The organism is Kitasatospora sp. NBC_01250 (genome assembly GCF_036226465.1).
Lineage (GTDB): Bacteria > Actinomycetota > Actinomycetes > Streptomycetales > Streptomycetaceae > Kitasatospora.
Genome location: NZ_CP108476.1, coordinates 5,706,740 through 5,937,425, shown reverse-complemented (window position 1 = coordinate 5,937,425; position 230,686 = coordinate 5,706,740). Strand labels below are relative to the sequence as shown.

Here is a 230,686-nt window from a genome sequence, read left to right as displayed (position 1 = left end):
CCCCCAAGTGTCGCGCCAGGAGCGGAGCTTGACGCTCCGTCCTGAACACCTCCATTGTCGCGCGGGGCACTGACAGTCCGCGGGCCGCAGCCGGCGGCATCCGGGCAGCTCAGCCCTTGTCGAGATAGGCGGCGCGGTCCTCGTCGAGCAGGCCGGCCAGCGCCGCCCGCAGGTCCTGGTGGGCGTCGAGCTGCGGGTCGGCGGCCACCAGCGCGGTGGCCTCGGTGCGGGCCTCGGCGATGACGTCCTCGTCCTCGAGCACGGAGAGCACCTTGAGCGAGGACTTCACCCCGGACTGGGCCTGGCCGAGCACATCGCCCTCGCGGCGCTGCTCCAGGTCGATCCGGGAGAGCTCGAAGCCGTCCAGGGTGCCGGCCACCGCGTCCAGCCGGGCCCGGGCCGCGCTGCCCGCCGGCATCTCGCTGACCAGCAGGCACAGCCCCGGCGCACTGCCGCGCCCGACCCGGCCGCGCAGCTGGTGCAGCTGGGAGACCCCGAACCGGTCCGCGTCCATGATCACCATCGCGGTCGCGTTGGGCACGTTGACGCCGACCTCGATCACCGTGGTGGCGACCAGCACGTCGAGCTGTCCGGCCGTGAAGCGCCGCATCACGTCGTCCTTGGCCTCGGGCGCCAGCCGGCCGTGCAGGATCTCCACCCGCAGCCCGGCCAACGGGCCCTTGGCCAGCATCTCGGCCGTCTCCACCACGCTCAGCGGCGGCCGGCGCTCGTCAGTGGCCGCGCCCAGGTCCTCGGGGTCCTCGGCGGCGGCCTTGCGCTTCTTCTTCTCCGCCGGCTCCTCGGGCTCGTCGCCGATCCGCGGGCAGACCACGTAGGCCTGGTGCCCCTTGGCGACCTCCTCGCGGATCCGCTCCCAGGCGCGGGCCAGGAAGTTGGGCTTCTCCAGCGCGGGCACCACGTGGCTCACGATCGGCGAGCGACCGGCCGGAAGCTGGTCCAGGACCGAGGTCTCCAGGTCGCCGAAGACCGTCATCGCCACCGTGCGCGGGATCGGGGTGGCGGTCATCACCAGCAGGTGCGGCGGCGCTCCGCCCTTGGCGCGCAGCGCGTCGCGCTGCTCGACGCCGAAGCGGTGCTGCTCGTCCACCACCACCAGGCCGAGGTCCTGGAACTGCACCTTGTCCTCGATCAGCGCGTGGGTGCCGATCGCGATCCCGGCGTCGCCGCAGGCCATGTCGAGCAGCACCTGACGCCGGGCGGGCACGCCCATCGAACCGGTGAGCAGCGCCACCTTGGTGCCGTTCTCGGCGCCGCCGAGCATCCCGCCCTCGGCCAGCTCCCCCATCATCGCCACGATCGAGCGGTGGTGCTGCTGGGCCAGCACCTCGGTGGGCGCGAGCAGCACGGCCTGTCCGCCGGCGTCCACCACCGCGAGCATCGCGCGCAGCGCCACCAGCGTCTTACCGGAGCCGACCTCGCCCTGCAGCAGCCGGTGCATCGGGTGCTCGCCGGCCAGGTCCGCGAAGATCTCGGCGCCGACGTGTCGCTGGCCGGCCGTCAGCGTGAAGGGCAGCTTGGCGTCGAAGGCGTCCAGCAGGCCGCCGCCGCGCACCGGTCGGGGCACCGCCGGCAGCGCGTGGGCGGCGGCCCGGCGCTGGGCGAGGGCGACCTGGAGCACGAACGCCTCGTCCCAGCGCAGCCGGTCGCGGGCCCGCTCCAGCTCGGCCTGGTCGTGCGGCCGGTGGATCAGCTCCAGCGCCTCGGGCAGCGGCAGCAGCCCGCGCTCGGCGCGCAGCGCCTCGGGCAGCGGCTCGCCCACCGCGGCGAGGTGGGTGGTCAGTGCCATCTCGATCGCCAGCGAGAGCTTCCAGCTGGGCATCTGGGCACTGGCCGGATAGACCGGGATCATCCGCCCGGCGAACTGCTGCGCGGCCTGCGAGTCGGCGTCGTCGTCGAGCAACTGGTAGTCGGGCGAGGCCAGTTGGCGGCTCCGGTTGAAGACGCCCACCTTGCCGGCGAACAGCCCCTGCAGCCCCGGGCGCAGCTCCTTCTGCCGCCAGCCCTGGTTGAAGAAGACCAGCGAGAGCCGCCCGCGCCCGTCGGTGACCACCACTTCGAGGCGGTCGCCCTTGCGGCCCCGGAACGGGATCAGGGTGACCTTCTCGATCCGGGCGAGCACGGTGACGTGCTCGTCGACCTCCAGGTCGTCCAGGCTGGTCAGCTGGCCCCGCTCGGCATACCGGCGCGGGTAGTGGTGCAGCAGGTCGCCGACCGTGCGCAGCTTGAGGCTGTCGGCGAGCACCTTCGCGGTGCGGTCGCCGACCAGCTTGGTCAGGGGTTCGTCCAGTGCGGCCATCGGAACCTATTGGACACCACGGAGCCGACAGCCCGTGCTACTCCACCCCGATGAGCAGCGGCGCGCTCTCCCGGCCGCCCGCGAATACCACCGTGTCGACCTCCGGCCGCTGGCGCCGGGCGTGCGCCACCAGGTGCTCGGCGAGGCCGGGGTCGACGCCCTCGCCGAGCACCAGGGTGACCAGTTCGCCGCCGGCCGCGAGCATCCGGGAGAGCACCTCGGCGCCGGTCTGCGCGATGCCGGAGCCGATCACCGCCACGTCCCCGTCGATCAGGCCGAGCACGTCGCCGGCCTGGCAGACCCCGGCCATGGTCCAGGACTCGCCCTCGGCCACGGCCAGTTCGGCGTAGCGGGTGGCACCGGCGGCCGAGGTCATGGCGACCACGTCCTCGTCGAACCGGCGCCCCGCCTCGTGCACGGCCAGGGCGGCCAGCCCCTGCACCGGGGAGCGGGTGGGCAGCACCGCGATCCGCAGGCCCTCCTCGCGCAGCTGGTCGGCGGCCGCGCCCGCGCCGGCCCGCAGCTCGGGGTCGTTGAGCAGCACGATCACCTCCCGGGCGGCGCAGCGGCGCACCGCCTCGGCGAGTTCGGCGCTCGCGGGCGGCGCGTCCGGGGCCGCGGTCAGCACGGCCGCGCCGGCCGCACGGCACAGCTCGGCCAGCCCCGCCCCGGTGACGACGCTGAGCACGACCCGCTCCGCCGGCCCGTCGGGGAGGTCACCGGCCCCGGCGCCGCCCGCGGTGCCCCGCGCGCCGGCCCGGGCGGCGGCCTCGGCGAAGTGGGTGATCCGGATCTGGTGCGGGCGCCCGGCCCGCACGCCCGCCTCCACCGCCGCACCCGCGTCGTCCACGTGGACGTGGACGTTCCACAGCCCGTCGCCGCCGCCGACCACCAGCGAGTCGCCGAGCCCGGCCAGCGTGGCCCGCAGCTCGGGCAGGGCCCGGTCCGGGGCGTCCAGCAGGTAGATCACCTCGAAGGCGGGGTGGCCGGGCAGGCGCTCGGGCTCGACGCAGTGGTGCCCGCCGGCGGGCAGGTCCTCGCCGAGCGCGACCGGCCCCATCGGCTGCCGGCCCGCCACCGCGTCGGCCAGCGCGCCCAGCACGGCCACCAGGCCGCGTCCGCCGGCGTCCACCACCCCGGCCCGGGCCAGCACCGCGAGCTGCTCGGGGGTGCGCAGCAGTGCGCCGCGGGCCCCCTGGTGGGCGGCGGCGGCCACCTCGGCGAGCCCGCCGGCCGCCTGGTCGGCAGCTCCGGCGGCTGCCGCGGCGACCGTCAGCAGGGTGCCCTCCACCGGATCGAGCACCGCCTGGTAGGCCGCCTCGGCGCCGCGGGCGAGCGCCCGGCGCAGGTGCACGGGGCCTCCGCCCTGTGCGGCCAGGATCTCGGCGACCCCGCGCAGCAGCTGGGCCAGGATCACCCCGGAGTTGCCGCGCGCACCCAGCAGCGCGCCCTTGGCCATCGCCTTGACCGCGGTCGGCAGGCCGGGGGCGGCACCGGACTCGAAGCAGTGCTCCACGGCGGCGGTGGCGGACTCCACGGTGAGGAAGAGGTTGGTGCCGGTGTCCCCGTCCGGGACCGGGTAGACGTTGAGCGCGTCGATCTCCTCGCGGGCCTGGCCGAGGGCGGACAGCGCGAGGTGGCACCAGGTGCGGACGGCGGGGGCGTCGAGCGTCTCCAGCACCGGGTCTCCTCCAGGTGAACACGACGGGAACGGGCGGTGGGGCTGCTGGCAGGTTATCGGGGCGGCCGGCCGCGGACCGGGCGGCCTCGGGGGTGGCCGGGCGGGCGGATCCGGCGCCGAAAGGCCAGGCCGGACCGGGCCCGGCGGGGGCTTCGGGGCTGGTCACGAGGCCCGGCGATCAAGCCCCCGCGCATGGTAGTTTCGTGGAGCGGGAGTAGTCGATGTATGCTGCTCCGGTTGCCTGGAACAGTCCGGGCTTCCCCCCTTGACCCGACCCGGTCCACGTGAGTGGGCAGGATGGATCAGCCGGGGTTTCGAACGTAAATGATCTGAAGTCTTGGAGTGACTCCTGTGGCTGCCAACTGCGACGTCTGCGGCAAGGGGCCGGGCTTCGGCAACAACATCTCCCACTCGCACCGCCGTACCCGCCGTCGTTGGAACCCCAACATTCAGACGGTGCGCGCTGTGATCGGGCGGACGCCGAAGCGGCTCAACGTGTGCACCTCGTGCATCAAGGCCGGTAAGGTCTCGCGCTGACGCGCAGACCGGTGCGCCGGTCCTCCGGGCAGGCCGATCCATCCTCGGATGGATCGGCCTGTCTGCTTTTCTGCATCACCCCGTAGGGGCCCGGCCGCGGCCGGGCCCCTACGCGTTCAGCCGCGCCACCGCCAGCCGTGGTCCACCGGTCCGATGCCGGCGCCGAGCGCGAAGCCCGCCCGGATCGCGCCGGTGATGTACTCCTTGGCCGCCCCGACCGCCTCCGGCAGCTCGCGGCCCTTGGCCAGCTCGGCGGCGATCGCGCTGGCCAGCGTGCAGCCGGTGCCGTGGGTGTGCCGGTTGTCGTGGCGCGGGGCCCGGAACCAGTACTCCTCGCCGTCCCGGCCGGCCAGCAGGTCGGCCGCCGCACCGCTCAGGTGTCCGCCCTTGACCAGCACCCAGCGCGGGCCGAGCTCCAGCAGCGCATCGGCGGCCGGACGCATCTCGCCCTCCTCCAGCACCGTGATGCCGGTGAGCTGGGCCACCTCGTGCAGGTTGGGGGTGGCCAGCGTGGCCAGCGGCAGCAGCCGCTCGCGCAGCGTGGCCACCGCCTCGGCGGCGAGCAGCGCGTCGCCGTGCTTGGAGACCCCCACCGGGTCGATCACGATCGGCGCGTCGAGGCCGGTGAGCAGCTCGGCGACGGTCTCGACCAGCTCGATCGAGGCCAGCATGCCGGTCTTCACGGCCTGCACCCCGATGTCGTCCACCACGCTGCGGAACTGCGCCCGCACGGCCTCGGCGGGCAGCTCCCAGTAGCCCTGGACGCCGAGCGAGTTCTGTGCGGTGACGGCGGTGAGCACGCTCATCCCGTGCACGCCCAGCGCCAGCATGGTCTTCAGGTCGGCCTGGATGCCGGCACCGCCGCCGGAGTCGGAGCCGGCGATGGTCAGGACGCGCGGGGGTGCCGCGACGGGTGCTTCTTCGGACATGGGCCCAACCTACCCGGCCGGGCCGGGGGCGCTCAGAGCACCGCTTCCGATTCCGCCCAGCGGTCCGCGGGCACCGTCTTCAGCCGGGTGACCGCCTCGCCCACCGGGACCAGCCGGATGTCGTTGCCGCGCAGCGCGGTGAAGTGGCCGAAGGCGCCCTGGTGGACGGCCTCCACCGCGTGCCAGCCGAACCGGGTGGCGAGCACCCGGTCGCGGGCGGTGGGGGTGCCGCCGCGCTGGGTGTGCCCCAGGATCACCGGGCGGGCCTCCTTGCCGAGCAGGTCCTCCAGCTCGTGGGCGAGCCGGGTGCCGATGCCGCCGAAGGTCTGGTGGCCGAACTGGTCGACCGTGCCGTGGTCGAAGGGGAAGGTCCCGGGCATCGGCTTGGCGCCCTCGGCCACCGCGATGATGGCGAACTTCTTGCCGCGCGCGAAGCGCTCCTCGATCATCCGGGCCAGCGCCTCGATGTCGAAGGGCTTCTCCGGGATCAGGATGCCGTGCGCGCCGCCGGCCATGCCCGCGGTCAACGTGATCCAGCCGGTGTGGCGGCCCATCAGCTCGACCACCATGACCCGCTGGTGCGACTCGGCGGTGGTCTTCAACCGGTCGATCGCCTCGGTGGCCACGTGCACGGCGGTGTCGAAGCCGAAGGTGACGTCGGTGGCGTCGATGTCGTTGTCGATGGTCTTGGGCACCCCGACCACCGGGAGTCCGGCGTCGCTGAACATCTTGGCGGCGGTCAGCGTGCCCTCGCCGCCGATCGCGATCAGGGCGTCGATGCCGAGGTTGGCGGCGAGCGTGCGCGCGTTCTCGACGGCCCAGGCGATCCGCTCGCGCCGCACCCGGGCCGAGCCGAGCACGGTGCCGCCCAGGGTGAGCAGGCCGGTGACGTCGTCGTGGCCGACCACCCGGGCCCGGCCCTCGATCAGACCGAGGAACCCGTCCTCGATGCCGAGGATCTCGTCGCCGTGCACATCGAGACCGCGGTGCACCACCGAGCGGATCACCGCGTTGAGCCCGGGACAGTCGCCACCGCTGGTCAGCACACCGATACGCATGGTGGGCAGCCTACGCGGTGGCCGGTGCCCGATCGGGCGGCCGACACTCATTCGGCCGAGAAGTGGTCCCAGCCCGCCGTGCGCTCCCAGGGCGCGCCGTCCACGGTGACCCGGCCGCGCCCCTGGCCCCGGGCGGGGCCGGTGACGGTGCCGACCACCCGCCAGCGGGCGGGCAGCTGGACGCCGGGCGGGAAGGTCGCCACGATCGCGTGGTCCTCGCCCCCGGAGAGCACCCAGACCAGCGGGTCCACGCCGACCGCCTGCCCGATGTCGGCCATCTGCGCCGGCACGTCGAAGTCGGCGGCGCGCAGGTCGATGTCCACCCCACTGGCCGTGGCGACATGGCCGAGGTCGGCGACCAGGCCGTCGCTCACGTCGATCATCGAGGTGGCGCCCAGCTCGGCGGCGGCCGGGCCCGCGTGGTACGGCGGCTCGGGACGGCGGTGCGCCTCGACGAAGGCGCGCGGCGAGCGGAAGCCGCGGGAGAGCACGGTCAGGCCGGCCGCCGACCAGCCGAGCCAGCCGGTCACGGCCACCACGTCACCCGGTTGGGCGCCCGAACGGCGCACCGGATCCCGGCCCTGCAGGTCGCCGAGGGCGGTGATGGCCAGCGTGATGGTCTCGCCGCGCACCACGTCGCCGCCGACCACCCCGGCGCCGGCCACCTGGCACTCGTCGCGCAGACCGTCCATCAGTTCGGTGGCCCAGGTGGTCGGGAGGTCGGCGGGTACCACCAGGCCCAGCAGTATCGCGGTGGGCACCGCACCCATCGCGGCGACGTCGGCGAGGTTCTGGGCGGCCGACTTGCGGCCCACGTCGTAGGCGGTGGACCAGTCGCGGCGGAAGTGGCGGCCCTCGATCAGCACGTCGGTGGTGGCGACCACCCGCTTGTCCGGTGCCTGGACCACGGCCGCGTCATCCCCGGGGCCCAGCTCCACCGCAGAGGTGAGCGGCAGCCGGGCGGTGAGCTCCCGGATGAGGCCGAACTCGCCGAGCTCGCCCACGGTCCCCTGCATGTGCCGTCCTCTCCCGAAGCCCGAATCCCGGACCAGCCGGGAGGGCGCGGTGCGCGCCCCGCGCGAAGCGTACGCCCACGGCCCGGTCCCGGGTCTCCCCTCCCGGGCCCGGTGCGCGGTAGCGTGGTGATCCAGTCTTTTGCGGCGCGCCCGCCCCACCACCCGATCTCCGCGCGGGTCGCGCCCCCTTACCCGTGGCCGCCAGTGTCGTCGCGCCACCACCCCGAGCCGCCGGGAGGTCCTCCGTGGTACAGGCATACATCCTGATCCAGACCGAAGTAGGCAAGGCCACCGCCGTGGCCGAGGCCATCTCCAAGATCGAGGGAGTCATCCAGGCCGAGGACGTCACCGGCCCCTATGACGTGATCGTGCGGGCCGAGGCCACCACGGTGGACGACCTGGGCAGGCTGGTGGTCGCGCAGATCCAGCAGGTCGACGGCATCACCCGAACGCTGACCTGTCCGGTGGTGCATCTGTAGTCCGGCCCGCCGGACCGCAAAGCCGGTGCCGCCCCCACCCAGGTGGGGGCGGCACCGGCTTCTTCGGCTCAGCGCAGCCCGGTGGAGCGGCGCAGCGCGCCCTGCAGCAGGCGGTCGATCAGCTCGGGGTAGGACACCCCGGTGGCCTCCCACATCTTGGGGAAGGCCGAGATGGGGGTGAAGCCGGGCATGGTGTTGATCTCGTTGACCACCCAGCGGCCGTCGTCGAGCAGGAAGAAGTCCACCCGGGCGAGACCCTCGCAGCTGAGCGCGTCGAAGGCGGTGACGGCCTGCGCGCGGATCGCGGCGGTCTCCTGCTCGGTCAGCTGGGCCGGGATCCGCACCTCGGAGGAGTCGATGTACTTGGCCTCGAAGTCGTAGAACTCGAAGCCCTCGCCGACCAGCACCTCGGCCGGCAGGCTGGCCCGCGGACCGTCCTCGAACTCCAGCACCGCGCACTCGAGCTCGCGGCCGTTGAGCATCGCCTCGACGATCACCTTCGGGTCGTGCCGGCGGGCCTCCTCGATCGCCGCGTCCAGCTCGGCCGCGTCCTTGACCTTGGTGATCCCGATGCTGGAACCGGCCCGGCAGGGCTTGACGAAGACCGGCAGGCCCAGCGCCGCGATCCGCTCACGGGCGGCGGCACGGCCCGCCTCGCTCTCCCAGTCGCGCGGGCGCACCACGGTGTAGGGGCCCACGCCGAGGCCGAAGGACTCGAGCACCCGCTTGGTGTACTCCTTGTCCATGCCGACCGAGCTGGCCAGCACGCCGGAGCCGACGTAGGGCACGCCGGAGAGCTCCAGCAGCCCCTGCAGCGTGCCGTCCTCGCCCCACGGGCCGTGCAGCAGCGGCAGCACCACGTCGACCTCGCCGAGCGCCTTGGGCGCGCTGCCCGGCTCGCTCCACACCACCTCGCGCGAGACGGGGCTGGCCGGCAGCGCGAGCTGGCCCTCGGTGGACTCGGCGATCTGCTCGACGTCGGGCATCCGCCCGTCGCTGATAGCCATCCGGGCCGGCTCGTCGGCGACCAGCGCCCAGCGGCCCTCCTGGGTGATGCCGATCGGCAGCACCTCGTACCGGCTCCGGTCGATCGCCCGGAGCACGCTGGCGGCCGTGACCACCGAGACGCCGTGCTCGGATGAGCGGCCGCCGAAGACGATCGCGACGCGCGGCTTCGCCGCCTGGTTCGGGGAGGTCGATTCGATGCTCATATCGAGGGTGAGACTACCTTGCGAGTTCCGTGGTTCCCGGTCAGCGGCGCTCGGGGCCCGCGGAGCGTCCCATCAGGTCCTTGAGCACCTGCTGGGTGGGGCGCCCGTTGTGCACCACCTCGACCACGGCCGCGACGATCGGCATGTCGACGCCGTTGCGCCGGGCCAGGTCGAGCACCGACTCGCAGGACTTGACGCCCTCGGCGGTCTGCTTGGTGGCGGCGATCACCTGTTCCAGGGTCATCCCCTTGCCGAGGTTGAACCCGAAGGTGTGGTTGCGGGAGAGCGGCGAGGAGCAGGTGGCCACCAGGTCGCCCATGCCGGCCAGGCCCGCGAAGGTGTGCGGGTCGGCGCCCAGCCGCTCGCCGAGCCGGGTGATCTCGGCCAGACCGCGGGTCATCAGGGTGGCCTTGGTGTTGTCGCCCAGGCCCATCCCGTCGGCCATCCCGACCGCCAGGCCGATCACGTTCTTCACCGCGCCGCCCAGCTCGCAGCCGATCACGTCGGTGTTGGTGTACGGGCGGAAGTACGGTGTGTGGCAGGCCTGCTGGAGCCGCTTGGCGACCGCCTCGTCGGCGCAGGCGACCACGCTGGCGGCCGGCTGGCGCTTGGCGATCTCCGGTGCCAGGTTGGGCCCGGAGACCACGGCGACCCGCTCCGGACCGACCCCGGCGACCTCGCGGATCACCTCGGTCATCCGCTTGGCGGTGCCCAGTTCGATGCCCTTCATCAGGCTCACCAGGACGGTGTCCGGGCCGATCAGCGGCTTCCAGGCGGCCAGGTTCTCGCGCAGCGTCTGGGACGGCACGGCGAGCACCGCGAAGTCGGCCCCGGCCAGCGCGGCGGCGGCGTCGGTGGTCGGCACGACCGCCTCGGGCAGCACGATGCCGGGCAGGTACTCGGGGTTGGTGCGGGTGGCCGCGATGGTGTCGACCAGCTCCTTGCGGCGGCCCCAGAGCGCGACCTCACAGCCGGCGTCGGCCAGGATCATCGCGAAGGGGGTGCCCCAGGAACCGGTGCCGAAGACGGCGCAGCGGGTCATCGCTCGCTCCCGTTCTGCTCGTCGGTGCGGGTTTCGTTGTCGGTGGCGGCCCCGGCGCTCTGCTGCCCGGCCGCGCTCCGCCCGGCCGCCGAGTGCTGGGCGCGGGCCTCGCCGGCCCGGGCCGCGCGGCGGTCGCGGGCGTCCTTGCGCAGGTCGAAGCGCTCGGCGGGCGGCCGCTCGCCGCGGATCTGGGCGAGCACCTCGGTGATCGCGTCCATGATGTCCTCGGTGGCCTCGCGCAGCACCTGACTGGTCAGCTCCTTGCCCTGGTAGCGGCTCAGGTCGACCGGCGGACCGGCCGCCACCACCACCTTCTTGCGCGGGAACAGGCTCACCTTGGCCGACCGCCCGCCCAGGCCCTTGCCGTACGGCGGGACGATCTCGTGCGCGCCCCAGTGCGCCACCGGGATCACCGGCGCGCCGGTCATCAGCGCCACCCGGGCCGCCCCGCTCTTGCCGGTCATCGGCCACAGCTCCGGATCGCGGGTGATGGTGCCCTCCGGATAGAACTGCACCACCTGGCCGCTGTTGACCGCGTCGATCGCGGCACGGAAGGCCATCGCGGCGTCCGTGGAGTCGCGGTAGACCGGGATCTGACCGGTCTTGCGGAGCATGAAACCGATGAACGGCACCTTGAAGAGGGAGGACTTGCCCAGGATCCGCGGCGGCCGGCCGCTGTTGTACTGCCAGTGCGCGTAGACCACCGGGTCGATCACCGAGTTGTGGTTCACCACCGCCAGGTAGCCGCCCTCCTTGGGCAGGTTCTCCCAGCCACGCCAGTCGGGCTTCACCAGAGCGGTCGTCACCGGCTTCACCAGGACCGCGGCGAAGCGGTACCAGATTCCGTAGTCGGCGTTGCCGAAACTGGCGTACGAGCGGCGGGCCACCCCAGGTCCTCCATCGTGTCGCGCGGCACAAGGGGTGCCGCGACCGTCGTCCATCGCATGATCACATCCGGGCGCCCCGGCCCAGCGGACCGGCAAACCCTGGTCATCCTCGCCCTGCTGACCGGCCGTGTCGAGCAGGGCCGGGCGCGGGTCGGCACCGAGTGACCAATCGCACGCCGGCGCCGGGAGGCGCTCTGGCGGAGCCTGACGGACCGAAGCGAGAATGACATCGATGACCGAGCACACCGTACGCCCCATCCGGCCCGCGCAGCTCCGGACCGCACAGGTCCCGCCCGCGCCGCTCGCACCGGCGCAGCCGGCCCGCGCGCGAGCGGGACGATCGGCCGCGTGGAGCCTGGTGCTGCCGCTGAAGCCGCTGGCGCTGGCCAAGAGCCGGCTCGACCCGTACGCCGGAGCGCACCGGGCCGACCTCGCGCTGGCGTTCGCCCTGGACACCGTGACGGCCGCGCTGAACTGCCCGGCGGTGGCGCAGGTTCTGGTGGTCTCGCGGGACCCGGTGGCCGGTCCGCGGCTGGCGGGCCTCGGCGCGGTCCTGGTCACCGACGAGCCCACCGGGCACCCGGGCGAGGGCCTCAATCCCGCACTGGCGCACGGCGCGGCACACGCGCGGCGGCTACGGCCCGACGCGCCCCTGGCGGCGCTCTCCGCGGACCTGCCCGCGCTGCGGCCGGCCGAACTGGCCCGCGTGCTGGGCGCGGTACCGGCCGGGGCGCGCGCCTTCCTGGCGGACGCCCCCGGGCAGGGCACCACGCTACTGGCCTGTGCGGCCGGCCGGCAGTTGGAGCCGGCCTTCGGTGGCGCCTCCCGGCAGCGGCACGCGCTCGGGGGCGCGCTCGAACTCGCGCTGCCCGACGTGCCGTCGGTGCGCCGGGACGTGGACACCGGGGCCGACCTGGCCGAGGCGCTGCTGCTCGGGGTCGGACCGCACACCCGGCGGGTGGCGGCGGCGCTGGTCTAGGGCTGGGGCGGGCCGCGCTCCCCCGCTCTATGCTGCTGGTATGCAGGCCACCGCGTACACCTTCGACCCCGCCACCCGGGCCGGCTCCGTGCTGCTCGACGACGGCACCCCGATCCCGTTCGACGCGGCAGCGTTCGAGGCGGGCGGGCTGCTGCTGCTGCGCCCCGGGCAGCGGGTGCGGATCCGGCTGGCCGGCAGCGGCGACCAGCGCAGGGCGGTCTTCGTGACCCTGCAGACCTTCCCCGACCCCGAGGCACCCGAGCAGAGCTGACGGCTGTTCAGCCGACAGTGCTCGGCGCCCCCGGCCGGTCACGGAAACCGGACGCAGAAAGCCGCGGCGGCCCGCCCTCATGGCAGAGGGCGGGCCGCCGCGGCCTTGCTCGGTCCTGACGGACCACCAGAAGTCCCAGTTTCCTGGACCCGACCGGACGCGATTACTTCGCGGCGGTCTTGCGGGCCGTGGTCTTGCGGGTGGCGGTCTTCTTCGCCGGGGCGGTCTTCTTCGCCGCGGCCGTCTTGGCAGCGGTCGTCGCCTTCTTCGCGGTGGTGGTCTTCTTCGCCGCGGCCGTCTTGGCGACGGTCGTCTTGGCGACAGTCGTCGCCTTCTTCGCCGGGGTGGTCTTCTTCGCCGCGGCCGTCTTGGCGGCAGTCGTCGCCTTCTTCGCGGTGGTGGTCTTCTTCGCCGCGGTCTTCTTGACGGGGGCGGCCTCGGCAGCGGCAGCGGCGCGCTTGGTGGCAGCGCGCTTGACCGCGGCAGTGGTGCCGCTCTTGCCCGGGGTCAGCGAGCCCTTGGGGGCCTTCTTGACCGAGGGACCGTCCTTCGGCAGCTTCTTGCTGCCGCTGACCAGGTCCTTGAAGCCCTGGCCCGGGCGGAAGCGCGGGACCGAGGTCTTCTTGACCTTGACCCGCTCGCCGGTCTGCGGGTTACGGGCGAAACGCGCGGAGCGCTCCACCTTTTCGAAGGTGCCGAAACCGGTGACCGACACACGGTCACCGGCCACAACGGCACGCACCATGGTGTCGAGCACTGCGTCGACGGCCTCTGCGGCAGCCTTGCGACCACCCAGCTGCTCGGCCACCGCTTCGACAAGCTGAGCCTTGTTCACGTCTTCCCCTTCAGAAACGGGCGCCGGATGATTCCATCCGTTCAATTCGCACGTTAGGCATCTATTTGCGGACTTTCAATTACCAAACGCGCGAATCACCCTAGTGTCGCAATGGATTTGCGCGTCTGCGACCTCAGCCGAGGGGTGGCTGCCCCTCGTCGAGGTCCTGCACAAAGCGACTCAACCGCCGTGCCGCCTCCGGGAGATCGCGCTTGGCGGTCTCGGTGACGATCAACAGTTGCCGGGTGAGAGCGGTCTTTGCTTCCTCCGACGCATGCAGCGCGTGCACACGTGTGTGAGCCTGCTTCAACCGCTCTGCCACTAGCGCGTAGAGCGCCGCGACTTCCGGGTCGTCCGGTCCCTCATCGGCTGAGGTCTCGACGTCCGGCCGATCGTCAATTCGACTCTCGGCTTCCCGGTCCCCGAACTCCGACGACGCGGGTTCGCCGCCCGCGTACGGAGGTTCGTGGTGCCGGTGCATGCCTTGATTGTGCCATCCGTTCGGAGTTGCGACGCGTCGGCCCCGTCTTCATCCAAATCCGGGGCCGGTATCTTGCCACATCTCACGCGGTGTCAGGACCTAACTCCCCCCCGCAACGGACCGATGGCCCGTCCCCCGGGAAGGGGGCGGGCCATCGGCGGTGCTGCGGGTTTGTCGACCTTTGCCGCTCCTCAGGAGACCGGCAGGGTGCGCGGCTTGAAGTTCGGCCGGCGCTGCTCGAAGGCGGTGATGTCATCAGCGTTCCCCAGGGTGATGCTGATGTCGTCCAGCCCGTTGAGCAGCCGCCAGCGGGCGTTCTCATCCAGTTCGAACGGGGCGGTGACGCCTTCGGCGCGCACCTCGCGGGCCTCGAGGTCAACGGTGATCTCGGCCTTCGGATCGGCCTCGGTCAGCGCCCAGAGCCGCTCCACCGTCTCCTGCGGCAACACCACCGTGAGCAGCCCGTTCTTCAGCGAGTTCCCGCGGAAGATATCGGCGAAACGGGAGGAGATCACGGCCTGGAAGCCGTAGTTCTGCAAGGCCCAGACGGCGTGCTCGCGCGATGATCCGGTACCGAACTCGGGACCGGCCACCAGGACGGTCGCACCGCTGCGCTCGGGCTGGTTGAGGATGAAAGAGTCGTCCTTGCGCCAGGCCTCGAAGAGTCCGTCCTCGAAACCCGAGCGGGTGACCTTCTTGAGCCAATGGGCGGGGATGATCTGGTCGGTGTCGACGTTGCTGCGACGCAGCGGAACGGCCCGGCCGGTGTGGGTGGTGAACTTCTCCATCGCGCTTCAGACCTCCAGGGCGACGGTGCCCGCAGCACGGGTTCCGGCGGAACGGTTGGCAGTGAGATCGGACGGTGCGGCCAGTCGGCCCAGCACCGCGGTGGCGGCGGCCACCTGAGGCGACACCAGGTGGGTGCGGCCGCCCTTGCCCTGGCGGCCCTCGAAGTTGCGGTTCGAGGTCGAGGCGCAGCGCTCGCCCGGCGCCAGCTGGTCGGGGTTCATGCCCAGGCACATCGAGCAGCCCGCGTGCCGCCATTCGGCCCCCGCGGCGGTGAAGACCTTGTCCAGGCCCTCCTCGACGGCCTGCAGCGCGACCCGGACCGAACCGGGCACCACCAGCATCCGCACGCCCTCGGCGACCCGGCGGCCCTCCAGGACGGCGGCGGCGGCCCGCAGGTCCTCGATCCGGCCGTTGGTGCAGGAGCCGACGAAGACCGCGTCGACCGCGACCTCGCGCAGCGGGGTGCCGGCGGTCAGGCCCATGTAGGCCAGCGCGTTCTCGGCGGCGGCCCGCTCCTGCGGGTCCTCGAAGGAGGCCGGGTCCGGCACCGAGGCGCCCAGCGGCGCGCCCTGGCCGGGGTTGGTGCCCCAGGTGACGAACGGGGTCAGCTCGCTCGCGTCGATGAACACCTCGGCGTCGAAGACCGCGTCCTCATCGGTGGCCAGCGTGCGCCAGTAGGCGACCGCGGCCTCCCAGTCGGCGCCCTCGGGGGCGTGCGGACGGCCCTGCAGGTAGTCGAACGTGGTGTCGTCCGGGGCGATCATGCCGGCCCGGGCGCCCGCCTCGATGGACATGTTGCAGATGGTCATCCGGGCTTCCATGGACAGCCCGCGGATCGCCGAACCGCGGTACTCCAGGACGTAGCCCTGGCCGCCGCCGGTACCGATCCTGGTGATGATCGCCAGGATCAGGTCCTTGGCGGTCACACCCTCGGGCAGCTCGCCCTCGACGGTGATCGCCATGGTCCGGAACGGCGCCAGCGGCAGGGTCTGGGTGGCCAGCACGTGCTCGACCTGGCTGGTGCCGATACCGAACGCCAGCGCACCGAAGGCGCCGTGGGTGGAGGTGTGAGAGTCGCCACAGACCACGGTCATGCCGGGCTGGGTCAGCCCCAGCTGCGGTCCCACCACGTGGACGACGCCCTGCTCCACGTCGCCCAGCGAGTGGATCCGGACGCCGAACTCGGCCGCGTTGCGGCGCAGCGTCTCCAACTGCACCTTGGAAACCGGGTCCGCGATGGGCTTGTCGATGTCCACCGTGGGGGTGTTGTGGTCCTCGGTGGCGATCGTCAGATCGGTGCGGCGCACCGGGCGGCCGGCCAGCCGCAGGCCGTCGAAGGCCTGCGGGCTGGTCACCTCGTGGAGCAGGTGGAGATCGATGTAGAGCAGGTCGGGCTCGCCCTCCGCGCGCCGCACCACGTGGTCGTTCCAGACCTTCTCAGCGAGTGTCCGTCCCATCGGTTTCCCTCCAGCCGGCCGCTCTGCCGGCCTGATCGTGTCGTTGGGGTGCCCGTTCCCGGGGATGTCACCCGGGCTGCTCCTCCAGGGTGGCGCGTTTCTCCGAAGATTGAACTTGCGTCTCGCGGAATGAGACTGCAGTATCGGCGTATGGACAACACTAGCGGCGTCGGCGTTCTCGACAAGGCCGCTCTGGTGCTCAGTGCACTGGAGTCGGGCCCCGCCACGTTGGCGGGGCTGGTCGCCGCCACCGGCCTGGCGCGGCCCACCGCCCACCGACTCGCCGTCGCACTCGAACACCACCGCCTGGTCACCAGGGACATGCAGGGCCGGTTCATCCTCGGCCCCCGACTTGCCGAACTCTCCGCCGCGGCGGGCGAGGACCGGCTGCTCGCCACCGCGGGCCCGGTCCTGACCCACCTGCGCGACGTCACCGGCGAGAGCGCACAGCTCTACCGCCGGCAGGGCGAGATGCGGATCTGCGTCGCCGCCGCCGAGCGGCTCTCCGGCCTGCGGGACACCGTCCCGGTCGGCAGCACCCTGCCGATGAAGGCCGGCTCGGCCGCCCAGGTCCTGCTCGCCTGGGAGGAGCCCGAGCGGCTGCACCGCGGCCTGCAGGGCGCGCGCTTCACCGCGACCGCCCTCAGCGGCGTGCGGCGCCGCGGCTGGGCCCAGTCGATCGGCGAGCGGGAGCCCGGGGTGGCCTCCGTCTCCGCGCCGGTCCGCGGGCCCTCCAACCGCGTGGTGGCCGCCGTCTCGGTCTCCGGCCCCATCGAGCGCCTGACCCGGCACCCGGGGCGGCTGCACGCGCAGGCCATCATCGAGGCCGCCAACCGGCTCACCGACGCCCTGCGCCGGGGCTGAGCGGCCCCCGCGCCACGGGACGGCACCGGAAGGGGCCGCGCACCAGGATCTGGTGCGCGGCCCCTTCTGCCGTCCGGACCCGGGGTGTTCCGTCCGGGGCGTGAGTTCCGTCCCGGAGCAGCCTGCCCCGAAAACGCAAAAAACCCCCGGATTCACCGGGGGAATTCAGTGGCTGGGATACCAGGACTCGAACCTAGACTAAATGAACCAGAATCACTCGTGCTGCCAATTACACCATATCCCAACAGCAATCAAGCCGATGGTTTTAGACCATCGGCCGAACTGCTGAGTACCCCCGACCGGATTCGAACCGGCGCTACTGCCGTGAGAGGGCAGCGTGCTAGGCCGCTACACAACGGGGGCAAACTGGCGATCCAGCTTCGCCGCCTCCGGGGTCCGACTCGATCGAATCGGCCTCATCCGGATGGTGACTGATGAAGGATCTGGTACCCCCGACCGGATTCGAACCGGCGCTACTGCCGTGAGAGGGCAGCGTGCTAGGCCGCTACACAACGGGGGCTCCTGCTATGCATATGTTCTGCATTGCGTACCCCCGACCGGATTCGAACCGGCGCTACTGCCGTGAGAGGGCAGCGTGCTAGGCCGCTACACAACGGGGGCTTGCTGGACTGACGATACTGCGGGTACTGCGCTGGGGTACCAGGACTCGAACCTAGACTAAATGAACCAGAATCACTCGTGCTGCCAATTACACCATACCCCACCAGAACTCAACCCCCCTACAGGGGTCTTGCTCGATGCTTGCGCCGGTACCGATCGGTGTGGATCCCGGTGAGGCTTCTGGTCCCTCGCCGTTGCCCTCCCGGGCGGCGCAGAAAGAACATTACCCGACGCGTGGCCCCGCTCCAAAATCGATAACCGCAGGCCGGGCGTCGGGCCTGGTCACGGCGGCTCGCCCGACCAGGCCCGACAGCACGTCAGGCCTCCGGCAGGGCGTCCAGCGCCGCCGCGAGGCGGCGCAGCGTCTCCGGGCGGCCCAGCAGCTCCATCGACTCGAAGAGCGGCGGGGAGATCCGCCGGCCCGTGACGGCCACCCGCAGCGGCGTGAAGGCGAACTTGGGCTTGATGCCCAGCCCCTCCACCAGCGCCTCGCGCAGCGCGGCCTGGATCGGCTCGGGGCTGAAGTCCGCCAGCTCCTCGATCGCCTTGATGCTGGCGGCCAGCACCGGGCGGGCTTCGGCGGTCAGCGCCTTGGCCGCGTCGTCGGCGTTGACCGCGAAGGCCTCGGGGGCGACGAAGAGGAAGCCGAGCATGTCGACCACCTCGGAGAGCACGACCATCCGCTCCTGGGTCAGCGGCGCGGCCTTGGCCAGCAGCTCCAGCTGGGCCGCGGTCGGCTCGGCCGGCAGCAGGCCGGGGCCCTGCAGGTACGGGACCAGCCGGGCCGCGAAGTCCTCGGGGCTGAGCATCCGCAGGTGGTCGGCGTTGATCGACTCGCACTTCTTCAGGTCGAAGCGGGCCGGGTTGGCGTTCACCTTGCTGATGTCGAAGGCCTCGACCAGCTCCGCCATGGAGAACCGGTCCCGGTCCTCGGCCAGCGACCAGCCCAGCAGCGCCAGGTAGTTGAGCAGGCCCTCGGGCAGGAACCCGCGCTCGCGGTAGAGGTTGAGGCTGGCCTGCGGGTCGCGCTTGGAGAGCTTCTTGTTGCCCTCGCCCATCACGTACGGCAGGTGGCCGAAGTGCGGGGTGCCGCCGTTGCCCACGCCGATCTCCGCCAGCGCCGCGTAGAGGGCGATCTGACGGGGCGTGGAGGAGAGCAGGTCCTCGCCGCGCAGCACGTGGGTGATGCCCATCAGGGCGTCGTCCACCGGGTTCACCAGAGTGTAGAGCGGGGCGCCGTTGGCCCGCACGATGCCGTAGTCCGGCACGTCCTTGGGCTCGAAGCTGAGGCTGCCGCGGACCAGGTCCTCGAAGACGACGGTCTCGTCGGGCATCTTGAAGCGCAGGATCGGCTGCCGGCCCTCGGCCCGGTAGATCGCCTTCTGCTCCTCGGTCAGCGTGCGGCACAGGCCGTCGTAACCCGAGGGCAGGCCGGCCGCGCGGGCCGCCTCGCGGCGCGCGTCCAGCTCCTCGGTGCTGCAGAAGCACTCGTAGGCGTGCCCGGCCTCGTGCAGCCGGCGGGCGACATCGGCGTAGATGTCCATCCGCTGGGACTGCCGGTAGGGCGCGTGCGGGCCGCCGATCTCGGGGCCCTCGTCCCAGTCGAAACCGAGCCAGCGCATCGCGTCGAGCAGCTGGTTGTAGGAGTCCTCGGAGTCCCGGGCCGCGTCGGTGTCCTCGATCCGGAAGACCAGCGTGCCGCCGTGGTGGCGGGCGAAGGCCCAGTTGAAGAGGGCGGTGCGGACCAGGCCGACGTGCGGGTTGCCGGTCGGGGAGGGACAGAAGCGGACCCGGACGGTGGGGTCGAGGTCCGGGGTGGAGTTAGCCACGCGTACGGCCTTTCAAGCGCGGGAGATGACCTTGTTGGCGAGAGTTCCGATGCCCTCGATGGTGACGGCGACCTCGTCGCCGACCTGCAGCGGGCCGACGCCCGCGGGAGTACCGGTGAGGATGACGTCGCCCGGAAGCAGCGTCATCGCCTCGGAGATGTGCGCGATCAGTTCGGCGACGCCGCGGATCATCTGCGAGGTGCGACCGCTCTGGCGCGGTTCGCCGTTGACCGTGCAGCTGACGGCCAGATCGGCCGGGTCGAGCTCGGTCTCGATCCACGGACCGAGCGGACAGCTGGTGTCGAAGCCCTTGGCCCTGGCCCACTGCCCTTCGCGCTGCTGGACGTCACGCGCGGTCACGTCGTTGGCGCAGGTGTAGCCGAAGATCACCTCGGACGCCCGGTCCAGCGGCACCTCGCGGCACATCCGGCCGATCACCACGGCCAGTTCGGCCTCGTGCTGGACGTCCTCGGAGAACGGCGGGTAGGCGATCGACTCGGTGGGGCCGATCACCGCCGTGGAGGGCTTGAAGAAGGTGAGCGGGACCTCGGGGACCTGGTGGCCCAGCTCCGCGGCGTGCGCGGCGTAGTTCCGGCCGACCGCGACGATCTTGCTGGGCAGCATCGGGGTGAGCAGCCTGACCTGGCCGATCCGATAGCTCTCACCGGTCAGTTGCGGAGTGCCGAAGGGGTGACCGGCCACGGCGTGCACCGTCAGCGACTCCGGCTGGGAGGCGTCCCCCTCGACCACACCGAAGGACACACTGCCGGCGGCAGCGCCTCCTTCTCGGACAGAGAACCTGGCAATTCGCACGGCTGGGCAACCTCTCAGCGCTGGATCGACGAGTGCTCCAGGCTATCGCCCGGTCAATCGCCGAGGGCGCCGCCACCAGCGGTGACGGCGCCCTCGGGACGGAATGCGCGCAGCTCAGCCCTGCTGCTGCTCGGGCACCTTCATCAGGATGGTGCGGCGCGGGTTGGCGGTGCTGGTCGGCAGGTCGGCCGAGTACTCGAGCGGCTCGCGGCTGGTGCGGGCGCCGGGCAGCTGGCTGAAGTCCTCCAGCGAGGCCAGGGTGGTCCGGCGCGGGTTGGCGGTCGCGCGGGAGCCGATGGTCGACTTGCTGACCGCCTTGCTGAGCGGCTTGCTGACCGACACGGCCGGCGTCTGGGACATCGCTTCTGCACCTTCGATTCGGGGGAAGTACCGGTGGTCCGCTGCAACCGGTCGCCTGGGGCACCGGTGGGACTCAGCAGCCAGCGTAGGGATCTCATTCCACAGACGCCGTGACCAAAGCTACACATTGACCTGTGAGTTTGCTCACAATTTCCCGGCCAACGCGCGCATATTGGATATTTCACCCAAGAAGTAAATTCCGACAATCCAGAAGTACCCGGCATACCGGGAAGCCGTCCGAGCGGCGAGTTTCGGACGATGAGCCGTCAACTGTCCGAAAACTGCCGTATTCGCGACCTGCACCGCACCGTCTGTGAGACCGCGCACGCACTCGGTAGCGCCCCTGCAGTCGCCACCCCGCCCCTTGTTGGAGTTCCCGCGCTGTGCTGGAATGCCACGAACCGCCGGAGGTAAACCTCCTTGGCACCGCGAGCGCCGCGAAGCGCGATCCAACCGACCGTCACCGGCCGAACGCAGTGCAGAGGAGCTACCCACGGCGGCTCGTGTGCATGCCCGGATCAGCCGGGTCTGCCGAAATCGAAACTCGCCACCGCCCTGTCCTCGGTAACGCGGAGGGGCGCCCGGTCCAGAGGTTGCGACGCCAGTGCAGGGACGTTTCAAAAGGGGTAGCGGCGCCGCAGGCCAGGCGGAGTCGGCGGAGCCCCTGGCTGCCCCCCACCAGTCGGAGCCGGACGCCGTGCCGGGCGACCGGCTCACCAGCGGCGCCCCGGAGGCTGCCGACGACCACCTCGACGAGGGCGGCGAGGGCCGTGAGAGCGGGCGCGCCAGACTGCGCGGCTCGCTGAACCGTCGCCGGTCCACCGGCTTCAGCCGGCTCCGGCTGCGCAACTGGCGAATCCGCACCCGACTGATCGCGCTGCTGCTGCTCCCCGTGGTGGTCGCGCTGGTCCTCGGCGGCCTGCGCATCTCGAGCTCGACGGCCAGCTCCAAGCAGCTCGCCCAGATGACCAACCTCAGCGACCTGGCGGTCAAGGCCACCGCGCTGGCCGACGCGCTGCAGCAGGAGCGCGACGTCAGCGCCGGTCCGCTGACCACGAACCCGAACCAGCAGTACGACGTGGTCAACAACGCGCGGGCGGCCACCGACGTGGCGACCAAGGCGTACAACGCGCGTGCCGACAGCTTCGACGGCATGGACCTGTCGGGTGGTGACTCGCTGCTCCTGCAGGTCCGCAAGGACATGCAGCTGCTGCCCACCACCCGCACCTCGGCCTACAGCCAGAAGGACAACATCGAGGCGACGGTCACCAGTTACGACACGATCATCAAGGACCTCGTGTCGATCAGCCAGGACATCGCGCTCGCCTCCTCCAACCCCGACCTGGTCAAGGCCACCCGTGCGCTGGAGCAGTTCTCCACCGAGAAGGAGACCAGCTCCGAGCAGCGCGCGCTGATCGCCGCCGCGCTGGCCCGCCCGGGCGGCGCCGACATGTCCACCTCGGACCAGAGCTTCGGCTTCCGTCTGAACACCGCGTTCGACAACGCCGTCTCCAACTTCAACGCGATCTACGGCAACGTCGCCGCGCTGAAGCTGCGCGCCCGCCAGACCAACAACACCAACATCCAGCTGGCCGACCGGTACGCCACCCAGGTGCTCGCCACCAACGGCATCAAGCAGGCCGACCCGCGCACCTACCAGGACTGGTACGACCAGGCCAGCGTCCGGATCGACGCCGACACCGCGATCGAGCAGCGACTGCTCGAGGAGCTCAAGTCCAAGGCGCAGTCGCTGCAGGCGCAGGCCGACAACGACGTGATCCTCAACAGCGTCGTGGTCGCGCTGGTGCTGCTGATCTCCGTGATCGGTGCCGCGCTGGTGGCCCGCTCGATGGTGCGCTCGCTGACCAGGCTGCAGACCGCCGCCGAGGACGTCGCCGAGCGGCGACTGCCCGAGCTGGTCAAGACGCTCTCCGAGACCGACCCGCACGACGTGGACGTGACCGTGGAACCGGTCGGCGTCGACTCCTCCGACGAGATCGGCCACGTGGCCCACGCGTTCGACATGGTGCACAGCGAGGCGGTCCGCCTGGCCGCCGAGCAGGCGCTGCTCCGAGGCAACATCAACTCGATGTTCACCAACCTCTCGCGCCGCAGCCAGGGCCTGATCCAGCGCCAGCTGTCGCTGATCTCCGAGCTGGAGAGCCGCGAGGCCGACCCCGACCAGCTGGCCAGCCTCTTCAAGCTCGACCACCTGGCCACCCGCATGCGCCGCAACGGCGAAAACCTGCTGGTCCTCGCCGGTGAGGACCCGGGCCGCCGGTGGACCCGACCGGTGCCGCTGGTCGACGTGCTGCGCGCCGCCGCCTCCGAGGTGGAGCAGTACGAGCGCATCGAACTCGCCACCGTGCCGTCCGCCGAGGTGGCGGGCCGTGTGGTCAACGACCTCGTCCACCTGCTCGCCGAGCTGCTGGAGAACGCCACCTCGTTCTCCAGCCCGCAGACCAGGGTCCGGGTCACCGGCCACGCGCTGCCGGACGGCCGGGTGCTGATCGAGATCCACGACACCGGCATCGGCCTGTCCCCCGACGACCTGGCCGAGATCAACGAGCGACTGGCCAACCCGCCGACGGTGGACGTCTCGGTCTCCCGCCGCATGGGCCTGTTCGTGGTCGGTCGCCTCTCGCTGCGTCACGGCATCCGGATCCAGCTGCGTCCCAGCGACTCCGGTGGCACCACCGCGCTGGTCATGCTCCCGACCGACGTCACCAACTCGGCCGACCGGCGCGGCGCGCGCCCCGGCCCCGCGCAGCCGAGCAAGGCCCCGCGCACGGCCGCACCGACGCCGCGCCAGCACCGCACGCTGCCCGGCAACCCGACCCCCGCGCTCGGCCAGGGTGCCGGCCCGGGCGCTGCGCCCGGCGGCCGTCCGCAGCTCGGCCAGGGTCCGCAGGGCCCGCAGACTCCGCAGCAGGGCCAGCAGCCCGCGCCGACCGCCCAGGGCGCACCGGCCGCACCGGCGGCCCAGAGCAGCCCGAGCAGCGGCCTGCCGACCCGGGCGCGTGGCGAGTCGCTGCGCCAGAACCGGCCCGGCAGCCCGCCGCAGCAGGGTGGCCGCCGGGCCGGCGGTGCTCCGGCCGGCGCAGCGCCCGCCGGAGCACCGGCCGCCGGAGCACCCGCCGGTGGTCCCGGCCTGCCGCGCCGCGGTGCCCCCGCGGCGCCGCAGGGCGCCCGGACCGGTGAGCAGCCGCAGCACGGCCGCGCCGCCGGCCCGAACACCCGCACGGATGTCGGCCCCGCCGGACGCCCCGGCGGCCTGCCGCAGCGTCAGCCCGGTCAGACGACCCAGGGCCTGCCGCCGGCCGGCGGCCAGGCACAGCGCCCTGCGCGCACCGGCCAGCAGCCGCCCGCGGGTCGCCCGCAGGGCCCGCAGGTCGGCCGTCCCGCGGGCCGGCCGGCCGAGCGCCCGCAGGCGCCGGGCGGCGACCCGCAGGGTCCGCCCACCGTGCAGCAGCCGGCGCTCGGCCGTCCCGGCCCGCAGCCCGCTCCCCAGCACGCCCCGCAGGGCACCGGCCCGGGCGGCAACACGCCCCCGCCGGCCCCGGTGGAGAGCACCGTGCCGTTCTCCCGGCCGCGTTTCGAGGCCAGCGAGATCGACCCGCGCGACCCGCTGGGCCTGGGTCTGGTCGAGCCGGTGCTGCCGAGTGTGGCCAACCCGCGGCCGGCCGGCGAGCAGCGCCCGCAGCAGCCCGGCGGCTACCAGGGCATGCCCCCGCAGGCTCCGCAGCAGCAGGCCCAGCCGCCCGCGCCGTACCAGGGCGCGCCGCAGCAGCCGCAGCAGCCGATGGCCCTGCCGCCGCGCCGCTCGCCCGAGCACGGCACCGCCGTCGGTGACGGCCAGGGTGCTCCCGGGCAGGCCGGGGACGGCTCCGGCTTCCGCAACGGCGGCGCCAGCCGGATGGCCTCGGTGCAGGTCAACCAGCAGCAGGCCGAGGAGGCGGCGCAGCAGCAGGGCCGCTCTCGCGGCTACCAGCCGCAGCGCCCCGGCACCAGCGCCCCCGGCTTCGACCAGCAGCAGGGCCTGGGCCAGCAGGGCCTGGGCGAGCAGGCCCACCGGCCGATGCCGGAGCAGGGTCAGGGTCAGGGCGGCCAGCAGCCGTTCGGCGGTCCGGGCGAGGCGCCGTGGCGTCCGTCGGCCAACGACGAGCGCTGGCGCCGCGCCGAGCAGGTCCGCGAGCCGTCCTCGGACGGGGTCACGCTCTCCGGTCTGCCCCGGCGCACGCCGCAGGCGAACCTGGTGGCGGGGACCGCCGAGGCCGCTCCGCTGACCGGTCCTCAGGTGTCCCGGGCCCCCGAGGAGGTGCGCGGCCGGTTGACCAACCTGCGCCGCGGCATCCAGCAGGGCCGCCGGGCGGGCGCGGAGTCCACCCAGGCCGTGCCGGTCCAGGGCCAGGGTCAGCCGGGCCAGGGCCCCGCCGGCCAGGGAATTGCCCAGCCCGGGCAGCAGTTCGACGGTTTGGGGCGCCCCGCCGGTGCCGACGATTGGCAGAACGGCTACCGTTCTGCCGCGCCGGACGCCTTCGGCGGCGGCGGTCGCGGCAGCAACGGCTTCGGCACGGATAACCAGGAGCGTTGAGTTGAGTCAGATGAGTCAGGCTGCCAGCAACCTGAACTGGCTGATCACCAGTTTCGTGGACAACACCCCCGGGGTGTCGCACACGGTGGTGGTCTCCGCCGACGGGCTCCTGCTCGCCATGTCCGAGGGCTTCCCGCGTGACCGCGCCGACCAGCTCGCCGCCGTCGCCTCCGGCCTCACCTCGCTGACCTCCGGCGCCAGCCGGATCTTCGAGGGCGGCGACGTCAACCAGACCGTCGTGGAGATGGAGCGCGGCTTCCTCTTCCTGATGGCCATCAGCGACGGCTCCTCGCTCGCCGTCCTCGCCTCCCCCGACTCCGACATCGGCCTCGTCGGCTACGAGATGGCCCTGCTCGTCGACCGGGCCGGCGCCGTCCTCACCCCCGCCCTGCGAGCCGAACTCCAGGGCAGCCTCCTGCACTGACAGGGACTCACGTCACCCTCCGTCGGGCCCGGCACACCGCCGGGCCCGGCGACCTACCCACAGCTGACGCAGAATCAGCCGCAGCGCAAGGAGGATCCGCATGACCCCGCCCCCGACACCGGCCGGCTCGTACGGCAACGGGTACGGCTCCGGCTACGGCGACCAGAACAACGGCGGCTACGAGCAGCAGCCGCTGGTGCGCCCGTACGCCATGACCGGTGGCCGTACCCGGCCGCGTTACCAGCTGGCCATCGAGGCCCTGATCTCCACCACCGGCAACGCGGCCCGCACCACCGGCCTGCTGCCCGAGCACCAGCGGATCGTCCAGCTGTGCCAGGAGGTCAAGTCGGTGGCCGAGATCTCGGCCCTGGCCCAGGTGCCGCTCGGGGTGGCCCGGATCCTCGTGGCCGACCTCGCCGAAGCCGGCCTGGTCGCCATCCACCAGCCCGCCGCCGCCGGCGAGTCGGGCGGCACGCCGGACGTCACGCTGCTCGAAAGGGTCCTCAGTGGACTTCGCAAGCTCTAGCCCCGCGGCCGCCACCCGCGCCACCACCTCCGCGAAGATCGTCGTGGCGGGCGGCTTCGGTGTCGGCAAGACCACCCTCGTCGGCGCCGTCTCCGAGATCAACCCGCTGCGCACCGAAGCCGTCATGACCAGCGCCTCCGCCGGCATCGACGACATCAGCAAGGTCTCCGGAAAGACCACCACCACGGTGGCCATGGACTTCGGCCGCATCACCCTCGACGAAGACCTCATCCTCTACCTCTTCGGCACCCCCGGCCAGGACCGCTTCTGGTTCATGTGGGACGACCTCGTCCGCGGCGCCATCGGCGCCGTCGTCCTCGTCGACACCCGCCGCCTCGCCGACTGCTTCCCCGCCCTCGACTACTTCGAGAACAGCGGACTGCCCTTCGTCGTCGCCCTCAACGGCTTCGACGGACACCAGGCCCACACCCCCGACGAAGTCCGCGAAGCACTCCAGCTCGGCCCCGACACCCCGATCATCGCCCTCGACGCCCGCCGCCGCGACAGCGCCAAGAGCGCCCTGATCACCCTCGTCGAACACGCCCTGCTCGCCAGACTCCGCTGACCGAAGGATCGGGGACCTCGCGGGGTCCCCGATCCGTCCTGCGCGTTACGGGTTCTGTGCATCGCATAACGGTTCGGTAGGCATTTCGGACGTTTCGGTGACAACCCGTAGTCGTTCGGGTGCGCTCGGCTTACGGCACCCGAGGGTTTGGGGGAGCCTGTGGCCGAATGTCCTATATGTGCTCCGAGGCGCGACTCAGCTGAGCTGTTTGTCCCGTTCTCCCGCACGTGCTGAAATTCCAGCTACCCCCGAAGTGACCCAGATAGCAGTTCCACCCAGCAGCGGGCTGCGGCCAGGGGTAGCCGCTGGATTGATCCATGGCCGCCGAGCGGCCGAGAGGTTGTTGTCGAGTGAGGCGTAAGCAGCCAGTCACGCCGCAGAAGGGCTCCGAGCCCCGCGAGACGGACCGCAGCGGCCAGAGTTCTGCCGGGTTCTCCCCCTTCGCGGCGAAGCCCGAGCGTCCCCTGCCCGGCTCCGGTACCCCGGGCCGATTGGTCAGTTCGCCCCTGGAGCCCGGTAGCGGCACCGACGAACGTCCAACGCGGACCAGCCGGTACGAGTTCCTGGCCTTCCGCAACTGGCGGGTGCCGGTCCGACTCGTCTCGATCATGCTGATACCGGTCATCATCGCGCTGGTCTTCGGCGGTCTGCGCGTCAACACCTCGTTCGACAGCTACGTCAAGGCCAGCCAGGCCGAGAAGATCGCCGAGCTGGCCCGCGCCGCCACCAACCTGGCCGACGCGCTGGAGAACGAGCGCGACCTCAGCCTGACCCCGCTGCTCACCGGGCAGGACCCGGAGGGCACCGTCGCCAAGCTGCGTGCCACCACGGACCAGCGGATGACCACGTACCGCGCCGCCGTCGCCAAGATCAGCAACAGCGCCGAAATCACCCAGGACGACTACGCGTTCGAGTCGGACGCCGCCTCGCTGGCGCACCTGCGCAGCGTCGCCTACACGCCCGAGCTGTACGCGAGCGCCACCATCGACGCCTACTCGGTGATGATCAACCCGCTGCTGTCGATCGACGGTACGGTCGGCGCCGGCAGCGCCGCAGGGGTGAACCGCGGTCGCGCCATCTACAACATCTCGCAGACCAAGGCCTACTCCTCGACCCAGCGCGCCCAGATGCTGATGCTGCTGGTCGGGATCGGCGCCCAGAAGACCACCCGGTGGGAGAACATCCAGCTGATCCAGGATCTGCTGGTCTCCTCCAACATCCAGCAGAACGCGCTGGCGAGCTTCCAGACCGGCTCCTCCCCGCAGGACAACCACGTCTACGCGGACGCACTGGTCGCCGAGGCCACCGCCGATGCCAAGCTGCCGCTGCGGATGCCGGACAACCAGACGCTGCCCAGCGTGACGGGCCTGATGAGCATCGGCCTGGCCTACCAGCAGGCCGCCTCGGACGGCATGTCCACCCCGGACTCCGCCGCCGCCGCGGCGCAGGCCGCCGCCAGCGCACAGTCCGCCGGCCTGACCCCGGCGAACTGGCTGCAGGCCACCCAGAGCGAGATCAACCCGCTGCGGTCCACCGAGACCTCGCTGCTGAACAGCGTCGTCAACGACGCGGTCACCGCCAAGGACAGCGCCCAGACCGACGCCATCCTGAACGCCTCGATCGTGGTGGCCTCGCTGGTGCTGGCCGGTCTGCTCACCGGCTTCATCGCCCGCTCGATGATCCTCGGGATGCGCGTGCTGAACACCGCCGCGCTGGAGATCGCCAACCACCGACTGCCCGACCTGGTCGAGAAGCTCTCCAAGACCGACCCGGACCGGGTGGACACCAACGTCGAGAAGATTCCGCTCTGGGGCCGGGACGAGATCGGCGAGGTCGCCCGCGCCTTCGACCAGGTGCACAGCCAGGCGGTCTCGCTGGCCGCCGAGCAGGCGCTGCTCCGAGGCAACCTGAACGCGATCTTCTCCAACCTCTCGCGCCGCAGCCAGGGCCTCATCCAGCGCCAGCTGGCGCTGATCACCGACCTGGAGAACAACGAGGCCGACCCGGACCAGCTGGAGAACCTCTTCAAGCTGGACCACCTCGCCACCCGTATGCGCCGCAACGGTGAGAACCTGCTGGTTCTGGCCGGTGAGGAGCCGGGCCGTCGCTGGAACACCCCCGTCCCGCTGGTCGACGTGCTGCGCGCCGCCGCCTCCGAGGTGGAGCAGTACGAGCGCATCGAGCTGTCCGGCATCCCGGAGGCCGAGGTCATCGGCGCGGCCGTGACCGACCTCGTCCACCTGCTCGCCGAGCTGCTGGAGAACGCCACCTCGTTCTCCAGCCCGCAGACCCGGGTCACCGTCACCGCGACCCGGCTGCCGGACGGCCGGGTGCTGGTCGAGATCCACGACAAGGGCATCGGCCTGACCGCCGAGGACTTCGCCGAGATCAACGAGAAGCTCGCCGAGCCGCCCACGGTCGACGCCTCGATCTCCCGCCGCATGGGCCTGTTCGTGGTCGGCCGGCTCTCCGACCGCCACGACGTGCGCGTCCAGCTGCGTCCCTCGGGCGAGTCGGCCGGCACCACCTCGCTGGTCATGCTCCCGGCCGCGCTGACCCAGATGCGCGCCATGCCGGAGCCGGAGGAGGAGTTCACGGTCTCGCGGATCTTCGCGGACCAGGAGCCCTCGACCGCCGGCTGGGACCAGGACGGCTACGCCGCGCCGCGCAGCGCGGCCGAGCTGGGCTTCGACGACAACCTCGCCCTCGGTGGGCGCGGCGCCGGCGGCTTCAGCCCGGCGCTGGACTCGATGCAGCGCTCGCAGCGGCTGGACCAGCGCCGCCGGGCCGCACTGGAGTCCGGCTCCGGCGAGGCCGGCGAGTTCGACGGCGGCGAGCAGGAGTTCGCCGGCGAGGGCTTCCAGCCGGACGGGTTCCAGCAGCAGGGCTTCGGCCGTGACGAGCTGCAGCAGGGCGAGTTCCGCCAGGACGACTTCCAGCAGGGCGACTACGCGACCGCCGAGTTCAGCCGGGCCGAGCTCGGCCACGCGGAGGCCGCCGAGGCGGACTACGTCGAGGCGGAGTTCGTCGAGCCCGAGCCGGAGCAGCAGGACTACGGGCAGCAGGCCCACGAGCAGTCCTACGGCTACGGCCAGCAGCAGGGCTACCAGGACGGCGGCTACTACGCCGACCAGCAGCCCTACGCCGGCCAGGGCTACCAGCAGCAGGCCCCCGAGCAGTCCTACGGCGGCTACGGCCAGCAGCAGGGCTACTACGCCGACCAGGGCGCCGGGGCCTACGGCTACCAGGACGGCGGCTACCAGCCCGAGGGCTACCAGCGGCACGGCTACCAGCAGCCGGCGGACGACGGCTACCAGGACACCGCCGCCCTGCCGCAGGTCTCCGAGCGCGGCTTCGACGGCTTCGCGCCGCGGGGCACCTCGGGCCCCGGCCGCGGCGAGACCCCGGCCGGCCACCCGTACGGTGCCGAGTCCCCGGCGCTGCCGGCGGCCCAGCCGCCCACGCTCGACTCGGGTCTGCCGCAGCGCCGCCCCGGCCAGCAGCTGGTGGGCGGTGGGCTCGGCTCCCGCGCGATCGGCGAGCTGAACTCGGACGAGCAGCCGAACTGGTTCACCGGTGCCAAGGACACCTCGGCCGACGAGGCCGAGGCGGCGCGCGGCCACCAGGTGTCGGGCCTCGGCGCCTCGGGCCCGACCGGCCCGACCGCCTGGCAGTCGGCGAACGACGGGGCCTGGCAGCGCGCCGAGCAGGTGCGCGAGCCGGCTGCCGGCGGGGTGACCGGATCCGGTCTGCCGCGCCGGGTCCCCAAGCAGAACCTCGTCCCCGGCAACGCCAAGTCGGGCAGCAGCGAGGGACCGCAGGTCTCGCGCAGCCCCGAGGAGGTGCGCGGTCGCCTGACCAACCTGCGCCGCGGTGTGGCCCAGGGCCGCAACGCGGGCAGCGAGTCCGGCCAGACCGGCAGCTTCCGGATCGACCCCCAGGACATGTCCCAGCCCGGTCACCCCGGGGCAGGACACCAGAACGACAGCACCGATCTCTTCGGCGGCTCGAACCACCAGGAGCGTTGAGTTGACTCAGATGAGCCAGGCCGCACAGAACCTGAACTGGCTGATCACCAATTTCGTGGACAACACCCCCGGGGTGTCGCACACGGTGGTGGTCTCCGCCGACGGGCTCCTGCTCGCCATGTCCGAGGGCTTCCCGCGCGACCGCGCCGACCAGCTCGCCGCCGTCGCCTCCGGCCTCACCTCGCTGACCTCCGGCGCCAGCCGGATCTTCGAGGGCGGCGACGTCAACCAGACCGTCGTGGAGATGGAGCGCGGCTTCCTCTTCCTGATGGCCATCAGCGACGGCTCCTCGCTCGCCGTCCTCGCCTCCCCCGACTCCGACATCGGCCTCGTCGGCTACGAGATGGCCCTGCTCGTCGACCGGGCCGGCGCCGTCCTCACCCCCGCCCTGCGAGCCGAACTCCAGGGCAGCCTCCTGCACTGACCGGCCGTCAGGGGCTCGTCCCGGCGCACTGCGCCGAACCGACGCCCCTGACGGTCCGTCGGTCAGCAGGCACTGCGGCCACGCCCCCTCGGACCAGCTGTTTTCGGTCCGGCGTAGCGCTCCTGACGGTCCATCGGGTATCACTGACGGGCCATCGGACGTACCCCGGTGAGGGCATGCGGTCACCGTCGTAGTACTTGTAGTATCCAGCCGCCCCTTTCCGAGCCCGTGGCGACGGGCACGGTGTCGGGCTTGTACGGCACCTCGCACCACCGGCACCGGCCCCACAGCCGACGCCGCGCCCGCACCTTGCAACAGCCGCATCCTGTGAGGAGAGGAACCGTGACACCGCCCGACGATCGCCAGGGCTCGTACGGAGTCCCGTACCCCGGCACCGGCCACGACGCGTTCGGTACTCCCGGCGCAGGCCAAGGCCAGAGCTACGGCCGACCGCAGTACGGCGAGTACGGCGACCCGTACGGTCGGCCCCTCCCGCAGCACGGCCAGCCGTACCCGCAGCAGCAGATGCGGCCTGCCCCGCAGGCAGAGCCCGCCGCCGCGGACCAGCGGCAGGCCGCTGGGCTCCAGGACGCGGCGGGTGCCGACGAAGCGGACAGCGGTCCGCTGATCAGACCGTTCGCGATGACCGGGGGCCGCACCCGACCGCGGTACGAACTGGCTCTGGAGGCACTGGTTTCGGCCAATGTCGACCAGGCCCGCCTGGCCACGCTGCTGCCCGAGCACCAGCGGATCTGCACGCTGTGCGCCACCGAGGTGAAGTCGGTGGCCGAGGTCTCGGCGCTGCTCTCCCTGCCACTCGGGGTGGCCCGGATCCTCGTGGCCGACCTCGCCGAAGCCGGCCTGGTCGCCATCCACCAGCCCGCCGCCGGGGGCGAATCCGGCAACCAGCCCGACGTCACGCTGCTCGAAAGGGTCCTCAGTGGACTTCGCAAGCTCTAGCCCCGCGGCCGCCACCCGCGCCACCACCTCCGCGAAGATCGTCGTGGCGGGCGGCTTCGGTGTCGGCAAGACCACCCTCGTCGGCGCCGTCTCCGAGATCAACCCGCTGCGCACCGAAGCCGTCATGACCAGCGCCTCCGCCGGCATCGACGACATCAGCAAGGTCTCCGGAAAAACCACCACCACGGTGGCCATGGACTTCGGCCGCATCACCCTCGACGAAGACCTCATCCTCTACCTCTTCGGCACCCCCGGCCAGGACCGCTTCTGGTTCATGTGGGACGACCTCGTCCGCGGCGCCATCGGCGCCGTCGTCCTCGTCGACACCCGCCGCCTCGCCGACTGCTTCCCCGCCCTCGACTACTTCGAGAACAGCGGACTGCCCTTCGTCGTCGCCCTCAACGGCTTCGACGGACACCAGCCCCACACCCCCGACGAAGTCCGCGAAGCACTCCAGCTCGGCCCCGACACCCCGATCATCGCCCTCGACGCCCGCCGCCGCGACAGCGCCAAGAGCGCCCTGATCACCCTCGTCGAACACGCCCTGCTCGCCAGACTCCGCTGACCTGGGCCCCGGTCCGGCGCTCCCGCCGGTGCGCCGGGGCGGTCGGGGACCCCGTGGGCCGGGGTCCCCGCATCCGTGTCAGCCCTGCTCCGTCTCCCGGTGCCCCGGCTCCCGGTGCTCCGGTTCGAGGCCGGACTTGAGCAGGATGTAGGTGTAGGCGTCGTCCAGCGCGTGCCAGGAGGCGTCGATCACGTTGTCCGCGACACCCACGGTGGACCAGGTCGCGCTGCCGTCGGCGGACTCCACCAGCACCCGGGTGCGCGAGCCGGTGCCGTGCCGGCCCTCCAGGATCCGGACCTTGTAGTCCACCAGCTCCAGCTTGGCCAGCTGCGGGTAGATCCGCTCCAGCGCGGTGCGCAGGGCCTTGTCCAGCGCGTCGACCGGCCCGTTGCCCTCGCCGGTGGCCACGATCCGCTCGCCCTTGGCCCAGAGCTTCACCGTGGCCTCGTTGCCCGTGCCGCCCTCCTGCCGCTGCTCGCTGATGGTGCGCCAGGACTCCAGCGTGAAGAAGCGCTCGCGGCTGCCGTGCACCTCGTCGCGGAGCAGCAGCTCGAAGGAGGCGTCGGCGGCCTCGTAGGTGTAGCCGAGGTTCTCCTGCTCCTTGACCTTGGCGACCACCCGGCCCACCAGCTCGCGGTCGGCGGAGAGGTCGTAGCCCAGCTCCCGGCCCTTGAGCTCCACCGAGGCCCGCCCGGCCATGTCGGAGACCAGCATCCGCATGGTGTTGCCGACCCGCTCGGGGTCGATGTGCTGGTACAGGTTCGGGTCGACCTTGATCGCGGAGGCGTGCAGGCCACCCTTGTGCGCGAAGGCGGAGACGCCCACGTACGGCTGGTGGGTGCCGGGCGTCAGGTTGACCACCTCGGCGATGGCGTGCGAGATCCGGGTCATCTCGGCCAGCTTGCCGAGCGGCAGCACCGGGCGCCCGTACTTGATCTCCAGCGCGCCGACCACCGGGAACAGGTTGGCGTTGCCGACCCGCTCGCCGTAGCCGTTGGCCGTGCACTGGACGTGGCTGGCCCCGGCGTCCACCGCGGCCAGCGTGTTGGCCACCGCGCAGCCGGTGTCGTCCTGCGCGTGGATGCCGAGCCGGGCGCCGGTGGCGGCCAGCACCTCGGCGACGGTCTCGCGGATGCCCGCGGGCAGCATCCCGCCGTTGGTGTCGCAGAGCACCACGACGTCGGCGCCCGCCTCCTGCGCGGTGCGCACCACGGCGAGGGCGTAGTCGCGGTTGGCCCGGTAGCCGTCGAAGAAGTGCTCGCAGTCGACGAAGACCCGGCGCCCGCGCGCGCGCAGGTGGGCGACGCTGTCCCGGATCATCGCCAGGTTCTCGTCCAGCGTGGTGCGCAGGGCCAGCTCCACGTGGCGGTCGTGCGCCTTGGCGACCAGGGTGATCACCGGGGCTCCGGAGTCGAGCAGCCCCGCCAGCTGCGGGTCCGTCGCCGCCTCGCCGCCGGCCCGGCGGGTCGCCCCGAAGGCCACCAACTGCGCGTGCTTCAGGTCGAGTTCGGTGGCGGCCCGGGCGAAGAACTCGGTGTCACGGGGGTTGGCGCCCGGCCAGCCGCCCTCGATGAACCCGACTCCGAAGTCGTCCAGGTGCCGTGCAATGGTCAGCTTGTCGGCCACCGTGAGGTTGATGCCCTCGCGCTGCGCGCCGTCGCGCAGGGTGGTGTCGAAGACGTGGAAGCTGTCGTCGGGGTGACGCGTACTGCCGTCGGTCATGGCCCTGGTTTCTCCGTTCGGGGAGATGTCTCTGCTTGTCTGCCGGTCTTCCGTCCCCGGCTCCACTGTCCACCATCCCGCGCGCCACCCGGCTCCCGCTCCCGCCTGGTGGGCTGGAGCCGGTCCGTCGGGTCCTGGCCGGCCGGCGTGGGGTGGGCCGGACCTGGCAAAAACAAAAGACCCCTCGCGGGTGCGAGAGGTCTGCGCGCGGGTCTTGAGACACGGTGGTCGTCCCGCGGGGATCACTGCGGAACGGTCACTGCGGACCGGCGCGCCTGCTGCCAATAATGAGCGCGAGCGAGGACACGCTGGAAGTCTGGCACATGATCCGGAAGGCGGTCGGGACGTCTCGCGATCCGGGACGGGAGTATCAGGACAGGCGATCGGTGTCGAGGGTGAAGGAGAAGGGCTCGGAGCGGAACGCTTCGAGGCTACCCACCCGGGTGTCCCAGCGCCGTGGAACACCCGGGTGAGGTGGTTCAGGCGATCGGGTGCATCCAGTTGTGGGTGTCCTTGACGGTGCCGCCCTGGAGGGCGAGCAGGGTCTCGCGCAGGCGCATGGTGACCGGGCCGGGCTCGCCCTTGCCGACGGTCCAGTCGGCGCGGGCGGACTTGACCGAGCCGACCGGGGTGATCACGGCGGCGGTGCCGCAGGCGAAGACCTCGGTCAGGGTGCCGTCGGCGTTGCCCTGCTTCCACTCGTCGGTGGAGATCTTGCGCTCCTCGGTGGCGTAGCCGAGGTCGGCGGCGATGGTGAGCAGCGAGTCACGGGTGATGCCGGGCAGCAGCGCGCCGGACAGGGCCGGGGTGACGATCTTCGCGTCCTCGCCCTCGCCGAGGACGAAGTAGAGGTTCATGCCTCCCATCTCCTCGATCCACTTGTGCTCGGCGGCGTCCAGCCAGACCACCTGGTCGCAGCCCTGGGCCGCGGCCTGGGCCTGGGCGACCAGCGAAGCGGCGTAGTTGCCCGCGCACTTGGCGGCGCCGGTGCCGCCGGGCGCGGCGCGCACGTACTCCTCGGAGAGCCAGACCGAGACCGGCTTCACGCCGCCGGGGAAGTAGGCGCCGGCCGGGGAGGCGATCACGATGAAGAGGTACTCGTTGGCGGGCCGGACCCCCAGGCCCGCCTCGGCGGCGAACATGAACGGGCGCAGGTAGAGGCTCTGCTCGGCCTCGGTGGGCACCCAGTCGCGGTCCTGCTGGACGAGCAGCTCACAGGCCTTGACGAAGGCGTCGGCGGGCAGCTCGGGCATCGCCAGGCGGCGGGCCGAGGCCTGGAAGCGGGCCGCGTTCGCCTCCGGACGGAAGGAGGCGATCGAGCCGTCGGGCTGGCGGTAGGCCTTGAGGCCCTCGAAGATGGCCTGCCCGTAGTGCAGGGTCATGTTCGCCGGGTCCATCTCCAGCGGCGCGTACGGGGTGAGCTGGGCGTCGTGCCAGCCGCGGCCCTCGGTCCAGCGGATGGTGACCATGTGGTCGGTGAAGATCCGGCCGAAGCCGGGGTTCGCCAGCCTGGCCTCGCGCTCCGCCGCGGGCAGCGGGTGCGCGGAAGGCTTGAGCTCGAACGTGATGGGCGCCTGGGTGGGCGTGGTCATGGCTTCTGTCCTTCACCGTGTGGTTGGTCAGGGCCGTGACCGCCTCCCGGCGGCGGGTCGGGGGAACCCGGGTACGCCGAAGGCACGGCCCACTGTTGATACTCGCATCTAAGGGGCCGTGCCGAACAGCTGTGGATTTGTAGCGCCCCCGGGGCGCCTCGCTCCGCCTCTCAGCCGGCCCGTCAGCCGGATACTCGGCCGGCGAGCGCGTCGCCGACCTCGGTGGTGGTCCGCACGGCGCTGCCGCGCCCGGCCAGGTCGGCGGCGACGGCCGCCTCGACCTTGGCCGCCTCGGCGGTGAAACCGAGGTGGTCGAGGAGCATGGCCACCGACAGCACGGTGGCCGTCGGGTCGGCCTTGCCCTGGCCCGCGATGTCCGGGGCGGAGCCGTGCACCGGCTCGAACATCGAGGGGAAGGCCCCGGAGGGGTTGATGTTGCCGCTCGCGGCCAGGCCGATGCCACCGGTGACGGCGGCGGCCAGGTCGGTCAGGATGTCGCCGAACAGGTTGTCGGTGACGATCACGTCGAACCGCTCGGGCTGGGTGACGAAGAAGATGGTCGCCGCGTCCACGTGCAGGTAGTCGGTGGTGACCTCGGGGAACTCCTGGCCGACCTGCTGGAAGATCCGGGTCCACAGGTGGCCGGCGTGCACCAGCACGTTGTTCTTGTGGACCAGGGTCAGCTTCTTGCGCGGACGGGCGGCGGCCCGGCGGTAGGCGTCGCGGACCACGCGCTCGATGCCGAAGGCGGTGTTGAGGCTGACCTCGGTGGCCACCTCCTGCTCGGTGCCGGTGCGCAGCGAGCCGCCGTTGCCGACGTAGGGGCCCTCGGTGCCCTCGCGGACGACCACGAAGTCGATCGCCGGGGTGCCGGCCAGCGGCGAGGCGACGCCGGGGAAGAGCTTGCCCGGGCGGAGGTTGATGTGGTGGTCGAAGGCGAACCGCAGCTTGAGCAGCAGCCCGCGCTCCAGCACCCCGGAGGGGACGGAGGGGTCGCCGATCGCACCGAGCAGGATCGCGTCGTGCGTCTTCAGCTCCGCCAGCACCGCGTCCGGGAGGGTCTCACCGGAGGCGTGGTAGCGGCGGGCGCCGAGGTCGTACTCGGTGGTCTCCAGCTTGACGTCGCCGGGGAGGGCGGCGGCAAGCACCTTGAGGCCCTCGGCCACGACTTCCTGGCCGATACCGTCACCGGGGATCACTGCGAGACGAAGGCTGCGAGACATGCTGGGAACGGTACTCCCCTGTCTTGGAGAGTGACATCCGGCGTCCAGAATGCGGACGGTCAGCGGCGGGTCAGCTCGATCTCCACCGGGAACGGGTGATCCAGCTTGAGCACCTCCCGGTGCACACCCGTACCGATGTAGGCGCCGGCGGCGGGGTCGATCTCGTAGGTGTAGGCGACCGGGCGGCCCTCGTCGCTCTCGACCCGCCAGAAGTAGCGGATGCCTGCTTCGGCGTACTTGCGCGGCTTGACGTCCCGATCGCGCTCGACGGACTCCTCCGACACCACCTCGATCGCCAGCAGGACGTCCTCGGGCTGGAAGGCGGTCTGCTTGGGGCCTCCGTAGGCCCCTCGCCTGGCCGCCAGGAGGTCCGGCTCCGGACGGTTCCGCTTGCCGAGCACGACCGACATCTCCCGCCAGACCTCCCATTCGGTCGGCACCGACGTCCGAAGCCCGTACTCCAGAAGCCACATGGCCCAGTTGTGGAATGTCGTCTGCGGGCTCGCGAAGATCAGGCTCCCGTCGATCAGCTCCGTGTGCGGAGGCAGCTCGGGGAGCCGGTCCAGATCTTCCGCCGTCCAGCCACCGACGGGCGGGCGCAGCCAGGCCGGGAACGGTTCGGCGCTCATCATTGCTCCCATGCGGAGATTCTGGCGGTCCACTTCAGGCTACCCGGCGGGTCCTGAGGGGGAATCACCCGAAAGTGGCCGCCGCGCCGCGCCGGGTTCCGCCGTGCTCGCGGTGGGGGTGTACGTGGTGGCGCTGGCGGCGCGGCGGGGGTATCCGTTCGGGGCGGGGCCGCGGGCGGGGACGGTGCTGGCCGAGCAGGTGGTCCCGCTGCACGCGCACCTGTGGGACCTGCTGCACGGGCGCGGTGGCGGGGACCTGCTGGTCAACTGGAACAGTGGTTACGGGGTGCCGTTCCTGCCCGACCTGGTGACCGATCTGCTGAACCCGTTCTCGCTGCTGGTCCTGCTCGTCCCGCGCGAACAGGTGGCTCTGGCCGTCTTCCTCGGCACCCTGCTGAGCATCGGCCTGGGCACCGCGCTGATGACCGTCTTCCTGGGGCGGCTGGCCCCGGGCCCGGGGTGGCTGCGGGCGCTGCTCGCCACCGGGTACGGGCTCTGTGCCTGGGTACTGGTGGAGGGGGTCGGGCGGCCCGCCTGGCTCTGGGGACTGGTCTCGCTGCCGCTGGTCGGCCTGGCCTTCGACCGCTGCCTGCGGCGCACCGGGTGGCCGCTGGGCGCGGTGGCGGTCGCGCTGGCCTGGGTCGGCAATTTCTACACCGCAGCGGCGGCCACCCTCGGGGCCGCCCTGGTCCTGGTGCTGCGCCTGCTGGTGGACCGGCGCCCGGCGGGTGAGCGGCTGCGCTCGCTGGGGCGGGCGCTGGCGATGACGGCGACCGGGGTCGCGGCGGCGGCGCCGGTGCTCTGGGTGACCTTCGAGGCCGGGCGGACCGCGGTGCCCGCCGCCGTGCCGCACCCTGGCACGCCGGGGCTCACCGACTACCTGGCCCGGCTGCTGCCCGGCACTCCCGCCGGGAGCGGGCTGCCCGAGGTCTTCACCGGTGTGCCGGTCCTGCTGCTGGTGGCCGCGCTGCCGTTCAACCGCGCGGTGCCGGTGCGCGAGCGTCTGGTTTGGCCGCTGGCGCTGGCGCTGGTCGCGATCGCGTTCGTCTGGCGGCCGAGCCAGTTGCTGTGGCACGTGGCGACCGCGCCGCAGGGCGATCCGTACCGGTCGACCTTCGTGCTGGCCGGGCTGCTGACCATGGCGGCCTGGGTCGGCCTGGCGCACCGGCCCGGCCCGCTCGCGCTCGGCTGCGGGGCGGCGCTGCTCGCCGGGCCGGCCGCACTGGCCGGGGCCCGCGGGTCGACCCCGCTCACCTGGGTGCTGCTGGGGGCCGGGGTCCCGGTGCTGGTGGGGGCGCTGTGGGCGCTGGCCTCCACCGGGGCCGGCCGGCGGCGCGCCGCGGCGACGGTGCTGGGTTGCGCCGTCCTCCTGGGGTCGGGCGCGGCGGCCTACGCGGCGCTGGGGCCGCGTGACCGCGAGCCGGACGATCCGACGGCGGCGACCACCGCCGCACTGCCCGTGCCGGTCCAGGCCGTGCTGCCGGCACCCGAGCCGGCGGCCGAACAGGCCGCGGCGGCACGGCGGTTGCTCCGGTCGGCCGAGGACTGGCCGGCCGCCCGCGCCGACCCCGGGCCGACGGCACTCACCGGCAACGATCCGATGCTGCTGGGCGGCCAGGGCGGCGGCTACCGCAGCGACTACCTGCCGCTGGCCACCGCGCAGGCGCTGCACTCGCTGGGCGCCGGCTGGCTGCTGCAGGGGCGCCAGACGCTCAGCGCCGCCGATCCGGTCGGGCAGGCGCTGCTCGCGGTGGGCAGCTCGCTCCAGCCCGGCCCGACGGTGCGCCGGTCACCCGCGGCGCCGCTGGTCACCGTGCGCCCGCCCGGGGCGCCGACCCCGCCGAGCGGCGCCCCGGTCTGGGCGCGCCAGCAGGCGCTGCTCGGCGCGGCGGTCTACCAGGTCCCGGTGCTGGTGCCGGGCGCCGGGCCGGCCCCGACCGACCACGGCCGCAGCGGCTGGTCGCTGCCCACCACGCCGGCGGGCGAAGCCGGTACCGAACTCACTGCCGGCTGCGCGCCCGGACGCCTGGCCTACCTCTACGCGCCTTATCTGAACGGCCGGTTGAGCTGGCCGGGCGGTGTGCTGACGGTGCGCGGGGAGCAGAACGCGACGGCGCTGCCGATCCTGCCGCTCGGTCCGGTGCCGGCGGACGGCGTGGTCCGGGTGACGGTGCACGTCGAGCTGGCCACCCAGGTACCGGCCAGCCCGTTCGGCTGCCTGGATCCGGCGGCGCTGGCGCAGGCGGTGCAGGGGCTGCGCGCGGGCGGGGCCCGGTCGGTGCGGGCCGGCGGGCACACCGTCAGCGCCGAGCTGCCGCCGGGCAGCACCGGCAGCGCGGTGCTCGCGGTGCCCGCGGTGCCGGGGTGGCGGTGCGGGGTGGACGGCGGACCGTCGGCACCCGCGGGGTCGGTGCAGGGACTGCTCGCCGTCCCGCTGGGCCCGGGCGCGAGCCGGATCGGCTGCACCTTCGAGCAGCCGGGGCTGGCGCCGGGGCTGTGGGTCTCGGCCGCGGCGGTGGGCGGGTGGCTGCTGGTGACGGTGGGGTCCTGGTGGCGCCGCCGCGAGCGGGCGGCGGCGCCACCGGGGCCCGCTGGGCTCAACCCGCCGGCAGGTCGAGCAGCTGGGCCCGATGTCCGTCGGTGTTGAGGTGGTGCACCAGGAGCAGGCGGGCCGGGGCGGGGGTCGAGCGGCGCACCTCCAGCACGGTGCCAGGGGCCTCGGGCGAGGCGATGGCGCTCGATCCGCCCAGGCCGGAGCGGATGTCCAGGGCCGGGTGGAGCGGATCGAACTCCAGTCGCGGGCGGCCGTCGGTGAGCCCGACGGCGGAGAGCGCGTGCGCCGGGTCGGGTGTGCCACCCACCGAACCGGTCCAGATGGCGTAGCGGATCCGGCCGCCCGCGGGCGAGAACCTGGGCAGCGCGGACATCCGGATCGGCAGGACGACGGTGTCGCTGTCCAGCAGATCGGTGTCGGTATCACCCCATCGGGCGTTGAGCGGCTGGACGTCGAGCTGCGCTCCGCTGCGGGCGTCCAGCAGCCGGGCCACCAGGACGTCGCTGCCCGGCAGCCGGTCGGCGACCACGAACGCGTCCGGCACGCCGTCGCCGTCGGTGTCGAGCGCGGCGCGCACCGCCGTGGCGGCCACCGGAGTGACGGCCGGGGCCCAGCTGGTGGCCGCCAGGTAGAGCCTGGCGTCGGCGGCCGGCACGGTGGGCGCGTCGCCGGCCGCGCCCACCGCTCGCAGGTCGGCCGAGCGGTCGGGACCCTGGGCGGCGCACGGGGCGCCGTCCTGGCTGTGCTCGGGGCGCTCCAGGCTGCCGGGCGCCGCCGCCCGGCCACTGGGCGCGGGGGTGGGGGCGGGTTCGGCAGGCGCGCAGTCCGGCCACCGCGCGCCCTCGCCGCCGAGCTCGAAGGCACTGATCAGCGAGGCCGGCCCGGCGCTGGTGAGCGCGGGGGTGCCGGTGACGGCGAGCCTGGTCACCACCGGCCCGGCGGGACCCGCCTGCGCCGCCTGTCCCGGCTGCCCTGGCTGGGGTCCGGGCCGCACCGCCGGCGTGGTGGCGCCGACGGCCGTCGCGGTCAGCTCGGAGGCGGCGCGCGGGGCGGCGAAGAGCGGCACCCGGAGCTCGGGCGCACCGCTCGCGGCCGGGGTGAGCAGCAGGCGCCCGGAGAGCTCGCCGCGGAAGGTGCGGGCCCGCCCGGACTGGGTGCGGGTCAGGGTGGGATCGGGCACCCGGTCGAGCGGGCCGGGAACGCTCAGGGTGACGTGGACCAGGGCGCTCTCCCCCGGCGCGACCGTCAGCTGGTCCGGCGTCAGGTCGAAACGGGCGCCGGGCAGTTCGGTGTCCGCCTGGTACCCGGTGCGATAACTCATCGGCGCGCCGGACAGGTTGCGCACCGCGACGTCGCGGGTGACGGTGAGCGGCCCGGTCACCGGGACCGGGCCGAAGGAGAGGCCGACCTGGCCGGCGTCGTCGGCCGCGTAGGCGACGGCCGGGGTGGCGACGGCCAGGTCGACGCGCACCCGCCCGGCCCCGGCCCGCTCGGGGCCGAGCAGCGGGCCGCTGCGGCCGTTGCCCGCCCGCAGGTCGGTGGCGGTGTTCATCAGCGCGGCCTTGACCTCGGTGACGCTCCAATCGGGGTGGGCGGCGCGGACCAGCGCGGCGGTCCCGGTGATGTGCGGGGCGGCCATCGAGGTGCCGTCCTCACGGGTGCCCCAGCTGCCGGTGCCGGCCTTGGCGGACCAGATGGTCTCGCCGGGCGCCGCCAGGTCGGGCTTGACCACGCCCGGTTCGCCGATGCCGCGGGAGCTGAAGCCGGTGAGCGTGTCGACCCGGTCGGGCCAGTCCTGGCCGACCGCACCGTGCAGCGGGTTGCCCGCGGTGGCGAGCCGCACGGTGAGCCCACCCCGGCCGGCCGGCGGATCCACGGCCTGGCGCAGCCGGTCGCCGTCCTCGGCGCCGAGCAGCGCGGCGGGGATCCGCTCGTCTCCGCCGATCTCGTCCAGCCGGCCGCCCGCGGCCGGGTCGGCGGCGCCCGTCCCGGCCAGCAGCACGCCGACGGCGCCCGCGTCGGCGGCGTGGTCGGCGCGCGGGGTGGAGCCGCAGGCCCGGTCGGCGTCGGTCCGGGCCCAGTCGAGCAGGGCGATCCGGCCGCGCAGCCGGGCCGCGTCCACCGGGCCGAAGGCGGTGCAGCCGTCCGGGTCGGCGGTGGGCCGCACCACCTCGGCGGTCACCTCGGCGGTGCTCCAGCCGGTGTAGCGGGCGCTCCAGTGGGCGGGCAGCACCCCGGCCAGCGCCGCCGGGGCGAGCACCCGCACGCCGTCGGCGTCGCCGTGGCCGTCGACCGAGGCGGCCACCGCGATGGCCCGGGTGGCCACTCCCGGGCTGCCGCCGATGCCGTAGACGTCGCCGTCGTTGCCGGCCGAGGCGACCACCACGGTGCCGGCCTCGGCGAGCTTGTCGGCGGCCAGCGCGTCGGCGTCGCCGGGGTCGCCGAAGCCGCTGCCGAGCGAGAGGTTGACCACGTCCAGATGGTCGGCGAGGTCGCCCTTCTGGTCCGGGTCGGCGGCCAGGTCCAGGGCGCGCGCGAGCTGGTCGGTGGAGCCCTGGCAGCCGAAGACCTTGATCGCGTAGAGAGTGGCGCCCGGTGCGGCGCCGGGGCCGATCCGGAAGGCGGCCGGGTCCAGGCCCGGGCGGTACGGGCCGCGGTAGGTCTGCCCCTGGGCATCGACGCCGTAGCCGGCCGCGGTGCCGGCCACGTGGGTGCCGTGGCCGTTGCGGGCGCAGTCCAGCGGATTGGGGTCGGGGTGCGGCACCGGCTGGTAGCCGGCGGCGCTCGGGTCGGGGTCGTAGTCGTCACCGACCAGGTCCTGCCCGCCGGTCACCTTGGCATTGGGGAAGAGCCCGGCGGGTGCGGGCCTGGCGGGATCGACCGCGCGGTAGGCGGCCTCCGTCCCGGGGCCGCCGAAATCGGCGTGGGTGTAGTCGATCCCGCTGTCGATGATGCCGATCCGCACCCCCTGCCCGGTGTTCCCGGGCACCCCGCCCCAGAGCGCCGGTGCGCCGGTGAGCGGGACGGAGTGCGCGTTGGAGCGCTGTTTGGGCGCGATCGGGTGCGCCGCACGCACGCCGGGCAGCGAGCGCAGCGCCGCGAGCCGGGCCGTGGGGGCGTTGACGGCCAGGCCCGTGAAGAGGGTGTGGGTGCGGTAGAGCACCCGGACGCCCGACCCGAGCCGCTGCTCCAGACGGGTGAGGGCCGCCTCGGCGCGCTGCCGGGCCGCCCGGCCCGCCTCGGCTGCCGCCTGGCCGGCCTGGGCCGCCGAGCGCTGCTCGCGCCGGGCGCCCTCGGCCGCCCGGCGCCAGGCGGGAGCGGCGGACTCGGTGTCCAGTTCGAGCAGCACCGAGCTCCGGGCGCCGCCCGCGGCCCCGCTCTGCTCGACCGCCAGGCCGGTGGGGGGCACGGCGGCGAGCACCAGCGGTCCGGCCAGCAGGGCCAGCGCGAGCAGCACCCCGGGGAGCCGGCGGCGCGCCGCGCGGTGCCGGGGGCCGTGCCGGTGCTGGGGTCCGTGCTGGTGCTGGGGTCCGTGCCGGTGCAGGTGACGGGGAGCGGAGGATCGGGAGCGGGGTGGCCCGGGGCGAAGTGGTCGGATACGCACCACCTCAGGATCTCGGGCCGCCCGCGACCCCGTCCCGGATACTGACGCCACGTCAGGCGAATGGCCCAACGCGCGGTCCCTGCAACGGCCGGGGCCGCGTGGTCAGTGCCCGGTGGCGCCGCCGTTGTCGCGGCGGTCGAGCGCCCGCTGCAGCGCGGCGGCGGCCTGCCCGGCACTCTGGCCGAAGCCGGCCGGGGCGTGCGGGTCGAGACGGCGCCGGCGGCGGCGCGGCTGTCCCGGGGCGCCCAGGACAGCGGCGTTCCGGGCGGCGATGCCGAGGGGGGCGGCGGTGTGACGGTGGCTGACCTGCTCTGCGGTGGAGGGCATACCGGGCTCCTTGGTCCAGAAGACGCCGTGCGGCGCCGGAAGCGGGAGGAGGGGGGTATACGCCTGGCGGGGATCGCCCGCCGCGCTGCGTACGGCGCACCCGGCCCGCGCGCGCCGGGCGGCTTGGTGGGGCCCTGGCGGGGGAACCGGATGGTCATTTCACGGTACGCCGAGCCCAGGCTGCTGTCTGCACGACTAGTTGGATTTCCTACTATCTGAGACGACTCTCACCCGGGCGGGCCCAACCGGGCCTGACCTGGCCGAAAACGCACGCCGACCCCGGACCGCTCGGCGGTCCGGGGTCGGCGAACTGACGGCGCGTCGGCCGGCCGGATCAGCCCAGGTCGACCCCGCGGGCGAACTTGGCGCCCACCTCGCTGGCGATCTCGGCCAGCACCTCCTGCGGGATCTGGGAGTCGACGGTGATCGAGGCCAGCGCGTCCTTGGTCTCGCCGTCCCGGGCCACCTGCATGCCGGCGATGTTGATGCCCGCGTCGCCGAGGATCCGGCCCAGGGTGCCGACCACGCCGGGGCGGTCCTCGTACTTGAAGAAGGCCATGTGGTCGGTGAGCGCCACGTCCACCTCGAAGGCGTCCACGCCGACGATCTTCTGCTGCTGCTTGGGGCCGGACAGCGTGCCGGAGATGGCGATCTCGGCGCCGTCGGCCAGGGTGCCGCGCACAGTGATCACGTTGCGGTGCTCGACGCTCTCGCTGCTCGTGGTCAGGCGTACCTCGACGCCGCGCTCCTGGGCGAACAGCGGGGCGTTGACGTAGGACACCGTCTCGGCCACGACATCCTCGAAGACGCCCTTGAGCGCGGAGAGTTCGAGCACCTTGACGTCGTGCTGGGTGATCTCGCCGCGCACCTCGACGTCGAGCCGCACCGCCACCTCGCCGGCCAGCGCGGTGAAGATCCGGCCGAGCTTCTCGGCCAGCGGCAGGCCGGGGCGCACGTCCTCGGCGATCACGCCGCCCTGGACGTTGACCGCGTCCGGGACCAGCTCGCCGGCCAGCGCCAGGCGCACCGACTTGGCGACGGCGATGCCGGCCTTCTCCTGCGCCTCGTCGGTGGAGGCGCCCAGGTGCGGGGTGGCCACCACGTTGTCGAAGGTGAAGAGCGGGGAGTCGGTGCACGGCTCCTTGGCGTAGACGTCGAGGCCGGCGCCGGCCACCCGGCCCTCCTTGAGGGCGGCGGCGAGCGCGGCCTCGTCGACGATGCCGCCGCGGGCGGCATTGACGATCCGCACGCTCGGCTTGACCTTGTGCAGCGCGTCGTCGCCGATCAGGCCGATCGTCTCGGGGGTCTTGGGCAAGTGGACGGTGATGAAGTCGGAGACCTCCAGCAGCTCGTCCAGCGAGAGCAGCTTGACGCCCATCTGGGCCGCGCGGGCGGCCTGGATGTAGGGGTCGTAGGCGACGATCTTCATGCCGAAGGCGGACATCCGCTGGGCGACCAGCACGCCGATCCGGCCCAGGCCCACCACGCCGAGGGTCTTCTCGGACAGCTCGACGCCGGTGTACTTGTTGCGCTTCCACTCACCGGCCTTGAGCGCGGAGTTGGCGGGCGCGATGTTGCGGGCCACCGAGATCAGCAGCCCGCAGGCGAGTTCGGCGGCGGTGACGATGTTGGAGGTCGGCGCGTTGACGACCATCACGCCGGCCTTGGTGGCGGCGGCGACGTCGACGTTGTCCAGGCCGACACCGGCCCGGGCGACCACCTTCAGCTTCTTCGCCACGGCCAGCGCCTCGGCGTCGATCCGGGTGGCCGAGCGGATCAGGATGGCGTCCACGTCCGCGATGGCGGTCAGCAGTTCGGTGCGGTCGGCTCCGTCGCAGTGGCGGATCTCGAAGTCCGGCCCCAGGGCGTCGACGGTGGCGGGCGACAGCTCTTCGGCGATCAGTACGACGGCGCTCTGAGAGGTCACGGCCTTGGATGTCACAGTGCTCACGACAGTTGGTCCTTACTGTCCGGTACTCCCCCGCTCCACGGTCACGTGGGTGGCGTGGCCGGCGCAGCGCTCCGGCGGGCGTGGGGATGGTGGCATGCCGCGTAGGTAGACGCACGACGCTGTGGGCCTGACGCGCACTCGGAAGTCTATCGGCGGGCAAGGGCTTTGCCTGTGCCCGTGCGGCGAAATCACCCGCACGGGACCGACGCCGTGTACAGCGGCGCAGCGGGCCCACGCCGGGCGCCGGAGCAACGGTGGGGACGGGCCCGTCGGCTTCCGATCGGGCCCGCCCCCACCACTCACCGACCGGCTGGTCAGGCCTCCTTGACCCAGCTCATCAGCTTGCGCAGCTCCTTGCCGGTGGTCTCCAGCAGGTGCTCGGAGTCCGCGGTCTTGTACTCGTTGTACTTCGGCAGACCGGCCTTGTACTCGGCGATCCAGGTGTTGGCGAAGGTGCCGTCCTGGATCTCGGCCAGGACCTTCTTCATCTCGGCCTTGGTGTCGGCGGTGATGATCCGCGGGCCGGTGACGTAGTCGCCCCACTCGGCGGTCTCGGAGACCGACCAGCGCATCTTCTCCAGGCCGCCCTCGTACATCAGGTCGACGATCAGCTTCAGCTCGTGCAGGCACTCGAAGTAGGCGATCTCCGGCTGGTAGCCGGCCTCGACCAGGGTCTCGAAACCGGCCTTGACCAGGGCGGCGGTGCCGCCGCAGAGGACCGCCTGCTCGCCGAACAGGTCGGTCTCGGTCTCCTCGGTGAAGGTGGTCTTGATGACGCCGGCCTTGGTGCCGCCGATGCCCTTGGCGTAGGAGAGCGCCAGCGCGAAGGCGCCGCCGGTGGCGTCCTGCTCGACGGCCACGATGCACGGCACGCCGCGGCCCTCGACGTACTGGCGGCGGACCAGGTGACCCGGGCCCTTGGGGGCCACCATGCAGACGTCGACGTCGGCCGGGGGCTTGATGAAGCCGAAGCGGATGTTCAGGCCGTGGCCGAAGAAGAGGGCGTCGCCCGCCTTCAGGTTCGGCTCGACGGCCTCCTTGTAGACGTCGGCCTGGATCGGGTCCGGCACCAGGATCATGATGACGTCGGCCTCGGCGGCGGCCTCGGACGGGGTGACCACGCGCAGGCCCTCCTCCTCGGCGGCGGCCCGGGACTTGGAGCCCTCCAGCAGGCCCACGCGGACGTCGACACCCGAGTCGCGCAGCGACAGCGCGTGGGCGTGGCCCTGGCTGCCGTAGCCGATGACCGCGACCTTGCGGCCCTGGATGATGGACAGGTCGGCGTCGTCTTCGTAGAACAGCTCGGCCACGGTGGGACTTCTCCTTGGTTGGTCACGTCGGTGCTCTGGCTACCGTACGCGCAGGTGACAGGGGTTCAGGGGGTCGCGCTCAGCTGCTGAGACAGCGGGGAGACGCGGTTCGGTCAGGCGCTGCGGTCGAGCGCGCGCAGCGAGCGGTCGGTGATCGACCGGGCACCGCGCCCGATCGCCACCAGGCCCGACTGCACGAGCTCCTTGATGCCGTACGGTTCCAGCATTCGCAGCATCGCCTCCAGCTTGTCCGAGCTGCCGGTGGCCTCGATGGTGACGGCGTCCGGCGACACGTCCACGGTCTTGGCGCGGAAGAGCTGCACGATCTCGACGACCTGGGACCGGGTCTCGTTGTCGGCCCGGACCTTGACCAGGACCAGTTCCCGCTGGATCGCAGCGGACTGGTCGAGCTCGACGATCTTTATCACGTTGACCAGCTTGTTGAGCTGCTTGGTGACCTGCTCAAGGGGCAGATCCTCGACGTTGACCACGATGGTCATCCGGGAGATGTCCGGGTGCTCGGTCGGGCCGACGGCGAGGGAGTCGATGTTGAAGCCCCGACGGGAGAACAGGGCGGCGACGCGGGCCAGCGCGCCGGGCTTGTTCTCGACCAGGACGGAGAGGGTGTGCTTGGACATGGTCTCTGATTCCTAGTTCGAGGTTCAGTCGAGGTCGTCGCCGAAGTCGGGGCGCACGCCCCGGGCGAAGAGGATCTCGTCGTTGCTGGTGCCGGCGGCCACCATCGGCCAGACCATGGCGTCCTGGTGGACGATGAAGTCGATCACCACCGGGCGGTCGTTGATCTCCATCGCCTGCTTGATCACCGCGTCCAGGTCCTCGGGGCGCTCGCAGCGCAGACCCACGCAGCCCATCGCCTCGGAGAGCAGCACGAAGTCCGGGATCCGGGTGCCCTGCGGCGGCGGGGCGACGCCGTCGTGCTCGGGGCCGGCGTGCAGCACGGTGTTGGAGTAGCGCTGGTTGTAGAAGAGGGTCTGCCACTGGCGGACCATGCCCAGCGAACCGTTGTTGATGACCGCGACCTTGATCGGGATGTTGTTCAGCGCGCAGGTGACCAGTTCCTGATTGGTCATCTGGAAGCAGCCGTCGCCGTCGATCGCCCAGACCGCGGCCTCCGGGCGGCCCGCCTTGGCGCCCATCGCGGCCGGGACCGCGTAGCCCATGGTGCCCGCGCCGCCGGAGTTGAGCCAGCTGGCCGGCTTCTCGTAGTTGATGAACTGCGAGGCCCACATCTGGTGCTGCCCGACGCCGGCCGCGTAGATCGCGTCCGAGCCGACCAGCTGCCCGATCCGCTCGATCACCTGCTGCGGCGACAACTCGCCGGCGGGGGCCGACTCGTAGCCCAGCGGGTAGGTCTTCTTCCACTCGTTGAGCTTGACCCACCAGTCGCTGTAGTCGCCCGTGCGGCCGGCCTCGTGCTCGGCCTGGACGGCGACGATCAGGTCGGCCAGCACCTCGCGCGCGTCGCCCACGATCGGCACGTCGGCCGGGCGGTTCTTGCCGATCTCGGCCGGGTCGATGTCGGCGTGCACCACCTTGGCGTACGGCGCGAAGCTGTCCAGCTTGCCGGTGACCCGGTCGTCGAACCGGGCGCCGAGGGTGAAGAGCAGGTCGGACTTCTGCAGGGCGGTGACCGCCGGGACGCTGCCGTGCATGCCGGGCATGCCCAGGTGCTGCGGGTGGCTGTCGGGGAAGGCGCCCAGCGCCATCAGCGTGGTGACCACCGGGGCGCCGGTCAGCTCGGCCAGGATCCGCAGCTCGGTGGTGGCGTTCGCCTTGAGCACGCCGCCGCCCACGTAGAGCACCGGCTTGCGGGCGGCGACCAGCAGCTTGGCGGCCTCGCGGATCTGCTTGGCGTGCGGCTTGGTGACGGGGCGGTAGCCCGGCAGCGACAGCTCCACCGGCCAGCGGAAGGTGGTGGTGGCCTGCAGCGCGTCCTTGGCGATGTCCACCAGCACCGGGCCCGGACGTCCGGTGGCGGCGATGTGGAAGGCCTCGGCGATCACCCGCGGGATCTCGGCCGGGTCGGTGACCAGGAAGTTGTGCTTGGTGATCGGCATCGTGATGCCGCAGATGTCCGCCTCCTGGAAGGCGTCGGTGCCGATCGCCTTGGAGGCGACCTGGCCGGTGATCGCGACCATCGGCACCGAGTCCATGTAGGCGTCGGCGATCGGGGTGACCAGGTTGGTGGCGCCCGGACCCGAGGTCGCCATGCAGACGCCCACCTTGCCGGTGGCCTGCGCGTATCCGGTGGCCGCGTGGCCCGCGCCCTGCTCGTGGCGGACCAGGATGTGCCGGACCTTGACCGAGTCCATCAGCGGGTCGTACGCCGGCAGGATCGCACCGCCCGGGATGCCGAAGACGGTCTCCGCGCCGACCGCCTCGAGCGAGCGGATGAGCGACTGCGCGCCGGTCATGGTCTCGACCACCGCGGGAGCCTCCTGGGACGGGCCGCCCTGCTGGTCCCCGCGGCGGGGGGATGCCGTGTGCTCAGTCATCTGCCTGTCTCTTCTCGGTTTCGGCCGGCCCGGCGGGCTCCCCCGGGGCGCTGTGCTGCTCCGCCGGCGAGGGTCCGGTAGCCGGGTGCTGGTCCGTTCCGTCCGATATCCGGAGGGACGAACCGGCGGTACATCGGTGTTCAAACAGTGCGAGTGCAACAAAAAACCCCTCGTGCCAAGGGCAAGCGAGGGGTGGCGCGTCGGCCAGGTACGAGTCCGGACGAGGTCCGGGGCTCAGCCGACGCGCCCGCCAAGTACGAGAATTCGGGTGGTCATGGCACCGACCTTGCTCCTCGGCGCGGGCCGATGTCAAGCAGGTGGGATCGACGTCTCGTTATGCGGACCGGCCGTGGACCCCGGCACGGTGCCGCAGGCGGCCTGGCACTCCGCGGACTCGTGCGCCGGGTGCGGCTGCGCGGGGCGGCCCGCGCCGGGCTCCGGACGTCCACCCGAACGGGTGTCGGCGGCGGACAGGTAGGCGAGCCGGGCCGAGACCGCGCCCAGCGGCCGGGGCAGCGGGTAGAGCCGGCGGGCCAGCGCCCGGCGCAGCCGGAACTCGTCCAGCGGCTGGGCGAAGGCCAGGCCCTGCCCGTACCGGCAGCCCAGCTCCTGCAGCACCGTCACCTGGCGCTCCTTGTCCACCCCCTCCGCGCAGGTGGCCAGGCCCAGTTCGCGGCCCAGCCGCAGCGCGTGGCCCGCCAGCGCCCGGCTGCGCGGGTTGTCGGCCAGCTCCTGGACCAGCGCGCGGTCCAGCTTCAGCGCGTCGAACGACAGCCGGGCCAGCGCGCTCAGCGAGCCGCTGCCGGCCCCGAAGCCGGCCAGCGCGGTGCCCACCCCGAGCCGGCGCAGCGCGGCCAGTTTGCGGCCCAGCTCGTCGGCCATGGCGTCCGATCCCATCCGGGCCAGCTCGATCACCAGCCGCCCGGGCGGCAGGCCGCACTCGCGCAGCGCCGCGGCGATGGTCTCGTGCACCCCGGGCGCGCACAGCCGCTCGGCGGTCAGCCGCACGGTGACCGGCACCGCGCCGGCCGGCCCGCGCCCCGCGCCGCCGGGGCCCACCGCCGAGCGCAGCGCGGCCTCGGCGATCGACTGCTGGAGCAGCCAGCGGGTGAACCGGCCGGCCGCGTCACCGGCCTCGGCGGCGCGCAGGAACTCGGCCGGGGTGAGCAGCAGGCCCTGGGCCGAGCGCCAGCGGGCCAGCGCCTCCACCCCGGCCACGGCGCCGGTGCGCAGGTCCACCACGGGCTGGTGGTACAGCGCGAAGCCGCCCTCGCGCACCGCCAGGCGCAGCCGGTCGTCCAGCTCCCGGCGGTGCTCCACGTCGGCCCGCATCGCGGAGCTGTAGAGCACCACCCGGCCCTTGCCCTCGGACTTGGCCCGGTACATCGCGAGGTCGGCGTCGCGCATCAGCTCGTCGGCCAGTACGGCCACCTCGCCCACCGGCTGGCCGTACTCGTCCAGGCCGCGCGGGCCGAAGGCGATCCCGATGCTGGCGGCCACCCCCAGTTCGGTGCCGCCGATCCAGTACGGCTCGGAGAGCGCCAGGCGCAGCCGCTCGGCCAGCTCCTGCACCCGCAGCCGGCCCAGCGGGCCGCAGACCAGCACCGCGAACTCGTCGCCGCCGAATCTGGCCACCGTGTCACCGGTGCGCACGGTGGCCTGCAGCCGGCGGGCCGCCTGCACCAGCAACTGGTCGCCGACCTGGTGCCCGACGGTGTCGTTGACCGCCTTGAAGCCGTCCAGGTCCAGGAAGAGCACCGCCACCGTGCCGGGCTCCTGGTAGGGGTGCTCGCGCGGGGACTCGGCCCCAGGCGGTTGGAGGGAGCGCCCGCCGAGCGAGGCGCGCAGCCGCTCGGCGAACAGCGCCCGGTTGGGCAGGTCGGTGAGCGGGTCGTGGAACGCGTTGTGCTGCAACTGCGCCTGCAGACTGACGCGTTCGGTGACGTCGCGGCTGTTCAGGATCAGCCCGTCGCGGTAGCGGTTGACGGTGGACTCCACGTGCAGCCACTCCCCGCCGCCGGCCCGGATCCGGCACTCCACCCGGGCGCTGGGCTCCATCGCGCGCGGGGTGGGCCGGTGCGCGGTGGGGGTGAGCTGGCGGGCCAGGCGCTGGCTGCGGGCCAGGAACCGGTGCACCTCGCCGACCACCCGGTCCGCGTCCTCGGGATGCACCAGGTCCAGCAGCCGGCCGCCGACCAGCTCCTCCGGATCGCGGCTGTAGACCCCGAGGGCGGCCGGCGAGACGTAGGAGAGCACACCGTTGGCGCCGGTGATCATGATCACATCGCTGGACCCCTGGACCAGCGAGCGGAAGTGCGCCTCCTTCTGGGCCAGCTCCTGGGCCAGCGACAGGTTGTCGAGCAGCATGATGCCCTGACGGACGATCAGGGCCAGGCCGACCGTGCAGGCGACCACGATCACCACCCGGTCCATCGGATGGCCTCCGAGGGCGTTGTCGAGGATGCCGGCCGTGCAGACCGCGGCGGCGGCGTACGGAGTCAGCGCGCTGAAGGTCGAGGCCACCCGGCGGCGCGGCAGGCCGCCGGCCGAGGGGTGCTCACGGCTCGGGCGCCCGCGCCCCCACCGGGTCGACCAGGGCGCCGAGGCGAGCAGCAGGCTGCCCGCGACCCAGCCCGCGTCCAGCAGGTTGCCGGAGTGGTAGGTGTCGTGCAGGGTGCGCGAGGTGAAGAGGCCGTCGCAGACCACGGTGACCGCCAGGGCCAGCATCACGGTGTGCACGGCGGCCCGGTTGCCGTCCCGGCCGCGGAAGCGCAGGCCGACCACGAGCGAGACCATCAGGATGTCCAGCACCGGGTAGGCCAGGCCCAGCGCCAGCCGCAGCGGGTCGCCGACCTCGCCCTCGGCGGTGCGGCCCAGCGCCAGGCTCCAGCTGAGCGTGAAGAGCGAGCCGGCCACCATCCAGCCGTCCAGCAGCAGGCAGAGCCAGCCGGCCGCGCCGCGCGGGCGCTGGGCCAGCACCAGCAGGCCGGTGATGGCCAGCGGGGCGAACGGCAGGAAGGCGTAGTCGGCCAGCGAGTCCGGCGGCAGGTCGGTGCGCAGCACCACCTCGTACCAGCCCCAGGTGCCGTTGCCGAGCGCCACGGAGGCGGAGGAGAGGCCGAAGAGCAGCCAGGCCGGCCGGGTCGGCCCGGGCACCGTGCAGCCGTGCGCCAGGCAGGACAGGGCGGCCACCATGGCCGCGCCCGCCAGGCCGAAGTCACCCATGAACTTCGCCACTGCCGGCGACCCCCAGCCGGTGGCGGCACCGACCGCGTAACCGAGGCCGAGCAGCGCCAGCAGCACCCCGGGCAGCCGGCCGATCGGCAGCAGCGGTCGGCGCCCCGGCGGCGGGCCGAGGGCCGAGGCGCCGGTGGGCACCGCACCGGGGGCGGGCGCCGCGGTGGTTTGCGGCTGCGTTGCCTCCCGGGGGCGGGCGGGCAGCGTCTGGGGCACGACGTCGGCCGGGCTCACCGGGCACCTCCCCCTCCGGTCCGGGGCACCGGCGGCGCACCGGGTCGGCCGAGCCCGGTACCGCCCGGGGTTCCCAGCCGGGACCCTGCACCACTTCGGTCACTCAATGACACGCGCACTCAACTTAGAGTAATGGTCCGAGAGTAGGGATATGCACCCGCTTCCACCAGATCGGCCCGGTTGGCCGTAGCGCACGCCCGGGAGCACGCGCGCCGGGGCGCGTGCGTCCGTGCGCCGGACTACGCGCCGCCGGATACCGGTACCAGGACGGGCTCGGGGAACAGCCGCAGCCGGTGGGCCAGCGCCGCCGCCTCGCCGCGCCCCGAGACCTCCAGCTTGGCCAGGATGTTGGAGACGTGCACGCTGGCCGTCTTCGGCGAGATGAAGAGCTCCTCGGCGATCTGGCGGTTGGTCCGGCCCTCGGCGAGCAGGCGCAGCACGTCCGTCTCCCGGGGCGTCAGGTGCAAGGCCGCGGCCCCCACCGCCGGCTCGCCGCCCGCCGTCGGCCCGCCCGCGGGCCGGCCCTCGTCGGCCGGCCCGGCGGCGCGCAGGACCCGGGCCACGCCGGCGCGCTCGGCCAGTCGGGCGATCTGCCTGGCCAGCTCCAGGTCACCGCGCAGCTCGGCCAACGGGCCCGCCTCGCGCAGCAGTTCGCCCGCCCGCTCACGCTCGCCCAGCGCTGCCGCCGCACCGGCCGCCCCCAGCAGCGCCAGCACCAGCGGATAGGGCAGCCCGGTGGCGCGCAGCGGCTCGACGGCAGCCGCCCAGTGCGCCGGGGTGTCGCTCCCCGTGGCCCTGGCCAGCTCGGCCTCGGCCAGCGCCAGCCAGCCCCGGTGCAGCGGGGCGAGCGGGCGCGCCACGGCCAGTTCGGCGGCGATCCGGCGCAGCACCTCGGGGCGGTCGGGCTCGGCGGCCGGCAGCCCGCGGGTGTCGGCCTCCACCCCGGCGGCCCGGGCCAGCAGCGGCAGCAGCACGGCGGTGCGGACCGGCGGGAGGGCGTCCAGCAGCGTGGTCAGGGCGCTCCTGGCCTTCAGCGGGTGCCCGGCGCGGGCGGCGAGTTCGAGCTCCAGCAGCGCGCTCGGCACCGTGTGCTGCGGCTGGTGCCGGTCACCGACCCGGGCCAGGGCGAGGAACTCCTCGGCCCTGGCCCACTCCCCGCGGTGCAGCGCGAGTTCGCCGCGCAGCCGGAACAGATAGGGGTCGTGGGCCTCGGGGCGCCCGTCGCCCTCCCAGTCGGCCAGCACGGCGGCCGCCTGCGCCGGGTCCCCGGCCATCAGCAGGCACTCCGCCAGGTTGCCGGCCAGGATCGCCCCGGTGTTGCGCAGCAGGCCGAGGTCACCGGCCACCGCCAGCCCCTCCCTGGCCAGCGCGACGGCCTCCTCGGCCCGGCCCAGCTGGCCGAGCATGCTGGCCAGGTTGTTCAGCCCCCGGGTCAGCAGGTCGGGCACGCTGAGCCGGCGGGCCTCGTCGATGGCCTCGCGCAGCGTCGTGATGCCGCGCTCGGGGTCGCCGAGGTCGGTGTGGATCGAGCCGAGGGTCATCCGGGCGAAGAGCTCGACGCTGGTCGCACCGACCTGGCGGGCGATCGCCACCGCCTGCTCGGCGATCGCCCGGTCGGCCTCGGTGACCTCGCGGAGCAGCGACTGGCCGGCCACCATCGCGTAGACGTCGGCCTTGACGGCCGAGGGCGGCGTGCTCTCGACCAGCCGCCGGGCGTGCGCCAGCTCCTGGTCGCCGCCGAGACGGTTGAGGTGGGCCAGCATCCGGGCCCGGTTCATCCGGAACCAGGCCGCGCGCAGCGGGTTCTCGGCCTCGTCCACCAGTTTGAGGGCCCGCTTGGCCAGGCTCAGGCCGCGGTCCCGGTCGCCGGACCGACGGGCCGCGACCACCGCCTCGGCCAGCACGTCGACCAGGCGCAGCCGGTCGCACTCGGTCCGGTGGGCGGCCGGCTCGCAACAGCACGGCGGGTAGCTCTCGGCCCAGTCGTACGGGCGCAGGGTGGTCCGCAGGCTCTCCTCGTCCACCTCGTCCCACACCTCGATGGCCCGCTCCAGCAGGCTGAGCTGCTCGGCGAAGGCGTTGCGGCGCCGGGCGGCCCGGGCGGCCTCCAGCGCGGACGGCAGCGCGCGGGCCGGATCGTGCGCGTGGTACCAGTAGTTGGCCAGCCGGGCCGGCTGCTGGTCGCCGCCGACCAGGCCGGGATCGGCCGCCAGGGCCTCGGCGAAACGGCGGTTGATCCTGGTCCGCTCGCCGGGCAGCAGGTCGTCCGAGACCGCCTCGCGGACCAGCGCGTGCCGGAACCGGTAGCCCTCGCCGTCCTTGTCCGGCTGCAGGATGTTGGCGCCGACCGCGGTGCGCAGCGCGTCCAGCAGGTCGTCCGCATCGGCCTCGCGCCCGCTCGCCAGGACCGCTTCGAGCAGCTGGTGCTCGACCCGCGAGCCGCCCTCGGCGGCGATCCGCAGCACCCGCTGGGTCTGCTCGGGCAGTGCCTCCACCCGCACCAGCAGGATGTCGCGCAGCGAGTCGCTCAGCCCCACCGAGCAGCCCTCCTGGTGCGAGCAGGCCAGCTCCTCGACGAAGAACGGGTTGCCCTCCGAGCGGCGGTGGATCCGCGCGACCAGCCGGCCGTCCGGCGCCTCGACGCCCAGGATGCCCGCCAGCTGGGCGGCCACCTCGTGCTGGCCGAACCGCTCCAGCTCCAGGCGGTGCACGGTGCGCTGGCGTTCCAGCTCGGCCAGGAACGGGCGCAGCGGGTGGCGGCGGTGCAGGTCGTCGGTGCGGTAGGTGGCCAGGATCAGCACCCGGGACCGGTGCAGGGTGCTGATCAGATAGCTGAGCAGCTCACGGGTGGAGCGGTCGGACCAGTGCAGGTCCTCGATCGCCAGCACCAGGGTGCGCTCGGCGCTCAGCCGCTCGAAGAGGCGGCCGACGTGCTCGAACAGCCGGGCCCGGCCGTACTCGTCGTTGGGTTCGGCGTCGGCCTCGCCGAACTCGGGCAGCAGCCGGGCGAGATGGCCCTCCATGCCGGCGGCGGCCTGCTCCAGCTCGGGGCCCAGCCGGCGGTGCAGCCGGCGCAGGGCGGTGACCAGCGGGGCGTACGGCAGCCCGGTGGCACCGACCTCCAGGCAGTTGCCGAGCATGGTGACGGCGGCCGGCCGCTCCTCGCGCTCGGCCCGGCAGAGGAACTCCTCCAGCAGCCGGGTCTTGCCCACCCCCGCCTCGCCGCCGACCAGCAGCGCCTGCGGCTGCCCGGCCGCGGCACGGCGCAGTGCCCTGGTGAGCGAGGCGATCTCGCTGCCACGGCCGACGAACACAGGACTGACCGAGATCTGCTCCACGGCGCAGAGCATGCCACAGCGGTCCGACGGGGGCCGAACGGTTATCCCGGGGAGCGGACCTGGCGATCCGTCGGCAGGCGTGCGCGCGGACGCGACGCGGGGGAGGGCGCCCTCGGCATCCCTCCCCCGCGTCGCATGCCCCTGCGGTCGCAGCGCTCTCGACGGAGCGTCGCAGACCGGTGGTCCGATCAGCATTCGCCGATCCCGGGCGAGCCGGCCGTGCTCACCACCGGGCGGCGGGCGGCCGTCGTCCGGGCGGCGGGCGCCTGGTGGGCCTGGCGCGGGCCGCGGCGCAGGCCCGCGGCGAGGCGGCCGAGGCGGCCCGTGCCGCCCTGGCGCGCCCGGTCGGCCTGACGGGCCTGTGCCACCAGGCGCCGGTGGGCGGCCTCGGCGCGCAGCTCGGCACCGCGCTGGCTGTAGAGCTGGTACTCGATCTCGGTCATGGTGCGTTCCCCTCGGAATCCCTGCGGGACGCTTCCCGGTCCCCTGCGGCCGGTCCGTCGTCCGATACCTAGAGACTCCTCGCCCAGGGGGGTGCGGCACATCGGCAGCATGCCCGATCTTGGGAGGGGTGGGCGCCTTAGAAGGAGAGGCAAAAGCCCGTGGCCACCCCTAAGGAGGGGTGGCCACGGGCTTCGCGAGGTCCTTAGAGCGCTACTCAGGCGGCGCCGAGCCGCTCCAGACGGCGCCCGATGTCCTTACGCGGCAAGCCGCTCCAGGATCAGGTCCTTCACCTTGGCCGCGTCGGCCTGGCCGCGGGTGGCCTTCATGACCGCGCCGACCAGCGCGCCCACCGCCTGCACCTTGCCGCCGCGGATCTTCTCGGCGACGTCCGGGTTGTCGGCGATCACCTGGTCGACGGCGGCGCCGAGCGCGGAGTCGTCCGAGACCACGGCCAGCCCGCGGGCGGCCACCACCTCGTCCGGCCCGCCCTCGCCGGCCAGCACGCCCTCGATCACCTGGCGGGCCAGCTTGTCGTTCAGCTTGCCCTCGGCGACCAGCGCGCAGACCCGGGCCACCTGGACCGGGGTGATCGGCTGCTCGGACAGCTCGGTGCCGGTCTCGTTGGAGCGGCGGGCCAGCTCGCCCAGCCACCACTTGCGGGCCTGGTCGGCCGGCGCACCGGCCGCGATGGTCTGCTCGATGAGCTCCACCGCACCGGCGTTGAGCACCGACTGCATGTCCAGGTCGGACAGGCCCCACTCGGCCTGCAGCCGGGCCCGGCGCACCCGGGGCAGCTCGGGCAGCTCGGCCCGCAGCTGCTCGACCCACTCGCGGGCCGGGGCGATCGGGACCAGGTCCGGCTCGGGGAAGTAGCGGTAGTCCTCGGCGTTGTCCTTGATCCGGCCGGCGGTGGTGGAGCCGTCCTCCTCGTGGAAGTGCCGGGTCTCCTGGACGATGGTGCCGCCGTCGGTCAGCACGGTGGCGTGCCGCTGGATCTCGAACCGGGCCGCCCGCTCCACGCTGCGCAGCGAGTTGACGTTCTTGGTCTCCGAGCGGGTGCCGAAGGTCTTGGTGCCGTTGGGGCGCAGCGACAGGTTGACGTCGCAGCGCATCTGGCCCTTGTCCATCCGCGCCTCGGAGACGCCCAGCGCCTTGATCAGCTCGCGCAGCTCGGCGACGTACGCCTTGGCCACCTCGGGGGCGCGCTCGCCCGCGCCCTCGATCGGCTTGGTGACGATCTCGATCAGCGGGATGCCGGCCCGGTTGTAGTCCAGCAGCGAGTGCGTGGCGCCGTGGATCCGGCCGGTGGCACCGCCGACGTGGCTGGACTTGCCGGTGTCCTCCTCCATGTGCGCGCGCTCGATCTCGACCCGGAAGGTCTCGCCGTCCTCCAGGCGCACGTCGAGGTAGCCGTTGAAGGCGATCGGCTCGTCGTACTGCGAGGTCTGGAAGTTCTTCGGCATGTCCGGGTAGAAGTAGTTCTTCCGCGCGAACCGGCACCACTCGGCGATCTCGCAGTTCAGCGCGAGGCCGATGCGCACCGCGGACTCCACGCCGACCGCGTTCACCACGGGCAGCGAGCCGGGCAGACCCAGGCAGGTCGGGCAGGTCTGCGAGTTCGGCTCGGCACCGAGCTCGGTGGAGCAGCCGCAGAACATCTTCGTCTTGGTGCCCAGCTCGACGTGGACCTCCAGACCCATCACCGGGTCATAGGAGGCGAGCGCGTCGTCGTAGGACACCAGGTTCATGACGCTCACAGCGTCCCCTTCACTAAAAAGACTTGGGAGGTACCGGTCCGGTCCCGCGGGCGGGACCGGACCGACGGGGCGTCAGCCCGCGAGGACGTCGTCGCTGCCCAGCTGCCGCAGCTCACGGACCAGCAGCAGCGTGCCGGTGAGCAGCGCGGCGGCGCCGACCACGGCGTTGGCCAGCAGCAGCGTGTCGTTCTCGCTGCGAGCCTTCCGGAATTCCTTGACGACGCCCAGCGCACCGAAGGTGCTGGTGCCGATGGACAGCCACAGACCGGGCTTGCTGTGCTTCCAGCCCTTGATCTGCGAACTGCTGGCCTTGGCCTTCTCGATCTTGCTCACAGTGCCGGTGCCTCCTCGAGCAGGGGATGCCCCCACTTGTCGTTGAGTGCGGCCTCGACGGCGCCGCCCACGCGGTACAGGCGGTCGTCCGCCATCGCGGGTGCGATGATCTGCAGGCCGACCGGGAGATTGTCCTCCGGGGCCAGGCCGCAGGGCAGCGACATGGCCGCGTTGCCCGCCAGGTTCGAGGGGATGGTGCACAGGTCGGCCAGGTACATCGCCATCGGGTCGTCGGCGCGCTCGCCGATCGGGAAGGCGGTGGTGGGGGTGGTCGGCGAGACCAGCACGTCGACGTCGGCGAAGGCGGCGTCGAAATCGCGCGAGATCAGGGTGCGGACCTTCTGGGCCGAGCCGTAGTACGCGTCGTAGTAGCCCGAGGAGAGCGCGTAGGTGCCCAGGATGATGCGGCGCTTGACCTCGGGGCCGAAGCCGGCCTCGCGGGTGAGCGCGGTGACCTGCTCGGCGGAGGCGGTGCCGTCGTCGCCGACCCGCAGGCCGTAGCGCATCGCGTCGAAGCGGGCCAGGTTGGAGGAGGCCTCGCTGGGCGCGATCAGGTAGTACGCCGGCAGCGCCAGGGTGAAGGACGGGCAGGAGACCTCGACGACCTCGGCGCCCAGCTCGCGCAGCAGCTCCACGCTCTCGTTGAAGCGCTGCATCACGCCGGCCTGGTAGCCCTCGCCGGCGAACTCCTTGACCACGCCGATCTTCATGCCGCGCACGTCGCGCCGCCGGGCGGCCTCGACCACGGCCGGCACCGGGGCGTCGATCGAGGTGGAGTCCAGCGGGTCGTGGCCGGCGATCGCCTCGTGCAGCAGCGCCGCGTCCAGCACGGTGCGGGCGCAGGGGCCGCCCTGGTCGAGCGAGGAGGAGAAGGCGACCAGGCCGTAGCGGGAGACCGAGCCGTAGGTGGGCTTGACGCCGACCGTGCCGGTGACGGCGCCGGGCTGGCGGATCGAGCCGCCGGTGTCGGTGCCGATCGCCAGCGGGGCCTCGTAGGCGGCCAGCGCGGCCGCCGAGCCGCCGCCGGAGCCGCCGGGGATCCGGGACAGGTCCCAGGGGTTGCCGGTGGTGCCGAAGGCGGAGTTCTCGGTGGAGGAGCCCATCGCGAACTCGTCCATGTTGGTCTTGCCCAGGATGACCACGCCCGCGTCCTTCAGACGGGACGTCAGGGTCGCGTCGTAGGGCGGGATCCAGCCTTCGAGGATCTTGGAGCCGCAGGTGGTGGGGACGCCCTTGGTGGTGAAGACGTCCTTGAGCGCGAGCGGCACGCCGGCCAGCGGGCCGAGCTCCTCGCCCTTGGCGCGCTTGTCGTCCACCGCGCGGGCCGCGGCCAGCGCGCCCTCGGTGTCCACGTGCAGGAAGGCGTTGACCTTCTTGTCGACGGCGTCGATCCGGTCCAGGTGCGCCTGGGCCACCTCGACCGCGCTGACGGTGCCGGCCGCGACGGCGGCGGCGGTCTCGGCAGCGGTGTACTTGATGAGGTCGGTCATCGGTGGTCAGTCCTCCCCGAGGATCTGCGGAACCCGGAAACGCTGCTCCTCGGCGGCCGGGGCGCCGGAGAGCGCCTGCTCGGGCGTGAGCGAGGGGCGCACCTCGTCCGCGCGCATGACGTTCGTCAGCGGCAGCGGGTGGGAGGTCGGCGGGACGTCCGCTCCGGCGACCTCGGAAACGCGGGCGACCGCGCCGATGATCACGTCAAGCTGCTCGGCGAAGTGGTCAAGCTCCTCCGCCTGCAACTCCAGACGCGACAGCCGGGCGAGGTGGGCGACCTCCTCGCGCGTGATGCCAGGCATGCAGCGATCCTCAAGGTGAGTTCTGAATGAGGCCGGCGGCGCCCGATGGGGCGAGCACCGACCCGGACGGGGACCTGCGGGCAGGGCCGCGCCGGTCTCCGTCCTCTTGTCTGTGCTGACCATCCTAGGGGGTTTGACGACAGGCCCTGGGGTGCGCCGGATGTCGCGGACGTTACTGCGGGCTGGTGGGGGCCTCGGTGGGCGGGCTCAGCGGCTGCCGGGGCAGGCCGGGGCAGGGCAGCTCGGCCTGCCCGGTCCAGCGCTCCAGGTGGGTGAGCCGCTCGGCGGAGGGCGGCCCGGTGCGGTGCACCCGCAGCCAGGCGGTGGCCTGGTCGGCGGGCAGCGCGGCGGAGACCAGCCAGCCCTGCACCGCGTCCACGCCCAGGCCGTGCAGGCGCTCCCAGGTCTCGTCGTCCTCCACGCCCTCGGCCACCACGGTCAGGCCCAGCGAGTGGGCCAGCTCCACCGAGCAGCGCACCACGGCCGCGTCGTGGTCGTCGGCGACCATCCGGGAGACGAAGGAGCGGTCGATCTTCAGCTCGCCGACCGGCAGGCTGCGCAGCCGCACCAGCGAGGAGTGGCCGGTGCCGAAGTCGTCCAGCGACATCCCCACGCCGTGCCGGCGCAGCTCGGCCAGGGTGTCGGCGGCCCGCCGCGAGTCGTCGAGCAACAGCCGCTCGGTGATCTCCAGTTGGAGCGCGTGGGCCGGGACCTGGTGGCGGCTGAGGTGGGCGGCCACCCGCTCGGCGAAGCCGGGGTTGAGCACGTCGCGCGGCGAGACGTTGACGGCCACCTGCACCTGCAGGCCCTGCCCGCGCCAGGCGGCGAGCTGGCCGATCGCGGCCTCCAGCACGTAGTCGGTGAGCCGGGGCATCAGGCCGCTGGACTCGGCGAGGCCGACGAACTCGTCCGGGGAGACCTTGCCGCGCCCGGGGCGCTCCCAGCGCAGCAGCGCCTCCAGGCCCACCACCCGGCCGTCGAAGGCCACCTTGGGCTGGTAGTGCAGCTGCACCTCGCCGGTCTCCAGCGCCCGGCGCAGGTCGCCGAGCAGGCCGATCCGGTAGGGGGTGTCGGCGTCCTGCGAGTGGTCGTACTGTTCGACACCGGTGCGTCCGCGCTGCGCGTGGCCCATCGCGACGTCCGCGCGCCGCAGCAACGATTCTGCGTCGCCCGCGTGCTGCGGGTAGACGCAGACACCGGCGCTGGCCTCCAGCACCAGCAGCAGGCCGTCGAGCCGGATCGGCGCGGCCAGCTCGGCGATCAGCGCCTTGGCCAGGCGCTCCAGGGTGTCGGCGTGCCCGACGCCGGGCAGCAGGACGGCGAACTCGTCGCCGCCCATCCGGGCCACCACCGCACGGCGGGCGTGCTCGGCGGCGGGCGGCAGGCAGGCCAGCAGCTCCTCGGTCTCGCGGCGGCGGTCGGCGGCGCCCAGCTGGCCGAGGGGGTCGCCCGGCGGGGCCACGGACGGCAGCGCGGCGAGCGGCGAGGTGAGGGGGAAGGCGGGGACCGCGGGGCCCGGGTCGAGCGGGAGCGGCTGGCCCGGCGGGGCCGGCAGGTAGGGCGGGGCGAGCAGGTCGCGGGGGCCGGACGGCGCCGACGGGTACGGCCCCGCGGGCGATCCGGTGCCGGGCGGTGCGGCGGCGAACGGTCCGGCGGGCGGCGGCGGCACGGCACCGAGGTCGAGCCGGGCGGTGGGAGCCGCGCCGTACCCGGTGGCCGTCGCGGGCGCCGGGGGCGCGGTGCCCGGTCCGGCGCCCGGCAGGCCCGGGCGGGCGTCCAGTTGGCCGCCGCGCAGCACCCGGTGCAGCCGGCGGCCGATGTGCACGAGTAAGCGGTCGCCGGCGGCATGCCCGAGAGTGTCGTTCAACGACCGGAACCGATCGAGGTCGAGCAGGATCAGCCCGACGCTGTACCCCTCCTCGGCCTCGTGCTCGGCGATCGACTCCTGCGCGGCCAGCAGCAGCGCATGTCGGTTCGGCAGTCCGGTCAGCGGATCGGTGAGCTGGTCCCTGGCCCGGTCACGGGCGATCCGCCAGGCCGCCACCAGGACGGCCATCGGGACCGCGAAGAGCGGCAGCAGTTCGGGCTCGTGCCGGCTGACCAGGACGGCCAGCGGGATGAGCGGTGCGGCCCCGGCCAGCAGGACGCCGAGCAGCAGGACCGCACCCGCAACCCCCTGCGGCGGACGCGTCAGCGCACCGCCGGTCGTACGATCCATACGCCCTGTCCTCCGTCAGGCCCGCCCCCGCCAGGCCGCATCGCGGCTGGAACCGACCGGAAGAACAGTCGGTCCTGACACCCCTGATCACGTGTCAGTCGGTCTCAGCCGGGAAGCGCCCCCTGTCGACGCCCTAGGACCCGGTGCCCCCGTCCTGCTGACACACTGTTGCGCTCCAGGGTAAGTCCGCCCTCACCGTGAGGGCGGACTTTCGGTCATCCGGGAGCACGCCAGCACGGGTCCGGCGCCACACAGTGACACGATGCCCCCTTTGCGCGCCCACCACCCTGGTGACGGGGCATCAGCACGATAACAAGAGGGACACGTCAGGCCTGGTCAGCCCCCTCGGGGGTTACCTCGGCCGGCCCCTGCGCGGGGGGCTCAGTGGCGGCCCCGGCGGCGGGGTCGGCGGCGGGCTCCTCCAGCGGGGGCAGGCCCAGGTGCTCGCGGGCCGCCGCCGGGCCGCGCTCCAGCAGCACGGCGAAGCCGGCGTCGTCCAGGACGGCCAGCCCCAGCTGCACCGCCTTGTCATACTTCGACCCCGGATTGTCACCGACCACCACGAAGTGGGTCTTCTTCGAAACCGATCCAGTCACCTTCGCCCCACGCGAGACCAGCGCCTCCTTGGCGCCGTCCCGGGTGTGGTCGGCCAGCGTGCCGGTGACCACCACGGTGAGCCCCTCCAGCGGCCGCTCCCCCGCCTCCTCGGTGGCCTCCTCGACGAAGCGCACCCCGGCCGCGCGCCACTTGGCGACGATCTCGCGGTGCCACTCCTCCTCGTACCACTCGATGATCGCCCGCGCGATGACCGGGCCGACGCCCTCGGTGGCCGCCAGCTGCGCCTCGTCGGCCGCGAAGATCGCGTCCAGGTCGCGGAACTCGCGGGCCAGCGCCTGGGCCGCGACCGGCCCGACATGACGGATCGACAGGCCGTTGAGGTAGCGCCAGAGCGGTCGCTCCCTGGCGGCTGCCAGGTTGTCCAGCAGCAGCCCTGCCGTCTTCTTCGGCTCGCCCTTGAGGTTGGCGAAGAAGGTGACCTTCTTCTCCTTGCCGGTCTTGTCGTCCAGCTTCGGCATGCCGGTCTTCTGGTCGCGCACCAGCACCTTGATCGGCAGCAGCTGCTCGACGGTCAGGCCGAAGATGTCCCCCTCGTTCTTGACGGGCGGCTCCTTGGGCTCCAGCGGCTGGGTGAGCGCGGTCGCGGCCACGTAGCCCAGGCCCTCGATGTCCAGCGACTCGCGACCGCCCAGGTAGGCGATCCGCTCGCGGACCTGGGCCGGGCAGAACCGGGCGTTGGGACAGCGCAGGTCGATGTCGCCCTCCGACATCGGACGCAGCTCGCTGCCGCACTCGTGGCAGTGGCTCGGCATCACGAACTCCCGCTCGGTGCCGTCCCGCAGATCCTCCACCGGGCCGAGGATCTCCGGGATCACGTCGCCGGCCTTGCGCAGCACCACGGTGTCGCCGAGCAGCACGCCCTTGGCCTTGACCACGTCCTGGTTGTGCAGCGTGGCGTACTGCACCATCGAGCCGGCCACCTTCACCGGCTCGGCCAGCACCGCGAACGGGGTGGCCCGGCCGGTGCGCCCGATGCCGACCTGGATCCGGTCCAGCTTGGCGGTGACCTCCTCCGGCGGGTACTTCCAGGCAATCGCCCAGCGCGGCGACTTGGAGGTCGCGCCGAGCCGGCCCTGCAGCGCGATCTCGTCCACCTTGACCACCACGCCGTCGATCTCGTGCTCGACCGAGTGGCGCTGCTCGCCGTACTGCTTGATGAAGGCGCGCACCTCCTCGAGGGTCGAGACCACCCGGTTGTGCCGGGCGGTGGGCAGGCCCCAGTCGCGCAGCAGCTGGTAGGCGTGCGACTGGCAGTCGATCTCGAAGCCCTCGCGGGCGCCGATCCCGTGCACCACCATGTGCAGCGGGCGCGAGGCGGTGACCAGCGGGTCCTTCTGGCGCAGCGAGCCGGCGGCGGCGTTGCGCGGGTTGGCGAAGAGCTTGATCAGGGCGCGCGGGCGCTTGCCCTCCTTGGCGCGCTCCTCGTTCTCCAGCCGGCGGCGCTCGTTCTCGGCCGCGAAGGAGGCGTTGAGCTCGGCGAAGGCCTCGGTGGGCAGGTAGACCTCGCCGCGGATCTCCACCAGGGCGGGGACGTCCTCGCCCTTGAGCTGGTGCGGGATCTCCTTGATGGTGCGGATGTTGGTGGTGATGTCCTCGCCGACCCGGCCGGTACCGCGGGTGGCGGCGAGCACCAGGCGGCCGTGCTCGTAGGTGAGGTTGACCGCCAGGCCGTCCACCTTGAGCTCGCACAGGTAGTGGTAGTCGACGCCGTCCAGCTCGCGGGCCACCCGCTCGGCCCAGGCGGCCAGCTCCTCCTCGTCCATGGCGTTGTCCAGGCTGAGCAGCCGCTCGCGGTGCTCGACCTTGGTGAAGCCCTCGGCGGCCCCGCCGCCCACCTTCTGGGTCGGCGAGTCGGGGGTGACCAGCACCGGGTGCTCGGCCTCGATCGCCTCCAGCTCGCGCATCAGCCGGTCGAACTCGGCGTCGCTGACGATCGGCGCGTCCTGCTCGTAGTACCGGACGCGGTGGTCCTCGACCTCGGCCGCCAGCTCGACGTGGCGCCTGCGCACCTCCGCCGGGACCTCTTCCCAGCCCTCGACAGCCGCCACCGTACGCCTCCAGTTCGCCCTACTCCGGGTTGTCCACCAGGCTCTGGGCTCCCCTCACGCTGAGTGACAGCGCGGTACGGGCGTAGGCCGGGCTCGCGCCCGCCAGCCCGCAGGTCGGCGTCACCAGCACGCGGCGGCCCAGCAGTTCCGGATCGAGTCCGAGCCTGCGCCACAACGTCCTGACACCGGTGACATTACCGGCCGGGTCCGACATTCCCGTGTCGGTGGAAGGCACCACTCCGGCGAGGAACACCGTCCCCGCCTCGATGGCCTCACCGATCTCCTCGTCATTACGCTCCGTCAGCAGGCCGAAGTCGAGCGAGATGCCCGCCACACCGGCCCGGCGCAGCAAGGGGATTGGCACCCCGGGCGCGCAGCTGTGCACGAGCACGGGGACGTCGAGCCCGTTGACCAGCCCGCGCAGCACCTCCTCCGCCACCTGCCGGTCCACCGAGCGCAGCCGCTGGAACCCGCTGGCCGTCTTCACCGCGCCGGCCAGCACGGCGGGCAGCGAGGGCTCGTCCAGCTGGAGCACCAGCTGCGCACCCGGCACCCGCTTGCGCAGCTCGGCCAGGTGACGGCGCAGGCCCTCGGTGAGCGAACCCGCGATGTCGCGGCAGGCCCCCGGATCGGCCAGTGCCTTCTCGCCGTGGCGCAGTTCGATGTTCGCGGCCAGCGTCCACGGCCCGACCGCCTGCACCTTGAGCGCACCGGTGCAGCCCTGGGTGAACTCCTCCAGCGCGTCCAGGTCCTCGCCGAGCCAGGAGTGCGCCCGCTTGGTGTCCCGCCCGGGCCGGTCGGCGAACCGCCAGCCGCTCGGCTCGACCTGCGCGAACAGCTCCACCAGCAGCCCGGCGGAGCGCCCGATCATGTCCGCCCCGGGCCCCCGCGCGGGCAGCTCGGGCAGGAAGGGGAGCTGCTCCAGGGCCCCGACCGAGGTCCTGGCGGCCTCCCGGGCGTCGGTGCCGGGCATCGAGCCGACACCGGTGGCGGCGCCGAGCAGGTCGGGGAAGGTGAGGTTGCTGGTCACGGTGTGCAGACTACGCGCCCGCGCGCCCCGCCACGATGCGCTGCCGGGACGCCTCGTACAGCACGGCCGTGGCCGCGTTGGCGGCGTTCAGCGAGCTGGCCGAGCCGGTCATCGGGATGCTCACCGTGTAGTCGCACAGGTCCCGCCAGGCGCTGCTCAGACCGGAGGTCTCGTTGCCGATCAGCAGCAGCGTCGGCTGGGTGAAGTCGAAGTCGAAGACCTCGCAGTCGCCGTGCTCGTCCGTGCCGACCAGCACCACCGGGCGGCCGGCCGAGCGCTCGCGCTCGACCCAGTCGGCCACCTCGCGGTGCGAGGGCACCCGGACCGCCGGCAGGGCGAAGAGCGAACCGGTGCTCGCGCGCACCGACTTGGAGTCGTAGACGTCCGCCGCGTGGCCCGAGACGATCATCCCGTGGGCGCCGAAGGCGTCGGCCGACCGCAGGATGCTGCCGATGTTGCCGGGGCTGGTGGGGCGGTCGAAGAGGACGCCCAGGAAGTCCTCGCGCACCGGGATCCGGTCCAGGTCGTCGGCGGGCAGGCCGACCACCGCGATCAGCTCCGGGGCGTCCTCGTTCTTCTCCCCCAGCTCGGCCAGCAGCTCCGGCGCCATCGCGACGACCTCGGTGTCGCGGGCGGCGGTGCGCAGCAGCTCGGCGGCCCAGCCCGAGGGCCGCCGAGCCTCGTCGTGGAGCAGCGCGTGGACCGGCCAGCCGTGTTCCACCGCCAACGAGATCGGGCGCACGCCCTGGACCAGGAACTCGCCGAGGCGCTGGCGCTTGTTCCGGTTGCTGAGCAACGACTCCCACTGCTGGAAGCGGGCGTTACGAGAGGTGATCCGCATAGCGGCCCACGCTACCGCCCCGGGCGCACCGTGATGTCGGTGAGCTCGGCGTCGCGCGGCAGGTCGAGGGCGGTCAGCACGGTGGTGGCCACCGACTCGGGCGCGATCCAGCGCTCGGCGTCGTACTCCTTGCCCTCCTGCTGGTGCACCTTCAGCTGCATCGCGGTGGCCGTGCGGCCAGGGTAGACGCTGGTGACCCGCACGCCCGCCGCGTGCTCCTCCTGGCGCAGCGAGTCGGCCAGCGCGCGCAGGCCGAACTTGCTGGCCGCGTACGAGCCCCACTCGGCGTGCGCGCTCAGGCCCGCACCGGAGTTGACGAAGACGACGTGGCCGCGGGACAGGCGCAGCTGGGGCAGCAGCAGGCGGGTGATCTCGGCGGGGGCGATCAGGTTGATGGCCAGGGTCTCGTTCCAGACCTTGACCGGGGTGTCGCCGATCGGGCCCAGCTCGACCGCGCCCGCGATGTGCAGCACCGAGTCGAGCTCGACGGGCAGCGTCTGCTGGCCGAAGGCCCAGGCGAGCTTGGCGGGGTCGGCGAGGTTGCCGACCAGGGTCTGCGCGCCGGGGAAGCGCTCGCGCAGTTCGGTGGCGCGGCGGGCGTCGCGGGCGAGCAGCCAGAGCTCGTCGCCGCGCTCCAGCAGGCGCTGGGCGACGACGGCGCCGATGCCGGAGCCGGCGCCGGTGATCAGATGAGTAGCCATGGTCGGGGATCCTGTCAGGAAGTGGCGGCGAGGTGGGCGAAGACCTCGGCGGGGGTGTCGGCGAAGGTGATCAGCTCGGCGAGCGGGCGGGGCAGGAAGCCCTCGGTGTCCATCCGCCGCAGCTGACTGCGCAGGCCGTCGTAGAAGCCCTCGGTGTCGAGCACCACGACCGGCTTGTCGTGCAGGTTGTGCTTCTTCAGCTCCAGCACCTCGGTGATCTCGTCGAGCGTGCCGAGGCCGCCGACCAGCACCACGATCGCGTCGGCGCGGGCCAGCAGCTCGGCCTTGCGCTCGGCCAGGTCGCGGGTCATCACCAGCTCGTCGGCGCCCTGGTAGGCCTTGTGGGCCAGCAGCTCGACCAGGATGCCGACCAGCTTGCCGCCGGCCGCCTTGACGCCGTCGGCCAGCAAGCCCATCAGGCCGGCGTTGGAGCCGCCCCAGACCAGGGTGTGGCCGCCCTCGCCGAGCAGTCGGGCGAATTCGGCGGCGGGGGCGGAGTAGCGCTCGTCGAGCGAGTACGCGGAGCAGAAGACGGTGATATTCATAGTGGAAAGAGACTTATCAGATCTCCGTCGCCACTAGATCCCCGCGGCTGCGGTCCGACGCTCGGTCGAGGCGATGGTGGCCGACCCCACGACCCGGCTCCCGTCGTACAGCACCACGGCCTGCCCGGGGGCGATGCCGCGCACCGGGCGCTCGAGACGCACCCGCAGCTCGCCGTCGACCAGCTCGGCGCTGACGGGCACCTCCTCGCCGTGCGCGCGCAGTTGAGCGGTGTAGGTCCGGGCGGATCCCCCCTGCTCATCGGGCGCCGCACCGCACCAGCGCGGGCGGATGGCGGTCAGCCCCTGCACGTCCAGGCCCTCCACCGGGCCGACCGTCACCGTGTTGTTCACCGGCGAGATGTCCAGCACGTAGCGCGGCTTGCCGTCCGGCGCCGGGCGGCCGATCCGCAGGCCCTTGCGCTGGCCGATGGTGAAGCCGTAGGCACCGTCGTGCTCGCCGACCTTGGCGCCGGTCTCGTCCACGATGTCGCCGGTCGCGGTGCCCAGGTGCTCGGCCAGGAAGCCCTGGGTGTCGCCGTCGGCGATGAAGCAGATGTCGTGGCTGTCCGGCTTCTTGGCCACCGCCAGGCCGCGGCGCTCGGCCTCGGCGCGGATCTCGTCCTTGGTGGTGTCGCCGAGCGGGAAGAGCGAGTGCGCCAGCTGCTCGGCGTCCAGCACGCCCAGCACGTAGGACTGGTCCTTGGCCATGTCCACCGCGCGGTGCAACTCACGTCCGCCACCGGGGAGTTCGACGATCCGCGCATAGTGCCCGGTGCACACCGCGTCGAAGCCCAGCGCGACCGCCTTGTCCAGCAGCGCGGCGAACTTGATCTTCTCGTTGCAGCGCAGGCACGGGTTGGGGGTGCGCCCTGCGGCGTACTCGGCGACGAAGTCGTCGATCACGTCCTCGCGGAAGCGCTCGGCGAGGTCCCAGACGTAGAACGGGATGCCGATCACGTCGGCGGCCCGGCGGGCGTCCCGGGAGTCCTCCAGGGTGCAGCAGCCGCGGGCGCCGGTGCGGAAGGACTGCGGATTGGCCGACAGTGCCAGGTGCACGCCGGTGACCTCGTGACCGGCTTCGGCCGCCCGGGCGGCGGCGACGGCGGAGTCGACCCCACCGGACATCGCCGCGAGGACGCGCAGTCGGGAGCCGGCGGCAGGCCCGGTCGGGGCACCAGGGAAGTCAGTCATAGTCCCCCCAGGGTACGCAATGGGTGGATCAGCGCTGTCCCGCGTTGCGGGCGCGGGACACCACCGGGCCGATCGCCTCCACCAGCGCCGCCACGTCCGCCTTGGTGGAGGTGTGCCCCAGCGAGAAGCGCAGCGAGGATCGGGCCAGCAGCGGATCCGCGCCGATCGCCAGCAGCACGTGGCTGGGCTGCGGCACGCCCGCCGAGCAGGCCGAGCCGGTGGAGCACTCGATCCCGGCTGCGTCCAGCAGCATCAGCAGCGCGTCGCCCTCGCAGCCGGGGAAGGAGAAGTGCGCGTTGGCGGGCAGCCGGCCGGCCGCGCTCGGGTCACCGTTGAGCACCGCGTCCGGGACGGCCGCCAGCACCCCGGTGATCAGCTGGTCGCGCAGCACGGCCAGGGTGTCGGCGTGCTCGGCCTGCCGCTCGACCGCGAGGGCCGCGGCGGCGGCGAACCCGGCGGCGGCCGGCACGTCCAGCGTGCCGGAGCGCACGTCGCGCTCCTGGCCGCCGCCGTGCAGCAGCGGGACCGGCGCGGCGGTGCGGGCCAGCAGCAGCGCGCCGACCCCGTACGGGCCGCCGATCTTGTGCCCGGTCACGGTCAGCGCGTCCAGCCCGGACCCGGCGAAGGAGACCGGCACCTGGCCCAGCGCCTGCACCGCGTCGGCGTGCATCGGAATGCCGAACTCGCGGGCCACTTCGGCCAGTTCGGTGACCGGCTGGAGGGTGCCGACCTCGTTGTTGGCCCACATCACGGTGACCAGCGCAACCGCCTCGGGCTCCGCCTCGATCGCCGTGCGCAGCGCCTCGGGGTGCACCCGCCCGTACCCGTCGACCGGCAGGTACTCGACCCGGGCGCCCTCGTGCTCGGCCAGCCAGTGCACCGCGTCCAGCACCGCGTGGTGCTCGACCGGGCTGCACAGCACCCGGGTGCGGGCCGGATCGGCGTCCCGGCGGGCCCAGTACAGGCCCTTGACCGCGAGGTTGTCCGACTCGGTACCGCCGGCGGTGAAGACGATCTCGCTCGGGCGCGCGCCCAGCGAGGCGGCCAGCGACTCGCGGGACTCCTCGATCACCCGCCGGGCCCGTCGGCCGGCCGCGTGCAGGGAGGAGGCGTTGCCGGTGACACCGAGGTGCGCCGTCATGGCGGCGATCGCCTCGGGGAGCATCGGGGTGGTGGCCGCATGGTCGAGGTATGGCATAGCCGCACCAGTCTAGGGGCCCGGCGCCCGGGTCCGGCCCGCCAGGGCCCGAGGAGCCCTGCGAGGGTCACGATTTGGCCATTGCACGGGCTGCAACGCGGCGGCTAGCCTCCTGCTGAATTGGGGGTGGGCCATGTCACAGACCGTGGACCGGGCGCTGACGATCCTGGTCTCGCTGGGCGACGGCCCGGCCTCGCTGGAGCAGGCCGCGAACCGGATCGGCGTGCACAAGTCGACCGCACTGCGCCTGCTGCGCACGCTGGAGGAGCACGGCTTCGTGCACCGCCAGTCCGACCACCGCTACCGGCTGGGCGGACGGCTGCTCTCACTGGCCCAGACCGCGCTGGAGGGCATCGACGTCCGCCAGGTCTCCGCCCCCTACCTCGCCTCGCTCAACGAACGCTACGGGCACACCGTGCACCTGGCGGTGCTGGAGGGCTCCGAGGTGCTCTACGTCGACAAGGTGGAGGGCCGCTACCCGGGCGCCACCACCGGCTGGCTCGGCGCCGCCTCGCGGATCGGCCGGCGCGCCCCGGCCGGCGCCACCGCCACCGGCCGGGTGCTGCTGGCCGGCCTGAGCGAGGATCAGCTGGCAGCCGCGCTGGACGGCCAGGAGTTCCCCGCCCGCACCCCGCACAGCCTGCGCTCGGCCACCGAGCTGCGCGCCGAGCTGGCCGCGGTCGGCCGCCAGGGCTGGGCGCTGGACCAGGCCGAGTACGAGGAGACGGTGAACTGCCTGGCGGCCCCGATCACCGGCATCGAGGGCACCGCCATCGCGGCCTGCGCGATCTCGGCGCCGGTCTCGGTGGCCCCGGTGAGCGAACTGAGCCGGCTGCTGCCGGAGCTGCTCTGCACGGTGGAGGCGATCTCGCTGGCCTATGGCGGCTCGCCTACTCCTCGCTGGTGCGAGAACCGTTGCGGTGCCAAGCACGCGGTGCGCGCCAGCCAAACCTGAGCGCGCAGACCCGCAGCACGAAGGCGAGCAGCGCGGCGCTGCTGGCGGTCAGCGTGGTCAGGTGGCCGGTGGCGATCAGCACGGCCACCAGGGTGGAGCCGACCAGGGCGGGCACCGCGTAGATCTCCCGGTCCCAGCGCAGCAGCGAGGGCGGCTCCATCGCCAGCAGGTCGCGGACCACGCCGCCGCCGGCCGCGGTCAGCATGCCCAGCGCCACCGAGGCCACCGAGCCGAGCCCGTAGTCGTGCGCCTTGACGGTGCCGGTGACGGCGAACAGGCCGAGCCCGAGCGCGTCCAGGATCTGCACCACGCCGTTGATCCGCTCCACCTCGGGGTGCAGGAAGAAGACCACCACGCCGGCCGCCAGCGGGGTCAGGAAGTAGCCCAGGTTGGTGAAGGCCGCCGGCGGGGTGGCGCCGATCAGCAGGTCGCGCATCACCCCGCCGCCCAGTGCGGTGGCCTCGGCGAGCACGCAGATGCCGAAGATGTCCATGTTCTTGCGGACCGCGAGCAGGCCGCCGGACAGGGCGAAGACGAAGATGCCGATCAGGTCCAGCGTCTGCTGCACGTCGGGGGAGAAAAGCGAGGTCACCGGGCCAGTGTCCCCCGGGCGGCGCCCGGCCACCGAACGGCGGCGGCCGGGCGCGGGGGTCAGGCCCTGCGGGGACCGGCGTCCCCAGTGCTCCCGGCGTTCGCGGTGTCCCCGGTGTTCTCGGGGAAGTGGCAGGCCGCCTGGTGCCCCGGCGCCAGCTCGGCCAGCGGCGGCTCCTGGCTGGCGCAGATGTCCTGCGCCTTCCAGCACCGGGTGCGGAACCGGCAGCCGCTGGGCGGGTCGATCGGGGAGGGCACGTCGCCGGTCAGCAGGATCCGCCCGCCGCTGCCGCCGGGCCCGCCCGTCCGGTCCTCCTTGCGCCGCGGGTCCGGTACCGGGACGGCGGACATCAGCGCGACGGTGTAAGGGTGGGCCGGACGGGAGTAGAGCGCGTCGCGGTCGGCGATCTCCACGATCTTGCCCAGGTACATCACCGCCACCCGGTCCGAGACGTGCCGCACCACCGACAGGTCGTGCGCGATGATCAGGTAGGTCAGGCCCAGCTCGCGCTGCAGGTCGTCCAGCAGGTTGACCACCTGCGCCTGGATCGAGACGTCGAGCGCCGAGACCGGCTCGTCGGCCACGATCATCTTCGGCCGCAGCGCGAGCGCGCGGGCGATGCCGATCCGCTGGCGCTGGCCGCCGGAGAACTCGTGCGGGTAGCGGTTGTAGTGCTCGGGGCTGAGGCCGCACAGCTCCAGCAGCTCCTGGACCGCCTTCTTCACCCCGCCCTCGGTGGCCACCTTCTGCAGCTTGAACGGCGCGCCCACGATGGTGCCCACCGTGTGCCGCGGGTTCAGCGAGGAGTACGGGTCCTGGAAGATGATCTGGATGTCCTTGCGCAGCGGCCGCATCGCACCGACGCCCAGGTGGGTGATGTCCTGGCCCTCGAACTCGACGCGCCCGCCGGTCGGTTCGTCCAGCCTGGTGATCAGCCGGCCCATGGTGGACTTGCCGCAGCCGGACTCGCCCACCACGCCGAGGGTCTCGCCGGGGCTGACCGAGAAGCTGATCCCGTCCACCGCGCGCACCGCACCGGTGCGGCGGCGCAGCACGCCCTGGCGGATCGGGAAGTGCCGCTGCAGGTCGGTGACCCGCAGCAGCGGCTCGTCCGCGGCCGGCGGCGCGGACACCGCCGCTCGCTGAGTATCCGTCATGATTCCTTGCTCTCAGTCGTGTTCGCTGACGTGGCCGGGCCGGATCCGGGCATGGCCGGGCCGGTCACAGCCGGGGCGCGATCTCGTCGGCGAAGATCCGGCGGCGCTCCTCGATCGGCAGGTGGCAGGCGGCGACGTGCCCGGGACCGGCCTCGGTGAGCAGCGGGAGTTCGGTGCTGGAGCGCCCCCCGGTGCGCTCGGCGTACGGGCAGCGCGGGTGGAAGGCGCAGCCGCCGGGCACGTTGATCAGGCTCGGCGGGGTGCCGCGCACCGGCACCAGGCGCTCCTGGAGCGGCCGGTCCAGTCGCGGCATCGAGCCCAGCAGCCCCCAGGTGTACGGGTGTTCGGGGGCGTCGAAGAGGGTGGTGGCCGAGCCGCGCTCCACGCACCGGCCGCCGTACATGACCAGGATGTCGTCGGCCAACTCGGCCACCACGCCCAGGTCGTGGGTGATGATGATGACAGCCGAGCCGAACTCGCTCTGCAGGTCCCGGATCAGGTCCAGGATCTGGGCCTGCACGGTGACGTCCAGCGCGGTGGTCGGCTCGTCGGCGATCAGCAGTGCGGGGTCGTTGACCAGCGCCATGGCGATCATCGCGCGCTGGCGCATGCCGCCGGAGAACTGGTGCGGGTAGTCGTCCACCCGCCGGTCGGGCTGCGGGATGCCGACCCGGTCGAGCATCTCGATCGCGCGCTTGCGGGCCTCGCGCTTGGTGGCCTTGGGGTGGTGCACCCGGTAGGCCTCGACGATCTGCGCGCCGACCGTGTAGTACGGGTGCATCGCGGTGAGCGGGTCCTGGAAGATCATCGCCATCGAGCCGCCGCGCAGCCGGCGCACCCGGTCGGGCTCGGCGGCCACCAGCTCCTGCCCGTCCAGCCAGATCTCGCCGCTGATCCTGGCCCGCTTGGTGCGGTGCAGGCCCATGATGCCCAGCGAGGTGACGGACTTGCCGGAACCGGACTCGCCGACGATGCCCAGGGTGCGCCCCTTGGCCAGGTCGAAGCTGACCCCGTCCACCGACTTGACCAGGCCGTCGTCGGTGTCGAAGTGGATCCGCAGGTCCCGCACGGACAGGAACGCGTTGCCGGCGGGGGCGCTCGCCTCGGCGGAGGGAGCGGCAGGCTCGGTGGTCATGACAGCCTCACCCGGGGGTCGACGGCGGCGTACAGGAGGTCAACCAGCAGGTTGCAGAGCACGATGAAGAAGGCGGCGACCAGCGTCACGCCGAGGATCTTCGGCAGGTCGTTGTCGGAGATCGAGGAGACCGCGTAGAAGCCGATGCCCTGCAGCGAGAAGACCTGCTCGGTGATGACCGCGCCGCCCAGCAGCAGCCCCAGGTCCATGCCGAAGATGGTCAGGATCGGGGTGAGCGCGGCCCGCAGCCCGTGCCGGACCACCACCTTGTGCTCGACCAGGCCCTTGGCCCGGGCGGTGCGGATGTAGTCCTCGTTCATCGTCTCCAGCATTCCGGACCGGGTCAGCCGGGCGTAGAGCGCGGAGTAGAGGAAGGCCAGCGAGATCCAGGGCAGCACCAGGTTGCTGGCCCAACTGATCGGATCGTCAGTGAAGTTGACGTAGTGCAGATTGCTGAAGATCGGCCACTTGTAGCTGAACAGGGTCAGCAGCAGGGCGCCGGTGAAGAAGATCGGCAGCGAGACGCCGGCCAGTGCCACGCCCATCGCCACGCGGTCGAAGATGGAGCGGGGCCGCAGCGCCGAGATCACGCCGGTGGCGACCCCGGCCAGCAGCCAGAGCACCGCCGCACCGATGGCCAGCGAAAAGGTCACCGGGATCCGGTTGCGGATCTCCGGCCAGACCTCCACGTGGTTCTTGAAGGAGTAGCCGAAGCACGGCACGTGGCAGGTCGCCGCGTCCGGGCCGTAGCGGTACTGGGCGCCGACGAAGATCTGCTTCACGAACCGGCCGTACTGGATGTACAGCGGCTGGTCGAAGCCGAGGTTCCGCTTGATCGCCTCCATCGCGGCGGGCGTGGGGTTCTTGCCGATGTACTGGGCGGCCAGCTGATCAGTGGTCTCGCCCGCGATTTTCGGGAGCAGGAAGAAGATGCCGAAGGTGACCGCGCTGACGACCAGCAGCAGTACCAGGGCGGCGAACGTCCTGCGGATGATGTAGGCCAACACAGTTGGACGGCTCCGGGTGCCCCGCCCCCGTCCGGCGCGACCGCTCGGGTCGCGCCGGACGGAGGCCGGCTCCGCTCGCCTTCACCTGCCTTCGGGGACGGGGAGCCAGGCTCTTACTTGGCGGTGGTACCGATGTTGAGGTAGTCGTACTCGCCGTCGTAGGCCGAGGTGGCCACGACGTTGGTGTTGGTGCTCGGCCGGAAGTTGAAGACCTTGTAGTCGGTCAGCGGCACGATCACGGCGTCGTTCATGACCTGCGCGTCGATCGCCGCGTAGTCCTTCTCGCGGGCCGCCTGGTCGGTGTTGCTCGCGGCGTCGTCGAGCAGCTTGTTCACGGCCGGGTCGTCGAGCTGCGACAGGTTGCTGTTGCCGGAGGCCTTGATCGCGCGGCCGTCGACGATCTGCTGCAGGAAGCCGTAGCCGGTGGGCCAGTCGGCCGCCCACTGCATCATCATCATGCCGACGTTGTTCTTGTTGACGAAGTCCGGCACACCCGCGTAGTCGGAGAAGTACTTGCCCTGCGGGTACTGCTGGATGTTGAGCTTGATGCCGACCTTGGCCAGCGCGGCCTGGATGGAGGTCGCGGCCTGCACCTCGGTGTCGCGCTCACTGCGGGCGATGATGGTGGTGCTGAAGCCGTCCGGGTGGCCGCAGGCCTGCAGCTCGGACTTGGCCTTGGCGATGTCGCCCTTGTTGCCGTCCGACGGGTAGGGGTTGATGTCCTGGTGGCCCGGCAGGTCCGGCGGCAGGATGCTGGTGGCCACCGAGCCGCGGACCGGTCCGCCCTGGGCGGTCTGCGCCGAGACCTTGTCGATCGCGTACTGGACGGCCTTGCGGCAGTCCGCGTTGTCCAGCGGCGCGACCTTGGTGTTCAGCGCCAGGTAGGCGAGCCGGCCACCGAAGGCGTTGTCGGTCTGCGCCTTCAGCTTGGGGTCGAGCAGCAGCTTGGCCTGGGTCTGCGGGTCGACGCCGCCGCCGACCAGGTCGACCTGGGCGTTGCCCGCGATCAGGTCCTGGTCGATGGTGTTCTGGTCGATGTTCATCTTCAGCACGATCTTGTCCGCGAGCTGCTTGCGGATCGGGTCGCTGGACTGGTCCCAGTTGGGGTTGGGCACCAGCACGGCGTCCTTGCCGTCGTCGTACGACTGGAACTTGTACGAGCCGCTGGAGACGATGTGCTTGACGTAGCCGGCGCCGTCGTCCTTGGCCTGCGGCACCGGGGCCGTCTGCGGGGCGCTGACCAGGTAGTCGAAGTCCGCGAACGGGTGCTGGAGGTGGAAGACGATCGTGGTGTCGTCCGGGGTCTGGATCGAGTTCAGCCCGCCGGTCGGGTCGGCGTAGGGGCCCTTGTACGGCGTGGGGTTGTCGACCAGCAGTTCCTGGAAGTAGGTCGGGCCGTTGGAGTTCACGGTGGGCGCGAAGTTGCTGCGCTCCACCGCGTACTTGACGTCCTTGGCGGTGATCGGGGTGCCGTCGTCGTACTTCAGGCCCGCACGCAGGTGGTAGGTCCAGGTCAGGCCGTTGTCGCTGACCTGGCCGAGGCCGGTGGCCAGGTCGTTGACCAGCTTGTCGCCGCTGCTGCCCGGCCCCGGCTGGAAGGTGGTGAGCGAACGGGCGTACAGGCGCGAGAAGTTCCAGATGTAGGCGTAGTACGTGTTGCCCGGGTCCAGGGAGTCCGGGGTCCCCTTCATCTCGTAGGTGACCGTGCCGCCCTTCTGGTCCGAGGCGTTCACGATGCCCTTGGTGGCGGCGTCCGCCCCGGCGGAGCCGGCACCGCCGCCACCACCGGAGGACTTGCTGCTCGAACAGCCGCTCACCACCAGCGCGGTGGTGGCAACCACCGCGGCCAGAGCGAGGGTACGAGATCGGCGCATTGCTGGATCAACCCCTTGTAGTAGTGGCCGAAGTAGTGGCCCGGGCTGGAGAAGTGAGGAGGGTGGAAGCTCAGTTGCTGCGCGGGTCGAGCGCGTCGCGCAGCCCGTCGCCGAGCAGGTTGAAGGCGAGCACGGTGACGAAGATCGCCAGGCCCGGGACCACCATGTACTCCGGGTCGACCTGGTAGTACTTGATCGCGTCGTTCAGCATGCCGCCCCAACTCGCCTGCGGGGGCTGGATGCCGACGCCGAGGAAGCTGAGCGCCGCCTCGAAGAGGATGTTGGTCGGGATCAGCAGGGTCGAGTAGACCAGGATCGGGCCGACCAGGTTGGGCAGCAGCTCCTTGAAGAGGATGAACGGCCCGCGGGCACCCAGGCTGCGGGCGGCGAAGACGAACTCCCGCTCGCGCAGCGAGAGCGTCTGGCCGCGCACGATCCGGCCCATGTAGGGCCAGTTGAAGAAGCCGATCACGAAGATCAGCACCGCCAGGTGCAGCGGCAGGCCGTGCAGTCCGAACGCGCCGCCCTGCAGCGAGGCCGAGATGGAGATCGCGAAGAGCAGCAGCGGGAAGGCCAGGAAGGTGTCCATCACCCGGCTGATCACGGTGTCCACCCAGCCGCCGTAGTAGCCGGCCATCACGCCGAGCACGGTGCCGATCGTGTTGGAGAGCACGGTGGCGCCGAAGGCCACCAGGAGTGAGACCCAGGAGCCCTCGATGATCCGGGAGAGCAGGTCGCGGCCCTGCAGCGGGTCGACGCCCAGCGGGTGGCTCAGGCTCATCCCGCCGAACGAACCGGTGGGCAGGCTGCCGAGGTCGGGGTCCAGCAGGTCCTGGTGCAGTGCATCGGGGCTGAGGCCGAAGGCCGACTCGATCGGCTTGGCCAGGACGGCCAGCAGGACCAGCAGGATGACCACCACGCCGCCGGCGACGGCGGCCTTGTCGCGCCGGAAGCGCAGCCAGGCGATGCGGCCGAGCGAACGGCCCTCGATCGCAGCCGGCCCTGCGGAGGCGCTCGCCGCGGGCTCGCCCGGAGCGGCGGGGGTGGTGTCGGTGGGTGTGGTCATGGGCAGTTGGCGTCCCCTCGCCGACGGTTGTCGGCCCATGGCAGCCCGGCGCAGGCATGACTGTGTCAGGTCCTGGTCAGAACCAGCCGTCGATGCCGCCCGAGCTGCTCGGCTGGTGCGGTGCGCAGAACTCTTCACGCTGGCTCCAGCCTCGCGCCAGCCCTGCCCGGCGAAGGATGCCCAACTGTGATCTTCCACAGTCCATGATCAATAAACCTGACGGCCACTCAGGTGACTTGTGAAGATCATCAGTTCACCGCACCCACACCACGGGGTGATCGGTACACGGACCAGCCGGACGGCGAAAGGTCAGCGCCCGGGCCAGGGCTGCTGCGGCCACCCCGACTGCGGCGGCAGCGAACCGCCGTACGGCGCCTGCGGATAGGCGGCCTGCGGGTAGGTCGGATACGGTGCGGGCGCCACCTGCGGGTAGGGCGCCGGAGTCGCCTCACGGTGGTAGAACGGCCGGCTGTTGGCGCGCATCCACAGCGCCACCGGGTCGAACTCGTCGCTCATCGCGACCGTGGAGACCGCGAGGCCGGGCGGCGCCTGCGCGATCGCGCGCTGCATCAGCGCCCGCACCGCCTCCACCGCCGGCGGCGAAGTGTCGTACAGCTCAAGCCCGATGGCCAGGTACGCCTCGCCCACCACTGGCCGCACCCAGGCCCGGCGCAGCGCCCGTACCGGACGCACCGAGGGCGCCTGCTGCTCCAGCAGCGCGTAGAACCGCTCGGTGCCCGGCAGCTGGGGATCGGACAGCTGCAGCGGACCGGCCGGCAGCCGGTCCAGCCCGGCCGCCACCCGGCGCAGGTCGGCCCAGGGCACGCCGACCCCGCCGCCGGGCGCGTGCGGGTTGAGCCACAGCCCCCAGCGGGTGCGGTAGAGCGCGGCGGCGATCTCCCGCCCGGAGATCACCTCGTGGGCGCGCGCCCAGCCGCTGGAGGCCAGTTGACCGGGCGAGGTGACGGCCGGCGCGTAGCCGTGACCGCCGATGTCCATGTTCCCGTACTGGGCGTCCGGGCTGCCGGGGGTGCCGTGCCAGAGCAGCATCCAGACCCGGCCCGCGGCGAGCTCGCTCAGCAGCTGCTCGTACGCCGCGAAGCGGTCCGGGGCGACCTCGCCCAGGGCCCGCTCCAGGGCGCCCGGGTCCGCACCGGGGGCCGGGCCCCACGGCCCCGCTCCACCGCCCGCCGCTCCCGTCGTCACCGGTACCCACTCCTGTCCATGCCGCCGCCCTCGCCACGGTCCGGCCCACCCACGGCCTGGCCCATCCACGCTCCGGGCGCCACCCTACGGGGCCCGGCCGACACCCGTCATGCCGACGCCCTGGGTGGCACCGCGGTGCGCTCGCGTCGAGGCCCGAGCCCGCTCAGCCCCGTACGTAGAAGGGTGCTACCCGGTACAGGAGCCAATCCACCACCGGGTCGGCCGCCAGGTCCAGCAGCACCATGTGCACCCCGCCGGGCAGCGGCGCGGCCCCCAGCGCCCGCCCCAGCGCGGCGTTGACCTCCACCGGGTCGGCGGGCGCGGCCGGGTCGAGCTGCACGCCCACGAAGAGCACGGTCGGCTCGCCCTCCACCGAGGCCAGCGCCCGTCGGGCCGTCAGCACGCCGCCCAGCGCCGCGAGCTCGGCGCACACGGCCTGCAGGAACACCATCGGCTCCTCGCCCGGCTCCGGCTCTCGCAGCGCGACCCGGGCGCCCTCGGGCATCCCCGCGCCCGCCCCGGTGCTCTCCCAGCGCCCCTCGCGCGGTCCGCGCCGCAACTCGGCGACTCCCGCGGGCGGCACCGGGATGCCCACCGGCGCCTGCGGGTTGACCGCGATGCCGATGCCCAGCGGCAGGCCGCGGGCGAAGTCCCAGGCCGGCGCGACCGCGCAGGACAGTCCCGGGGCGTGCCGCAGGAACTGCTCCTCGGAGGAGAAGACCGGCACGTAGGGCGCACCCGCCAGCTCGATGGTCGGCAGGTCGAGAGCGGCACCGGCCGGGTCGGCGCCGACGGGCAGTGGGATCCAGACCTGGCTGCGGGCCAGCACCTCGATCACCCGGGGCGTGGCACCGGGGTCGCCGATGGCCGCGCTGAGCACCCGCTCCAGCTCGTTGGCCGGCCAGCCGCTGCCGACCGGCGCCCGACCGGGCTCGGTCCACCCCGTCGCCGTCGCGGCGTACCCCTCTGATTCCATCCGCCCCTGCCCCGCTTGTGACCCGGACCGTCTGGCACAAGCGCTTGTCACGCAGTGCGTCCGGTCGAAGCGTACCGAGACGGCCCCCTCTCCCGCCGGGCGGACGGACATGCCATGATGTCCGCGTACTCCACAGGACCCAACTTCATACTGGCCGCTCGAACCCGCGCGGGAGAGCCCGGAGGTGCCCCTGTCGGCACGGACCGGCGCCGAAGGAGCAAGTCCTCCCCGGAATCTCTCAGGCACCCCTACCGCGTAGGCGAGGCGAATCTGGAAAGCGGAACACGGCCGTGCCGTGCGCCCACCCACGGTGCAAGCCGCGTCATCCTTGGTGCGGTGAAGCTCTCAGGTTGTGACGACAGACGGGGAGACTCCACCCCACCCTGCCCGCACCCAGCTTCGGGAGTCTCACCATGTCCCCCCGTCTGACCGCGCTCGACGCGCTGCACCGTGCCCTGGGCGCGACCATGACCGACTTCGCCGGCTGGGACATGCCGCTGCGCTACGGCAGCGAGCGCGAGGAGCACCTCGCGGTCCGCACCAAGGCCGGGCTCTTCGACCTCTCGCACATGGGCGAGATCACCGTCTCGGGCCCGCAGGCCGGCGAGCTGCTGGACCACGCGCTGGTCGGCTTCATCTCCGCGCTCGGCGTGCTGCGCGCCCGCTACACGATGATCTGCCGCGAGGACGGCGGCATCCTGGACGACCTGATCGTCTACCGGACCGCCGAGAACGAGTACATGGTGGTCGCCAACGCCTCCAACGCCCAGGTGGTGCTGGACGCGCTGACCGAGCGCGCGGCCGGCTTCGACGCCGTGGTGCGCGACGACCGCGACGCCTACGCGCTGCTCGCCGTCCAGGGCCCCGAGGCGAACGCGATCCTCTCCTCGGTGACCGACGCCGACCTGCCGGGCCTGAAGTACTACGCCCTGCTGCCCGCGACGGTGGCCGGCCAGCAGGTCTGGCTGGCCCGCACCGGCTACACCGGCGAGGACGGCTTCGAGATCTTCTGCGCCCCCGCCGACGCCGAGCACCTGTGGCAGGCGCTGACCGAGGCCGGCGCCCCGCACGGTCTGGTCCCGGCCGGCCTGTCCTGCCGCGACACGCTGCGCCTGGAGGCGGGCATGCCGCTCTACGGGCACGAGCTGGACACCTCGCTGACCCCCTTCGACGCGGGCCTGGGCCGGGTGGTGCGCTTCGACAAGACCACCAACGGCGGCGAGTTCGTCGGCCGCAAGGCGCTGGAGGCCGCCGCCGCGCAGGCCGAGGTCAACCCCCCGCGCAAGCTGGTCGGCCTGGTCTCCGAGGGCAAGCGGGTGCCGCGCGCCGAGTACGCGGTGGTCTCCGCCGAAGGCGCGGTGATCGGCCGGATCACCTCCGGCTCCCCCTCCCCCACGCTCGGCAAGCCGATCGCCATCGCGTACCTGGACGCCGCCTTCGCGGCGCCCGGCACGGCCGTCGCGGTGGACGTGCGCGGCAAGCACGAGCCGGTCGAGGTCGTCGCGCTGCCGTTCTACAAGCGCGCCCGCTGAGCCCGGCGGACCCGGCCCCTCCCGCTGAAAGTCCACTGAGCGGACTTTCGACCGTCCGCTCGGCGGACCGTTCCCTCGTTCCCGCTTCCCATCCTGGAGAATGACCACCATGAGCAACCCGCAGCACCTGCAGTACAGCAAGGAGCACGAGTGGCTGACCGCCGCCGACGCGGACGGCGTGTCGACCGTCGGGATCACCGAGTACGCGGCCACCGCCCTCGGTGACATCGTCTACGTGCAGCTGCCCGCGGTCGGCGACACCGTCACCGCCGGGGAGACCTGTGGGGAGCTCGAGTCCACCAAGTCGGTCAGCGACCTGTACTCCCCCGCCACCGGTGAGGTGACCGAGGTCAACGAGGCCCTGGCCGACGAGCCCGCCCTGGTGAACTCCGCCGCCTTCGAGGGTGGCTGGCTCTTCAAGCTCAAGGTCTCCGAGGCCCCCGCGGACCTGCTGGACGCCGACGGCTACGCCGAGTTCACCAAGTCCTGACCGGAACGCCGGCCGGGCCGCCCGGCCGGCCTCCGATCCACCCGGCGGGCGGCCGCAGCGCGGCGGCCGTCCGCACCAGGTTCCCCTCGCCCGCCACCCGCCGCCACCCTTGCCACGGCGCGCTGCGCGCGGCAGCCCCCTTTCACGGGAAGACGCCACCATGACGGTTCTCAACCAGTCCCTGCACGCACTCGACCCCGAGATCGCCGCCGCGGTCGACGCCGAGCTGCACCGCCAGCAGTCCACCCTCGAGATGATCGCTTCCGAGAACTTCGCCCCGGTGGCGGTCATGGAGGCCCAGGGCTCGGTCCTCACCAACAAGTACGCCGAGGGCTACCCCGGCCGCCGCTACTACGGCGGCTGCGAGCACGTCGACGTGGTCGAGCAGATCGCCATCGACCGGGTCAAGGCGCTGTTCGGCGCCGAGGCCGCCAACGTGCAGCCGCACTCCGGCGCGCAGGCGAACGCCGCCGCGATGTTCGCGCTGATCCAGCCGGGCGACACCATCCTGGGCCTGAACCTGGCCCACGGCGGTCACCTGACCCACGGCATGAAGATCAACTTCTCCGGCAAGCTCTACAACGTGGTGGCCTACCACGTGGACGAGCAGACCAACCTGGTCGACATGGAGGAGGTCGAGCGCCTGGCCAAGGAGCACCAGCCCAAGCTGATCATCGCCGGCTGGTCCGCCTACCCGCGCCAGCTCGACTTCGCCGAGTTCCGCCGGATCGCCGACGAGGTCGGTGCGCTGCTCATGGTGGACATGGCCCACTTCGCCGGCCTGGTGGCCGCGGGCCTGCACCCCTCCCCGGTGCCGTACGCGGACGTGGTCACCACCACCACCCACAAGACCCTGGGCGGCCCGCGCGGCGGTGTGATCCTCTCCAAGGCCGAGTGGGCCAAGAAGATCAACTCCGCGGTCTTCCCCGGCCAGCAGGGCGGCCCGCTGGAGCACGTGATCGCCGGCAAGGCGGTCGCCTTCAAGGTCGCCGCCTCCCCGGAGTTCAAGGAGCGCCAGGAGCGCACCCTGGAGGGCGCCAAGATCCTGGCCGCCCGACTGCTCCAGGAGGACGCCAAGGCGGCCGGCGTCTCGGTGCTGTCCGGCGGCACCGACGTCCACCTCGTCCTGGTGGACCTGCGCAACAGCGAGCTGAACGGCCAGGACGCCGAGGACCGCCTGCACGAGGTCGGCATCACGGTCAACCGCAACGCCGTCCCGAACGACCCGCGTCCCCCGATGGTCACCTCGGGCCTGCGGATCGGCACCCCGGCGCTGGCCACCCGCGGCTTCCAGGCCGAGGACTTCCGCGAGGTCGCCGACATCATCGCCGAGGCGCTGCTGCCGACCTTCGACGCGGACCGGTCCACCGCCCTCAAGGCCCGGGTCACCGCCCTGGCCGAGAAGTACCCGCTCTACCCCGAGCTGTAAGGCAGCACCCTCGGGCGTGGTCGGCGTCACCCCTGCCGACCGCACCCGGGCCCCGGGGCACCGCGCACACTGGAATGGTGAGCCGGTGCCCCGTCTCATGCACCGCCCTTCTCTCTCCACGAGAACCAGACAAGGACGTCCCCCCGTGGCCATCAGCGTCTTCGACCTCTTCTCCATCGGCATCGGCCCCTCCAGTTCGCACACGGTCGGCCCGATGCGCGCGGCCCGGATGTTCGCCCGCCGGCTGCGCTCCGAGGGCCTGCTGGAGCAGGTCACCACGGTGAAGGCCGAGCTGTTCGGCTCGCTCGGCGCCACCGGCCACGGCCACGGCACCCCCAAGGCCGTCCTGCTCGGTCTGGAGGGCAACTCGCCGCGCACGGTCGACGTCGCCAAGGCCGACCTGGACGTGGCCCGGATCAACGAGGCCAAGCGGCTGAGCCTGCTCGGGACCCACTCGATCGCCTTCGACCCGGACCTCCAGCTGGTCCTGCACCGCCGCCGCTCGCTGCCGTACCACGCCAACGGCATGACCCTGGTGGCGCACGACGCGGCCGGCACCGAGCTGCTCGCCAAGACCTACTACTCGGTCGGCGGCGGCTTCGTGGTGGACGAGGACGCGATCGGCGCGGACCGGGTGGTCCCGGACGACACCGTGCTGCGCTACCCCTTCCGCACCGGCGAGGAGCTGCTGCGGCACACCCGGGAGACCGGACTGTCCATCTCCGGCCTGATGCTGGAGAACGAGAAGGCCTGGCGCACCGAGGAGGAGATCCGGACCGGTCTGCTGGAGATCTGGGGCGTGATGAAGGAGTGCGTGAGCGCGGGCATGTCCCGCGAGGGCATCCTGCCCGGCGGCCTCAAGGTCCGCCGGCGCGCCGCCGCCGGTGCCCGGGCGCTGCGCGCCGAGGGCATAGGCCCGGCGAACGCGATGGAGTGGGTCACCCTCTACGCGATGGCGGTCAACGAGGAGAACGCCAGCGGCCAGCGGGTGGTCACCGCCCCCACCAACGGCGCGGCCGGCATCATCCCCGCCGTCCTGCACTACTTCCAGAACTTCGTCCAGGGTGCCGACGACGAGGGCATCGTCCGCTTCCTGCTCGCCGCCGGCGCGATCGGCATGCTCTTCAAGGAGAACGCCTCGATCTCCGGCGCCGAGGTCGGCTGCCAGGGCGAGGTCGGCTCCGCCTGCTCGATGGCCGCCGGCGGCCTCGCCGAGGTGCTCGGCGGCTCCCCCGAGCAGGTCGAGAACGCCGCCGAGATCGGCATCGAGCACAACCTCGGCCTCACCTGCGACCCGGTCGGCGGCCTGGTCCAGATCCCCTGCATCGAGCGCAACGGCATGGCCTCGGTCAAGGCCGTCACCGCCGCCCGGATGGCCCTGCGCGGCGACGGCCGCCACCACGTCTCCCTCGACAAGGCGATCAAGACCATGAAGGAGACCGGGGCGGACATGAAGGTCAAGTACAAGGAGACCTCGCGCGGCGGCCTCGCGGTCAACGTCATCGAGTGCTGAGCACCACTGCCTGACAAGGCCCGCCCGGCCGGGGAGTCCTCCCGGCCGGGCGGGCCTCGTCATGGGTGCCCGTGGGTGCTACTGGTACATCGAGTCCCAGAGCTGCTGCGCCGTCTTGCCGGTGTGCTGGATCCACCACTGGTCGGCGTTGTCGACGGGGTAGGCCTGGGCGTGGCCCGCGTCGTTGAGTTCGCGCACGATGTTGCTGTCGTAGTGCGTGGCCACGTAGTTGAGGAAGTAGGCCGTGGTGCTGTAGCCCGCCAGGTAGGTGTTCTTGGTGTTCTGGTCGGGGCGGGCCAGGTTGGTGGGCTGGTAGTTGTAGTAGCGGAACCAGTCGGCGCTGCCCTCCACCAGGCCGCTGGGCAGGTTGCTGCCGTCCTGGACCACGTGGACCTGCTCGTGGACCAGGAAGCCGGTGTCGTCCGGGTGCTGGCGGACCCAGTCGGGGTTGACCTTGACGGTGAGGTTGTTCGCCGAGCCGTCCCAGTAGGTCGCCGCGATGTCGCCCGGCGCGTTGTAGGCCGGGTCGAAGACGACCCGGTAGCTGGTGGGCGCCTGGTAGGCGCCGCCGTCGATCAGGTTCACGGTCGGGCCGTACCACTGCTGCAGGATGGACTGCTCGGTGCTCGCCCAGCCGGCCAGGTCACCGGCCTGCGAGGTGTCCATGGTGATGCTGACGCCCGGGGCGGGCTGGGAGCCGCCACCGCCGAAGACCAGGTCCGGGCTGGTCTGGTAGTCGTAGGCCGCGCCGCCGGTCCAGTGCAGCTGGAGCTCGGTCTTGTAGTCGTGGCCCTGAGTGGGGTTGCCCAGCACGCTGGTCGCGTAGTGCTGGGAACCGGTCCGGCAGGTGGCCGAGCTGGTGAAGACCTGCCGGTTGCTGGTGTAGTCCCAGAGGATCACGTCGACCTTGCAGTTGGGGTCGACGCTCTGGAAGTTGGTGTACGCGTCCGCGGTGATGTAGCCGCTGCCGTTGACGCCGATGCAGGCGCTCTCCCAGGCCGGGCCGCCGCAGCCGCCGGGGGTGGTGTCGGCGTGCGCGGCAGCCGCGGAGGTCAAGGACGCCCCCGCGGCGAGTGCGAGGCCGACGCCGGTCAGCGCGGCCCGCTTCGCGAGGGTTCGTATGCTCCGTGCCATGGGCTTCCTCCTTGGGCGAGAGCTGGGATGTCCAGCGGCTCGCATGCTGTCCCCGGCGGATCGACAGCCGATTGACAGCGGGGAAGCCCACCCGGGAAGCCCACCCGGGAGGCCCCGGCTCAGTTCGCGGTGCGCTCACGCACCTTCAGTTCGAACCAGACGGTCTTGCCGCGCGGCAGCAGGTCGGCGCCCCAGCGGTCGGCGAGGGTGTCGACCACGAACAGGCCGCGGCCGCACTCGGCCAGGCCCGGCTCGGCGACGATCAAACAGGGCAGCGCGCGGGAGGAGTCGCGCACCTCCACCCGCAGCCAGCCGGGGCGGCGCAGCAGGCGCAGCCCGATGGTGCGGCCGCCGGTGTGGCGCACGGCGTTGGCGACCAGCTCGGCGGTGAGGAGTTCGCCGACCTCCAGGAGCGGGTGCAGCCCCCAGCTCTGCAGCACCGAGAGCACCAGCCGGCGGGCCAGCGGCCCGGACTCGCCGCGGGAGGGCAGCCGCGCCTCCTCCTCGCCGGCGGGGTCGCGTAACCGGGGCAGGACCGCGCGCTCCAACTCGTAGAAGGAGAGCCGTTCCAGGGCCGCGAGCCCGGAGCGGGACGCCGTCCCCGCGGGGGCCGCCGTGCCGATCCGCTGAGACCCCGGCAGGGGGTCAGCGGCCGGACCAGGCCCGAGATGTGATGACTGCTCGACTTCGCCCCATCCCGCCATGTGCCCATCATTGCGGTTCGCAAGCAGCCGCGTACGGACAATGACGAAACGATCACTATTCATTTGGCATATGACGCTCGCACCCGGTGTCGGCGCGGCTCGAAAGCCGGTCGAACACCGGGTGCGAATGGGGCCGCAGGGGCGCTGGAGACGCAGGCTCTACCAGGTGCTCCAGGCCATGTTCCAGCCGCTCAGGCCGTTGTCCGGGGTCACCTGCGCACCCTTGGAATTGATCACCTTCACCACGTCGCCGACCAGCGAGGCCGCGTAGAACTTGGCCGCCGGGGTGTCGGTGCCGCCCGCGTTTCCGGGAGCGTCCTGCAGGCCGACGCAACCGTGACTGACGTTCGCGCTCCCGAACGTGCTCGCCGAGGACCAGTTGTTGCCGTGCACGTAGGTGCCACTGTCGGTCAGGCGCATCGAGTGCGGGACCTCCAGGTCGTACTCGCCCGGCTTGAGGCCCGGCACCGAGGCCGAGGTCATGTGGGCGGTGCCCTCCTTGGCCTCGATCACCATGGTGCCGTTGTAGGTCGGGTGGTCGTCCGAGCCGGAGCTGATCGGGATCGTCTCGGTGGTCTGCCCGTTCGTCTGCACCGTCATGGTGTGGGCGGCGGCGTCCACCGTGCTGATCTGCGAGCGGCCGATGGTGAACGACTCGTCGCGGTCCGAGCCGCCGTAGACGCCCGGCGAGACCTCGACGCTCTTCAGCCGGATGTGGATCTTCACCTGGGTGTTGGGCTGCCAGAAGTTCTGCGGACGCAGGTCGAGCCGGTTGTTGCCCATCCAGTGGCCCTTGAGCTGGGAGCCGTCGGAGGTCTCGAAGGTGATCGCCTTCTCCACCGCCTGCTTGTTCTGGATCGGCATGCCGAAGTCGAACGAGACGATCATGCCGACGCCGTAGGTGGAGCCGGTGATGACGTTGTCCTGGCTGCGCGAGGTCTTGGCCGGGGTCAGCGTGCTGAAGCTGCTGCTGGCGGTGGTCGCCACGCCCTTGGCGTCGGTGGCCTCGGCCTTCACCTGGTAGGAGTCGGCCACCGACAGGCCCGCGGCCGGCACCCAGCTGGTCCCGTCGGCCGAGATGCTGCCCTGCACCGCCTGGCCGCTCTTGTCGGTCACCGTCACCTGGCTCAGCCTGCCGCTGGCGACCGCGACCTTGAGCGCGTCCGGCGCGGCGTTCTGGGTGCCGTCCTTCGGCTCGATGTCGACCACCGCGCTCGACGCCGGGGAGGCCGAGGTGGCCGGCGCCGCGGGCGAGCCGCCCGCCGCGCCCCCGGACGCACCGCCCGCCGCCGCGGCAGGCGCGGAGCCGGCCTTCGGGCTGCTGCTGCCACCACCGCAGGCCGTGGCCAGCAGCAGGGTGGCGCCGACGGCGAGTGCCGCTCCCACGCGTATCGAGCGCATGCCTCTACTCCCCTGATTCAGTCCCGTACGCCTACACGTCGTTGACGGGCCCCCGGTTCCGCACCGGTTTCGAACAAATCGGCTGATTGTCGCACCTGTTTCCTTCGCCCGTTCGACCGCCTTCATGCCCTCCCCCGGATATCCGCGGCCGAATGGTGACCATCACGCGAATGGCCCACCTCGACAACGTTCCGAGGTGGGCCATTGGTTGCACTCAGCTACCGGTTTTCATGGAATTACCAGCTTGCCCAGGGCAACGTCCAGCCGCTGAGCCCGTTGCTGGGGCTGACCGTCTTGCCCTTGGCGTTCTTGATGATCACGACGTCGCCGATCATCGAGGAGTTGAAGAACTTCCCGGCCACCGAGTTGTCGTCGCCGCCCTTGGCGTCCTGCATGCTGACGCAGCCGTGACTGGCGTTCGACTGGCCGAACGCGTTGCTCCAGTAGTTGCCGTGGACGTACGTGCCCGAATCGGTCAGCCGCATCGCGTGCGGCACGTCCGGCACGTCGTACTCGCTGCCGACCACGTTGGAGACGGTCGCGGAGTTCATCCGGGTGACCTTCTCCTTGCTCTCGATGGTCATCGTGCCGTTCCACGACGGGTTGTCGTCGTTGCCGGCGGTGATCGGCAGCGTCTCCAGCGTCTTGCCGTCGCGGACCACGGTCATCTTGTCGGTGCTCGCGTCGGCGGTGGAGATCTGCGAGCGGCCGATGGTGAACGACTCGTCGCGGTCCGAGCCGCCGTAGACGCCCGGCGAGACCTCCACGCTCTTCAGCTTGTAGTGGATCTTCACCGTGGTGCCGGGCTTCCAGTACGCCTGCGGGCGGAAGTCGAGCCGGCGGTTGCCGAACCAGTGGCCCTTGACCTGGGTGCCGTCCGAGGCCTCGAAGGTGATGCCCTTGACGACGTCGTCCTTGTTCTTGACGTCCTTGTTGAAGTTCACCGAGACGATCATGCCGACGCCGTAGGTGGAGCCGGTGGAGACGTTGTCGTTGGTGGAGACGGTCTTGGCCGGGGTCAGCGTGGTGAAGCTGCTGTCCACCGCGGCCTGCAGGCCGGCCGAGTCCACCGCCTGGGCGCTCACCTTGTAGAGCATGCCGACGGCCAGCGCCGCCGACGGCGACCAGGACAGGCCGTCCGCCGAGATGCTGCCCTGGACCGCGTTGCCGTCCTTGTCGGCCACCGAGACCTGGGTCAGCTTGCCGTTCGCCACCGCGACCTTGACCGCCCCGGTGGGCGCCACGTCCTGGGTGCCGTCGGCGGGCGTCACGGTCAGCTGGGCCGCCGAGAGCTTGGGCGAGGACGCGGCCGACGGCGCGGCCGACGAGGACCCGCCGGCGGCCGCGCCGCCGCCGCCCGAACCGCCGGCCTTGGCCGGGGTGTCGTCCGGCCCGCAGGCGCTCGCCAGCAGCAGCACGCCACCCGCCAGCAACGCTGCGGTGGCCCGGCGAGCGGCCCCCCTGCCCGTCCACATCCCTCTCGCGGCTGCCGCCGCCCGAACCGGCTCCACTGGGCGCTCCCCCTCGTCGTCTGTCGCCGGACCACACCTCGGGGGTCCGCGCTCGCGCAAGGATAACGGGGCCAACTGAGTGAATCTTCGGCGGGAGGGTCGTGGCCGACAGGTGAAAGCGCGTCAGCCGGCCCCGGGTCGCCCTGGCAGCATTTGTCCCGGTTCGCCGCTCGGCCGGCCGGCCGTGCCCACCGCGCGCCCAGCCGATCGGGTCCCGCTGTCCACGATCGGATTCCGCCTGGGGCACGAGGGAACGATTCACTCTGCGGACATCCGTCCGTAACAGTCGCGGGTGACCGGCCTCGGAGGACTGCGGGCATGACGGCATGGCAGGAACTGGAGCAGGACCGCCCAGAGCCCCTCACCGCCACCCACCTGCCACCCGCCGCGCCCTGGCCGGGCAGCTGGCAGCCGCTGGGCGCCCGCTACCGGCACGGCGCCGACGGCAGCCACGGCACCAACTTCGCGCTCTGGGCGCCGGGCGCCGAGTCCGTCGAGCTCTGCCTGTTCGACGAGGAGGGCACCGAGACCCGCCACCCGCTCTCCGAGCAGACCTTCCAGACCTGGCACGGCTACCTGCCCGGGATCGGCCCCGGCCAGCGCTACGGCTACCGGGTGCACGGCCGCTGGGACCCGTGGACCGGTGCCCGCTGGAACCCGGCCAAGCTGCTGCTCGACCCCTACGCGCGGGCCGTCGACGGGGAGTTCACCGGCCACGGCGCCTGCTGCGCCTCGGTGCGCGACTGGCCCGAGGCGGACGTCGCCGACACCGTGCGCGACAACCGCGACTCCGCGCCGTACACCGCGCGCGGCGTGGTGGTGCACGACGACGACGACTGGTCGGACGACCGCCGCCCCAAGACGCCCTGGGCCGAGACGGTGCTCTACGAGCTGCACGTGCGCGGCTTCACCATGCGCCACCCCGGCATCCCGCCCGAACTGCGCGGCACCTACGCGGGCCTGGCGCACCCGGCGGCCCTGGCGCACCTGACCTCGCTCGGGGTCACCGCCGTCGAGCTGCTGCCGGTCCACCAGTTCGCCAGCGAGGACCACCTGCACCGGCGCGGCCTGACCAACTACTGGGGCTACAACTCGATCGGCTGGTTCGCCCCGCACGGCGGCTACAGCGCGAGCGGCACCCGCGGCCAGCAGGTCGGGGAGTTCAAGCGGATGGTGCGCGCGCTGCACCACGCGGGCATCGAGGTGATCCTGGACGTCGTCTACAACCACACCGCCGAGGGCGGCGAGCTGGGGCCGGCCCTCTCACTGCGCGGGATCGACAACGCCGGCTACTACCGCCTGGGGCGCGGGAACCGGGGCGGGCGGGGCTACACCGACTACACCGGCTGCGGCAACACGCTGGACACCCGCCAGCCGCAGGCCGTGCGGCTGGTCACCGACTCGCTGCGCTACTGGGCCGGCGAGATGGGCGTGGACGGGTTCCGGTTCGACCTGGCCGCGGCCCTGGCCCGGGCCAGCGACGGGGTCGACATGCACCACCCGCTGCTGGCGGCCATCTCCCAGGACCCGCTGCTGAGCCGGGTCAAGCTGATCGCCGAGCCGTGGGACGTCGGCAACGGCGGCTACCAGGTGGGCAACTTCCCGCCGCTGTGGGCGGAGTGGAACGACAAGTACCGCGACACCGTGCGCGACTTCTGGCGCGGTGCCCGCCCGGACGTGGCCGAGCTCGGCTACCGGCTCTCCGGCTCCTCCGACCTCTACCAGCGCGGCGGGCGGCGCCCGTACGCCTCGGTCAACTACATCACCGCGCACGACGGCTTCACCCTGCGCGACCTGGTCTCGTACAACGGCAAGCACAACCTGGCCAACGGCGAGGACGGCCGGGACGGCACCGACGACAACCGCTCCTGGAACTGCGGAGCGGAGGGCGAGAGCACCGATCCGGCCGTCCAGGAGCTGAGAGCGCGCCAGCTGCGCAACCTGCTGGCCACCCTGCTGCTCGCCTCGGGGGTGCCGATGCTGATGGCCGGGGACGAGTTCGGGCGCACCCAGGGCGGCAACAACAACGCCTACTGCCAGGACAACGAGACCAGTTGGGTGGACTGGTCACTGCTGGACCAGCCGGCCTGGCGCCGCCAGAGCGAGCTGACGGCCCAGCTGATCCGGCTGCGCCGGGCCCACCCGGTGCTGCGCCAGCGGGCCTTCTTCTCCGGGCGGGCCGCGGTGCCCGGCGGCCGGCGCGACCTGACCTGGTACACCGCGCGCGGCACCGAGATGACCGAGGCCGACTGGTACGCCCCCACCGCCCAGCTCGGCATGCTGCTCAACGGCGACGCGATGTCCGAGCGCGACCAGCACGGCTGCCCGCTGACCGACGACAGCTTCCTGCTGCTGCTCAACGGCGCCGACCACCCCGCGCAGTTCGCGCTGCCGCCCGGCGGCCCCTGGGAGCTGCTGCTGGACACCGCCGACCGCGGGGTCGCACAACCGCTGGCCGCGCGCTCGCTGAGACTGCTGCGCGCCGCCGGACACGAGTGACGCCCCGCGGTGGCCGGTTCCCGGCGGCGCACCACGTCAGGTGTGAAAAACCTGATGAGAAATGTCAGTCGCTCCGCCTACGCTCGGCCCGATGGCCGAGAACGCTGCACCCCCGCATCAGCCGCCCACCGACCGGCCCGACAGGTCCACGGTGCGCTCGCTGCTCAGGCTCAAGCCCTACGCGTACCCCATCCGCTGGTACCTCGTCGGCGCGGTGGCCGCCGCCCTGATCGCCTCCGGCGCGGTCCTGGTGGTGCCGCTCGTGCTGGGCCGGATCGTGGACGGCCCGATCGGCCACCACGACCAGGCCGCGCTCTGGCCGCTGATCGGACTCCTGCTGCTGCTCGGCGCCGCCGAGGCCGGCCTCTTCGGGCTGCGCCGGGTGCTGATCGCCCGCCCGCTGGCCCGGGTCGAGGCCGCCATGCGCAGCGACCTGTACGCCAAGCTGCAGCGCCTGCCGGTCTCCTTCCACGACCGCTGGCCCTCCGGCCAGCTGCTCTCCCGGGCCACCTCGGACCTGTACACCCTGCGGCTCTTCCTGGCCTTCCCGCTGGTCTTCCTGGTCGTCAACACCCTGACCTTCCTCGCCGGTTCGGTGCTGATGCTGCTGCTGGACTGGCGGCTGGGCCTGATCGCGCTGGTCCCCGCGGTGCCGCTGATCCTCATCTGCACGCACTTCGAGGCCCGCTACTCGGCCGCCGCCCGGACCGCCCAGGACCAGAACGGCGACCTCGCCACGGTGCTGGAGGAGTCGGTGCTCGGCATCCGGATCCTCAAGTCCTTCGGCCGCCAGCGCACCATGGCCCGGCACTTCGCCGAGCGGGCCGAGCTGCTGCGCGGCACCGAACTGCGCAAGGCCTGGATGCTGGCCGACCTGTGGGCGGTCATCGTCGGTCTGCCCGAGCTGGCCCTGGGCAGCGCACTGGCCGTCGGATCGGTGCTGGTGGCCCACGACGAGCTGAGCGCCGGCACCCTGGTCGCCTTCCTGTCCACCGCACTGGCGCTGCGCTGGCCGGTGGAGTCGCTGGGCTGGCTGCTGGCCTACAGCAACGAGGCGGGCACCGCCGCCGACCGGCTCTTCGACGTGCTCGACACCCCCGAGCAGCCCGAGCCCGAACCGGCGGCGCCCGGCCCCGCGGGTGACGGCATCCGCTTCAGCGGTGTCCGCTTCCGCTACCCCGACGCGCCCGCCGACAGCCCCGACCTGCTGTGCGGCATCGACCTGCACATCCGGCGCGGCGAGACGATGGCGCTGGTCGGCGCCACCGGCAGCGGCAAGACCACGCTGACCGCGCTGCTCCCCCGGCTCTACGAGGCCACCGCCGGCACCATCACGGTGGACGGCCAGGACACCGCCCACCTGCCGCTGCCCCGGCTGCGCGAGCTGGTCTCGGTCGCCTTCGAGGAGCCGACACTGTTCTCCGCCACCGTGCGCGAGAACGTGCTGATGGGCGCGCCCGGCGCCGGCCCGGAGCAGTTGGAGCGGGCGCTGGCCACCGCCCAGGCCGGCTTCGTGCACCAGCTGCCCAAGGGCGTGGACACCGAGGTCGGCGAGCAGGGCCTGAGCCTGTCCGGCGGCCAGCGCCAGCGCCTGGCGCTGGCCCGCGCGGTGGTCGGCTCGCCGGAGTTCCTGGTGCTGGACGACCCGCTCTCCGCGCTGGACGTGCACACCGAGGCGCTGGTCGAACGGGCCCTGCGCGAGGTGCTCGGCGACACCACCGCGCTGGTGGTGGCGCACCGGCCGAGCACGGTGCTGCTGGCCGACCGGGTCGCGGTGCTGGCCGAGGGCCGGATCCTGGCGGTCGGCACCCACCAGCGGCTGCTGGAGACCTGTCCCGAGTACCGCGAACTGATGTCCGGCGAAAACGCGCTGGAAGCGAGTGTGACCCGATGACCACCACTGCCGCCCCCGAGGCCGACGAGCTGCCGGTCGCCGAGGACGAGGAGATCCCCGTCCCGCCCGGCGCCTCCGCCGCCCTGCTGCGCTCGCTGCTCGCCCCGCACCGGCGCCGGGTGCTGACCGGGGTCATGATGATCCTGCTCCAGCAGGCCGCGCTGCAGTCCGGTCCGCTGCTGGTGTCGCTGGCCATCGACCGGGCCATCCCGGCGCTGCGCCACCACGACAGCGGCCCGCTGATCGCTGTCACCGCCGGCTACCTGGGCTGCGCCGCGCTCAGCACGCTGCTGCAGCGCGCCTTCATCCGGGTCTCCGGGCGGCTCAACCAGGACGTGCTGCTCGAACTGCGCACCCGGATCTTCCGGCACGCCCAGCGGCTCGGCCTGGACTTCCACGAGCGCTACACCTCCGGCCGGATCATCTCGCGCGGCACCAGCGACGTGGACACCCTGCGCGAACTGCTCAACGAGGGCCTGCAGGAGCTGCTCGCGGTCTTCCTGTCGGTCTGCTACATCGCGGTCATCCTGCTGGTGATGGACTGGCGACTGGGCCTGCTGGCGCTCAGCTCGGTGCTGCCGATGACGCTGCTGGTCCGGATGTTCCGCACCCGCAGCTCCCGGGTCTACCGCACCTCGCGCACCGCGGTCGCCTCGGTGATCGTCCGGTTCACCGAGACCATGAACGGCATCCGCCCGGTGCAGGCCTTCCGCCGCGAGGCGGACAACCAGGCCGCGTTCGGCGAGCTCAACCGCGGCTACGCCGACGCCAACGCCAACGGCCTGCTGGAGATGGCGCGTTACGTCGGCTTCTCGCGGGCCACGGCGAACCTGTGGGTCACCGTGGTGGTGCTGGTCGGCGCCTACCTGGTGACCGACGGCAGCCTGGAGCTGGGCGTGCTGACCGGGTTCGTGCTCTACCTGCGACGGCTGTACGACCCGATCGACCAGCTGGCGATGTTCCTGAACAGCTACCAGTCGGCCGCCGCCGCGCTGGAGAAGATCTCCGGCCTGCTGGCCCAGGAGCCCTCGGTCGCCGAGCCGGCCACCCCCGTGCCGCTGCCGGCCACCACCGCCACCGGGCGCACGGTCGAGTTCCACCAGGTGGGGTTTGCCTACCGCACCGGCAAGGAGGTGCTGCCGGCCTTCTCGCTGACCCTGCCGGCCGGCCGGACCACCGCGGTGGTGGGCGCCACCGGCGCCGGCAAGTCCACCCTGGCCAAGCTGCTGGCCCGGTTCTACGACCCGACCTCCGGCCGGATCACCCTGGACGGCGTCGACCTGCGTTCGCTGGCCGCGGCCGAACTGCGGCGCGGCGTGGTGATGGTGACCCAGGAGTCGTTCCTCTTCTCCGGCACGGTCGCCGAGAACATCGCGGTGGGCCGCCCGGAGGCGAGCCGCGAGGAGATCGAGCAGGCCGCCAAGGCGATCGGGGCCCATGACTTCATCGCCGCCCTGCCCGACGGCTACGACACCGACGTGCGCAAGCGGGGCGGCCGGATCTCCGCCGGCCAGCGCCAACTGGTGGCCTTCGCCCGCGCGTTGCTGGCCGACCCGGCGGTGCTGATCCTGGACGAGGCGACCTCCTCGCTGGACGTCCCCGGGGAGCAGGCCGTGCAGCGCGCCATGCGCACGGTACTGGCGGGCCGCACCGCGGTGATCATCGCGCACCGGCTGTCCACCGTGGAGATCGCGGACCGGGTGCTGGTGATGGAGTCGGGCCGGATCATCGAGGACGGCACCCCGGCCGAGCTGATCGCCGGCCGCGGTCGCTTCGCCGACCTGCACACGGCCTGGCGCGACAGCCTGGTCTGACGCCGGCTCCGGACCCGGGTCAGCCGGCGGGCAGGGCGGGCGGCTGGTCCAGCATGCGCAGCTGGTTGGTGCACGGGATCCGCCGGGCGGTGGCCTTGGCCAGCTTCAACGCGATGTCGGCGTAGGCCGCCCGGACGCTGCCGGTCGACGCCGTGCCCAGGTCGGCACTGGCCACCACGATCCGGAGGTAGGGCGAGGGCTTGGCCGCGGCGGCGGCCTGCTGGTAGGCGCAGGCGAACTGGAGCGCCATGGGGCCGGTGCCGGGCGCGAACCACCCGGTCACGTCCGGGCCGAAGCCCACCTGCCGCAGGGTGCTGCCGAGCAGTCGCTGGTCGTCGGCGACATCGGTGCCGTCCGCCGAGCCGATGCTCACGGACAGCATGCTCGAGTGGTGCTTGTCGTTCCACACCAGCCGACAGCTGGACAGCAGCAGCCCGTTGGCGACCGGGCCGTCGATGCCGCCCCGGGTGGTGGCCTTGGCCCGGCCGTCCGGGCCGGCCAGCACCCGGTAGTCGGCGGGGCCCAGCTCGCCCCAGCAGGCGCTCTGCGGCAGCTGCACCGACTGCCACGGTTTCCACCAGAACCCGGTCACCGCCGCCCCGGCCACCAGGGCCGCCAGCACGCCCCAGACCAGTAATCGGCGCCGGCCGTGCCCCGGCGGCGGGCTCTCCCGACCTATTCGACCGGGGAGTTCATCGGTGGTCAACTGCTCGAATTCCAGGCGTGCCATGGTCCCCCCATGCGATACCGCCAGCAACAGAGGGCAACATCCTAACCACGGATTGTGAACGCCGGGCGAACTTTGGCGCATTCCTGACAGGCGGTCCGAAAGGTCGACGGTGTCCGGGAAGTCGACCCACCCGACTTCCCGGACACCAGCTCAACAGCCGGAGGTGTCCGGCACGCCCTACCGCAGCACCCCGGCGTCCATCCCCGCCGACTCCGGCGGCAGCGCCACCAGGCCCAGTTCGGCCGGGGAGGCCAGCAGCGGATGGCTGGGCAGCACCCGGACCGTGTAACCGAACGGCCCGGTGCGGCTCAACTCCAGCGTGCCCTCGTAGCGTTGGCAGCCGTTCAGGTCCGGGCCGCCGACCGGCTTGAGGGTCTGGGCCTCCGCCTCGCGGATGCGGTCGCGCTCGTCGACCGCGCCGGAGACGGCCTGCACCTCGACGTCCTCCGGTGCCAGCCCGCCGAGCGCGACCTGCACCCGCAGCGCGAGCGCCGAGCCCAGCTCGGCGGCCTCGGCCTCGGCCCCGGCGGCGGCCGAGGCGTCCACGTGCTCGACCCGGACGGCCGGCCAGGCCGACCGGACCTTCGCCTTCCAGAGCGCGAGCAGCCGCGCCCCCTCGCCGTCCAGCCCGCGCTGGGCGAGCGCGGCCGGCGCGTAGAGCCGCTCCACGTACTCCCGCACCATCCGCCCGGCCAGCACCTTGGGGCCGAGCGTCACCAGGGTGTGCCGGACCATCGCGATCCAGCGGTGCGGCAGCCCGTCGACGCCCCGGTCGTAGTAGGCGCCCGCGACCTGGTGCTCGATCAGGTCGTAGAGCGCGGCGGCCTCGATGTCGTCGCGCTGGTCCTCGTCGAAGCCGGGGCCGTCGGCCGTCGGGATCGCCCAGCCGTTACGGCCGTCGTACCACTCCTCCCACCAGCCGTCCAGCACCGACAGGTTGAGGCAGCCGTTCAGCGCGGCCTTCATCCCCGAGGTGCCGCAGGCCTCCAGCGGGCGCAGCGGGTTGTTCAGCCAGACGTCGCAGCCGGGGTAGAGGTGCTTGGCCATCGCCATGTCGTAGTCCGGCAGGAAGACGATCCGGTGGCGCACCGCCGGATCGTCGGCGAAGGCCACCAGCTGCTGGATCAGCCGCTTGCCGCCGTCGTCCGCCGGGTGGGCCTTGCCGGCCACCACGATCTGCACCGGCCGGGTGGGGTGCAGCAGCAGCGAGCGCAGCCGGTCCTGGTCCCGCAGCATCAGGGTGAGCCGCTTGTAGGAGGGCACCCGGCGGGCGAAGCCGATGGTCAGCACCTCCGGGTCGAGCACCGCCTCGGTCCAGCCGAGCTCGGCGTCGCCGGCCCCGCGCTGGCGCCAGGAGGCCCGCAGCCGGCGCCTGGCCTCCTCCACCAGCTGGGCCCGCAGCGCGCGCCGCACCCCCCAGATCTCGGCGTCGCCGATCTGCTCGACCCCGCTCCAGCGCTCGGCCCCGCCCACCGACATGGCGCTCTCCGCCCGGTCGGCGCCGATCTCGGCGGCGCCCAGGCGCACCACCGCCGGATCGATCCAGGTGGGCGCGTGCACGCCGTTGGTGATCGAGGTGATCGGCACCTCGTCGGCGTCGAAGCCGGGCCACAGCGCGCCGAACATGGCGCGGCTGACCGCGCCGTGCAGGGTGCTCACACCGTTGGCGCGCTGGGCCAGGCGCAGGCCCATGGCGGCCATGTTGAACAGCTTGGGGTCGCCGCCCGGCCAGTTCTCCAGGCCGAGCGCGAGCACCTGGTCGACCGGCACCCCGCGCAGCGCGGCGTCCCCGCTGAAGTGCCGGGCCACCAGCTCCCGGTCGAAGCGGTCGATGCCGGCGGGCACCGGGGTGTGGGTGGTGAACAGGGTGCCCGCCCGGACCGCCTCCAGCGCGCTGGAGAAGTCGGCCGGCGCGGTGTCCACCAGCTCGCGGATCCGCTCGATGCCGAGGAACCCGGCGTGCCCCTCGTTGGTGTGGAAGACCTCGGGCGCCGGGTGCCCGGTGAGCCGGCAGAACACCCGCAGCGCCCGCACCCCGCCGATGCCCAGCAGCATCTCCTGGAGCAGCCGGTGCTCGCTGCCGCCGCCGTAGAGGCGGTCGGTGACGTCCCGTTCGGTGGCCGCGTTGACCTCGAGGTCGGAGTCCAGCAGCAGCAGCGGGACCCGGCCGACCTGGGCCTTCCAGACCTGTGCGGCCAGCGTGCGCCCGCCCGGCAGGGCCAGCTCCACCCGACAGGCGGTGCCGTCCGTCTCGCGCAGCAGGGTCACCGCCAGCTCGTCGGGGTCGAGCACCGGGTAGCGCTCCTGCTGCCAGCCGTCCCGGGCCAGCGACTGGCGGAAGTAGCCGTGCCGGTAGAACAGGCCCACGCCGATCAGCGGCACGCCCAGGTCGCTGGCGGCCTTCAGGTGGTCGCCCGCCAGGATGCCCAGGCCCCCCGAGTACTGCGGCAGCGCGGCGGCGATGCCGTACTCGGGCGAGAAGTAGGCGATGGCCGCGGGGGCCTCACCGGGCGGCAGGGCCGACTGGTACCAGCGCGGCCCGCTGAGGTAGTCGTGCAGGTCGTCGGTGAGGTCGCCCAGCCGGCGCAGGAAGCGGCGGTCGGCGGCGAGCGCGGCCAGCCGGGCCGCCGGCACCTCGCCGAGCAGCCTGACCGGGTCCTCTCCGACGGCCTCCCAGACCCCGGGCTCGACCGAGCGGAACAGCTCCCGGGTCTCCGGGTGCCAGGACCAGCGCAGATTGAGCGCGAGTTCGTGCAGCGGCTGGAGCTGCTCGGGCAGGACGGTGCGGACGGTGAATCTGCGGATGGCCTTCACGGCCCGAAGCGTAGACCGCCCGGATGGGGTGATGGTGTGTCAACTCTCTTAACACAGCTCCATTCGGGCGACAGATGAGATCGCGTCGGGCGCAGTTCGCAACACAGGGGGCGCAGGGGGCGCACGGCGCGATCCACGCGCACGCTGGGCGCGCGGACAGCCTGCGGGCGGGCGTCGGGCGGTGGCCGGTCTGCTCCCCCGCACCACCACGCTGGCCTCTGACCGAGTGGTAAGAGCTACGAACAGTGCGAGGATGGGCACAGGCCGCAGTCGCAGCGGGTGTGCTTGGGTGGCGAATCCCGTGCGCCGCGGTCGGTCCTCCGCGACTCGACTTCTTCCCCGACCCTCCGTCAGCTCGCCGGCCGTTAGCCCACCCGGCGCACCTGTGGTCCTCCTTGGTGTGCCACCGCGTGTCCCCACACCTGCCCTGATCGTTTGCCAGGGTGGGTCGGAATCGCCCTTCGGGCGTGCCCGCGAGGCCGCGCGCCGGGACACGTGCCGCCTCGCCGTTCCGGGCCGCCGTGGGCGCCGGATCCGGCCAGGTTCCCGGGCACGGCGGCCACGGGCAGGCTCCGGTCGCTCGTCAGTCCCCCCACCCAGCAGTCCTTCCGGTGCTCCCCGGTGCTCGAATCCGCCCGCGGGACCGCCGACCGATCTCGGGCAGGAGTTTGGCATGCACGGCGAGACACGGAATCAGTCCGCACTGGTGTCCGAAGGATTGGAACCGATCCTCTTCGAGCGGTCGACACCCCTCGCCCAACCGGTACCAAATCCGGCCATTTCGGAGCGGGAAACCACACGCGCCCCCCGAACGGCCGAAACCCCGGCCGCGAAGTCCGCCGCCCGCCGCACTCCGGGCACCACCGGTACCGGCACCCCCCGGACCAGCACGCCCCGGAGCACCACCGCCACCCGCACCGCGTCCCCCCGCGCCACCCGGCGGGCGAAGGCGGGCGACCCGCTGATCGGCCGGATCCCGGTGCTGGACGTCGCCCCGCTGGTGGACGGCGGGCGCCGCCCCGCCCGCGCCGTGGTCGGCGAGACCTTCCAGGTCACCGCCACCGTCTTCGGCGAGGGCCACGGCAAGGTCAACGCCAATGTGGTGCTGCGCGATCCGCGCGGGCGCACCGGCCCGTGGACGCCGATGCGCGAACTGGCCCCGGGTACCGACCACTGGGGTGCGGCGGTGACCCCCACCGCCGAGGGCCGGTGGAGCTACAGCGTGGAGGCCTGGAGCGACCCGGTGGCCGGCTGGCAGCACACCGCCGCCGTCAAGGTCCCGGCCGGGCAGGACGTCGAGCTGACCCTGGAGGAGGGCGCACTGCTCCTGGAGCGCGCCGCCGCCGGCATCCCCCGGCGGGCCGGCCGCGCCGAGGTGCTGAAGGCGGTCACCGCGCTGCGCGACCCTGCGCTGCCGCCGCTCTCCCGGCTGGCCGCCGCGCTGGCCCCCGCTGTCACCGAACCTCTGCTCCAGCACCCGTTGCGGGAGCTCGTCACCGCCTCGGCGGCGCTGCCGCTGCAGGTGGAGCGGCAGCGGGCGCTGTACGGCTCCTGGTACGAGTTCTTCCCGCGCTCCGAGGGCGCCACCCTGGACCCGCCCCGCTCGGGCACCTTCCGCACCGCCGCCGAGCGGCTGCCCGCCATCGCGGCGATGGGCTTCGACGTCCTCTACCTGCCGCCGATCCACCCGATCGGCCACTCCTTCCGCAAGGGCCCCAACAACACCCTGACCCCCGGCCCGGACGACGTCGGCTCGCCCTGGGCGATCGGCTCGCCCGAGGGCGGCCACGACGCGGTCCACCCCGACCTCGGCACCATCGAGGACTTCGACGCCTTCGTCGCCCGCGCCCAGGAACTCGGCCTGGAGATCGCGCTCGACTTCGCGCTCCAGGCCTCCCCCGACCACCCCTGGGTCAACAAGCACCCCCAGTGGTTCAGCCACCGGATCGACGGCACCATCGCCTACGCCGAGAACCCGCCCAAGAAGTACCAGGACATCTACCCGATCAACTTCGACCAGGACTTCGACGGCCTGGTGATCGAGACCCTGCGCCTGCTGCGCCACTGGATGGGCCACGGCGTGCGGATCTTCCGGGTCGACAACCCGCACACCAAGCCCGTGCACTTCTGGGAGAAGGTGATCGGCGAGATCAACCGCACCGACCCGGACGTGATCTTCCTCGCCGAGGCCTTCACCCGACCCGCCATGATGCACACCCTGGCGAAGATCGGCTTTCAGCAGTCCTACACGTACTTCACCTGGCGCAACAGCAAGCACGAACTCACCGAGTACCTCACCGAACTGTCCGGCCCGGCGGCGGCCTACATGCGGCCCAACTTCTTCGCCAACACCCCGGACATCCTGCCCCGCCATCTGCAGCACCAGGGCCCCGCCGCCTTCGCGGTGCGCGCCGTGCTGGCCGCCACCCTCTCGCCCAGCTACGGCATCTACGCCGGCTACGAGCTCGCCGAGTCCGCCCCGGCCGGGCCCGACACCGAGGAGTACCTGGACAGCGAGAAGTACCAGCTGCGCCCGCGCGACTGGACCCGCACCGACACCCTGGCCCCGCTGCTCACCACCCTCAACCGGCTGCGCCGCGAGCACCCCGCCCTCCAGGAACTGCGCAACCTCACCTTCCTGCCCACCGACAACGATCAGGTCATCGCCTACACCAAGCGCACCGGCGACGACCAGGTGATCCTCGTCGTCAACCTGGACCCGCACCAGGTCCAGGAGGCCACTGTCACTCTCCCGAGTGACGAGCGGCTCATCGTCACCGACGAGCCGACCGGCGAGAGCTACACCTGGCACCGCCACAACTACGTCCGGCTCGATCCCTCAACGGCGCCGGCCCACCTCCTCACCGTTCGGAGGACCTCCCTGTGATTGTGAACGAGCCCGTCCACGACACCTTCGCGGACACCGAGAAGAAGGACCTGGACCCGGAGTGGTTCAAGCGTGCGGTCTTCTACGAGGTGCTGGTGCGGTCCTTCCAGGACAGCAACGGCGACGGTGTGGGTGACCTCAAAGGGCTCACCGCCAAGCTCGACTACCTCCAGTGGCTCGGCGTCGACTGCCTCTGGCTGCCGCCGTTCTTCGCCTCCCCGCTGCGTGACGGCGGCTACGACGTGGCCGACTACAAGGCGGTGCTGCCGGAGTTCGGCGACCTGGCCGACTTCGTGGAGTTCGTCGACGCCGCCCACAAGCGCGGCATGCGGGTGATCATCGACTTCGTGATGAACCACACCAGCGACCAGCACCCGTGGTTCCAGGCCTCGCGCAACGACCCCGAGGGCCCCTACGGCGACTTCTACGTCTGGGCCGACGACGACAAGCAGTACCCCGACGCGCGGATCATCTTCGTCGACACCGAGACCTCCAACTGGACCTACGACCCGGTGCGCAAGCAGTACTTCTGGCACCGGTTCTTCTCCCACCAGCCCGACCTGAACTACGACAACCCGCGGGTCCAGGAGGAGATGGTCGCGGGCCTGCGGTTCTGGCTGGACCTCGGCATCGACGGCTTCCGGCTGGACGCGGTGCCCTACCTGTTCGCGCGCGAGGGCACCAACTGCGAGAACCTCCCCGAGACCCACGAGTTCCTCCAGCGGGTCCGCAAGGAGATCGACGCCGACTACCCCGACACCGTGCTGCTGGCCGAGGCCAACCAGTGGCCCGAGGACGTGGTCGACTACTTCGGCGACTTCGGCTCCGGCGGCGACGAGTGCCACATGGCCTTCCACTTCCCGGTGATGCCGCGGATCTTCATGGCGGTGCGCCGTGAGTCGCGCTACCCGGTCTCGGAAATCCTCGCCAAGACGCCGACCATCCCGCACGGCTGCCAGTGGGGCATCTTCCTGCGCAACCACGACGAGCTGACCCTGGAGATGGTCACCGACGAGGAGCGCGACTACATGTACGCGGAGTACGCGAAGGACCCGCGGATGCGGGCCAACGTGGGCATCCGCCGCCGGCTCGCCCCGCTGCTGGAGAACGACCGCAACCAGATCGAGCTGTTCACCGCCCTGCTGCTGTCGCTGCCCGGCTCCCCGGTGCTCTACTACGGGGACGAGATCGGCATGGGCGACAACATCTGGCTCGGCGACCGCGACGGGGTGCGCACCCCGATGCAGTGGACACCCGACCGCAACGCGGGTTTCTCCTCCGCCGACCCGGGCAGGCTCAGTCTGCCGCCCATCATGGATCCGGTCTACGGCTACCAGGTGACCAACGTCGAGGCGCAGCAGAGCAGTTCCTCCTCGTTGCTGCACTGGACCAGGCGGATGATCGAGATTCGCAAGCTCAACCCGGCGTTCGGGCTGGGCAGTTACACCGAACTCCCGTCCAGCAACCCGGCCGTGCTGGCCTTCGTGCGCGAGCACGAGGGCGACCTGGTCATGTGTGTGAACAACTTCTCCCGCTTCCCCCAGCCCACCGAGCTGGACCTGCGGCAGTACGGCGGCCGGTACCCGGTCGAGCTGATCGGCGGGGTGCGGTTCCCGTCGATCGGCGAGTGGCCCTACCTGCTCACCCTCGCCGGGCACGGCTTCTACTGGTTCCAGCTGCGCAGGCCCGGCGCGCAGTAACGATCCACCAGCTCTGCCCCGCTCGCACCACGGCGCGCGGTCCGCCCATACGCCCCATGGCGGCCCGCGCGCCCTCTGGTACGGAGAACAGCCCAATGCGTACCCACCCTCAGGCGTGACACCCGAGTCCGTCTCGCGTGCCGCCGCAGCAGCGCCGCCGAAATCCGGAAGACTGGCGGGCCCGGCCTGATCCTGTCGGGTCATCGGTCCGCTTCCGGGGAAAGGGAGTCATGTCGGAAATCTCCCGTTCTCAAGCCCACGCCCATCGCGACCCGGGTACCGCACCACGCGGTTCCGGCAGTCCGGGCGGTCCGGGCGGACCGCGCGGGGCCGCCGGCGCCGGCCGCGTCGTGGCGGGACACAGCCCGGGCGGGCACGGTGGCAGGCTGCGAACGGGCGGCTCACTGGCGGTCGGCGAGCTGGTCGAGGCCGCCCTGCCGCTGATCGCCGACTGGCTGCCGGGGCAGCGCTGGTACGCCGGCAAGGGGCAGGCGATCACCGGCCTGCGCCCGCTCACCGCCACCCCGCTGCTGACCGGCGACCCGGCGATGCTGCACCTGCTGCTGCGGGTGGAGCACGGCGAGGGCGCCGACCTCTACCAGCTGCTGCTCGGCCTGCGCACCGAACCGCCACCGAGCCTGCTCCCGGAGGCCTCGCTCGGCAGCCTCAGCCACGGCCCGTACGACGGCGCCGTACTGTACGACGCGGTGCACGACCCCGAACTGACCGGGCGGCTGCTCGGCCACCTGGCCACCGCCGACCGGTTCGGCCCGCTCGCCTTCCGCCGCACCCCCGGGCCGGGGCTGCCCAGCGACCTGCTCGGCCGGGCCGGCACCGCCGAGCAGTCCAACACCTCGGTCATCTACGGCACCTCCTTCATCCTCAAGCTGTTCCGCCGGATCAGCCCCGGCACCAACCCCGACCTGGAGCTCTCGCTGGCCCTCTCGCGGGCCGGCAGCACCCGGATCCCCCGGGTGGCGGCCTGGTTCGAGAGCCGGCTGGTCGGCGCCGAGCCGGCCACCCTGGGCCTGCTGCAGCGCTTTCTGCCGGACGCGGAGGACGGCTGGGAGCTGGCCCTGGACCAGGTGGCCCGGCTCAAGGGCGACCCCAGCCCCGGCAACTTCGCGGTGGAGGCGCACCGGCTGGGCCGGGCCACCGCCGAGGTGCACCGGGTGCTGGCCAGGGCGCTGCCGGTGGCCAGGCTGGACCGCGAGCAGACCGGCCGGCTGGCCACCGCGATGGCCGAGCGGCTGGACGTGGCGGCTGCCGCGGTGCCGGCGCTGCGCCGCTACCGGGCCGCGCTGCACGCCGCCTTCCAGCAGCTGACCGCCGACCACCTGACCGGGCTGACGGTCCAGCGCATCCACGGGGACCTGCACCTGGGACAGGCGATGCGCACCCCGCACGGCTGGGTGCTGCTGGACTTCGAGGGCGAGCCGGCCAAGTCGGTGGCCGAGCGGCGGGTGCCGCAGCCTGCCCTGCGGGACGTGGCGGCGATGCTGCGCTCCTTCGACTACGCCGCCGCCCACCTGCTGGCCGGCGCCGACCCCGATCCGCAGCTGGCCCACCTGGCGGCGAGCTGGGCGGCCCGCAACCGCACCGCCTACTGCGCGGGCTACACGGCGGCCGGCGGCACCGACCCGGCCGGCTGCCCGGAGCTGCTGCGGGCACTGGAGATCGACAAGGCGGTCTACGAGGTGGTCTACGAGGCCCGGCACCGGCCCGGCTGGCTGCCGATCCCGCTGACCGCCATCCACCGCCTAGCCACCACTCCTTGACGTGTCATCAGGAATCGCCGCGCGGTTCCCGAGGGCGACGCCAGCACTGATCCCCTAGCCGCCAGGAGGAACCCCGCAGTGGCCCCGCTCGACCGCACCAATCCGACCGTTCCCGCCACCTTCCTGTCCGGCGGCGGTCCGCGTGCCGCGCAGGCGCCCCGGCGCGGCACGCCCGCGGCCGAGCCGCCGGCCACCCGGGCCGGCGCCGAGGCACCCGAAGCACCGGCGCCGGGCCCCGCTCCGACCCCGGCCCCGGCCCCGGCCCTGATGGACGCGCCACCGCGCGGGGCCGACGTCCCGGTCCTGCGGCTGGCCGAGGCGCCGCTGCCGCCGGCCGAGATCGACCGGCTGGTGAACGGCGCGCACCACGACCCGCACGCCCTGCTCGGCGCGCACCCCACCACCGGCGGCACCGCGATCCGGGTGCTGCGACCGCTCGCCGACCGGGTGACCATCGAAACCGTGTACGGACCGGCCGAGTTGACCCACCAGCAGGCCGGCCTCTTCACCGGCCTGCTGCCCGGCTCGGCCATCCCGGCCTACCAGTTGACCGTGGCCTACCCGGGCTGCGCGCCGCTGGCCCAGCAGGACGGTTACCGACTGCCGCCCACGCTGGGCGAGTTGGACCTGCACCTGATCCGCGAGGGCCGCCATGAGCAGCTCTGGCGGGTGCTCGGCTCGCACCTGCGCACGGTGGAGGGCGTGACCGGGACGGCCTTCGCCGTCTGGGCCCCCAGCGCCGTCGGGGTGCGCCTGGTGGGCGACTTCAACCACTGGGACGGCACCGGGTTCCCGATGCGCTCGCTGGGCGCGAGCGGCGTCTGGGAGCTGTTCGTACCGGGGCTGGGCGAAGGTGCGCTCTACAAGTACGAGATCCGCACCCGGGACGGGCGGTTGCTGCAGAAGGCCGACCCGCTCGCCCGCGCCGCCCAGTGCCCGCCGGCCACCGCCTCGGTGGTGCACCACAGCGACTACACCTGGAACGACGCCGACTGGCTGGCCCGCCGCGCCCGCACCCAGCACCACCGCGCGCCGATGTCGGTCTACGAGCTGCATCCGGCCTCCTGGCGGCCGGGGTTGGGCTACCGTGAGCTGGCCGAGGAACTGCCTGCGTATCTGCGGGAGTTGAACTTCACGCATGTGGAGTTCCTGCCGGTGATGGAGCATCCCTTCGGCGGTTCCTGGGGCTACCAGGTGTCCGGGTTCTACGCCCCCACCGCCCGGCTGGGCTCGCCGGACGACTTCCGGTACCTGGTGGACGCGCTGCACCAGGCCGGGATCGGGGTGATCGTCGACTGGGTGCCCGCGCACTTCCCCAAGGACGACTTCGCGCTCGCCCGCTTCGACGGCACCCCGCTCTACGAGCCCGCCGACCCGCGCCGCGCCGAGCACCCCGACTGGGGAACCCTCACCTTCGACTACGGCCGTACCGAGGTGCGCAACTTCCTGGTGGCCAACGCGGTGTACTGGTGCGAGGAGTTCCACATCGACGGCCTGCGGGTGGACGCGGTCGCCTCGATGCTCTACCTCGACTACTCCCGCCAGGACGGCCAGTGGGCCCCCAACGAGCACGGCGGGCGGGAGAACCTGGACGCGGTGGCCTTCCTCCAGGAGATGAACGCCACCGTCTACCGGCGCTGCCCCGGGGTGGTCACCATCGCCGAGGAGTCCACCGCCTGGGACGGCGTGACCCGCCCCACCGACAGCGGCGGCCTGGGCTTCGGCCTCAAGTGGAACATGGGCTGGATGCACGACTCGCTGGTCTACATCGCCAAGGAGCCGGTGCACCGCAAGTACCACCACAACGAGATCACCTTCTCGATGGTCTATGCCTACTCCGAGAACTACGTGCTGCCGATCTCGCACGACGAGGTGGTGCACGGCAAGCAGGCGCTGGTCAGCAAGATGCCCGGCGACTGGTGGCAGCAGCGCGCCAACCACCGCGCCTACCTCGGCTTCATGTGGGCCCACCCGGGCAAGCAACTGCTCTTCATGGGACAGGAGTTCGCCCAGGGCGCCGAGTGGGACCACGAACAGGGCCCGCAGTGGTGGGTGCTCGACCCCGACTGGCCCGCCGCCGAGGAGCACCGGGGCGTGCAGCGCCTGATCGGCGAGCTCAACCGCACCTACCGCGCCACCCCGGCGCTGTGGGAGCAGGACACCAGCCCCGACGGCTTCCGCTGGCTGGACGGCGGCGCCGCCGAGGACAACCTGCTCTCCTTCGTCCGCTACCCCCTCGACGGCCCCCCGCTCGTGGTGGTCTGCAACTTCTCCCCGGTGGTCCGGCACGGGCACCGGGTCGGCCTGCCCAGCCTCGGCGGCGCCGACCAGCTGTGGACCGAGGCGCTCAACACCGACGCCGGGCGCTACGGCGGCAGCGGCGTCGGCAACCCCGTCGTGCTGAAGGCCGAGCCGGTGGAGTGGAACGGCCAGCCGCGCAGCACCGAGCTGATGATCCCGCCACTGGCCACCCTCTGGCTGCGTCCGGCCTGACCGACCGGCTGTTCGGTTGCGGGCCCGCGGGGCTCCCAGGAAACTCCCCGCTGACACGCAACCGAACAGCCGTGCCCTAACGTCTCTCCTTGCGCCGGACAGCGGGTCCGGGCGAAAGCGGAGCTGGGTACGAAGAGCGCGATGGCACTGACGGGCACCCCCTTCTTCATTCTGACGATCGTTCTGTTCGTGGGATCGATCGCGCTGGCCATGGTCCAGTGGCTGTCCCGTGGCAACGGCGCGGGCGGCAACGCGGGCGCCGCCCCCCGGGCGGCGGGGCGGCGCAAGCGGTCCGGCGGCGGCACCGGGCCGGTGCGCACCGTCGGCTTCTTCGCCACCATCCTGTTCAGCCAGGCCACAGCCATCGCCCTGGTCTTCGTGATGGTCAACAACGACAACCAGCTCTACGGCAGCTGGGGCGACCTGCTGGGCACCTCCAACCACGTGCGCTCCGTCCCCGTCCCGCCGAAGGACAACGGCCTGGCCGGGGACCAGGCGGCGGCCGCCGCCTCGCCCGGCGCCTCCGCCCCGGCCAAGGTGCTGGCGAAGTTCAAGGAGCCGGACTCCGACGCCGTGCCCCGTGACGTCAAGCAGACCGATCTGAACGGCAAGCTCTCCGGCGTCGAGGGCGAGGTGCTGGTGTGGACCCCGCCGCAGTACGACGACCCCGCCTACAAGGACAAGAGCTTCCCCGTGGTCGAGTTGCTGGTCGGCTACCCCGGCAGCTCCAGCGCCTGGTACGGCAAGTCCGGCATGAACGTCACCAACCAGCTCGGCCCGCTGATGAAGTCCGGCCAGGTGACGCCGTTCATCCTGGTGTCGCCCCGGTTCAACCTGCTGCCCAACAACCAGGACAGCGGATGTGCCGACATCCCCGGCAAGGTCAACGCCGAGACCTGGCTCACCCGTGACGTCCCGCAGATGGTGCTGGACAACTTCCGGGCCCAGGACACCGCCTCCGGCTGGGCGGTGGCGGGCTACTCGGCCGGCGGGCACTGCGCCACCCGGCTGGTGATCGGCCACCCGGACCGCTACCGCGCCGCGATCAGCATGTCCGGCTACAACAACCCGCAGAACGAGGCGGATTCGCTGGTCGGCAAGGACCCGCAGCTGAACCAGGCCGACAACCCGCTCAACATGCTCACCCGGGCCACCACCCCGCCGAACATCGGGCTGTGGCTGAGCGGCGGCCAGGGCGCCGACGGCCTCCCGGACGCGCAGGCGCTGAAGCAGGCCGCCAAGGCACCGACCGCAGTGACCGTCACGGAGACCGCCGGCGGGCACCTGACCTCGGTCTGGAGCCAGCAGGTGGTGCCGGCCTTCAAGTGGCTCTCGGGGATCATCCCGGCCCCGAAGTGAGTGACCTCCGGCACCCCGCCAGGTGACCTTCGCCCCTTGCGCCGCCCGGCCCAGCCCACGTGCGAACACCTCATCCGACTGCGAAGGTATGGTCGAACCGATGACCGGGCCCGTGGGGTGCCGGAGGCAGTGGTGAGGGACGGAGATACTGGCGTGGCACGCAGTGTGTACGTGACCGGGATCGACCGGGGGGACGGGCGGCAGGCCGTCGAACTCGGGGTCATGGAACTGCTGACCCGCCAGGTGGACCAGGTCGGGGTGTTCCGGCCGCTGGTGCACGGGCGGGCCACCGGCGAGGCGGGCACCGACCACGTGGTGGAGCTGCTGCGCGGCCGCTACCGGCTGGAGCTGCCGACCACCGAGCTCTACGGGCTGACCTACGAGGAGGCCGCCGCACTGCAGGCCGCCCAGGGACAGGACGAGCTGGTCTCCACCCTGGTCGACCGGTTCCGCGCGCTGGAGCAGCAGTGCCAGGCCGTGCTGGTGCTCGGCACCGACTTCGCGGACACCAACATCCCCGACGAGCTGGCCTTCAACGCCCGCCTGGCCAACGAGTTCGGCGCCTGGGTGCTCCCGGTGGTGGGCGGGCACGGCCAGGACCCGGCGACCACGGTCGCCGAGGTCCGCAACGCCTACCGCGCCTACACCGACCTCGGCTGCTCCACCCTCGCGATGATCGCCAACCGGGTGGTGCCGAGTGCCAAGCAGCCGGTGCTGCGCGGGCTGACCGGCAAGCTGCCGGTGCCGGCCTACGTGATCCCCGAGGAGCCGGCGCTGGCCGCGCCGACGGTGGCCCAGCTGATCGAGTCGACCGGCGCCGAGGTGCTGCTCGGCGACGCGGCGGGGCTGGCCCGGGACGTGCGCGGGTTCGTCTTCGGCGGCGCGATGCTGCCCACCTTCCTGCCCGCGCTGACCGAGGGGGCCCTGGTGGTCACCCCCGGCGACCGGGCCGACCTGCTGATCGGATCGCTGGCCGCGCACGCGGCGGGCGCGCCGCCGATCGCCGGCGTGCTGCTGACGCTCGCTCAGCACCCGGGCCCCGACGTGCTGGCGCTGGCCGCGCGGCTGGCGCCCGGCACCCCGGTCGCCGTGGTCCCCGAGGGCAGCTGGCCGACCGCGGCCACGCTGACCCACGTGGAGGGCCGGCTGACCGCCGGCAGCCCGCGCAAGGCCGAGATCGCGCTCGGCCTGTTCGAACTGCACGTCGACACCGTCGAGCTCACCAGCCGGATCGAGCTGAGCCGCTCGGACCGGGTGACCCCGATGATGTTCGAGCACGCCCTGCTGGAGCGGGCCCGCAGCACCCGGCGGCACGTGGTGCTGCCGGAGGGCACCGAGGAGCGGGTGCTGCGCGCCGCCGAGATCCTGCTGCGCCGCAACATCTGCGACCTGACCCTGCTCGGCGAGGTGGACGCCGTGCGCCGCAAGGCCGCGGGCCTGGGCATCGCGCTGCCGCACGAGGAGACCGGCGACCGGGCGCAGGTGCGGATCGTGGACCCGGCCACCAGCCCGCTGCGCGAGCGCTTCGCCGAGCTGTACGCCGAACTGCGCGCGCACAAGGGCATGACCGTCGAGCTGGCCCACGACGTGGTCACCGACGTCAGCTACTTCGGCACCCTGATGGTGCAGGAGGGCATCGCCGACGGCATGGTCTCCGGCGCCGTGCACTCCACCGCCGCGACCATCCGGCCCGCCTTCGAGGTGATCAAGACCGCGCCGGGCGCCGCGATCGTCTCCTCGGTCTTCTTCATGTGCCTGGCGGACAGGGTGCTGGTCTACGGCGACTGCGCGGTCAACCCCGACCCCGACGCCCAGCAGCTGGCCGACATCGCGCTCCAGTCCGCCGAGACGGCCGCGCAGTTCGGCGTCGAGCCCCGGGTGGCGATGCTCTCCTACTCCACCGGCACCTCGGGCTCGGGCGCCGACGTGGACAAGGTCCGCAGGGCCACCGAGCTGGTCCGGGCGCTGCGTCCGGAGCTGCTGGTGGAGGGTCCCATCCAGTACGACGCCGCGGTCGACCCGCACGTCGCCGCGACCAAGCTGCCTGGCTCCCCGGTCGCGGGCCGGGCCACCGTGCTGATCTTCCCGGACCTCAACACCGGCAACAACACCTACAAGGCGGTGCAGCGCTCGGCCGGCGCCGTCGCGGTCGGGCCGGTGCTGCAGGGCCTGCGCAAGCCCGTCAACGACCTGTCCCGCGGCGCGCTGGTGCAGGACATCGTCAACACGGTGGCCATCACCGCGATCCAGGCCCAGACCACCGTGAACGGTCAGAGCCCCGTGCCGGACCAAGCCGCCGAGGAGGCGATCGCATGACCGAGGCGACCCGGGTCCTGGTGCTCAACGCCGGCTCCTCGTCGGTCAAGTACCAGCTGATCGAGATGGTGGACGGCGAGCGGCTGGCCGCCGGGCTGGTGGAGCGGATCGGCGAGCAGGGCGGCCGGCTGGTGCACACCCCGCGCAGCGGCCTGAAGCGCGAGACGGCGCAGCCCTTCCCGGACCACGCCGCCGCGCTCAAGGCGGTGGCCGAGGAACTGGCCGCCGACGGACTGGGCCTGGACTCCCCCGAGCTGGCCGCGATCGGGCACCGGGTGGTGCACGGCGGCAAGCGGTTCACCGCACCCACCGAGATCACCGACGAGGTGCTCCGCGAGATCCACCGCCTGGTGCCGGTGGCCCCGCTGCACAACCCGGCCAACATCATCGGCATCGAGGTGGCCCGGGCGCTGCGCCCCGACCTGCCGCAGGTCGCGGTCTTCGACACCGCCTTCCACACCACGATCCCCGAGTACGCGGCCCGCTACGCGATCGACCGGGCGGTGGCGGACGAGCACCGGGTGCGCCGCTACGGCTTCCACGGCACCTCGCACCAGTACGTCGCCCGCGCCACCGCCGAGCTGCTCGGCCGCGATCCGGCCACCGTCAACGTGATCGTGCTGCACCTGGGCAACGGGGCCTCGGCCTCGGCGGTGGCCGGCGGGGTCTGCGTGGACACCTCGATGGGCCTGACCCCGCTGGAGGGCCTGGTGATGGGCACCCGGTCGGGCGACATCGACCCGGGCGTGGTCTTCCACCTGCACCGGGTCGGCGGCCTGTCGATCGACGAGATCGACGACCTGCTCAACCGCCGCAGCGGCCTGCTGGGGCTGTGCGGGGACAACGACATGCGCGAGATCATGCGCCGCGCCGAGGAGGGCGACGAGGCGGCCGAGCTGGCCTTCCGCGCCTACGTGCACCGGCTGCGCAAGTACATCGGCGGCTACTACGCGGTGCTCGGCCGGGTGGACGCGATCGCCTTCACCGCCGGGGTCGGCGAGAACGCGGCGCCGGTGCGCGCGGCGGCCACCGAGGGGCTGACGGAGCTGGGCATCGAGGTCGACCCCGAGCTGAACTCGGTCCGCTCCGGCGAGGCCCGGGTGATCTCGCCCGCGTACGCGCGGGTGGCGGTGGCGGTGGTGCCCACCGACGAGGAGCTCGAGATCGCGCAACAGGTATACGCACTGGTCCACCGGGGTCGATGACCGGCTGTTCGGAGGTTCGTCCCCATGCCTGGGAATAACTCGTACGGATAGGATCATCGATATGCGCCGAGCGAAAATTGTCTGCACCCTGGGTCCGGCGACGGACTCCTACGAACAGCTGAAGGCCATCGTCGAGGCGGGCATGAACGTCGCCCGACTGAACATGAGCCACGGCTCCCACGCGGAGCACGAGGAGCGATACCTCAAGGTCCGCCAGGTCTCCGAGGACACCGGTCGCACCATCGGTATCCTGGCCGACCTGCAGGGCCCCAAGATCCGTCTGGCGACCTTCGCCAACGGACCGGTGACCGTTGACAACGGCGACACGTTCACCATCACCACCGAAGACGTCCCCGGTGACCAGCACATCTGCGGCACCACCTACAAGGGCCTGCCCGGCGACGTGAAGCCCGGCGACCCGATCCTGATCAACGACGGCGTCATCGCCCTGGAGGTCGTCAGCGTCGACGGCCCGCGGGTGAAGACCGTGGTCATCGAGGGCGGTGTGCTCTCCAACAACAAGGGCATCAACCTGCCCGGCGCGGCCGTCAACGTGCCCGCCCTGTCCGAGAAGGACAAGGACGACCTGCGCTTCGCACTGCGCCTGGGCGTCGACATGGTCGCGCTCTCCTTCGTCCGCAACGCCGCCGACATCGACGACGTCCACAAGGTGATGGACGAGGTCGGCATCCGGGTTCCGGTGATCGCCAAGATCGAGAAGCCGCAGGCCGTCGAGGCGATGGAGGAGATCGTCCTCGCCTTCGACGCCATCATGGTGGCCCGCGGCGACCTGGCCGTCGAGTACCCGCTGGAGAAGGTGCCGCTGGTCCAGAAGAAGCTGATCACGCTGGCCCGCCGCAACGCCAAGCCCGTCATCGTCGCCACCCAGATGATGGAGTCGATGATCCACGCCTCGCGCCCCACCCGCGCCGAGGTCTCCGACGTCGCCAACGCGATCCTGGACGGCACCGACGCGGTGATGCTCTCCGCCGAGTCCAGCGTCGGCAAGTTCCCGGTCGAGACGGTCAAGACCATGAGCCGGATCGCCGAGCAGGCCGAGGAGGAGCTGCTGGCCCAGGGCCTGCAGCCGCTCAACCCGGGCCGCAAGCCCCGCACCCAGGGCGGCTCGGTGGCGCGCGCGGCCTGCGAGCTGGGCGACTTCCTGAACGCCAAGGCGCTGGTGGCCTTCACCAAGTCCGGTGACACCGCCCGCCGCCTGTCCCGCTACCGCTCGCCGATCCCGGTGATCGCCTTCACCCCGGACGCCGCCACCCGCAACCAGCTCTCGCTGAGCTGGGGCGTCGAGGCGTACGTGACGGAGCAGGTGGCCACCACCGACGAGATGGTGCTCCAGGTCGACCGCGAGCTGCTGTCGATGAAGCGGCTGGCCGAGGGCGAGACCGCCATCGTCACCGCCGGCTCGCCCCCCGGCGTGCCGGGCAACACCAACATGGTGCAGGTGCACCACCTGGGCTCGCGCAACGCCAAGTGAGCCGTCGCCAGCACGCAGGAGCGGGCCCTCTCCGCTGGGAGGGGGCCCGCTCCGCTGTCCGGGCGCGAGTGACCGTCCTGGTCAGTGCCCGTACTGGTAGGGCGTGGTGTCGTTGTAGAGGTGCATGCCCGGGATGTGCAGGGTGCCGCCGAACTGGCCGGCCTGGATGGCGGTGACCCCGGTCATGGTGATGTCGAGCGGGATCGGGACCGCGCCGATCAGGTCGTAGAGCCAGGTCGGCAGCGTGTCGGGGGTCAGCGTGATGGTCCCCAGCGGCGGCAGCGGGATGCCGTACAGCGCGGAGAGCTCACCGCTGAGGCTCTCCACGTACATGGTGATCGGGCCCTGGGTCATGGTCGAGGTGCTGCCCGGGGCGCCCTGCACGTGGAAGGTCTGCGGCGGCTTGCCGCCGGCCGCGGTGTTCTCGATCGTCGACATGTCGAGATCGCCGATGTCCACCGAGCTGACGGTGAACTTGAGCACCCGCTTGGTGGTGGTCGGGGTGTGCACCTCGTAGACGCCGCCGAAGACCGCGCCGTGCAGGGCCAGCTTGGTGGACTTCAGCGTCCAGTTCTGGTCGGGCACCACCTGGCCGCCCTGGGCGGCGGCGGCCGAGAGGTTGCTGGTGTCCACCGGGCAGAGCGGGCGGGTGTCGCCGTTGGCGAGCGCGGAGGCGACGGCCGAGGGCGCGGCGGTGCCGGTCGGCGCCGGCGAACCGCTCGGGGCGCTCGATGCGCCCGGCGCCGGGCTGCCGGTGGCCGAACCGCTCGGCGAGGCGCTGGGGGCCGTGCTGGGCGCGCTGCTCGGGGACGCGCCGCCGGACGCGCTGGGGGCGCCGGACGTCCCGGCGGACGGCGTCGGCACGGCGGCCGGACCCGAGGACGCGGGCGCCGGTGCGGCGGGGCTCGCCGGGGGCTGCGCGGCGGCCTGGCCGCTCGGGGACGCGGGCGCCGGCGAGGAGGTGTTCGGGGTGACCGGCGCACCGATCCGCGGCGCGGCGGGGACCGCCGGGGTCGCCGTGGCGGACGGGCTCGGCTTCGACGGGTGGCTCGGCGTGAAGATGCCGGTGATCCCGTTGATGATGTCGCCGATCAGGTTCCCGCCGCCGCTGCCGTCGTCCGCCTGCACCACCCGGCTGGTGACCGCCGCGGCGGCCTGCTGCTGGGCGCCCGGGCCCGCGTTCGGCGAGACGAAGGCGGCGCTGATCGCCTGACCGCCGCCGCTCGCCGAGGCCTTGGTGGCACTCGGGTCCGGGACCGGGGTGAGCTGGCTCTTGGGCACCTGGGTGATGCTGCCGGTCGCGTTCGCGGCGGTCGAACCGCTGGCGCAGGCGCTGTTCGTGGTGGTCGCGGCCGAGGCCAGGTCGGGCACCACGCTGCCGCCCATCAGCAGGGCGGTCGGGACGGCCGTGAAGGCCAGCAGCCGGGCCCGCCTGTGCCCGCTCGCGCGCGGCGCGGCGTGCCGGGGGCCCTCGCTGCGCCGCGGCTCTTGCTCGTCCCGGCCGGTCACTTCACGTCTCCCGCCTGCTCGGTCGTGCCGGACTGCTCGGGGAGCTGCACGGTCTGCTCGACCTGCTCGGCAGGGGCAGGCTCGGCGGTGAACTCGGCGGTGGCGTGCTCGGCCGTGGTCTGCGGCGGGAGGGAGGGCGGGATGTTGGGGTCCGCGGCCACCGCGACGGCGGCCTGCTCCTGGTCCTTGACCGGCGCCCAGGCGCAGAGCAGCCCGCCGCCGATCAGACCGGGGATCAGACCGAGGGTGAAGCCACCGAGGTTGGAGACCGGGATCGAGATCAGCGCCAGGATGGTGACCGCGATCCCGCAGAAGTATCTGGTGGCCGGCTGGAACCAGGCCGAGACCCCGAGCGCGATCATCAGCAGCCCGATGACCAGGGCGCCGGCGCCGCCCGTGGTCGCCATCGCCATGGTGAGGTCGCCGATGCCGAGGTGGGCGTAGGGGAAGTAGAGGATCGGAAAGCCCGCGACGGCGGACAGCAGACCGCCCCAGAACGGCCGGGTGCGGCGCCAGGCGCGGAACCTGAGCCGGAGCCGGGTGAAGAGGCCCGCGCCGTCGGGCCAAGCGGGGGCAGATGCGCTGGTCACGATGGAACTCCTCGCGAGGTCTGTCCGAGGGGGGAGCGTCGGTGTGCGGGTAGGGGACGGCCAGTAGCGCGCCGCCCCCTCCCCCTCATGACCGGCTCGGGCCGGTCATGGTGTCCGTTCCGTCCGGTCCTGGGGGACCGTCAGGGCCGGCTCAGTAGCACTCGTTGGCACCCTTGGTGATGCCGAGCTTCAGACCGGGCAGCTTGAAGGTGCCGGCCGAGGTGGCCCAGGCCTCCTGCTGCACGTTGTGCAGCGCGGCGTTGGGCGCGGACTGGGCGAAGCCCATCGCACCGGTCGGCTTCGGGTTGTTCCGGATGTCCTTCCAGTTCTGCGTGGCAGAACCGGTCAGCGTGGAGGCGTCCTGGCCGATGTTGATGTTGGTGAAGGTCGCGTCGGCGTTGAGCTGGTCCAGGTCGATCAGCAGGTTGGTGGCCTGGACCTGGCCCGCGTCGGTCGACGGGTCGTAGCTCGGGTCGTCCGTCGGGTTCTGCTCGGCGGCCTCACCGGCGTGCAGGGTCAGGGTGTACTGGCCCAGCAGCGGGATGTCCGTGACGACGGACTGGCACAGGTTGTGAATGGTGGCGTGGTCGAAGGCGGAGACCGCGATCACGTGCGGCGTCCCGTTCTTCTCCGCGTCCACGGAGCCGAACTGGGCGAAGTTGGTGCCGCGCAGATGGTCGGTGGTGACCTTGAAGCTCTGCCCCGACACGCTGAACGACGCCGCGAGCGCGCTCTGCGCGATGCTGACGCCGACCACGGCGGTGGCGGCGATGCTGGGCACCATCACCAGGGCGAAGCGCTTCCAGCGGGTCTTGCCGTAAGTCTGGGACATGCGTGTCCTCCTTCTCGGACGTACATCTCCGGTCGGGCCCGACACGCTAGGGCGGATCCCGTCCTGGGATGGGAGACGTGCAACGTCCTCGGTAGCCGAAAGCACCGCCGTCGGCCGGAACCGGACGACGGGCGATCACCCCCGAGCGACAACCAACGGCCACGCGGGGCCGCGCGACCGCATCGAGGACAGGACCGCGGTGGGACGCGGTACCCCCCTGCCCTCCCAGCCACCGATGGGTGTCGGCGGCTGCCCGGTGGGGACCCCGCACCGGCATCTGTCCAGCAGGCGGCCGGAGGATGAAGTGAGGGACCAGGCGTGGCCGATGCTGCTGGAATACCGGCCGGAGCACAAGGGGTGCGTTACTGACGGGTAATCCAATAACCGTCCAGGTTGACAATGACCTGTTCATGACATCGACACACCGTGACGAAATCCGAGCGTCGCGCCCGAGAAACATGCTGGAAACAGGAGGGAAACACCCGCGCGCGGTCACCCAAGGTGACCGCGCGCGGCTCTTGTCAAGATTTGATAAACCTCAGCCGGAGTTGACAGCAATGTCGCCTTATCTCCGACGACACCGCAGGTCACCCGCCGTGCCACCTGCCCCAAGGGGCAGTCGCCGAGGAGGCGTCAGAAGAGCACCCGGGCCAGCGCCGAGCGGGCCGCGGTGACCCGCGGGTCGTCCGCGCCGATCACCTCGAAGAGCTCCAGCAGCCGCACCCGCGCGGCGTCCCGGTCGGCGCCGGCGGTACGGCCGACGGTGTCGACCAGGCGCCCGAAGGCGTCCTCGACGTGGCCGCCGACGAGGTCCAGGTCGGCCGCGTCCAGCTGGGCCTGGACGTCCTTGGGGTCACCGGCGGCGGCACCGCGCACGGCCTGGGGGTCCATGCCCTGCACGCGGAGCAGCAGCTGGGCCTGGGCGAGGCCCAGCTGGGCCTCCTGGTTGCCGGGCTGGTCGCTCAGCACGTTCTGGTAGGCCTGCACCGCGCCGCCCAGGTCGCCGCGGTCCAGCGCCTCGTGCGCGGCGGCCAGCGCCGGGTCCTCGGGCAGGCCGGGCAGCGCACCGTCCTCGCCGGCGGGCAGGCCCGCGCCGCCGACGATGCCGAACTTCTGCTCGGCGACCGCGATCAGCTGGTCGAGCACCTTGCGGACGTTGGCCTCGTTCTCGGCGCCCTGGAAGAGCGGCACCAGCTGGCCGGCCACCACGGCCATCACGGCCGGGATGCTCTGGATGCCGAACTGCTGGGCGATCAGCTGGTTCTGGTCGACGTCGATCTTGGCCAGCACGATCCGGCCGGCGTACTCCTCGGCCAGCCGCTCCAGGATCGGGCTCAGCTGCTTGCAGGGGCCGCACCACTCGGCCCAGAAGTCCACCACCACCGGCACTTCGGTGGAGCGCTGGACGACCTCCTCCTCGAAGGTCGCCTCGCTGACGTCGAGGACGAGCTGGTAGCCGACGCCCGGGGCCGCCACCCCGGCGGCCTCGGCAGCGGCGGCCTGGCGGGCGCGTTCGGCCCGGGCCTGCTCGGCCTTCTGCGCGGCCTCGCCGGCCGCCTTCACCGCGGCGAGGTCGACCGCACCGCGCAGAGCGGAGCTGTTCAGATGCGTGTTCCGTGGCTGCATGGCACTATCCTCCCCCGTCCGCGTGGATGCCGGGCGCCATCCGCCCGGAAATGCTGCTCCGGGCCCGACGTCGCCGGCCGGGAGGTGCCCTCACCCCCGGCCCGGCTCCGCGCCGCCTGGGCGCGCAGCCGCTTCACTCCGGTAGCGACCGGCCCAGGGCCGGTCGGTCAGCGGCGCGGATCCCCACCCGCGCTGCGTGCCCGCCCCTCCCACAGGACCGGCACGTGGTTGTCGCTCTATTCGCTACAGGTCGTAGCGTATCTGCCTCCGACCCCCGGTGCGCAAGCCCTCCTCGGCTGTCAAGCGCGTGATGTGGCCCACTCTCGGGCCGCACCCGCCGGGGGCCGGCCGGTCCAGATGCTTTCGCTGGTGCCGAAGTGTCGATACGGTGACATCCCCCACCCAAAAGCTACTCGCCAGTACACGCAAGGAGGCCCGGTGGCCCCCACACCGCAGCCGGCCCCGCCCCGCGCGAAAGGGCGACCCCGCAGCGCCGCCGCGGACCAGGCGATCCTCGACGCCACCCGCGAGGTCCTGGCCGAACTCGGCTGGGGCGGGCTGACCATGGGACACGTCGCGGCCCGGGCCGGCGTCGCCAAGACCACCCTGTACCGCCGCTGGCCCTCCAAGAACGAGCTGGTGGTGGACGCCGTCGCCAGCCTCTTCGACCAGCTGGAGATGACCGACCGGGGCAGCCTGCAGGCCGACATCGAGGACGTGGTCACCCAGTTCGCCACCGTGCTGGCCAGACCGGAGAGCCAGGCCTCGCTGCTCGCCCTGTTCGCCGAGGGCTCCCGCGACCCGCAGCTGCGCCGCCGGATCCGCGAGCACATCGTGGACCCGCAGAAGCGGCTGGTGCACCAGGGCCTGGCGCAGGCGCTGGCCCGCGGCGAGCTGGCCGAGACTCCGGACCCGCTGGCCGCCGCCGAGGAGATCGACATCATCTTCGACACCATCGCGGGCGCCGTGGAGCACCGGATGCTGGTGATCGGCGACCCGGTCACCCCGCAGTGGATCCACCGCTTCACCGACCTGCTGCTCAACCCGGGGCTGTACCGCAGGCTCTGCCCGGAGGGCGCTCAGAAGCCGGCCGGCTCGCGGTAGGTCCCCCATTCCTCCCGCAGCGCGTCGCAGATCTCGCCCAGGGTGGCCTCCGCCCGCACCGCCGCCAGCATCGAGGGGATCAGGTTCGAGCCGTCCCGGGCCGCCGCCAGCATCGCCGCCAGCCCCGCCCGCACGGCCGCCTCGTCGCGCCCGGCCCGGCGCGCGGCCAGCAGCCTGACCTGCTCGCGCTCCACCTCGTGGCCGACCCGCAGGATCGAGAGCTCCTCGGTGACGCTCTGCGGGAAGCAGTTGACGCCCACCACCCGCTTCTCGCCGCGCTCCACCGCCTGCTGGTAGCGGAAGGCGGACTCGCCGATCTCCTGGGTGAACCAGCCCTCCTCGATCCCGCGCAGGATGCCGGAGGTCATCGGGCCGATCCCGTGCTCGGCCGAGCCCTTGGCCAGGATCCTGGCGAAGACCTCCTCCGCCTGCGCCTCGATCCGGTCGGTCAGCGCCTCCACGTACCAGGAACCGCCCAGCGGGTCGGCCACGTTGGCCACCCCGGTCTCCTCCAGCAGCACCTGCTGGGTGCGCAGCGCGATCTCGGCGGCCTGCGCGGAGGGCAGCGCCAGGGTCTCGTCCAGCGCGTTGGTGTGCAGCGAGTTGGTGCCGCCCAGCACCGCGGCCAGCGCCTCCACGGCGGTGCGCACCACGTTGTTGTAGGGCTGCTGGGCGGTCAGCGAGACCCCGGCGGTCTGGGTGTGGAACCGCAGCCAGCGCGCCTTCTCGGTCCGGGCGCCGTAGACGTCGCGCAGCCAGCGGGCCCAGATCCGGCGCGCCGCGCGGAACTTGGCGATCTCCTCGAAGAAGTCCAGGTGGGCGTCGAAGAAGAAGGACAGGCCCGGTGCGAACACGTCCACGTCCAGACCGCGGGAGCGGCCCAGCTCCAGGTAGGCGAAGCCGTCGGCCAGCGTGTAGGCCAGCTCCTGGGCGGCCGTGGCCCCCGCCTCGCGGATGTGGTAGCCGGAGACCGAGACCGGCTTGTAGTCGGGCAGCTGCTCGGCGCAGTACTCCAGCAGGTCGCCGATCAGGCGCAGGTGCGGCTCGGGTGCGAAGATCCACTCCTTCTGCGCGATGTACTCCTTGAAGATGTCGGTCTGCAGCGTGCCGTTGAGCACCCGGTGGTCCACGCCCTGCCGCTCGGCGGCCACCAGGTACATGCAGAAGACCGGCACCGCGGGGCCGCTGATCGTCATCGAGGTGGTCACCTCGCCCAGCGGGATGCCGCCGAAGAGCACCTCGAGGTCGGCGGCCGAGTCGACGGCGACCCCGCAGTGGCCGACCTCGCCGAGCGCGCGCGGGTCGTCCGAGTCGTGGCCCATCAGGGTCGGCATGTCGAAGGCGACCGAGAGCCCGCCGCCGCCGGCCGCCAGGATCATCCGGTAGCGCTCGTTGGTCTGCTCGGCGTTGCCGAAGCCGGCGAACTGGCGGATCGTCCAGGGCCGGCCGCGGTAGCCGGTGGAGTGCAGGCCGCGGGTGTAGGGGTACTCCCCCGGCCAGCCGATCCGTTCGAAGCCCGGGTGGTCCGCGCCGGACGGCGGCCCGTAGACCGGGTCGACCGTCTCACCCGAGAGCGTGGTGAAGTCGGCCGCCCGCTTGACGGCGCTGTCGTAGCGCTGCTGCCAGCGGCGGCGGCCGTGCTCGATCTCCTCGGCGTCCATCGGGCTCCGCTCCGGGGTCGGGGGTAGGGGGTCCCCGAAATCTACGGAGCCGCCGGGCCGACCCGTCGGCGGCGCGGCGGAGCGGGCCTCTTCCGGACACACAGAAGGCCCCCACCTCGGTGGGGGCCCCGCGGTCGGCGGTGGCTCTCAGGCGCTGACCGGCTGCTCGGCGGGCGCCGGGGCGGTGGTCCCGGCGACGTCGCGCATCAGCCGGCGCTCGGCGACGAAGGAGGCGAACGGGATGCAGCCGGCGGCCAGCGTGAAGAGCATCCGGCCGAGCGGCCACTTCAGCTTCTGGCCGAGCAGGAAGGTCACCACGAAGTAGGCCAGGTACAGGTAGCCGTGCAGCATCGCGACGTACATGGTGGCCTGCGCGCCGGTGTCGAAGCCGTACTTCGCGACGATGAAACCGCAGAAGATCAGCAGCGCGCAGCCGGTGGCGATCGCCAGGGCCCGGTACGCGGTCAGCAGGGGGGTGGACTTCATGTTCGGCAGCTTTCGCTCGACAGGGGGGATCTCGATGGGGGGTACTGAGACACGGCGGCCCATCCGAGAGTAGCCGCCGGATTCACACCGGCCGTGCCGGGGGCTCGGCGAAGTCGCCGGCCGCCACGCGCAGCGGTCTGAGCAATTCGAACACCTCGCGGCACTGCTCCTCGTCGTAGGACTCCAGGCCGAACTCGATGGCCATCAGCTCCCGGGTGGCCTGCTCCACCACCTCGCGCCCGCGCGCGGTGATCGCCGCCAGCACCCCGCGCCCGTCCAGCGGGTTGGGCCGCCGGGAGACCAGGCCCGCCTTCTCCAGCCGGTCCACAGTGTTGGTGACGCTGGTCGGGTGGACCATCAGCCGCTCCCCGATCTTGGACAGCGACAGCTCGCCGGTACGGCTGAAGGTGAGCAGCACCAGCGCCTCGTACCGGGCGAAGGTCAACCCGTACGGCTTGACCACCGCGTCGACCCGGCCCAGCAGGATCTGGTGGGCGCGCATCACCGAGGTGATCGCCGCCATCGACGGCACCTCGCCCCAGCGCCGGGCCCACAGCTCGTCGGCACGGGCGATCGGGTCGAAGTCGAGTGCGAGGGGTTTGGCCACGTCCCACACCGTACCGGCGGGCCCTGCGCGGCCCGCCCGACGGCCCGCATGGTGGGACCCGGCCGTCGGCCCCGGCGCCGGCCGGGGCGCCGGTTCAGGCGGTGGCCGGCGCGAGCTCGCCGCGCTCCTCCTTGGCGAGCATCCGCTCGGCGAAGAAGCCGCCGGTCGGCAGCACCGACAGGACGAAGAGCAGGGCGACCCGCTTGAGGTCCCAGCCCTGCTTCTGCCAGGCCAGGCCCAGGAAGGCGACGTAGGCGAGGAAGAGCATGCCGTGGATCATGCCGAGCACCGGGACCGGGTTGAAGCTGGTGTTGTACTTGAAGATCATCCCGACCAGCAGAAGTATGAAGGACAGGCCTTCGGGGCCGGAGACGAGACGCAGGCGGTGGGCGGCGCTGTTCTGCATGACGAGGACCTCACGGGTGACGGGTTCGCTTGTGAACGGGAGCACAAGCCGTCGCCCATTATGAGCAGACCACTGCTGCGGACCCGGCTCCGGGGGGCCCGTGGTGCCGGAGGTCACACTGGGAACGACGCCGGGGACCACCCGGGCGCCGGCTCGCTATCCTGCTTCCCGCACACCCCGAGCGGGTGTACGGGAACCGAACGGGGGAGCTCCACCATGGGCAAGCTGGACTGGAACCTACGCACCTGCGCCAGGCGCGGCCACACCACCTACGCACCGAGCGAGCCGGAGCTGCGCGCCCGGCTGCACGCCAGCACCGCCATCGGCGAGGCCTGGCGCTGCCTGCGCTGCGGCGACTTCGCGCTCGGCGAGCCGCACGGCAGCGGGCCGGCCGCGAACGCGCCGCTGGTGGTGCGCGGCAAGGCACTGCGCGACCTGTTCGTGCTGCGGATCCTGGCCGTGGAGCGCGGGCTGCGCGGGGTGCTGGGGATCCTGATCGCCTGGGCGGTGTGGAAGTTCTCCAACAGCCAGGACGCCCTGCACGAGCTGTTCGACCAGAACCTGACGGTCTTCAAGCCGGTGGCGGACCACTTCCACTGGGACCTGGAGCACGCCTCGGTGGTGGACACCATCCGCAAGACCTTCGACTACGAGCACAAGACGCTGGTCTACGTCGCGGCCGGCGTGCTGGCGTACTCGCTGATCGAGGCGGTGGAGGGGGTGGGCCTGTGGCTCGGCCGCCGCTGGGCCGAGTACCTCGCGGTGATCGCCACCGCCGCCTTCCTGCCGCTGGAGGGCTACGAGCTGTCCGAGCACGCCTCCGCGGTCAAGATCGCCACCACGGTCGTCAATGTGCTCGCCGTCCTGTGGATCCTGCTCTCCAAGCGGCTGTTCGGGCTGCGCGGCGGCGTCGCGGCCTTCGAGGCGGAGCGGCACTCGGCCTCGCTGCTGGAGGTCGAACAGGCGGCCGAGGTGGCCCCGATCGGCGTGTGACACCGCAGGTGGGAGCAGGTGGCGCGGATCCGGCCTCACTGGTTCGAGTGATTCCGGCGGCCAGCAGGGGCCGAGATGCTTCCTGGACCATCCAATATAGTAGAACGTTGAACAATATCGCGTATCATGGCGTCATGGATACGCACGCCACCGAGCCGACCACGGCCGCGCCCGAACCCGCCGCCGATGAGACCCCCTGGCTCAACGCCCGCGAGCAGCGGCTGTGGCGTGCCCACCTGGAGGTCAGCAAGCTGCTGGAGTACCAGCTCAGCCGCGAGCTGCAGCAGCACGACCTGGCGATCAACGACTACGAGATCCTGGTGGTGCTCTCCGAGTCCCCCGACCGGCGGATGCGGATGACCGACCTGGCCACCGCCACCCTGCAGTCCAAGAGCCGGCTCTCGCACCAGATCACCCGGATGGAGAGCGCCGGCCTGGTGCTGCGCCAGGAGTGTCCGGGCGACCGCCGGGGCCTGTACGCCCACCTGACCGAGCAGGGCTGGCAGACGCTGCGCGCCGTCGCGCCCGACCACGTGCGCAGCGTGCGGGCGCACTTCATCGACCGCTTCGACAACGACCAGATCGACGCCATGTACGAGGCGCTGGCCCCGATCGCCGAGCACCTGCGCGCGCTGCGCGGCCGGGCCTAGGCCCGGCCGCTGCGGCGCCCGGACGTCAGCCCCGCTGTTCGTCCGTCAGGCCGGCCACCAGCTCGTCGGCCGCGCCGTACGGGTCGAGCCGGCCGGCCGCGACCCGCTCGGCCAGCGCGTCGAGGTGCCGGTCGCCGCGCAGGTCGCCGATCCGCGAGCGCAGCGACGCCAGCGCGATCGCCTCGATCTCCTGCGCCGCGCGGCGCTGCCGGCGGGCCGCCAGCCGGTCGCCCTCGGCGAGCCAGGCGCGGTGCTTCTCCAGCGCCTCGACCAGCTCGTCCAGCCCCTCGCCGCGGGAGGCCACGGTCTTGACGATCGGCGGCCGCCAGTCACCGGGCCGGCGCGACTCGCCCAGCCCCAGCATGTGCCCCAGCTCCCGCACGGTGGCGTCCGCGCCCTCCCGGTCGGCCTTGTTGACCACGAAGACGTCACCGATCTCCAGGATGCCCGCCTTGGCGGCCTGGATCCCGTCGCCCATCCCGGGGGCCAGCAGCACCACCGTGGTGTCCGCCTGCGCGGCCACCTCCACCTCGGACTGGCCGACCCCGACGGTCTCCACCAGGATCGCCTCGCAGCCCGCCGCGTCCAGCACCCGCAGCGCCTGCGGGGCCGCCCAGGAGAGCCCGCCCAGGTGACCGCGGGTGGCCATCGAGCGGATGAAGACGTCCGGGTCGGTGGCGTGCTCCTGCATCCGTACCCGGTCGCCGAGCAGCGCACCGCCGGAGAACGGCGAGGACGGGTCCACCGCCAGCACCCCGACCCGCCGGCCGAGCCGGCGGTAGGCGGTGACCAGCGCCGAGGTGGAGGTCGACTTGCCCACCCCGGGCGAGCCGGTCAGCCCCACCGTGTGGGCCCGGCCGGTGTGCGGAGCGAGCGCGGCCATCACCTCGCGCAGTTCCGGGGCGGCGTTCTCGACCAGCGAGATCAGCCGGGCCACCGCACGCGGGTGCCCCGCCCTGGCCTGCTCGACCAGGGCCGGCACGTCGGTCATGGAGCTTCTCCTTCGGGTCCTTGCGGTGGGACGGCCGGTGCTCAGGCCTTGGGCACCCGGACGATCAGCGCGTCGCCCTGGCCGCCGCCGCCGCACAGCGCCGCCGCGCCGACGCCGCCGCCGCGCCGGCCCAGCTCCAGTGCCAGGTGCAGCACCAGCCGGGCGCCGGACATCCCGATCGGGTGACCGAGCGCGATCGCGCCGCCGTTGACGTTGACCTTCTCGTCGGTGACGCCGAGGTCCAGCATCGACTGGTGGGCGACGGCGGCGAACGCCTCGTTGATCTCGATCAGGTCCAGGTCCCCGACCGCGATGCCCTCCTTCGCCACCGCGTGCAGGATCGCGTTGGACGGCTGCGACTGCAGCGAGTTGTCCGGGCCCGCCACGTTGCCGTGCGCGCCGATCTCGGCGATCCAGCTCAGGCCCAGCTCCTCGGCCTTGGCCCGGCTCATCACGACCACGGCGGCGGCGCCGTCGGAGATCTGCGAGGCGCTGCCGGCGGTGATCGTGCCGTCCTTGCTGAACGCCGGGCGCAGCTTGGCCAGGCCCTCGACCGTGGTGTCGGCACGGATGCCCTCGTCCTGGCTGAACAGGACCGGCTCGCCCTTGCGCTGCGGGATCGGGACGGGCACGATCTCGGCCTCGAAGAGGCCGTTCTTCTGCGCGGCGGCGGCCCGCTGGTGCGACCGGGCGGCGATCTCGTCCTGCACCTCGCGACCGATACCCAGGCGGGTGTTGTGCTTCTCGGTCGACTCACCCATCGGGATGTTCTCGTAGGCGTCGGTGAGACCGTCGTGGGCCATCGCGTCGAGCAGCTCGATCGAGCCGTACTTGTAGCCCTCGCGGGACTTGGGCAGCAGGTGCGGGGCGTTGGTCATCGACTCCTGGCCGCCGGCCACCACGACGTCGAACTCGCCGGCCCGGATCAGCTGGTCGGCCAGCGCGATGGCGTCCAGGCCGGAGAGGCAGACCTTGTTGATGGTCAGCGCCGGCACGCTCATCGGGATGCCGGCCTTGACGGCGGCCTGGCGGGCCGGGATCTGCCCGGCGCCGGCCTGCAGCACCTGACCCATGATCACGTACTGCACCTGATCGCCCGTCACACCGGCCCGCTCCAGCGCGGCCTTGATGGCGAAGCCGCCCAGGTCGGCCCCGGAGAAGCCCTTGAGCGAACCGAGCAGCCGACCCATCGGGGTGCGGGCGCCCGCGACGATCACGGAGGTGGTTGCGGTGGAATCGGAAGGCATGGAACGAGCCCCTTCGCGCGTCATGGCCAGCGAGTCCTGCCGGATCTAGCACGACGACAGGGCCCGGGGGGAGGATGCAGCTCAATGTACTGACCCGTAACCCGGGCGTCACCGGAGCAACGGTGTGATCAGGCTCGCACGAGACCCGGTGGCGCGAGGCCCGGAATCTGCGCTGCACTGGTGCGACCCACCTTCAGGAGGCTTACCCGTGTTGACCCGGATCGACCACATCGGCATCGCCTGCTTCGACCTCGACAAGACCGTCGAGTTCTACCGGGCCACCTACGGCTTCGAGGTGTTCCACAGCGAGGTGAACGAGGAGCAGGGCGTCCGCGAGGCGATGCTCAAGATCAACGACACCGGCGACGGCGGCGCCTCCTACCTGCAGCTCCTGGAGCCCACCCGGGAGGACTCCACGGTCGCCAAGTGGCTGGCCAAGAACGGCGAGGGCGTGCACCACATCGCTTTTGGCACCGCGGACGTCGACGGAGACGCGGCAGCGATCAAGGGCAAGGGCGTGCGGGTGCTCTACGAGGAGCCGCGGCGCGGCTCGATGGACTCCCGGATCACCTTCCTGCACCCCAAGGACTGCGGCGGGGTACTGACCGAACTGGTCACCTCCGCGGGGACGCACCAGGAGCCCGGCGAGGGCCACTGACCCGGGACCGACCCGCCGGTAACCTGCGCCAGTGCCGACCTCGGCGGTTACAGCCCCGCTCCGGCCCACTACACTGCCCAGGGTCGCAGGGGAGTCCAACCAGGGCACGGCTGAACAGTCGCAGTACGGATCTGTCACCATTCTCCACAAGGCAAGAGTTCGCCCAGGAGTCCACCCGGTCGGCGGAGCGCGATCAACCGTGCTCCACACCGACCGACCGGCTCCGACCCGTGGCGGGTGCCCCAGGACCAGGGGCACCCCCAGTTCCGGCCCGTCCGGGACTGGCCCGCGGTGCAAGGACCAGCGCGGCCGGCCCACCCGACGGGGTCGGGGTGGCCGCACCGGTCGAGGACGCGACCAGGAGATGGATGGGACCGCGCAGTGCGGGGCAACGACCGCTACGAGGTTGATGATCACCTCTCCCAGTTCGAGGCCGAGATGGACCGGCTTCGCAAGGAGCGGGACAAGACCGTCGAGCATGCCGAGGACCTCGCCTACCAGGTGGAGGTGCTCCGGGCCAAGCTGCACGAGTCCCGTCGGCAGCTTGCACAGCCGCGCGCCTTCGACGCCGTCTCCGGGCAGGCCGAGCAGCTGCTGCGCACCGCTGAGCTGCAGGCCCAGCAGCTGCGCGCCGACGCCGAGCGCCAGCTGCGCGAGTCCCAGGCGGCCACCCAGCGCCTGATGGCCGAGGCCGCCGAGCGCACCGCCCGGCTGGAGGCCGAACTCCAGGCCCGCCGCCGCCAGCTCGAAGAAGAGATGGCCGAGCTGCGCCGGGCGGCCGAGCAGCACGTCAACGAGAACGTCAGCTGGGCCGAGCAGGCCCGGGCCGGTACCGAGCAGGAGGCCCAGCGCCTGCTCCAGGAGGCCCGCGCCGAATCCGACCGGCTGATGGCCGCCGCACGCGCCGAGGCCGCCGCACTGGCCGACCAGGCCCGGGCGCAGACCGCCGCCGACGTGGACGCCGCCCGCGGCGAGGCGCAGGCCGCCGCCGAGGCCGCGCTGCTGCGCGCCCAGAGCGACGCCGAGGCGCTGCTGCGGGCCGCCAGCGAGCAGGCCCAGCAGACCGTGGGAGCGGCCGAGGAGCTGCGCGGCAGTGCCGCCAGCGAGGCCCAGCAGCAGCTGGCCGGCGCGCAGGCCGCCGCCGTGCAGCGGCTGGCCGCCGCACAGGACGAGATCGCCCAGCTGAAGCGGCAGGCCGAGGAGGACCAGCAGCGGGCCGAGGCCGCTGCGGCCCGCGCCCAGGCCGAGATCGAGCGGCTGCGCGCGGAGGCCGAGGCGGAGGCCGAACGGGCCCGCCTGGAGGCCGCCGAGCTGCGGGCCACCGCCACCGCGGCCGCCGACCGGCTGCAGGCCGACGCGCAGGCCGCCGCCGAGCAGCGGGTCGCCGACGGCGAGGCGGCCAGCGAGCAGCGTTCGCAGACCGCCAAGGCCGAGGTCGCCCGGATGGTGGCCAAGGCCACCGAGGAGGCCGAGCAGATCAAGGCCGCGGCCGCCGAGCTGCTGGCCAGGGCGCAGACCGCGATGGCCGAGGCGGTGGCCGCCAAGGCCGCCGCCGACGACGAGAACGACCGGCTGCGCACCGCCGCCGAGTCCGTCGCCACCCAGCTGCGTTCCGAGGCCGAGGCCGCCATCGCCGAGCTGCGCGCCGCCGCGATCGCCGAGGCCGCCGAGCTGCGGGCACAGGCCGAGGGCGCCGCCGAGGCGCTGCGCAACGACGCCCGCGAGCAGGGCCGGGCCGAGGGCGCCAAGGACGCCACCGTGCAGCTGGCCAAGGCCGCCAAGAGCGCCGAGGAGGCGCTGGCCCGGGCCACCGAGGACGCCGAGGCCACCCGCGCCGCCGCTGCCGCCGAGGGCGAGCGGGTGCGGGCCGAGGCCGCCGCGGAGGCCGAGCGGCTGCGCGAGCAGGCTCAGCAGGCCGTCGAACAGGCGCAGAACGCCGCGCTGGACGACGCCGCGGACATCCGGGCCCGGATGGAGCGGATGCAGGACGAGGCGGCCCGGCTGCGTGCCGAGGCCGAGGAGCTGCGCACCCAGGCGGCCACCGAGGCGGAGAAGGTCCGCGGCGAGGCGCGCCGGCAGGCCGTCGCGCAGATAGAGGAATCCGCGAAGACCGCCGAGGAGCTGCTCACCAAGGCCAAGGCCGACTCGGACGAGCTGCGCGCGGGCGCCGCCGCCGAGGTCGAGCGGCTGCGCACCGAGGCCAAGGAGCAGGCGGCGCAGACCCAGGCGCGCGCCGAGCAGACCCTGGCCCGGGCCAGGGGCGAGGCCGAGAAGCTCACCGCGGCCACCGAGCAGCAGCACAAGGACACGCTGGCCGCCGCGAAGGCCGCCGCCGCCGAGAACCGCGCCGCTGCCGAGCGGGAGACCGCCGAGCTGCGCCGCGAGGCCGCCGAGTACGACCAGCGGGTACGGGCCGAGGCCGAGGAGCGGGCCACCGAGGTGCAGGCGGCGGCCCAGCAGGCCGCCGAGGAGCGCGAGGCGCAGGCGCTGGCCGAGGCCGAGCGGGTGCTGGCGGAGGCCGAGGCCACCGCGAACGCGCTGCGCGAGGAGACCCGCCGCGCGGCCGAGCAGGCGGCGGAGGAGCTGCGCCGCGAGCGGGAGGCGGCCGCCGCGCAGTTGACCGCGGCTCAGCGGACGCGCGAGCAGGCCGAGTCCGCGGCCGAGGAGTTGACCGAGCGGGTCGACGCCGAGCTGACCGCGCTGCGGGCGGACACCGAGCGGGAGACCGCCGAACTGCGCGCCGCCGCCGAGCGGGAGAGCACGGAGCAGCGCGCCGCCGCCGAGCGGGAGAGCGCCGAGCTGCGCCGCGAGGCCGCCGAGTACGACCAGCGGGTACGGACCGAGGCCGAGGAGCACGACCGGCAGGTCCGCGCCGAGGCCGAGGAGCAGGCAGCCCGGCTGCGGGCCGAGGCCGAGGCCGCCGCGGAGGCGCTGCGCGCCCAGGCAGCCGAGCAGCTGGCGCAGGCCGAGGCCGCCGCCCGGTCCTCGGTGGCCCAGGCCGCCGAGGAGGCCACCGCGCTGCGGGCCGGCGCGGCCGAGGAGTGCGACGCACTGCGGGCCGAGGCCGCCGAGGTGCTGGAGCAGGCCCGGTCGCAGGCCGCCAGTGCGGTCGAGACCGCCACGGCGGAGGCGGCCGAGCTGGTCACCGCCGCCGAGGAGGAGGCGGCCGGCGTCCGTCAGTCGGTGGCCGGACTGCACGAGCGGGCCGCCCTGCAGGTCGGCAAGCTGGTCGAGCGCACCGAGCAGGAGACTGCCGAGCTGCGGGCGACCGCCGAGCGGGAGACCACCGAGCTGCGCGAGCGCACCGAGCAGCAGGCCGCCGAACTGCGCGCCACCGCCGAGCGCGAGACTGCTGAGCAGCGGGCGACCGCCGAGCGCGAGACCGCCGAACTGCGCGAGCGCACCGACGCCGAACTCGCCGCTCTGCGCGCCACCGCCGAGCACGAGACCACCGAACAGCGGGCGACCGCCGAGCGCGAGACCACCGAACTGCGCGAGCGCACCGAGCAGCAGGCCGCCGAACTGCGCGCGAGCGCCGAGCGCGACGCCGCCGAGGAGCGCGAGCAGGCGGCTGCCGCAGCCGCTGCCGAGCGGGAGGCGGCCGAGCGCGAGGCCGCCCGGATCGCCGCCGAGGCGGAGACCTACCGCGAGCGGCTGCGGGCCGAGGCGGACGCCTACGACAGCGGTCTGCGGGCCGAGGCCGAGCAGTACGCCACCCAGCTGCGGGCCGACACCGAGGCCGAGTCCGCCCGTCTGGTCGCCGAGACCCACGAGTACGACGCGGCGATCCGGGCCGAGGCCCAGGCGCACCGCGAGCAGACCGAGGAGGACGCCCGCCGCCTGCTGGCCGAGGCCGAGGCGCAGGCCCAGCACACCGTCGCGGAGGCCGAGGAGCGCGGTGCCGCGCTGCTGGCCGAGGCCGAGCAGTACGCGGCCCGGCTGCGCACCGAGGCGGAGGAGTTCGCCGCCGCCACCCGCACGCTGGCCGAGGAGTACGAGGTCGCCACCCGGGCCCGCGCCGACGCCTTCGACGCGAGCACCCGCGAGCAGGCGGAGCAGTTCGACAGTGCCACCCGGGCGCAGGCCACCTCGGTGCTGGAGAAGGCCTTCGCCGATGCCGAGTCGCTCGGCGAGGAGGCCCAGAGCACCGCGCTGGCCACCACCGCAGCCGCCGAGGAGCAGGCCGACGCCATGGTGGCCGCCGCCCGCAAGGAGGCCGAGCGGCTGGTCGCGGCCGGCGAGGCCGCCGGGCAGGCGGAGGTCGAGCGGGCGCGCGCCGACGCCGACGCGCTGCTCTCCGAGGCCCGCCGGGACGCCACCGCGATCCGCGAGCGCGCCGAGGAGCTGCGCGAGCGCACCGAGGCCGAGGTCGAGGCGCTGCACGAGCGGGCCCGCAAGGAGAACGCGCAGGCCATGAAGTCGGCCGGCGAGCGGGTCGACGCGCTGGTGACGGCCGCTCAGGAGCAGCTCACCGAGGCCGAGGAGCAGGCGGTGGCCGCCGTCGCCGAGGCCGAGGAGCGGGCCGCCGCGCTGGTCACGGCCGCCGAGGAGCGCGCTGCCGAGCTCACCTCGCAGGCCTCCGCCGAGGCGAGCAAGGTCCGGATCTCCGCCGTGCGCAAGGCCGAGGGCCTGCTCAAGGAGGCCGACCAGAAGCTCGCCGCCTCCACCGCCAAGGCCGAGAAGCTGGCCGCCGAGGCCGAGCAGCGGCTCAAGTCCGCCCAGGACGAGGCCGAGGAGCAGCTGGAGGCCGCGGCCGGCGAGGCCGCCAAGCGGGTGCGGGCCGCCGAGGAGACCGCGGCCGAGCAGCTGCGGCTGGCCGAGGAGGAGGCCGACCGGGTGGCGAGCGCGGCCCGCAGCGAGGCCCAGCGGGTGACCGACGAGGGCCGGCGCGAGCTGGACGAGCTGGTGCGCCGGCGCAAGGACATCAACACCGAGATCTCGCGCGTGCAGGACGTGCTCTCAGCACTGGAGGCCTTTGAGGCACCGTCACCTGTCCAGCAGGCGGCGGCTCGCGAGACGCCGGCCACGCAGGGCGGCGGCAAGGGGAACGGAAGCAACGGGGGATCAAAGGCGGGCGCTGGAGTGGGCGCCCCCCGATCGGGTGGCGGTCGCTCCCAAGGGACACCACCCGATTGAGCGGACATTGTCCGTCAGCCATAGGCTTTTCGCCTACGACACTCCGGTAACGTGTCAGGATTCCCTCAACCACCTCAGCGGTTTGACGACAGGAAGCCCAGAACCCCATGAGCGACAGTCACTCCCCTCACGGCTTCGACCTGGTACGCCGTGGGTACGAGCGTGCCCAGGTCGACGAGCGGATCACCAAGCTGGTGGCCGACCGTGACAGCGCATTGACCCGGATCAGCGCGCTGGAGAAGCGGATCGAAGAACTCCACCTGGAGACCCAGAGCGCCCAGGCTCAGGTGGCCGACGCCGAGCCTTCGTACGCTGGTCTCGGCGCGCGGGTCGAGAAGATCCTGCGGCTGGCCGAGGAGGAGGCGAAGGACCTGCGCGAGGAGGCGCACCGCGCCGCCGAGCAGCACCGCGAGCTGGCCGAAGCCGCCGCCCAGCAGGTCCGTTCCGAGGCGGAGAACTACGCCAAGGACCGCAAGGCGAAGGCTGAGGACGAGGGCCTGCGGATCGTCGACAAGGCCAAGAGCGACAGCTCCCAGCTGCGCGCCGAGGCCAACAAGGACGCGCAGAACAAGCGCGAGGAGGCGGACGCCCTCTTCGAGGAGACCCGCACCAAGGCCGCCCAGGCCGCGCTGGAGTTCGAGACCAACCTGGCCAAGCGCCGCGAGCAGTCCGAGCGCGACCTGGCGGCCCGTCAGGCCAAGGCCGAGAAGCGGCTGGCGGAGATCGAGCACCGGGCCGAGCAGCTGCGCCTGGAGGCCGAGAAGCTGCGCACCGACGCCGAGCGCCGCGCCCGCCAGACGGTGGAGACGGCCCAGCGCCAGTCCGAGGACATCGTGGCCGACGCCAACGCCAAGGCCGACCGGATCCGCAGCGAGTCCGAGCGCGAGCTGGCGGCGCTGACCAACCGCCGCGACTCGATCAACGCCCAGCTGACCAACGTCCGCGAGATGCTGGCCACCCTGACCGGCGCGGCCGTGGCAGCCGCCTCGCTGCCCACCGACGACACGCTCGGCGTGCCGGCGCAGCAGTCCCGCTGAGACCTCAGGGCCCGCCCGTCCCGGCCCGCACCAGCGGCGCCCGGTCCCGCGTCAGCGGGGCCGGGGCGCCGCTGCGCTGTCCCGGTGCGCGGCGCCCCGGCGGCCGCGCTCAGCCGACCCGCCGCAGCAGCGCCGTCACCGCCGCGTTGAACGCCGCCGGGGCCTCCAGCGCGCTCAGGTGCCCCACGCCCGGAATCACCGTCAGCTCCGCGTCCGGCAGGGCGTTCGCCATCGCCTGGACGTCCGCGAGCCCGGTCAGCGCGTCGTACTCCCCCACCACCACCGCGGCGGGCACCGTCAGCTGGGCCAGCGTCTCGAAGGAGTCCGGCCGGGCCGCCATCGCCCGCTGCGCCCAGGCGACCCCGGCCGGGTCGGCTGCGGCGATCAACTCCCTGACCTCGGTGACCAGTTCCGGCGTGGACTCGGGGCCGAGCAGTGAAGCCTCGGTCTTCTCCTCCAGCAGCAGCGCCACGCTCCGCCGGGCCAGCACCGCCGCCGCGATCCGCTCCCGGTTGACCACCGCCCCCGGTGCGTCCGCGCTCGCCTTGGTGTCGGCCAGCAGCAGGCCGGCCAGCCGGTCGCCGTGGCGGCGGGCGAAGGCCATCGCCAGGTAGCCGCCCATCGAGAGGCCGCCGAGCACCACCCGCTCCAGCCCGGCCCCGTCGAGCACCTCGGCCACCCGGTCGGCCCAGGTGTCCAGCGCCGGTGCCCCGAGCGGCGCCGGCGAGGCGCCGAAGCCCGGCAGGTCGGGGGCCAGCACCCGGGTCTCGCCCAGCGCCCCGTCGAGCTGGGCCCGCCACATCCCGGCGTGCAACGGGAAGGCGTGCAGCAGGAGCAGCGGCGTCCCCACACCCGGGCCACTGTCACGAACAGCGAGATCGGTCATGGCGCCCACCGTAGGCGGCATACCGGTCTGCCGCCCACGCGGGCCCGGGTGTCCTTTCGGCTACGACCTGCCGGGCGGCGCTGCTTGTCATACCCTGCCGGTGGATGGGCCCCAGGGCCTGGGAGCGGCAGCAGGAGCGGCGATGATCGAACTGCACGAGCTGACCAAGCGGTACGGCGACAAACTGGCGGTCGACGGGCTGAGCTTCCAGGTGCCGCGCGGGGTGGTGACCGGCTTCCTGGGCCCCAACGGCGCCGGCAAGTCCACCACGATGCGGCTGATCCTCGATCTGGACCGCCCCACCAGCGGTCGGGTCAGCATCGACGCCAAGGGCTACGGCCACCTCAGCGAGCCGCTGAAGTACATCGGCGCGCTGCTGGAGGCCCAGGCGGTGCACCCGGGCCGGACCGCCTACAACCACCTGCTCTGGCTGGCGCAGAGCAACCGGATCCCGGTCCGCCGGGTGGACGAGGTGCTGGGCCTGGTGGGCCTGACCGAGGTGGCCGGCAAGCGGGCCCGCGGCTTCTCGCTCGGCATGCGCCAGCGGCTCGGCATCGCCTCCGCGCTGCTCGGCGACCCGGAGATCCTGATGTTCGACGAGCCGGTCAACGGTCTCGACCCCGAGGGCATCCTGTGGATCCGCAATCTGATGAAGCGCCTGGCCGCCGAGGGCCGCACCGTCTTCGTCTCCTCGCACCTGATGAGCGAGATGGCGCTGACCGCCGAGCACCTGGTGGTGATCGGCCGGGGCCGGCTGCTGGCCGACCTGCCGATGGCGGAGTTCATCCGGCGCAACTCGCGCTCCGCGGTCCGGCTGCGCACCCCGCACCCCGAGCAGCTGCTGGACGCGCTGGCCGCACAGTCGATCGTGGTGGAGCCCGGCCCCGACGGCTGCTACGAGGTGGTCAACGGCGACCCGGCCGCGCTCGGCGACCTGGCCGCCAGCCACGGCGTCACGCTGCACGAGCTGAGCCTGCAGCGCGCCTCGCTGGAGGAGGCCTTCATGCAGATGACCGCCGACTCGGTCGAGTACCACGCGGGCGCCGGCGCGGACGCCGGCGCCGGCCCCGTGCAGACGGACGCGGCGGGCGCCCCCGGCGCCTGGGGGGCGCAGTGGCAGCCGGCCGGCGGCCGGCCCGCCAGGAAGCAGCGGCACGAGCAGCAGCAGAAGGGTGCGAACTGAGATGGCCTCCTTCCCCGCGATCCTGCGGTCCGAGTGGACCAAGATCCGCACGGTGCGCTCCACGGTCTGGACCCTGCTGCTCGTCTTCGTGGTGACGGCCGCGCTCGGCGCGCTGCTCTCGCTGCTGACCAAGAACAACTTCGCCGACTTCCGCAAGGGCGTCGGCACCCCCTTCGACGCGACCGCGACCAGCTTCTCCGGCATCGTGCTGGGCGAGATCGCGATGATCGTCTTCGGGGTGCTGGCGGTCGGCAACGAGTACAGCAGCGGGATGATCCGGGTCTCACTGGCCGCCGTGCCGCAGCGCGGCACCCTGCTGACCGGCAAGATGGTGGTGATCGGGGTGCTGGCACTGATGATCTCGCTGCTGACCGCGTTCATCACGTTCTTCCTCGGCCAGGCGCTGCTCGGCGACCACCACACCACGATCGGCGCGCCCCACGTGCTGCGCGCGGTGTTCGGCGCGGCGGTCTACCTGACCCTGCTCTGCCTCTTCTCGGCCGGAGTGACGGCGATGCTGCACAACCAGACCCTCGCGCTGGGCGTGCTGGTCCCGTTCTTCTTCCTGCTCTCGCCGATCCTCTCGGCGGTGCCGAAGGTGAAGAACGTGGCGCACTACTTCCCGGACTTCGCGGGGCGGCAGATGCTGACGGTCTTTCCGACCTCGGACACCCCCTACGGCTGGGTGGCCGGCTTCGCGATCTGCGGCGGCTGGACCCTGGCGGCGCTGCTGGGCGGCGCCGCGGTGCTGAAGACCCGGGACGCCTGAGGGGCCGGTGCGCCCGGCGGTGCGGCCGTCAGTACTTCGGGGCGCTGCGCCCGCGCTGGATCGCCGAGCCGCGCCGCTCGCGGGCGCCCCAGCAGGCCCGGTGCCAGTGCCGCCGGTCCTCCACCCCGGCGCCGTGGTCCGGCCAGGCCACCACATGGCCCATCCCCGGCGGGATCTCCTGGTCGCAGCCGGGGCAGCGGTAGGAGCGGCCGGCCGTGCCGGCCACCGTCTGCACCACCCACTCCTCGCCCCGGTAGCTCTCGGTGCGCCGCAGCGCGCCGCCCAGGGGCATCGGCGCCCCGGCGCGCCGATCGGCGAAAGCGGCGGAATCGGCAGGGTTACTGGTCCGGTTGCGACGCGGCGACACGATTGTTCACCTCTCGGTGGGGGCGCGGTTCGCTCTCCAGGTTACGGTCACTGGGCGGGCGGCCGGCGACCCGCGGGTGGCCGGACCGGCCATCAAGGTATTGACCATTATCACGATCTGGGTGGATCCTGACGGGTTTTCGGGGATATCCACCCGATCTTCCGCGAAATTGGCTGCCTCGCGTGCCAATGGCACATGACATGGGTTACTCACGTGGTGACAGAGCGGGGCTCGCACAGCCTGCGCGCACCCGAGGAGGGTATATCCGTGACCCAGAGCCGCGCCGCCATCGGCAGCCGTCCCGTTGTCGGCAGCCGTCCCGGCGTCGACACCGGCGTCGACAACGACCACCTGCCCAGCGGTCCCCGGGGCAGCCGGGGGCCGCTGGCGCCCCGGGCCCCGCGGGCCGCCCACCCGGTCGGGCTGGCTCCGGCCCCCGAGGCCGAGCGGGGCGGCAGCCATCCCGCGGCCCAGGACACCATCCGGGTCGGTGCGTTCCTGCTCTCCGCCCAGTTCCCCGGGCAGAGCCACGCCCAGGCGCTGGACCGGACGGTGGCGGCCACGCTGGGCGCCGAGCGGGCCGGGCTGGACTCGGTCTGGCTGGCCGAGCACCACTTCGTGCCGTACGGGGTCTGCCCGAACGCCGCCACCCTGGCCGCGCTGCTGCTCGGGCGCACCCGGCGGATCCACCTCGGCACGGCGGTCAGCGTCCTGTCCACCACCCACCCGGTCGCGCTCGGCGAGCAGGCCGCGCTGCTGCACCTGACCACCGGCGGGCGGTTCACCCTCGGGGTGGGGCGCGGCGGACCGTGGATCGACCTGGCGGTCTTCGGCAGCGGGGTGGCCGCGTACGAGCAGGGCTTCGCCGAGCGGCTCGACCTGCTGATGGACTTCCTGCGCGGCTCGCGGGTGCGCGGGGACGGGCCGCAGTTCAGCTTCCCCGAGGTCCCGGTGGTCCCGCGGGCGACCCAGCCGGCCCGGACCGGGCACGGTGAACTGGCCGACTGGCTGGGCCTGCGCGGCGAGCCCGCGCTGCGCCTGCCGCGTCAGCGCACCGAGGCGGGCGCTCCGGTCGGGGCGGGCGAGGCCGGCGGCGGCGAGGCGGGCAGTGGCCGGACGGGCGCCGGCGGACCGCCCGTGGTGGTCGCCTGCACCTCTCCCGCCAGCGTCCGGCTGGCCGCCGAGCGAGGCCTGCCGATGCTGCTGGGCATGCACTCCGGCGACGAGGACAAGCTGCGGATGCTCAACAGCTACCGGGCCGCCTGGCGGGCCTGCGGGCGTGGCGAGGAGCAGCTCGCGCGGGTCGAGCGGGAGCACCTGGCGGCCGGGGTGGCCCAGGTGGCCGACCGGACGCCGGCGGCTCGGGCCACCCTGCTGCGGTCGATGCCCGGCTGGTTCGAGTACGGCCTCGGCGCGCACCGCACGGTCGACGGGCGCGAGCGCAAGATGCGCGACCCCTACGCCTACACCGAGTTGCTCTGCGACCTGCACGCGGTCGGCACCCCGCGGCAGTGCGCGGACCGGCTGCTGGCCACCGCCGAGCGGACCGGCCTGCGGCGGTTCGCCCTGCTGGCCGAGGGCTCGGGCGATCAGGAGGCCACCTTGGAGAACATCGCCCGGCTGGGCGCCGAGGTGCTGCCGCAGCTGAGCTGAGGCGGGCGCTCGGCCCGGGCGGGGCGCTCGGAGCAACTGCCCCGCGTGCGCCATGAGACGCGCGCCGTCAGTGCGGTCGGCCCCCACCGCCGAGAGTGGCAGCCGACCGCATTGACGGGTCAACAGTCGCGCAGCTCCGGCGACTGGTTGAGCAGCTGGGCCCGGACCGAGGTGAAGCGCCGGTGGCGCTCCTCGGCCTCGGCGGACGGCCCGAAGACCGCGACACGGTGGCAGTTCTGGAAGGCCAGCTGCACCCCGAAGTGCCGCTGCAGGGCACCGCGGATCGCGTCACTGGCCATCGCGCGCAGCAGCTGGCCGCGCGCCTGCTCGCTCGGCGGCGGGACCTGGTTGTCCGCGAAGCCGGTACCGTCGACCTCCATCTGGGCGACGAGCGAGCTGATCAGGTCCCAGGCATAGGGCAGGGACGTACGGACGCAGTCGACGAACTCCCGCTCGTCGACCTCGCCTCGCTCGGCCTTCTCCAGAAGAGCCGGTGAGACGTCGAGCGACATGGGTTCTCCTCTCGCGGTCCACCGCGCGCACCTCGCGCGGGTGGTGGTTCCTGGTGCGATGGTGCGGATCGTGCCGTGCCGTGCTCAGTCGGTGGTGGGGCGGCGGCGTCCCCGCGCGCGGGGACAGGCCGGTCGGACCCGGTGCAGGGCGGTACTTGCCGCGGTCGGCACCCCTGCCGGGGCGGACGCGGCCTCGACCAGGGTGGCAGCCCGAGCCAGACAAAACTGGCGAATGCCGCTATTCCCGTCGAAGTCATGGCCAACGCGGCCGAAAGGGCCGGAATGGCCGGAATTCTCTCCAGTGGTACGCGTGGCGCTCCATCTCCACTCCATCCCCGTTGGCTACGCGGGCGTTCGAAGACGTCACCCAACGTAGCGGTCAGCGCCTGCGGGCGCCAGCCTCCGGAAGCGAAACGCTCCCGGCTTCCCATGGTTCGCCCCTTGCTACTCCTCGGCGCACCCCCAGCATGGAGTTGCTTCAACTGGCCCCAGCAGCACGGGTCGGGCGACCGGCCGTCTTGCGGCAGCCGGCCAGGAGACCGGGCATCCCGTCCGCAGTCGAACGGCGACCGCCACCCTTGACGTACGCAGCGTTGCGGACTCGTCACCTCAGGTGATCGTGCTCAGGGCTGCCCGGGGAGCGCCTAGGCTTGCCCCCATGCGTCTTGTCATCGCCCGCTGTTCCGTCGACTACGCCGGCCGGCTCTCCGCCCATCTGCCCTCCGCCACCCGGTTGATCCTGGTCAAGGCCGACGGAAGCGTGAGCATCCACGCCGACGACCGCGCCTACAAGCCGCTCAACTGGATGTCGCCGCCGTGCAGCCTCAAGGAGGGCGACGGCGCCTGGACCGTGCAGAACAAGGCGGGCGAGAAGCTGATCATCACCCTGGAGGAGGTCCTGCACGACTCCTCGCACGAGCTCGGCGTGGACCCCGGCCTGATCAAGGACGGTGTCGAGGCGCACCTGCAGGAGCTGCTGGCCGACCGGATGGAGGTGCTCGGCGCCGGCTGGTCGCTGGTCCGCCGGGAGTACCCGACCGCGATCGGCCCGGTCGACATCCTGTGCCGGGACGCCGACGGCCGCACCGTCGCGATCGAGATCAAGCGGCGCGGCGAGATCGACGGCGTCGAGCAGCTGACCCGGTACCTGGAACTGCTCAACCGCGACCCGCTGCTCGCCCCGGTCAAGGGCGTCTTCGCCGCCCAGGAGATCAAGCCGCAGGCCCGGGTGCTGGCGACGGACCGCGGGATCGACTGCGTGGTGCTGGACTACGACGCGCTGCGCGGCATCGAGGACGACAAGCTGAAGCTCTTCTGAGACACCGTCAGCAGGGCCGGGGGGCACCTGGGGCAGTACACCGGCGCGTGAGCCGGGTACTGCCCCCTCTGCGTGCCTCGCCGGGCGCCCCTCAGGGCGAGGTGGTCGCGCTGCTGGGCACCCCGGTGGCCGGAGCGCTGCTGGGCGAGCCGGGAGGCGTCGTCGACGGGGACGACGAAGGCGGCGGGGTGGTGACCGGTGCGGCCGTGGTGGGTGCGGCAGAGGTGGGCGGCGGCGCCACCGGCGACGTGGGCGGCTTGGTGGGCGGCTGGACCGGCGTGCCCGGCGAGCTCGGGACGGTGACCGGTGCGCCGGGCGTGCTGGGTCCGGGCGGTGCCGCCGTCGGCTGGAGCGGGGTGTCCGGCGCCGAGCTGGTGCCGCCGCTCGGCTGGGCGCTCGCCGTCGGCGCCGTCCCGCCGCGCCAGCCCCACGTGGTGGCGCCCGCACTCGCGCCCGGCGCGACCGGCCCGCTCGCCGAGGCCGAGGCGGTGGCCGAATCGGACGCCGAGGCGTCGGCCGAATCGGTGGGGGCGCTACTGGCCGGGGCCGAGCCCGAGGCGCTGCCGGAGGCCGAAGCGCTCGGCGCACCGCCCACGTTCAGCACGGCGCCGGTGCCGCCGGTGCCGCCGCCGGCGGGGGCGCTGCCACCGCCGGAGACGCCGAGCGCCACCGCCGTCCCCACCGCGCTCAGCGCCAGCAGGCCGCCGACCGCGAGCAGCGCGTTCCGTGGCGACCAGCCGCGCAGCAGCCCGCCCGGCGGCCAGGAGCGCTCGGCCAGCACCCGGATGACGGGCCGGCGGATCATCTGGGTCGGCGCCTCGGCCGCCTCGGGCACCCGCTCGCTGGCCTGAAGCAGCATCAGCAGCCTGCGCGAGGCCGCCAGTTGCCGGCTGTCCCCGGAGAGCTGGCGCAGCGCGCAGGCCGCCTCCACGGCGGCCGTGGCCCGCTCCCGGGCCGGTGTGGCGCCCTCGGGCGCCGTCCCGGAGTCCAGGCAGATCCAGTGGACGCCCAGCTCGTGCTGGAACCAGGCCTCCTCGCGCCGCCGCCCGGTCTCCCGGGCGCAGTCCAGGCCGAGTTCGAGGACCTGGCGCCAGGCCCCCCAGCGCAGCGTCAGCGCCAGCGCCGGCGCGGCCGACTGGGCCAGCCGCAGCACGGAGTCGGTCCGCCCGGCCGCCAGGTCGGCGCGCAGGGCGCCGATCACCACCTCCGCCTCGGCGGCTATCTGTTCGGGGCTCACCGCGCTGTGGCCGACCCACCAGGAGAAGTGCCGGGCGGCGCCCGCGGTGCTCTGCCCGTCGGGCTCGCCGCGCGTCGCGAGTGCCTCCAACACGCCCTCGGTGAGGCGGTGGTGACCACCGATCGACTCGGCCAGGCCGCACTCCACCAGTTCGCGCAGCGCGCTCTCGCCGTGGTCCACGTCGATCAGCGCGGGCAGGTGGGAGGCGGTCGGACACTCACCGCCGAGCGCCACCGCGAGCCGCAGCACCGCCTGCGCCTCCTCGCCGAGGCCCTCCACCAGGAGCAGCGCGGGGGCGGCGGCCTCCGCCACCGAGGGCAGCGGCACGGCGGCCCGCAGCTCGGCCTCGCGGATCGCCGGGTCCGCGTCCGCGGGCTCCGGCTGCTCACCGCCGAAGACGGTGCGCCGGTCCTCCTCGGCGGCCTGCAGGGTGTCCACGGCCAGGTCGCGCCGGCGCAGCAGCGCGGCGGCCCGCACGAAGCGCAGCGGCAGGCCCTCGGACTCGAACCAGAGGTCGACCGCCCAGGAGCGCTCGGCCTCGTCCAGCGCCCGTCCGGCCAGCCGGGCGGTGAGCGCCAGGCAGGCGGCCCTGGGCAGCCCGCCGATCGTCTGGTCCTCCAGCCGGGAGCCGGGCGGCAGCGGGCGCTCGGCGCCGGGCGCCGGGGCCAGCAGGAAGGCGCACTCGGGGGCGCGGGCCAGCAGCTCCTCCAGCTCGGTGCCCGCCTGGGCCACCTCGTCGATGACCACGATCGCGCCCACCGTGGCCAGCAGCTCGGGAAGTTGGGACTCGTCGGGGCGGTAGCCGGGAGCCTGGTAGGCGGCCGTGAAGAGGTCCTGGAGCAGGTCGGCACCGTCGCGCCGGTGGCCGCAGAGCCGGATCACCCCGTGCGGGGCCAGCCCGGCGGCGCCCTCGGCGACGGCCGCCAGCAGCGCGCTGCGGCCCGAGCCGGGCTCGCCGAGCAGGCGGATCGAGCGTCCCTCGGCGAGCATGCCGAGCAGCTGGGCCACCTCGGCCTCGCGGTCCAGCAGCGGCAGGTCGCCCGGGCCGCTGCCCATCGCCAGCGGTCCCACCGCCGGGCTCGGCCCCGGGCCGGCTCCGGCCCGGCCGCCGCCGCGCTGGTCCCCGGTGGTCCGGCGGCGCGGGATGGGCCAGTACTCGGGCGGGCAGGGCCGCAGGTCCGACCCGTCCGGTCCGCCGACGGACACCAGGTAGCGCCCGGCGACCAGGTCGCCCGACCGCACGCGCAGGTTCTCCTGACCGAAATCACCGGATGGCTGTGCCACGATGCGCTCCGCCTGTGCTCCGCCGGTCAGCGGGTGGCCGCCGGCCGCTGTGAGGGACCGGGCCGAGGGAACGCGGGACCGCGTCCGTCGGCCGACGGACCGCCGCGCCGCCGGCCGGTGCCGCCCGGGGCGGGCCCCACGGCGTTCGAACGGTCCTGTCGAGCGCTGACTCTCGCACATCCGGGCCCCGCCGTGCAGCCCGGACCCCTGTGCGGGACGGGATCGGCACTCAGCGCGATGACGTGAGCACGCCGGGTGCGGGTGCGGTCAGTGGGCCGGCAGGGTGGCGCCGTAGGGATCGGCGGTGACGCCCTCCACCGCGAGGATCCGGTGCAGCTTGGTGGCCACCAGCAGGCGCTGCAGCTGCGGCGGCACCTCGCGCAGCACCAGGCGCCGGCCGAGCCGGCCGGCCCGGCGGTGGGTGCCCATGATCACGCCCAGCCCGGTGGCGTCCCAGGCGGCCAGCGCACTCAGGTCGAGCACCAGGTCACCGGTGCCGCCGTCGACGGCCTGGTGCAGCCGGGCCCGCGCGTCGGCGGCACTGCGCACGTCCAGCCGGCCCTCCAGCGCCAGGACAGCATGGCTGCCGGGCACTGGGTACTCCACGATGCGCACGCTGCCCTCCTTCAGCAATGAGGTCCCCACCATCTGACGCCGGACCAGTCGTCCAGGTTGCTGCTCCCCCGGCGAATCTGAAGCGACTTCACTCGTCCGAGGGAATATACGCAGTAGTGCCTGGGGCGCACTCTCGATTACCGCGCAAATCACCCATCTGCGGCAGTGCCGTGAGCAAACTCACCCCACGGCACCCGCCCCGCGACCGGCCGGTCGGGCCGAGGCGGCCGAGCCTGAACCGATCAGCCCTGGTAGCCGTAGAAGCCGCGCCCGCTCTTGCGGCCCAGGTCGCCGGCGGTGACCATCCGGGCCATGATCTCCGGGGCCGCGAACTTCTCGTCCTGGGTCTCCTCGTAGATGTTGCGCGCGGCGTGCAGCAGGATGTCCACGCCGGTCAGGTCGGCGGTCTGCAGCGGGCCCATCGGGTGGCCGAAGCCCAGCCGGCAGGCGGTGTCGATGTCCTCGGCGCTGGCCACGCCGGACTCGTACAGCTTGGCGGCCTCCACCACCAGGGCGGTGATCAGCCGGGTGGTGATGAAGCCGGCCACGTCGCGGTTGACCACGACCACCTCCTTGCCCACCCCCTCGGCGAAGGCACGGGCGGTGGCCAGCGCGGCGTCGCTGGTCTTGTAGCCGCGGACCAGCTCGACCAGGCGCATCAGCGGGACCGGCGAGAAGAAGTGCACGCCGACCACGGACTCGGGGCGCGCGGTGACGGCGGCGATCCGGGTGATCGGGATGGCGGAGGTGTTGCTGCCCAGCACCGCGCCGTCCTTGGCGATCTTGTCCAGCTCGCGGAAGACGCCCTCCTTGACCTCCAGCTGCTCGAACACCGCCTCGATCACGATGTCCGCCTCGCCGACGGCGCCGAGGTCGGTGGTGGTGGTGATCCGGCCGAGCGCCGCGGTGGCCTCCTCGGCGGTCAGCTTGCCCTTGCCGACGAACTTCTCGTAGGAGGCCTCGATCGCGTCCATGCCGCGGCGCAGGGCCTGCTCGGTGACGTCCCGCAGCACCACCGGGTGGCCGGCCTGCGCGGACACCTGGGCGATGCCCGCGCCCATGAGGCCGGCGCCGATCACGGCGATCTGCTGACGCTGCGTGGATACGTTGCTCATGGCTGCTTCTCCCGAAGTCCCGTCCAGGCGCGCTCCGGGGCAGGGATTGCCTTCCCGCAGGGAGCAGCGCCGCTCACCGCTCGGACTGTAGTGCCCCGGGCCGAGCCGTGGGGCGATTGGCAGGTGTGATCTGCGTCCGGACGGCGCCTCAGCGCCGGGGTGGCGCCGGTGGCAGCGCCAGGCCCAGGTCCTGCGCCAGGATCGCGGCCTGGACCCGGCTGCGCAGGTCCAACTTGGCCAGGATCCGGCTCACATGGGTCTTGGTGGTGGCCTCCGCCATCGCCAGCCGGCGGGCGATCTGGCCGTTGCTCAGACCCGCGCCGATCGCGGCCAGCACCTCGCGCTCGCGCTGGGTGAGGCTGGCCACTGCCGCCGGGTCGCCGCCCTCGGGCCGGGCGAAGGTGCTGATCAGGCGTCGGGTGACGGTGGGCGCCAGCATGCCCTCGCCGCGGGCCACCGCACGGATGCCCGCCACCAGGGCGTCCGCCTCCAGGTCCTTGAGCAGGAAGCCGGCCGCACCGGCCCGCAGCGCGCCGTGCACGTACTCGTCCAGGTCGAAGGTGGTCAGCACCAGGACCTGGGCGGCGCCCGCCGCGGTGATCCGCCGGGTCGCCGCGACGCCGTCCAGCCTGGGCATCTGGATGTCCATCAGCACCACGTCGGGCCGCAGCTCCAGCGCCAGCGCCACGGCCTGCTCGCCGTCGGCCGCCTCACCGACCACGTCGAGGTCCGGCTCGCTGCGCAGGATCATCACCAGGGCCGCGCGCACCGCCGCCTGATCCTCCGCCACCAGCACCCGGATCGTCATGCCCGCCCACTCTCGCTCTGCGCCGCCGCACCGACCGGCAGCACCGCCCGTACCTGCCACACCCCGTCGCGCGGGCCCGCCCGGAAGCTGCCGCCGAGCAGCTGGGCCCGCTCCCCCATGCCGACCAGTCCGGCCCGCGCACCGGGCAACGCCCGCCCCGCGTCCGGACGGTACGGACTGTCCACGGTGATCTCGACCTGCTCCGGGCCGTGCTGCAGGCACAACCGCACGGTGCCCCGGCCGGCGTGCTTGAGCGCGTTGGTCAGCGACTCCTGGACGATCCGGTAGGCGGCCAGCTCGACCGGCGCGGGCAGTTCGCCCGGCTCGCCCCGCTGCTCGGCCTCGAAGGCCAGCCCGGCATCCCGGCCCGCGGCCCGCACCTGGGCGAGCAGGCTGTCCAACGCCCCGAGCCGGGGCGCCTGGTAGTTCTCCGGCTCCTGGTCGCCGGCCCGCAGCAGACCGATCATGCGGCGCATCTCGGCCAGGCCCTGCACGCTGTTCTCCCGGATCACCGCGAGCACGGCCACCAGCGGGTCCTCCTCCGGTCGCTGCTGACGACGGGCCAGCGACTGGGCCCCGGTGGCGTGGATGGCGATCGCCGAGAGGTGGTTGGCCACCACGTCGTGCAGCTCGCGGGCCATCCGGGCGCGCTCGGCGACCACCGCGCCGCGCCGGTCCAGCTCGGCCAGCAGCTCGATCTGCTCCGCCCGCAGCCGCTCGCTGTCGGCCCGGTCGCGGTGCTTGCGCACCAGGTCGGCCGTCCACACCGGGGCCAGGAAGAGCAGCGTGGCGAAGATCGCCACCAGCAGCGCGACGGCGACCGTGTTGGTGAGCGCCGTCAGGCAGGTGAGGGCGAGGGTGGTGGCGGCACCGAGGAGCTGCATCACCCGCGGCATCCGGCGCGAGCCGTAGAGGGTGCCGGCGTAGAGCAGGTCGGTGTACATGATGACGGTGGCCGTCAGGGCGCCGCTGAAGAGGGCGGCGACGAGCAGCACCCCGCCCAGCGCCGCCACCAGGACCGGCCGGGTGCGCCGGACCGTCTCCAGCGCCGCCATCGGCACCAGCGTCAGCGCCGGCAGCCAGGGCGGGAAGCCGGGGTTGTACACCCGGAAGGCGATCAGCAGCAGACCGCCGAGCAGCCCGGCGACGGCGATCGCCTGGTCCTGCCGACGCGGGGGGAGGCGGTGCGCGAACACCCTCCCATCTCACCATCCGCCGGGCGCCCTGGCTGTACATCGAAGGTCGCACGGAGCCGGGTCCGCCGGGCCGGCCCGACTGCGCTAGCGGTTCTCCCCCGGCACCCAGAGCACGTCCCCGCGCTCCTTGTTGGCGGTCCTGGCCAGGATGAAGAGCAGGTCGGAGAGCCGGTTGAGGTACTTCGCGGTGAGCGGGTTGATGCTCTCCCCGTGCACCTCGATCGCCGCCCAGGTGGCCCGCTCGGCCCGGCGCACCACGGTGCAGGCCAGGTGCAGGTAGGCGGCGCCGGGGGTGCCGCCGGGCAGGATGAAGCTGCGCAGCTTCTCCAGGTCGGCCAGGTAGCGGTCGCAGTCGGCCTCCAGCCGGTCGACGTAGCCCTGCTCGACCCGCAGCGGCGGGTACTGGGGATTCTCGACCACGGGCGTGGCGAGGTCGGCACCGACGTCGAAGAGGTCGTTCTGAATCCGCGTCAGGACCTCGGTCAGCTCCGCCGGGAGCGCCCCGGCGGCGATCGCCACGCCGAGCGCGGCGTTGGCCTCGTTGGTGTCCGCGTAGGCGATCAGGCGCGGATCGGTCTTGGTCGTGCGGCTCATGTCACCGAGCGCGGTGCTGCCGTCGTCGCCGGTGCGGGTGTAGATGCGGGTGAGGTTGACCATGCGGGCAGCCTAGTCAGGACTTCCTGCGTACAGTGTGGGCGGACGCGACCAGCATCCACAACAGACCCGCGCCGTCGCGGCCGAATCCGTTCCCACTGCTCGAAGGAGCGATCGCCGCTACGCGACGTTGACCCGCTGGCCGGGCGGGGCGGCCTCCAGCCAGGCGAGGAAGCCGGTGAGGGCGTCGTCGCTCATCGCCAGCTCCAGGGGGGCGCCGTTGTGCAGGCAGCGCAGGACGACCGAGCCGGAGAGCAGGGCGAGCTCCTCCTGGCCCTCGGGGTAGCGGCGGCCGAGCACCTCGATCTCGCGGCGGGGCAGCACCCTGCGGGGGCGGGGGGCGTAGGAGAAGACCCGGAACCACTCGATGTGGTCACCGCTGTAGCGCCCGATACCGAAAACCCACCCCTTGCCGTCGGTCACGGGGACCGGGGCCGAGGTGGGCTGTCCGTTCTCGTCGAGATCGGGAAGGATCGAGGCGTCCGCCGGCATTTTGAGTCGGTAACTGCAGTCGAACGTTCCGCCGAGCCGCTGGATGAGGCGGCGGCGTACCGCGAACGCCACCAGGCCGACCACCCCCAGGGCCACGACCGTCGCGCACACCACAAGGGCGAGGACCATGCTCACCGACCTCCTCGCTGACTCGCCGACGCGCGGCCGGCCGTGTCCCACCGGCTCCGCGACTCCCCGTGACCGGCAGTCCTATCGAACGACCGGGTTGTCCCTACCAACCGATACGACTGTCCCGGGGTCACGCTCGCGCGTCCCCGGGACCGTCGGTCACTTGCGTTCAGGCTGCCTGACGGCGGCCTGCCGCGACGAGGCGGACCTCGGCACGGCGCTCCGCGTGGGCGTCGCTGTCGCTCTGGGCGAGCTCCAGCGCGCGCTCCGCGCGGTCCACATCGATCTCGTCCGCCAGCTCGGCGATCTCCGCCAGCAGCGAGAGCTTGTTGTTGTTGAACGAGATGAAACCGCCGTGCACAGCGGCGATGACGGTGCCGCCATCCACGGTGCGGATGGTGACCGGGCCGGACTCCAGCACGCTCAGCACCGGGGTGTGACCCGCCATGATGCCGGTGTCGCCGGAGGCCGTGCGCGCGACAACCAGGGTGGCCGCACCGGACCAGACCTTGCGGTCGGCTGCGACCAGCTCGACGTGCAGCTCAGCCAACGTGGGCTCCTAGGCTCTTGCAACGCCCGATTACTCGGGAGTTTCGGTAAGAATAACGGGCTCGCGCCCCTGGCATGAAACGTGGAGCGCGGAGATGACCGGAATCACAGCCGACGTGCCGTGAGGGGTGGTCCCCAGGATGCGGGAACCACCCCTCACGGTCACGCTGCCATGCGGCCGGTTACTTCTTGGCCAGCTCGGCGGCGTTCTTCTCGAGGTCCTCGATGCCACCGCACATGAAGAAGGCCTGCTCGGGGATGGCGTCGTACTTGCCGTCCGCGATCGAGTTGAAGGCCTCGATGGTCTCCGACAGCGGAACCGTCGAACCCTCGACACCGGTGAACTGCTTCGCCACGTAGGTGTTCTGCGACAGGAAGCGCTCGATGCGGCGGGCCCGGTGGACGGTGACCTTGTCGTCCTCGGAGAGCTCGTCGATACCGAGGATCGCGATGATGTCCTGGAGGTCCTTGTACTTCTGCAGGATCCCCTTGACGCGCAGCGCCGTGTCGTAGTGGTCCTGCGCGATGTAGCGCGGGTCCAGGATGCGGGACGTGGAGTCCAGCGGGTCGACGGCCGGGTAGATGCCCTTCTCCGAGATCGGGCGCGACAGAACGGTCGTCGCGTCCAGGTGGGCGAAGGTGGTGGCCGGGGCCGGGTCGGTCAGGTCGTCCGCGGGGACGTAGATCGCCTGCATCGAGGTGATCGAGTGACCGCGGGTCGAGGTGATGCGCTCCTGCAGGAGGCCCATCTCGTCGGCCAGGTTCGGCTGGTAACCCACCGCGGAGGGCATGCGGCCGAGCAGGGTCGACACCTCGGAACCGGCCTGGGTGAACCGGAAGATGTTGTCGATGAAGAGCAGCACGTCCTGGCTCTGCACATCGCGGAAGTACTCCGCCATGGTCAGCGCGGACAGGGCGACGCGCAGACGGGTGCCCGGCGGCTCGTCCATCTGGCCGAAGACCAGGGCGGTCTTGTCCAGAACGTTGGAGTCGATCATCTCCTCGATCAGGTCGCCACCCTCACGGGTGCGCTCCCCGACGCCGGCGAAGACCGAGACACCACCGAAGTTGGCGGCGACGCGGTAGATCATCTCCTGGATGAGGACGGTCTTGCCGACACCGGCACCACCGAACAGGCCGATCTTGCCACCGCGCACGTACGGGGTGAGCAGGTCGATGACCTTGATGCCGGTCTCGAACATCTCGGTCTTCGACTCGAGGTCCGCGAAGTTCGGCGCCTTGCGGTGGATCGGCCAGCGCTCGGTCACCTGGGTGTTGAACTCGGCCTGGTCGACGTTGAGCACCTCGCCCAGCGCGTTGAAGACCTTGCCCTTGGTGACGTCACCGACCGGGACGGAGATCGCCGCACCGGTGTCGGACACCGTGGCGCCACGGACCAGGCCGTCGGTCGGCTGCATCGAGATGCCGCGGATCAGGCCGTCGCCGAGGTGCTGGGCAACCTCGAGGGTCAGCGTCTTGGTACCCGTGCCGTCGGGGTTGTCGACCTCGACGTGCAGGGCGTTGAACATGTTCGGAATGGCGTCGACGGGGAACTCCACGTCGACGACCGGGCCGATGACCCGGGCGACGCGGCCCGTGGCCAGTCCGGCGCCCGTCGGCTCAACAGTGGTGGTCATTCTCATTCGCTCCCCGCGCTAGCGTCGGCCAGCGCGTTGGCGCCACCGACGATCTCGCTGATTTCCTGGGTGATCTCGGCCTGACGGGCCGAGTTGGCAAGCCGCGTGAGCGACTTGATGAGCTCGCCGGCGTTGTCGGTCGCGCTCTTCATCGCGCGCCGGCGGGCGGCGTGCTCGGAAGCGGCCGACTGCAGCAGCGCGTTGTAGATCCGGCTCTCGACGTACCGCGGCAGCAGTGCGTCCAGCACGCCTTCGGCCGAGGGCTCGAAGTCGTACAGCGGGAAGATCTCCGTGGCGGCCGGCTTGTCGTCGCTGAGCTGGACCTCGTCGAGCTTCAGCGGCAGCAGCCGGGCGTCGATGGCGGTCTGGGTCAGCATCGAGACGAACTTGGTGGAAACCAGGTGCAGCTCGTCGACCCCGCCCGTCTCGGCGGTGAACGCCTCGATCAGGTCCGCGGCCACCGTCTTGGCGTCACCGTAGGTCGGCTTGTCCGAGAAACCCGTCCACGACGCCGCGACCGGCTGGTTGCGGAAGCCGTAGTACTGGACACCCTTGCGGCCACAGATGTACGTGACCACCTCCTTGCCCTCCGCCCGGAGCCGGGCGGTGAGCAGGGTCGCCTGCTTGATGGCGTTGGTCGAGTACCCGCCGGCCAGACCGCGGTCGGCCGTGATCAGCAGCACCGCGGCGCGGCTGGCGTTCGGGTTCTCGTGGGTGAGCGGGTGCTTGGTGTTGGACCGGGTGGCCACCGCCGTCACCGCCCGGGTCAGCTCATCGGCGTACGGAGTGGAGGCGGCCACCGCGCGCTGCGCCTTGACGATGCGCGACGCGGAGATCATCTCCATCGCCTTGGTGATCTTCTTCGTCGCGGTGACAGAGCGGATCCGGCGCTTGTAGACCCGAAGCTGTGCTCCCATGGGTCGTTACGTCCTTTCCCTCGCTACCGGACTCAGGCCTGCTCGCCGAGCAGCTTGCCGTCGGCGGTGGTGAAGCCCAGCTTGAAGGACTTGATCGCCTCGGTCAGCGCGTCGACGGTGCCGTCCTCGAGCTGGCCGGTCTCGACGATGCCGCTGAGCAGCTCCTTGTGCTCGATCCGCAGGAAGTCGAGGAACTCGCGCTCGAAGCGGCGGATGTCGGCGACCGGGACCTCGTCCAGCTTGCCGGTGGTGCCGGCCCAGATGGAGGCGACCTGCTCCTCGACCGGGAACGGCTGGTACTGACCCTGCTTGAGCAGCTCGACCATGCGGGCACCGCGCTCCAGCTGCGCCTTGGAGGCCGCGTCCAGGTCGGAACCGAAGGCGGCGAACGCCTCCAGCTCGCGGTACTGGGCCAGGTCCAGACGCAGACGGCCGGCAACCTTGCGCATGGCCTTGATCTGGGCGGAGCCACCGACGCGGGAGACCGAGATACCGACGTTCACGGCCGGGCGGATGCCGGCGTTGAACAGGTCGGACTCCAGGAAGCACTGGCCGTCGGTGATCGAGATGACGTTGGTCGGGATGTACGCCGAGACGTCGTTGGCCTTGGTCTCGATGATCGGCAGACCGGTCATCGAGCCGCCGCCGATGTCGTCGTTCAGCTTCGCGCAGCGCTCCAGCAGGCGGGAGTGCAGGTAGAAGACGTCACCCGGGTAGGCCTCGCGGCCCGGCGGGCGGCGCAGCAGCAGGGAGACGGAGCGGTAGGCCTCGGCCTGCTTCGACAGGTCGTCGAAGATGATCAGGACGTGCTTGCCGTCGTACATCCACTCCTGGCCGATGGCCGAACCGGTGTACGGGGCGAGGTACTTGAAGCCGGCCGGGTCGGAGGCGGGAGCAGCCACGATCGTGGTGTACTCCAGCGCGCCGGCCTCCTCCAGGGCGCCGCGGACGGCGGCGATGGTGGAGCCCTTCTGGCCGACGGCGACGTAGATGCAGCGGACCTGCTTCTGCGGGTCGCCCGAGCGCCAGTTGTCCTTCTGGTTGATGATCGTGTCGATCGCCACCGCGGTCTTGCCGGTCTGGCGGTCACCGATGATCAGCTGACGCTGGCCACGGCCGATCGGGGTCATCGCGTCGATGGCCTTGATGCCGGTCTGCAGCGGCTCCTTGACCGACTTGCGCATCATGACGCCGGGGGCCTGCAGCTCCAGGGCGCGGCGGCCGGTGGCGGTGATCTCGCCCAGACCGTCGATGGGGTTGCCCAGCGGGTCCACGACGCGGCCGAGGTAGCCGTCGCCGACCGACACCGAGAGGACCTCGCCGGTGCGGTGCACCGTCTGGCCCTCCTCGATCCCGCCGAACTCACCGAGGATGACGACACCGATCTCGCGGGTGTCGAGGTTCAGCGCGAGTCCGAGGGTGCCGTCCTCGAACCTCAGCAGCTCGTTGGCCATGACCGAGGGCAGGCCCTCGACATGGGCGATACCGTCCGCCGCGTCAGTGACCGTGCCGACCTCTTCACGCGAGGCGGCGTCCGGCTGGTACGACTGGACGAAATCGGCCAGCGCGTCCCGGATCTCCTCCGGCCGGATCGTAAGCTCCGCCATCAGGCTTCCCTGCTCTCCTAGGTTGCGATCCTCGGCCCGCCCAAGGAGGGCCGCAAGTATTCGATCCTCGGCCGGTGCTGTTGAACCGGCCGTTCGTATGTGCCGGCTGTCCCGTGGGTGGGACCGGCGCCCGACCGAGGGTCGGATGTTGCTGTGCGGGTGGCTTCAGCCTTCGAGGGCCTGTCGAGCGCCTTCGAGGCGGCTCGACACGGTGCCGTCGATGATCTCGTCACCGATCTGCACCCGGACACCGCCGACGACCTCGGGGTCGACGTCGATGTTCAGGAGCACCGCGCGCCCGTACAGCTTGGCCAGCGCGCCCGACAGGCGCTCCTTCTGGCGGTCGCTGAGCGGAACAGCGGTGGTGACCAGGGCCACCACGCGGTCGCGGCGGTCGGCGGCGAGCCTGGCGTAGGACGCGAGGCCCTGTTCCAGGCTACGGCCACGCGGGGTGGCGACCAGCGAGGTGACCAGACGGACGGTGCCTGCCTGGGCACGGCCACCGAGCAGCTTCTTGACCAGCCCCGCCTTGGCGGCGGCACCGGCCTTCGGCTCGGTCAGGGCGGCGCGCAGCTCGTGCGAGCCGGCCACGACGCGGCCGAAGCGGAAGAGCTCGTCCTCCAGGTCGTCCAGCTTGCCGGCCTTCTGGGCGGCGATGATCTCGCCGTAGGCGGCGAGCTCCTCGACCGAGTCGACCAGGTCGCGTCCACCGGACCAACGGGAGCGGACCAGACCGGAGACCAGGTCCACGGTCGGACCGGAGACCTGGCGGCCCAGCAGCGAGCCGACCAGCTCGGCCTTGTCCTGACCGGACCGCGAGGGGTCGGTCAGCACGCGGCGCAGCGAGACCTCGCGGTCCAGCAGCGTGGTGACGGCGCTGAGTTCCTCCGCCAGCTTGGCCGCGTCCACCGAGGTGTTGTCGGTCAGGCTGTCGAGGTTCTCCCGGCCGGCGGCCAGGGCCTCACGGCTGGCGCCGATCACTTGGCGCCCGCCGCGGTCGCGCTGGCCTTGGCCTCCAGCTCGTCCATGAAGCGGTCGATCACGCCGGTCTGCCGGGCGTGGTCCTCGAGGGACTCGCCGACAATGCGGGACGCCAGCTGGGAGGCGAGCGAACCGACGTCCTGACGCAGGGCGGCGGTGGCCGTCTTCTTGTCGGACTCGATCTGGGCGTGACCGGCGGCGATGATGGCCTCACGCTGACGCTGGCCCTCTTCGCGCATCTCGCTGATCAGGGCAGCGCCCTGCTCACGGGCGTGCTCGGTGATCCGAGCGGCCTCGTGACGCGCCTCGGCGAGCTCGGCGCGGTACTGCTCGAGCAGGGCCTGAGCCTCGGCCTGCGCGGCCTCGGCCCGCTCCAGGCCGCCCTCGATCTGGTCCCGACGCTCCGCCAGCACCTTCTCGATGCTGGGGAGGAGCTTCTTGCCGAGCAGACCGAAGACCACGAAGAAGCAGATCAGGCCGATGATGAGCTCAGGCGCCTTGGGTACCAGAGGGTTGAATTCCTCCGACGCCAGCTGCATCGCGATGAGCGACATATCTGGACCTTCCGTCGAGTCTGTCGGACTTACCGGCCGAAGACGAACGGCATGACGATGCCGATGAGCGCGAGCGCCTCGGTCAGCGCGAAGCCGATGAACATGTTGGAGCGGATCAGGCCGGCGGCCTCGGGCTGACGGGCCATGGCCTGGACACCGTTACCGAAGATCAGACCAACACCGATGCCGGGGCCGATCGCAGCGAGGCCGTAGCCGATGGAGGCGACGGAACCGGTGACGCCAGCAGCGAGAACAGACATCTCAGCTCATCCTTTGCGGGGTGGAGATCCGGTGGTGAGTGCCCACCGGAAGTTTGGGGGGGTTGGGCGGGGTACTGCGAGGGGGCTCAGTGCGCTTCTTCCAGCGCACCGGCGATGTAGCTGCTGGCCAGCGTCACGAAGATGTAGGCCTGCAGGAACTGGACCAGCAGCTCGAAGGCGGTCAGGCCCAGGGTCACCACGAACGAGGCGCTCCCGTACAGCGCGCCAAGGCTCGGGCTCAGCAGGTACCAGGTCGCGACCGAGAACATCGTGATCAGCAGGTGACCGGCGAACATGTTGGCGAAGGACCGGACGGCGAGCGTGAACGGCCGCACGAAGATGTTCGAGAAGAACTCGATGGGGACCAGGATGAACATGACCCAGCCGGGGACACCCGACGGCCAGCAGAGGTTCCTCAGGCCGCCGACGAAGCCGTGCTTCTTGAACGTCAGGCTCATGTAGGTGATCCAGCAGACCAGCGCCAGGCCGGCCGGCCAACCGATCACCGCGGTGACCGGGAACTGCGCCACCGGGATCACGGACATGATGTTCATGATCCAGACGAAGAAGAAGATCGAGACCATCATCGGGACGTACTTCTCGCCCTTTTTACCGATGTTCTCGAAGACGATCGCGCGCTTGACGAAGTCGAGACCGATCTCGCCAACCAGCTGCATCTTGCCCGGCACCACCTTGGGCTTGGCGAACGCCGCCCAGAAGAACCCGATCACCAGCAGGGCACAGATGATCGACAGCAGCATCGGCTTGTTGAAGCCGAAGCCCGCCACGGTGAACATCGGGTGGAACTGGAACTCGTTCAGGCCGGGGGCCGGGAAGCCGCAGCCGGAGAACAGGTGACAGCCTCCTGAGGCAAGCTGCTGCGTGAGCCTGTCAGCACTCACCACGGACTCCTTCGTCGTGACACATAGTTACGGCAACCTCGGTGTGTCGGCGCGGCATTCAGCCACGGTGCGGCACTGGAATGTTTCTTGTTACGCGGGCTGGAGACGCCAGTGAGCTGTGTGGAGACGCAGCCCTGCACGATCCCAGGGATTCTGGAGGCTGTGCGGCGTCAACGGTGATCAGTCCGGCTGGTGGAGCGATCCGGACGCTTCCCGCACTCCGTGGCTGCCCCGGACGATAGCAGCCTGTTGGTTTCGCATAAGCGTCAGCCCCCTCCCTCTGGGGAGGGAGACGGTGACGCTCACGGTTGACGCTCCGTGGAGGTCCCCGCTGCGGCGGCGGGCTCCGGCACCACGTAGAAGATCTTGGCCTTCATGCCGCCCCGCACCATGAACGCGGTCCAGACCGCGGTGCAGCCGAGCACGGTGAAGCCGAAAACCTTGGTGTCGAACAGAGTTGTGCCCTTGAAGAGGGCCAGCACGATGCCCACGGCGAGGAGTTGCGTCATGTAGACGACCATCGCGACGGGGAGCATCATCTGCGGGTTGTTCCTGCTCAGGCGACCGATGGCGATCTGCCCGAAGCTGAAGAAGGCCAACACCAGGAGCGCGGCGAACAGCGCGCCGTACAGGCCTTTCGCACCCGCGATCGCGGTCGCGGCCGCGACAGCGGCAACTCCGGCGACCGCAGTGGGAATTGCGGCGCCTCGAACAAGCGGGGCGTCAGCGGACGGCATGTCGGCAACTCCGGCGGCATGTCGGGGAACGTGGACGGGGGTTGGGGATGAGCACGGGAGGTGCGTGTGCTCAGCGACCGAAGGGCTGACCTGGTCAGCCGGGAAGTCCTCCATACGAGGTGCTTCGGCTCATCCCTTGGTCCTCGTGAACGATATCACAAACTATTTGATGAGAGCTTTACTGAGGGAGTGTGGCGCTAGACACACCAACGGGCGAACCCATCACTCTTGTGGGTGAAAGCGTAGGGGACTGGACGGGCGAAGCTCCCGTCCAGCGCCGGAATCCCTCGCCCGGCCGCTCCAGGAGGGCTTGGCAAGGATGGTGAGCACCGTCGCGGTGCAGGTCCAGCCCGGTCCGGACGAGGTCAGCAAGACGTGGTCGCCGGGGGCGAGTTCGCCGCTCTCCAGCATGTGGTTGAGCGAGACGATGACGTCGGAGCCGCCCATGTGTCCGACGGACCTGCCGAAGTCCCAGCTGCAGTGGTCGAACACGACGGTGGCCCGCAGTCGGAGCCCGGTCACCGTGTTGAGCCGGTTACGGACCTCGACCGCCGACAGCGAGTCGAACCCCGAGCTCCTTGAGCGGCCGGTCCGGCCGCACCGCCTCGGCGGAGGCGTGGCCGAGCACCTCCGCCACCGTGCCGCGGACCAGCTCCAGCACCAGCGCGTCCCGCTCGGCCTCGGGCACCCCCGCCAGCTGCTCACGCAGCGTGGTGGCGGGGCCGGCCTGCACCGTGCCGGCCACCCGCCGGGACGGCGTGCGGACCAGACCGCGGAAGAGCGGCGCCAGGCTGCCCGCCCTGGCCTGGTCGCGCAGCGCCCCGAAGGCGAACCGAGCGGCCACCGGCGAAGAGGACAGCCTGGACGACGTCGACCCGCGCCAGCGTCGGCACACCCTCGGCCTCGCGCAGCACACCGGTCAGCGACCAGTCCACGAAGGGGGCAGTGCGGCTTCGCAGTCGGCGAAGCTGGGCGGTGATCTGATGAACGCCACCAGGCTTACTGCGATGGGCGGTTACCACCGCATCCTGCCCGAGCGGCACCCGGAGGAGATCAACACGCCCACCCTCCTGGCGCGCGCCATGGACCAGATCCCGCTCGCTCCCCGCGGGGCCGGCCCGGACCCGGTCGCCACCGGCCGACTGCACATCGAGTGGCAGCTGAAGCACGCCGAAGTGCCCGTCCCCGGCGCCCACTTCACCATCGTCGAGGGTCATGCCGCGACCAAGCGGACGCGGTCGAGCAGTGGATCGCCGACACCCTCTGAGCCCGGCACACCCCCACCCCCAGCGCGACGAGGCCGCCACCGCCGTCTTCCTGCGGAAGGAGCGCCCGGACGCGGTGGTACTGACCGCCGCCAAGGTCGGCGGGATCATGGCGAACAGCACCTACCCGGTGCAGTTCATCGAGGACAACCTGCGCATCCAGCTGAGCGTGATCGCCGGTGCGCACGCGGCGGGGGTGCGGCGACTGCTCTTCCTCGGCTCCAGCTGCATCTATCCGCGGGTGACGGCGCAGCCGATCACCGACTACGTCGTGGCGATGCCCGGCAACCTCTACGGCCCGGGCGACGACTTCGACCTGGAGACCTCGCACGTCCTTCTGCTGCGCCGTTACGACAGCGACGCACCGGTCAACGTTGGGTGCAGATACGATCTGACGATCCATGAACTGGCGCGTACGGTGGCCGATGCGGTCGGTTTCACCGGCGAGCTGGTCCGGGACACCGACAAGCCGGACGGCACGCCCCGCAAGCTGCTGGACACCAGCCGGCCGGCCGGCCGCCCTCGGGTGGCAGCCGCACATCCCGCTGGGCGAGGGGATCGCGGCGACCTACCAGGCCTGGCGGCAGGCGCAGGCCTGACCGCCTCCGCTCCTCCCGGAAGGTACGTACGCAGTGACGAGAACCACTGATGGGCGAGGCGGTTCCCTCCTCGCCATCAGCGATCTGCACATCAGCTACGCCGAGAACCGCTCGCTGGTCGAGGCGCTCAAGCCGGAGAGCCCGGACGACTGGCTGCTCGTGGCCGGTGACGTCAGCGAGATCGTGGACGACATCGCCTGGGCGCTCGGGCTGCTCGCCGAGCGGTTCGCCAAGGTGATCTGGGCACCGGGCAACCACGAGCTCTGGTCGCACGGCGACGACGCCTCGCAGCTGCGTGGCGTCGCCCGCTACGAACGCCTGGTGGAGGTGTGCCGTGGCTTGGGCGTGGTGACGCCGGAGGACCCCTACCCGGTCTGGCACGGCGAGGGCGGCCCGGTGCGGATCGCGCCGCTGTTCCTGCTGTACGACTACACCTTCCGCCCGGCCGGCACGCTGACCCAGGAGCAGGCGCTGGAGCGCGCGCACGAGGCCGGGGTGGTCTGCTCCGACGAGTTCCTGCTGCACCCCGACCCCTACCCCAGCCGCGAGGCCTGGTGCCGGGCGCGGGTGGCCGAGACCGAGCGGCGGCTGGCGGCCTGCGACCCCGAGGTGCCACTGGTGCTGGTCAACCACTACCCGCTGGTGCGCACGCCGACCGACGTCCTGTACTACCCGGAGTTCGCGCTCTGGTGCGGCACCACCGCCACCGCCGACTGGCACACCCGGTTCAACACCGCGGCCATGGTCTACGGCCACCTGCACATACCCAGGACCACCTGGTACGACGGGGTCCGCTTCGAGGAGGTCTCGGTGGGCTACCCGCGCGAGTGGCAGCGGCGCGCCACCGGTGCCCCCGGGCTGCGGCGGATCCTGCCGGCGGCCACGGCGGCGCAGGCCGGACCGACGGGCGGTGCGGCGTGATCGAGCGGATCCTGCCCGACGCGGTGGTCACCGTCGCCGACACCAGCGGCGCCGCGGTGACCGAGCTGCTCTTCCCCGCCGAGGAGGCGCTGATCAGCACCTCGGTGGCCACCCGCCAGCACGAGTTCCGCGCCGTGCGGCTCTGTGCCCGCCGGGCGCTGACCGAGCTCGGGGTGCCGGTGGCGCCGATCCTGCCGGGCCTGCGGGGCGCGCCGACCTGGCCGGCCGGCGTGGTCGGCAGCATGACCCACTGCCTGGGCTACCGGGCTGCCGCGCTGGCCCACGCGAAGGAACTGCTCAGCATCGGCATCGACGCCGAGCCCGCCGAGCCGCTGCCGGAGGGGGTGCTGGAGGCGATCGCCCGCCCCGAGGAGCTGACCCGGCTGCGCACGCTGGGCGCGCAGCGGCCTGAGGTCCCCTGGGACCGGCTGCTGTTCAGCGCCAAGGAGAGCGTCTACAAGGCCTGGTTCCCGCTGACCCAGGTGTTCCTCGACTTCTCCGAGGCCTCGCTCTCGTTCGACGTCGAGGGCGGCTTCACCGCGCAGCTGCTGGTCCCGCCGCCGCTGGTGGAGGACCGCCCGCTGACCGGTTTCACCGGCCGCTGGCTGGTGGCCGAGGGGATCGCGCTGACCGCGATCGCGGTGCCGCACCGGAGCTGACCGCTCCGGACGTACGGCAGCGGCCCAGGGCTTGTCCAAGAGGCCCTGGGCCGCTGCCGTACGTCCGGGTCAGTGCCGCTCGCCGCTGCGGCCGCCACCGAGCGCGGTGGCGCCGCCCCCGCGCAGGATCTCCCGGTCGGCCGCGGAGAGCTCGGCCGCGGCCGGCTCGGCGGGGGCGGGCTCGCGCAGCCCCCGGGTGGCCGCCCGCAGCTCCACGGTGCGCAGCTCGGTGGTCTGCGGGTCGGCGGCCAGGGCCTCGGCCGCGCGGGCCGGGGCGGTGCGCACCTCGGCCTGGACCGGGCGGCGCCGGCCGGAGCTGCCGCGCCGGTAGCGCGGCGGGACGATGGCCTGCACCGCCGCCGGCGCCTTGGGCCGGAACCAGGGCAGCAGCAGCACCACGATCCCGATCAGGCAGAACCCGGCGCAGGCCAGCACGACGGTGCGACCGGTGTTGGTGACCGAGAAGGCCACCGTGCCGAAGGCGATCAGCGCGGCCCAGAAGTACATGATCAGCACGGCGCGGCTGTGCGAGTGGCCGATCTCCAGCAGCCGGTGGTGCAGGTGCTGCTTGTCGGCGGCGAACGGCGAGCGCCCGGCCCAGGTGCGCCGGACCACGGCAAGGAGCAGGTCGGCCAGCGGCAGCGCGACCACCGCGAGCGGCAGCAGCAGCGGGATGTAGATCGGCACCAGGATGTGGGTGGTGGCGGTCTGCGAACCGGCCTGCGCGGTGATCAGGTCGGGGTCGACCCGGCCGGTCACCGAGATCGCGGCCACCGCCAGCATCAGCCCGAGCATCATCGAGCCGGAGTCGCCCATGAAGATCCGGGCCGGGTGCAGGTTGTGCGGCAGGAAGCCCAGGCACATGCCGATCAGCAGCGCGCTGAACAGCACGGCGGGCGCCGCCTCGCTGATCGAGTAGCCGTACCAGAGGCGGTAGGAGTACAGGAAGAAGGCCATCCCGGCGATGCAGACCATGCCGCCGGCCAGACCGTCCAGACCGTCGATGAAGTTCACCGCGTTGACCATGACGACCACCAGGGCCACCGAGATGATCATGCCCAGGGTGGGGCTGAGCGCCACCGGGCCGACGCCGGGCACCGGGATCGAGATCACCGTGATGCCCTGGTAGACCATGACGCCCGCGGCGATCATCTGACCGCCGAGCTTGACCAGCGCGTCCACGCCCCACTTGTCGTCCAGGACGCCGAGCACCCACATGATGCCGACGCCGGACAGCAGGGCCCGGATGTCGGAGGGGTCGTCGGAGAAGACCTTGCCCAGGTTGGTCAGGTGGTAGGCCACCAGCAGCCCGGCGCAGAGCCCGCCGAACATCGCGATGCCGCCCAGGCGCGGGGTGGGCTCACGGTGCACGTCCCGGGCCCGCACGGCCGGCATCGCCCCGGCGATGATCGCGAACTTCCGGACCGGGCCGACCAGCAGGTAGGTCACCGCCGCCGTACAGAAGAGCACGAGCAGGTACTCACGCACCGACTGGCTCCTTCCACACACGCGGCTGGGTGCGTACGGAAGGTACTCCCGCACGGCTGAGGGGTTCGAGGTGCGTCGCCACGGTACACACCTTATTGAATCGGACGACGGGCGCGTGCATCGCGGTTCGCTCTACCGAGGGCCTTTCGCCCCGGCGGTCCGGACCAGTTCGCGCACCCGCGCCGCCGCCGCGGCCGGTTCACCCCCGCTGAGCAGGGCGCCGATCAGCGCTCCGACCTCGGCGAGCTCGGCCGGGCCCAGTCCGAGCGCCGCCGCGGCTCCGGTGCCGAGCCGGATCCCGGAGGTCTCGGCGGCGGGCACGGGGTCGAAGGGCACCGCGGCCTTGCCGAGCATCAGCCCGGCCGCCGCGCAGCGGCGCTCCGCCTGCGCACCGGTGACGCCCAGCGGGCTGACGTCGGCGGTGACCAGGTGGGTGTCGGTGCCGCCGGTCAGCGGCCGGGCCCCGGCCCCGGCGAGTGCCGCGGCCAAGGAGCGCGCGCCGTCCACCGCCCGCCCGATGTACGCGCCGAACTCCGGGGTGGTCGCCTGGGCGAAGGCCACCGCCTTGGCCGCCACCTCGTTCATCGCCGCCCCGCCCTGGGTGAACGGGAAGACCGCGCGGTCCACCCGGTCGGCCAGCTCCGCGGTGCACAGCAGCAGGCCGCCGCGCGGGCCGCGCAGCAGCTTGTGGGTGGCCGCCACCACCACGTCGGCGTAGGGCACCGGGGAGGGCGCCACGCCCGCCGCCACCAGGCCGGTGATCTGCGCGACCGAGGCGACGAGGTAGGCGTCCACCTCGTCGGCGATCTCCCGGAAGGCCGCCCAGTCCAGGTGGCGCGGGTAGGAGATCGAGCCGGCGATGATCGCCTTGGGCCGGTGCACCCGGGCCAGGTCGCGGACCTGGTCCAGGTCGATCCGGCCGTCCTGCTCGCGCACCCCGTAGCCGATCACGTCGAACCAGCGGCCGGAGAAGTTGGCGCGCGAGCCGCAGGAGAGGTGGCCGCCGTGCTCCAGCGACATCGCGAGCACTCCGTCGCCCGGCCGCAGCAGCGCCGCGAAGGCCGCCAGCATCGCCGAAGTGCCGGACCGGGGCTGGACGTTGGCGTGCTCGGCGGCGAACAGGCCGCAGGCCCGGGAGATCGCGAGGAGTTCGGTGGCGTCCGCCACGGCGCAGCCGGTGTGATGGCGGCGGCCGGGGTAGCCCTCGGCGTACTTGTCCACCAGCGGGCCGGCCAGCGCCGCCAGCACGGCCTCGGTGGCGAGGTTCTCCCCCGCCAGCAGCTGCAGCCCGCCGGCCCGGCGCTCGGCCTCGGCCGACAGCAGGTCGGCGAGTTCGGGGTCGGCCGCGCGCAGCGCCGCGGACGGTTCCCAGCGGAGGGGTTCGGCGGTGTGGGGGTCTTGAACAGCGTGCGCGGCATCAGCGAGGGTCATGGCGGCGCTCCGGGGCCGTTCGGGCGGTGGAGTCCAGCCTAGGACCGAGCGTGGCCGCCGTCCTGATGGCGCGGGGCGGGCACGCCCGTCAGGGCGGTGAGCACCGGGTCCAGCGCGTGGAATATCTCCTCGCCGCAGTTGCGGAACATGCCGATCGGCGCGCCGTAGGGGTCGTCCACCTCGTCGGCCTCGGGGCTGGCGGCCAGCAGCCAGCCGCGCAGCGCGGCAGCCGCCCGCACCAGGGCACGGGCCCGCTCGGTGACCTCGGGGCCGGCACCCACCGCGGGCAGCGTGGCCGGGTCTATCGAGCCCACCAGGCGGGTGAACTCCTTGAGCGTGAAGGTGCGCAGGCCCGCCGCGTGGCCCATCGAGATCACCTGCGCGCGGTGGTCGAGGGTCGCGGTGAGCACCAGGTCGGCCTCCACCACGTGCTCGTCGAGCAGCTCGCGCCCGGCGAAGTTGCCGCTGTCCACGCCGTACTCGCCGAGCACGGTGGCCGCGTGCGCCTCCATCGGGGCGCCCTCGTGGCCCCAGGTGCCGGCGCTCTCCACCACGATCCGGCCGGCCGCCCGCTCGTGCAGCCGGGTGTCCAGCTCATGGCGGGTCAGCCGCTCGGCGATCGGCGAGCGGCAGACGTTCCCGGTGCAGACGAAGAGGATCTTGAAGCTGTCGGCCGGGCGCGGCGTGACGGCCAGGTAGGAGGCCAGGCCACCGGGCGCCCAGCCGGCCTCGATCGGGTCGAACCCGGAGTAGAGCTGGGCCGTCAACTGCCGGCCTCCAGGTCGGGGACGACCTCCCTCAGCTGCTCGATGCTCACGGCACCCGCGCGCAGCAGGACCGGCACCTTGCCGGTGACGTCGACGATGGTGGAGGCCAGGCCGTGCTCGGCCCGGCCGCCGTTCAGGTAGACCGCCACCGAGTCGCCCAGCTGGTACTCGGCGTCCTCGCAGTCGCCGGGGGCCGGCTGGCCCGACTTGTTGGCGCTGGAGACGGCGAGCGGGCCGGTGGTGTTCAGCAGCTCGATGGCGACCGGGTGCAGCGGCATCCGGACCGCGACGGTGCCGCGGGTCTCGCCCAGGTCCCAGCGCAGCGAGGGCTGGTGCTTGGCGACCAGGGTCAGCCCGCCGGGCCAGAAGGCGTCGACCAGCTCCCAGGCCTGCTCCGAGAAGTCGGTGACCAGGCCGTGCAGCGTGGTCGGCGAGCCGACCAGCACCGGGGAGGGCATGTTGCGTCCGCGGCCCTTGGCGGCCAGCAGGGCGGCCACGGCCTCCGGGTTGAAGGCGTCCGCGCCGATCCCGTAGACGGTGTCGGTCGGCACCACGACCAGCTCGCCGCGGCGGATCGCCGAGGCGGCCTCGCGCAGCCCGGTGGCACGGTCGCCTGCGTCGGCACAGTCGTAACGGCGGCTCATCGGAGCAGTCCCCTCTTCGAAGTCACAGCGAAATCCGACGTCACAGCGACGTCTTCCGAGCGGTGGTGAAACGCGGCCGCCCGTTGAGATCCCGGTGGTCGGCCGTGTCCGTCCAGCCGCCCTCCTCGTTGAAGATCCAGGGCACCTGGCCGCCCTGGGTGTCCGCGTGCTCGATCACCACCGCGCCGCCGGGCCGCAGCAGCCGCGCGGCCACCCGCTCGATGCCGCGGATGGTGTCCAGGCCGTCCTCGCCGGAGAAGAGCGAGAGCTGCGGGTCGTGGTCGCGGGCCTCGGGCGCCACGTACTCCCACTCGGTGAGCGGGATGTACGGCGGGTTGCTGATCACCAGGTCGAACCGGCCGTCCCAGGAGCTGTCCCCGGCGAAGGCCCGGGTGGCGTCGCCCGCGTGCAGGGTGACCCGGTCGCGGTCGGGACTGGCGGCGATGTTGCGCCGGGTGTAGTTCAGCGCCCCCTCGTCCAGCTCGAAGGCGTGCACGATGGAACGCGGCAGCTCCTGGGCCAGCGCGAGCGCGATGGCGCCCGAGCCGGAGCACAGGTCGACCACCAGCGGCTCGGCCACGTCCATCTCGCGCACGGCCTCTATGGCCCACTCGACGACGGTCTCGGTCTCCGGGCGCGGCACGAAGACACCGGGGCCGACCTCCAGCTCCAGGTAGCGGAAGAAGGCCCGCCCGGTGATGTGCTGCAGCGGTTCGCGGGCCTCGCGCCGCGAGACCGCCTCCCAGTACCGGGCGTCGAAGTCCGCGTCCTTCACGGTGTGCAGCTGGCTGCGCTTGACGTGGTGGATGTGTGCGGCGAGTTCCTCCGCGTCGAAGCGCGGCGACGGCACGCCGGCCGCGGCCAACCGCTGGGTGGCCTGGGCCACCTCGGCGAGCAGCAGGTTCATCCGTACGTACCCCTCTGCGGTGGTTACTGCTCTTGCGCCGCGGCGAGCTTCGCGGCGGCGTCGGCGTCCACGGCGGACTGGATCAGCGCGTTCAGGTCGCCGTCGAGGACCTGGTCCAGGTTGTAGGCCTTGAAGCCGGTGCGGTGGTCCGAGATGCGGTTCTCGGGGTAGTTGTACGTCCGGATCCGCTCCGAGCGGTCGACCGTGCGGACCTGGCTGCGCCGCGCGTCGGAAGCCTCCTGCTCGGCCGCCTCGACCGCCGCGGCCAGCAGTCGCGACCGCAGGATGCGCATCGCCGACTCCTTGTTCTGCAGCTGGCTCTTCTCGTTCTGGCAGGAGGCCACGATACCGGTCGGCAGGTGGGTGATCCGGACCGCGGAGTCGGTGGTGTTGACCGACTGGCCGCCCGGGCCCGAGGAGCGGTAGACGTCGATCCGCAGGTCGTTCTGGTTGACCTCCACCTCGACCTCCTCGGCCTCGGGGGTGACCAGCACGCCCGCCGCCGAGGTGTGGATGCGGCCCTGCGACTCGGTGGCGGGGACCCGCTGCACCCGGTGCACGCCGCCCTCGTACTTCAGCTTGGCCCAGACGCCCTGGCCGGGCTCGAGGGCGCTCCCCTTGGTCTTCACGGCCACCGAGACGTCCTTGTAGCCGCCGAGGTCGGACTCGTTGGAGTCGATGATCTCGGTCTTCCAGCCCACCCGCTCGGCGAAGCGCAGGTACATCCGCAGCAGGTCGCCGGCGAACAGCGCGGACTCCTCGCCGCCCTCGCCCGCCTTGACCTCCAGGATGACGTCCTTGTCGTCATTGGGGTCGCGCGGCACCAGCAGCAGCCGCAGCTCCTCGGTCAGCTCGTTCTGGCGCTGCTCGGCGGCCTTGGCCTCGGCGATGAAGTCGGGGTCCTCGGCGGCGAACTCGCGGGCGGCCGCGATGTCCTCGCCGGCCTGGCGCCAGGCCCGGTAGGTGCGGGTGATCGGCGTGAGCTCGGCGTAGCGCTTGGCCAGCTTGCGAGCGTTGGCCTGATCCGCGTGCACCGACGGATCGGCCAGCCGCTCCTCGAGGCCGGCGTGCTCGATGAGGAGCTCTTCGACTGCCTCGAACATGTGGGGTGGCCTTCTTTCCCGGAAGCTGAGATGACGGAGTGGGTGGCGCGCTGGACTGCGGGGGGACGCGAACGGCGCCGGCCCTGACGCCCCCGTTCGAGTACGGGGACGCCAGAGACCGGCGCCGCTTGAGCGCTAGGCCCGGTTGCCGCTGAGGCCCTTGCCGAAGCGGGCCTCGAAGCGGGCCACGCGGCCACCGGTGTCGAGGATCTTCTGCTTGCCGGTGTAGAACGGGTGGCAGGCCGAGCACACCTCGGCGCGGATGACGCCGGAGGCCTCGGTGGAACGGGTGGTGAACTCGTTGCCACAGGTGCAGGTCACCGAGGTGACCACGTACGTGGGGTGAACGTCGGGCTTCAAGGGATTCTCCTAGGATTCGGGAGGGCACCGGGTCGGCGGCATGGTGTCGCACGTGAACCGGGACCGACGGACCAGTGTGCCAGCACTGACCGCTTCTTCCCAAACCGGCTCCGGCCCGCCGATATTCCACCGTCGGCCGCGGAGCCGCCGCGCTGCTCCCCGCGAGCCGCGCGCAGTGCTCAGGAGTGCGTGGCGGCGGCCGTGGCGGGGGCGCCGGCGCTCGCCGCGGGGTCGGCCGGATTGACCGGCTGGCTGCTCACGATGGACGCCGGCACCGGCTGGTCGGCCCGCAGCGCGCTCCACACCTGACCGGCCTGCGGCTGCTGGGCCACCACCCGGTTGGGATCGCTCGGCGCGGTGACCACCGGCAGGGTGACCATGGTCAGGTGGTCGGTGCCGATCCCCTTGAGCTCCTCGCCGAGGCCGGTCAGCGCGCTCACCGAGGCGAGCTGGGAGTCGGTGGTGATCGCCTTGGTCAGGGTGTCGCCCACCGAGTAGAGCTTGACCGGGTTGGTGAGCAGACCGATCGAGTCGACCTGGGAGATGATCGACTTCACCATCTGCTTCTGCAGCTCGATCCGGCCCAGGTCGCTGCCGTCCCCCACGCCGTGCCGGGTGCGCACGAAGGCCAGTGCCTGGTCCCCGTCGAGGTGGGTGGTGCCGGCCTTGAGGTTCAGGCCGCTGTCCTGGTCGTGAATGTCCACCGTGGTGGTCACCGTGGCGCCGCCGATCGCGTTGACGAAGGCCGCGAAGCCGGCGAAGTCGATCTCGACGTAGTGGTTCATCCGCAGGCCGGTCAGCTGCTCGGTGGTCTTCACCGCGCAGGCCGCACCGCCGACCTCGAAGGCGCTGTTGTACATCGCGCCGGCGGCGGCCGGCACTGCGGCGCCGCTCGGGGCGGTGCAGGCGGGGCGGTTCACCAGCGTGTCACGCGGGATGGAGACCACGGTGGCGGCCGAGTGGCTCTGGTCGACGTGCACCACCATCGCGGTGTCCGAGCGGGCGGTGCCGTCGGTGGCGCCGCCCGCCAGTGCGCCGTTGGCGCCGCTGCGCGAGTCGGAGCCGAGCACCAGCACGTTGAAGGAGCCGTTGCCGGGCGCCGAGGGGCGGGCGCTGCCGAGTTGGGAGTCGATGTCGACGCTTCTGATGTTCGAGTTCCACTTCCAGTACGCGTACCCGGCCACGCCGGCCCCGGCCAGCAGCAGCCCCGCCACGGTCAGTGCCACCGCCCGCAGCACCTTCGCCCTGCGGCTGCGCACCTTGCGGGGGCGCGCCCCGCGGCCCCCGTCCGGGGCGTCGCCCTGCTGCTCGTCGGCCATCGGTCCTGGTCCTCACGTCGGTCGGCCGATCCGGCCATTCCTCTGAGGATAAGCGACCTTTTGGTGCCATATGTCCGTTCTGCGCAACAGCCCTGCCCCAACCTTGCGACGACACGCAGAACGCCGCCGGCGGCCACGGGGAATCCGTGGCCGCCGGCGGCGTTGGAGCACGGCCGCCGAGGACGGCCGTGCTGCTGATGCGAGGTCAGTCGCCCGAACCGGGGGTGGTCTTGGCGATCTGCATCAGGAACTCGGCGTTGGACTTGGTCTGCTTCATCTTGTCCAGCAGCAGCTCGATCGCCTGCTGCGAGTCGAGCGCGTGCAGCACCCGACGCAGCTTCCAGGTGATCGCCAGCTCCTCGCTGCCGAGCAGGATCTCCTCCTTGCGGGTGCTGGACGCGTCCACGTCCACCGCGGGGAAGATCCGCTTGTCGGCGAGCTTGCGGTCCAGGCGCAGCTCCATGTTGCCGGTGCCCTTGAACTCCTCGAAGACCACCTCGTCGGCCCGCGAGCCGGTCTCCACCAGCGCGGTGGCGAGGATGGTCAGCGAGCCGCCGTTCTCGATGTTGCGCGCGGCGCCGAAGAACTTCTTCGGCGGGTAGAGCGCGGTCGAGTCGACACCACCGGACAGGATGCGGCCGGAGGCCGGCGCCGCCAGGTTGTAGGCACGGCCCAGGCGGGTGATCGAGTCGAGCAGGATCACCACGTCGTGGCCCAGCTCCACCAGGCGCTTGGCGCGCTCGATGGCCAGCTCGGCGACCACGGTGTGGTCCTCGGCCGGACGGTCGAAGGTCGAGGAGATGACCTCGCCCTTGACCGAGCGCTGCATGTCGGTGACCTCTTCCGGACGCTCGTCGACCAGGACGACCATCAGGTGGCACTCGGGGTTGTTGCGGGTGATCGCGTTGGCGATCGCCTGCATGATCATCGTCTTGCCGGTCTTCGGCGGGGCGACGATCAGACCGCGCTGGCCCTTGCCGATCGGCGACACCAGGTCGATGATCCGGGTGGTCAGCACGCCCGGGTCGGTCTCCAGGCGCAGCCGCTCCTGCGGGTAGAGCGGGGTGAGCTTGCCGAACTCGGGGCGGTTGCGGCCGCTCTCCGGATCCATGCCGTTGACCGAGTCCAGCCGCACCATGGCGTTGAACTTCTCGCGGCGCTCGCCGTCGCGCGGCTGGCGCACCGCGCCGGTGATCGCGTCACCCTTGCGCAGGCCGTTCTTGCGGACCTGGGCGAGCGAGACGTAGACGTCGTTCTGGCCCGGCAGGTAGCCGGAGGTCCGCACGAAGGCGTAGTTGTCGAGGATGTCCAGGATGCCCGCGACCGGGATCAGCACATCGTCGTCGCCCACCTGCGGCTCGGCCACGCCGCCCTCGAAGCCGTCGCGGCGGCTGCCCCGGCGGTTGCGGTCGCGGTAGCGCCCGCGACGGCCGCGGCGCCCGTCGCCGAACTCGTCGTCGTCGTAGCCGCCCTGCTGGGCGGCGGCGGGCTGGGCGGCCGGCTGCTGGGCGGCCGGCTGGGCGCCCTGCTGGCGGTCGGAGCGCTCGGGGCGGTCCGCCCGGTCGCGGCGGTTGCGGCGGTCGCGACGCGACTCGCGGCCCTCGCCACCGTCGCCCTCGGCCGTCTCGACGCGCTGCTCGCCGCGCTCACCGCGGTCGCGGCGGTCACGGCGCTCCCGGCGGCCCTCGCGCGCCTCGCCCTGGCCCTCGGCGGTGCGGGTCTGCTCGGCACGGGCCTCGCCCTTGGGCTCGGCGGCGGCCGGCTCGGCGGGGGCCTCGGTGCCCACCACGGTGGAGACCGCGGCGGCGGGGGCCTCGACGGCGCCGGGGGCACCGGCGGCGGAGGTGGCCCGGCGGCGGCCGCGCTCGGCCCGCGCCGGAGCGGCGGCCTCGGGGGCGGCCTGGCCCGGGATCTCGATCTGGGTCGGCGCCTCGGCGGCGGCCGGGGCCGCGGCCTGGGCGGCGGCCCGGGTACGGCGGGCGGGCTTCTCGGCGGCGGGCGCGGCCTCCTTGGCGGCGGCCTTGGCCGGCGCGCTCGCGCCGGCGGAGGCGAGCAGCGGGTCGCCGCCGCTCTTCTCCTTGATGGCCTCGATGAGCTGGCTCTTGCGCATCCGGCCCGTCCCGCTGATGCCGAGCGTCGAGGCGAGCTTCTGCAGCTCGGCCAGGACCAGACCGTCAAGGCCTGCGGCAACGGTGCGGCGGCGCTTGGCCGGCGCCGCGGGGGCGGCGGACGTGTCCGTCGCGTCGGCGTCCGGGCGCGCGCCCATCAGATCGGTGGTGTCGCTCACTAAGGGTCCTTCCCTGGAGCGGACGTCGGCCTGTCTGGCTCGGCGACCGGTTGTGCTGTCTGACCTGCACTCTGCTGTGCGCAAGTCCGATGCGGTATTCCCTCCACGCGGCACGGTGCCGGCTGGGGGGAGGAGGTGCGAAGTGCGGTGCACGAGGCACGGTGGTGCGAAAAGGCGTGGCGGACGGTACTCATGCCGACCGCGCTGCCGGCGAAACCCGGGGCCCCGTCGCGTGGCGGTCTCCCGCGCTCCCGATCGTCCGGGGTCAGCTGGAGGCCGGCCCAGGCGGTTGGGGGTCAGGATCCGACACGGCTTCGGAATGCGGCCTCAGTCGCGCAGGCAGGCTGCGTACGCGCTGTGGCGGGCTCCCGGAGAATCGTGGTCCCCGACAACGCCGTGACCCCGCACGAGCGGGCTCAGAGGTGGGGGACGCGGTGCACCGTGCCCCGCGGGGCGCCTGATGCAGCATTGAGGTTAACACTACCGACCCCCTCACACATTCCCCAGCCTTGTGCTTGCCAATCGTGTCCGTCCCGCCGGCCGACCACGCTGCCCGATTGGGCGCACGGCCGTGCGGACGCCCACCGCGCCGGCCGCGCAGCTCGGACGTCATCCGTCCAACGGCAGGACGCCCGCCCCGTCACGGTCGAGGCGCAGCCGATGGGCGGCGAACGACTCACCGGCGAACGAGAGCAGCTTCTCCGCGCCGGCCTCGTCGGACAGCGCGAGCACGGTGGGGCCCGCGCCGGAGATCGTCGCCGGCACCCCCTCCGAGCGCAGGGCGGCCACCAGGGCGGCGCTGTCCGGCATCGCGGCGGCGCGGTAGTCCTGGTGCAGCCGGTCCTCGGTGGCCGGCAGCAGCAGCTCGGGGCGCCTGGTCAGCGCCTCCACGAGCAGGGCGGAGCGGCCGGCGTTGGCCGCGGCGTCGGCCAGCGGGACGGTCTTCGGCAGCAGGCCGCGGGCGGTCTCGGTGAGCACCTCGGTACTCGGGACGAAGACCACGGGGACCACCTCGGCGGCGGGGTCCAGACGGACCGCCCTGGCCCCGTCCTCGTCGGTCCAGGCGATGGTGAACCCGCCGGCCAGGCAGGCGGCGACGTTGTCCGGGTGGCCCTCCAGCTCGGAGGCGAGGGCCAGCATCGCGGCGTCGTCCAGGGCGGCGGGACCGCCGATGGTGACCGCGCGGGCGGCGACGATGCCCGCGCAGATCGCGGCCGAGGAGGAGCCGAGGCCGCGGCCGTGCGGTATGCGGTTGGCGCAGACCACTTCGAGGCCGCGCGGCTGTCCGCCGAGCCGGTCGAAGGCGGCACGCATCGCGCGGACCACCAGGTGGCGCTCGTCGCGGGCCAGTTCGCCCGCGCCCTCGCCCGCGATGTCGACGCTCAGCCCCGAGTCGGCGACCCGCACCACGATGTCGTCGTACAGGCCCAGCGCGAGCCCGAAGGCGTCGAACCCCGGACCCAGGTTGGCGCTGGTCGCGGGGACTCGGACCCGGACGGCGGCGGCACGGAACGCGGGACCGGCCATGCGGTGGACTCTCCTGGGGAGTGAGGCAGGCCCGTCGTGGGGGGCCGGCGGTGGTACGGCGGCGGGGGTGTCAGTGCGCAGCGAGGGTCAGGTCCTGCCCGTTCGGGGCAACGGCTGAGCCCTTGGCATGTGCCACACCGCCAGGTTCAGAGTATCGAAGAGAGGTTCCACAGCGGTACACCCCGCTCCCTCTCGATCTGCCGTGTTGCAGGTTATGGCCGGAATCCGGCTGGAATTGACATCGCAAAGAACAACGAAAGCGACACCCCGGCCGTTACGAATCGGCACCCTGCTATCGATTCCCGCCCGCTTCTCGTCAGATTCCGGCCGGGCCGGCCACGGCGGCCGGCCCGGCCGGTGGGACCTCCTCGACAGCGGCCCGGCCGGCGCCGGGCGCTGTCGACGGTGCGTCAGTCCAGCAGGCCCAGGCGCTGGGCGGCGGCCTCGGCGCTCACCGGGACCACGTGCGGCTGCGGCGCACCGGCCACCGCCCAGTCCGGGTCCTTGAGACCGTTGCCGGTCACCGTGCAGACGATCCGCTGACCCGGGTCGACCAGGCCGGCCTCCGCCTTGGCCAGCAGGCCGGCCACGCTGGCGGCCGAGGAGGGCTCGACGAAGACGCCCTCGGTCGCGGCCAACAGACGATAGGCGGCGAGGATCTGACGGTCGGTCACCTTGTCGATGAGGCCGCCCGACTCGTCCCGGGCGGCCTCGGCCATGGCCCAGGAGGCCGGGTTGCCGATCCGGATCGCGGTGGCGATGGTCTGCGGCTTGAGCACCGGGGCGCCGTCCACGATCGGGGCCGAACCGGCCGCCTGGAAGCCCCACATCCGGGGGGTGCGGGTGGCCATGCCGTCCTTCGCGTACTCGCGGTAACCACGCCAGTAGGCAGTGATGTTGCCCGCGTTGCCGACCGGCAGCACGTGCAGGTCGGGAGCGTCGCCGAGCATGTCGACGATCTCGAAGGCGGCCGTCTTCTGGCCCTCGATGCGCACCGGGTTCACCGAGTTCACCAGCGCGACCGGGTAGTTCTCGGACAGTTCACGCGCGAGGGTGAGGCAGTCGTCGAAGTTCCCGTCCACCTGGAGGATCTTCGAGCCGTGCACCAGGGCCTGGCCCATCTTGCCCAGCGCGATCTTGCCCTGCGGGACCAGCACCGCGCAGACCATGCCCGCGCGCACCGCGTAGGCGGCGGCGGAGGCCGAGGTGTTGCCGGTGGAGGCGCAGATGACGGCCTGGGCGCCGTCCTCCTTGGCCTTGGAGATGGCCATGGTCATGCCACGGTCCTTGAAGGAGCCGGTCGGGTTGGCGCCCTCGACCTTCAGGTAGACGTCGCAGCCGGTGCGCTCGGAGAGCACCTGGGCGGGGACCAGCGGCGTGCCGCCCTCCAGCAGGGTGACCACCGGCGTGCTGGCGCTGACCGGCAGGCGGTCGCGGTACTCCTCGATGATCCCCCGCCACTGGTGGGTACGGCCACCGACCTGGTCGATCACGGCGTTCATTGGCTATTCCCCTTCAACCCGCATGATGCTGGCCACGTCCCGCACGCTGTCCAGCGCGCGGAGCTTGTCCACGGTCGCCGACAGGGCGGCGTCGGTGGCGCGGTGGGTGACCACGACGAGCGAGGCGTCGCCGTCGCGGCCCTGCTGGCGCACGGTGTCGATGGACACCCCGTGCTCGGCGAAGACCGAGGCCACCTGGGCCAGCACGCCCGCGCGGTCGTCCACGTCCAGGCTGACGTGGTAGCGGGTGACGACCTGGTCCATCGGCTTGGCCGGCAACCGGGTGTAGACCGAGTCGCCGGGCCCGGTGGCACCGCTGAGCTTGTTGCGGCAGACCGCGACCAGGTCGCCGAGGACCGCGGAGGCGGTCGGCGCACCGCCGGCGCCCGGACCGTAGAACATCAGCCGCCCGGCCGCCTCGGCCTCCACGAAGACCGCGTTGTAGGCCTCGCGGACCGAGGCCAGCGGGTGGCTGAGCGGGATCATCGCGGGGTGCACCCGGGCGGTGACCGAGGCGCCGTCGGCGGCCCGCTCGCAGATCGCCAGCAGCTTGACCACGCAGCCCATCGCCTTGGCGCTGGCGATGTCGGCGGCGGTCACCTCGGTCAGGCCCTCGCGGTAGACGTCGGCGGCGGTGACCTTGGTGTGGAAGGCGATGCCGGCCAGGATCGCGGCCTTGGCGGCGGCGTCGAAGCCCTCGACGTCGGCCGTCGGGTCGGCCTCGGCGTAGCCGAGCGCGGTGGCCTCCTCCAGCGCCTCCGAGTAGCCGGCGCCGGTGGTGTCCATCTTGTCGAGGATGAAATTGGTGGTGCCGTTGACGATGCCCAGCACCCGGTTGACCCGGTCCCCGGCCAGCGACTCGCGCAGCGGGCGGATCAGCGGGATCGCGCCGGCCACCGCGGCCTCGTAGTAGAGGTCGACCCCGGCCTCGGCGGCGGCCGCGTGCAGCTCGGCACCGTCCTTGGCGAGCAGCGCCTTGTTGGCGCTGACCACCGAGGCACCCTGCTCGAAGGCGGTGAGGATCAGGTTCTTCGACGGCTCGATGCCGCCGACGACCTCGATCACCACGTCGATGTCGCCCCGTGCGACCAGCGCCTCGGCGTCGGTGGTGATCAGGTGCTCCGGGACGCCCGGGCGCACCCGCCCGGCCCGCCGGACCGCGATGCCGGCGAGCTCGACCGGCGCGCCGATGCGCGCGGCGAGGTCGGCGGCGTCTGTCGTCATGATGCGCGCCACCTCGGAGCCCACCACACCACAGCCCAGCAACGCCACCTTCAGCGGCCGCGTACGCATCATCCGACTCCGCTCATCCTTCTCGTTTCCGGCGGCATTTCGGCAAGCCGCCGGACATTGGCTGGTTCCAGTCTCGGGGACGATTCGGAAAGATCTACGGACGTCTCAGGATTCGAGACGCGATTTCCGTCATCCGACATCGAGACGCAGGAGATCCTCCTCCGTCTCGCGCCGCACGATCACCCGGGCCGCGCCGTCGGCCACCGCCAGCACCGGCGGTCGCAGCGCGTGGTTGTAGTTGCTCGCCATCGAACGGCAGTACGCGCCGGTGGCGGGCACCGCGATCAGGTCACCCGGCGTCAGATCGCCCGGCAGGAAGGCGTCCTTGACCACGATGTCCCCGGACTCGCAGTGCTTGCCGACCACCCGGACCAGCATCGGCTCGGCCTGGCTGCGGCGCGAGACCAGGGCCACCGAGTAGGCCGCGTCGTAGAGCGCGGTGCGGATGTTGTCGGACATCCCGCCGTCCACGCTGACGTAGGTGCGCAGGCCCGCCAGCGGCTTGACGGTGCCGACCCGGTAGAGCGTGAAGGCCGTCGGCCCGACGATCGCGCGGCCCGGCTCGACGCTCAGCCGCGGTGCCCGCAGCCGCTGCGCGGCGCACTCGCGGCGCACGATTTCGGCCAGCGCGGCGGCGATCTCGGCGGGCTCGCGGGGGTCGTCCTCACTGGTGTAGGCGATGCCCAGGCCGCCGCCGAGGTCGATCTCGGGCAGCTCCACGCCGTGCTCGTCGCGGATCCGCGCCAGCAGGCCCACCACCCGGCGGGCGGCCACCTCGAAACCGGCGGTGTCGAAGATCTGCGAACCGATGTGCGAGTGCAGACCGCGCAGCTCCAGCGCCTCGTGGTGCCCGAGCACCCGGGCGACCGCGTCCGCCGCCGCGCCCTGGGCCAGCGAGAAGCCGAACTTCTGGTCCTCGTGCGCGGTGGCGATGAACTCGTGGGTGTGCGCCTCGACGCCCACCGTCACCCGGATCAGCACCGGCTGCCGCACGCCCTGTCCTGCGGCGATGGCGGCCAGCCGGTCGATCTCCTGGGTGGAGTCGACCACGATGTGGCCGACCCCCGCCTTCACGGCCTGCTCCAGCTCGTGCACCGACTTGTTGTTGCCGTGCAGCGCGATCCGGGCCGCCGGCATGCCGGCGGCCAGCGCCACGGCCAGCTCGCCCGGGCTGCACACGTCGAGGCTGAGCCCCTCCTCGTGCAGCCAGCGGACCACGGCCTTGGAGAGGAAGGCCTTGCCCGCGTAGTAGACGTCGGCCCCGGCCCCGAAGGCCTCCCGCCAGGCCCGGGCCCGGGCCCGGAAGTCCGCCTCGTCCAGCACGTAGGCCGGCGTGCCGAACTCGGCCGCGAGCTCCGTCACCGCGACCCCGCCCACGGTGACCACCCCGTCGGCGCCGCGGGCCACCGTGCGCGACCAGACCTTGGGGTCCAGCGCGTTCAGGTCGCTCGGCGGGGCCGGGTGGTGCCCCTCCGGCAGCACATCGCCGTGACGGGGGCCTGCGGGGTGCGCGGAGCGGCTCATCGGGGAAGGTCTCTCTCTGGGCGTGCGCGGGGGCGCAGGTGCGCAGGTGCGCGGGGCTACATCCGCTCGGGGGCGGAGACACCGAGCAGGGCCAGGCCGTTGGCGGTGACCGTCTGGGCCGCCTGGACCAGCCAGAGCCGGGCGCGGTGGGTGTCGGTCAGCTCCTCGTCGCCCTTGGGCAGGAACTGGCAGTTCTCGTACAGGCGGTGGTACTTGCCCGCGAGGTCCTCCAGGTAGCGGGCCACGTGGTGCGGCTCGCGGTGCTGACCGGCCTTGGCCACGATCCGCGGGAACTCGCCGAGCGCGCCGAGCATGTCGGACTCCCACTCGGTGGCCAGCAGCTCGGGCTTGAACTGCTCGGCGGCGCCCTTGTCGACGCCCAGCTGCGCGGCCTTGCGCGCCACGCCGCACATCCGGGTGTGCGCGTACTGGACGTAGTAGACCGGGTTCTCGTTCGACTGGCTGGTCAGGATGTTGATGTCCAGCGTGATCGTCGAATCGGTGGAGGAGCGCGACAGCGTGTAGCGCGCGGCGTCCACGCCGATCCAGTCGACCACGTCGTCGATGGTGATGATGTTGCCGGCCCGCTTGGACATGCGGACCTCCTCACCATCGCGCAGCATCTTGACGAACTGGCCGATCTTGACCTCGATGTTGCGGTTCATGTCGTCGCCCGCGCAGGCCGCGATGGCCTTCAGCCGGTTGACGTAGCCGTGGTGGTCGGCGCCCAGCATGTAGACGCTGACCTCACTGCCGCGGTCGCGCTTGCTGAGGTAGTAGGCGGCGTCGGCGGCGAAGTAGGTGGTCTCGCCGTCGGCCTTGATCAGGACGCGGTCCTTGTCGTCACCGAAGTCGGTGGTCCGCAGCCAGATCGCACCGTCCTGGTCGAAGACGTGGCCCTGCTCGCGCAGCCGCTCGATCGACTTCTCGACGGCGCCCGAGTCGTGCAGCGACTTCTCGGAGAACCAGGTGTCGAAGTGGGTGCCGAACTCGTCCATGGAACGCTGGATCTCGGCCACCATGAGCGCCAGGCCCTCGGTGCGGAAGACCTGCAACTGCTCGTCCTCGGGCAGCGCGAGGACGCCCGGGACGCCGTCGGTGATCGCCTTGGCGATGTCGCCGATGTACTCGCCCACGTAGCCGTCGGCCGGCACCTCGCGCCCGTTCGCGGCGGCCTGCAGCGAGGCGGCGAACTTGGAGATCTGCACGCCGGCGTCGTTGAGGTAGTACTCGGTGCTCACGTCGGCGCCGGTGGCACGCAGGATCCGGGCCAGCGAGTCGCCGACGGCCGCCCAGCGCACGCCGCCGATGTGGATCGGCCCGGTCGGGTTGGCGGAGACGAACTCCAGGTTGATCTTCAGGCCCTTGAGCGCCTCGTTGCGGCCGTACGCCGCACCCGCCTCGACGATCGTGCGGGCCAGCTCGCCCTGGGTGGCGGCGTCCAGCGTGATGTTCAGGAAGCCGGGCCCGGCGATGTCGACCTTGGCGACCCCGGGCAGCTCTCGCAGGCGCGCGGCCACCAGCTCGGCGACCGCGCGCGGCGGCTTGCCGGCCGGCTTGGCGAGCTGGAGCGCCACATTGGTGGCGTAGTCGCCGTGGTCGCGGTTCTTCGGTCGCTCGACCGTCACCGTCTCGGGGACGTCGACGGACAGCTCGCCCGCCTCGACGGCGGTGCGCACGGCGACCTGGACTGCGTGGGAGAGCTCTGCGGGTGTCACGCGCCCAAGCCTAGGCGAGAGCGGCCGGCCCACGGCCACGCGGCCACCCGTTGAGACGGCCGGACCGGTGGTTTCCTGTTCGCTGTGAGCGAAATGGGCGACCTGTCGACGGGGTCAGCCGCTGCCGAACGTCATCCCGCCGCCCGGGCCCGCCGCCTTGATCCCCATCAGCCGCCGCACCAGCGCGACCAGGTCCGCCGGGTCGAACGGTTTGCCGAGGTACCCGTCGACGCCGACCGACTCCCCCTTGTCGAGATCCGCCGGTGTGCACGCACTGACGATCGCGATCGGCAGCCGCGCCGTCTGCTTCTCGGCCCGCAGCCGCGCGGCCGTGCGCAGCCCGTCGAGCCGGGGCATCATCACGTCCAGCGTCACCACGTCCGGCCGCACCCGCCGGACCACCTCCAGGCACTCGGCACCGTCGGCCGCGGTCACCACCTCGAAGCCCTCCAGCTCCAAGTTGACCCTGATCAGCTGACGGATCACCTCGCTGTCGTCCACCACGAGGACCCGCCCGGACACGCCTGACGACACCCCCCGAGCCTACGACCGCCCACCCTCGCGCGTCCGGCCTTTGTGGACTTCGCCGGAGCCCGGTCGACGGCTGATCGAAAACCCCTGCACGGAGCACCCGGCCGAGCTGGTAATGTTCTCTCCGTCGCAGCGATGCGACGCGAAACACCGAGCAGGCCCCCGTAGCTCAGGGGATAGAGCACCGCCCTCCGGAGGCGGGTGCGTAGGTTCGAATCCTACCGGGGGCACTTCGCAGGAAGTGCCGGATGAGGCCCAGGTCAAGCGACCTGGGCCTTCGTCATGTCCGGGGCTCGTACCGCACACCCGCGCAGCACCCGCGCCAACTGCCCGGCCACCACCCACCGGGCGCGCGGTTCATCGACGCCGACGACGGCCTCGCCGGCCCGGCCGGGGCGGTACAGCCTGCCGTGGACGCCCAGCTCCTGACACTCCCTCACCCGGACGGCGACGCACCCCGCGCGCAGGTGCGGGCACATCCGGACAGCCGGGCCGGCGCAGGGGAGGCAGACGGGCGGATGGGTGGCCGCCATCCCCTCGGGCCAGCCCGGCCAATCGCCGCGATCGTCCCTGAGCAGCCAGAGCACCCCCTCCTCGGTCCGATCGGCGGGGCCACCACAGATCTGGCAGAGAAGAAGTCGCATCGCCCGCCGCTGCCGCCCGACGTGCACCCGCCCGAAGTCGGGCCGGCCCCGGCCACGAGCGAGCGTCATCCGCGCCCAGAGAATCCCGTCGGCATCGCGGTCGTGCGGCACTTCGTCGCGATACGCGATCCCGCCGGCGGGATGGGCGACGACCTCGGAGCGGACGAGCCGCCTCCTCGCTCCACGCGGTGATGTAGGGGACGAGGCTCGCTTCCGCCATGAGGACCTCCAGAACGAATGACGCTACATCTCTAGAGAACTCCTCATCTCTAGAGATGTCAAGCGCCCCTCGGTCAGTCGCTCGCCTCGCGAGGCCGCCCTAGGATGTCTAGAGATCAACGAGGAGGACCATGGCCACCAGCGGCGAGAAGCAGCCCAAGTACCAGCGGATTGCCGACGCCCTGAAGGCGGCCATCGACTCCGGCCAGTACCGGGCTGGTGACCGGCTCCCCGGCGAGAACGATCTGATGGAGAGCTACGGCGTTGCCCGGATGACCGCCCGTCAGGCGCTGGGAGTCCTGCAGAGCGAAGGCATCGCCGAGGCGCGCAAGGGCGCCGGGGTCTTCGTCCGCGACTTCCGACCCCTGCGTCGCCGGAGCATCCAGCGGCTGGCGGAGGGTCAGTGGAGGTCAGGGCGGTCGATCTGGGCGGCCGACATCGAGAACCGTGCTTTGGAAGTCGACCCGGTCGACGTCTTCGAACAGCCCGCGCCGGAGCTGATCGCCGGGGTGCTGGGACTGGAGCCGGGCGAGGCCGTGTGCGTGCGGGAGCGGCGGTTCGTGCTGGACGGGAAACCGGTGCTGCTCTCCACCTCGTACCTGCCGGCGGCGCTCGTCGCGGGCACCAGGATCACGCAGCCGGACACCGGGCCGGGCGGGAGTTATGCCCGGCTGGCCGAGATCGGCGCAGGACCGGTGCACTTCCGCGAGGAGGTCCGCTCCCGGATGCCTGTGAAGGACGAAGCCGCCCGACTGGAACTGAGTGCCGGGACGCCCGTGATCCTCGTCTGCCGCACCGCGTACGCGGCGGACGGGCGCGCGGTGGAGGTCAACGAGATGGTGCTCGACGCTGCGTCCTACGTACTGGAGTACGACTTCGACGCGTGAATCACACCGGCGGCGGGGTGACCTGGCAGACGACGACAAGTTCCAGGCGGGGAATGACGTAGTAGGCGATCATGCCTCCCGCGACGTCGAGGTACTGCATCGGCTCACCGCTGCCCTCGTAGGTCGTCCCGTCCAGGTAGCGGGCCTCGGCGGCGCGGACGAGTTCGGCGGCCCTGAGGGCGACCGCGCGGAGAAAGTCGGCCGGGGCGCCGGCGGTGACGTGCTCCTCGCTCGGCAGGTACTCCCAGGCCCAGCTCACCCGTTCACCGCGGCGAAGGCAGTGCGGTAGATCTCGGCGACCTCGACGGCGTGGGACCGGCACTCCAGGGTGCTCTCGGCGTGGTTGGCCAGGTAGTTCCCGCGGTGGTAGGCCTGGGCGGTGTGCGGGTGGCGCTCGATCTCCACGATCGCGGCCCAGTGGGCCAGGAAGGCGCGGATCGGGTTGACGCTGCCCTGGGTGACCGCCTCCGCCATGGCCCGGGTCTGCCCGTCCACCATCTCCGGGAGGCGGTCCGCGGCCACGACGGCGAGCGCCGCCTTGAGCGCGGCCGGGGTCTTCTCCGGTCGGGGGATGATCGCGACTCCGTCGTGCACGGGCTGGCTCATGGCGACACTCCTCTCGTCGGGTGCGAGGCTACCCGTGATCGGCGGCCGCCGGGCGGCGGGGCACACCCGAAGGCCCGGGTCCCTGGGGGCCCGGGCCTTCGGGGTGGTGGTGGGGGGGCTCAGGTGGCGCTGGAGACGGCGTGGGCGTACAGGTTGCCGATGGTCTGGTCGAAGTAGGCGCTGTACGAGGTGTCCGGGGTGTTGCCGCCCTGCTGGTAGCCGCCGATGATGCCGATGATGTTGCCGTCGGCGGTGTTGATCCAGGGGCCGCCGCTGGTGCCGCCGGTGTAGGAGGGGCAGTAGATGCTGCGCTGGTAGGTGCTCTGCTGGCCGGTGGTGTTGGAGCAGAGCAGCGGCGTCTCACCGCTGTTGGGGTAGCCGTAGAGGCGGACGGTGGCGCTGAAGGACTCGTTGAGGCCGAGCTGGTTGCCGCCGACCACGTCCTCGATGCGCTGGCCGCTGCTGTTGGGGGCGACCTGGAGGAAGGCGAAGTCCTGGTCGGGGTCGCCGTTCTGGGTCCAGCCGGTGGTCTCGTAAACCTGGGTGACCTGCCAGACGCCGTACGGGGTCTGGCCGTTGCGGTAACCGGGGGCGAAGACCACGCCGCTGGGGCTGCTCACGCAGTGGGCGGCGGTGACCAGCAGGTTGCGGGTGCTGCTGTGCACCACGCTGGCGGAGCAGAAGTGGTTGCCGGGGGTCGCGGAGCCGCCGCTGAACAGGGCGCCGACCCGGTTGGCCTCGGAGTTCGACGGTGCCGTGCTGGTGGTCGCCAGCGAGCGCGTGGAGTCGGTGGAGTCGGTCGCGTCCGTGGAGTCGCTCGGCGAGGGAGCCGCGGACGGCGTGGCCGAGTCGCTGGGGCTGGGCGTCGGGGTCGGCGTGGGCGTGGGCGTGGGCGTCGGCGTGGGTGTCGGCGAGTTGACCGGCGGCAGCTGGGCCAGCGGCATGGAGCTGGCGGCGGGCGGTCCGGCCGGTGCGTCGCCGGCGGACGGCGCGGGGTCGGCCGACGGGGAGGGGGTGCTCGACGCGGTGCCCTTGGTGTTCTTCACGACCGAGGCGGTCAGGGCGCTGGCCAGCCGGCTGGAGGCGGAGGCCTGCGAGGTCAGCAGGCTGATCCCGGCCACGGCCACGAGCAGCAGGGTGGCGAGCGAGGCCACCAGAACGGTCGGACGCAGGAAGAGGGGACGGGGACTGCGGTGCCGGCGCTGCTGACTTGTCATCAGGTCGGTTACTCCTGCCCGCGATCGGTGGCCTGGCGGCCGATTGGTCGGCACCCGAAGCGTGCCCGGCTACCTACGACTATCGCCCCCCTCGCTGCGAACGCGATGATCCTGCACTGAGAGCCGTGTGAGAATCCACCGGGCGGCTCAGGAGGCCGCAACAGCTGACCGGGACCCATCATGTCGGACGGGTCCCGGCGCGAGAAGAGTGTCTGCCGTTAAAGGCCAGGTCAAAAGGGGCCGACAGGGACCCCGGGCAGCGTTCCCGGTCAGTCCTCCTGCCAGGCCGCCCTGGGGGCCTCCGCCGCGGCGCTCTCCCCCGTCGCCTCGCCGGGCGCGGGCCGGTGGTCGACCATCACGAAGGCGAGCACCGCCGCGAAGATCAGCACGCCCAGCGCCACCGTGGTGGCCACCGTGTAGCCGTGCACCGAGGCGGTCGCCTGGACCAGTTTGCTGCCGGCGTCGCGGCCCACCAGGTAGGTCGTGGTGACGCTGGCCGCGATGGTGTTGAGCAGCGCGGTGCCGATCGAGCCGCCGACCTGCTGGGCGGAGTTGATGGTGGCCGCCGCCGCGCCGGTCTCCCGTGGGGCGACGCCCAGGGTCGCCAGGTTCATCGAGGGCATGAAGACCAGGCCCATGCCCAGCCCGAGCAGGAGCTCGGCCGGCAGCACCGAATCGACGTACGCGCTGCTCACCTTGAGCTGGGTCAGCCAGGCCATGCCGGCGGCGGCCAGCAGCAGGCCGGGCACGATCAGGTTGCGCGAGGGCACTCTGGTCATCAGTCGGGCGGCGAAGCCGGTGGAACTGAGGATGATCGCACCGGTCATCGGCAGGAAGGCGACGCCGGTCATCAGCGGCGAGAAGTTCTTGATCTCCTGGAGGTAGTAGGTCAGGAAGAGGAAGAGGCCGAAGAGTCCGACCACCGCCAGGCCGACCGAGAGCGCCGCGCCGCCGCGGTTGCGGTCTCCGACGATGTGCAGCGGCAGCAGCGGGTGGTCAGAGCGTCGCTCGGCAGCCACGAAGAGCGCCAGCAGGGCCGCGCCCAGGGCCAGGCAGAAGAGCACCAGCCAGTCGCCCCAGCCGCGCGACTCGGCCTCCGAGGTGCCGTAGACGATCGCCAGCAGCCCGCCGCAGCCGAGCAGGGCGCCGGGCAGGTCGAGCGGGATCCGCTTGCCCTTGGCGATGTGGTCGCGGTGCAGCAGCCGGGCGGCGCCGACGGCCGTGACGAGCGCGATCGGCACGTTGACGAACAGGCACCAGCGCCAGTTCAGGTACTCGGTCAGCACCCCGCCCACGATGAAGCCGATCGCGCTGCCGCCGGCGGCGATCGCGCCGAAGATGCCGAAGGCGGTGGACCGTTCCTTCGGCTCGGTGAACGTGGTGGAGAGCAGCCCGAGCGCCGAGGGGGCGAGCAGGGCACCGAAGGCGCCCTGCAGGGCGCGGGCGGCGAAGAGCATCACCGGGGTCACCGAGGCGCCGCCGAGGGCGGAGGCCAGGGCGAAGCCCAGCAGTCCGACCGTGAACGTGCGCTTTCGGCCGTAGAGGTCTCCCACCCGGCCGCCGAGCAGCAGCAGTCCGCCGAAGGCCAGCGTGTAGGCGGTCACCACCCACTGCCGGTCACCGTTGGAGATCCCCAGGTCGCGCTGGGCGGAGGGGAGGGCGATGTTCACGATCGTGATGTCGAGCACGATCATCAGCTGGGCGATGGCGATCACTGCGAGCGCCCGCCAGCGGCGGGGGTCCGGCACCGATTCGACCATGGCGTTTTGCGCGGACACGGCAGGAGCCTTCCGGACGGGGGTGCCGTCGGCGTGCGCGAACGGCACTGTTCTCCAGCCAAGCTCGCGATCGGGGGAAGGGGCAAGCGAAAGTGCTGACAAATACGGACAAAAAGCCATCTTTTGTCCAAGCTTTAACAGGCTTGTCCAGGCTGGTGGGCCCCGCTCCCCCGAGCGGGGCCCACGCCGCAGCGGTTCAGAGCTGCGCGAGCACCGCCTCCAGGTCGTCGAGCCCGAGCGAGCCCTGCGAGAGCGCGGCCATGTGCCAGGCCTTGAGGTCGAACTCCTCGCCGCGCGCCTCGTGCGCCGCCCGCGCCGCCGCCCGGCCGCGCAGCCAGGCGCGCTCGCCGAGCTTGTAGCCGATCGCTTGGCCCGGCAGGCCCAGGTAGCGGACCAGCTCGCTGTCCAGGAACGCGGGGGCCAGGCCGCAGTACTGCCCGAAGAACTCGCGGGCCGACTCCGGCGTCATCAGCTCGCCGGGACGGTAGGGCGAGTCGGCCGGGAACTCCAGGCCCACGTGCATGCCAATGTCCACGATCACCCGCAGCGCCCGCAGCATCTGCGCGTTGAGGTAGCCGAGCCGGTGGCCGGGGTCGGTCAGGTAGCCCAGCTCGTCCATCAGGCGCTCGGCGTACAGCGCCCAGCCCTCCAGGTTGGCGCTCACCCCGCCGAGGCTGACCTGGTAGGTGGAGAGGCTGCCGGCCACGTAGTTCCACTGCGCGAGCTGCAGGTGGTGGCCGGGCACGCCCTCGTGGTACCAGGTGCTGACCAGGTCCCAGACCGGGAAGCTGTCACGGCCCATCAGCGGCAGCCAGGTCCGCCCGGGGCGGCTGAAGTCCAGCGAGGGCGCGGTGTAGTAGGGGGCGCTGGCGGTGCCGGGCGGGGCGATCTTCGACTCCACCCGGGTGACCGGCTCGGCGAGGTCGAAGTGGACGCCCTGCAGGTCGTTGATCGCCTGGTCCATCAGGCCCTGCAGGTACTCCCGGGCGGCCTCGCTGCCGGCGATCGCCGGGCCCTCGTTCTCCAGCCAGTGCATCGCCTCCATCGGCGTGCTGCCCGGGCGCACCTTCTCGGCCTCGACGCGCATCTGCGCGGCCAGGTCGTGGAACTCGGTCCAGGCCCACCGGTAGGCCTCGTCCAGGTCCAGGTCGGCGCCGTTCCACAGCCGCACCCAGCGCTGGTAGCGCTCGCGCCCGATCGGGTCGGGCGTGCCGGCGGCGGCGGGGGCGTAGACCTCGGCCAGCCAGTCGCGCAGCTCGGCCAGGGCGGCGGAGCCGGCCAGCGCGTGCCCGGTCAGCTCGGCCCGCAGCGCCTCGGGCGCGGGCTCGACCAGGGCGCCGAACCAGCCGGCCCCGGCGGCCTCGGGCCGGGCGGAGGCGTCCGGGGCCAGCCACTCGGCGATCTGCTCCAGCACCGTGACGACCTGGCGCGGACCGGAGAGCAGGCCCTGCTCGATGCCCTCGGCCAGCGTGGCGCGGTACTGCCGGACGGCCAGCGGGAACCGGGCCAGGCGCCGGCCGAGCCGGGCCCAGTCCTCCTCGGTCTCGGTGGGCAGCAGGGTGAAGACCTCGCGGACGTTGTGCAGCGGCGAGCCCAGGTTGCGCACCGCGCGCAGCTCCTCGCCGGCCTCGTGCACGGCCAGTTCGGCGGTCAGCCGCTCGCGCAGCAGCCGGGCGCAGCGCTGCTCGGCCGCTGTGTCATCGGCGGCGCCGAGCGCACCGCCGGCGCCGGCCGCCTCGGCCGCGTCGAGCTCGGCCAGGGTGCGGCGGCCGAGATCGGCGACGGCCTTGTGGCCCTCCGGTGACAGGTCGGGCAGGCGGTCGTCCTGCGGGTTGAGCCCGAGGTAGACCGCGGTCAGCGGGTCGAGGTCGGCGAGGGCCTGGACGTACGCGTCCGCGATCTGGCGCGGGGTACGGCCGTCGGCGGCGGGATTCGGTTCGGAAGCCATCCGGACATCTTTTCGCAGCCAGGACGCTTTGCAAGCCCCTTTTCCGGAACCGGGCCTTCGGGATCCGCGGGGCCGTGGCCGAGCGCCTGCGCACCCGCAGGTCGCGCACGCGGGGGTTCCGCCGGGCCGCCCGGCCACTACGCTGACCGGCATGAACGCCAGCGAGCCGGTCGCGGACAGAGCCGACAGAGCGGACGCCGCAGCGCCCGGTGCCCCGGACGAGCGGCCCCGGCGCGCCGGGTACCGCCGCCTGCCGGTGCAGCAGCGCCGCGAGCAGCTGATCGCCGTGGCGCTGGAGCTGTTCAGCACCCGCCCGCCGGACGAGGTGAGCCTGGACGACGTGGCCGAGGCCTCCGGCGCCTCCCGCCCGCTGGTCTACCGCTACTTCGCCGGCGGCAAGCAGCAGCTCTACGAGGCCGCGCTGAACAGCGCCGCCGAGGAGCTGATCAGCCGCTTCACGGTGCCGCCGCGCGGCACTCCGACCGAGCAGCTGGGCGCGGTGCTGGACGGCTACTTCTCGTTCGTCGCCGAGCACGCGGCCGGCTACGGCGCGCTGCTGCGCGGCGGCTCGGTGGTGGAGACCGCGCGCACCGGCGCGATCGTGGACCGGGTGCGCCGCTCCGCGCTGCGCCGCACCCTGCGCTACATGGGCGTGCCCGAGGCCGGGCCCCGGCTGACCCTGCTGGTCCGCTCCTGGATCTCGGTGGTGGAGGCCTCCTCGCTCAGCTGGCTGGACGAGGGCCGGCAGATCCCGCAGCGCCAGCTGCGGGAGTGGCTGGTGGACGAGTTCGTGGCGATGACGGCGGCCACCGCCGCGCACGACCCGCAGAGCGCCGAGGTGCTGACCGGTCTGCTGGCGCTGGAGGCCCCGGACGGACGGGCTGCCGCGCTGCTGGCCCGGCTGGCCGCGCTGCGGGTCGGCACCTGACGAGGACGCACCCGCCGGTCAGGGCCTGCCGCACACGGCTCGGGCCCGGACCGGGCGCGGCTCAGGCCTTGCCGAGCACCTGCCGCTGCCGGCCGAGCCCGCTGACCTCCAGCTCCAGCACGTCGCCGGGCTGCAGGAAGGCGGTGCCGGGCCGGCCCATGGTGACGCCGGCCGGAGTGCCGGTGGTGACCACGTCACCGGGCTCCAGCACCATGAACTGGCTGATGTAGCGGATCACCTCCAGCACCGGGAAGATCATGTCGGCGGTCCGACCGTCCTGCCGCAGCTCGCCGTTGACCCACAGCCGCAGCTCCAGCGCCTGCGGGTCGCCCAGCTCCTCGGGGGTGACCAGGTAGGGGCCCAGCGGGTTGAAGGTCTCGCAGCACTTGCCCTTGTCCCACTGGCCGCCGCGCTCCAGCTGGAAGGCCCGCTCGGTGACGTCGTTGGAGACGGTGTAGCCGGCGATCACCGCTGCCGCCTGCTCCGCGCTCTCCAGGTAGCGGGCGGTGCGCCCGATCACCACGGCCAGCTCGACCTCGTAGTCCGTCTTGGTGCTGCCGCGCGGGACCAGGACCTCGTCGTTCGGGCCCACCACGGTGTTGCTCGCCTTGAGGAAGAGCACCGGCTCCGCGGGGATCGCCGCGCCCGCCTCGGCGGCGTGGTCGCGGTAGTTCAGCCCGACGCAGACCACCTTGCCCGGCCGCGCCACCGGCGCACCGATCCGCTGCCCCGCGAGGTCGACGACCGGCAGCTCACCGCGCCCCAGCGCACCGGTCAGCTCGGCGGTGTCCAGCCGGGACAGGAACGCCCCGTCCAGGTCGGGAGTGCGCCCCGAGAGGTCGTACGCGGTGTCGTCCGGGCCCAGCACGATCGGGCGCTCGGCGCCCGGGGGGCCAACTCGGAGGAGCTTCATCTGCCCATCACCACCTGTGGTCTCGTCGGTCCCCGAGGTATATCAACCGGGCGCGGCGGCCAGCCAGGGGGTGCTCCTCGGCCAGTTCCTATCAATTCCTCCAAGCGCCCGGGGGTCCGGATCAGCCACCCGTACGGTTGACAGGCCCGGGGAACCGTCAGACCGACCCGAGCAGCGCCGCGAGCATGCCCGCCGGGCAGGGGCGTTCGGGGGCGGGGGTGCGGGCGAGCCGGCGCTGGATGTCCTCGACGTCCGGATGCCCCTCGCCGAGGGCCGCGGTGGCGTGCGGGAGCAGCTCGTCCAGCAGGCAGTACGCCTGGTCGAAGGCGCCGACCCGGGTCAGCAGCACCGCGAAGTCGTGGCAGGTGCGCACGGTGCGGCCGTCGCCCGGCCCGAAGGCCAGCGCGAACTGCTCGATCAGCGGCCGGAGCTCGTCGAGCGCCTCGGCGGCCTTGCCCTCGCCGGCCGCCAGGAACGCGGCGTCGGCCCGTCTGCGCAGGTCGCGGATGGTGTCGGCGGCCCGCTCCAGGCGGCGGCCCACGGCGACGGCGTCGGCGGGCCGGTCGGCGGGCTCCTTGGCGAGCAGTTCGAGCAGCAGGTCGGCGAGCTCGACGGGCAGCGCCGGCGGGCGGGCAGGGGGTTCGTCCAGGTGCTGGGCCATCAGGCCGTAGGTGCTGGTGGCGGTGAACGGGCGGGCGCCGGTGAAGAGTTCGAAGAGCACGCAGCCGACCGAGTAGAGGTCGCTGCGCACCGTGCCCGGCTCGCCGCGCCAGCGCTCGGGGGCGAGGTAGGGCGCGCTGCCGATCACCGCACCCTCGGTGGTGATCGCTTCCTGGTTGTCACCGATCTGGGCGATGCCGAAGTCCAGCACCTTGAGCAGCTGCTGGTCGGGCCCGGTGAACATGATGTTCTCCGGCTTGACGTCACGGTGGATCACCTCGGCGGCGTGCGCGGCGGCGAGCGCGTCGCACAACTGGCGGGCCCAGAGCAGCGCGCGCGGGAGCGCCGGGCGCTGATCGGCGAGCACCTGCTTGAGGGTCAGGCCGTTGAGCAGCTCCATCACCAGATAGCTGTAGCTGCGGCCGGGCTCGGCCGCCTCGCCCTGGTCGAAGATCAGCACCACGCTCGGGTGGACCACCCGGGCCAGCACCTTCATCTCCCGGGCGAACCTGGCCAGGTCGGTCCCGGTGCTCGGCGAACCGTGCTGGTGGAGCAGCGTCTTGACCGCCACCTGGCGGCCGAGCCGCTGGTCGTAGGCCTCCCAGACCACCCCGAACCCGCCACGGCCCAGTTCGCCGACCAGGCGGTAGCGGTCTCCCAGCAGCTCGCCGGCTCTCATCTCTCCCCCAGCACCAGGTTCAGTAGACGGGGAGGCCGAGCAGCATCGCCAGCTCCCCGGGGCGGGAGTGGCCACGATTGCGCTTGCGCTCCAGATCACGAGAGAAGGACCACAGGTCCTGTGTCGCCTTCGCCACGTCCTCGTCCCCCGGTCCCAAGGTGGCGGTCATCAGCGGCAGCAACTCGCCCAACAGTCCTGCCGCTCCAGCGATATCGTCAGCCATCCCCCGCCAGATGGCAAGGTCGTAGCAGATCTGCAGGGTCAGCGGATCGGCGGCGCCGAGCAGCCGGGCCGCGTGCGTCACCAGTGCGGTCAGCCGGCCGACGGCCTCGCCCGGTTGCCCGGCCTCGCCGAAGGCCCAGGCCTGGTCGACCTGGGCCTGCAGCTGGTCCCGCGGGTCGGGCTGGACCGGGCCCCGGTAGCCGGCCGCCACCGCGGCGAGCCGGGCCCCGGCGTCGGCGGCGTCCGCCGGGCGGGCGGCCGGCTCCTTGGCGAGCAGCGCCTGCACCACCTGGTCCAGGCCCGGCGGCAGGTCGGGGCGGACCTGACCGGGCCACGGGACGGGGTCGTTCAGGTGCCGGTGCATCAACTCCTGCGCGGACCCGCCGAGGTAGGGCGGGCGCCCGGTGCACAGCTCGAAGAGCACGCAGCCCAGCGCGTAGAGGTCGCAGCGGCCGTCGGCGGGCGCCTGGCGCCACTGCTCGGGCGCCAGGTACGGGGCGTTGCCGGTCTCGGTGGCGGGCGCCAGGTGGGCGGTGCCGAAGCCGAGCAGCTTGATCGCGCCCAGGGGGGCGCCACCGGCGACCGGCTGGGGCGTGAGGAGGAAGATGCGCCCCGGCTTGACCCCCCAGTGCACCACCCCCGCGGCGTGCGCGGCCTTCAGCGCCTCGCAGATCTGCTGGGCCCAGACCAGCACGTGCCCAAGGTCGGCGGGGCCGGCCGCGATCACGGCGTCCAGGGTGTGGCCGCTGAGCAGCTCCAGGGCCAGCGCGCGCGGGGCGCGGTTCTCCACCGCCACCAGGTGCGGGTGGCCCAGCCGGCCGGCCCGCTCGGCCTCGTCCAGGAAGCGGTCCACCGCGGGCGGCGGGGCCGGGGAGTGCGGCGGCACCAGGTGGAGGACGACCCGGTGACCGTCGGACCGGTCGACCGCCTCCCAGCGGTCCCCGGTGACCGACTGACCCAGTCGGCGCACCATCTGATAGCGGTCGTCCACCGGCGGGGCCTGGAGATCTGACATGCGGATCAGCCTATCGGGCGGGGAGGTCGGCGGAACTGGCTTTCCCCGCCCGGCCATCGCCTGCCTTCCCCGCCCGGCCGCCGGTCCGTACCGCGCTGACTAGCCGTCGGACTTCGGCAGGCCCGGCGGGTTGAGCTCGGAGCTCGGCACCGCCTCGTTCGACAGCCCCCAGCGCTGCAGCACCTGCCCGTACGTCCCGTTCCTGATCACCTCGTCGAGCGCCGCCTGGACCGCGGTGATCAGCGGGTTGCCCTTCTTGACGGTGGCCGCGATCTTGCCCTGCAGACTCGCCCCGGCACCCGAGTAGGTGCCGATCACCTGGGTCTGCCCGGTCTGCGCGGCGTGGAAGGCGCTGGTCGGGTTGGGCCCGACCCAGGCGTCGATCCGGCCCGAGCCGAGCGCCAGGTAGTAGTCCGAGGAGTTCTGGTAGTAGGCGATCTTCACCGGCTTGAGGCCGGCCGCCACGTCCTGGGCGCTCCAGTCCAGCAGCAGCTTCTCCTGGTTGGTGCCGGAGGAGACGCCGATGGTGCGGCCGGCCACGTCCCTGGGACCGGTGACCTTCCAGTCGGCGCCCTTCTTGGCCTCGAAGGCCAGGTTGTCCAGCCGGTAGGTGGCGAAGTCGTACTTCTCCTTGCGGGTCTCGGTCACCGTGATGTTGGTGAAGCCGACGTCGTACTTGCCGCTGTCCAGGCCGACGAAGACGTTCTCCCAGCTCTCGGGGTGGAACTGCACCTTGAGGCCGAGGACGTCGGCCACCAGGGTGGCGAGGTCGGGTTCGGCGCCGATCACGGTCTTGTCGTCGGTGGCGTAGAAGTCCAGCGGCGGGACGGTACCGAGGGAGTCGACCACCTCCAGGGTGCCGTGGGCGCGCACGTCCGCGGGGACCAGCGCGGCGATCGAATCCACCTTCGGGGTGCTGATCCGGTTCTGCTGGGGCGTCAGGTTGATGCCTGTGCCCGTGCCGGCGGCGGCGGCCGGGCCGGGATCGGCGGTGGCGCTGGCGCAGCCGGCCAGAGCCAGGGCGGCGGTGAGCGCGAGCAGCAGGCGGGGCAGGCGGGTGCGGGTCATGGGTCGGCTCCTCTCAGAGAACCTTGGCGAGGAAGGCGCGGGTGCGTTCGTGCTGCGGGTGGTCCAGCACCGCGGCGGCGGGGCCCTGTTCGACCACCACCCCGCCGTCCATGAAGACCACGGTGTCCGCCACCTCGCGGGCGAAGCCGATCTCGTGGGTGACCACGATCATCGTGGTGCCGGAGCCGGCCAGGCCCTTGATCACCTCCAGCACCTCGCCCACCAGCTCCGGGTCGAGCGCCGAGGTGGGCTCGTCGAAGAGCAGCACCTTGGGCGTCAGGGCCAGCGCCCGCGCGATCGCCACCCGCTGCTGCTGCCCGCCGGAGAGCTGGCGCGGGTAGGCCTTCGCCTTGTCCTCGAGGCCCACCCGGCCCAGCAGTTCCAGCGCCGCCTCCCGGGCCTGCGCCCTGGGCCGGCCGAGCGCGCTGATCGGCGCCTCGGTGATGTTCTCCAGCACCGTCAGGTGCGGGAACAGGTTGAAGTTCTGGAACACGTAGCCGATCCGGGTGCGCTGGCGCAGCACCTCGCGCTCGCGCAGCTCGTGCAGCCGGTCCCCCACCCGCCGGTAGCCGATCAGCTCGCCGTCGATCGAGACCACCCCGCGGTCCAGCTTCTCCAGGTGGTTGATGCTGCGCAGCAGCGTGGACTTGCCGGAGCCGGACGGCCCCAGGATCACCGTGACCGAGCCGGCCGGCACGCTCAGGTCCACCCCGCGCAGCACCTCCAGCGTGCCGAAGCTCTTGTGGACGCCCCGGACCTCGACCATCGCGCTGGCGCTCATGACTGGACCCTTCGGATCAGACGGTGCAGGGGCGTCGGCGCCGCGGTGCGCTGCGCGCCGCGGGCGAAGTGCCGTTCCACGTAGTACTGCAGGACGGAGAGCACGGTGGTCAGCAGCACGTACCAGACGGTGGCCACCATCAGCAGCGGCACCACCCGGCCGTTGCGCCCGTAGACCACCTGGACCTGGTAGAAGAGTTCGCCGATCGCCATCACGTAGACCACCGAGGTGCTCTTGAGCAGCGCGATCACCTGGTTGGCGGCGTTCGGCAGGATGGAGCGCATCGCCTGCGGCAGCACGATCCGGCGGATCTGGCGCAGCCGCGGGATGCCCAGCGCGGCGGCGGCCTCGAACTGCCCGGCCTCGATCGCGATCACCCCGGCGCGCACCACCTCGGCCGCGTACGCGCTCTGGTAGAGCGCCAGCCCCAGCACGGCCGCGCCCTGCGCGCTGAGCACGTCGACGGTCCGGAAGGACCACAGCTCGGGGCCGAACGGCACGCCCAGCGCCAGGTGTTGGTAGAGGTAGGAGATGTTGAACCAGAAGACCAGCTGGACGATGAGCGGGATCGACCGGAAGACCCAGGTGTAGGTCCAGGCGATGCTCTGCAGCACCAGACTGCCCGACAGCCGCCCGAAGGCCACCACGACGCCGAGGGCGAAGCCCAGCACGGTGCCGTAGGCGGTGAGTTCGAGGGTGGTGCCGACCGCGCGCAGGATGGACGGCGTGGTCAGGTAGCGGGCGAAGGTCGGCCAGTCCCAGCCGGGGTTGACGGCCAGCCCGTGGACGAACTGGCCGACCAGCAGCAGGGCGAGCAGGGCGGCCAGCCAGCGCCCGGGATGCCGGGCCGGCCGCACCGGCAGGGTGGCGGGATCGGCGTCGGAGCCGGGCGGGGCCGCGGCCCGGCGCAGGGTGAGGCTCACGCGGAGGACTCCTGTCGGTGGGGTGGGGAGGACACGGGATCACGTGTGCTCGGGCGGGCTGATCTGCGACTGGGTGATGGCCGAGCCGCCGGTGCCCCACTTGTCCAGGATCCGCTGGTAGGTGCCGTCCTTGATCAGCTGGTTGACCGCCGCCTGGAAGGCCGGGGTCAGCGGGCTGCCCTTCTTGAACGCGAAGCCGACGTCCAGGCGGTGGAACTCGCCGACGAACTTCGTCCCGGCGGCCGGCTGGGCGGCCTGGTAGCGCAGGCCGTTGATGGTGGACATCACCGCGTCGATCCGGCCCTGCTGGAGGCTGGTCAGGATCGCGCCGTTCTCGGAGAAGGACTGCACGGTGTACGGCTTCTTGCCGGCGTCGGTGCACAGGTGCTTCTGCGTGTTGAGCGTGGTCTCGAAGGTGGTGCCGGCGCCGGTGCCGATGGTCAGCCCGCACAGCTGGGTGAGCTGGGTGACGTCGGTCAGCGCGGTGTTGTCCTTGCGGACGGCGAAGCCCTGGCCGTCGTCGATGTAGGTGACGAAGTCGATGGTCTTCAGCCGGGCCGTGGTGACGCCGAAGTTGCCGGTGCCCACGTCGTACTTGCCGCTGCCGAGCGCGGGCAGAATGGTCTCGAAGGCGGCGTCCTCGCGGTCCACCTTCAGGCCCAGCACCCGGGCGACGGCGTCGGTGACGTCCACGTCCAGGCCGGCCGGCTTCTTGGTCGCCGGGTCGGGGTAGTAGGCGCTGGGCGGGGTGCCGAAGGAGCTGCCGACCTTGAGCGTGCCGCCCTGGCGGACGTCGGCGGGCAGCAGGGCGGCGATCGCGTCGACCTTCTGCTCCTGGGAGACCACGTCGCGGTTCGGGTCCACCCCCTGGGCGGCCGGCCGGGCCGTGGCGCCGCTGCTGCCGGAGCCGCAGGCGGTGAGCGCGAGCAGCGGCAGCAGGGCGACGGCGAGGGCGGCGGTGCGGGGTCTCACGGGGTTCGTGCCTCTCGGTTCAGGAACTTCTCGAAGGGCAGCGGGCCCGGGGTCGCGGGCTCGCCCTCCACGAAGAGCGGGGTGTAGCCGGCCGCCAGATAGAGACCCTTGGCCTCGGGCTGGCGCGGCCCGGTGGTCAGGAAGATCCGCCGGTAGCCGGCGAGGCGGGCGCGCTGCTCCAGCTCGCCCAGCACCCGGCGGGCCAGGCCGCGGCGGCGGTGCGCGGAGTGCGTCCACATCCGCTTGAGCTCGGCGCTCGACTCGTCGTAGCGGCGGAAGGCACCGCCCGCCACCGGTTCGCCGTCCGCCAGCAGGAGCAGCAGCAGGCCGTGCGGCGGGGCGAACTCGGCGGCCGGGTAGCGGGCCATCTCCTCGTGCGCCCCCTCGCCGTACCGGGCCACGTACTCCTCGGTCAGCTCGCGGATCAGCGGCTCGGCCAGCTCGTCCGCCAGGCCCGCCTCGCGGAAGGTCAGGACCGGGCTCACGCCTGGACCGCGATGAGCTGGTGGCGGTCCCGCTCGGCCTCGGCCGCCTTGCGGGCCCGCTCGGCCGCCACCGCGGCGTCGCGCCTGGCGACCTCCTCGCGGACCAGCGGGATCACGTAGCGGCCGAAGTCGATCGCGTCGTTCAGCAGGTGGTAGCCGCGCGCCGAGAGGATGTCCACGCCCAGGTCGTAGTAGTCGAGCAGGGCCTGGGCCACCGTCTCGGGGGTGCCGACCAGGGCGTTGGAGTTGCCGGCCCCGCCGGTGGCGGCAGCGGTCGGCGTCCACAGCGCCCGGTCGTAGCGCTCGCCCGCCTCGGCGATGGCGATCAGCCGCTGCGAACCGGTGTTCTCGGGTGCCTCACCAGCGGTGCCGCGCCGGACCAGCTCGCCGCCGGCCTTGCGGGCGTTGATCCGCTCCACCGTCCGGTGCGCCTTCTCCCAGGCCAGCTCCTCGGTGGGCGCGATGATCGGCCGGAACGCCACCTGGATCCGCGGCGGGGTCGTGCGCCCGGCGGCAGCGGCGGCCTGCCGCACCCGCTCGATCTGCGCCGCGGTCTCGGCCAGCGGCTCGCCCCACAGGCAGAAGATGTCCGCCTCGGCCCCGCCGGCCGCGTACGCCGCTTCCGAGGAGCCGCCGAACGAGACGCCGGGGCGCGGCTGCTGGACGGGGAAGACGTCCGCGACGAAGTCGTTGAAGCGGTAGTACTCGCCCTCGTGGTCGAAGGGCTCGTGGCTGGTCCAGGCCCGCTTGACGATCTGGATGTACTCCCGGGTGCGGTCGTAGCGCTGGTCCTTGGTCAGGAAGTCGCCCTCGCGCTGCTGCTCGTGGTCGTTGCCGCCGGTGATGAAGTGGACGGTGAGCCGGCCCTGGCTGATCTGGTCCAGGGTGGCGAAGGTCTTGGCGGCGAAGGTCGGGATGGAGAGGTTGGGCCGGTGGGCGAGCAGGATCTGCAGCCGGTCGAGCTTGCTGGCCAGGAAGGCGGCGCCCTGCGCCGGGTCCGGCGAGCCGGAGCCGTAGGCGAACAGCACCCGGTCCCAGCCGTTCTCCTCGTGGGCCCGGCCCAGCCGCAGCGTGTAGTCGCGGTCGAAGGCTTCGGTGCTGCGGGCGGTGGTCTCCGAGCCGTCACTGGTGGCGGCGATACCGAGGAACTCGACGGGCATGACTGACGACCTCTCAGGTGATGGGGCACGCCGCAGGAGCCCCTGGCGGCGGACGGGCAGCGCGGAGGCGGCCACGGGGCACGGGGCGGACGGCGGGATGGGACGGACGGTGCGGTGGCGCGGACGGCACGGTGGCGCGGACGGCGCGGTGGCGCGGTTCCGGGGCGGCGAACGACGGACGGCGGGCGCGGGCGGGGCACAGGCGCGGAGCAGGCGCGTGCGGGCGATCAGCCTCAGCGGTTGGCGAGGGCGGCGGCAGCGTGCGCCTGGCGGCCGACGGCGGCTCCACGGTGCGCGGTGCGCGTGTGGCGGCGGCCGACGGCAGGTCCCGGCCCGGGAAGGGGCACCGAGGGAGATGGCCGCGTCGAGGAACGCGGCGCCGGGCCGGTCAGACGGCCCGCTGCCGGGTCAGCCGCGACACGCCGCGGACCACACCCGACCGAAGTCGATGTGGTCGCGAGTGACCAGGGGCTGGGCGGCGTTCATGTGCCCAGTTGAACAGTGAGTCATGGACTTCGTCAACCACTGTCCAGAACCGCGGTCCGGCGGCACGGTCACCCTTGACAGCCGTTCACCGGTGCCACGTACGATCGTTGACGGAGCAGAGCAGTGCCGCCGCGTTGAGGGACGCGGCCCGCGTGATCGGCGACCCATCGCCCGCCCGCCTGCTCTGGAGCCCTCCCATGGCCACCTCGAACGAGGTCCTGCCCGCCACCGGCCCACCACCCTCCGCTCCCCCGCCCGATGAGCCCCCGCCCGGCGGACTCCCCGCCGGCGGACTTCCGCTCGCCGAGCTCCCGATCGCCCGCCGCCGGCGCCCGGTGCAGTGGCTGACCACCGCGCTCGCCCTGCTGGTGCTGGCGATGGTGGCCGACTCCGTCGTGCGCAACCCGCGTTTCCAGTGGGACGTGGTCGGCTCCTACCTGACCACCACCGCGGTGCTGCACGGGCTGACCCTCACGCTCTGGCTGACCGCCGCCACCATGGTGCTCGGCTTCACCCTCGGCACCCTGCTGGCCGCCGCCCGGATCTGGGGCAACCTGCTTCTGCGGAGTCTGAGTTGGGGCTACGTCTGGTTGTTCCGTTCGATCCCGCCCCTGGTCCAGCTGCTGCTCTGGTTCAACCTCGGCGCCCTCTACCCGACGCTCGGCCTCGGCATCCCGTTCGGTCCCGAGTTCGTCACCGTCAGGACGGTGCACCTGTTCGGCCCGGTGCTCACCTCGGTGATCGGACTGACCCTGCTGGAGGCCGGTTTCGCGGCCGAAGTGGTGCGCGGCGGCATCCTCTCGGTCGACCAGGGGCAGTTGGAGGCCGCCCAGTCGCTGGGCCTGGGCCGGCTGCGGGTGATGCGCCGGATCGTGCTGCCGCAGGCGATGCGCTCGATCGTGCCGACCGCCGGGAACATGCTGGTCGGTCTGCTCAAGAGCACCAGCATCGTCAGCGTGCTCGCCGTCCAGGACCTGCTCTACTCGGTGCAGTTGATCTACAACCAGACCTACCAGGTGATCCCGCTGCTGCTGGTGGCCACCCTCTGGTACCTGCTGCTGACCACCCTGCTGTCGGTCCTGCAGTACTACCTGGAGCGGCACTTCGCCCGCGGCTCGACCCGCGGCGCGCTGCCGCCCACCCCGCTCGGGCGCCTCGGCGCCCGGCTGTCGCGGCTGCGCGCCGCGGTGGACGCACCTCCGGCGCCGGAGGCTCGGGCATGAGGGCACTCGCGATCATCGGCGCCGGGCCGCGCGGCACCGGCCTGCTGGAGCGGATCGCCGCCAGCGCCTGCGAACTGCTGCCCGCGGAGCAGCAGTTGGAGATCCACCTGATCGACCCGCAGCCGCCCGGCGGTGGCCGGATCTGGCGCCACCGGCAGTCGCCGCTGCTGCGGATGAACTCGATGGCCGCGGACGTCACGATGTTCACCGACGAGACCTCCGTCGTCGAGGGACCGGTCCGCCCCGGCCCCTCGCTCGCCGAGTGGGCCGCCGACCAGCCGGCCTTCGCGCCCTACCGGCCGGTGGCCGACCCGGCGGTGCGGGCCGAGCTGGCCGCCCTGGCGCCCACCGACTTCGCCACCCGGCGGGCCCAGAGCGCCTACCTGGACTGGGTGTTCCGGCGGGCGGCGGCCCAGCTGCCCGACCGGATCAGGCTCACCGTGCACCGCGAGGCGGCCGTCGCCCTGCACGGCCCCGCCGACGGCCCGCAGCACATCACGCTGGCCTCGGGGCGCGAGCTGCGGGCCGACCAGGTGGTGCTGACCGTGGGCCACCTGGGCTCCGCGCCGGACGAACGGCACGCCGCCACCGCCGCGTTCGCCCGCCGCCACGGCCGCTTCCACCTGCCGCCCGCCTTCTCCTGCGAGGCCGCCGTCGCCGCCGTCGCCCCGGGTGAGCGGGTGATCCTGCGCGGTTTCGGCCTGGCCTTCGTCGACCTGATGGCACTGCTCACCGAGGGCCGCGGCGGGCGGTTCGAGCACCGCCCGGACGGCGGGGTGCACTACCACCCCTCGGGCCGCGAACCGCTGCTGCTGGTCGGCTCGCGGCGCGGAGTGCCCTACCACTCGAAGACCGGCTACCCGCTGCAGGGCCCGCCCGCCCCGCTGCCGCGCTACTTCGGCCCGGCCGCCGTCGAGGAGCTGCTCGACCGCCCCGGACCGCTCGAACTGCGCCGGGACGCCTGGCCGTTGATGGCCAAGGAGATCGGCTTCGGCTACTACCACGAGCTCTTCCACGCGCACCCCGAGCGGACGACGCTGCCCTGGGCCGAGTTCCTGGCCGGCTACGACCGGTACGGCTGGTACCAGCCGGAGTTGACGGCCCTGGTCGAGCGCGCGGTGCCAGAACCGGGCGACCGGCTCGACTTCGAGCGGCTGGACCGCCCGCTCGCCGGTCTGCGCTTCACCGACCCCGAGCAGCTCCAGCAGCAGTTGCGCGCGTACATCCGGGCGGACGCCGACCGCCGTGCCGACCCCGCGTACAGCGCGGACCTGGGCGCCTTCCTGGCCCTGCTCTCGCTCTACGGCCAGCTCCCCCGGCTGCTGGCCGCCGGACGGCTGACCGCCCGCTCGACCGCGCGGGAGCTGGACGGCTGGTGGCAGGGCTTCTTCAGCTTCCTGGCCTCCGGCCCGCCGGGCTTCCGGCTGCGCGAACTGCTGGCGCTCTCCGAGGCCGGCGTGGTCCGCTTCCTGGGCGCCGGCCTGACCGTGAGCGAGGACGAGGCGAGCGGCACCTTCGTGGCCGCCAGCGAGAGCCTGCCGGGCCACCGGACCACCGCCACCGCGCTGATCGAGGCCTACCTGCCCCGGCACGACCTGGCGCGCACCGAGGACCGGGTGCTCGCGCAGCTGCTGCGCGAGGGCCGGCTCGCCGAGGAGGTGCTCGCCGACCCGGACTTCATCCACCGCTCCGGCCTGCTGACCGTCGACCCCCGCGACGGGCGGCTGCTCGACCCCGGCCTCGGCGGTGCCCCGCACCCGCGCCGCCTCGCGCTCGGCCCGCACACCAACGGCCGTGCCGTGGCCGCCTTCGCCCGCCCGCGCACCAACGCCCCGGCCTTCCGGCAGAACGACGCAGCCGCCCGCACCCTGCTGCGCGCGCTGGCGGCTCCCGGCCAGGTGGGCCCGGTTGCGGCAGATGACAGGATGGTGGTGGGGCTGACGACGGCGCGGCCCTGATCCCAAGCTGGAGGTGGGCGACAATGGCCAAGCAGGCTCCGCAGAGCGACCCGGCGCAGGACGCCCCCGAGGTCGGCGCCCCGCAGAACGCCGCCGCAGGGCTCAAGGCCGTGCGGCAGAGCCTGTCGATGGCCCACGAGCAGATGAGCCCCCGCCGCACACTGGCCACCCTGACCAAGGTCAACCAGCACGGCGGCTTCGACTGCCCCGGCTGCGCCTGGCCGGAGCCGGACAAGCCGCACGCCGCCGAGTTCTGCGAGAACGGCGCCAAGGCGGTGGCCGAGGAGGCCACCGAGCGCCGGATCACCCGGGCGTTCTTCGCCGAGCACCCGGTGGCCGAGCTGGCCGGGCGCTCCGGCTACTGGCTCGGCCAGCAGGGCCGGCTCACCGAGCCGATGCTGCTGGCCGAGGGCGCCACCCACTACGCGCCGATCGGCTGGGACGAGGCCTTCGCGATCATCGCCGAGGAGCTCAACGCGCTCGACACCCCCGACGGCGCCGCCTTCTACACCTCGGGCCGCACCAGCAACGAGGCCGCCTTCAGCTACCAGCTCTTCGCCCGCAAGCTGGGCACCAACAACCTGCCGGACTGCTCCAACATGTGCCACGAGTCCTCGGGTTCGGCGCTGGTGGAGACCCTCGGGGTGGGCAAGGGCAGCGTCAGCCTCAAGGACCTCTACCAGGCCGACCTGATCATCGTGGCGGGCCAGAACCCGGGCACCAACCACCCCCGGATGCTCTCCGCGCTGGAGCGGGCCAAGCGGGCCGGCGCGACCATCGTCAGCGTCAACCCGCTGCCGGAGGCCGGCCTGGAGCGGTTCAAGAACCCGCAGCACGCCCGCGGCCTGGTCGGCGGCGGCACCAAGCTCACCGACCTGTTCCTGCAGATCCGCCTCGGCGGCGACCTCGCGCTGTTCCGCGCGCTCAACCAGCTGATCCTGGCCGCCGACGGCGGCGTCGATACGGCCTTCGTCGCCGAGCACTGCCACGGCTTCGAGGAGTTCGCCGCCGAGGCGGAGTCGACGGACCGTCAGCAGGTGCTCGCCGCAACCGGTCTGCCCTGGGAGCAGATCGAGGAGCTGGCCCGGCACGTCCTGGCGTCGAAGAAGGTCATCGTCTGCTGGGCGATGGGCCTGACCCAGCACAAGCACTCGGTGCCGACCATCCGCGAGGTGGTCAACTTCCTGCTGCTGCGCGGCAATGTGGGCCGCCCCGGCGCCGGAGTCTGCCCGGTGCGCGGGCACAGCAATGTGCAGGGCGACCGGACCATGGGCATCTTCGAGCGCCCCGCGCCCGCCTTCCTGGACGCGCTGGAGCGGGAGTTCGGCTTCCGGCCGCCGCGCGAGCACGGCTACGACGCGGTGGAGTCGATCCGGGCGATGCGCGACGGGCGGGTCAAGGTCTTCTTCGCGATGGGCGGCAACTTCGTCGCGGCCACCCCGGACACCGAGGTCACCGAGGCCGCGCTGCGCAACTGCCGGCTGACCGTGCAGGTCTCCACCAAGCTCAACCGCTCGCACCTGGTCACCGGCGCCCGGGCGCTGATCCTGCCCACCCTCGGGCGCACCGACCGGGACACCACCGAGCGCGGCGACCAGTTCGTCACCGTCGAGGACTCGATGGGCATGGTCCACTCCTCGCAGGGCCGGCTGCGTCCGCCGGCCCCCGGCATCCTCTCCGAGACGGCGATCGTCTGCCGGCTGGCCCGCGCCGCGCTCGGCCCGGCGGACCCGATCCCGTGGGAGGAGTTCGCCGCCGACTACGGCAGCATCCGCGACCGGATCGCGGGCGTGGTGCCGGGCTTCACCGACTTCAACGCCAGGGTCAAGGCGCCGGGCGGCTTCGCGCTGCCGCACGGCCCGCGCGACTCGCGCACCTTCCCCACCGCCACCGGCAAGGCCAACTTCACCGTCAACGAGCTGACCGCTCCCGAGGTCCCCGCCGGGCGGCTGCTGCTGCAGACGCTGCGCTCGCACGACCAGTACAACACCACCATCTACGGCCTGGACGACCGCTACCGGGGCATCACCGGCGGTCGGCGGGTGGTGCTGGTCAACCCGGCGGACGCGGCCGAACTCGGCCTGACCGAGGGCGGCTACGTGGACCTGGTCAGCGAGTGGCGCGACGGGGTGGACCGGCGCGCGCCGCACTTCAAGGTGGTGCACTACCCGGTCGCCCGCGGCGGCGCGGCGGCCTACTACCCGGAGACCAACGTGCTGGTCCCGCTCGACTCGACGGCCGAGATCAGCAACACGCCCACCTCCAAGGCCGTGGTGATCCGCTTCGAGCCGGACAGCGGGGCCTGATCCGCACTGGACCCGTCGGTCACCAGGACCGACGGGCCCGCGCGGTCAGTGCTCGGCCGGCGCCCGGTCAGTGCGAGGGGCTGTCGGACGGCGTGCCCGAGGGCGGACCGCTCACCGGCGCGGTGCCCGAGGGCGAGGCCGACGGGCTGCCCGAACCGCTGCCCGAGGGCGAGGGGCCCACCGACGCGGTGCCGGAGGGCGACCCGGACGGCGTCGGCGAGGTGCTGCCCGAGGGCGAGGCGCTCACCGGCGCGGTACCCGAGGGCGACCCGGACGGCGTCGGCGAGGTGCTGCCCGACGGCGCGGCCGGCCCCGGGCCGGCCGGCGACGGGGAGCCGCCGGAGGGCGAGGCACCGGAGGGCGAGGAGGAGCCGGGCGAGGGCTTGGCGGCGGACGGCGGCGCCGACGGGCTGATCGGCACCACCGGCAGCAGCGCGGGCAGCGGCGGCTCGCTCGGCAGGCCGGGCGCGGTGGCCGGGCCAGGGGCGATCGGCGTGATCGTCTCGGCGTCCTGCAGCGTGGCGGGCACCTTCCAGGCGCCGCCCGCCTCGTCCGAGGCGTTCTGCGGGTCGGGCCGCACCGCGCCCAGGATCGGCGCCATGCCGATCGGCGAGACCCGCACGAACGCGCCGGTGTGCGGGGCCTGCACGACCAGTCCGCCGCCGATGTACATCGCGACGTGCTCGGCGCTCTCGTAGTAGACCACCAGGTCACCGGGGCGCAGCTGGTTCAGCGGGACGTGCGGCAGCTGGGCCCACTGGTCCTGGCTGGTGCGCGGGATCTGCACGCCCGCGCTCAGCCAGGCCTGCGAGGTGAGGCCGGAGCAGTCGTAGGCTTCTGGCCCGATGCCGCCCCACAGGTACGGCTTGCCGAGCTGGGCGAGCGCGTAGGCCACCGCCTTGCGCCCGGCGGCCGAGGGCGTGCGCTCCCCCTGGCCGAGCGCGCCGGAGGCCAGGAAGGCCAGCTGCGCCTGGTCGATCTGCTGCTGCTCCAACTGCTGGAGCTCGTTCTGCTGGGCGCCGGTGAGCGAGGAGACCACCTGTTCGACGGTGGCCAGCTGGCGGGAGATGTCGGCCTTGTTCTGGTCCTGCTGGGCGAGCAGCGCCTTGCTGGCGTTGACCGCGTCGCCGGACTGCTTCTTCAACTGCTGCAGCGACGCCTGGTCGCTCTTCAGCTGACCGATGAACTCGGCCTGCGAACGGCTGGCGGCGGACAGCAGCGCCGCGAGGTGGGCGGCCTGGTACGGGTCGTTGGTCAGCAGCAGCTCGCCGAAGCCGGAGAGGTCGCCGTTGCGGTACTGCTCGGAGGCGATCTCCGAGGCGACGTCGATGCCCTGGTCGACCAGCGCCTGCTGGGCGTCGACCTTGCTGTCGATGCCGGCCGCGGTGATCTGCTGGGTGGCCAACTGCTGGGCGGTGGCGTTGTACTGCTCGGTGGCGGCCTCGGCGTTCTGGTAGAGCAGGTGGATCTTGTCGAGCAGCGGGCCGAGCGTCGCCTCGGCCTGGGCCAGCGGATCGGCACCGGGGGCGCCCGCAGCGGTGGACGGCGCTGAGGAGGCGCCGGGCGCCGGCTCGCCGGCGGCGAAGGCGCTCTGCCCGGCCAGCGGCAGCACCAGGGCCGCCATCGCGAGCACCGCTCCGCAGCGCAGCGCGGCCCGCAGCCACGGCTGAGTCCCGACCATGTGTTCGCGCCGCACGGCACGCATCGGCCCGCCTCCCCAACGTCCGGTGACACCCCACGGCCCGCCGACGGCGAACCCCGACCGATCCTGCCATGCCAAGGACCGGCTGCGGCAGGGAGCGTCCGTACCCGTGGATGAATTCTCGGCACCGCCGGGCCGTGACACAGATCTCAGCAATCCGGCAGCAAACCGGACGTTGTTCGCATAAGACCAGGCCAGACACCTGACAGACTCCTCTTTGTAAGGTGCAGGAAGGAAACGGAGCCCGGAGTCCCAGCCCAGTTAACCTTCCGTTCACCCGCCATCCCTACGGTCGCGCTGAACACGGCAGCAGAAACCACAGTCCGACTACTACGACGATTGTTTGGTAATGGAACACATCACGTTCCTGGTGGCGGTAGTGATCGTCACGGCCCTGGCCTTCGACTTCACGAACGGCTTCCACGACACCGCCAACGCGATGGCCACCTCCATCGCCACCGGCGCGCTGCGTCCCAAGATCGCCGTCACCATCTCGGCGGTCCTCAACTTCGCCGGTGCCTTCCTGTCCGTGAAGGTGGCAAGCACCATCTCCGGCGGCATCGTCAACGAGAAGGCCGGCATCCACCCGGCGGTGATCTTCGCCGCGCTGGTCGGTGCGATCCTCTGGAACCTGCTGACCTGGCTGCGCGGCCTGCCCTCCAGCTCCTCGCACGCGCTGTACGGCGGTCTGATCGGCGCCACTGTCGTCGGAGTCGGCCTCGACGGCGTGAACTTCAGCACCGTGGTCACCAAGATCCTCATCCCGGCCGTCGCCTCCCCGATCGTGGCCGGCGCGGCCGCCTGGGGCGCCACCAAGATGGCCTACCTCATCACCAGGCGCGGCAACGAGAAGACCACCACCAAGGGCTTCAAGACCGGCCAGATCTTCTCCGCCTCGCTGGTCTCGCTGGCCCACGGCACCAACGACGCCCAGAAGACGATGGGCATCATCACCCTGACCCTGGTCTCGGTCGGCGCGCTGCCCAAGCACGCGCTGCCGCCCACCTGGGTCATCGCCAGCGCCGGTCTGGCCATCGCGCTGGGCACCTACAGCGGTGGCTGGCGGATCATCCGCAGCATGGGCAAGGGCCTGACCGACGTCCAGGCGCCGCAGGGCTTCGCCGCCGAGAGCGCGACCACCGCGGTGATCCTGACCTCCTCGCACATGGGTTACGGCCTGTCCACCACCCAGGTGGTCTCCGGCGGCATCATGGGCGCGGGCCTGGGCGGCCCCAAGGCCCAGGTGCACTGGAGCATGGCCCGCCGCATGGTCTACACCTGGGCGCTGACCCTGCCCGCCGCCGCCGTGGTGGCCGGTGCGGCCGCCTACGTCGCCGTCCAGGGCACCTGGGGCGTCGTGCTGGTCGGCGCCGCGCTGGTGGCCGGCTCGGGCGCGATGTGGATGCTCTCGCGCCGCCAGCCGGTGACCGCGAGCAACGTCAACGAGCTGCCGCAGGAGGGCGCGCGCACCGAGGGCACCGAGCTCCCGGTCGTCGCCGAGCTCTCGCCGGAACTGTCCGACGTGGCCGTGGTGACGCCGCCCGGCATCACCGTCACCCCGGTGACGCCGCCGGCCACGCCCACCACCCCGCCCACCGCCACCGTCGCCGCCTGAGGGGCTCGCCATGCACATCAACTGGAGCGCCCTGGCCGACACCGCGGGCGTCAGCTTCCTGGTCACCGTCGCCGTGGTGAGCGCCTTCGCCCTCGGCATCCTGGCCCTGTCCCGTCGTGAGGCCGCCGTCGAGGCTGCCAAGGCCAGTGCCCCGGGCGGCGGCAGCGGCACCGTGGCGCTGGCCGCGGCCGGCGTCTGCTTCGCCGCCTGCGCCGCCGCGGTGGGCTACGGCCTGACGCTCATCGCGAGCTGACGACCCCGAGACACCCGCAGGACGAGGAAGGCCGCGAGCTGCTGGGCAGCTCGCGGCCTTCCTCGTACCCGCTCCCCCGCGCGCGACCTGCGCGAACCGGCCGTGTGGCACTGCCTAGGATGGGCGCCGACCAAGGGGGATCATGAACAACTACGCCACTGCGGTGCCGGTCGCACCGCCGACCACGGCGCACCGCAGCCACCCGCCGCTGCTCGGCATCGGCTACCCACTGCTGGTGGCGGCCTCCGGGATCCCGGCCAGCGCCCTGGCGATGTGGGCCGACTCGCACTTCGTGCGCGAGGTCATGAGCAAGTGCCACGACAGCAACGGGATCCCCGGCTACGGGCTCGCGCTGGCCTGGGCCGGGGCACTGGCCTCGCTGGGCGCCGTCCTCTGGCTGCTCCGCGGGCTGCTGACCAGGCGCACGCACCCGGTGGGCTGGCTGGTGCTGACGGTCCTGCTGGTCCCGCTGCTGGTCCAGGCGCTGGTGCTGAACAGCGCCGCGCACGACAGCGGTCACCGGCCGACCTACTGCGCCGGACTCGCCGCCCCGGCCACCCCGGCCGTCCCGGCCCTGCCAGCCACGCCGGTCACGCCGGTCACGCCGGCTCGCTGACCGCCTCGGCCGGCGCGGGTGCGGGTGCGGCGGCCGAGGCCGTGCGCAGCGGCACCTCGCGGATCAGCAGCACCACCAGGAAGGCCACCGCCGCGAACGGCGAGGCCACCAGGAAGACGGTGCCCACCCCGTGCCCGAAGGCATCGGTGACCAGCGGGACCAGCGGTGCGGGCAGCGTGTGCAGGTCCGGCAGGTCGCCGCCGCCCAGCGCGGCGGCGCCGGCCGGCGGGATGTGCGCGGCGGTCAGGTTCTGGGTCAGGTAGTGGGTCACCCGGGTGCCGAGCAGTGCGCCGAGCGCCGAGACGCCCATCGCGCCACCCATGGTGCGGAAGAAGGTGACGGTCGAGCTGGCTGTGCCCAACTCCTTGGCCGTGACCGTGTTCTGCACCGCCAGTACCAGGTTCTGCGAGGTCAGGCCGAGGCCCACGCCGGTGGCCGCCATGTAGAGCGAGAGCAGGCCGTAGCCCGTGTCGGCCCGGGCGGTGCCGAGCAGCAGGAAGCCGAGCGCGAGCAGGAAGGTGCCGGCCACCAGGTAGCGCTTCCACTTGCCGTACTTGGTGATCAGCCGCCCGGCGACGGCCGAGGAGACGGCCAGGCCCAGGATCATCGGCAGCGTCATGATGCCGGCCATGGTCGGCGTCTTCTCCTTGGCCAGCTGGAAGTACTGGCTCAGGAAGGTGGTGGCGCCGTACATCCCGATGCCCACGAAGGTGCTGGCCACCGCGGCCAGGCTCACCGTGCGGTGACGGAACAGGGTGAGCGGCATGATCGGCTCGGCCGCCCGGCGCTCGGTCAGGACGAAGAGCACGACGAGCAGCAGCCCGCCGCCGACCATCGCCACGGTCTGCCAGGAGCCCCAGGCGTAGTTCTTGCCGGCCAGCGTGACCCAGACCATCAGCAGGCTGACCGCACCGGCGATCAGCAGCGCGCCCAGGTAGTCGATCTTCGCCTTCCGCTTCACCACCGGCAGGTGCAGGGTGCGCTGGAGCACGATGATGGCGATCACCGAGAACGGGATGCCGACGTAGAAGCACCAGCGCCAGCCCAGCCAGCCGGTGTCCACGATGACCCCGCCGATCAGCGGTCCGCCGATCGTGGCCAGCGCGAAGACGGCGCCGAAGTAACCGCTGTAGCGCCCGCGTTCGCGCGGCGGGACCATCGCCGCCAGGCAGATCTGGCCGAGCGCCACCACCCCGCCCGCGCCCAGCCCCTGGAGCACCCGGCAGGCGATCAGCTCGCTGGTGTTCTGCGAGAGACCGGCCAGGGTGGAGGAGACGATGTAGATCACCAGCGCCAGCTGGACCAGCAGCTTCTTGCTCACCAGGTCGGAGAGCTTGCCCCAGATCGGGGTGGAGGCGGTGAGCGAGAGCAGTGCCGCGGTGATCACCCAGGTGTAGGCGGACTCCCCGCCGTGCAGGTCGTTGAGGATGGTCGGCAGCGCGTTGGAGACGATGGTCGAGGAGAGGACCGCCACGAAGAGGCCGAGCAGCAGCCCGGAGAGCGCTTCGAGAATCTCGCGGTGCGTCATCGGGCGGTCGGAGTCGGCCGCGCCGTGGTGACGGCGGTGGGCCGGCTGGCTGCTGGTCATGGGGGTCCTTAGAAATCGTTGCCTAGGGCAACCATAGGCCAGGATAGTTGACCAGGGCAACCTTTTCGCGGCCGCACCGGACCCCCGTCACGGCGGACGGCCCTCGCAACCCGGCGGACCGGGCGGCTACTCCAACGGCTCCTCGTACCGGCCGGCACCGGCCACCGTGTCGTTGAACCGGGCCAGCAGCCGGGCGAACTGCCGCAGCTCGGCGGGCTCCCAGTCGGCGAGCATCGCGCGGAACGTGGTGATCCGGTACTCGTGGGCGCGCAGGTAGCGACGGGCGCCGTCCTCGGTGAGCGAGACCAGCGAGACCCGGCCGTCCAGCGGGTCCGACTCGCGGGCCACCAGGCCCAGCTCCTCCAGCGCCTTGATCTGCCGGCTGATCGTCGCCTTGCCGACCCCGAAGTGCGCGCCGACGTCGGTCACCCGCACCTGCCCGGCCTCGGCGAGGTGGGCCAGCAGGCTGTAGGCCAGCCCCTCCAGCTTGGGGTGCACCAGTCGGGACATCTCGGCCGAACGGGCCCGCCCCCGGCGGAACATCACCGCGACCTCGCGCTCCACCGCGCGGTAGACCGCGCCGACCTCACCGTTCGTCAGTTGCTCGTCCACGCCAACCCGTCGCTCGTCCGCGCGGCACCGGTCGCCGGCGCGTGATCAGTATCCATCAGCCCGGCGCGGTAGGGATCGCCGGGAAAGTGCTTGATGATATGAATTATCTGCAAGGTCCGTTTTTCTCCGCCCATCGCACCGCCGATCGAGGAGAGTTGATGTCCCACCAGAGCCAGGGCTTCGTCAAGGAACTCAAGGACGCCGTCAGCGGACGCTCAGCACTGCTGGTGGTCGCGGTGCTGCTGCTCCAGCTCGCCTTCATCACCTCGTACGTCGGCGCGCTGCACGAGCCGAAACCGCACCACCTGTCGATCGGCGTGGTGGCCCCGGCGCAGCAGCAGGCACAGGTGGTCGGCGCGCTCGACCAGGTGCCGGGCGAGGCGGTGCGCGCCACTGCGGTGGCCGACGAGGCCACCGCGGTCGCCCGGATCAAGGACCAGAAGCTCTACGCGGCCCTGATCGTCGACCCCTCCGGCAGCCAGGACACCCTGCTGGTGGCCGGTGCCCGCGGCAAGTCGGCCGCCACCGCCGCCCAGAGCATCGTCACGCAGCTGGAGCAGCACCAGGGCCGCACCGTGCAGACCAAGGACGTGATCCCGCTGCCGCCGGGCGACGCCAACGGGCTGACCTCGTTCTACCTGGTGATCGGCTGGTGCGTGGGCGGCTACCTGGTCGCCTCGATCCTGGGCATCAGCGCCGGCTCCCGGCCCGCCAACCGTGACCGCGCGCTGATCCGCACCGGGGTGCTGGCGCTGTACTCGATCGCGGCCGGGCTCGGCGGCGCGCTGATCGTGGGGCCGATCCTGAACGCGCTGCCCGGCAGCACCGCGGGACTCTGGGGCGTGGGCAGCCTGGTGGTCTTCGCGGTGGGGACCGTCACGATGGCCCTGGAGTGCCTCTTCGACCTGGTGGGCATCGGGCTGGCCGTGCTGCTCTTCGTGGTGCTCGGCAACCCGAGCGCCGGCGGGGTCTACCCGCCGCCGCTGATGCCGCCGTTCTGGCGGGCGATCGGCGCCTGGCTGCCGAACGGCGCGGGCACCGACGCGACCAGGTCGATCGCCTACTTCGGCGCCACCAATCTCACCGTCCCGCTGCTGGTCCTGGCCGCCTGGGCGGTGCTGGGGATGGCGGTGACACTGGTCGCGGTGAGCACCAGGCCCCGGGGCGGCCGGGAGATGACCGCCCCGTCGGAGCCGGGAACGACGACCGCCGGGTGAGCCCGGGTCAGTGCACCGGCGTGGACGACTCGGCGGACTCGGAGACCGCTGAGCTGCGGGTGGTGGTGAAGACGAACCGCTTCATCGCCCAGTAGCGGAAGGCCATCGCCACCAGGGTGCCGATGATCATGCCGCTCAGGAAGTCGGAGACCTCGGCGGTGAAGTGGGTCACGTGCGGCGTGCGCAGGTTGAGCACGTAGTGGCTGATGGCCTGCGGCAGGTCGTTGACCCCGACCGCGACCGCACTGACCACGAAGAACGGGATGGCCTCCTTGTGGCTGCCCTCCGAGCGGAACGACCACTGCCGGTTCAGCAGGTACGAAGCCACCGTGGCGATCGCGTTGGCGACGGTCAGTGCGACGAGCGGCTTGTTCTGGCAAACGGTGAACCTGAGCCCGTAGTTGATCACCAGCGTCAGCAGGAAACACGTCCCGCCCACCACTAGGAACTTCACCAGACTTCGGTGCTGCACCAGGAAGGGGCGCAGCGGCCCAGGCACCTTGGCCAGGGCTTTCTGTGTAGGCGACGGCATTGGCGCAGTGTCGCATGACTACCGGGCCGCCTGTCACCCGACTCCCCATTCCCGCGACCCTGCGGGGCCGCGTCGCTGCGCTGCGGCACTGCGGTCCGACCCCCGGCGCCGACAACGGCGCCGGGGGTCGGACCGCGGGCCGCCCGCCGTCAGGCCGCGGCGGCCACCAGGACCTCGGCGGGCTCCAGGGCCAGCGCGAGCACCTCGCGGACGTCGGCCACGGGGTGGACCGACAGGCGCTCCAGCACCTCGGCCGGGACGTCGTCCAGGTCGGGCTCGTTGCGCTTGGGGATGATCACGGTGGTGATCCCCGCCCGGTCGGCGGCCAGCAGCTTCTGCTTCACCCCGCCGATCGGCAGCACCCGGCCGGTCAGCGAGACCTCACCGGTCATCGCGACGTCGGTGCGCACCTTGCGGCCGGAGAGCAGCGAGGCCAGCGCGGTGGTCATGGTGACGCCCGCGCTCGGGCCGTCCTTGGGGACGGCGCCGGCCGGCACGTGCAGGTGGATGCCGCGCTCCCGCAGGCCGGTGACCGGCAGCTCCAGCTCCGCCCCGCGCGAGCGCAGGTAGGAGAGGGCGATGTGGGCGGACTCCTTCATGACGTCGCCCAGCTGGCCGGTGAGGGTCAGGCCGGTCGAGCCGGTCTCGGCGTCGGCCAGCGAGGCCTCGATGTAGAGGACGTCGCCGCCAGCGCCGGTCACCGCCAGGCCGGTGGCCACGCCCGGCACCGCGGTGCGGCGCTCGGCCGGCTCCTGGGCCGCCTCCGGCGTGTGGTGCGGGCGCCCGATCAGGGCCCGCAGGTCGTCGGCGCCGATCGCGGCGGGCAGCTCGCGCTCGCCCAGCTCGGTCTGCGCGGTGACCTTGCGCAGGATCCGGGCCACCGCCCGCTCCAGGGTCCGCACGCCGGCCTCGCGGGTGTACTCGCCGGCCAGCTTGCGCAGCGCGGACTCCTCGACCGTGACGTCCTGCGGCAGCAGCCCCGCCCGCTGCAGCTGGCGCGGCAGCAGGTGGTCGCGGGCGATGACGACCTTCTCGTCCTCGGTGTAGCCGTCCAGGCGGACCAGCTCCATCCGGTCCAGCAGCGGCTCCGGGATCGCCTCCAGCACATTGGCGGTGGCCAGGAAGACCACGTCGGACAGGTCCAGCTCGACCTCCAGGTAGTGGTCCCGGAAGGTGTGGTTCTGCGCCGGGTCCAGCACCTCCAGCAGGGCGGCGGCCGGGTCGCCGCGGTAGTCCGAGCCGACCTTGTCGATCTCGTCCAGCAGGACCACCGGGTTCATCGAGCCGGCCTCCTTGATGGCCCGCACGATCCGGCCCGGCAGCGCGCCGACGTAGGTGCGCCGGTGGCCGCGGATCTCGGCCTCGTCGCGGACACCGCCGAGCGCGACCCGGACGAAGTCGCGGCCCATCGCGCGGGCCACCGACTCGCCGAGCGAGGTCTTGCCGACACCGGGCGGCCCGACCAGGGCCAGCACCGCGCCGCCGCGCCGCCCGCCGATCAGGCTCAGCCCCTGGTCGGCCCGGCGCTTGCGGACCGCCAGGTACTCCACGATCCGGTCCTTCACGTCGGCCAGGCCCGCGTGGTCGGCGTCCAGCACGGCGCGGGCGCCGGTGATGTCGTAGGCGTCCTCGTTGCGCTTGTTCCAGGGCAGCTCCAGGACGGTGTCCAGCCAGGTGCGGATCCAGCTGCCCTCGGGCGACTGGTCGCTGGAGCGCTCCAGCTTGTCGACCTCCTTGAGGGCCGCCTCGCGGACCTTCTCGGGCAGGTCGGCGGCCTCCACCCGGGCGCGGTAGTCGCCCTCCTCGTCGGCGGCCTCGCCGTTCAGCTCGGCCAGCTCCTTGCGCACGGCCTCCAGCTGGCGGCGGAGCAGGAACTCCTTCTGCTGCTTGGCCACGCCCTCCTCGACGTCCTTGCGGATGGTGTCGTTGACCTCCTCCTCGGCGAGGTGGTCGCGCAGCAGCTGCAGGGCGAACTCCAGCCGGGCCACCTGGTCGGCCTCCAGCAGCACCTTGAGCTTCTGCTCGGCGGTGGCGAAGGGGGCGTAGCCGATGTTGTCGGCCAGCTCGCCGACGCCCTCGATGCCGGCCACCCGGTCGACGATCTGCCAGGCGCCGCGCTTGCGCAGCCACTGGGTGGAGACGGCCTTGTACTCCTTCACCAGCTCGGCGGCCCGGCCGCCCACCGGGATCCCGACCGAGGACTCCTTGAACGGCGTGGTCTCCACCCAGAGCGCGGCGCCGGGCCCGGTGGTGCCGGCCCCGATCCGCACCCGGCGGACCGCGCGGACCAGCGCGGCCGGCTCGCCGTCGGCCAGTCGGCCGACCTGCTCGACGGTGGCCAGCGAACCCACCGCCGCGTATGAACCGTCCAGCCGCGGCACCAGCAGCACCTGCGGCTTGCCGCCGTCCACCGACGCCCGCGCGGCGGCCCGGGCGGCCTCCACGGCGGCGCGCACCTCGGTGTCCTTGAGGTCCAGCGGCACCACCATGCCGGGCAGCACGACCTCGTCGTCGAGCGGCAGCACGGGCAGGGTGAGCGAAGCGGACGTCGATGCCATGATCTCTCCCCAGTCAGTGAACTTGAGTCGACATGACTAAGGCTTCGGGAGAGCTGGATGTTCCCGGGACTTTGTTCGCTCTGAGCGATGAAGGAAGATCGGGGGAAGAAGACCGGGAAGGTGCGGCGCCGACCGGTCGGTCAGGCCGACTGGTCGGGCAGCGCGAGCCGGCGCGGCGCCCAGCGCGACAGCCAGCGCGCCATCCCGCCGCGCCCGCCGCCGGAACGCGGCGGCGGTGTGCGGCGCAGCACGCCCCCGAGCGCCATCCCGACCAGCAGCGCGGTCGGATGCCCGATCCCGGTGACCAGGTCGGGGCTGGAGAGGACCTGGTGGCCGACCAGCAGCAGCGCCCCGGCCACCGCCAGGTAGCGCCCGCGCGGCGGCAGCAACCCGGCCATCGCGCCCAGGCTGGCCAGCACGCCGTAGCTGACGCCGATGTCCAGCTCGTCCAGCATGCTCGGCCCGACCTTGCCGGTGGCCACCGCGATCGCCACCACCAGCTGGGAGAGCAGGGTGCCGACCACGTGCCCGGCGGCGAAGACCCCGGCCGCGCGCAGCGAGCCGACCCGCCGCTCCAGCGGGGCGACGGTGAAGGCGAAGGCCCACAGATAGGGCATCCAGGCCGGCCCGGCCACCCAGAGGCCGCTCATCAGCAGCGAGCGCAGGGGGGTGTGCAGCAGGTGGTGGCCGTCGGTGCTGGACATGGTCTGCAACTGGTGCACCAGGTCCGGGCTGGCCGCCTGGGCGAAGACGGTGGTGCCGGCCAGCACCACCAGGTAGCCGACGGCGAAGGGGTTGCGCCGCGGGGTGGGCAGCCGTTCCAGCACCCACTGCAGCGGAACCTCGCGCAGCCCGAACCGCAGGCAGGCCAGCGGCGCGACGGGCAGCCGGCGGCCGCCCGGGCGGCCCGCCGCCCATGCCCGCGCCGGTGCCGCGGGGGCCGGCGATGCCGCCGGGACCGGGCCCGTCGGCGCACCCGCCGACGCACCGAACGACGCGTCCGCCATGGCGCCTCCGTCCCTCACTGCCGATGTACCCGGCGGACCGTGCCACGGCCGCACCCGGTGCGCCCGAACGCTCGCTGCGCGTGCACACCGTGCCATCGTTGGCTGAATTCGTCCACGGTACGACGTACGTCTGAGAGTCCGCTGAGGATCTGCCTGCCGTCCCCGTTACGGCAGTTCAGGAGTTGGTACGGACCAAAGCCGACCGCCCCCCGCGCCGGGACCACCTGCAGGGTTCCCGCATACACACCGTTACGGTGAGGCGACATGGACGGGTAAGGTAGCGGCCCGTACCGGGTCCCCGGGGCGCGTGTGACGGCCCGCGGACCGGAAATCCGCGGACCACCTGCCGGTGCTCGCCGGGTGTCCGTACGCTGCGAGGTGTGCGCGCCCGGACCGGCGGTCAGGCCGCGGTCCACCCGTGCTTGGCGGAGCCGGGGTGCCAGAACCGGTACCGGAAAAATCGACGGAACAAGACTACGAGCGGTGCCCGCCATTCCCACAGGTGGCGGCCCGCAGGCCCTGGGGGCGGTGGCGTGACCGTGACAGAGATTCAACAGGACACCAGCACGAGCGGTGTGATTGCCCAGCGACGCGTCTTGGTGGTGGAGGACGAACCCACCATCGCCGAGTCCATCGCTGCCCGGCTGGGCGCGGAGGGCTTCAAGGTCGCCGTGGCCCACGACGGCCCGGGCGCGGTGGACGGCTTCCACACCTGGCAGCCGGACCTCGTGGTGCTCGACATCATGCTGCCCGGCTTCGACGGGCTCGAGGTCTGCCGCCGGATCCAGGCCCAGCGGCCGGTGCCGGTGCTGATGCTGACCGCCCGCGACGACGAGACCGACCTGCTGGTGGGCCTCGGTGTGGGCGCCGACGACTACATGACCAAGCCGTTCTCGATGCGCGAACTCGCCGCCCGGGTCAACGTGCTGCTGCGCCGTGTCGAGCGCGCGCAGCAGGCGGCCAGAACTCCGGCGCTCGGCAGCCTGCGGTTCGGCGAGCTGGAGATCGACCACGTGCAGCGCCGGGTCCGGCTCGCCTCCGGCGACGTGCACCTGACGCCGACCGAGTTCGACCTGCTGGCCTGCCTGGCCGCCCAGCCGCGCGCGGTGCTGACCCGCGAGCAGCTGCTGGCCGAGGTCTGGGACTGGACCGACGCCTCCGGCACCCGGACCGTGGACAGCCACGTCAAGGCGCTGCGCCGGAAGATCGGCGCCACCTGGATCCGCACCGTGCACGGCGTGGGCTACGCCCTCGAGGCACCGGTCGGCTGAGCCGGGCGCGGTACCAGCTGCGGGGGCCACGGGGGCGCACGGGAGTACGGGGACCAAGCACCGATGAACACCTCACCACGGGCTCACGACGAGCCCGACCGGACGCCACCCTCGGCGCGGCTGCCGGGACGCGTGGCCGCGCGGATCTGGCGGGAGATCCGGCCGTTCGACCCGCTGCGCTCGATCAAGGGCAAACTCGCCCTGCTGGTCATCGTGTCGGTGATGGTCGCCACCGGCCTGGTGGTGATCGCGATCCGCTCGGAGACCCAGATCCGGGTGATCATGGCCTTCTCCATGATCGCCTCGCTGCTCTTCATGCAGCTGCTGGCGCACACCCTGACCGCCCCGCTGCGCGAGATGACCGCGGCGGCGCGCGCGATGGCCGGCGGCGACTACAGCCGCCGGGTGACGACCGGCTCCCGCGACGAGATCGGCGAACTGGCGGTGACCTTCAACAAGATGGCCGCCGACCTGGAGGCCTCCGACCGCCACCGGCGCGAGCTGGTGGCCAACGTCTCGCACGAGCTGCGCACGCCGATCGCGGCGCTGCGCGCGGTGCTGGAGAACATGGTGGACGGCGTGGTGCCGCCCGAACCGGGCACCCTGGGCGCCGCGCTGGAACAGACCGAGCGACTCGGCCGCCTGGTCTCCCACCTGTTGGACCTGTCCAAGCTGGACGACGGCGTGGTGCCGTTGGACGCCCGCGAGTTCGAGGTCGCGCCGTTCCTGGCCGGCGTCCTGCGCGGGCTCACGGTGGACGGTGCGACGGCGGGCGGCGCATGGAGCCGGCGCGACGACGTGCAGTTGCGCCTGGACGTCCAGCCGCAGGGCCTGACCGGACTGGCCGACCCGGAGCGGCTGCACCAGGTGGTGGCGAACCTGGTGGACAACGCCTGCAAGCACTCCCCCGCCGGCGGCACCGTGACGGTGCGGGCCCGGGCGGGCGAGGCACCGCTGGCCCTGCTCCTCGAGGTGGAGGACCAGGGCCCCGGCATACCCGCCGCGGACCGCACCCGGGTCTTCGACCGGTTCAGCCGCGCCGGCACCGCGACCGCGCAGGGCCCCGGCAGCGACGGCGGCACCGGCCTGGGCCTGGCCATCGCCCGCTGGGCGGTGGACCTGCACGGCGGACGGATCGAGGTGGCGGACGGCTCGCGCGGCTGCCTGATCCAGGTCGCCCTGCCCGGCGGCTGAGCCCGCTCCGCCCGGCCGTCCGCCCGGTTGAACGTCCGGTTGAACGACGGGTGAACCGGCACACCGGACCACCACGTCCTGTCCACGTCGGCCAGCTTTGTCACAAAATTGGGACAATCTGGTAGTCGACAGCCTCAGATCGGCCATATCTGGTCGGCCAGGGGCAACTTTGTCCGGTTTGATACCGTTTAATCCGGTGATCAAGAGCGCCCGTTTCCCCGCTCGACCACGTGGCTAACGTCTTTTTCCAGCCAATGTGGCCGACGGCACTGTGATCTGGACGACGCCGACCCCCCGGGGACTGCGCGAGGACTGGTCAGGGGCGTAGCCTTAATCCCCGCTGTCCAAACATCCCAAAAGGAAGCGGAAGAGGGCGGTTGCCGCCGTGTCGCCACAGTCCCCTGAAACCCCCAACAGCTCGGCAAGCTCCACAGGCTTCGGCCCCAATGAGTGGCTCGTCGACGAGATCTACCAGCAGTACCTCCAGGATCCCAACTCGGTCGACCGAGCCTGGTGGGACTTTTTCGCCGACTACAAGCCCGGTACCGAGGTGACCCCAGTGACCCAGGCCGCGACCCAGGCCGGCCCCACGCCGACCGCCGTTGCCGCCCCTGCCCCTGCTGCGACCGCTGCAGCGGGAGCTCCTGCCCCCGCCGCCGCCCCGGTGGCCGCCGCGGCTGCGGCGCCCGCCGCAGCCGCGCCGCTGGCAGCCGCTCCCGCAGCGCCGCCGGCTCCGAAGGCAGCCGCCGCGCCCGCCGCCCCCGTGGCGGCCGAGAGCGCCGGCCCCGAGCTGGTCCCGCTGCGCGGTCCGGCCAAGGCCGTGGCCACCAACATGGACGCCTCGCTCGAGGTGCCGACGGCCACCAGCGTGCGCGCCGTGCCGGCCAAGCTGTTGATCGACAACCGCATCGTGATCAACAACCACCTGCAGCGCGCCCGCGGCGGCAAGGTCTCCTTCACCCACCTGATCGGCTACGCGCTGGTGCAGGCCCTGAAGGCGACCCCGGGCATGAACCACAGCTACGCGGTCAAGGACGGCAAGTCCTACCTGGTCAAGCCGGAGCACGTGAACCTGGGCCTGGCCATCGACCTGGTCAAGCCCAACGGTGACCGCCAGCTGGTCGTCGCGGCCATCAAGAAGGCCGAGACGCTGGACTTCTTCGGCTTCTGGCAGGCCTACGAGGACATCGTCCGCCGGGCCCGCGCCAACAAGCTGACGATGGACGACTTCACTGGCGTCACCGTCTCGCTGACCAACCCCGGCGGCATCGGCACCGTGCACTCGGTCCCGCGCCTGATGCAGGGGCAGGGCACCATCCTCGGTGTCGGCGCCATGGAGTACCCGGCCGAGTTCCAGGGCTCCAACCCGGACACGCTGGCCCGCCTGGGCGTCTCCAAGATCATGACGCTCACCTCGACCTACGACCACCGGGTCATCCAGGGTGCGGCGTCCGGCGAGTTCCTGCGCTCGATCCACCAGCTGCTGCTGGGCGAGCACGGGTTCTACGACGAGGTCTTCGAGTCGCTGCGGATCCCGTACGAGCCGGTCCGCTGGGCCACCGACGTCGCCACCACGCACGAGGACGACGTCAACAAGACCGCCCGCGTGATGGAGCTCATCCACTCCTACCGGGTCCGCGGCCACCTGATGGCCGACACCGACCCGCTGGAGTACAAGCAGCGCAAGCACCCCGACCTGGACGTCGTGGAGCACGGGCTGACCCTGTGGGACCTGGAGCGCGAGTTCGCGGTCGGCGGCTTCGGCGGCCAGAAGATCATGAAGCTGCGCGACATCCTCGGGCTGCTGCGCAACTCGTACTGCCGCACCGTCGGCATCGAGTACATGCACATCCAGGACCCCAAGCAGCGCAAGTGGATCCAGGAGCGGGTCGAGAAGCCGTACACCAAGCCGGAGCGCGAGGAGCAGCTGCGCATCCTGCGCCGGCTGAACTCGGCGGAGGCCTTCGAGACCTTCCTGCAGACCAAGTACGTCGGCCAGAAGCGCTTCTCGCTGGAGGGCGGCGAGTCGCTGATCCCGCTGCTCGACGCGACCATCGACGCCGCCGCCGAGCACCGCCTGGACGAGGCCGTCATCGGCATGGCCCACCGCGGCCGCCTGAACGTGCTGGCCAACATCGTCGGCAAGCCGTACGGCAAGATCTTCGGCGAGTTCGAGGGCAACCTGGACCCGAAGTCGATGCACGGCTCCGGCGACGTGAAGTACCACCTGGGCTCCGAGGGCACCTTCACCGGCCTGGACGGCGAGACCATCAAGGTCTCGCTGGCCGCCAACCCCTCGCACCTGGAGACGGTCGACCCGATCGTCGAGGGCATCGTCCGCGCCAAGCAGGACGTCCTGGACCAGGGCGGCACCACCTACCCGGTGCTGCCGATCCAGATCCACGGCGACGCGGCCTTCGCGGGCCAGGGCGTGGTCGCGGAGACCCTGAACATGTCGCAGCTGCGCGGCTACCGCACCGGCGGCACGATCCACCTGGTGGTCAACAACCAGGTCGGCTTCACCGCCGCCCCGGCCTCCAGCCGCTCCTCGATGTACTGCACCGACGTGGCCCGGATGATCGAGGCCCCGATCTTCCACGTCAACGGCGACGACCCGGAGGCCGTGGTCCGCGTGGCGCGGCTCGCCTTCGAGTTCCGCCAGGCGTTCCACAAGGACGTCGTGATCGACCTCATCTGCTACCGCCGCCGCGGTCACAACGAGGCCGACAACCCGTCGTTCACCCAGCCGCTGATGTACGACCTGATCGACAAGAAGCGCTCGGTGCGCAAGCTCTACACCGAGGGCCTGATCGGTCGCGGCGACATCACCATGGAAGAGGCGGAGCAGGCGCTCCAGGACTTCCAGGGCCAGCTGGAGAAGGTCTTCGCCGAGGTCCGCGACGCGGCCGGGGCGCAGCCCGAGGCGGCCGGCGCCCGTCCGGTGGCCGACTTCCCGGTCAGCATCCAGACCGGCATCTCCCAGGAGATGGTCAAGCGGATCGCCGCCTCGCAGGTCAACCTGCCCGAGTGGCTGACCGTGCACCCGCGCCTGCTGCCGCAGCTGCAGCGCCGGGCCGCCTCGATCGAGGACGGCACGATCGACTGGGCCACCGGTGAGTGCCTGGCCATCGGCTCGCTGCTGATGGAGGGCCACCCGGTCCGCCTGGCCGGCCAGGACAGCCGCCGCGGCACCTTCGGCCAGCGCCACGCGGTGCTGATCGACCGGGTCACCGGCGAGGACTACACCCCGCTGCTGTACCTGACCGAGGACCAGGCCCGCTTCACCGTCTACGACAGCCTGCTGTCGGAGTACGCGGCGATGGGCTTCGAGTACGGCTACTCGCTGACCCGGCCCAACTCGCTGGTGATGTGGGAGGCGCAGTTCGGCGACTTCGTCAACGGCGCGCAGACCGTGGTCGACGAGTACATCGCCTCGGCCGAGCAGAAGTGGGGCCAGCACTCCGGCGTCACCCTGCTGCTGCCGCACGGCTACGAGGGCCAGGGGCCGGACCACTCGTCCGCGCGTCCCGAGCGCTTCCTGCAGCTGTGCGCGCAGAACAACATGACGGTCGCGATGCCCACCTCGCCGTCGAACTACTTCCACCTGCTGCGCTGGCAGGTGCACAACCCGCACCACAAGCCGCTGGTCGTCTTCACCCCGAAGTCGATGCTGCGTCTGAAGGCCGCGGCCTCCTCGGCGGAGGAGTTCACCTCCGGCTCGTTCCGCCCGGTGATCGGCGACTCCACGGTCGACCCGAAGAACGTGCGCAAGGTGGTCATCACCGCGGGCAAGTTCTACTACGACCTGGAGGCGGCCCGCACCGAGCGCGGCGTCACCGACACCGCGATCGTCCGGGTCGAGCGCCTCTACCCGCTGCCGATCGCCGAGCTCCAGGAGGAGCTGGCCCGGTACGGCGAGGACGTCCAGTTCATCTGGGCCCAGGAGGAGCCGGCCAACCAGGGTGCCTGGCCGTTCATCGCGATGAACCTGGTCGACCACCTGGACGTCGTGGTCGGCCGCAAGGCCGGCGCCGCCCGCCTGCGCCGGGTGGCCCGCAGCGCCTCCTCGGCTCCGGCCGTGGGCTCGGCCAAGCGGCACGCCGCCGAGCAGCAGGCGCTGATCGAAGAGGTCTTCAGCCTCTGACGCCTGCTCCATCGAGCTGATGAGCAGTGGGTCGGGCCCGGTCTCCACGGAGACCGGGCCCGACCGTTTGGAACCCGTCGACCGTTTGAACCCGTTCTACGCTGAATCCGGAGAGCACACCGTGTACTTCACCGACCGCGGCATCGAGGAGCTGGAGAGCCGGCGCGGCGAGGAGGAGGTCAGCTTCGAGTGGCTGGCCGAGCGCCTGCGCGAGTTCGTGGACCTCAACCCCGACTTCGAGGTCCCCGTCGAGCGGCTGGCCACCTGGCTGGCCCGGCTGGACGACGACGAGGACGAGGACTGACGGCCACCGCGACAGCGGCGGGGAGCAGTGCAGCAGGGCCCGGCAAGCAACCGCTTGCCGGGCCCTGCTGCGTTCTCGGCACGAGGAAGTGCTTGACTTCCCCGCCACGCGATATATCGTGTTACTTGGAAGACGCGATACATCGCGACTCGCCGGATCGTCGCCCCTCCAGGGTACGACGGCGGCCGCCGGACGGGAGGACGAAGAGATGAGCCAGTGGACAGTCAGCGGGCCTGACCGGATCACCATCGACGAGACGGTCAGCGCACTGCACGTGCGGATCATCGGCGGAGCGGTCAACGTGGTCGCGGCCGAGGGCCCGGCCCGACTGGAGGTCACCGAGCTGGAGGGCGAGCCGCTCGAGGTCACCCTGGTGGACGGCGTGCTGACGGTGACCTACCCCAACCTCAACTGGGCCGACTTCAGCGACAAGCTCAAGTCCGTCGAGGCGGTCAAGGGCCTGCTCGGTTCGCTGCGCCGCAAGCGCCGCGCCGTGGTCTCGCTGACCGTCCCGGCCGAGGCCGCGGTCAAGGTCGGCACGGTCACCGCCGAGGCCACCGTCTCCGGAGTCCGGAGCGGCACCAGCGTCTACGGGGTGGCCGGCGGCATCACGCTGGTCGGCCTGGACGGCCAGGTCAGCGCCAAGAGCGTCTCCGGCGACGTGGACGCCCAGTCGGTCACCGGCGAGTTGACGGTCAACACCGTCTCCGGCGAACTGACCGTCATCGCCAGCACGCCCGACACGCTGCACGCCAACACGGTCGGCGGCGCGGTGACGCTGGACCTGGCGGGCACCGGGCCGGCCACCGTGAAGATCAACACCGTCAGCGGGGACGTCGCGGTCCGGCTGCCGCAGCCGGCCGACACCACGGTCGAGGCGGGCAGCACCAACGGCCAGTTCTCCAGCGCCTTCGACGAGCTGACGGTGGGTGGCAGCTGGGGGGCCAAGAGGCTCAGCGGCAAGCTCGGCGCCGGCACCGGCAAGCTGCAGGTCTCGACCGTCTCGGGGGCGATCTCGGTGCTGCGTCGCACGGAGACCGAGGACGAGGCGCCCAGCCTGGTCAAGGAACTGACCACCGCTGAGAGCGCCGACAAGGCCCCCGAGGACGGTGACCAGGGATGAGCAGCGTCTTCGGACACGGCCGGCTCCGGCTCTACCTGCTGAAGCTGCTGGAGGAGTCGCCCCGGCACGGCTACGAGGTGATCCGCCTGTTGGAGGAGCGCTTCCACGGCCTCTACGCGCCCTCGGCCGGCACCGTCTACCCGCGGCTGGCCAAGCTGGAGCAGGAGGGGCTGGTGGAGCACAGCACCGAGGGCGGCCGCAAGGTCTACCGGATCACCGACGTCGGCCGGGCCGAGCTGACCGAGCGCCAGGAGGACCTCGCGGAGCTGGAGGTGGAGATCAGCGACTCGGTCTCCCAGCTGGCCGGGGCGATCCGCGAGGACGTCCGGGACTCCGCGAAGGACCTGCGCGAGGAGCTGCGCAACGCCGCCCGCTCGGCCCGGCAGGCCGGCGCCGCCCCGGCGGCCGGCGCCGAGGCCGGTGAGGGTGCCTCGGGCGCCTGGTCCGAGCGGCTGCTGGGCGACCCGGCCGGCTGGCAGCGCACCAAGGAGGAGTTCGCCGAGTTCAAGGCCCAGGCCAAGAAGGCCAAGGAGCAGGAGCGGGCCGCCAAGGAGCAGGCCAAGAAGGCCAAGGAGGAGGCCCGCAAGGCCCGCGAGCAGTCGCAGGCGGTGCGGCAGGCGGCCCAGCAGGAGGCGCTGCGGATCAAGCGCCGGGTGGAGCAGCAGGTCCGCGAGCACGTCAGCAAGGGCGACTGGCCCACCGGTCTGGCCGAGGGGCTCTCCGAGCTGACCCGGGGCCTGACCGGGCTGGCGGACTCCAGCCGCTGGGACACCTCCGGGGCCGGCGCCGGCGCGGCCGGCAAGGTCGACCTGGACAAGGACGCCCCGGCGGACCTGCCCGGCTGGGCCCGCACCGAGCCGGGGGCCGACCCCGCACGCGAGTTGGAGCGCCTGCTCGACCGGTTCCGTGACCAGGTCCGCGACGCCTCCCGGGACGGCGGCCCGGTGACCGCCGCCCAGCTGGGCGAGGCCCAGACGGTGCTGGCCTCGGCGGGCGAGCGACTGCGGCGCCTGCTCGGCTGACGGCCGGGCGTCACCAGCCGGACGGCCTGTCCGTGCGCCCCGGGCGCACGGACAGGCCGTCGGCGTCCTGGCGGGTGCCCGTCACGGCTCCAGCACGATCTTGCCGAACACGTCGCCCTTCGCGAGCCGTCCGAACGCCTCGCGCGCCTCGGTCAGCGGCACGACGGAGTCCACCAGCGGACGCACTCCCGCGTGGCCGCACAGGGCCAGCAGTGCGGCCAGCTCCTCCTTGGTCCCCATGGTCGAGCCGACCACCTTCAGCTCGTGGTAGAAGATCCGGGTCAGCTCGGCGTCGGCCGGCCTCGAACCGCTGGTCGCGCCGGAGATCACGATGGTCCCGCCGGGGCGCAGCGACCGCACCGAGTGGGACCAGGTGGCCGCCCCCACCGTCTCCATCACCGCGTCGACCCGCTCCGGGAGCCGGGCCCCGCTCTCGAACGCGGCGGCGGCGCCGAGCCCGATCGCCCTGGCCCGCTTCTCCTCGTCCCGTCCGGTGACCCAGATCCGCAGACCGGCCGCCTTGCCCAGCACGATCAGCGCGGTGGCCACGCCGCCGCCGGCGCCCTGGACCAGCACGGTGTCCCCCGGCCGGACCCCGGCGTTGGTGAAGAGCATCCGGTAGGCCGTCAGCCAGGCCGTGGGCAGGCAGGCCGCCTCGGCGAAGGAGAGCTCGGCCGGCTTGGGCAGCAGGTTCCCGGTCGGCACCGCGAGCCGCTGGGCGAAGGTGCCGTGGTAGCGCTCGGTCAGGATCGAGCGCTGCTCCCCCGCCGGCACCCCCAGGCCGTGCCAGCCGACCACCGGGAAGACCACCACCTCGTTGCCGTGCTCGTCGATCCCGGCCGCGTCGCAGCCCAGGATCATCGGCAGCCGCTCGGCGGGCAGGCCCACGCCGCGCAGCGACCACAGGTCGTGGTGGTTGAGGGTGGCCGCCTTGACGGTCACCACGCTCCAGCCCGGCCGCGGTTCGGGCTCGGGCAGCTCCCCGAGCTCCAGGGCGCTGAGCGGATCGTCGGGATCGATGCGTGCGGCATAGGCGGCGAACATGGCACCGGACACTAGCCGCAGACCACCAGGGCCCGGAACCAGCGGCGGGTGTGACCTGCGCCGCGTGCCCGGGCCCTGACTACTCGTCAGTAGATCAGCGTCGTGCGACGCCCTCGCGGCGGGCCGCCTCGGCGACCGCCTTGCCGACCGCGGCGGCCACCCGCGGGTCGAACGGGGAGGGGATCACCTGCTGCGGAGTCAGCTCGTCGGCCACCACCGCGGCCAGCGCCTGCGCGGCGGCCAGCTTCATGCCCTCGGTGATCTGCCGGGCCCGCACCTGGAGCGCGCCGGCGAAGATGCCGGGGAAGGCCAGCACGTTGTTGATCTGGTTGGGGAAGTCGGAGCGCCCGGTGGCCACCACGGCCGCGTACTTGGCGGCGACCTCGGGGTGGATCTCCGGGTTCGGGTTGGCCATCGCGAAGATGAGGCAGTCCTTGGCCATGGTGGCCACCGCCTCCTCGGGCACCGTGCCGCCGGAGACGCCGATGAAGACGTCCGCCCCCTGAAGCGCCTCGACCAGCGAGCCCTTGAGGCCGGCCTTGTTGGTCAGCTCGGCGATCTCGGCCTTGACGTCGGTCAGGTCCTCGCGGCCCTGGTGCACCACGCCGCGCCGGTCGCAGAGCGACACGTCGCCGATGCCCGCGGCCACCAGCATCTTGGCGATCGCGATGCCGGCCGCGCCGGCGCCCGAGATGACCGCGCGCAGCGCGCCGATCTCCCGCCCGGTCACCTTGGCGGCGTTCCACAGCGCGGCGGTGGTGACGATCGCGGTGCCGTGCTGGTCGTCGTGGAAGACCGGGATGTCCAGCGCCGCCTGGAGCCGGCGCTCGATCTCGAAGCAGCGGGGCGCCGAGATGTCCTCCAGGTTGACGCCGCCGAAGGACGGGGCGAGCCGGACCACGGTCTCCACGATCGCGTCCACGTCGGTGCAGTCCAGCGCGATCGGGACCGCGTCCACCCCGCCGAACTGCTTGAACAGGATCGCCTTGCCCTCCATCACCGGCAGCGAGGCCTGCGGGCCGATGTCGCCCAGGCCCAGCACGGCGGTGCCGTCGGTGACCACCGCGACCGTGTTGGCCTTCCAGGTGTAGTCGTCGACCAGCTCGGGCTGCTCGGCGATGGCGGTGCAGACGCGTGCAACACCGGGGGTGTAGGCGAGGGACAGATCGTCCGCGTCCCGCACCGGAACCGTGGCGCGCACCTCCATCTTGCCGCCGCGGTGAAGCGCGAAGACGGCGTCGACGGGGGCGTCGGTGTCCGGGGTACGAGGGTGAATGAGCTCCGCTGCCACGATGACCTCTTCGTCATGTTCGGTTCGGTGAGGGCACCGGCCCGAGCGCGGTCGGCCTGTTCCGGGAAAACTCAAGCCCCCGGATCCGCTGTCACGGACCCGGGACCCGGGAGGCCGGGGGCGCGTCGAACTGCGCCCTCGGATGAGGGTTTTGTCTACCGCCTGCGTTGCACGTCAGCGCTGAGCCTAGGCCCGGGAATCGGCACCGCACCTGTGCCTTGGATTCCTCGTCACGCACTGTTCACCCCGTGAGCCTCCATGGCGGCGCTCGGGTTTCGGAAGAACCCGAGTACCGGTGGCATCGACGGCGATTCGGTACGCGCACCCGCAGGAGTGAACAGAGGCCTGGAGGGGAACCGGCGCTTCGGATACGGAGTCGGCGTCGTCGACTTCCGGTCCTCGGCACCCCGGCTCTGTGGCGAACCGGTGGTCTCTGTTCGGTGTCGGGGGTCACCCGATACCAGATTCTGACACACCCGCCACCCGGCGCGGCAGATGGGCGCCGGTGGCCGTGGCGGACCTCACTCCGCCGTCACCTGGGACGTCGCACACCCAGACCCCACCACCGGGCGGAAGCTGACCTCCGGTGAGAACCTGACTGCACATGCCGCGGAGCTATCGCTTTATCCACTTTTTGCTGTGCCGAGTGCTCCGCTCGAGCAGGAGGCTCCCATGCGAATCCGCACCCGCCGCTCCGGTCCCGCCGGATTCGGTGCCCTGCTCGCCGCAGGCACCCTGGTCGTCACCGGTTGCAGCAGCAGTAGCAGCAGCACGAGCAGCTCCGCCGGTTCGTCGGCGATCCCCACCCCCAGCGCCGTGGCCTCGCTGGCCTCGCTGCTGCCGGCCGACGTCAAGGCGAGCGGCAAGCTCGTGGTGGCCACCGACGCCTCGTACGCGCCCAACGAGTTCAAGGACGCCAACGGGAACATCGTCGGGATGGACGTCGACATGGCCAAGGCCGTCGCGCAGACCCTGGGTCTGACCGCCGAGGTGCAGAACGCCGACTTCACCTCGATCATCCCCGGCATCACGGCGAACAAGTACCAGCTCGGCATGAGCTCCTTCACCGACACCAAGGACCGCGAGGCCACCGTCGACATGGTGACCTACTTCTCCGCCGGCACCAGCACCGCGGTCAAGGCGGGCAACCCCGCGAACGTCGACCCGAACGACCTGTGCGGCAAGAAGGTCGCGGTGCAGACCGGCACCACCCAGGCCGACGAGATCACGAACGTGATCAACCCCGCCTGCCAGAAGGCCGGCAAGCCGACCGTCCCGAACGGCGGCGACAAGTTCGACCTGCAGACCGACGTCACGCAGGCGCTGGTGGCCGGCCGCGACGACGTCATGCTCGCCGACTCCCCGGTGGTCGACTACGCGGTCCAGCAGACCGGCGGCCAGCTGGAGAAGATCGGCAGCACCACGGACACCGCGCCCTACGGCATCGTGGTCGCCAAGAACTCGCCGCTGACCAAAGCCGTGCAGGGCGCGGTGACCTCGCTGATGGCCGACGGTGTCTACAAGTCGATCCTGACCAAGTGGGGCGTCCAGGCCGGCTCCGTCAACCAGTCCGTGATCAACGGCGCCAGCAGCTGACCGACGCCCGACCTACTCCCCTGGGGCCACCGTGAACCAGTCCGATCAGGGGTCGGCGACCAGGAAGCGGCCTGAGGACATCAAGGCCGTACCGGTCCGCCACCCCGGCCGCTGGGCCGGAGCCGTCGTCGTCGCGGTGCTCGCGGCGATGCTGATCCACGCCCTGCTCTTCAACAAAGCCTTCCAATGGCACGTCGTCGGCACGTACCTGTTCCATCCCACCATCATGAACGGCCTGGTCACCACGCTGGAGCTGACCGCGCTCGCGATGCTGATGGGTGTGGTGGGCGGGGTCGTCCTGGCGATCATGCGCCTGTCGCCCAATCCGCTGCTGTCGGGGACCGCCTGGTTCTACATCTGGGTGTTCCGCGGCACCCCGGTCCTGGTCCAGCTGCTGTTCTGGGAGTTCATGGGCTCGCTGTGGCCCCGGCTGTCGATCGGCATCCCGTTCGGCAGCAGCTTCTGGTCCGAGTCCACCAACCAGCTGATCCCGGTCTTCACCGCCGCGCTGCTCGGGCTCGGCCTGAACGAGGCCGCCTACATGGCGGAGATCGTCCGCGGCGGCATCCAGTCCGTCCCGCTGGGCCAGACCGAGGCCGCGCACGCGCTCGGCATGAGCCAGGCCAGGACGATGCGGCGGATCGTCCTGCCGCAGGCGATGCGGGTGATCATCCCGCCGACCGGCAACGAGACCATCTCGATGCTGAAGACCACCTCGCTTGCGTACTCGATCTCCCTGGTCGAGCTGCTCGGCGCGGCCCACGACATCTACTCGCGCACCTTCCAGACCATCCCGCTGCTGATCGTGGCGAGCCTCTGGTACCTGCTGCTGACCTCGATCCTCACGGTCTTCCAGTACTACATCGAACGCCACTACGCCCGGGGCGCCAACCGGGTGCTGCCCCCGACGCCGCTGCAGCGGCTGCGCGGCCTGTTCCACGGCCGCCCGGTGCGGCCCAGCACGCCGGATGTGGTCCCCGGTCTCGAAGGAGGCGGTCACCTGTGAGCGACCCGCTGAAGTCCGCCGGCCCGCCGACCGCGCCGATGGTCAAGGCCGAACAGGTGCACAAGTCGTACGGCCTGGTGGAGGTGCTCAAGGGCATCGAGCTCCAGGTGCGCCAGGGCGAGGTGTTCGTCCTGGTCGGCCCGTCCGGCTCCGGCAAGTCCACCTTCCTGCGCTGCATCAACCACCTGGAGAAGATCAACGCCGGGCGGCTCTACGTGAACGGCAACCTGGTCGGCTACCGGCAGAAGGGCGACCGGCTCTACGAGCTGCGGGACAGCGAGGTCGCGCTGCAGCGCCGGGAGATCGGCATGGTCTTCCAGCACTTCAACCTCTTCCCGCACATGACCGCGCTGGAGAACATCGTCGAGGCGCCGGTGCAGGTCAAGGGCGAGCCGAGGGCGGGCGCGCGGGACCGGGCCCGGGCCCTGCTGGAACGGGTGGGCCTGTCCGACAAGGCGGACAGCTACCCCTCCCAGCTCTCCGGCGGCCAGCAGCAGCGGGTGGCGATCGCCCGGGCGCTGGCCATGGAGCCCCAGCTGATGCTCTTCGACGAGCCCACCTCGGCACTCGACCCCGAGCTGGTCGGCGAGGTGCTGGACGTCATGCGCGGCCTGGCCCAGGAGGGCATGACGATGATCGTGGTCACCCACGAGATGGGCTTCGCCCGCGAGGTGGGCGACGCGCTGGTCTTCATGGACGGCGGCACGGTGGTGGAGTCCGGGACCCCGCGCGAGGTGCTCGGCAATCCGCAGCACGAGCGCACCAAGGCCTTCCTGTCCAAGGTGCTCTGAGGGTGCGCTGAAGGCGCCCTGGAGGTGCCCTGGGCGGGACGGCGCCGGCCCGGTGGTCGGCGCCTTCGTCATTTCCCGGCCGAGGTAATAGGCTTAAAGCTGGTTACCCGTTACGTATTCGCGGAGGATTTCCGGTGGAGCTCGCCCTGTACGCCGACTTCGCCGTTCGGTTGGTGAACAGCGAGGAGCCGGAGCGCGGCACCGACACGCTGGTCAGCGTGGACGCGGTCCGCGCGCTGTTCAGCAGCCCGGCCTCGCGCGGCGCCCAGTTGGCCGAACCCGCCGACGTGCCCCGGCTGCGGTCGGTGCGGGCCCGGCTGCGCGCGGTCTTCGAGGCCGCGGCGGGCGGCGACGAGGTGGCCGGCGTCAACCTGCTGAACGCCCTGATGGTCGAGTACCCGGTCAGCCCGCTGGTCTCGGGCCACGACCACCTGGACGAGAGCGGCCGGCCGCGCTGGCACCTGCACCTGGCGGACAACGCGCCGAGCGCCACCGCGACCTTCACCGCGGTGGCCTGCATGGGTCTGGCGATCCACCTGACCGAGCTGGGCGCCGACCGGCTGGGCATCTGCCAGGCCGCGCCGTGCCGCAACGCCTACCTGGACACCTCGACCAACCGCTCGCGGCGCTACTGCTCGGACCGCTGCGCGACCCGGGCCAACGTGGCCGCCTACCGGGCCCGCAAGCGCCAGGAGGCCGCGGCCGCCCTGGCCGGCACCGATCCGGGTACCGCCGCGGCCGGTCCGGCCACCACCGCGACCGGGCCGGCTACAGCTCCGGACGCAGGCGCCTGAAGACACCGAACCGGGCGGCCAGACCCGGCCAGCGGCCCAGCGGCCTGGTACAGAGCAGCCGTTCCAGCCAGCCCGCCGGGGCCAGCCAGACCGGGTTCGGCGCGATCCGCAGCAGCACCCGGCCGAGCACCAGATCGTCAGGTACCGCGCCGTACTCCCGGCTGTCGCTCTCGACGAACTGATTGTCCGACAGCAGCCACCAGCCCTTGGCCCGCAACTCGGTGGCCCGCTTGACCACCAGCAGGTCCTGCCGCAGCGGGTGCCGCACCAGCACCACCGCGCCGGGCCGCACCCGGGCTCCGTACCTGACCACCACCCGGTCGCCGTGGTACAGGGTCGGGACCATCGACGGCCCGGCCACGTCCATCAGGCCGAACGGCAGCAGCCCACCTCCCGCGCTCTCCACCGGCTCTGGGTCTGCGTCAGTGT

The 230,686-nt window shown here is 72.5% G+C and carries 186 protein-coding genes, 6 tRNA genes, 1 pseudogene and 1 riboswitch; of the genes and pseudogenes, 63 read left to right on the top strand and 130 right to left on the bottom strand.

Translation table 11 applies throughout. The features are described 5' to 3' along the window. Positions 1 to 109 precede the first annotated feature (109 nt). Both recG and OG500_RS25075 read right to left on the bottom strand, forming a co-directional pair. The gene (recG, locus tag OG500_RS25080; RefSeq protein WP_327069072.1) at positions 110 to 2,317 is read right to left on the bottom strand and encodes an ATP-dependent DNA helicase RecG; all 2,208 of its coding nucleotides are present in this window, start codon (positions 2,315 to 2,317) and stop codon (positions 110 to 112) included. A 37-nt stretch (positions 2,318 to 2,354) separates the two neighbouring features. After that, the gene (locus OG500_RS25075; RefSeq protein WP_327069071.1) at positions 2,355 to 3,998 is read right to left on the bottom strand and encodes a DAK2 domain-containing protein; all 1,644 of its coding nucleotides are present in this window, start codon (positions 3,996 to 3,998) and stop codon (positions 2,355 to 2,357) included. A gap of 351 nt (positions 3,999 to 4,349) precedes the next feature. Here OG500_RS25075 and rpmB point away from each other — a divergent pair, with 351 nt between their 5' ends. Next, positions 4,350 to 4,535 (top strand): 50S ribosomal protein L28, encoded by a 186-nt coding sequence (gene rpmB, locus OG500_RS25070; RefSeq protein WP_035846000.1) that lies wholly within the window; start codon positions 4,350 to 4,352, stop codon positions 4,533 to 4,535. A 116-nt stretch (positions 4,536 to 4,651) separates the two neighbouring features. On the opposite strand, the gene thiD is transcribed toward rpmB, so the two are convergent. The 3 genes from thiD to OG500_RS25055 are packed head-to-tail and all read right to left on the bottom strand — an operon-like array spanning position 4,652 to position 7,538. Beyond that, positions 4,652 to 5,464 (bottom strand): bifunctional hydroxymethylpyrimidine kinase/phosphomethylpyrimidine kinase, encoded by an 813-nt coding sequence (thiD, locus tag OG500_RS25065; protein ID WP_329583566.1) that lies wholly within the window; start codon positions 5,462 to 5,464, stop codon positions 4,652 to 4,654. Between the two features lie 32 nt (positions 5,465 to 5,496). Continuing rightward, a complete protein-coding gene (locus OG500_RS25060; RefSeq protein WP_327069069.1) occupies positions 5,497 to 6,522 on the bottom strand; it encodes an ATP-dependent 6-phosphofructokinase in 1,026 nt (341 codons plus the stop codon). A 47-nt stretch (positions 6,523 to 6,569) separates the two neighbouring features. After that, positions 6,570 to 7,538: a thiamine-phosphate kinase gene (locus tag OG500_RS25055; protein WP_327069068.1), complete on the bottom strand. Its 969-nt coding sequence runs from the start codon at positions 7,536 to 7,538 to the stop codon at positions 6,570 to 6,572. Positions 7,539 to 7,783: 245 nt separating this feature from the next. Between OG500_RS25055 and OG500_RS25050 the strand changes: the two genes are divergently transcribed. Then, on the top strand, positions 7,784 to 8,017 hold the full coding sequence (locus OG500_RS25050) for an Lrp/AsnC family transcriptional regulator (RefSeq protein ID WP_327069067.1): 234 nt from the start codon (positions 7,784 to 7,786) through the stop codon (positions 8,015 to 8,017). Positions 8,018 to 8,085: 68 nt separating this feature from the next. On the opposite strand, the gene OG500_RS25045 is transcribed toward OG500_RS25050, so the two are convergent. From OG500_RS25045 to OG500_RS25035, 3 genes are read right to left on the bottom strand one after another with little or no spacing between them, the layout of a single operon-like run. Next, positions 8,086 to 9,228 (bottom strand): D-alanine--D-alanine ligase family protein, encoded by a 1,143-nt coding sequence (locus tag OG500_RS25045; protein WP_327069066.1) that lies wholly within the window; start codon positions 9,226 to 9,228, stop codon positions 8,086 to 8,088. Positions 9,229 to 9,268: 40 nt separating this feature from the next. Continuing rightward, positions 9,269 to 10,270, bottom strand: a complete 1,002-nt coding sequence (locus tag OG500_RS25040; protein WP_327069065.1) for an NAD(P)H-dependent glycerol-3-phosphate dehydrogenase — start codon at positions 10,268 to 10,270, stop codon at positions 9,269 to 9,271. Beyond that, positions 10,267 to 11,157: a lysophospholipid acyltransferase family protein gene (locus OG500_RS25035; protein ID WP_327069064.1), complete on the bottom strand. Its 891-nt coding sequence runs from the start codon at positions 11,155 to 11,157 to the stop codon at positions 10,267 to 10,269. Before OG500_RS25035 ends, OG500_RS25040 begins: the two co-directional genes overlap by 4 nt. A 232-nt stretch (positions 11,158 to 11,389) precedes the next feature. On the opposite strand from OG500_RS25035, the gene cofC reads away from it, so the two are divergent. Together cofC and OG500_RS25025 are read left to right on the top strand one after the other, a co-directional pair. Continuing rightward, positions 11,390 to 12,136 carry a 2-phospho-L-lactate guanylyltransferase gene (gene cofC, locus OG500_RS25030; protein WP_327069063.1) on the top strand — a complete coding sequence of 249 codons (747 nt, stop codon included), beginning with the start codon at positions 11,390 to 11,392 and terminating at the stop codon, positions 12,134 to 12,136. A gap of 40 nt (positions 12,137 to 12,176) precedes the next feature. Continuing rightward, positions 12,177 to 12,407, top strand: a complete 231-nt coding sequence (locus tag OG500_RS25025; protein WP_327069062.1) for a hypothetical protein — start codon at positions 12,177 to 12,179, stop codon at positions 12,405 to 12,407. A 163-nt stretch (positions 12,408 to 12,570) separates the two neighbouring features. Here the strand turns inward: OG500_RS25025 and OG500_RS25020 are convergent, their stop codons facing one another. From OG500_RS25020 to leuC, 4 genes are all read right to left on the bottom strand, one after another. After that, positions 12,571 to 13,242 carry an HU family DNA-binding protein gene (locus OG500_RS25020; RefSeq protein WP_327069061.1) on the bottom strand — a complete coding sequence of 224 codons (672 nt, stop codon included), beginning with the start codon at positions 13,240 to 13,242 and terminating at the stop codon, positions 12,571 to 12,573. 133 nt (positions 13,243 to 13,375) lie between these two features. Continuing rightward, positions 13,376 to 13,723 (bottom strand): hypothetical protein, encoded by a 348-nt coding sequence (locus OG500_RS38220; protein ID WP_442789222.1) that lies wholly within the window; start codon positions 13,721 to 13,723, stop codon positions 13,376 to 13,378. 191 nt (positions 13,724 to 13,914) lie between these two features. Then, positions 13,915 to 14,511: a 3-isopropylmalate dehydratase small subunit gene (gene leuD, locus OG500_RS25010; RefSeq protein WP_327069060.1), complete on the bottom strand. Its 597-nt coding sequence runs from the start codon at positions 14,509 to 14,511 to the stop codon at positions 13,915 to 13,917. A 6-nt stretch (positions 14,512 to 14,517) separates the two neighbouring features. Beyond that, positions 14,518 to 15,969 (bottom strand): 3-isopropylmalate dehydratase large subunit, encoded by a 1,452-nt coding sequence (leuC, locus tag OG500_RS25005; RefSeq protein ID WP_327069059.1) that lies wholly within the window; start codon positions 15,967 to 15,969, stop codon positions 14,518 to 14,520. A 150-nt stretch (positions 15,970 to 16,119) separates the two neighbouring features. Between leuC and OG500_RS25000 the strand changes: the two genes are divergently transcribed. Beyond that, the gene (locus tag OG500_RS25000; protein ID WP_035845980.1) at positions 16,120 to 16,833 is read left to right on the top strand and encodes an IclR family transcriptional regulator; all 714 of its coding nucleotides are present in this window, start codon (positions 16,120 to 16,122) and stop codon (positions 16,831 to 16,833) included. Between the two features lie 169 nt (positions 16,834 to 17,002). Here the strand turns inward: OG500_RS25000 and OG500_RS24995 are convergent. From OG500_RS24995 to OG500_RS24960, 8 genes are all read right to left on the bottom strand, one after another. Beyond that, positions 17,003 to 17,077 (bottom strand) — tRNA-Gln (locus tag OG500_RS24995). A 46-nt stretch (positions 17,078 to 17,123) separates the two neighbouring features. Beyond that, positions 17,124 to 17,196, bottom strand: a tRNA-Glu gene (locus OG500_RS24990). 81 nt (positions 17,197 to 17,277) lie between these two features. After that, positions 17,278 to 17,353, bottom strand: a tRNA-Glu gene (locus OG500_RS24985). 28 nt (positions 17,354 to 17,381) lie between these two features. Next, positions 17,382 to 17,454, bottom strand: a tRNA-Glu gene (locus OG500_RS24980). Between the two features lie 31 nt (positions 17,455 to 17,485). Beyond that, a tRNA-Gln gene (locus OG500_RS24975) sits at positions 17,486 to 17,557 on the bottom strand. 214 nt (positions 17,558 to 17,771) lie between these two features. Further along, positions 17,772 to 19,283: a glutamate--tRNA ligase gene (gltX, locus tag OG500_RS24970; RefSeq protein WP_329583557.1), complete on the bottom strand. Its 1,512-nt coding sequence runs from the start codon at positions 19,281 to 19,283 to the stop codon at positions 17,772 to 17,774. Between the two features lie 12 nt (positions 19,284 to 19,295). Continuing rightward, the gene (locus tag OG500_RS24965; protein ID WP_329583554.1) at positions 19,296 to 20,096 is read right to left on the bottom strand and encodes a fumarylacetoacetate hydrolase family protein; all 801 of its coding nucleotides are present in this window, start codon (positions 20,094 to 20,096) and stop codon (positions 19,296 to 19,298) included. A gap of 114 nt (positions 20,097 to 20,210) precedes the next feature. Next, entirely contained in the window at positions 20,211 to 20,456 is a 246-nt protein-coding gene (locus OG500_RS24960; RefSeq protein WP_327069056.1) for a hypothetical protein, read from the bottom strand. A 697-nt stretch (positions 20,457 to 21,153) separates the two neighbouring features. Here OG500_RS24960 and OG500_RS24955 point away from each other — a divergent pair. The 8 genes from OG500_RS24955 (at position 21,154) to OG500_RS24920 (ending at position 32,542) form a co-directional block, all read left to right on the top strand. Continuing rightward, on the top strand, positions 21,154 to 25,050 hold the full coding sequence (locus OG500_RS24955; RefSeq protein WP_327069055.1) for a nitrate- and nitrite sensing domain-containing protein: 3,897 nt from the start codon (positions 21,154 to 21,156) through the stop codon (positions 25,048 to 25,050). 10 nt (positions 25,051 to 25,060) lie between these two features. Further along, positions 25,061 to 25,474, top strand: coding sequence for a roadblock/LC7 domain-containing protein (locus tag OG500_RS24950; protein ID WP_327071680.1), 414 nt, complete (start codon positions 25,061 to 25,063; stop codon positions 25,472 to 25,474). Positions 25,475 to 25,574: 100 nt separating this feature from the next. Then, a complete protein-coding gene (locus tag OG500_RS24945) occupies positions 25,575 to 26,000 on the top strand; it encodes a DUF742 domain-containing protein (RefSeq protein WP_327069054.1) in 426 nt (141 codons plus the stop codon). Next, positions 25,981 to 26,565 carry a GTP-binding protein gene (locus OG500_RS24940; RefSeq protein ID WP_184935419.1) on the top strand — a complete coding sequence of 195 codons (585 nt, stop codon included), beginning with the start codon at positions 25,981 to 25,983 and terminating at the stop codon, positions 26,563 to 26,565. Before OG500_RS24945 ends, OG500_RS24940 begins: the two co-directional genes overlap by 20 nt. A gap of 491 nt (positions 26,566 to 27,056) precedes the next feature. Further along, positions 27,057 to 30,593, top strand: a complete 3,537-nt coding sequence (locus OG500_RS24935; RefSeq protein ID WP_327069053.1) for a sensor histidine kinase — start codon at positions 27,057 to 27,059, stop codon at positions 30,591 to 30,593. A gap of 10 nt (positions 30,594 to 30,603) precedes the next feature. Continuing rightward, positions 30,604 to 31,017, top strand: coding sequence for a roadblock/LC7 domain-containing protein (locus OG500_RS24930; RefSeq protein WP_184942492.1), 414 nt, complete (start codon positions 30,604 to 30,606; stop codon positions 31,015 to 31,017). Between the two features lie 342 nt (positions 31,018 to 31,359). Next, complete coding sequence (locus tag OG500_RS24925) at positions 31,360 to 31,977, top strand: DUF742 domain-containing protein (protein WP_327069052.1); 618 nt, start codon at positions 31,360 to 31,362, stop codon at positions 31,975 to 31,977. After that, positions 31,958 to 32,542, top strand: a complete 585-nt coding sequence (locus OG500_RS24920; RefSeq protein ID WP_327069051.1) for a GTP-binding protein — start codon at positions 31,958 to 31,960, stop codon at positions 32,540 to 32,542. Before OG500_RS24925 ends, OG500_RS24920 begins: the two co-directional genes overlap by 20 nt. 78 nt (positions 32,543 to 32,620) lie before the next feature. Here OG500_RS24920 and cimA read toward each other — a convergent pair whose 3' ends face one another. From cimA to OG500_RS24900, 4 genes are all read right to left on the bottom strand, one after another. Then, positions 32,621 to 34,264 carry a citramalate synthase gene (gene cimA / locus OG500_RS24915; RefSeq protein WP_329583545.1) on the bottom strand — a complete coding sequence of 548 codons (1,644 nt, stop codon included), beginning with the start codon at positions 34,262 to 34,264 and terminating at the stop codon, positions 32,621 to 32,623. A gap of 479 nt (positions 34,265 to 34,743) precedes the next feature. Then, positions 34,744 to 35,856 carry a branched-chain amino acid aminotransferase gene (locus tag OG500_RS24910; RefSeq protein ID WP_327069049.1) on the bottom strand — a complete coding sequence of 371 codons (1,113 nt, stop codon included), beginning with the start codon at positions 35,854 to 35,856 and terminating at the stop codon, positions 34,744 to 34,746. A gap of 182 nt (positions 35,857 to 36,038) precedes the next feature. Further along, on the bottom strand, positions 36,039 to 37,079 hold the full coding sequence (locus OG500_RS24905; RefSeq protein WP_327069048.1) for a 3-isopropylmalate dehydrogenase: 1,041 nt from the start codon (positions 37,077 to 37,079) through the stop codon (positions 36,039 to 36,041). Positions 37,080 to 37,138: 59 nt separating this feature from the next. After that, positions 37,139 to 37,720 (bottom strand): Uma2 family endonuclease, encoded by a 582-nt coding sequence (locus OG500_RS24900; protein ID WP_327069047.1) that lies wholly within the window; start codon positions 37,718 to 37,720, stop codon positions 37,139 to 37,141. Positions 37,721 to 37,811: 91 nt separating this feature from the next. Between OG500_RS24900 and OG500_RS24895 the strand changes: the two genes are divergently transcribed. Next, positions 37,812 to 40,355 (top strand): YfhO family protein, encoded by a 2,544-nt coding sequence (locus OG500_RS24895; protein ID WP_329583540.1) that lies wholly within the window; start codon positions 37,812 to 37,814, stop codon positions 40,353 to 40,355. Here OG500_RS24895 and OG500_RS24890 read toward each other — a convergent pair. The 21 genes from OG500_RS24890 to OG500_RS24790 form a co-directional block, all read right to left on the bottom strand. Next, the gene (locus tag OG500_RS24890) at positions 40,306 to 43,719 is read right to left on the bottom strand and encodes a S8 family peptidase (RefSeq protein ID WP_329583537.1); all 3,414 of its coding nucleotides are present in this window, start codon (positions 43,717 to 43,719) and stop codon (positions 40,306 to 40,308) included. The genes OG500_RS24895 and OG500_RS24890 overlap by 50 nt on opposite strands. A 249-nt stretch (positions 43,720 to 43,968) precedes the next feature. Further along, on the bottom strand, positions 43,969 to 44,193 hold the full coding sequence (locus tag OG500_RS24885) for a hypothetical protein (RefSeq protein WP_327069044.1): 225 nt from the start codon (positions 44,191 to 44,193) through the stop codon (positions 43,969 to 43,971). Between the two features lie 334 nt (positions 44,194 to 44,527). Continuing rightward, positions 44,528 to 46,120 (bottom strand): phosphoglycerate dehydrogenase, encoded by a 1,593-nt coding sequence (gene serA / locus OG500_RS24880; protein ID WP_327071679.1) that lies wholly within the window; start codon positions 46,118 to 46,120, stop codon positions 44,528 to 44,530. Positions 46,121 to 46,458: 338 nt separating this feature from the next. Further along, positions 46,459 to 47,454 (bottom strand): ketol-acid reductoisomerase, encoded by a 996-nt coding sequence (gene ilvC / locus OG500_RS24875; protein ID WP_327069043.1) that lies wholly within the window; start codon positions 47,452 to 47,454, stop codon positions 46,459 to 46,461. Between the two features lie 113 nt (positions 47,455 to 47,567). After that, positions 47,568 to 48,092: an acetolactate synthase small subunit gene (gene ilvN, locus OG500_RS24870; RefSeq protein ID WP_184935429.1), complete on the bottom strand. Its 525-nt coding sequence runs from the start codon at positions 48,090 to 48,092 to the stop codon at positions 47,568 to 47,570. Positions 48,093 to 48,116: 24 nt separating this feature from the next. After that, a complete protein-coding gene (locus OG500_RS24865; protein WP_327069042.1) occupies positions 48,117 to 49,970 on the bottom strand; it encodes an acetolactate synthase large subunit in 1,854 nt (617 codons plus the stop codon). A gap of 309 nt (positions 49,971 to 50,279) precedes the next feature. Beyond that, positions 50,280 to 53,441, bottom strand: coding sequence for a putative bifunctional diguanylate cyclase/phosphodiesterase (locus tag OG500_RS24860; protein WP_329583533.1), 3,162 nt, complete (start codon positions 53,439 to 53,441; stop codon positions 50,280 to 50,282). Between the two features lie 239 nt (positions 53,442 to 53,680). Further along, positions 53,681 to 56,779, bottom strand: coding sequence for a helix-turn-helix transcriptional regulator (locus tag OG500_RS24855; RefSeq protein WP_327069040.1), 3,099 nt, complete (start codon positions 56,777 to 56,779; stop codon positions 53,681 to 53,683). A gap of 188 nt (positions 56,780 to 56,967) precedes the next feature. Continuing rightward, positions 56,968 to 57,222, bottom strand: a complete 255-nt coding sequence (locus OG500_RS24850) for a hypothetical protein (protein WP_327069039.1) — start codon at positions 57,220 to 57,222, stop codon at positions 56,968 to 56,970. A 255-nt stretch (positions 57,223 to 57,477) separates the two neighbouring features. Continuing rightward, positions 57,478 to 58,980, bottom strand: a complete 1,503-nt coding sequence (gene gatB, locus OG500_RS24845; protein ID WP_327069038.1) for an Asp-tRNA(Asn)/Glu-tRNA(Gln) amidotransferase subunit GatB — start codon at positions 58,978 to 58,980, stop codon at positions 57,478 to 57,480. Between the two features lie 72 nt (positions 58,981 to 59,052). Continuing rightward, positions 59,053 to 59,313 carry a hypothetical protein gene (locus tag OG500_RS24840; RefSeq protein WP_327069037.1) on the bottom strand — a complete coding sequence of 87 codons (261 nt, stop codon included), beginning with the start codon at positions 59,311 to 59,313 and terminating at the stop codon, positions 59,053 to 59,055. Next, positions 59,310 to 60,803, bottom strand: coding sequence for an Asp-tRNA(Asn)/Glu-tRNA(Gln) amidotransferase subunit GatA (gene gatA, locus OG500_RS24835; protein WP_327069036.1), 1,494 nt, complete (start codon positions 60,801 to 60,803; stop codon positions 59,310 to 59,312). Before gatA ends, OG500_RS24840 begins: the two co-directional genes overlap by 4 nt. A 6-nt stretch (positions 60,804 to 60,809) precedes the next feature. Further along, complete coding sequence (gatC, locus tag OG500_RS24830) at positions 60,810 to 61,106, bottom strand: Asp-tRNA(Asn)/Glu-tRNA(Gln) amidotransferase subunit GatC (protein WP_184935436.1); 297 nt, start codon at positions 61,104 to 61,106, stop codon at positions 60,810 to 60,812. 172 nt (positions 61,107 to 61,278) lie between these two features. Then, complete coding sequence (locus OG500_RS24825) at positions 61,279 to 63,324, bottom strand: putative bifunctional diguanylate cyclase/phosphodiesterase (RefSeq protein ID WP_327069035.1); 2,046 nt, start codon at positions 63,322 to 63,324, stop codon at positions 61,279 to 61,281. Between the two features lie 326 nt (positions 63,325 to 63,650). Next, on the bottom strand, positions 63,651 to 65,990 hold the full coding sequence (gene ligA, locus OG500_RS24820) for an NAD-dependent DNA ligase LigA (protein WP_327069034.1): 2,340 nt from the start codon (positions 65,988 to 65,990) through the stop codon (positions 63,651 to 63,653). A 19-nt stretch (positions 65,991 to 66,009) separates the two neighbouring features. Next, positions 66,010 to 67,020 (bottom strand): methionine synthase, encoded by a 1,011-nt coding sequence (locus OG500_RS24815; RefSeq protein WP_327069033.1) that lies wholly within the window; start codon positions 67,018 to 67,020, stop codon positions 66,010 to 66,012. A 10-nt stretch (positions 67,021 to 67,030) separates the two neighbouring features. Next, positions 67,031 to 67,861, bottom strand: coding sequence for an RNA methyltransferase (locus OG500_RS24810; RefSeq protein ID WP_329583525.1), 831 nt, complete (start codon positions 67,859 to 67,861; stop codon positions 67,031 to 67,033). Between the two features lie 11 nt (positions 67,862 to 67,872). Further along, on the bottom strand, positions 67,873 to 68,562 hold the full coding sequence (locus OG500_RS24805; RefSeq protein ID WP_327069031.1) for an SDR family oxidoreductase: 690 nt from the start codon (positions 68,560 to 68,562) through the stop codon (positions 67,873 to 67,875). 14 nt (positions 68,563 to 68,576) lie between these two features. Continuing rightward, a complete protein-coding gene (locus OG500_RS24800; protein WP_327069030.1) occupies positions 68,577 to 69,107 on the bottom strand; it encodes a TIGR00730 family Rossman fold protein in 531 nt (176 codons plus the stop codon). A 33-nt stretch (positions 69,108 to 69,140) separates the two neighbouring features. Further along, entirely contained in the window at positions 69,141 to 70,298 is a 1,158-nt protein-coding gene (gene mnmA, locus OG500_RS24795) for a tRNA 2-thiouridine(34) synthase MnmA (protein WP_327069029.1), read from the bottom strand. A 28-nt stretch (positions 70,299 to 70,326) separates the two neighbouring features. Continuing rightward, positions 70,327 to 71,496: a cysteine desulfurase family protein gene (locus OG500_RS24790; protein WP_329583520.1), complete on the bottom strand. Its 1,170-nt coding sequence runs from the start codon at positions 71,494 to 71,496 to the stop codon at positions 70,327 to 70,329. A 133-nt stretch (positions 71,497 to 71,629) separates the two neighbouring features. On the opposite strand from OG500_RS24790, the gene OG500_RS24785 reads away from it, so the two are divergent. Further along, positions 71,630 to 72,451 (top strand): IclR family transcriptional regulator, encoded by an 822-nt coding sequence (locus tag OG500_RS24785; protein ID WP_327069027.1) that lies wholly within the window; start codon positions 71,630 to 71,632, stop codon positions 72,449 to 72,451. Here OG500_RS24785 and OG500_RS24780 read toward each other — a convergent pair. From OG500_RS24780 to OG500_RS24745, 8 genes are all read right to left on the bottom strand, one after another. Beyond that, positions 72,387 to 73,043 carry a trimeric intracellular cation channel family protein gene (locus tag OG500_RS24780; protein ID WP_327069026.1) on the bottom strand — a complete coding sequence of 219 codons (657 nt, stop codon included), beginning with the start codon at positions 73,041 to 73,043 and terminating at the stop codon, positions 72,387 to 72,389. The two genes, OG500_RS24785 and OG500_RS24780, sit on opposite strands and share 65 nt — an antisense overlap. Positions 73,044 to 73,102: 59 nt before the next feature. Next, positions 73,103 to 74,200, bottom strand: coding sequence for an ABC transporter ATP-binding protein (locus OG500_RS24775; RefSeq protein ID WP_329583516.1), 1,098 nt, complete (start codon positions 74,198 to 74,200; stop codon positions 73,103 to 73,105). Between the two features lie 64 nt (positions 74,201 to 74,264). Next, the gene (locus OG500_RS24770; protein WP_329583513.1) at positions 74,265 to 75,335 is read right to left on the bottom strand and encodes an ABC transporter ATP-binding protein; all 1,071 of its coding nucleotides are present in this window, start codon (positions 75,333 to 75,335) and stop codon (positions 74,265 to 74,267) included. Further along, entirely contained in the window at positions 75,332 to 76,342 is a 1,011-nt protein-coding gene (locus tag OG500_RS24765; protein WP_327069023.1) for an ABC transporter permease, read from the bottom strand. The genes OG500_RS24770 and OG500_RS24765 overlap by 4 nt, the downstream gene beginning before the upstream one ends. A 113-nt stretch (positions 76,343 to 76,455) precedes the next feature. Beyond that, positions 76,456 to 78,216: an ABC transporter substrate-binding protein gene (locus tag OG500_RS24760; RefSeq protein WP_327069022.1), complete on the bottom strand. Its 1,761-nt coding sequence runs from the start codon at positions 78,214 to 78,216 to the stop codon at positions 76,456 to 76,458. A gap of 70 nt (positions 78,217 to 78,286) precedes the next feature. After that, on the bottom strand, positions 78,287 to 79,282 hold the full coding sequence (locus OG500_RS24755; RefSeq protein ID WP_327069021.1) for an ABC transporter permease: 996 nt from the start codon (positions 79,280 to 79,282) through the stop codon (positions 78,287 to 78,289). Positions 79,283 to 79,591: 309 nt separating this feature from the next. Further along, positions 79,592 to 80,488, bottom strand: a complete 897-nt coding sequence (locus OG500_RS24750; RefSeq protein ID WP_442907056.1) for an enhanced serine sensitivity protein SseB C-terminal domain-containing protein — start codon at positions 80,486 to 80,488, stop codon at positions 79,592 to 79,594. A gap of 163 nt (positions 80,489 to 80,651) precedes the next feature. Then, the gene (locus tag OG500_RS24745; protein ID WP_327069020.1) at positions 80,652 to 81,464 is read right to left on the bottom strand and encodes an enhanced serine sensitivity protein SseB C-terminal domain-containing protein; all 813 of its coding nucleotides are present in this window, start codon (positions 81,462 to 81,464) and stop codon (positions 80,652 to 80,654) included. A gap of 159 nt (positions 81,465 to 81,623) precedes the next feature. Further along, positions 81,624 to 81,728: riboswitch (glycine riboswitch) on the top strand. A gap of 149 nt (positions 81,729 to 81,877) precedes the next feature. On the opposite strand from OG500_RS24745, the gene gcvT reads away from it, so the two are divergent. From gcvT to OG500_RS24725, 4 genes are all read left to right on the top strand, one after another. Beyond that, positions 81,878 to 82,996, top strand: a complete 1,119-nt coding sequence (gcvT, locus tag OG500_RS24740) for a glycine cleavage system aminomethyltransferase GcvT (RefSeq protein WP_327069019.1) — start codon at positions 81,878 to 81,880, stop codon at positions 82,994 to 82,996. A gap of 109 nt (positions 82,997 to 83,105) precedes the next feature. Further along, entirely contained in the window at positions 83,106 to 83,486 is a 381-nt protein-coding gene (gcvH, locus tag OG500_RS24735; protein ID WP_327069018.1) for a glycine cleavage system protein GcvH, read from the top strand. Positions 83,487 to 83,646: 160 nt separating this feature from the next. Further along, on the top strand, positions 83,647 to 84,915 hold the full coding sequence (glyA, locus tag OG500_RS24730; protein ID WP_327069017.1) for a serine hydroxymethyltransferase: 1,269 nt from the start codon (positions 83,647 to 83,649) through the stop codon (positions 84,913 to 84,915). A 145-nt stretch (positions 84,916 to 85,060) separates the two neighbouring features. Next, complete coding sequence (locus tag OG500_RS24725; protein ID WP_327069016.1) at positions 85,061 to 86,428, top strand: L-serine ammonia-lyase; 1,368 nt, start codon at positions 85,061 to 85,063, stop codon at positions 86,426 to 86,428. Positions 86,429 to 86,506: 78 nt separating this feature from the next. On the opposite strand, the gene OG500_RS24720 is transcribed toward OG500_RS24725, so the two are convergent. From OG500_RS24720 to OG500_RS24705, 4 genes are all read right to left on the bottom strand, one after another. Then, on the bottom strand, positions 86,507 to 87,562 hold the full coding sequence (locus OG500_RS24720; RefSeq protein ID WP_329583505.1) for a basic secretory protein-like protein: 1,056 nt from the start codon (positions 87,560 to 87,562) through the stop codon (positions 86,507 to 86,509). A gap of 119 nt (positions 87,563 to 87,681) precedes the next feature. After that, positions 87,682 to 88,266: an ATP-binding protein gene (locus tag OG500_RS24715; RefSeq protein ID WP_329583502.1), complete on the bottom strand. Its 585-nt coding sequence runs from the start codon at positions 88,264 to 88,266 to the stop codon at positions 87,682 to 87,684. 159 nt (positions 88,267 to 88,425) lie between these two features. After that, entirely contained in the window at positions 88,426 to 89,667 is a 1,242-nt protein-coding gene (locus OG500_RS24710; RefSeq protein WP_327069013.1) for a L,D-transpeptidase, read from the bottom strand. 236 nt (positions 89,668 to 89,903) lie between these two features. After that, a complete protein-coding gene (locus tag OG500_RS24705) occupies positions 89,904 to 91,142 on the bottom strand; it encodes a L,D-transpeptidase (RefSeq protein ID WP_327069012.1) in 1,239 nt (412 codons plus the stop codon). Positions 91,143 to 91,496: 354 nt separating this feature from the next. On the opposite strand from OG500_RS24705, the gene glgX reads away from it, so the two are divergent. The 3 genes from glgX (at position 91,497) to OG500_RS24690 (ending at position 97,385) form a co-directional block, all read left to right on the top strand. Further along, positions 91,497 to 93,677, top strand: coding sequence for a glycogen debranching protein GlgX (gene glgX / locus OG500_RS24700; RefSeq protein ID WP_327069011.1), 2,181 nt, complete (start codon positions 91,497 to 91,499; stop codon positions 93,675 to 93,677). Between the two features lie 91 nt (positions 93,678 to 93,768). Continuing rightward, the gene (locus OG500_RS24695; protein ID WP_329583497.1) at positions 93,769 to 95,571 is read left to right on the top strand and encodes an ABC transporter ATP-binding protein; all 1,803 of its coding nucleotides are present in this window, start codon (positions 93,769 to 93,771) and stop codon (positions 95,569 to 95,571) included. Beyond that, positions 95,568 to 97,385, top strand: a complete 1,818-nt coding sequence (locus OG500_RS24690) for an ABC transporter ATP-binding protein (RefSeq protein ID WP_329583494.1) — start codon at positions 95,568 to 95,570, stop codon at positions 97,383 to 97,385. Before OG500_RS24695 ends, OG500_RS24690 begins: the two co-directional genes overlap by 4 nt. Before the next feature lie 19 nt (positions 97,386 to 97,404). Here OG500_RS24690 and OG500_RS24685 read toward each other — a convergent pair whose 3' ends face one another. Together OG500_RS24685 and glgP are read right to left on the bottom strand one after the other, a co-directional pair. Continuing rightward, positions 97,405 to 98,115, bottom strand: coding sequence for a hypothetical protein (locus tag OG500_RS24685; protein WP_327069008.1), 711 nt, complete (start codon positions 98,113 to 98,115; stop codon positions 97,405 to 97,407). 177 nt (positions 98,116 to 98,292) lie between these two features. Continuing rightward, the gene (gene glgP / locus OG500_RS24680; RefSeq protein WP_327069007.1) at positions 98,293 to 100,929 is read right to left on the bottom strand and encodes an alpha-glucan family phosphorylase; all 2,637 of its coding nucleotides are present in this window, start codon (positions 100,927 to 100,929) and stop codon (positions 98,293 to 98,295) included. Positions 100,930 to 101,890: 961 nt separating this feature from the next. Between glgP and OG500_RS24675 the strand changes: the two genes are divergently transcribed. The 8 genes from OG500_RS24675 (at position 101,891) to pyk (ending at position 116,159) form a co-directional block, all read left to right on the top strand. Further along, the gene (locus OG500_RS24675; RefSeq protein ID WP_329587724.1) at positions 101,891 to 103,816 is read left to right on the top strand and encodes an alpha-1,4-glucan--maltose-1-phosphate maltosyltransferase; all 1,926 of its coding nucleotides are present in this window, start codon (positions 101,891 to 101,893) and stop codon (positions 103,814 to 103,816) included. After that, positions 103,813 to 105,516, top strand: coding sequence for a maltose alpha-D-glucosyltransferase (treS, locus tag OG500_RS24670; RefSeq protein WP_327069006.1), 1,704 nt, complete (start codon positions 103,813 to 103,815; stop codon positions 105,514 to 105,516). The genes OG500_RS24675 and treS overlap by 4 nt, the downstream gene beginning before the upstream one ends. 350 nt (positions 105,517 to 105,866) lie before the next feature. Continuing rightward, positions 105,867 to 107,294 carry a maltokinase N-terminal cap-like domain-containing protein gene (locus tag OG500_RS24665; RefSeq protein ID WP_327069005.1) on the top strand — a complete coding sequence of 476 codons (1,428 nt, stop codon included), beginning with the start codon at positions 105,867 to 105,869 and terminating at the stop codon, positions 107,292 to 107,294. Between the two features lie 78 nt (positions 107,295 to 107,372). After that, the gene (glgB, locus tag OG500_RS24660; protein WP_329583487.1) at positions 107,373 to 109,787 is read left to right on the top strand and encodes a 1,4-alpha-glucan branching protein GlgB; all 2,415 of its coding nucleotides are present in this window, start codon (positions 107,373 to 107,375) and stop codon (positions 109,785 to 109,787) included. A gap of 141 nt (positions 109,788 to 109,928) precedes the next feature. Continuing rightward, positions 109,929 to 111,146: an alpha/beta hydrolase gene (locus tag OG500_RS24655; RefSeq protein WP_329583484.1), complete on the top strand. Its 1,218-nt coding sequence runs from the start codon at positions 109,929 to 109,931 to the stop codon at positions 111,144 to 111,146. A gap of 153 nt (positions 111,147 to 111,299) precedes the next feature. Then, positions 111,300 to 113,462: a phosphate acetyltransferase gene (pta, locus tag OG500_RS24650; protein WP_327069002.1), complete on the top strand. Its 2,163-nt coding sequence runs from the start codon at positions 111,300 to 111,302 to the stop codon at positions 113,460 to 113,462. Beyond that, positions 113,459 to 114,667 carry an acetate kinase gene (locus OG500_RS24645; RefSeq protein ID WP_327069001.1) on the top strand — a complete coding sequence of 403 codons (1,209 nt, stop codon included), beginning with the start codon at positions 113,459 to 113,461 and terminating at the stop codon, positions 114,665 to 114,667. Before pta ends, OG500_RS24645 begins: the two co-directional genes overlap by 4 nt. Positions 114,668 to 114,728: 61 nt before the next feature. Next, positions 114,729 to 116,159 (top strand): pyruvate kinase, encoded by a 1,431-nt coding sequence (gene pyk / locus OG500_RS24640; RefSeq protein ID WP_327069000.1) that lies wholly within the window; start codon positions 114,729 to 114,731, stop codon positions 116,157 to 116,159. A gap of 81 nt (positions 116,160 to 116,240) precedes the next feature. Here pyk and OG500_RS24635 read toward each other — a convergent pair whose 3' ends face one another. The 4 genes from OG500_RS24635 to trxA form a co-directional block, all read right to left on the bottom strand. Beyond that, positions 116,241 to 117,668, bottom strand: coding sequence for a hypothetical protein (locus OG500_RS24635; RefSeq protein ID WP_329583480.1), 1,428 nt, complete (start codon positions 117,666 to 117,668; stop codon positions 116,241 to 116,243). Continuing rightward, entirely contained in the window at positions 117,665 to 118,258 is a 594-nt protein-coding gene (locus OG500_RS24630; protein WP_329583477.1) for a DUF6114 domain-containing protein, read from the bottom strand. The genes OG500_RS24635 and OG500_RS24630 overlap by 4 nt, the downstream gene beginning before the upstream one ends. A 151-nt stretch (positions 118,259 to 118,409) precedes the next feature. Continuing rightward, positions 118,410 to 119,090 (bottom strand): DUF6230 family protein, encoded by a 681-nt coding sequence (locus OG500_RS24625; protein WP_327068997.1) that lies wholly within the window; start codon positions 119,088 to 119,090, stop codon positions 118,410 to 118,412. A 633-nt stretch (positions 119,091 to 119,723) separates the two neighbouring features. Continuing rightward, entirely contained in the window at positions 119,724 to 120,716 is a 993-nt protein-coding gene (gene trxA / locus OG500_RS24620) for a thioredoxin (RefSeq protein WP_327068996.1), read from the bottom strand. Between the two features lie 438 nt (positions 120,717 to 121,154). Here trxA and OG500_RS24615 point away from each other — a divergent pair, with 438 nt between their 5' ends. Further along, on the top strand, positions 121,155 to 121,820 hold the full coding sequence (locus tag OG500_RS24615; RefSeq protein ID WP_327068994.1) for a TetR/AcrR family transcriptional regulator: 666 nt from the start codon (positions 121,155 to 121,157) through the stop codon (positions 121,818 to 121,820). Here the strand turns inward: OG500_RS24615 and OG500_RS24610 are convergent. From OG500_RS24610 to OG500_RS24595, 4 genes are all read right to left on the bottom strand, one after another. Next, positions 121,796 to 123,481 carry an acyl-CoA mutase large subunit family protein gene (locus tag OG500_RS24610; RefSeq protein WP_327068993.1) on the bottom strand — a complete coding sequence of 562 codons (1,686 nt, stop codon included), beginning with the start codon at positions 123,479 to 123,481 and terminating at the stop codon, positions 121,796 to 121,798. The two genes, OG500_RS24615 and OG500_RS24610, sit on opposite strands and share 25 nt — an antisense overlap. Before the next feature lie 147 nt (positions 123,482 to 123,628). Next, entirely contained in the window at positions 123,629 to 123,967 is a 339-nt protein-coding gene (locus OG500_RS24605) for a DUF3817 domain-containing protein (protein WP_327068992.1), read from the bottom strand. Positions 123,968 to 124,049: 82 nt separating this feature from the next. After that, positions 124,050 to 124,574 (bottom strand): MarR family winged helix-turn-helix transcriptional regulator, encoded by a 525-nt coding sequence (locus OG500_RS24600; RefSeq protein WP_327068991.1) that lies wholly within the window; start codon positions 124,572 to 124,574, stop codon positions 124,050 to 124,052. A 94-nt stretch (positions 124,575 to 124,668) separates the two neighbouring features. Beyond that, positions 124,669 to 124,980 carry a DUF3817 domain-containing protein gene (locus tag OG500_RS24595; protein WP_327068990.1) on the bottom strand — a complete coding sequence of 104 codons (312 nt, stop codon included), beginning with the start codon at positions 124,978 to 124,980 and terminating at the stop codon, positions 124,669 to 124,671. Positions 124,981 to 125,196: 216 nt separating this feature from the next. Between OG500_RS24595 and OG500_RS24590 the strand changes: the two genes are divergently transcribed. Then, complete coding sequence (locus tag OG500_RS24590) at positions 125,197 to 125,973, top strand: DUF2127 domain-containing protein (protein ID WP_327068989.1); 777 nt, start codon at positions 125,197 to 125,199, stop codon at positions 125,971 to 125,973. Between the two features lie 134 nt (positions 125,974 to 126,107). Next, positions 126,108 to 126,623 carry a MarR family winged helix-turn-helix transcriptional regulator gene (locus OG500_RS24585; protein ID WP_327068988.1) on the top strand — a complete coding sequence of 172 codons (516 nt, stop codon included), beginning with the start codon at positions 126,108 to 126,110 and terminating at the stop codon, positions 126,621 to 126,623. A gap of 25 nt (positions 126,624 to 126,648) precedes the next feature. Here OG500_RS24585 and meaB read toward each other — a convergent pair whose 3' ends face one another. Together meaB and OG500_RS24575 are read right to left on the bottom strand one after the other, a co-directional pair. Continuing rightward, on the bottom strand, positions 126,649 to 127,614 hold the full coding sequence (meaB, locus tag OG500_RS24580) for a methylmalonyl Co-A mutase-associated GTPase MeaB (RefSeq protein ID WP_327068987.1): 966 nt from the start codon (positions 127,612 to 127,614) through the stop codon (positions 126,649 to 126,651). A gap of 41 nt (positions 127,615 to 127,655) precedes the next feature. After that, complete coding sequence (locus tag OG500_RS24575) at positions 127,656 to 128,861, bottom strand: acetyl-CoA C-acetyltransferase (protein WP_327068986.1); 1,206 nt, start codon at positions 128,859 to 128,861, stop codon at positions 127,656 to 127,658. A 208-nt stretch (positions 128,862 to 129,069) separates the two neighbouring features. Here OG500_RS24575 and mce point away from each other — a divergent pair, with 208 nt between their 5' ends. From mce to OG500_RS24560, 3 genes are all read left to right on the top strand, one after another. Continuing rightward, positions 129,070 to 129,519, top strand: coding sequence for a methylmalonyl-CoA epimerase (gene mce / locus OG500_RS24570; RefSeq protein ID WP_327068985.1), 450 nt, complete (start codon positions 129,070 to 129,072; stop codon positions 129,517 to 129,519). 381 nt (positions 129,520 to 129,900) lie between these two features. Next, entirely contained in the window at positions 129,901 to 134,655 is a 4,755-nt protein-coding gene (locus OG500_RS24565; RefSeq protein ID WP_329583466.1) for a hypothetical protein, read from the top strand. A 107-nt stretch (positions 134,656 to 134,762) separates the two neighbouring features. Next, the gene (locus OG500_RS24560; protein ID WP_327068983.1) at positions 134,763 to 135,692 is read left to right on the top strand and encodes a cellulose-binding protein; all 930 of its coding nucleotides are present in this window, start codon (positions 134,763 to 134,765) and stop codon (positions 135,690 to 135,692) included. Positions 135,693 to 135,801: 109 nt separating this feature from the next. Here the strand turns inward: OG500_RS24560 and OG500_RS24555 are convergent, their stop codons facing one another. Next, positions 135,802 to 136,578, bottom strand: a complete 777-nt coding sequence (locus OG500_RS24555; protein ID WP_329583463.1) for an alpha/beta fold hydrolase — start codon at positions 136,576 to 136,578, stop codon at positions 135,802 to 135,804. A 142-nt stretch (positions 136,579 to 136,720) separates the two neighbouring features. On the opposite strand from OG500_RS24555, the gene OG500_RS24550 reads away from it, so the two are divergent. Then, positions 136,721 to 137,761 carry an ABC transporter ATP-binding protein gene (locus tag OG500_RS24550; protein ID WP_327068981.1) on the top strand — a complete coding sequence of 347 codons (1,041 nt, stop codon included), beginning with the start codon at positions 136,721 to 136,723 and terminating at the stop codon, positions 137,759 to 137,761. Position 137,762: 1 nt separating this feature from the next. After that, the gene (locus tag OG500_RS24545) at positions 137,763 to 138,530 is read left to right on the top strand and encodes an ABC transporter permease subunit (protein ID WP_329583459.1); all 768 of its coding nucleotides are present in this window, start codon (positions 137,763 to 137,765) and stop codon (positions 138,528 to 138,530) included. A gap of 28 nt (positions 138,531 to 138,558) precedes the next feature. Here OG500_RS24545 and OG500_RS24540 read toward each other — a convergent pair whose 3' ends face one another. Continuing rightward, positions 138,559 to 138,897 (bottom strand): ATP/GTP-binding protein, encoded by a 339-nt coding sequence (locus OG500_RS24540; protein WP_442789219.1) that lies wholly within the window; start codon positions 138,895 to 138,897, stop codon positions 138,559 to 138,561. Between the two features lie 480 nt (positions 138,898 to 139,377). On the opposite strand from OG500_RS24540, the gene OG500_RS24535 reads away from it, so the two are divergent. Continuing rightward, on the top strand, positions 139,378 to 140,550 hold the full coding sequence (locus tag OG500_RS24535; RefSeq protein WP_329587722.1) for an LLM class flavin-dependent oxidoreductase: 1,173 nt from the start codon (positions 139,378 to 139,380) through the stop codon (positions 140,548 to 140,550). A gap of 119 nt (positions 140,551 to 140,669) precedes the next feature. Here the strand turns inward: OG500_RS24535 and OG500_RS24530 are convergent, their stop codons facing one another. Beyond that, complete coding sequence (locus OG500_RS24530) at positions 140,670 to 141,062, bottom strand: SCO5389 family protein (protein ID WP_327068978.1); 393 nt, start codon at positions 141,060 to 141,062, stop codon at positions 140,670 to 140,672. Between the two features lie 658 nt (positions 141,063 to 141,720). Here OG500_RS24530 and nucS point away from each other — a divergent pair. After that, complete coding sequence (gene nucS / locus OG500_RS24525; RefSeq protein WP_329583455.1) at positions 141,721 to 142,380, top strand: endonuclease NucS; 660 nt, start codon at positions 141,721 to 141,723, stop codon at positions 142,378 to 142,380. A 91-nt stretch (positions 142,381 to 142,471) separates the two neighbouring features. Here the strand turns inward: nucS and OG500_RS24520 are convergent, their stop codons facing one another. The 18 genes from OG500_RS24520 to OG500_RS24435 all read right to left on the bottom strand — a co-directional run bounded on the left by OG500_RS24520 (position 142,472) and on the right by OG500_RS24435 (position 158,898). After that, positions 142,472 to 144,901, bottom strand: coding sequence for a hypothetical protein (locus OG500_RS24520; RefSeq protein ID WP_329583452.1), 2,430 nt, complete (start codon positions 144,899 to 144,901; stop codon positions 142,472 to 142,474). Positions 144,902 to 145,168: 267 nt separating this feature from the next. Then, positions 145,169 to 145,507, bottom strand: a complete 339-nt coding sequence (locus OG500_RS24515; protein WP_327071675.1) for an STAS domain-containing protein — start codon at positions 145,505 to 145,507, stop codon at positions 145,169 to 145,171. A gap of 251 nt (positions 145,508 to 145,758) precedes the next feature. Continuing rightward, positions 145,759 to 146,631, bottom strand: a complete 873-nt coding sequence (locus OG500_RS24510; RefSeq protein ID WP_327068975.1) for a 3-hydroxyacyl-CoA dehydrogenase family protein — start codon at positions 146,629 to 146,631, stop codon at positions 145,759 to 145,761. A gap of 148 nt (positions 146,632 to 146,779) precedes the next feature. Then, positions 146,780 to 147,439, bottom strand: a complete 660-nt coding sequence (locus OG500_RS24505; RefSeq protein WP_327068974.1) for a response regulator transcription factor — start codon at positions 147,437 to 147,439, stop codon at positions 146,780 to 146,782. Next, the gene (locus OG500_RS24500) at positions 147,436 to 148,635 is read right to left on the bottom strand and encodes a sensor histidine kinase (protein ID WP_327068973.1); all 1,200 of its coding nucleotides are present in this window, start codon (positions 148,633 to 148,635) and stop codon (positions 147,436 to 147,438) included. The genes OG500_RS24505 and OG500_RS24500 overlap by 4 nt, the downstream gene beginning before the upstream one ends. 84 nt (positions 148,636 to 148,719) lie before the next feature. Continuing rightward, positions 148,720 to 149,292, bottom strand: coding sequence for a cob(I)yrinic acid a,c-diamide adenosyltransferase (locus OG500_RS24495; protein ID WP_327068972.1), 573 nt, complete (start codon positions 149,290 to 149,292; stop codon positions 148,720 to 148,722). 117 nt (positions 149,293 to 149,409) lie between these two features. Next, the gene (locus tag OG500_RS24490) at positions 149,410 to 149,910 is read right to left on the bottom strand and encodes a DUF2550 domain-containing protein (protein WP_327068971.1); all 501 of its coding nucleotides are present in this window, start codon (positions 149,908 to 149,910) and stop codon (positions 149,410 to 149,412) included. 169 nt (positions 149,911 to 150,079) lie between these two features. Beyond that, positions 150,080 to 150,460, bottom strand: a complete 381-nt coding sequence (locus OG500_RS24485; protein WP_327068970.1) for a F0F1 ATP synthase subunit epsilon — start codon at positions 150,458 to 150,460, stop codon at positions 150,080 to 150,082. 181 nt (positions 150,461 to 150,641) lie between these two features. Further along, positions 150,642 to 152,096 carry a F0F1 ATP synthase subunit beta gene (atpD, locus tag OG500_RS24480; protein WP_327068969.1) on the bottom strand — a complete coding sequence of 485 codons (1,455 nt, stop codon included), beginning with the start codon at positions 152,094 to 152,096 and terminating at the stop codon, positions 150,642 to 150,644. Positions 152,097 to 152,098: 2 nt separating this feature from the next. Further along, positions 152,099 to 153,013 carry a F0F1 ATP synthase subunit gamma gene (locus OG500_RS24475; protein WP_327068968.1) on the bottom strand — a complete coding sequence of 305 codons (915 nt, stop codon included), beginning with the start codon at positions 153,011 to 153,013 and terminating at the stop codon, positions 152,099 to 152,101. A 32-nt stretch (positions 153,014 to 153,045) separates the two neighbouring features. Next, entirely contained in the window at positions 153,046 to 154,620 is a 1,575-nt protein-coding gene (gene atpA, locus OG500_RS24470) for a F0F1 ATP synthase subunit alpha (protein WP_327068967.1), read from the bottom strand. 165 nt (positions 154,621 to 154,785) lie between these two features. Beyond that, entirely contained in the window at positions 154,786 to 155,601 is an 816-nt protein-coding gene (locus OG500_RS24465) for a F0F1 ATP synthase subunit delta (protein WP_329583442.1), read from the bottom strand. Further along, a complete protein-coding gene (locus OG500_RS24460; RefSeq protein ID WP_329583439.1) occupies positions 155,598 to 156,155 on the bottom strand; it encodes a F0F1 ATP synthase subunit B in 558 nt (185 codons plus the stop codon). The genes OG500_RS24465 and OG500_RS24460 overlap by 4 nt, the downstream gene beginning before the upstream one ends. 29 nt (positions 156,156 to 156,184) lie before the next feature. Beyond that, a complete protein-coding gene (gene atpE / locus OG500_RS24455) occupies positions 156,185 to 156,415 on the bottom strand; it encodes an ATP synthase F0 subunit C (RefSeq protein ID WP_329583436.1) in 231 nt (76 codons plus the stop codon). Positions 156,416 to 156,501: 86 nt separating this feature from the next. Further along, a complete protein-coding gene (gene atpB / locus OG500_RS24450; protein WP_329583433.1) occupies positions 156,502 to 157,317 on the bottom strand; it encodes a F0F1 ATP synthase subunit A in 816 nt (271 codons plus the stop codon). A 302-nt stretch (positions 157,318 to 157,619) separates the two neighbouring features. Next, positions 157,620 to 158,054 carry a hypothetical protein gene (locus OG500_RS24445; protein WP_329583428.1) on the bottom strand — a complete coding sequence of 145 codons (435 nt, stop codon included), beginning with the start codon at positions 158,052 to 158,054 and terminating at the stop codon, positions 157,620 to 157,622. Between the two features lie 222 nt (positions 158,055 to 158,276). After that, positions 158,277 to 158,546: a 3-oxoacyl-[acyl-carrier-protein] synthase III C-terminal domain-containing protein gene (locus OG500_RS24440; protein ID WP_329587720.1), complete on the bottom strand. Its 270-nt coding sequence runs from the start codon at positions 158,544 to 158,546 to the stop codon at positions 158,277 to 158,279. Between the two features lie 43 nt (positions 158,547 to 158,589). Continuing rightward, positions 158,590 to 158,898 (bottom strand): acyl carrier protein, encoded by a 309-nt coding sequence (locus tag OG500_RS24435; protein ID WP_329583425.1) that lies wholly within the window; start codon positions 158,896 to 158,898, stop codon positions 158,590 to 158,592. 371 nt (positions 158,899 to 159,269) lie between these two features. Between OG500_RS24435 and OG500_RS24430 the strand changes: the two are divergent. The 3 genes and pseudogenes from OG500_RS24430 (at position 159,270) to OG500_RS24420 (ending at position 161,498) form a co-directional block, all read left to right on the top strand. Beyond that, positions 159,270 to 159,918, top strand: a pseudogene (locus tag OG500_RS24430) (NAD-dependent epimerase/dehydratase family protein). A gap of 33 nt (positions 159,919 to 159,951) precedes the next feature. After that, positions 159,952 to 160,839: a metallophosphoesterase family protein gene (locus tag OG500_RS24425; protein WP_329583422.1), complete on the top strand. Its 888-nt coding sequence runs from the start codon at positions 159,952 to 159,954 to the stop codon at positions 160,837 to 160,839. Continuing rightward, a complete protein-coding gene (locus OG500_RS24420) occupies positions 160,836 to 161,498 on the top strand; it encodes a 4'-phosphopantetheinyl transferase family protein (RefSeq protein WP_327068958.1) in 663 nt (220 codons plus the stop codon). The genes OG500_RS24425 and OG500_RS24420 overlap by 4 nt, the downstream gene beginning before the upstream one ends. Positions 161,499 to 161,567: 69 nt before the next feature. On the opposite strand, the gene OG500_RS24415 is transcribed toward OG500_RS24420, so the two are convergent. The 15 genes from OG500_RS24415 to OG500_RS24345 all read right to left on the bottom strand — a co-directional run bounded on the left by OG500_RS24415 (position 161,568) and on the right by OG500_RS24345 (position 179,890). Then, complete coding sequence (locus OG500_RS24415; protein ID WP_329583418.1) at positions 161,568 to 162,986, bottom strand: MraY family glycosyltransferase; 1,419 nt, start codon at positions 162,984 to 162,986, stop codon at positions 161,568 to 161,570. A 132-nt stretch (positions 162,987 to 163,118) separates the two neighbouring features. Next, complete coding sequence (gene glyA / locus OG500_RS24410) at positions 163,119 to 164,417, bottom strand: serine hydroxymethyltransferase (protein ID WP_327068956.1); 1,299 nt, start codon at positions 164,415 to 164,417, stop codon at positions 163,119 to 163,121. Positions 164,418 to 164,455: 38 nt separating this feature from the next. Continuing rightward, positions 164,456 to 165,124: an arsenate reductase/protein-tyrosine-phosphatase family protein gene (locus OG500_RS24405; protein WP_329587717.1), complete on the bottom strand. Its 669-nt coding sequence runs from the start codon at positions 165,122 to 165,124 to the stop codon at positions 164,456 to 164,458. A 56-nt stretch (positions 165,125 to 165,180) separates the two neighbouring features. After that, positions 165,181 to 165,828: an L-threonylcarbamoyladenylate synthase gene (locus OG500_RS24400; RefSeq protein WP_327068955.1), complete on the bottom strand. Its 648-nt coding sequence runs from the start codon at positions 165,826 to 165,828 to the stop codon at positions 165,181 to 165,183. Between the two features lie 40 nt (positions 165,829 to 165,868). Continuing rightward, complete coding sequence (gene prmC, locus OG500_RS24395; protein ID WP_327068954.1) at positions 165,869 to 166,735, bottom strand: peptide chain release factor N(5)-glutamine methyltransferase; 867 nt, start codon at positions 166,733 to 166,735, stop codon at positions 165,869 to 165,871. Between the two features lie 23 nt (positions 166,736 to 166,758). Next, positions 166,759 to 167,838, bottom strand: coding sequence for a peptide chain release factor 1 (gene prfA, locus OG500_RS24390; protein WP_329583413.1), 1,080 nt, complete (start codon positions 167,836 to 167,838; stop codon positions 166,759 to 166,761). 135 nt (positions 167,839 to 167,973) lie between these two features. Further along, positions 167,974 to 168,198 (bottom strand): 50S ribosomal protein L31, encoded by a 225-nt coding sequence (rpmE, locus tag OG500_RS24385; RefSeq protein ID WP_327068952.1) that lies wholly within the window; start codon positions 168,196 to 168,198, stop codon positions 167,974 to 167,976. Positions 168,199 to 168,377: 179 nt separating this feature from the next. Beyond that, the gene (locus OG500_RS24380; RefSeq protein ID WP_329583409.1) at positions 168,378 to 169,517 is read right to left on the bottom strand and encodes an LCP family protein; all 1,140 of its coding nucleotides are present in this window, start codon (positions 169,515 to 169,517) and stop codon (positions 168,378 to 168,380) included. A gap of 205 nt (positions 169,518 to 169,722) precedes the next feature. Beyond that, positions 169,723 to 171,804, bottom strand: coding sequence for a transcription termination factor Rho (gene rho, locus OG500_RS24375; RefSeq protein WP_329583406.1), 2,082 nt, complete (start codon positions 171,802 to 171,804; stop codon positions 169,723 to 169,725). A gap of 609 nt (positions 171,805 to 172,413) precedes the next feature. Then, entirely contained in the window at positions 172,414 to 173,331 is a 918-nt protein-coding gene (gene thrB, locus OG500_RS24370) for a homoserine kinase (RefSeq protein ID WP_327068949.1), read from the bottom strand. A gap of 410 nt (positions 173,332 to 173,741) precedes the next feature. Further along, positions 173,742 to 174,833 carry a threonine synthase gene (thrC, locus tag OG500_RS24365; RefSeq protein ID WP_327068948.1) on the bottom strand — a complete coding sequence of 364 codons (1,092 nt, stop codon included), beginning with the start codon at positions 174,831 to 174,833 and terminating at the stop codon, positions 173,742 to 173,744. Positions 174,834 to 174,836: 3 nt separating this feature from the next. After that, the gene (locus OG500_RS24360; protein ID WP_327068947.1) at positions 174,837 to 176,129 is read right to left on the bottom strand and encodes a homoserine dehydrogenase; all 1,293 of its coding nucleotides are present in this window, start codon (positions 176,127 to 176,129) and stop codon (positions 174,837 to 174,839) included. Positions 176,130 to 176,255: 126 nt separating this feature from the next. After that, positions 176,256 to 177,650, bottom strand: coding sequence for a diaminopimelate decarboxylase (gene lysA, locus OG500_RS24355; RefSeq protein ID WP_327068946.1), 1,395 nt, complete (start codon positions 177,648 to 177,650; stop codon positions 176,256 to 176,258). A 56-nt stretch (positions 177,651 to 177,706) separates the two neighbouring features. Continuing rightward, the gene (argS, locus tag OG500_RS24350; RefSeq protein WP_329583400.1) at positions 177,707 to 179,368 is read right to left on the bottom strand and encodes an arginine--tRNA ligase; all 1,662 of its coding nucleotides are present in this window, start codon (positions 179,366 to 179,368) and stop codon (positions 177,707 to 177,709) included. Between the two features lie 114 nt (positions 179,369 to 179,482). Continuing rightward, the gene (locus tag OG500_RS24345; protein ID WP_327071672.1) at positions 179,483 to 179,890 is read right to left on the bottom strand and encodes a response regulator; all 408 of its coding nucleotides are present in this window, start codon (positions 179,888 to 179,890) and stop codon (positions 179,483 to 179,485) included. 167 nt (positions 179,891 to 180,057) lie between these two features. Here OG500_RS24345 and OG500_RS24340 point away from each other — a divergent pair. Continuing rightward, positions 180,058 to 180,129, top strand: a tRNA-Arg gene (locus OG500_RS24340). Between the two features lie 30 nt (positions 180,130 to 180,159). Here the strand turns inward: OG500_RS24340 and OG500_RS24335 are convergent. Beyond that, positions 180,160 to 180,612, bottom strand: a complete 453-nt coding sequence (locus OG500_RS24335; protein ID WP_329583398.1) for a hypothetical protein — start codon at positions 180,610 to 180,612, stop codon at positions 180,160 to 180,162. Positions 180,613 to 180,893: 281 nt separating this feature from the next. On the opposite strand from OG500_RS24335, the gene OG500_RS24330 reads away from it, so the two are divergent. After that, entirely contained in the window at positions 180,894 to 181,649 is a 756-nt protein-coding gene (locus OG500_RS24330; RefSeq protein WP_329583395.1) for a GntR family transcriptional regulator, read from the top strand. 1 nt (position 181,650) lies between these two features. Here the strand turns inward: OG500_RS24330 and OG500_RS24325 are convergent, their stop codons facing one another. The 5 genes from OG500_RS24325 to OG500_RS24305 form a co-directional block, all read right to left on the bottom strand. Then, the gene (locus tag OG500_RS24325) at positions 181,651 to 181,908 is read right to left on the bottom strand and encodes a hypothetical protein (RefSeq protein WP_327068942.1); all 258 of its coding nucleotides are present in this window, start codon (positions 181,906 to 181,908) and stop codon (positions 181,651 to 181,653) included. Further along, positions 181,905 to 182,255: a hypothetical protein gene (locus OG500_RS24320; protein WP_327068941.1), complete on the bottom strand. Its 351-nt coding sequence runs from the start codon at positions 182,253 to 182,255 to the stop codon at positions 181,905 to 181,907. The genes OG500_RS24325 and OG500_RS24320 overlap by 4 nt, the downstream gene beginning before the upstream one ends. Before the next feature lie 119 nt (positions 182,256 to 182,374). Continuing rightward, entirely contained in the window at positions 182,375 to 183,472 is a 1,098-nt protein-coding gene (locus OG500_RS24315) for a trypsin-like serine peptidase (RefSeq protein WP_329583391.1), read from the bottom strand. A 269-nt stretch (positions 183,473 to 183,741) separates the two neighbouring features. Further along, positions 183,742 to 185,232: an MFS transporter gene (locus OG500_RS24310; protein ID WP_327071671.1), complete on the bottom strand. Its 1,491-nt coding sequence runs from the start codon at positions 185,230 to 185,232 to the stop codon at positions 183,742 to 183,744. A gap of 214 nt (positions 185,233 to 185,446) precedes the next feature. Then, positions 185,447 to 187,198: a DUF885 domain-containing protein gene (locus OG500_RS24305; RefSeq protein WP_327068939.1), complete on the bottom strand. Its 1,752-nt coding sequence runs from the start codon at positions 187,196 to 187,198 to the stop codon at positions 185,447 to 185,449. 151 nt (positions 187,199 to 187,349) lie between these two features. On the opposite strand from OG500_RS24305, the gene OG500_RS24300 reads away from it, so the two are divergent. Next, a complete protein-coding gene (locus OG500_RS24300; RefSeq protein WP_327068938.1) occupies positions 187,350 to 188,126 on the top strand; it encodes a TetR/AcrR family transcriptional regulator in 777 nt (258 codons plus the stop codon). Positions 188,127 to 188,187: 61 nt separating this feature from the next. Here OG500_RS24300 and OG500_RS24295 read toward each other — a convergent pair whose 3' ends face one another. The 9 genes from OG500_RS24295 to OG500_RS24255 form a co-directional block, all read right to left on the bottom strand. Next, a complete protein-coding gene (locus OG500_RS24295) occupies positions 188,188 to 189,039 on the bottom strand; it encodes a fumarylacetoacetate hydrolase family protein (RefSeq protein ID WP_329583388.1) in 852 nt (283 codons plus the stop codon). 157 nt (positions 189,040 to 189,196) lie between these two features. Next, complete coding sequence (locus OG500_RS24290) at positions 189,197 to 190,378, bottom strand: serine/threonine-protein kinase (RefSeq protein ID WP_327068936.1); 1,182 nt, start codon at positions 190,376 to 190,378, stop codon at positions 189,197 to 189,199. A 19-nt stretch (positions 190,379 to 190,397) separates the two neighbouring features. Then, entirely contained in the window at positions 190,398 to 191,615 is a 1,218-nt protein-coding gene (locus OG500_RS24285; RefSeq protein ID WP_329583384.1) for a serine/threonine-protein kinase, read from the bottom strand. Between the two features lie 99 nt (positions 191,616 to 191,714). Further along, a complete protein-coding gene (locus OG500_RS24280; RefSeq protein ID WP_329583381.1) occupies positions 191,715 to 192,683 on the bottom strand; it encodes an ABC transporter substrate-binding protein in 969 nt (322 codons plus the stop codon). 13 nt (positions 192,684 to 192,696) lie between these two features. After that, positions 192,697 to 193,464: an amino acid ABC transporter ATP-binding protein gene (locus tag OG500_RS24275; protein WP_327068933.1), complete on the bottom strand. Its 768-nt coding sequence runs from the start codon at positions 193,462 to 193,464 to the stop codon at positions 192,697 to 192,699. Further along, on the bottom strand, positions 193,461 to 194,387 hold the full coding sequence (locus OG500_RS24270; protein ID WP_329583377.1) for an amino acid ABC transporter permease: 927 nt from the start codon (positions 194,385 to 194,387) through the stop codon (positions 193,461 to 193,463). Before OG500_RS24270 ends, OG500_RS24275 begins: the two co-directional genes overlap by 4 nt. 39 nt (positions 194,388 to 194,426) lie before the next feature. Next, positions 194,427 to 195,359 carry an ABC transporter substrate-binding protein gene (locus OG500_RS24265; protein WP_329583374.1) on the bottom strand — a complete coding sequence of 311 codons (933 nt, stop codon included), beginning with the start codon at positions 195,357 to 195,359 and terminating at the stop codon, positions 194,427 to 194,429. Further along, complete coding sequence (locus OG500_RS24260; protein ID WP_329583371.1) at positions 195,356 to 195,844, bottom strand: GNAT family N-acetyltransferase; 489 nt, start codon at positions 195,842 to 195,844, stop codon at positions 195,356 to 195,358. The genes OG500_RS24265 and OG500_RS24260 overlap by 4 nt, the downstream gene beginning before the upstream one ends. Further along, positions 195,841 to 197,004: an LLM class flavin-dependent oxidoreductase gene (locus OG500_RS24255; protein WP_329583368.1), complete on the bottom strand. Its 1,164-nt coding sequence runs from the start codon at positions 197,002 to 197,004 to the stop codon at positions 195,841 to 195,843. Before OG500_RS24255 ends, OG500_RS24260 begins: the two co-directional genes overlap by 4 nt. 683 nt (positions 197,005 to 197,687) lie before the next feature. Here OG500_RS24255 and OG500_RS24250 point away from each other — a divergent pair. Genes OG500_RS24250 through OG500_RS24240 form a run of 3 tightly spaced genes read left to right on the top strand, consistent with a single transcriptional unit; the run spans position 197,688 to position 202,977 of the window. Next, on the top strand, positions 197,688 to 198,713 hold the full coding sequence (locus tag OG500_RS24250) for an amino acid ABC transporter permease (RefSeq protein ID WP_327068928.1): 1,026 nt from the start codon (positions 197,688 to 197,690) through the stop codon (positions 198,711 to 198,713). Further along, on the top strand, positions 198,710 to 200,671 hold the full coding sequence (locus tag OG500_RS24245; RefSeq protein WP_329583364.1) for an FAD/NAD(P)-binding protein: 1,962 nt from the start codon (positions 198,710 to 198,712) through the stop codon (positions 200,669 to 200,671). The genes OG500_RS24250 and OG500_RS24245 overlap by 4 nt, the downstream gene beginning before the upstream one ends. 23 nt (positions 200,672 to 200,694) lie before the next feature. Continuing rightward, on the top strand, positions 200,695 to 202,977 hold the full coding sequence (locus OG500_RS24240; RefSeq protein WP_327068926.1) for an FdhF/YdeP family oxidoreductase: 2,283 nt from the start codon (positions 200,695 to 200,697) through the stop codon (positions 202,975 to 202,977). A 67-nt stretch (positions 202,978 to 203,044) separates the two neighbouring features. On the opposite strand, the gene OG500_RS24235 is transcribed toward OG500_RS24240, so the two are convergent. Then, a complete protein-coding gene (locus OG500_RS24235) occupies positions 203,045 to 204,682 on the bottom strand; it encodes a C40 family peptidase (RefSeq protein WP_329583361.1) in 1,638 nt (545 codons plus the stop codon). A gap of 346 nt (positions 204,683 to 205,028) precedes the next feature. On the opposite strand from OG500_RS24235, the gene OG500_RS24230 reads away from it, so the two are divergent. From OG500_RS24230 to OG500_RS24220, 3 genes are all read left to right on the top strand, one after another. Further along, positions 205,029 to 206,294, top strand: a complete 1,266-nt coding sequence (locus OG500_RS24230; RefSeq protein ID WP_327068924.1) for an inorganic phosphate transporter — start codon at positions 205,029 to 205,031, stop codon at positions 206,292 to 206,294. Between the two features lie 10 nt (positions 206,295 to 206,304). After that, positions 206,305 to 206,547, top strand: a complete 243-nt coding sequence (locus OG500_RS24225; RefSeq protein ID WP_327068923.1) for a hypothetical protein — start codon at positions 206,305 to 206,307, stop codon at positions 206,545 to 206,547. A gap of 142 nt (positions 206,548 to 206,689) precedes the next feature. Beyond that, positions 206,690 to 207,163, top strand: coding sequence for a hypothetical protein (locus OG500_RS24220; RefSeq protein WP_327068922.1), 474 nt, complete (start codon positions 206,690 to 206,692; stop codon positions 207,161 to 207,163). Here OG500_RS24220 and OG500_RS24215 read toward each other — a convergent pair. The 3 genes from OG500_RS24215 to OG500_RS24205 all read right to left on the bottom strand — a co-directional run bounded on the left by OG500_RS24215 (position 207,147) and on the right by OG500_RS24205 (position 209,530). Further along, positions 207,147 to 208,751, bottom strand: a complete 1,605-nt coding sequence (locus OG500_RS24215; RefSeq protein ID WP_327068921.1) for an MDR family MFS transporter — start codon at positions 208,749 to 208,751, stop codon at positions 207,147 to 207,149. The genes OG500_RS24220 and OG500_RS24215 overlap by 17 nt on opposite strands. A gap of 126 nt (positions 208,752 to 208,877) precedes the next feature. Beyond that, positions 208,878 to 209,363, bottom strand: coding sequence for a MarR family winged helix-turn-helix transcriptional regulator (locus OG500_RS24210; RefSeq protein WP_327068920.1), 486 nt, complete (start codon positions 209,361 to 209,363; stop codon positions 208,878 to 208,880). Beyond that, a complete protein-coding gene (locus OG500_RS24205) occupies positions 209,348 to 209,530 on the bottom strand; it encodes a hypothetical protein (protein ID WP_327068919.1) in 183 nt (60 codons plus the stop codon). The genes OG500_RS24210 and OG500_RS24205 overlap by 16 nt, the downstream gene beginning before the upstream one ends. Between OG500_RS24205 and OG500_RS24200 the strand changes: the two genes are divergently transcribed. Continuing rightward, positions 209,522 to 210,580, top strand: a complete 1,059-nt coding sequence (locus OG500_RS24200) for a DUF3533 domain-containing protein (RefSeq protein WP_327068918.1) — start codon at positions 209,522 to 209,524, stop codon at positions 210,578 to 210,580. The genes OG500_RS24205 and OG500_RS24200 overlap by 9 nt on opposite strands. Positions 210,581 to 210,587: 7 nt before the next feature. On the opposite strand, the gene OG500_RS24195 is transcribed toward OG500_RS24200, so the two are convergent. From OG500_RS24195 to OG500_RS24185, 3 genes are all read right to left on the bottom strand, one after another. Continuing rightward, positions 210,588 to 211,112 carry a GtrA family protein gene (locus OG500_RS24195; RefSeq protein ID WP_329583354.1) on the bottom strand — a complete coding sequence of 175 codons (525 nt, stop codon included), beginning with the start codon at positions 211,110 to 211,112 and terminating at the stop codon, positions 210,588 to 210,590. Positions 211,113 to 211,261: 149 nt separating this feature from the next. Continuing rightward, the gene (gene lon, locus OG500_RS24190) at positions 211,262 to 213,670 is read right to left on the bottom strand and encodes an endopeptidase La (RefSeq protein WP_327068916.1); all 2,409 of its coding nucleotides are present in this window, start codon (positions 213,668 to 213,670) and stop codon (positions 211,262 to 211,264) included. 140 nt (positions 213,671 to 213,810) lie between these two features. Continuing rightward, positions 213,811 to 214,677, bottom strand: coding sequence for a rhomboid-like protein (locus OG500_RS24185; protein WP_327068915.1), 867 nt, complete (start codon positions 214,675 to 214,677; stop codon positions 213,811 to 213,813). Between the two features lie 539 nt (positions 214,678 to 215,216). On the opposite strand from OG500_RS24185, the gene OG500_RS24180 reads away from it, so the two are divergent. The 6 genes from OG500_RS24180 to OG500_RS24155 all read left to right on the top strand — a co-directional run bounded on the left by OG500_RS24180 (position 215,217) and on the right by OG500_RS24155 (position 223,735). After that, positions 215,217 to 215,948 carry a response regulator transcription factor gene (locus OG500_RS24180; RefSeq protein WP_327068914.1) on the top strand — a complete coding sequence of 244 codons (732 nt, stop codon included), beginning with the start codon at positions 215,217 to 215,219 and terminating at the stop codon, positions 215,946 to 215,948. A gap of 63 nt (positions 215,949 to 216,011) precedes the next feature. Further along, positions 216,012 to 217,142 carry a sensor histidine kinase gene (locus tag OG500_RS24175; RefSeq protein WP_327068913.1) on the top strand — a complete coding sequence of 377 codons (1,131 nt, stop codon included), beginning with the start codon at positions 216,012 to 216,014 and terminating at the stop codon, positions 217,140 to 217,142. 385 nt (positions 217,143 to 217,527) lie between these two features. Continuing rightward, positions 217,528 to 221,286 (top strand): multifunctional oxoglutarate decarboxylase/oxoglutarate dehydrogenase thiamine pyrophosphate-binding subunit/dihydrolipoyllysine-residue succinyltransferase subunit, encoded by a 3,759-nt coding sequence (locus OG500_RS24170; RefSeq protein WP_329583349.1) that lies wholly within the window; start codon positions 217,528 to 217,530, stop codon positions 221,284 to 221,286. A gap of 121 nt (positions 221,287 to 221,407) precedes the next feature. After that, on the top strand, positions 221,408 to 221,590 hold the full coding sequence (locus tag OG500_RS24165) for a DUF6104 family protein (protein WP_184935680.1): 183 nt from the start codon (positions 221,408 to 221,410) through the stop codon (positions 221,588 to 221,590). Positions 221,591 to 221,798: 208 nt separating this feature from the next. Further along, a complete protein-coding gene (locus tag OG500_RS24160) occupies positions 221,799 to 222,713 on the top strand; it encodes a DUF4097 family beta strand repeat-containing protein (protein WP_327068911.1) in 915 nt (304 codons plus the stop codon). Continuing rightward, a complete protein-coding gene (locus OG500_RS24155; protein ID WP_327068910.1) occupies positions 222,710 to 223,735 on the top strand; it encodes a PadR family transcriptional regulator in 1,026 nt (341 codons plus the stop codon). The genes OG500_RS24160 and OG500_RS24155 overlap by 4 nt, the downstream gene beginning before the upstream one ends. Positions 223,736 to 223,816: 81 nt before the next feature. On the opposite strand, the gene OG500_RS24150 is transcribed toward OG500_RS24155, so the two are convergent. Together OG500_RS24150 and OG500_RS24145 are read right to left on the bottom strand one after the other, a co-directional pair. Then, on the bottom strand, positions 223,817 to 224,779 hold the full coding sequence (locus OG500_RS24150) for a zinc-binding dehydrogenase (protein ID WP_327068909.1): 963 nt from the start codon (positions 224,777 to 224,779) through the stop codon (positions 223,817 to 223,819). A gap of 94 nt (positions 224,780 to 224,873) precedes the next feature. Continuing rightward, positions 224,874 to 226,070 (bottom strand): NAD(P)-dependent malic enzyme, encoded by a 1,197-nt coding sequence (locus OG500_RS24145; protein ID WP_327068908.1) that lies wholly within the window; start codon positions 226,068 to 226,070, stop codon positions 224,874 to 224,876. Positions 226,071 to 226,742: 672 nt separating this feature from the next. On the opposite strand from OG500_RS24145, the gene OG500_RS24140 reads away from it, so the two are divergent. From OG500_RS24140 to OG500_RS24125, 4 genes are all read left to right on the top strand, one after another. Continuing rightward, a complete protein-coding gene (locus tag OG500_RS24140; RefSeq protein ID WP_329583342.1) occupies positions 226,743 to 227,666 on the top strand; it encodes an ABC transporter substrate-binding protein in 924 nt (307 codons plus the stop codon). 31 nt (positions 227,667 to 227,697) lie between these two features. Then, positions 227,698 to 228,672: an amino acid ABC transporter permease gene (locus OG500_RS24135; RefSeq protein ID WP_327068906.1), complete on the top strand. Its 975-nt coding sequence runs from the start codon at positions 227,698 to 227,700 to the stop codon at positions 228,670 to 228,672. Between the two features lie 38 nt (positions 228,673 to 228,710). Then, a complete protein-coding gene (locus OG500_RS24130) occupies positions 228,711 to 229,463 on the top strand; it encodes an amino acid ABC transporter ATP-binding protein (protein WP_327071670.1) in 753 nt (250 codons plus the stop codon). A 134-nt stretch (positions 229,464 to 229,597) separates the two neighbouring features. Next, positions 229,598 to 230,257, top strand: coding sequence for a CGNR zinc finger domain-containing protein (locus OG500_RS24125; RefSeq protein WP_327068905.1), 660 nt, complete (start codon positions 229,598 to 229,600; stop codon positions 230,255 to 230,257). On the opposite strand, the gene sodX is transcribed toward OG500_RS24125, so the two are convergent. Further along, positions 230,232 to 230,624 carry a nickel-type superoxide dismutase maturation protease gene (gene sodX / locus OG500_RS24120; RefSeq protein ID WP_327071669.1) on the bottom strand — a complete coding sequence of 131 codons (393 nt, stop codon included), beginning with the start codon at positions 230,622 to 230,624 and terminating at the stop codon, positions 230,232 to 230,234. The genes OG500_RS24125 and sodX overlap by 26 nt on opposite strands. Positions 230,625 to 230,686: the final 62 nt, after the last annotated feature.

What these genes read in the sequence shown, in the direction of transcription:
- recG (WP_327069072.1), bottom strand. Translation starts at nt 2,317, where the DNA reads ATGGCCGCACTGGACGAACCCCTGACCAAGCTGGTCGGCGACCGCACC.
- thiD (WP_329583566.1), bottom strand. Translation starts at nt 5,464, where the DNA reads ATGTCCGAAGAAGCACCCGTCGCGGCACCCCCGCGCGTCCTGACCATC.
- OG500_RS25060 (WP_327069069.1), bottom strand. Translation starts at nt 6,522, where the DNA reads ATGCGTATCGGTGTGCTGACCAGCGGTGGCGACTGTCCCGGGCTCAAC.
- OG500_RS25055 (WP_327069068.1), bottom strand. Translation starts at nt 7,538, where the DNA reads ATGCAGGGGACCGTGGGCGAGCTCGGCGAGTTCGGCCTCATCCGGGAG.
- OG500_RS25045 (WP_327069066.1), bottom strand. Translation starts at nt 9,228, where the DNA reads ATGAGCATCGAATCGACCTCCCCGAACCAGGCGGCGAAGCCGCGCGTC.
- OG500_RS25040 (WP_327069065.1), bottom strand. Translation starts at nt 10,270, where the DNA reads ATGACCCGCTGCGCCGTCTTCGGCACCGGTTCCTGGGGCACCCCCTTC.
- cofC (WP_327069063.1), top strand. Translation starts at nt 11,390, where the DNA reads ATGACCGAGCACACCGTACGCCCCATCCGGCCCGCGCAGCTCCGGACC.
- OG500_RS25025 (WP_327069062.1), top strand. Translation starts at nt 12,177, where the DNA reads ATGCAGGCCACCGCGTACACCTTCGACCCCGCCACCCGGGCCGGCTCC.
- OG500_RS38220 (WP_442789222.1), bottom strand. Translation starts at nt 13,723, where the DNA reads ATGCACCGGCACCACGAACCTCCGTACGCGGGCGGCGAACCCGCGTCG.
- leuD (WP_327069060.1), bottom strand. Translation starts at nt 14,511, where the DNA reads ATGGAGAAGTTCACCACCCACACCGGCCGGGCCGTTCCGCTGCGTCGC.
- leuC (WP_327069059.1), bottom strand. Translation starts at nt 15,969, where the DNA reads ATGGGACGGACACTCGCTGAGAAGGTCTGGAACGACCACGTGGTGCGG.
- OG500_RS25000 (WP_035845980.1), top strand. Translation starts at nt 16,120, where the DNA reads ATGGACAACACTAGCGGCGTCGGCGTTCTCGACAAGGCCGCTCTGGTG.
- OG500_RS24960 (WP_327069056.1), bottom strand. Translation starts at nt 20,456, where the DNA reads ATGTCCCAGACGCCGGCCGTGTCGGTCAGCAAGCCGCTCAGCAAGGCG.
- OG500_RS24950 (WP_327071680.1), top strand. Translation starts at nt 25,061, where the DNA reads ATGAGTCAGGCTGCCAGCAACCTGAACTGGCTGATCACCAGTTTCGTG.
- OG500_RS24945 (WP_327069054.1), top strand. Translation starts at nt 25,575, where the DNA reads ATGACCCCGCCCCCGACACCGGCCGGCTCGTACGGCAACGGGTACGGC.
- OG500_RS24930 (WP_184942492.1), top strand. Translation starts at nt 30,604, where the DNA reads ATGAGCCAGGCCGCACAGAACCTGAACTGGCTGATCACCAATTTCGTG.
- cimA (WP_329583545.1), bottom strand. Translation starts at nt 34,264, where the DNA reads ATGACCGACGGCAGTACGCGTCACCCCGACGACAGCTTCCACGTCTTC.
- OG500_RS24910 (WP_327069049.1), bottom strand. Translation starts at nt 35,856, where the DNA reads ATGACCACGCCCACCCAGGCGCCCATCACGTTCGAGCTCAAGCCTTCC.
- OG500_RS24905 (WP_327069048.1), bottom strand. Translation starts at nt 37,079, where the DNA reads ATGTCTCGCAGCCTTCGTCTCGCAGTGATCCCCGGTGACGGTATCGGC.
- OG500_RS24900 (WP_327069047.1), bottom strand. Translation starts at nt 37,720, where the DNA reads ATGGGAGCAATGATGAGCGCCGAACCGTTCCCGGCCTGGCTGCGCCCG.
- OG500_RS24885 (WP_327069044.1), bottom strand. Translation starts at nt 44,193, where the DNA reads ATGCCCTCCACCGCAGAGCAGGTCAGCCACCGTCACACCGCCGCCCCC.
- ilvN (WP_184935429.1), bottom strand. Translation starts at nt 48,092, where the DNA reads ATGTCCAAGCACACCCTCTCCGTCCTGGTCGAGAACAAGCCCGGCGCG.
- OG500_RS24865 (WP_327069042.1), bottom strand. Translation starts at nt 49,970, where the DNA reads ATGACTGAGCACACGGCATCCCCCCGCCGCGGGGACCAGCAGGGCGGC.
- OG500_RS24850 (WP_327069039.1), bottom strand. Translation starts at nt 57,222, where the DNA reads ATGACCGAGATCGAGTACCAGCTCTACAGCCAGCGCGGTGCCGAGCTG.
- gatA (WP_327069036.1), bottom strand. Translation starts at nt 60,803, where the DNA reads ATGACCGACCTCATCAAGTACACCGCTGCCGAGACCGCCGCCGCCGTC.
- gatC (WP_184935436.1), bottom strand. Translation starts at nt 61,106, where the DNA reads ATGCCTGGCATCACGCGCGAGGAGGTCGCCCACCTCGCCCGGCTGTCG.
- OG500_RS24825 (WP_327069035.1), bottom strand. Translation starts at nt 63,324, where the DNA reads ATGGATCGTACGACCGGCGGTGCGCTGACGCGTCCGCCGCAGGGGGTT.
- OG500_RS24810 (WP_329583525.1), bottom strand. Translation starts at nt 67,861, where the DNA reads ATGCGGATCACCTCTCGTAACGCCCGCTTCCAGCAGTGGGAGTCGTTG.
- OG500_RS24805 (WP_327069031.1), bottom strand. Translation starts at nt 68,562, where the DNA reads ATGGCTACTCATCTGATCACCGGCGCCGGCTCCGGCATCGGCGCCGTC.
- OG500_RS24800 (WP_327069030.1), bottom strand. Translation starts at nt 69,107, where the DNA reads ATGAATATCACCGTCTTCTGCTCCGCGTACTCGCTCGACGAGCGCTAC.
- mnmA (WP_327069029.1), bottom strand. Translation starts at nt 70,298, where the DNA reads ATGACTGACTTCCCTGGTGCCCCGACCGGGCCTGCCGCCGGCTCCCGA.
- OG500_RS24790 (WP_329583520.1), bottom strand. Translation starts at nt 71,496, where the DNA reads ATGCCATACCTCGACCATGCGGCCACCACCCCGATGCTCCCCGAGGCG.
- OG500_RS24785 (WP_327069027.1), top strand. Translation starts at nt 71,630, where the DNA reads ATGTCACAGACCGTGGACCGGGCGCTGACGATCCTGGTCTCGCTGGGC.
- OG500_RS24775 (WP_329583516.1), bottom strand. Translation starts at nt 74,200, where the DNA reads ATGACGGATACTCAGCGAGCGGCGGTGTCCGCGCCGCCGGCCGCGGAC.
- OG500_RS24770 (WP_329583513.1), bottom strand. Translation starts at nt 75,335, where the DNA reads ATGACCACCGAGCCTGCCGCTCCCTCCGCCGAGGCGAGCGCCCCCGCC.
- OG500_RS24760 (WP_327069022.1), bottom strand. Translation starts at nt 78,216, where the DNA reads ATGCGCCGATCTCGTACCCTCGCTCTGGCCGCGGTGGTTGCCACCACC.
- OG500_RS24755 (WP_327069021.1), bottom strand. Translation starts at nt 79,282, where the DNA reads ATGACCACACCCACCGACACCACCCCCGCCGCTCCGGGCGAGCCCGCG.
- OG500_RS24745 (WP_327069020.1), bottom strand. Translation starts at nt 81,464, where the DNA reads ATGGAATCAGAGGGGTACGCCGCGACGGCGACGGGGTGGACCGAGCCC.
- gcvT (WP_327069019.1), top strand. Translation starts at nt 81,878, where the DNA reads ATGTCCCCCCGTCTGACCGCGCTCGACGCGCTGCACCGTGCCCTGGGC.
- gcvH (WP_327069018.1), top strand. Translation starts at nt 83,106, where the DNA reads ATGAGCAACCCGCAGCACCTGCAGTACAGCAAGGAGCACGAGTGGCTG.
- glyA (WP_327069017.1), top strand. Translation starts at nt 83,647, where the DNA reads ATGACGGTTCTCAACCAGTCCCTGCACGCACTCGACCCCGAGATCGCC.
- OG500_RS24720 (WP_329583505.1), bottom strand. Translation starts at nt 87,562, where the DNA reads ATGGCACGGAGCATACGAACCCTCGCGAAGCGGGCCGCGCTGACCGGC.
- OG500_RS24715 (WP_329583502.1), bottom strand. Translation starts at nt 88,266, where the DNA reads ATGGCGGGATGGGGCGAAGTCGAGCAGTCATCACATCTCGGGCCTGGT.
- OG500_RS24710 (WP_327069013.1), bottom strand. Translation starts at nt 89,667, where the DNA reads ATGCGCTCGATACGCGTGGGAGCGGCACTCGCCGTCGGCGCCACCCTG.
- OG500_RS24705 (WP_327069012.1), bottom strand. Translation starts at nt 91,142, where the DNA reads ATGTGGACGGGCAGGGGGGCCGCTCGCCGGGCCACCGCAGCGTTGCTG.
- glgX (WP_327069011.1), top strand. Translation starts at nt 91,497, where the DNA reads ATGACGGCATGGCAGGAACTGGAGCAGGACCGCCCAGAGCCCCTCACC.
- OG500_RS24695 (WP_329583497.1), top strand. Translation starts at nt 93,769, where the DNA reads ATGGCCGAGAACGCTGCACCCCCGCATCAGCCGCCCACCGACCGGCCC.
- OG500_RS24690 (WP_329583494.1), top strand. Translation starts at nt 95,568, where the DNA reads ATGACCACCACTGCCGCCCCCGAGGCCGACGAGCTGCCGGTCGCCGAG.
- OG500_RS24685 (WP_327069008.1), bottom strand. Translation starts at nt 98,115, where the DNA reads ATGGCACGCCTGGAATTCGAGCAGTTGACCACCGATGAACTCCCCGGT.
- OG500_RS24655 (WP_329583484.1), top strand. Translation starts at nt 109,929, where the DNA reads ATGGCACTGACGGGCACCCCCTTCTTCATTCTGACGATCGTTCTGTTC.
- OG500_RS24645 (WP_327069001.1), top strand. Translation starts at nt 113,459, where the DNA reads ATGACCGAGGCGACCCGGGTCCTGGTGCTCAACGCCGGCTCCTCGTCG.
- pyk (WP_327069000.1), top strand. Translation starts at nt 114,729, where the DNA reads ATGCGCCGAGCGAAAATTGTCTGCACCCTGGGTCCGGCGACGGACTCC.
- OG500_RS24625 (WP_327068997.1), bottom strand. Translation starts at nt 119,090, where the DNA reads ATGTCCCAGACTTACGGCAAGACCCGCTGGAAGCGCTTCGCCCTGGTG.
- trxA (WP_327068996.1), bottom strand. Translation starts at nt 120,716, where the DNA reads ATGCAGCCACGGAACACGCATCTGAACAGCTCCGCTCTGCGCGGTGCG.
- OG500_RS24610 (WP_327068993.1), bottom strand. Translation starts at nt 123,481, where the DNA reads ATGGACGCCGAGGAGATCGAGCACGGCCGCCGCCGCTGGCAGCAGCGC.
- OG500_RS24605 (WP_327068992.1), bottom strand. Translation starts at nt 123,967, where the DNA reads ATGAAGTCCACCCCCCTGCTGACCGCGTACCGGGCCCTGGCGATCGCC.
- OG500_RS24595 (WP_327068990.1), bottom strand. Translation starts at nt 124,980, where the DNA reads ATGCAGAACAGCGCCGCCCACCGCCTGCGTCTCGTCTCCGGCCCCGAA.
- OG500_RS24590 (WP_327068989.1), top strand. Translation starts at nt 125,197, where the DNA reads ATGGGCAAGCTGGACTGGAACCTACGCACCTGCGCCAGGCGCGGCCAC.
- OG500_RS24585 (WP_327068988.1), top strand. Translation starts at nt 126,108, where the DNA reads ATGGATACGCACGCCACCGAGCCGACCACGGCCGCGCCCGAACCCGCC.
- meaB (WP_327068987.1), bottom strand. Translation starts at nt 127,614, where the DNA reads ATGACCGACGTGCCGGCCCTGGTCGAGCAGGCCAGGGCGGGGCACCCG.
- OG500_RS24575 (WP_327068986.1), bottom strand. Translation starts at nt 128,861, where the DNA reads ATGCCTTCCGATTCCACCGCAACCACCTCCGTGATCGTCGCGGGCGCC.
- OG500_RS24560 (WP_327068983.1), top strand. Translation starts at nt 134,763, where the DNA reads ATGAGCGACAGTCACTCCCCTCACGGCTTCGACCTGGTACGCCGTGGG.
- OG500_RS24555 (WP_329583463.1), bottom strand. Translation starts at nt 136,578, where the DNA reads ATGACCGATCTCGCTGTTCGTGACAGTGGCCCGGGTGTGGGGACGCCG.
- OG500_RS24550 (WP_327068981.1), top strand. Translation starts at nt 136,721, where the DNA reads ATGATCGAACTGCACGAGCTGACCAAGCGGTACGGCGACAAACTGGCG.
- OG500_RS24545 (WP_329583459.1), top strand. Translation starts at nt 137,763, where the DNA reads ATGGCCTCCTTCCCCGCGATCCTGCGGTCCGAGTGGACCAAGATCCGC.
- OG500_RS24530 (WP_327068978.1), bottom strand. Translation starts at nt 141,062, where the DNA reads ATGTCGCTCGACGTCTCACCGGCTCTTCTGGAGAAGGCCGAGCGAGGC.
- nucS (WP_329583455.1), top strand. Translation starts at nt 141,721, where the DNA reads ATGCGTCTTGTCATCGCCCGCTGTTCCGTCGACTACGCCGGCCGGCTC.
- OG500_RS24510 (WP_327068975.1), bottom strand. Translation starts at nt 146,631, where the DNA reads ATGAGCAACGTATCCACGCAGCGTCAGCAGATCGCCGTGATCGGCGCC.
- OG500_RS24505 (WP_327068974.1), bottom strand. Translation starts at nt 147,439, where the DNA reads ATGACGATCCGGGTGCTGGTGGCGGAGGATCAGGCGGCGGTGCGCGCG.
- OG500_RS24495 (WP_327068972.1), bottom strand. Translation starts at nt 149,292, where the DNA reads ATGGTCAACCTCACCCGCATCTACACCCGCACCGGCGACGACGGCAGC.
- OG500_RS24490 (WP_327068971.1), bottom strand. Translation starts at nt 149,910, where the DNA reads ATGGTCCTCGCCCTTGTGGTGTGCGCGACGGTCGTGGCCCTGGGGGTG.
- atpD (WP_327068969.1), bottom strand. Translation starts at nt 152,096, where the DNA reads ATGACCACCACTGTTGAGCCGACGGGCGCCGGACTGGCCACGGGCCGC.
- OG500_RS24475 (WP_327068968.1), bottom strand. Translation starts at nt 153,013, where the DNA reads ATGGGAGCACAGCTTCGGGTCTACAAGCGCCGGATCCGCTCTGTCACC.
- atpA (WP_327068967.1), bottom strand. Translation starts at nt 154,620, where the DNA reads ATGGCGGAGCTTACGATCCGGCCGGAGGAGATCCGGGACGCGCTGGCC.
- OG500_RS24460 (WP_329583439.1), bottom strand. Translation starts at nt 156,155, where the DNA reads ATGTCGCTCATCGCGATGCAGCTGGCGTCGGAGGAATTCAACCCTCTG.
- atpE (WP_329583436.1), bottom strand. Translation starts at nt 156,415, where the DNA reads ATGTCTGTTCTCGCTGCTGGCGTCACCGGTTCCGTCGCCTCCATCGGC.
- OG500_RS24445 (WP_329583428.1), bottom strand. Translation starts at nt 158,054, where the DNA reads ATGCCGTCCGCTGACGCCCCGCTTGTTCGAGGCGCCGCAATTCCCACT.
- glyA (WP_327068956.1), bottom strand. Translation starts at nt 164,417, where the DNA reads ATGACCCTCGCTGATGCCGCGCACGCTGTTCAAGACCCCCACACCGCC.
- OG500_RS24400 (WP_327068955.1), bottom strand. Translation starts at nt 165,828, where the DNA reads ATGAGCCGCCGTTACGACTGTGCCGACGCAGGCGACCGTGCCACCGGG.
- prmC (WP_327068954.1), bottom strand. Translation starts at nt 166,735, where the DNA reads ATGAACCTGCTGCTCGCCGAGGTGGCCCAGGCCACCCAGCGGTTGGCC.
- prfA (WP_329583413.1), bottom strand. Translation starts at nt 167,838, where the DNA reads ATGTTCGAGGCAGTCGAAGAGCTCCTCATCGAGCACGCCGGCCTCGAG.
- OG500_RS24380 (WP_329583409.1), bottom strand. Translation starts at nt 169,517, where the DNA reads ATGGCCGACGAGCAGCAGGGCGACGCCCCGGACGGGGGCCGCGGGGCG.
- thrB (WP_327068949.1), bottom strand. Translation starts at nt 173,331, where the DNA reads ATGGCCGGTCCCGCGTTCCGTGCCGCCGCCGTCCGGGTCCGAGTCCCC.
- thrC (WP_327068948.1), bottom strand. Translation starts at nt 174,833, where the DNA reads ATGAACGCCGTGATCGACCAGGTCGGTGGCCGTACCCACCAGTGGCGG.
- OG500_RS24360 (WP_327068947.1), bottom strand. Translation starts at nt 176,129, where the DNA reads ATGATGCGTACGCGGCCGCTGAAGGTGGCGTTGCTGGGCTGTGGTGTG.
- lysA (WP_327068946.1), bottom strand. Translation starts at nt 177,650, where the DNA reads ATGAGCCGCTCCGCGCACCCCGCAGGCCCCCGTCACGGCGATGTGCTG.
- OG500_RS24335 (WP_329583398.1), bottom strand. Translation starts at nt 180,612, where the DNA reads ATGACGCTCGCTCGTGGCCGGGGCCGGCCCGACTTCGGGCGGGTGCAC.
- OG500_RS24330 (WP_329583395.1), top strand. Translation starts at nt 180,894, where the DNA reads ATGGCCACCAGCGGCGAGAAGCAGCCCAAGTACCAGCGGATTGCCGAC.
- OG500_RS24320 (WP_327068941.1), bottom strand. Translation starts at nt 182,255, where the DNA reads ATGAGCCAGCCCGTGCACGACGGAGTCGCGATCATCCCCCGACCGGAG.
- OG500_RS24315 (WP_329583391.1), bottom strand. Translation starts at nt 183,472, where the DNA reads ATGACAAGTCAGCAGCGCCGGCACCGCAGTCCCCGTCCCCTCTTCCTG.
- OG500_RS24310 (WP_327071671.1), bottom strand. Translation starts at nt 185,232, where the DNA reads ATGGTCGAATCGGTGCCGGACCCCCGCCGCTGGCGGGCGCTCGCAGTG.
- OG500_RS24305 (WP_327068939.1), bottom strand. Translation starts at nt 187,198, where the DNA reads ATGGCTTCCGAACCGAATCCCGCCGCCGACGGCCGTACCCCGCGCCAG.
- OG500_RS24300 (WP_327068938.1), top strand. Translation starts at nt 187,350, where the DNA reads ATGAACGCCAGCGAGCCGGTCGCGGACAGAGCCGACAGAGCGGACGCC.
- OG500_RS24295 (WP_329583388.1), bottom strand. Translation starts at nt 189,039, where the DNA reads ATGAAGCTCCTCCGAGTTGGCCCCCCGGGCGCCGAGCGCCCGATCGTG.
- OG500_RS24290 (WP_327068936.1), bottom strand. Translation starts at nt 190,378, where the DNA reads ATGAGAGCCGGCGAGCTGCTGGGAGACCGCTACCGCCTGGTCGGCGAA.
- OG500_RS24285 (WP_329583384.1), bottom strand. Translation starts at nt 191,615, where the DNA reads ATGTCAGATCTCCAGGCCCCGCCGGTGGACGACCGCTATCAGATGGTG.
- OG500_RS24280 (WP_329583381.1), bottom strand. Translation starts at nt 192,683, where the DNA reads ATGACCCGCACCCGCCTGCCCCGCCTGCTGCTCGCGCTCACCGCCGCC.
- OG500_RS24275 (WP_327068933.1), bottom strand. Translation starts at nt 193,464, where the DNA reads ATGAGCGCCAGCGCGATGGTCGAGGTCCGGGGCGTCCACAAGAGCTTC.
- OG500_RS24255 (WP_329583368.1), bottom strand. Translation starts at nt 197,004, where the DNA reads ATGCCCGTCGAGTTCCTCGGTATCGCCGCCACCAGTGACGGCTCGGAG.
- OG500_RS24250 (WP_327068928.1), top strand. Translation starts at nt 197,688, where the DNA reads ATGGCCACCTCGAACGAGGTCCTGCCCGCCACCGGCCCACCACCCTCC.
- OG500_RS24245 (WP_329583364.1), top strand. Translation starts at nt 198,710, where the DNA reads ATGAGGGCACTCGCGATCATCGGCGCCGGGCCGCGCGGCACCGGCCTG.
- OG500_RS24240 (WP_327068926.1), top strand. Translation starts at nt 200,695, where the DNA reads ATGGCCAAGCAGGCTCCGCAGAGCGACCCGGCGCAGGACGCCCCCGAG.
- OG500_RS24235 (WP_329583361.1), bottom strand. Translation starts at nt 204,682, where the DNA reads ATGCGTGCCGTGCGGCGCGAACACATGGTCGGGACTCAGCCGTGGCTG.
- OG500_RS24230 (WP_327068924.1), top strand. Translation starts at nt 205,029, where the DNA reads ATGGAACACATCACGTTCCTGGTGGCGGTAGTGATCGTCACGGCCCTG.
- OG500_RS24225 (WP_327068923.1), top strand. Translation starts at nt 206,305, where the DNA reads ATGCACATCAACTGGAGCGCCCTGGCCGACACCGCGGGCGTCAGCTTC.
- OG500_RS24220 (WP_327068922.1), top strand. Translation starts at nt 206,690, where the DNA reads ATGAACAACTACGCCACTGCGGTGCCGGTCGCACCGCCGACCACGGCG.
- OG500_RS24215 (WP_327068921.1), bottom strand. Translation starts at nt 208,751, where the DNA reads ATGACCAGCAGCCAGCCGGCCCACCGCCGTCACCACGGCGCGGCCGAC.
- OG500_RS24200 (WP_327068918.1), top strand. Translation starts at nt 209,522, where the DNA reads ATGTCCCACCAGAGCCAGGGCTTCGTCAAGGAACTCAAGGACGCCGTC.
- OG500_RS24195 (WP_329583354.1), bottom strand. Translation starts at nt 211,112, where the DNA reads ATGCCGTCGCCTACACAGAAAGCCCTGGCCAAGGTGCCTGGGCCGCTG.
- lon (WP_327068916.1), bottom strand. Translation starts at nt 213,670, where the DNA reads ATGGCATCGACGTCCGCTTCGCTCACCCTGCCCGTGCTGCCGCTCGAC.
- OG500_RS24185 (WP_327068915.1), bottom strand. Translation starts at nt 214,677, where the DNA reads ATGGCGGACGCGTCGTTCGGTGCGTCGGCGGGTGCGCCGACGGGCCCG.
- OG500_RS24175 (WP_327068913.1), top strand. Translation starts at nt 216,012, where the DNA reads ATGAACACCTCACCACGGGCTCACGACGAGCCCGACCGGACGCCACCC.
- OG500_RS24160 (WP_327068911.1), top strand. Translation starts at nt 221,799, where the DNA reads ATGAGCCAGTGGACAGTCAGCGGGCCTGACCGGATCACCATCGACGAG.
- OG500_RS24155 (WP_327068910.1), top strand. Translation starts at nt 222,710, where the DNA reads ATGAGCAGCGTCTTCGGACACGGCCGGCTCCGGCTCTACCTGCTGAAG.
- OG500_RS24150 (WP_327068909.1), bottom strand. Translation starts at nt 224,779, where the DNA reads ATGTTCGCCGCCTATGCCGCACGCATCGATCCCGACGATCCGCTCAGC.
- OG500_RS24140 (WP_329583342.1), top strand. Translation starts at nt 226,743, where the DNA reads ATGCGAATCCGCACCCGCCGCTCCGGTCCCGCCGGATTCGGTGCCCTG.
- OG500_RS24130 (WP_327071670.1), top strand. Translation starts at nt 228,711, where the DNA reads ATGGTCAAGGCCGAACAGGTGCACAAGTCGTACGGCCTGGTGGAGGTG.
- sodX (WP_327071669.1), bottom strand. Translation starts at nt 230,624, where the DNA reads ATGGACGTGGCCGGGCCGTCGATGGTCCCGACCCTGTACCACGGCGAC.